Genomic DNA, 230,686 nt, shown 5'->3' with positions numbered 1-230,686 from the left:
CGCGACTTGGCCAAGGCCCTGCAACACTGCTATCGCTCGCGTTATGCCGAACAGTGAAGCGCAAGCGCTGGATCCGGCGGTGGTCGATCAGGCGATCCACTGGCTGGTACGCCTGCGCTTCAATCCTGCCGATGAGCAGACCCAGCGCAGTTTCGAGCACTGGCTGCAGCAGCGTCCGGAACATCGGTTAGCGTGGCAGCGTGTGGAAGCGCTTGGCGATGACTTCGCGGGCGTGCCACCTGATTTGGCCCGGCACACCCTCAAGGGCGCCCGCTCAGGCCTGCATCGGCGCCAAAGCCTCAAGCTACTGGGTGCGTTGGCCACCTTGGGTGGTGCGACCTGGCTGGGCCGCGACTACACACCGCTGCCGGCCATGCTGGCCCAGCAGCACAGCAAGACCGGCGAGCGAAAGCGCTTCCAACTCGATGATGGCAGCCTTATCCAGCTCAACAGCGACAGTGCGGTCGACAGCTATTTCAACCCACAGCGGCGACTGATCGTTCTGCGGCGCGGCGAAATCATCGTCAATACCGGCGCCGATGCGGGCTCGGCTCAACCGCGTCCGTTCTGGGTGCAAACGCGCGACGGATTGATCAGCACTTTGGATGCCCGGTTCCTCGCGTATGAGCGTGACGACGGGACCCTCATCTCGGTGCAGCGCGGCGCAGTCAGCGTATTTCCTGGATCCACTCAAACCCTTGCGGATACCAACACGGTCCAGGCCGGCAATCAGCGGCTGTTCACCTCAAATGGCGTTCGTGAGTTCAAGGATAACGGCCTGGATGTATGGAGCTGGAGCGATGGGGTGATCAGCGCACGCCATATGCGCCTCGGTGATTTCATTGGGGCCTTGTCGCGTTATCGCCCCGGCCTGTTGCGCTGCGCCGAGGAAGTCTCGGGCCTGCGGGTTTCCGGCACCTTTCAGCTCGCCGACACTGACCAGGTGCTGGCATTGGTTGCGCAGTCACTGCACCTGCGGATCGATTATCGGACCCAATATTGGGTGACGTTGAGCGCCGCCAGCTAAGTGTTTTCTTCGCCGCCTATCAACATCAAATAAAAATGAGGTGATTTCTCATTCTCGTTCGGCATGTAAGAAAAGGCCGACCTACAGGCCGATCTGCCGATCCCCTTTCCACGGAGCGAGTTAATGAGTGCGTCCCCGGTTCCCCAGCGTCATCTACTGAATCGTGCCATCCACGGTGCGGTCTTCGGCGTCATCGTCAGCAGCTATGCGCTACCCACCCTGGCGCAGCCCTCGACCATTGAGCAGACCCACCCGGTGCACCAGTGGAATATTCCCGCCGGTCCCCTGGCACCGGCGCTTGACCGCTTTGCCCGCGAGGCGGGTATCAGTCTTTCCTTCGACGCTTCAAGCGTAGCGAACCGCAATACCCGGGGCGTGAGCGGCACACTCGCTACGCCCGAAGCGCTGTCGTCGTTGTTGCAGGGGAGCGACATAGAGATACAGCAGCAAGGCCCGAACGCTTACTTGCTGACGCCGCAAACCAAGGCAGATGCCGAACTCGAGGACTATCGCCTCGCGCCCATCCTCGTCAACGCCAAGGCCAGGGTAGACGGAACCGAAGACCCCAACTCGGTGGTCGCCCAGGAACTCTGGGTCGGCGGCAAGGTGGCCACCAGCATCCTCAACACGCCCGCCTCGGTTTCCGTGGTCACCGACAAGGAAATGAAGCAACGCAGCGCGAGCACGACCGAAGAACTGTTGCAATACACGCCTGGGGTCATTACCGACTATTACGGCACTGACGACCGCAACGATTACTTTCAGATCCGCGGCTTCCAGGCCACGACCTATCGGGACGGCCTGACCCTGGGTTCGATGCGCGGTGTGCGCGAAGAACCTTTCGCCTATGAGCGCGTCGAGGTGATACGCGGGGCCAACTCCACATTGTTCGGCCCGGCCGACCCGGGCGGCTCGGTGAACTTTGTCAGCAAGAAGCCGCGCTTCGACAAGTTCGGCCAGGGCTACGTCACCTACGGTTCTTTCGACCATGTCGAAACCGGCATCGATGTCGGCGACTCGCTGAATGAAGAAAAAACCGTGGCCGGTCGCTTCACGGCAAAGATGCAAGACAGCGATCGCGAGTACGACCACTCGCGGGACGACAACAAGTTCTTGATGGGCGGCCTGACCTGGTCCCCCACGGACTTCACCTCGGCCTCGGTGATCGTGGACTACCTGAAAACCCAAAGCTCGCCCAACAGCGGCGGTTACCCGCTGGACAAGGAATACGACCGTGACAAGTTCTACGGCGAGCCCAGCTACAACTTCCACGATGTCGAGCGCACCAACATCAGCGGCACCTTCAGCCATGATTTCGACAATGGCTTCGTGCTGCGCAGCAACCTGCGCTACAGCGAACTGACCGATGATTTCGGCTATGTGTTCCTCAGCGACTCCCCTACCCGCACCGGCACTACCGTCCCGCGTTATATCTTTGGCACTGACAGCGACGCCGAGCAACTGAACGGCAACTTGATGCTGCAATACGATGCCCGTTTCGAAAACATCGACAGCAGTACGTTGGTAGGCGTGGAGTACGGCGACTCTTCAACCGAAGAACGCTCCGTATATGCCACCACAGGCTCCATCGACCTGGCCAACCCCGTGTTCACGGGTGTGCCCGGCGGAGTAGCGCCTTACAGCAATGATAAGCTCGACACGAAAACCAAGGCCGTGTTCCTGCAGCAGAACCTGTCCTTCTATGAGCGCTTTATCGTCACCGCCGGTGTGCGCAACGACTCGCTGGATCTGTCCAGTACCGACATCAACAACGTAAAAGAATCGGATAACTTCTCCGAAACCTCCTATCGCGGCGCACTGACCTATATCGTCAACGACGAAGTGTCCACCTACGTCAGCATGGTCGAGTCGGTCTCACCCCCCACGGTTGGCGTTGTCCCCAAGACAGGCAGGCAATATGAAGTGGGTGTGAAATATGCCCCCATCGGTATGGACGCGCTGTTCTCGGCGGCCGTCTACGACCTGACCCAGGAAAACGTCAGCATCGCCGTCGTACTGCCCAGCGGTGTCATTGAGCAGCAAACCGTTGGCGAATCACGGGTACGCGGGCTGGACCTGGAAGCCAAGGCTGAGCTGACCCCCAACCTGAGCCTTGTGGGTGGCTACTCCTACATGGAGTCCGAAGTGTTGCGCGGTACTTTGTACGACGGCAGTTCACTCAAAGGGAATGAGTTCGCCACGGCCCCCAAACACTCCGCGTCACTGTGGGGCTATTACAACATCCCCGACACCGATGTCAGCGTTGGCCTGGGCGCGCGTTATGTGGGCTCCTATTACTTCGACGCGGCCAACACCGGCACCAGCGATGGCACGACGCTCTTCGATGCGGCCTTCAACTACAAACTCTTCAAAGGCACTGACCTGGCGGTTAACGTCAGTAACCTGCTGGATGAGCAACATGTGGTCGGTTCGGGGACCGCGAACTATTACAACCCGGGCCGTGAAGTGACCGCGAAGTTGAGTTACAACTGGTAAAAGCTGGCCGTCATGATTGGGGCTCGGCCTGATGTGGGTCAGTCATCGAACGGCGAAAACCGTCGGAGGGGCTCAAACCCTCCGATTTCAAAAAAATTAATCATCTAAAATCATGCACTTAGAGAATATTCAACTGCCACTTTGTATCTGAATAGTTGGTTCTGAAGCGCAAGGGGCTGAGCCTGCTGACAGAAGGTCCCAACAACCAGTTGAGTATCCCAGCAAACAATGTAGACTCGCCTTAACGCATAACGTTAAGCATTAAGAGATGATCAGAAGCTTCAGATGCGCCGACACCCAAGCTCTTTTTGAAACCGGCAAAACCCGGCGCTGGGCAGCCATCCTTTCAGTGGCAGAACGAAAGCTGGGCATGCTCGATGCTGCGGTCGACCTCAACGACCTGCGCTCCCCACCCGGAAACAGGTTGGAGCAGCTATATGGCGACAGGGAAGGCCAGCACAGCATCCGAGTTAACGGTCAGTACCGGATCTGTTTTGTCTGGGGCGCCAACGGCCCCGAAAATGTAGAAATCGTAGATTATCACTGAGGTGAATCATGTTTAAGAATGGCATGAGGCCCGTACACCCTGGAGAAATTCTCAAAGAAGAGTATCTGGAACCGCTTGGCCTTACCGCAGCTGCGCTTGCAAGGGCGTTGCACGTTTCTGCCCCCACCGTAAATGACATTGTCTTGATGCGCCGTAGCATCAGCGCGGATGTTGCTTTGCGCCTGGCCGCCGCATTGGAAACGTCAGCGCAGTTTTGGCTGAATCTGCAGACTGCGTATGATTTACGTACAGCTGAGATTGCTAAAGGGGAACAGATTCACAGGGAAGTGGAGAAGGTTCCTCACTGCGCATAACCAGCACAAAACAGAAATTTGAGCCCAGCAAAATAGCTGGGCTTTTTGTTGGGCATACAAAGACACCACGCGTTTGCCGCAAGCGCTTTTTGCGCCAGGACGATGAGTGACTAGCGTCAGCCTATATACCTGGCCCCATCACGCGAGCTGGCAACCTGGCCAGCCGATCCCAACCCTCGGCACTGATCCCGGAACAGTTCAGCAACGCCAATGTGTGCAGCGGCAGTTGCTCCAACAGCGGCACTGCGGCTGACGTAATCCGCGACTCCCCGGGATCTGCCGAGATCGTCAGATCACTCAACGGCAGCCGAACAAGGTGGGCCACTCCGGCGTCGGTGAGCCAAGGGCTGTCATACAAACCCAGGCGCCGCAGCGGCAGATCGCGCAGGCAGGCCAGGTCAGCATCGCGCAGGTCCAGGCCGCTTATTTCAAGTTGCTCCAACGGCAAGCCCAGCTCGACGAGCTTGCGCAGAACCTTGCCATCGACACCACGACAGAAGCTGAGATTCAACCGTTTCAGTGGCAGGCCGACGAGTTGTTTCAGTTCCTTCCAAGTGATGTCGTTCAATGACAGGTCCAGGGATTCCAACTCCAAACCACGCAGATCACTCAACGTACTTGCATCGATGCCTTGCACATCGGAGAGCCCCAGGCGCTTGAGTGGAAACCCGTGCAGCACATCGAGCCGCTCAATTGTTTGACGTGAAGATTTGAGATTCAGATCGGCGAGTGGCATGCCTTCCAATATCTCAAGGTCGTCCTCGCAAACATACGAAGAGGGAAGCGAAAGCCGTTCGATGGGCAGACCCGCAAGGGCGTGTAGCGTGGCGTCTGTTGCGTAACATTGATCCAGGCTCAGAGAACGCAATGCGCTCAGGCCGGAGAGCCATGCAGGGTCCTTCAGGATTGCGCTGCTCCAACCGAGGGACAATTGCTCAAGGGGGTGACTGCCTAAGTGCGCCATCCCACGGGACGTCAGCTCGCCGACGCGTTCCAGCGTAAGTGACCGCAACCTGAGGTTTGACAGCCCGAGAAGGCCATCATCGGTGACGTCATCGCAACGGTTCAGCGACAGTTCTTGCAGCGGGCTATTGCCGAGGTGTTGAAGGATTTTGTCGTCGAAGTCTTCACCGTAGGTGCTTAACTTCAGCCGGCGCAGCCGTTCGAGGGAAGGCAGGCTGGTGGCGTTATCGGCGCGGGAGAATCCGCTGATTTCCAGGCTCTCGAGAGCGAGGTCTGGGAAGCGTTGCCATACACTTTGATCGCAGCTGAAACGTGGGCTGTTGAGCACCAGCGTGCGTAAAGGCAGCCCAGCCAGGGCGTCGCACCACGCCGGCTCGGCGTTATCCAACTCCAGATGATCGACCGGCAAGTTACGAAGCTGCGCCAGCAACGGCCCGGGGCGATTGGTATGTGCCGTGGTGTTCAACTGAGCAATCACGACGTTAGCGGCCGGATCGCACAGGCCTGCGGCGAGGCGTACGCCGTCCAATGAAACCTCGGCGGTGTCGAGCAGATCGCGGTAAAGCGCGGCACGTGTGGTGATGTCATCGGGGTGGGTGGTGAGTTGGGTGGTCAGCGCGTTGCGGGTGGGGTTGTGCACGGTTTGTGAGTCCGAAGTGGGCGAGCGCTGGGCAGGCTGCGAAAGAGAAAAGTGGCCATAAGGGAAGCACAAAAAAGAGCCTTGCTGAAGAGGATGTTGAGACGGAAAACGAGGTACCCCGGCCTTGTTCCGAATTACAGATTTCTAGCAGAAGATCAACGACGGCGCCCCTCAGGACAACTCACCCACCTAAAGGCTGTACAAATCCCCTGTGGCGGGGGAGCTTGCTCCCGCTGGGCTGCGCAGCAACCCCCCTCTATGAACGCTCCGCCCCCAAACGGAAGCAAACACCTCGCCGCCGCCGGCAGCCCAACCCCACGTAACGAATACCACCACAGACAGGCTAAACGTCCTACATCAAGCTCGGAAAGCGGCGTCTTGTAGCACCCGGACAAGCCAGCCTATATTCCATCGTCGCCCTAATGGCGATTCGGGTTTGGCGACTCGATTAACGAGGTAGCTCCTTTCAATTGAATGAGGTACTACCGATGAAACGATACATGCCCATCACCGGCATCGACTGCATCCCCGCCACCCTGCTCATCGACACCGAAGCCCCGCTCGACGTCCTCTTCGAAACCGCCGACTACCGCATCCGTACCGTGACTCAACTGCTGGAAAACATCGCATTCCGCTCGGAAATCAGCTCCGACACGCTGGTGCTCTCCGACTTTTGCAAAATGCTGACGATATCGCTGCGTGATGGGTGTGATGTGATGGATGTGATTGGGAGGCGGTTGCGGGCGCAGGCGGCTGAGTAAATGAAAACGGGCGACCTTTGGGGTCGCCCGTTTCACGATCCGTTAGAGACACTGCCACTGCTGTCATCGATGATGTGGTGAAGGACTGGAAGCGCTGGGGAGTCAATCTGCTAGGTTGGTCGGTAACCCAATGCCACCCATTTAAGCGGGGTAGCATTGGTTTTATTTGTGGCCATAACGTAGTCCATCTGCTGCGATGAGCTGTGGCGCAGTTCGTCAAGAACTGCGCCACAATTGCGCCAAAATCTCCTCAAACAGCGCCAACACAACCATGCCTTCGCCACGACCGGAATCGATCACGGTTCCCAAGACCTCGGCACCCCGATCAAAAAAAGGGGACACTCTGCATCTCATAAAATAAATCTGTCCCCTTTTCCTTACTGCAAGTCAATGGGGAATATTCGCTCCGTCGATCCCTACGACAAGCCCGTTTGACCATTCCACAGCGAAACAAATTGCGTATAGTCCCGCCCGCCGCCCTTACGGCAATCAGGTTTGGCAGCCCACAATCTCTGAAGGAGCATGAGTTTTGTACAAGAAATTTACAGCGATTGTTTTTCTGCTATTGAGCGGCTGTTCACTGCATCCGCATACCAAGGACGAACTGCTGAACACTGGAAAAACCAGCCCCGAATACTGCCTGACGCAAGAGCGGGCAGTGGTGGAGGAACGGGTACAAGGCTACCTGAACCACTGCTTTCACCCACAAGTGACCGAGCTCACGACGGGTGGGAGACTCGTCAATACCATCCAATTGAAAGTCGACAGCAATGCCGAAAGAAGCGACATGGTGCTATGGGCGCCGACAATCTACGGCAGCCAGTTCTATATGAACGTGATCGTCTCGGAAAAGAACCCCGCCTGCAAAACCACCATGACTGCCGTGGCTTCAGGCTGGGCCTTTGAGCGAAACTTTCCGAAGATCCTGGAAAGCGCGAAGGGGGAAGACCCGTGGTGCCCGCTGTAAACTCTTAGTACGCGAACCTGGGACACCCAAGGCGCGACAGGAAGAAAAGGCAGGGGACAGCAAAATAAATCTGCCCATGCTGAGCGATCAACAATCCGGTTTTTGTGGCAAGGGAGCTTGCTCCCTCGCCATGATAAAACTATTGGACCGCCTGCCCGGTTGATCCAGAAGGCATCGTTGTGGCGGCCGGCTCTATAACTTTCGCAGAATGCCCTGTCTCGACATCGCGAACTTCGTAGTACCACCACTTCATCGAAGAAACGCCATAAAGCCCATAGGTACGGCCACCAACCAAATCCACGGTCATTTCAATTGGACGTGTGTATTCGGTTCCAATGGCGCGCTTAACGGAAAGTTTATGCCTTCCTGCACCGAGTCGATACTCGGTTTGACGGGCTAGCCAATATAACGATGTATCGTCATCGATTTTGTCTATAGACAAACTCTTGTCGAACTGCCGAATTGTCGCGACCTCGTCCCAGGGCCTCCCTTCTGCGCTTTTATGCTCGTAATGAATGCATCCGGTCAGCGTGAAGCAAAACAACATCACTGCGATAAAACGTAAAACGATATCGTGACGCATCAATGCCCTCCAAGGCGCGCTTTTATTTCGATCCAGCAAAACAATGGGAAAAGTGTACAGATTTATTTTATAAACCGAGCAAAACCAACAAATCTGCCCCTCTGCGTTTCACAAAATAAATCTGAGAATCATCTGCCCCCTCCACCAAGCAGTTCTTTGGGAAAAAAGGGGACAGATTTATTTTAGATCACCGAGCAAGCCAATAAACCCACCCCCTCTGATCTCATAAAATAAATCTGCCCCCTTTTCGCTGCCCCCTTTTCGAAAACCATCCACTTCCAAGTAACACGCGAATAATAGCAAGAAATCAAAATCGTCAGGCAATGCGTACATATGCCACCTATATCAAACTTCAAATTCAGCGACGCACCGGCGGCACAGTGTCGGGGAGAGGAACATGGGCCCCTTTTTTTGCTAAATCATGAAGACAAAAGCTGACCCTGCAGTTTCTTCACTACCCAACTCATCGCCACTAGTGGAGAAACTTCCCCTTGGGAATATACGCTGCACAAAGCCATATCCTCTGGATAGTCAAAATCTGCATAAACCTCTTGAAGTCTAAACACCTTATTTTCCTCACTATCACCAGACCGACCAATACATAACAAAAATGCCAGCCGCCACTTATCCAGATCCGAGACAGTATCTTGGCCTTGTTGTTTTTTCTCGATCAACCCAAGAAGCTCTTCATCACTTAAGTACTCCCCACCAGCAATTAGGGCAACTTCCTGACCAGCATCCTCACTCATCAACTGACCGATAGCATAATCGAAAACATCTGATCTTTTCACCCAGCCTTTTCGAAACCCTAAAAAAATGGTCGACCAGCACACCAACCCTAATTCAGACAAAATTTTGAATGGAGACATTTTCCCTCCTTATCTTCTTGGAGTTTGGTTAGGTCGCCCGGTGACCTGACCACCGGGAATGAAACGCCGATGTGTTACCTTTCCTTCATCAACAATCCACTCAAATACACCGCCAACTCCGTTATTGCTGCCTTCAATTTGCCTCAATTCGGAAACCCTTACTACCTCACCGCCTGCACCTTTAGTTGGTATTTCAAACTTTGCAGCATCTCCTGCATAATTATCGATAATATCACTAAAACCATGCTGACCATCGGGAGACTTATTCGCACTACCAACTCTTGGTTTCCCTAGAACGGGGTTATCCCCCCCTTTAGGACCATCCCCAACAACCCCAACCTTAACCCCGGTTGTACCACCCTTCCCCCCAGCAGTCGAAGAGAACAAACCTCGGTCCGGACTCAATCCATCCGACGCAAGCTCCTCCAGAAAGGCAGCACCATCGCCTTTTTCGGTGCGCGTCTTCTCGATGATGCCGATGTTGATGGCACGCTCGTTACTTCGAGTAAGCTCCCAAAGTGCTGCCGAGCGATCGAGCCCGGCGCTTCTGCCGTCATGCAGCAACTTCTCATTGGCCGGAATCTCATCCACCAACTGCTTGGTCACTTGCAAACAAGCCGTCGGGTTCTGCTGGCAGTACTGGCCGAACTCTCTGTTCCGAGTCGCGTCGAGGTTGTTGTAGTGGTCCCTGACGGCTTGGCAATCCGCTGGGGAGGCACAGGTGTTGAGCTTCTGTTCTCTTTCGAGCAGCTCTGCATGGAACAGGTAGTTAAAGGTGGTCGCTTTCTCGGCGATCTTCGAGCCTGTCTCCAGATCGCCATCGACCGCCGCCGCTGCCAGCAGCCCCGTCAGTTGCGACAGCATCAGCTGCAGATGCTCGTTTCCATCCGCAACTTTGACCATGCCGGGAATCAGCGCTTCATTCAAACCGGCGGCTACTGCACCCGTCTTGAAATCACTCCCCGTCAGCTCAGCCAGCAGGCCACCCATGATCGCGTGGGCAACAATTTTCTGTGGGCCGCCATTCGAGAACTTGATGTTGTCGCCCACCCAGTTGAAGCCGGTCGCCATCGCCACGTTGCCGGCCTCACCCAGCAGGGCAGCATTGAAGTTGCTGCTAAAGCTACCGCCGCCGATCGCGGTGGAGATACTGCTGGAGATCACTGCTCGCCCAGTTGTGCGGATTGCCGTGTCAGTCGCGTTACTCCAACGGAAGATATCCTTGGAGGAATTACTGGCGCTCGTTGCCGAGCCTGCGGAACCTGAGGAACCTGCCGACGGCTCGACGCCTTGAGTGGTAGTGCTGGCGCTGTCGGAACTGGCAAACCAGTTTTTGTCCGCATAATCCAAAACACCGGCGGTGAAACCGGCAATGGCCGCACTCTTCAGGCTATCGGCGCTGACTGTTTCCTTCAGCGCAAGACCCAGATTGCCTTTGTTATCGATGGTGCTGGTGACCGCTGTGGTGCTGAGGCTAGTGGCGACCGCAAGGTTGGCGCCCGATAACCCGAAACCTGCCGGGCCCATGATGAACGACATCAGGATCGCGATGGCAATCTTGGCACCAGCGCCCAGGCCGGAGTTCTCATACTTGAAGCTGTCGTGGATTTCTTTTACCTGGCGCCAATCGATGTCGCCCCGGGCCTCAGCCTGTTTCATCCAGGCGAGATCCGGTTCAGCCTTCACCATCGCATCGATGGTCTGGCTGACGCTCTGCTGATCGACTTGCTTGACGTCGATGCGTAGTCCATCGACGGCCTTGATTACCAACTTGCCTTGGGCAACCAAAGCACTCTGTCGCAGAGTTTCGTCGGTCCGTCCCTCGCCTTTCATCTTGTACCAGGACAGGTCGCTTTTACTCTTGGTATGGCTCTCGTCGTGGAGGTCCTTGACCCCTTCGAAGGTGATGCGCCCACCGCTGTCGATGATCAAGGCGTTGCCGCTTTGCAGCTTCGCCACTTGATAAGTCTGATCACCACCGCTGACCAGTATCAGGTCGCCTCCGGTGGTGATTTCACTCCCGACATGGGTGAGTTGAGTCACCTCGTCTCGCCGTGCGGCTTTACTGCCCCAGCTCCCCTTCTTTTTCATGTCATACAACGAGTAATCACGATTCTGCTCAGCCAGCAGACTCAACTGTTTACCCGCCACCAAGTAGGCTTCGTTACCCGCCGCAATCTTGCTCGCAACCATCAACAGATCATTGCGTGCACCAACCCTTACATCACCTCCAGCCGTGAGCGTGGTCGCCTGCTGCGAGACATGGTCTTCTTCCTTGTTGATCTTCTTGCCGCTGCGCTTGTAGCGGTATTCGCTGGAGTCCTGGTTAGCCGCCGAGATCAGGGCGACATCGTTGCCGCTCAGGTTGATGTCGCCTTTGGCCCCGAGATGGCTGGCGACCACGGTCAGGTTGTTGCCAGCAGTGGCATTCAGGTCGCCGCCTGCCTGCACTTCACTGGCATGCTGTACGGTCTGGCTCTGCTCCCAGAAGTGACGTTTGTCCTTACGCATCGAGCCGCTTTCTTCGCGGGCCGCGGAGATGACGATGTCTTTTCCTGCGCGCAAATCAACGTCATTGCCCGCCGTAATGGCGCCGCCCACGTTCAATAGATCGCCGGCTGCCTGAACGCTGACGTTGTTGCCAGCCTCGATGCGCGCCGCATTGTCGACCACCGAGGTTTTCGAACTGAAACCGTTGCCACTGTTCTCGATCGTGGTAATGGTCCGGTCATTGCGGATGTCACCGGTCAACGTCGACAGCTCGACATCCTTGCCCTTGAGGATGCCGCCTTGCATGTTGACCAGGTCTTTGCCGGCGACCAGCTTGAGCCGCTCGCCCGCCTCGGCCAGGCGCGTGTTGAGCAGATTGTTTCCTGCCGCCGCCGAGAGGTTCTCGCTGGCACGCAGCGTCCCGGCGTTCTTCAGGTCGGTGCCCGCAATCAGAGTGAGGTTCTTGCCCTGGATCAGCGCACCATCGGCCGTCAACCGGTTGTTGGCCTGTGCCAGGTAGAGCACCGGCACCAAGACATGTTGACCATTGACGACCTGATCTTCCATCCAGACGATGTCGTGGGTCAGTGCGGCGACTTGCTGCGAAGTCAGGGTCACGCCAACGGCCAGGTCCAGAGCATCCTTGCTGGCGATGGCGTTGTTCATCAGGTACTTGAACATGCCTTCATCGCTGGTCTGTCCGGCAATGAAACGCTGCCCAGTGCGGGCCAGCACCGCTTGTTGAATCAGGCGTTGCTCGTACAAGCCATCGCCCAGGCGCCTCCAGCTGGTGTCGGGGTCATAACCCAGGTTGCCCAACAGGTAGTCCGAGCTCATGAACTGCTTGAGGTCGGTCAGCGCGGGGTTGGTTTCAATCAGATACTTGGGGCCGGTGATCACCCGGCTTGCATCCGAGCCCTGCACAGTGGCCCGGCTCTGGTCGTGGCTGTCTTGCGCTGCGGCCGCGCTGTCGACGACACGGAACAAGCCATTTTCGCCCGTCGGCAGGGTGAACCCGGGCATGGTGGTCGGGTTGACTTGTTGTTGGGCCAGATCAGGCGGCAGCTGCGGGTTGAGCACCACAACCGCTGGCTGTGCGGCGTTGGCAACATCGGTTGCCGCTGATTTTGCCGTGCCCGCCAGGGGCGCCTGGAACTGCACGACACTGCTGTTCGCCAGCTGCTGCGTAGCCTGGATGCTGATGTTGCCGCCCGACTGAACAACCGCCGGTGCCAGCGACGTCCCTGGCGTCACGATCGTGATATCACCGACCTGACGGAAGCTGTTGAGCGCGTCGACGGGAACTTGTTTCGGGTTGCCCTGGGCGTTGTAGGGGGCGATGAACCTGTTCCGGAAACGCTCGTCGGTTCCGTCGGTGACCCTGCCGGTGTTCCAGGTCCGCGTTCTGACGCTGGTGCCGGAAGCAGCGCCAATGTTGGCAAAATTGTCTGCCGTGATCTGCAGGTCGGCAGCCGAGGCCATCACGCTGTATTGGTTGGTCACCGCAGAGCCATCAACGGTCAGTTTCGCCCCACTCATCAGGGTGGCACTGGCCGAGTCTTCAAGCACTACGCTCTGGTAGGTTTCATTGGCTATGTAGTCGACGTTGTGATGATCGCCGCCGCAGTCATAGCATTTGACACTGATGGAGCCTGACACCAGCTCATCGGTGGTGGTAAAGACGTCCTTGCGATTGATCAGGGTGTCGCTGCGCAGCGACATATCCTTCGCCGACTCGAGGGTGCCGGAGATGTTCTCCAGCAGCACGCTGCGAGCGACGCCATCTCGTGCCGCAACATTAAGTGCCCCCAGGCTGTAGACGTCCGCGCGATAGTTGGTGAAGCGGTTGAAACGCAGGGCCATGTCCGCGCCGCTGAAGATCAGGCCGCGATCGTTGCGGGCCTCATTGGCAACCAGTTCGACGGTGTCGGCGCCACCCAACGTGCCTGTATTGACCAGGCTCGTGGCGGCCAGAGAGAACTTGCCGCCGCCGGTGATCCGTCCGGCATTGTTCAATGCACCGAGACTGGTGACGGTGGTAGCGCCACCGCCAGCCAGGCGCGAACCGCTGGATAGGTCGAGGCTGGCGGCGCTCAAATCGAATTTATTGACACCGCTGACACGGCTGTTTTCGGTACCGACATAAGCGCCGGTCAGTTGCAGATCCAAATCAGCGTCGCTGCTGATGGTACCCGCGTTGTTCCAGGTACCGCCCGTGGCCAGCAAGCTTTGCACCGCAATCAACTTGCCGGTGCTGGTCTGATTGAGCTGGCCCACCTTCAGGTTCAGGACATTGGCTTGGATAGCCGAGCTGTTGTCCCAACGCGCCGCGTCGACAGCCAGGGTGCCCGAGGTCATCAGGCTGCCGCCGATGTTGCTGAACCTGGCGAGGTCCACAGCTAAAGTGCCGGTGCCCACATGACGAACGTTGCCGCCAGCATTCTTGAAGCCTGCCATTTGCAAGGACAGGTCCTGGGTGGCCGCTTCAATGACGCCGCTCTGGTTGTCCAGCAGTTGGTCAACCGTGAGGGTCGCGGCCCCCAACTTGCCTACTGAGCGCAATTTGCCGCCCTGGTTGTCAATCGACGCGGCGCCGATCAGCAGGCCATTGGCGCCCTCCACCAGGCCGTCCTGGTTGGTCAGTGCGCCGGTCAGACCGAAATCAATAGTGTCCGCCGCAACCCGTCCGCCGCTGTTATCCAAGTCATGGGCACGTACCGTCAGAGCCTGTTTGGCAAGCACTGCGCCGCTGCGGTTTTCGAGTGTGGCAGTAGTGATTTCAGCGGTCCCGGACAAGGCCGACACCTGCCCGCCATTGTTGAACACCGCTTGCTCTGCACCGACTTTGACGGACTGCGCCTGGATCAATCCGGCATCGCCGCCTACGGTGAGCGACTTGCCGTTGTTCAGGACCTTGTCGAGGGTGGTTTTCAGCCAGCCATCGACACTTGCCAAGACGCCACCACGGTTATCGAGGCTGCTCGCCTCGACATCCACATTCCCGGCCTGGGTGATGACACTGCCATCCTGGTTGACGAGATCGCCAGTGATATCGACTATCAGGTCTCCTTGGCTGAGCAGACTGCCATTGGCGTTATCGACAGCACCACCACTGATCGTCAGGCCCTGCTTGGTGCTGATAATCGCCTTGCCGGTATTGAACAGCTGTTGGTGAGCCGTCAGGCTCATGGCCTTGACCGAGGCAATATAGCCATCGTCGCCGTTGCGGATGCTGTCTGCGGTCAGGGTCAATTTCCCCTGGCTAACCAACTTGCCGTCCTGTTGATTGAAGCTTTTCAGGGTCGCAACGAGATCACCCTGGCTGGTGATTTGACCTCCGCTATTTTCAGCATCGCCGCCTCCAAGGGTTAGTGCAGCGTCGGACGCTATTTTGCCGCCGCTGTTATCCAAGGTTTTCGCTTCGAGCTTCAGAAGGTTGTTACTGCTGATGACGCCTGCGCTGTTTTTTAGCGTCCCGGCGACCAGGGTTTGCTCGCCGTCGCTGGCGATGATCCCTTTATCACGGTTATCCAACGTTCCAGTGGCCAGCGCTTGAATTTTGCCTTGGCTAACCAGCGTGCCGGCGCGGTTGTCGATGGCCTTGCTGTCGAGCGTCAGGGTCTTGCCGGCGGAAAAAGTGCCGCCGCGATTGTCGAGGGTCTGCGTGGTCGTGGCTTTCAGGTCGCGACTGGCGATGACGCTCTGCCCGCGGTTGTCGATACTCGCCGCGGTCAGCACCACGTCGCCCATCTGGTTGCGGGTGTTATCGACGTTGACACCCGCTTCGATGATGCCAAGGTTGTTGAGCTGGCCGTCAGTGGTCAGCGTGACATTCTCGCGCGCGGCGATGGCTTGTTGGTTGCTGAGGGTGCCCTGGGTCGTCGCCTGGACACGGCTACCGGCATAGATCGTCCCTTGGGCGTCCAGGCTCTGAGCCTTGATCTCGACGGCGCCTGCCGCCGTGGTTTGCGCCAAACTCAAATGCCCATTGGCATCCAGCTGGATATCCCCCCCACTGGCGACCATCTTGCCGTCCAGCTTCACCCCGACTCCGGCCTCGGTACCCACCAGCTTGATCGCCCCGGCGTACATACCACCCAAGGCCGAGGAATCGATGGCCAATTCAGGTTTGGCACTGCCGTCGTCGGCGCGGGCGGTGGCATTCAGGGTGCCTGCATTAACGTCATTGCGCCCGGCCACGATGGTCAGGTTTTTCGCCTGAATCTCAGCGTTGATCTTGGCGCTGCGGGTGATGATTTCGAAGCGGTCGACGTTGTTCGCGTTCAGGCCTGCGCCTTCAATCGCAACGCTGCCCTGGTCCACCTGATAGCGACCCACCTGGCCGTTTTCGATGATCGGCTTGCCGGTGGTCAGGGTCGCCTTTGGGGTATTGATGAAACCGCAGCCGTTACAGCTGATGCCATAAGGGTTGGCGACGATGACGTGGGCCGACTGCCCCGCCACTTCGGTATAGCCGCGCAGTTGGCTGGGGTTGCCGCCGTTGACTTCGTTGAGGATGGTGGTGGCGGCCGTGCCCTGGAGGTTCGGGTTGCCGAGGATGATCCCACCCAGTTGCGTGGCCTGGGCCGGGTTGGTGGCGTTGTTGAGGATCACGCCATTGCTGCCGACGTTGTAGTCCTTGAACTGGTTGTGAGACAGCCCGCTGCCGTTGGGCTTGGCGATGTTGACCACCGGCACGCCGTTGCCGGCCTGGCCGAGGCTGGTGCCCGGGGCGCTGACCACGATGCCGCCCGCCTGGGCCCACATCGGTTGCCAGAACATGACGTTGGCCAACAGGAACGCCAGGCCACGCTTGGGCATGCCCCAGAAGGCGTCGCGGGTTTTCAGGGCAGCAGAAGGCTGGCGGGCCAGGAAGGCGTGTTGGCGGTCGTCCATGATCAGGTCTCGTTACAGCAGCGTTAAATAGATACATCCAAGCGGAAGTAGATCGGCGCTTCGCGCTCGGTCAGGGCATCCGGACGTTCCAGGGAATGGGCGAAGGTGACGCTGGCGTTCAGGTGCTCACCGCGGGCGAACAGCTCCAGCGAGTTGCTCGACATGCGCCCGTGCTGATCACCGTTGTAGCGATCGCCACGAATCACGCCCTGGTCATAACCGAGGCTGGTGCCATATTCGGCAAACACCGGGCGCAGCCACTCCATGGTCACCGGGCGGCTCCAGCGCAGGTCGTTGCGCCAGTAGCCGCCGCTGTCGCCGGACAGCGTCTGGTCCTTGTAGCCGCGAACCGACGACAGGCCGCCCAGGCTCATGCGCTGGGGGCTGAACAGCACGTCCTCGCTGCGCTGGCCGGTCATCAGGCTGCTGAAGCTGAAGGACTCGCCACCCAACATGAAGGGCTGCAAATAGCTGAGGGTGGCGGTGTACTTGCGATAACGCGCATCCGGCAGCCCAGGCCCCGGCTCATGATCGCCCTGGGCATCGAGGGCACCGATACCTTGTTGCAGGCCCAGGTCGAGGTTGACGAAGGCATTGCCGATCCGCCGGCCATGGTTGATGCCGAACTGCGCCTCGCTGATGCGATTGCTGCTTTCGGCAAGCTTGCTGTCTTCGATGAAATTGTTGGTGCGCAGGTACGAAAGGCCGGTGTTGAGGGAAGTCTTGCTCACGGCATCGCGATGGACCACCCGCTCCAGGCGCACCTGATGGTTCTGGCTGTCGCCGCTCTGCTTGAAATTGAAGCCGTTGGCCTGGCCCAGCGCGCGGTACTCGCTCTGGCTGTAGGTGTAGCTCAGGTTCCACCAGCCAAACGGCAGGTTGTAATAGAGCATGCCATTGCGTGAGGTTTTCTGATGGTCGCTGACGGCATCGTGGCCGCCGCGCAAGGCCAGCTGGTCAGCCAGGCCCAAGGGGCTGTCCCAATCCAGGGAAGCGCTCCATTGCTGCTCGCCGGTGCTTTTCTGCCCATCGTTATGCCGTGACAGGCCGGCGCGCCAGGGTTTCTGCGGGGTGTTGTCGACCCGCACTTCGCTGCCACCAATGTTCTGCCCGGGGGTCAGCGCCATTTGCGCACGGTTGGACGGCAAACGGTTCAGTTGATCGACCATCTGCTCCATCTCCCGCAGGTTGAGCAGATCGCCGGTTTTGCCGGGAAACGCCATCGCCAATTCACGGTCCGACAGCTGGCTGTTCTCGGCACCTTTCAGGCCTTCCAGGCGGCCCTCGACGACCAGCACTTGCAGGTGACCGCTGGACAGGTCCTGTTGCGGCAAATAGGCGCGACTGGTGACCAGGCCCTTTTCCAGGTAGTGATCGGTAATGACCTTGAGCAATTGGTTAAGCTGCGGTACGCCCAGGCACTGGTTGAGGAAAGGTTTGAGCAGGCGTTGGCGCTCGCCCTCGGACAACGCATCGGCGCCCTTGAGCTCGAAGGTCTTGATCGGGAAGCAACGGGTATCGACTGGTGCGGTCGGCTGGGCCGGCTTCGGGTCTTTGCCGGGCAGGTCCTTGAGCTCTTCCAGACGCCGACGCTGCTCTTCGAGCAGGCGATCCTGACGTTCACGGATCAGGTCCGTGTCGCCTGGGGTTGGCGCGGCGACGGCAATGTTCATCGCTAGAAAACACAGCGACGCAACCACTAGCCTCGTCCCTAAGGCAAATACGGACATGTTCGATCCCTCGATACAGAAATGACAGCAGGCACGCATGGCGATGCGCGCACACCAGACCCTGCATATCGCCTTCGGTTCAAGGGAGCGGAGATTTTCTACGTAAAAAAGAGACACGTCTCACAGACAGCGTCGACAATCACAATGAAAAAGCCCTTCTGCAAGGCCCGAGCGGGTCAGCGCCTTTGCGCCTTCCCGCTTGCGAATCAAGGCTTTTAACTCTGTTGCCAAGGCGGATGGGCGACTCCCCAGTGATCTCGCACAACAGCGCCGTCACGACGTTGCCTTCGACCCTGCCGCTCGCTTGCAGAAGGTCCGCCACCGCACACACGGCAGGCCAGTAACGATGCATCAGCCGGCTGCAACGAGCGATGGCCTGGGCTTGGGCGTCGAGCAGCTTGCGCGGTGGCAGCAGGCTGATCAGCTCGTGCCCCCGTTCCAGGTCACCCCGGCCGCTGCCCCTGATCAGCCGGTCGGACCTGCGGTGCCGGTAGACCGCCTCGGCCACTGGCCCGGCGAAGCAATGGAGCAGGTCACGCTCAATGGCATCGATCATTGAGGGCAGATATTCAGCGATCCCCGGCGCGTCGAAGGCCGGGCGCGAAACAAGGTAGTCGGCTTCGACCAACCCTTCTGCGTACTGCGGGTTGCCGCGCAGGTCGAACAGAGGCCCCGCGCAGGCTTCGACCTTGGTGCGCACGCTGATGCGCTTTATAGGTAGCCCATTCCACCAGAAGGCCAGGGCATGACCCGCTTCGTGGAAGGCCGTGCTGCGCGGGCATTTGTTCATGATGGGGTCCGTCACGGCAGGCGCCGTTCCTATCATCTGCCTCCCCCCCGGGCGCCGATAAAAGATTACTCCTATCGACCGTTAATACTGCGCCTATTAGCTATCTGGCAAAGGGGGACTAGCCTGAATTCAGGCTGGTGCAATCCGGCCCGTGAAACCTGACAAGAGATAGGAAGCGTTCAGAAACGTACTGGGCTTGCCGTGGGCCATCGTATTGGCATTTAGACGTTGCCGCGTGGCCGAACATGATCAGTTGAGTGAACTGTGAGCCCTGCGCCCTGTGTCATTTATTTCGCCTGTCGCTATTCGAAGCCCCCGCCGGGCTGGATAGCTGGATGAATACGACCAAAGGTAGCTTCTCATGGCAAACGAATCGAAATGCCCATTCAATCACGCCGCTGGCGGTGGCACGACGAACCGCGACTGGTGGCCGAATCAACTGAATCTGAAGATCCTGCACCAGCACTCCTCGCTGTCCGACCCGATGGGCGAGGATTTCAACTATGCCGAAGCCTTCAAGCGCCTGGACTTCCAGGCCTTGAAACAAGACCTGCATGCGCTGATGACCGACTCGCAAGACTGGTGGCCGGCGGACTTCGGCCACTATGGGCCGCTCTTTGTCCGTATGGCCTGGCACAGTGCAGGCACCTACCGCACCGGTGATGGGCGCGGTGGCGCGGGTTCCGGCCAGCAGCGGTTTGCACCGCTCAACAGCTGGCCCGACAACGTCAGCCTCGACAAGGCCCGTCGGCTGCTGTGGCCGATCAAGCAGAAGTACGGTCGCAACATCTCCTGGGCCGACCTGATCGTCCTCACCGGCAACGTCGCGCTGGAGTCCATGGGCTTCAAGACCTTCGGCTTTTCCGGTGGTCGTGCCGATGTCTGGGAGCCGGATGAAGACGTCTACTGGGGTTCCGAAAACAAATGGCTGGGGGGCGATGTTCGCTACGGCAAGCCCGACAAAGCCGCCATGCAGGAGCCCGGCGAAGGCCAATTGGTGGCCGAACCCGGCAACGAAGAAAGCCGCACTGACGAAGGGCGCCACCTGGAGAACCCGCTGGCCGCCGTGCAGATGGGGCTGATCTACGTCAACCCGGAAGGCCCCGAGGGCCAGCCGGACCCGGTCGCCGCCGGGCTGGATATTCGCGAAACCTTCGGCCGCATGGCGATGAACGACGAAGAAACCGTGGCACTGATTGCTGGCGGCCACGCCTTCGGCAAGACCCACGGCGCCGGGCCTGCGGACAATGTCGGCGCCGAGCCCGAAGCCGCTGGCCTGGAGCTGCAAGGCCTGGGCTGGAAGAGCACCTTCGGCACCGGCAAGGGGCCCGATACCATCACCAGTGGCCTGGAAGTCACCTGGACCACCACGCCCACCCGCTGGAGCAACAACTACCTGGAGAACCTGTTCGGCTTCGAATGGGAACTGACCAAGAGCCCGGCAGGCGCGCATCAATGGACGCCGAAAAACGGCGCAGGCGCGGGCATCATCCCCGATGCCCATGACCCGGCCAAACGGCGCAATCCAACGATGCTGACCACCGACCTGGCGCTGCGCTTCGACCCGATCTACGAGAAAATCTCCCGGCGCTTCCTGGAAAACCCGGAGCAGTTGTCCGACGCCTTTGCCCGCGCCTGGTTCAAGCTGATCCACCGTGACATGGGCCCGCTCTCACGCTACCTCGGCCCGGAACTGCCCAACGAAGAACTGTTGTGGCAAGACCCTATCCCGACGGTCGACCATCCGCTGGTCAACGACAGCGACATCGCCGCCCTCAAAGGCAAGCTGCTGGGCTCGGGCCTCACGGTTTCACAGCTGGTGTCCACGGCGTGGGCCGCGGCCTCCACCTTCCGTGGTTCCGACAAACGCGGCGGTGCCAACGGTGGCCGCCTGCGCCTGGCCCCGCAGAAGGATTGGCCAGCCAACCAGCCAGAACAACTGGCCCAAGTGCTGGCGACCCTGGAGAGGGTTCGGAGCGAGTTCAACGCCGCCCAAGTCGACGGCAAGAAAATCTCCCTGGCGGACCTGATCGTGCTGGCCGGCAGCGCCGGTATTGAACAGGCCGCGAAAAATGCCGGGCTCAGCGTGACGGTACCGTTCACGCCAGGACGCATGGACGCGAGCCAGGAGCAGACGGACGTCGAGTCGTTCGGTTTTCTCGAGCCCATCGCCGATGGTTTCCGCAACTACCTCAAGGGCCGGTATCGCGTGTCCGCCGAGGCGCTGCTGATCGACAAGGCACAACTGCTGACCCTCACCGCCCCGCAAATGACGGCATTGATTGGCGGCCTGCGGGTACTGGATACCAACGTCGGCCACACTGCGCACGGTGTCTTTACCCAACGGCCAGGGACGTTGAGCAACGACTTTTTCGTCAACCTGCTCGACATGGGTGTGGAATGGAAAGCCCTTTCCGACACCCAGGAAACCTTCGAAGCTCGCGACCGCAAGACCGGCCAGGTCAAATGGACCGGCACTCGCGTTGACCTGGTCTTCGGCTCCAACGCGCAGCTACGGGCCCTGGCCGAAGTCTATGCCAGCCCGGATGCCCAGGAGCAGTTCGTCAAGGACTTCATCGCGGCGTGGGTCAAGGTGATGAACCTGGATCGGTTCGATGTGCGGTGAGAAGGATCCAAGCCCATGAGGTCGTGACAAGGACGCGGCCTCATGAACTTTTCTTCACCCCACGCCTGCGTGGGATTGGGTAAAGTCCCCTCGCTCATTCAAGAAACTAAGGTTTTAGCCCGCGCTCCCAGCGGGCTTTTTTTTGCCTGGAATTCAGCGAAACCGCGATATCCGGAAAAAATCTTTCAGATCCAGCCCCCGCCGCCGATAAAGCCCTGCACACGTTTTTGCTGGCTCTTAACAACAACAATCTTCCAGCGTACTGACGATCAAGCAGCACAACGTTCCTGGAGGAATTTGATGAATAGCTGGTTTGGCAACATTAGCGTCAACATGAAATTGGGCCTGGGCTTCGGCCTGGTGCTGGTACTGACCTGCCTGCTGGCCCTGACCAGTTGGACCAGCCTGGGCGGCCTGATCCAGCGCAGCAACTGGATGAGCGACATCACTCAGCTCAACGCCGGCCTGACCAAACTTCGCGTCACCCGCCTGCAATACATGCTGACCAATGGCGACGAAACCGCCGCACAAAATGTGCAGACCACCCTCGATGGTTTCGTGGCGCAACAGAATGCCCTGCTCAGCAGCTTCAAGAGCCCGGCAAACGTCAAGCTGCTCAAGGAGCAGAGCGCGGTCATCAGTGCCTATCAGGTTTCCCTGAACAAAATGCGCAGCGCCTACCGCACCGGCAACAGCGCCCGCGACGCCATGGGCGCGAACGCCGAGGTCGCCTACAAGCTGATCGAGGCCATCGACGCCGACGTGCGGCACATGGCCCTCAGCGATGAACGTTTCGCCCAGTTCCAGGCCATCACCGAGGCCAAGCAGGCCTTCATGCTGGCCCGCTATGAAGTGCGCGGCTACACCGCCAACAGCAACGCCGACACCGAACGCAAGGCCATCGCTCAACTGGACGCCGCCATCGCTTCGCTCAAGCCGCTGAATGAACATTTCTCCAGCAGCCGCCAGGATGAACTGCGCCAGTTGGAAAACGCCCTGACCCAGTACCGCAGCGCCGTGCAGGCCTTCAAGCTGGCCACCGCCGATGTGGTCCAGGCCCGCAAGGAAATGACCGACCAGGGCACGACCATCGTGGCCTTGAGCGAGCAGCTGTACCAGATCCAACTCGACCGCCGCGACGCTGAAAGCGCCGAGGCCCGCACCCTGCAACTGATCAGCACCTTGCTGGCATTGCTGATGGGCGTCATTGCCGCGGTGATTATCACGCGCCAGATCACCGGCCCGCTGCGCGAAACCCTGGCCGTGGTCGAACGCATTGCCAGTGGCGACCTGTCGCAGAATGTCATCGTCACCCGCCGTGACGAACTGGGCGTGCTGCAACAAGGCATCGCACGCATGGGCGTGACCCTGCGTGACCTGATCAGCGGCATCCGCGATGGCGTGACCCAGATCGCCAGCGCCGCCGAAGAGTTGTCCGCCGTGACCGAGCAGACCAGCGCCGGGGTCAACAGCCAGAAAGTCGAGACCGACCAGGTCGCGACCGCCATGCACGAGATGACCGCCACGGTCCAGGAAGTGGCACGCAACGCCGAAGAAGCCTCCCAGGCAGCCGCCGCCGCGGATGGCGAAGCCCGTGCCGGTGACAAGGTGGTCAGCGAAGCCATCGCCCAGATCGAACGCCTGGCCAGCGAAGTGGTGCGTTCCACCGACGCCATGACCGTGCTGCAACAGGAAAGCGACAAGATCGGCAGCGTCATGGACGTGATCAAGGCCGTGGCCGAGCAGACCAACCTGTTGGCGCTCAACGCGGCCATCGAAGCGGCCCGCGCCGGTGAAGCCGGGCGTGGTTTCGCCGTGGTGGCCGACGAAGTCCGCGGCCTGGCCCAACGCACACAGAAATCCACCGAGGAAATCGAAGGTCTGGTGGCCGGCCTGCAGAACGGCACCCAGCAAGTGGCCGCCGTGATGAACAACAGCCGCAGCCTCACCGACAGCAGCGTGGCCCTGACGCGCAAGGCTGGGGAATCCCTGGGAAACATCACCCGCACGGTGTCGAACATCCAGTCGATGAACCAGCAGATCGCCGCCGCTGCCGAGCAGCAAAGCGCCGTGGCCGAGGAGATCAGCCGCAGCATCATCAACGTGCGCGACGTCTCCGAACAGACCGCCGCCGCCAGCGAAGAAACCGCCGCCTCCAGCGTGGAGCTGGCGCGACTGGGTAATCAGCTGCAGATGATGGTCAGCCACTTCAGGGTTTGATCATGGACAACGCCCGGTTCCGATGGGATACGGGCGTTTTGGATGAAACACTCTTCAAACGTTCCAGGGGTTGATGACTTCAACCCCTGAGAACTCGAAGTCTCTGGTGTTGCGAGTTGCAATCAGCGCCCCGTGAGTACGGCAGATAGCGGCAATCTGTGCATCAGCCATGCCTGCCGTCCTCCCTTTCGCCTCGCATGACGCGACGAGGGTCGCGTACTCAACCGCCGCATGGGCATCGAAAGGCAGGATCCTGCCAGCAAAATCCTCTTCGAACATTGCCATTGCATGGGCTTCAAGCCTTTGCTTGCGCTTGCCGGAAGGTAGCCGGGCGACACCATGAAGAATTTCCGCCACGGTAACAGCGCAAATGACCAGTTCCATTGCAGGCTGCAAATCAACCCAGGCCAGGACACTGGCGTTCGGCTCTGCACGCATGAACTCTGAAATCACGTTGGTATCGAGCACTATCATTCAGATAAATCCGCCGCATTGGCCTTTTCGTCACGCGCAGGCAGATCCAGCTCCACACCGCCCAGGGCACTGAATCTGTTTCGAATGCGACTCCCCAATCCACCTTCAGGACTCACTCTTGCCAAGGCACGCCCTAAAATCAGCCGGGCCTCTTCCTCCATGGAGTGGCCGTTATGGGCTGCCGCGATACGCAGTTGTTCCTTTATTTGATCGTCCAGGTTTCGAATAGTGAGGCTGGCCATAAAACACCTGCAATCAATGAAATCATTGATTGCAAGCTAGTTTAAAGCGCTCAACTTGTCTAGCGGCCACTCACCCGTCAGCCCCCAGGGACCATCGGGAATCAAAAACCGCCCCACGTATCGCCCTTTCGTACACATCTTCCCCTGACGTCCTACCGTTTTTTTCTGCGTGCTCCTGTACGGTTTTCTTGAAACGCACATTCCGTTCGAACAGGAGATAGACCCCACATGGACGTTAGCAACGACTCGCTGCTGCACCGGCTCGTCGCCTTCCCTGACGGCACGAACACTGCAAAGACCCATTTCAGAACAGCACTGCAGGGCATGGGTGTGGCGTCGGTATTCGACATCGTGCGCATGGACAAAGCGCAGTTTGCCCTCGAACTCGCCAAGCACAGCGACGCGGATGCAGGACGGGTTTACGACAGCGCTGTGAGTTATGCCGGACAAATCAGCCGCCTGTACCAGGAGCACCGCGTATCACCCAGAAAGGACACCCAGCCAAGCTTCCGGTACAGCCCGGATTCGGATTCAACGCCAGCGTCCTCCGGCTATCAGGCACTCTTCGAAGAAAACTGGGATCAGTTCTGTGACGAAGGCGACATCGCCGCCATCGACTCACCGGTGGCGTATCTGCGCGCCCTGTACCTGTTCGCCCGGCAATTGGAGCAGCTACCAACCCCTGTACAAGCCGCCAGGATCACCCTGGAGGAGCGGCGCCCGGACCTCGGCAAGCTGATGCTCGACCGACAGAGCGCCTTCGCCACACGCCCGATGCTCGACATCATCAACGACACCCTGCGCAGCAACATCGCGGCGCACCTGGCCAGTACCGGCAGGAACGAGACCGTCCAACAGGTGCTGGCCGGCGAGCACTATCCCTTCTCGCTGCCCTATGACCTGCATCACCACCAATGTCGGCTTGGCTTGGGCGCAGGCAAACCCGCGCTGGGCGAGCTGAACTATCGGATCAGCCTGCAATTGCCATTTTCACGAGGCCCCTCGACGTACGGGCGCGTCATGACGTCTCATGTCGATGCCCAAAAGCTGTTGTCCGGTCTCAGCCCGGAACAACAGAACCTGCTGCTCGCGCCAAGCGCTTCAAGCGCCAGGCCTGACGCTCTGAAGAAAAGCTATGGCACCCAGGACATCACACGCCTGGATCAGCTCGATTTTTTCCAGGAACGCACCGGGCTGACGACGGACCAGGTGGAACAATTCCTGGCGCAAGGCCGCTACAGCCCTCGCAGCTCGATCAACAGCCCAGACGCAACACAGAGCGCTTATGGCGCCGGCTACATCAACGGGTCGGAAAGTACTCCCCCCCTGCGCATCGAAACCCAAGGGGCGTCGCGCGTCTTCATGCACTATTCCGATGAACGTTTCGACCGTCTCCAGCGCATGATCCGCCTGCATCGCTGGACCGGTATCCCCGTGGCCGAACTGGATACGCTGATCGTCAATGCCCTGCGATCCGAGGGGAGCGACACGCTCAGTGCCAACACGTTGCGCACCCTTGGCGTCTACCGGTACCTGAACCGACGTCATGGCATCGAGCCTGAAGAGTTTGCTTCTTTGCTGCACGACATGCCGGTTGAAGCCTGCGGGGAACGAGTCCCGTTGTTCGATCAGGTGTTCAATCGCACCCGCTTGCTTGAAAACCCCGTGTGGCAATACCCCAAGAAACGACTGGCCGTCACCGACCTGCAAACCTTCAGCTACTTGAGTGCCGGCCTCGGATTGCCCATGACCCAGGACGCGTTGCTATTGCTTGCGCAACAGAGCGAACAATACCTGCCGGGGTTGGAACACGACCTTCCCACGGTTTCATCCCTCTACCGCCAGGCCCGCATCGCCCGGATGCTGGGCCTATCGCCACTGGAGTGCGCCAAGCTGGCCCGACTATTGGGAGGGGACGATTACGGCAAGGCGCTGGTGACCGGGCAACTGTCTCCCCCGGCATCCTCGACGCCCGACATTCTCGACGTACTGGTGGCCCTGGATTGGGCCGTCGACTGGCTCAGGCAAAACGGGCTCGATGTGCTGCAGTGGTGTCGTCTGTTCGCTGAACCAGAAGCGGGCTTGCCGCTGAGCCAGAACCTGAAACAACGCCTGGCGAAACTTCGAGCGGACACCGGGCACGACCCTCAGCACCTGATTGAAACCCTGCTGCATGACATTGCCGACCTTTCGAGCGAGTTCGTTCCCCACGTGATGCAGATGGCCGACACCGATGCCGAAACGCTCGTCGCGGCCATCAAGGCTGCCCCGGGCATCATGCCGCAGGCGCTGGCAAAAGTGCTTCGCACCGCCGAGGCTTGCCAGCATCTGCACCTGGGCAGCAGCACGCTGAAAGCCTTGATGGAAAACCCGACATGGCTGGCCTCGGACACTTCCAGAGCCCTCACGCCCCAGACGCTGTATCTGCTCGAGCGCTTCAGTCATTGCGCCCGTCACCAGGCGCAGTCGGAAGAAAACCTGCTGCACTACCTGCACGTCGCCAACCAGGACGGCCAGCAGACGGAAAAAGAAGTCAACAGCCTGCTGGCCAGCCTCCTGAACTGGAACAGCAGAGAAGTGCAACGCCTCACGGCGCAACTGGAACCGCGACGTGCGACGTCAATGGAAGCGGTGGACTGGGTCATGCGCTGCCAGGCGTGCTGCGTCAGCACAGGGTTGTCGGCAGAGCTGCTGCTCAAGGCAACCGCACTGAACACCCACAGCCCTGCATCGGATTGGAAAACCGTCGGCGAAGCGCTGATCGCGGCCAGCCATTGACCACCTCACTTCAACATTCAAGGATCGAATATGACCGTTGCCCTGAAAAAGCAGCTCGATGAAAGCCTGCGCGATGCCCTGCTGGCGCTCTATCTGAACAAGGTCGCGCCCGACCAGGCCACGACAAAAACCCGCCAGCTCAAGACAGCCCGTGACCTCTACGAATACTGGCTGCTCGATGTGCTGGTCAGCCAGGACGTGCCCACCACGCCAGTGGCCTGCGCCATTGCCAGCCTGCAGCAGTACATCAACCGCATCCTGATGAACCTGGAGCCCGGTTACGACCCGACCAGTATCGGCGCCGAGCGTCTGAAAACGTGGCGCGATGAGATGCATCAGTACCCCACCTGGGCCGCCCATCAAAAACTGCTGTACTTCCCCGCGACTTATCTCGACCCCGCCCTGAGGGCCAAAAAAAGCGAGAATTTCCGGCAACTGGAAAACGAGCTCAGCCAGAACCAGATTCAACCCGATGCCGTTCAAACGGCGGTCATGGCCTACCTGACTCGCTTCGAAGAAGTCGCCAACCTGAACATTCTCAATGGTTACATCGATGGCTGGGACCTTGCCAACAGCACCTATTACTTCATTGCCAAATCCCGCTCCGAAAACAGCTACTTCTGGCGTTCACTGAACATGGCGCAACGCCCACTGGATGGCACGCCCCCGTCACCGCCAGCCAAAGCCCCCAAGCAGGACCAGCCGGATCCACACGCCTGGTCGGACTGGGAAAAAGCCGATGTGCCGATTCCCGAGAGCGCCGCCGAACAGACGATCCGACCGGTCTGGTTCAACAATCGTCTGTTCGTTGTGTGGGCGGAGTGCATACATCAGGATCCCGCAGCCTCGAGCCGCGTCTCTCAGGACGCCAGCACAGCTGCGCCAGGGGCTAACCGTGCGTTACTACGCTTGAGCTATTGCTTCAAGAAACACGATGACAGTTGGAGTACGCCGCGGGTCGGCTTGCAAGGCTATTGCGAGGATGAAGTGCTGACCAGCAAGGACGTGAATGCGATCAAACCATTGTTGTGTACGGTTGCCGAATATCACGTCACTCAGCGCCACGCGCTGCTCTTCCTAGCGCTGGGTGCCAAGACCGATTCAAAGCCTGCATCCGCCGATAACTGCAAATTTCTTAAAACGGCTTGCATCGATAAACACCTCGCTGTCGTGCCTTATTTATCAGCCACTCCACCGATAAATCCGCAAATCGATATCAAGGATCTCGACGACGATTACCGCAAACGGCTCTTCGACGCTAATGAACGACGTATTCAAACCGGTCATGGGCTTGGTCTACCGGGTAGTCATACCAACCCGAAACTGGGAGCCTTCCTTCCCTTGCCGTTTCTGGTAGACATTCGCCGCATGGCTCCGACTATTATCGAAGAGACGGTAAACGGCCCGCGCCTTGCTCAAATCATCAGCTTTAGCGATTCCGCTATGCATTACAGCGACAACAAAAAACAATCACGCCAACCCATCCGATTGAACACCATATTCGCCGCCGAACTGATCCGGCGCACCGAAAACAGCCTCGATGAGCTGTTCGACTGGGCCACACAACACCTGCCGGAACCCGCCGTGCCCGCAGACCCAACCAACCGGATGGATTTCCATGGGCCTTATGGCCGTTACTTCACCGAGCTGTTCCTCTATGTGCCCTGGCTGGTCGCCCAGCGGCTGAACGACGAACATCAATACGAGGAAGCGGAACGCTGGCTGCGCTATGTCTTCGACCCGGGTCGCAAGGGCGATGACCGTTGGAGGAGCGTGCCTTTGCTCGATAGCGGCACGCCTGCCTACGCCAACCGGGAACCCCATGATCCGCATCAGATCGCCCGCAGTCATCCGGTGCACTTTCGCAAGGCCCTGTACTTCCTGTACCTCGACATCCTGATCCACCGAGGCGATGCCGCGTACCGCGAGATGACCCCTGACGGGCTCAGCGAGGCAAAGCTGTGGTACGTGCGCGTGCTGGACCTGCTGGGTCCACGCCCGGTCGTCCAACCGGCCGATCCCTGGACAGCCATCAGCTTGAAAGAACTGAGCGACACCGCCGATGACAGTTTGCGCACTTTCGAATACGCGCTGACCGGCTTGACCGACAGTCACACACTGGCCCTTCGCGAAGGCAGCTCCCGGCTGACCCTGCCGGCGATCGACAGCCCGTATTTGCATTTGCCATTCAATCCGCAACTGCTCAAGTGCTGGGATCTCGCTGAAAGTCGCCTGTACAACCTGCGGCATAACCTCGACATGGCCGGCAAGCCGCTGCACTTGCCGATCATCGCGGCGCCGCTGGACCCGCGAGCGCTCTCCAGCGCCAACGCCCTGAGTCTCTCGGACAGCCCGTCGACAGGCCTGCCGAGCGTCACCATGCCCCACTATCGTTTCACCGCCATGCACAGCCATGCCCAGAACGCCGTGGAAAGCCTCAGCCAATTCGGCACCCTGGTGCTGTCGCTGATCGAGCGCAAGGAACAGGCCCAGCTGCAGGAGCTGCAACAACAGCAGGCCTGGGACCTGGCAAAAATCTCCGTCGACCTGCAACGCCAGGCCTTGATCATCGACCAGCGCAATCGCCAGGCGCTACTGGCCAGCAAGGCGATTGTCCAGGGGCGGATCAATCACTACCAGCAATTGCTGGACAACGGTATCAGTAGCGCCGAGACCCTGGCCTGCCAGTTGTATTTGAACAGCGGTGCCTCCGAGCTCTCGGCATCGGACGCCCAGGTCACGGCTGGCGGCCTGATGATGGCTCCGAACATCTTTGGTTTCAGCAATGGCGGCATTCGCTGGGAAGGTGCCATGCACGCGGCTACCGCACTCGCCCAAGGCGCCGCCATCGATGATCGTACAGCGGCGGCTCATCTCGATCGCACGGCACAGTTCAATCGTCGCGGGGAGGAATGGACCCTGATTCGTGACCAGGCACAACTCGAACTGGCCCAGATCGACGCACAGCTGGCGCAATTCACCGAGCAGGAAACCGCCACTCGCCTGCAATTGCGCCTGGCCGAATCGACCCTGGGCCAAGCCAAGGCCAACTACGACTTCCTCAGCAAGCGCTTTACCAAGGCACAGCTGTACCAATGGCTGAACGGCCAATTTGCCGCGCTCTATCGTCAGGCCTACGACGCCACACTGTCGCTGTGCCTGGCGGCCGAAGCCTGTTGGCAGTATGAGATCGCCGACTTCGACACACGCTTCATTCAACCTGGCGCCTGGCATGCGACCTATCGCGGGCTTGGCGCTGGCGAGCGGCTGAAGATGAACCTGTTGAAGATGCACGCCGAGTACCTGCAACGTCACGAGCGGGAGCTGGAGATCCGCAAGACAATATCGTTGCGACAACTCAAGGGCAAAACCGCTGACAGCTCTCTCAACAAGGAGTGGGCGCAGTTGCACGCCGACTTGAAGCAGGGCGGATGCGAGTTCGAGCTGACCCATCAATTGTTCGAAGACGACTACAAGGGCCAGCGACATTACCTGCGGCGCATCAAAACCATCAGCGTGACCTTGCCCACCGTCGTTGGCCCTTATGAAAACATTCGAGCCACGCTGACCCAGACCGCCAGCACGGTGTTCCTGTCGCCGGGCGATCAAGGCCAGGTCATGGAAAGCTGGCGCGCCAACCAGCAGATCGCCCTTTCGACGGGTGTCGACGACAACGGTCTGTTCACCCTGAGCTTCGACGATGATCGCTACCTGCCGTTCGAATACACCGGTGCGATTTCCAAGTGGCAGCTGACCTTCCCGAACCCCGAGGCCCAAAAAGACCTGCTGGAGTCGCTGACCGACGTCATCGTGCACGTGAGCTATATCGCCAGGGTCGGTGGAGGTGTGCAATGAATGAACACGCCCCGCTGCCTGTCACCGCACCGTCCCTGCCCAAGGGGGGCGGCGCCATTCAAAGCATTGGCAAAGGATCGAGCCCCGTCGGCGCCCACGGTACGGCCTCCTATGAGATTGCCCTGCCCATTTCGCCTGGGCGTGGCTTTGCGCCGCCCTTGACCCTGAGCTATCTCAGCTCGCTCGGCAACGGTGTGTTCGGCATCGGCTGGGGATTGTCGTTACCCAGCGTGACGCGACGCACCAGCAAGGGTGTACCGGCGTATACCGAAGATGACGAGTTCGTCGGCCCCACCGGAGTGACATGGCTACCCGAGCGTGATCCACAAGACATCATCGCTGCCACCTACATCGACCGCTACAACGGTCTGGACCTGGGCACGCGCTATACCGTCACCCAATACTTTCCCAGGATCGAAAGCCACTTCGACCGAATTGAGCATTGGTCCTCGCAAGACGATAAAGCCGGTTTCTGGCTGGTACACAGTGCCGACGGCAGCCTCCACCTGTTTGGCAAACACCCGACAGCACGGCGCACCGATCCCCAGGACACGAGCCGTGTCGGCGAATGGCTGCTGGAAGAGAGCCTGAACGCCCACGGAGAGCACATCCTCTACCAGTACAAGACAGACACCACGGCCCAACGCTATCTGAGCCAAGTCAGCTATGGCAATTTCAAGGCCGATGCACACCTTTACGCGTGGACAGCGGATCGGCTCGCGAACGTGCAATGGCACTTCGAACTGGTGTTCGACTACGGCGAACGGACCACCGCCTACACAGAAGAACCGGCGTATGAGGGGCAACAGTGGCAAGCCCGGGACGATGCATTTTCCAGTTTCGCCTACGGTTTTGAGTTGCCCACCGAACGGCTGTGTCGCCAGGTCCTGATGTTTCACCGTTTCCCTGAGGAATTGGGCGCCGCCCCCGTCCTGGTGCGGCGTTTGCTGTTGGATTATCACCAGACATCTCTGGGTTACCCGCTCCTTAGCGCCGCCCATGACCAGGCGTTCGGCGAAGGTGAAGCGGCCGAAAGCCGACCGCCCGTCGAGTTCAGCTACAGCGCCTTCCAGCTTGCGACTGAGCCCCTTGCCTGGCGGCGTTTCCAGGACATGCCGGGGCTCAACGACGGCCATGCCTATCAACTGGTGGACCTGTACGGCGAAGGCCTGCCGGGGGTGCTCCATCGAACCGACAACGGTTGGCATTACCGCGAGCCCGTGCGGGCCAGTACCCAAGGTAACGACGTGGCCTACGGACCGTGGCGAATGCTGCCCCACATCCCGGCGACCGACACGGCCACACCGGTGCACCAGGCCCTGAGTGACTTCACGGGTGACGGTCGTTTGGACTGGCTCGTCGCCCAGCCGCAAGTGAGCGGCTTTTTCACCCTCGATGCCGAACGAAGCTGGTCGGGCTTCGCCACGTTCAATGCCCTTGCACCAGAGTTTTTCAGCCGCCATGGGCAATTGGCCGACCTGATGGGCGCCGGGCTCGGCGATCTGGCGGTGATCGGCCCGCGCAGCGTTCGCCTGTACGCCAACCAGCGGGAGCACGGCTTTTCCCCCCCTGTGGAAGTCCCTCGCGAGGAAAACGAAGACGCCCTGCCCTTATTCAGCGCCTCAGCCGGTGAACTGGTGGCTTTCAGCGATGTACTGGGCAGCGGCCAGCAGCATCTGGTGCGCATTCGTCACAACGAAGTGAAGTGCTGGCCCAACCTCGGCCGTGGGCGTTTCGGCAACGCCAGGGTGTTGGACTTTCCCGGGCTGGCCTACGACAACTTCGACGCCGCGCGTATCCGCCTGGCGGACCTGGATGGCTCCGGCGCTGTGGACCTGATCTATCTGCAAGCGGACCGGGCCCTGATTTTCATGAACCGCTGCGGCCATGGCTTCAGCCCCGCGGTTGCCCTGCCCTGGCCAGAAGGCCTGCGCTACGACCCTCTGTGCCAAGTCAGCATCGCCGACCTGCAAGGGCTCGGTTGTTCCAGCCTGATCCTGAGCGCGCCGCACATGACGCCCCGGCATCGGCGCTACGACTTCGTCAGCGCCAAACCGTACCTGCTCACCGGCATCCACAACAACATGGGCGCCGACCAGCGCATCCGCTACCGCAGCTCGGCCCAGGAGTGGCTGGATGAAAAACTGCAGCGGATGACGGACGGCAAGCCCCTCACCTGTCGCTTGCCCTTGGCCCTGCACCTGGTTTGCGCTCAGACCCAAATGGATGAAATAACCGGCAATCGACTGACCCAGTCATTCTCCTATCGCCAGGGTTACTACGACGGCATCGAACGTGAGTTTCGGGGCTTTGGCCTGCTGCTGCAAACCGACACTGAAACGAGCCCCGACGACACCGACGTCCAATCCTTCACCGCCACCTGCCTGAAAAAGACCTGGTTTCACACCGGACGAAGGGTGAACCTGCCACGCAATGGCTACAGCCGGGCAGACAAGCAAGCCGTGCCGCTGGGTAAAACCTTGCTGTGCCACTGTCCGCCAGAGTCGTTGCAGGATCGCATCATTGCCTCGCCAGACGCGGCGACCGAACTGGAAATGTCCCGCGCCCTGTGTGGCCGGGTACTGCGCAGCGAGGTCTTCGGCATCGACAGACAGTTGAAAACCACCCGTCTGTATTCGGTGGAGGAAAACCGTTATGGGCTGCGCCTGCTGCAAACGCCCGACAGCGTTCGCCAGCAGGCCCGCCTGTTGCCCCTGCTGCTGGAGTCCATCCGCTACCAGTACGAAGGCATTACCGATGACCCGCAATGCCGGCACACCCTGAACCTGCAACACGACCGGTACGGCGCGCTGACCCACAGCGTGGACATCCACTACGCCCGACGAAAAACCGCCAGCGATACACCACCGTTCAGCGACGCCGAACAGCAACAGTGGTGGCGCGACGCGCATGACCCGGCGCAGCAGCTCTACTACCTGAACGAAACCCGTGCCGAATTCATCCACCTGCAGGCGCCCCAGCAATGGCGACTCGGCCTGCCTTATCGCCAGCGCACCCAGGCGTTGCAACGACCCAAGCTCCCTGAGGATGAGGGGTTGAGCCCACAGAACCTGTCTTTCGAAACGCTCAGCGAACTCACGAAACAAACAACCTGGAAAACCCAAGGCGTGCTGACCGGCTTGTCCGTGCAGCGCTACAGACACGCGTCGAGCGCAGCGACTCTGCCGGACGGCGTCGCCGATTTCCAGGCCCTGGTCGATCATCTGGAAAGCGCCGAGCTGGATGAAACGGCCTTGGGCGCTTTCCAATTACTGCCACAGGACAGCCGGCCCAAAGGAAAACTATTGGAGCGAATGGGTTATCACCGAATGAGCGATTTTCTTCTCGACACCCCGCAGGAGAAAAAACTCTGGTCAGTCAAAAGTGCTTTCACGACCTACGCGCCATTGGCGGGCTTCTACAAAACCAGGACCGTACAACCGAGCAAAAGCCAAGGCGTGTACGAGATAGGCCATGACCCATACGCTTGTCTTGTCACCACCTTCAAACTGCCCGACGGCTGCACCACCCAAGCGTTCTACGATTACCGCTCGCTCCAGCCCCTGCGCATCATCGACCCCAACGGTAACGTACAAGAAGGCCTGTTCGACGCGTTCGGCCAAGTATTGGCCAGCTCTTTTCATGGGCACGAGCACCACACGCCCGTGGGTTTCAAGCCGCTCGCACAGTTCAAACGGCCATCGTTCAGCAGCCCGGCAGACGCTATCAACCAAAGCAGGGATGCTCTGCAAGATGCCGCCATGACCCTCTATTACGCGCCCTTCAGTTGGATGGGACGTGTTTCGACGGTTGCCCGGTCGGACAGCGACTGGCTGGCGCGTTGCGTGGACAACGGCGACCTGCTGCCCAGCGGCCATATCCGCGCATCGGCCCGAGCCCGCCTGGCGGAGCTTCAGACACCCTGCGACGACGACCTCAAGCTGAAACACGAAATCGAAGCCGCGGCCCGTGAACCGATACACATCGCCACGCTGGTCGCCGACCGCTTCCCGGATGACGACCGAAGACAAATCCGCATCGCCGTCAGTGGCTTCGATGGCTTCGGGCGAACCCTGCAAAGCAAGCAACTCGTCGAACCGGGCCGGGCTTATGTCGTCGACGCCAAGGGCGACCTGACGCTGACGGACCAAAAGATCGCAGCCAGGCGCTGGCGTGTCAGCGAACGGGTGGAATACAACAGCAAGGGCCTGGCGGTGCGTATCTACCGCCCTTACTTCGCCGACCGGCACAGCCACATCAACGATGCGTCCTTGCGCCAGTCCGGGCATTTTGACCAACACTTCTACGACCCACTCGGACGCCCCAGCCACGTGTTACTCGCCAGGCAAAATGGCCTCGCCTACATGCGTCGGCATACACGTCACCCCTGGTACACCGTGGACGAGGACGAGAATGACACGCTGCAGGAAGTCCTGTCCGAACACGCCACCACGGCCGGAGGTGGCGCATGAACCCACGCCTTCATCACAAGACGCCTACGGTCAATGCCCTCGACGGCCGTGGCCTGCCCGTGCGGCAAATCGCTTACTGCCGGCGCGACGCCCAGGCCCCCTCCCAGGCGCGCATTGCCCAGCAAGACTATGACGCGGCGGGACGAGCGGTGGCGCAGCGTGATCCTCGACTGTTTGCTATGGCGACCGGCGGGGCGAACCTGCGGACGGTCTTCAGTTTGTCCGGCAAGACGCTGTTGCTCGACAGTATCGATGCCGGGTGGCGCCTGTACCTGTCTGGCGATGCAGGGCAGCTATCGCACTGCTGGGATCAGCGAGGCACCTATTGGCGAACCACCTACGACACGCAACTGCGCATGACGGCCGTCCATGAGCAAGCGGCCGGCGACGTGCCGCGCAGGGTCGAATGCCGGCATTACGGCGACAGTTCGCCGGAGTCCGCAGTGCATAACCGCTGCGGTGCGCTGATCCGTCACGATGACAGCGCCGGCACCCTGCTGATCCATGACTATGGGCTTTGCGCCAAACCTCTCAGCCAGACCCGGCACCTGCTGGCCACCGCCGAACGCCTGGACTGGCCAGTACAGGAGATAGACCGCGATCGCTTGCTGGAACAGGGGAACGGCTACACCACGAGCTGGCGCTACGACGCCCTCGCCGAGCTCATCCAGCAGACCGATGCAGCCCAACACCTGCAGCGCTACTCGTTCGATATCGCCGGTCAGCTCAAGGCCGTGGGCCTGCAGATAAGCAACACGGCAACCGAAAAAGTCATCATGAGCGATCTGGTCTATAACGCGTCCGGCCAGCTCGAGTCCCAGACCGCCGGCAACGGGGTCGTCAGTCGCGCCGTGTTCGATCCGGCCAACGGTCGATTGATCGCCCTGCGTACGTCGCGGGCGGCCAGCACCTTGCAGGATTTGCGCTACACCTACGACCCGGTGGGCAACGTGACGCACCTCGAGGACAAGGCCCAACCGGTGCAGTTCGGCAGTAACCAGCGGGTCGAAGCCGCCAGCACATTCACCTACGACAGCCTTTATCAATTGATCAGCGCGACGGGCCGCGAGGCCGCCGGATTGACCAGCCCCCCGGACCTTCCAGCCCTCGGCAAAACCCCCATCGACCCGAATCAGCTGTTCAACTTCACCGAACACTACGAGTACGACGCCGGCGGCAACCTGATCGAGTTGCGCCATCGTCGCGACGGCAATCACTACACCCGGACTCTGAACGTGGCCGCCGCGAGCAATCGCCTGCGCGCCTGGAACAAAGGCCAATCGACGCCCGACGTGGCAGTGGACTTCGATGCCAATGGCAACCAGCAGGCGCTTGCCCCGGGCCAGGCGCTAACGTGGAACCTGCGCAACCAGCTCGACGGCGTGGTGTTGGTGCGGCGTGAAAACGCTGCCGATGACATCGAGCGCTATCGCTACGACAGCGGCGGCCAACGGGTACGCAAGCTCCAGACAACCCTGGGCGCAACACGGGTTCACACCCGGGAGGTCCGTTATCTGCCGGGCCTCGAAATTCGCACGCGCGACAATGAACGCCTGGAAGTCATCACCCTGCAAGCCGGTCGCTACAACGTGCGCTACCTGCACTGGACCGAAGGCCGACCGTCCGGTATCGCCGTCAACCCGATTCGCTATGGCCTTGGCGATCACCTGGGCTCCAGCTCACTGGAACTCGATGACCAAGGCGGCCTGCTCAGCCAGGAAAGCTACCTGCCCTACGGCGCAACCGCCTGGCAGGCCTCCCGCTCGGCCGTGGAAGCCGACTACCGGACCCTTCGCTACTCCGGCAAGGAACGCGATGCCAGTGGCCTGTATTACTACGGGCAGCGGTACTACGCGCCGTGGTTGCAACGCTGGATCAGTCCCGACCCGGCAGGGGCGGTCGATGGCTTGAACCTTTATGGCATGGTGGGAAACAACCCCCTCAGGTTTGTCGACCGCCAAGGGTGGATGAAGGAGGATTTCATCCAATGGATGAAAGAGGATGGCCACGCCCGTTCCTTGAAAATGATGCAGCCGCCACCGACGAAACAAGCTAAAAAACGTGCTGGCACTCATCAGGAAGGCCCTCCAGACCCCGACGCCAGCCCCAGTTTCAGCAAAACCAAACGCAAGGAGCTGGTCGTTCACTCCCATGGCTTAGTCGAGGGTTTGGGCGTGGGCCTCAACGAATTCTACAACCTCACCGGGCCTAAATCCGGCCCGGAGGGATACCGCGGCGTAGACAAGGCGTATGACGGCACCGCCCAAAGCGAAAGTTTCTACCTGAACTTCGGAAGCTACAGAATCGGCAATACCCACGATTACCTGGCCGACTTGGCCGAACGATACAGCACGACGAAAAACGATCCGATCCATAAAATCGAACTGGATCTTGACGCGTTAAAGAGCGAGCCGACGCTGAGCAGGACCGTCGAGGACATCCATGAACTGCAGCAATACACCCAGAACCTCATTGCCAGGCACATTGAACAATCCAATAACATCATCCCCATACGCACCGGGGGGCCAGGGGCTCATGGAGAAGTCCGCCTGATCAACTCGGTCGTTGCGCTCTACCCGGGTCAAGCTGAAATGAAGCTGTCGAACACGCAACTGTTCACCCACAAAATAACCGGCGTGGACGAACCGAAACCTTTCATTGCCTGTTTCAATTGCAGCGGCATTATCCCGGAAAGCGTCAGTATCCAGACGGGGCGCCACGCTATGGACTATGGGGAATACAACAAGCATGTCTTGGCTATCAATCGTGCTCCGCGCCCTGGTCCCAGACCCTGACTGCACCTGGCCAGCTCAAACCTGCTCGGTTTCAGTCTGGCCTGGGAGGGTTCGAGCGGCGGCGCCACTCAGACATTGATCGCATTGGTAAACACCAACCGGTTCCCAAACGGATCGACCACCGTCATGTCCTGGCTTCCCCAAGGCATGGCCTGGATCTGGGGGTGAGCGTAGCGATACGCCTTGTCCTGCAATTGCTGTTGGAACGCCTCCAGCTCATCGGTCTCGATCCGCAGGGCCGAGCCCGGCGTGCAATCGCCATGGTGCTCGCTCAGGTGCAACACGCAGTCGCCACGGGAGACCTGCAAGTACAACGGGAAGTTATCACCGAAGCGATGTTGCCAGTCGACGGTAAAGCCCAGGAAGTCGACATAGAACGCCAGCGCCTTGGTTTCATCGAAGATCCGCAGGATCGGGGTGGTTTTACCGAAGCTCATGGGTTGCTCCCTGGCTGAAAAAACCCAGTTTAGTGGGTCGACCCCAATGCTTCGGCCTTGGGCCCGGCTTCTTTAGTGTCGCAGTGCCATTATTGTGACGCCAATTTACACAATATCAGCCGCTTACACGCCATTGGCTGGACCAAACCCCTGGCGCAGGTCGCCCTCCCGCGCCAGGAACCGCCCTTTCCGGCGCCCGTAAGCCTGCCCTTCGCAGTAGCTCAAGACACCATTGACCCACACGCCATCAATCCCTTCGGCAGCTCGTTGCGGCTCGTTGAAATCGGCCACGTCGCGAATGGTGTGCGGATTGAACAGCACCAGGTCCGCCCAATGGCCTTCACGGATTTCCCCTCGTTGCTTGAGGCCGAAACGCGCCGCTGAAAGGCCGGTCATCTTGTGCACGGCGGTGTGCAGCGCAAACAGCCCGACATCACGACTGAAATGGCCTAGAACCCGTGGGAATGCGCCCCACAAGCGCGGATGGGGAAACGGGTCTTCGGGCAATCCGTCGGAGCCGACCATGGACAGCGGATGGGCGAGGATTCGACGGACGTCGCTCTCATCCATGCCGTAGTACACCGCGCCAGCCGGTTGCAGGCGCCGCGCCGCTTCCAAGAGCGACACCTCCCATTCGCCGGCGATGTCGGTCAGGTCGCGCCCGCCCATTGACGGGTGTGGTGTCGACCAGGTGATGGTGATGCGATGGGCATCGGTCACTTGCTTGAGATCCAGGGTCGAGGAGCTGGCCGCGTAGGGATAGCAGTCGCAACCGACCGGATGGGTTTTCGCCGCGTTCTCCAAGGCCGCGAGGACCTGCGGGCTTCGTCCCCAGTTACCGGCCCCGGCGCATTTGAGGTGGGAAATGATCACCGGGCTCTGTGCATGACGGCCGATCTGGAACGCCTCGTCCATGGCCTCGAGCACCGGCTCGAATTCGCTGCGCAGGTGGGTGGTGTAGACCGCGCCGAATGCACTCAACTCTTCGGTCAGTTGCATGACTTCGTCGGTGGACGCCGAAAATGCGTTGGCATAGGCCAGTCCGGTGGACAAGCCCAGTGCACCGGCCTCCAGGCTTTCACGCAATTGCCGACGCATGGCAGCGATTTCTTCCGCCGAGGCAGTGCGCAACAAATCATCCATGTGATTGCTGCGCAACGCTGTGTGCCCGACCAACGCGGCCACGTTGACCGCCGGCTTCGCCGCCTCTACCGCCCCACGATAATCCCCGAAGCGTGGGTAGGCGAATGCCTGGGCCGTGCCGAGCAGGTTCATCGGGTCCGGCGGATCGCCCCGCAGGCTCACCGGCGAAGCGCTGATGCCGCAGTTGCCGACGATTACCGTGGTCACGCCCTGACTGAGCTTGGGCAGCATCTGCGGTTGGCGAATCACCACCGTGTCGTCGTGGGTGTGCACATCGATGAAACCCGGCGCCAGCACACGACCGGCGGCGTCGATTTCTTCAAGCGCCTGGGCATCGCCCAGCTCGCCGATGCGCTCGATGCGCCCGGCGCGAATCCCTACGTCGGCATTGTAGCCGGGGGTATCGCGGCCATCGATGACCAACGCGTTGCGAATAAGCGTGTCGTACAGCATGTCAGTCTCCCAGCGGCAAGTCATCGTCGCCGCCGCGGTAATCGTCCAGGGCGAGTTTGACTCGCCGCAGGCGCTCTTGATTGTCTTCGGGATGGGCCAGCGCCAGCTCGGTGGCCAGCACATCGATGGCCAACAGCATGCCGTAGCGCGCCGCCGTGGGTTTGTAGATGAACGAGGTTTCGGCGCCTTGCAGGGGCAGCACGCAGTCGGCCAGTTGGGCCAGCGGCGAGTCGGCGCGGGTAACAGCCAGGATCGCCGCGCCGTAGCTGCGGGCCAATTCAACGGCACTCAACAGCTCCGGCGTGATACCGGTCAGTGAACAGGCGATGACCAGATGCTGGTCGCTCAGCGAAGTGGCGGTGATGCGCATCATCACCGGGTCGCGACAGGCGGCGATCGGGTAGCCGAAACGCACCAGCCGCACCTGCAACTCCTCGCCGCACAGCGCCGACCAGCCACCGAGGCCGAACGCATGGATCATTCGCGCCTTGCCGATCATCCGCACGGCATCGCCGAACCGCGACTCTTCGAATGCCGACAGATGCTGGCGCAGAGTCGCTTCGATATCGCCGACGATCTGTCCATAAAACGCTGATTGCTCCGGCGCACCGGCCGGGTCGAGGAAACGGCTGCCGACACCGCTGGCCTGGGCCAGTTGCAGGCGCAGGTCGCGAAGATCGCGGCAACCGACGGTACGGGCGAAGCGCGACAGGGTAGCGCTGCTGACTTCCGCCCGTTGGGCCAGTTCATCGAGGCTGGCGGAGGCGGCGAAGCCGACGTCTTCGAGCATCAGCCGGGCGATTCTTCCTTCGCCGGCACTGAAGGAATCCTGGCGGGAACGGATCTGGTAGAGGATGTCCATGGCGGCTCCTGTTGGGGTGCGTTGCGCTCAAAGCAAGCGCGAAAGCCCGAGGGTCAAGGCGAACGCGACCACGGAAATCAGCGTTTCGAGCACAGTCCAGGTCTTGAAGGTTTGCGTGACGGTCATATTGAAGTATTCCTTGATCAGCCAGAAGCCGCCGTCGTTGACGTGGGAAAAGATAACCGACCCGGCCCCGGTGGCCAGCACCAGCAGTTCGGGGTGGGGATAACCCAGGCCAATCGCCACGGGCGCGACGATGCCCGAGGCCGTGGTCATCGCCACCGTGGCCGATCCGGTGGCAACGCGCATCAGTGCGGCGAACAGCCAACCCATGACCAGCGGTGACAACTGGAACTCCTGGGCCAGGCCGACAATCTGTTGCGTGACCCCGGCGTCCACCAGGATTCGGTTCAAACCACCGCCGGCCCCCACCAGCAAGGTGATGCTGGCGGTCGGTGCCAGGCATTCGTTGGTGAACTTGAGGATCGATTCACGGTTGAAGCCCTGGGCCAGGCCGAGGGTCCAGAAGCTGAGAATGGTCGCCAGCAGCAAAGCGATCACCGAGTTGCCGATGAACAGCAGGAACTGATTGAAACCGCTGCCCGGCGTGGAGATCAGGTTGGCCCAGCCGCCGATCAACATCAGGATCACCGGCAGCAGAATGGTCCCCAGGGTCACGCCGAAACCCGGCAGCCTGGTGCGCGGCTCGCGGTCGAGGAATTGTCGCTCCAGCGGGTTCTCGGCCGGTAGCTGGATGCGCGGCACGATGAATTTGGCGTACAGCGGGCCGGCAATGATCGCGGTGGGAATGCCGATCAGGATCGCGTACAGCAAAGTCTGGCCCACCGAGGCCTGGAACGCCTGCACCGCCAGCATCGCGGCGGGGTGCGGCGGCACCAGGGCATGGACCACCGAAAGCCCGGCGACCATCGGCAGCCCCACCATCAGGATCGACACACCCACACGCCGGGCGATGGTGAAGGCGATGGGCACCAGCAGCACAAAGCCGACTTCGAAGAACAACGGCAAGCCCACCAGGAAGGCAATGCACACCATCGCCCAGTGGGCGTTGCGCTCGCCGAAGCGTTCGATCAGCGTCTGCGCCATCCGCTCCGCCCCGCCGGACTCGGCCATCATCTTGCCGAGCATCGTGCCCAAGGCCACCACCAGCGCAATGTGCCCCAGCGTCTTGCCGACACCCGCCTCGTACGCCCCCACCACACCCGACGGCGGCATCCCGGCCAGCAATGCCAGGCCAATGGAGACCAGGGTAATCACGATGAATGGATTGAGCCGGTAGCGGGCGATCAGGACGATCAGCGCAATGATGGCGATGGCCGCGTAGACCAGTAGCCAATAACCGAAAGCAGGTGCCATGCGTTACTCCTCGAATGGGGTCACGTCGATGTGTTCTGAAACTCATAAATCATTTCGACAAATAATCTTCAAACCCACTGAAAGTAATTTTCGCCCCCAGGCAAGAAATGTCGCTAATGGACATCGCGATGCGGCCGCTATGAAAATCCAGCGCCGGACTTTCATTGCCTTGTAGCGAGGGAGCTTGCTCCCGCTGGGCTGCGAAGCGGCCCCAGATTCATCAACACAATCGACCAACGGCTGGCCGCCCCGCACTCAATTCCGTACTATCCGCACCTGTTTTTTGCACCACTCCCCGGCAGCCGACGCTCCACCGGCGCCCAGTCAGGTAAATCATGAAATCAGCCCGTCTTCGCGCCGACATCCTCGCCGGCCTCACCACCTCTTTCGCCTTGCTCCCCGAGTGCATCGCCTTCGCCCTGGTGGCTCACCTCAATCCGCTGATGGGGCTGTACGGCGCGTTCATCCTCTGCACGCTGACCGCGTTGTTCGGCGGTCGACCCGGGATGGTGTCAGGCGCGGCGGGGTCCATGGCGGTGGTGATCGTCGCGCTGGTGGTCCAGCACGGCGTGCAGTACCTGTTGGCGACCGTGCTACTGGGCGGGCTGATCATGATGGCGTTCGGGCTGTTGCGCCTGGGCAAGCTGGTGCGCATGGTGCCGCACCCGGTGATGCTCGGCTTCGTCAACGGCCTGGCGATCGTCATTGCCCTGGCCCAACTGGAACACTTCAAGAATGGCGAGGCCTGGCTGAGCGGCCCGCCGCTGTACCTGATGGCCGGCCTGGTGGCGCTGACCATGGCCATCGTCTACCTGCTGCCGCGCCTGACCCGCAGCGTGCCGCCGGCGCTGGTGGCCATCCTCGGTGTTGGCCTGGCGGTGGACCTGCTCGGCCTGCCGACCCGAACGCTGGGCGACATGGCCCACATCGCTGGCGGCTTGCCGACCTTTGCCCTGCCGGACATTCCCTGGAACCTGCAGACCCTGCAAATCGTCGCGCCCTATGCGGTGATCATGGCGATGGTCGGCTTGCTGGAAACCCTGCTGACCTTGAACCTGACCGATGAAATCACCGAGAGTCGCGGTTATCCGGACCGTGAATGCGTGGCGTTGGGAGCCGCCAATATGGCCTCCGGGTTGCTGGGCGGCATGGGCGGTTGCGCCATGATCGGCCAGACGATGATCAACCTCAGCTCGGGCGGACGCGGACGGTTATCCGGTGTAGTGGCCGGGGTAATGGTGTTGCTGTTCGTGTTGTTCCTGTCGCCACTGATCGAGCGCATTCCGCTGGCGGCACTGGTGGGCGTGATGTTCGTGGTGTCCCAGCAGACATTCGCCTGGGCCTCGTTGCGGGTGGTCAACAAAGTGCCGGGCAACGATGTGCTGGTCATCATCGCGGTGACAGTGATCACGGTGTTCACCGACCTGGCCGTGGCCGTGCTCTGCGGGATTATCATCGCGGCGCTCAACTTCGCCTGGCAACAAGCCCGGGAGCTGTACGCCGACACCCACGAGGAAGCCGACGGCAGCAAGCTTTATCGCTTGCACGGCACGCTGTTCTTCGCCTCATCGACGCCGTTCCTCAACCAGTTCGACCCGGCCAACGACCCGGCCCTGGTGACCCTCGATTGCCGTCATTTGCGCTTCGTCGATTACTCGGCCGTCGCCGCACTCAAGACCCTGCGCGAGCGCTACAACAAAGCTGGCAAGCACCTGCGGGTGTTTCACCTGTCCGAGCGTTGCAAGCAAATGCTCAAGCGCGCCGGCGTGCAGCACGACTGAAGCAACACCCAACAAAAACCTGTGGGAGCGAGCTTGCTCGCGATAGCGGTGGGTCAGCCAACTTCAGTACTGACTGACCCGGCGCCATCGCGAGCAAGCTCGCTCCCACAAGGGTGCTTATTCTGCTGGCACTACCGATGTCACTCACACCATCTCATCAAGAATCCACTCCACCACCGACGTCCGCTTCGGCGTCCAGCCCAGCAGCTCACGGGCGTTCGTGCCTCGCACACGGCTGTTGGAACCCAGGCCATAGTTGGCCATTTCGTAGCCCCATTCGGCCTCGGCTTCGGCCAGCGGCCAATCTTGCGGCTCGCCCAGCTTCAGGGCTCGGGCCATGGCTGTGGTCATCTCGATGAACGAGGCCTCGCCGCTTTCAACGAAATAGAACGTGCCGGGTACGTTACGGGTCAGGGCCAATGTGTACAGCTCGACCACGTCTTCGATGTGCACGTTGGACCAGATGTTCTGCCCCGGTCCCACATGCCGCACCACCCCGCTTTTACGCGCCTGCTTGAGCAGGCGAGGCAACTGCACGCTGTCACGCTTGACCCCCAGGCTGTGGCCGTAGATCAAGGTGTTGCAGATCACCGCCGAATTCACGCCTTGCTGGGCGGCATCCAGGACAAGATTGTCGATGGCGACGCGGGCCGCTTTATCGACAGTGGGTGGCGGCAGATGGCTTTCCCGGTAGATGTCATCGCTGTGACGACCACCGGATGCATCGCCGACAATGCTCGAACCGCTGGTGTGCAGCAGCACTTTGTTCGAGCCTTCGAGCCCTTCGATCAGGGCTTCGACCGCACCACGATGATCGCTGCTGGCGGCATTGATCACGGCGTCGGCGGCACGGGCCTGTTCGATGAGCAGCGCGCTGTCCTCGAGGGTGCCAATGACCGGCTCGATGCCCAGCGCAGTGAGTTCGCTCGCCTGTTCGGCACTGCGCACCAGACCGCGAACCTGATGCCCGGCGCGTACCAGGCCGGTGGCGATGGAACCGCCGATAAAACCGGCAGCACCGGTGATGAATACGTTCATGGATAACTCCTTGGCAACCTGAGTGATGGGACGAGTATCGAGGGCTGGCCCTTGTCGAAACAGCCCACATTGCCCAAATCACTCTTGCCTTGAAGTCACGAATCAGCCCTTGAAGTCCCGCGCGGCGTAGTCGGCGAGCTTGCCCTGGATGAAGTCCAGGAAGCACTGGATCCGCAGGGCCAACTGCGAGTTGCGGTAGTAAACCGCATTGATCGGCTGGCGGTATCCGCTGTTGGCATCGGCCAGCAGCACCTTCAGCCGCCCGGCCTGGATGTCTTCGCGGGTCATGAAGTCTGACAGGCAGGCGATGCCCTGCCCTTGCAGCGCCAGGTGACGCACGGTCTCGCCGCTGGACGCGCTGATGGCAGCCTGGATCGGCCAGCGATCACCGTGCGAGTGGCGCAGCGGCCATTGATTGAGGCCCTCGTTCTGGGCAAACCCCAGCAACGCATGCTCCGCCAGCTCGGCGACGCTTGTGGGTGTGCCGTGCCGCTTCAAATAGGCCGGGCTGGCGAGGATGTGCAACGGGCTGCAGCCCAGGGCGCGAGCATGGAGCGTCGAGTCGGTGAGGGTGCCGATGCGGATGGCGATGTCAGTGCTTTGCTCCAGCAGGTCGATGATCAGGTCGTTGCTGTTGAGTTCGAGCTGGATGTCCGGGTAAAGCCTGCGGAACTCTTCAATGTGCGGGACGATGGCGTGCAGCATGAACGGCGAGGCCGCGTTGATCCGCAAGCGTCCCGCGGGATTTTTCTGGCGGGACGACAGGCGCTCTTCCAGTTCATCCATCTGGTCGAGGATGCCTTTGGCCTGTTCGAAGAAATACTTGCCCTCCTCGGTCAGGTCCATGCGCCGCGTGGTGCGGTTGATCAGCGTGGTGTCGAGCTTTGCCTCCAGCCGCGACAGCGTGCGGCTGACCGCCGATGGCGTCTGCCCGACCTGTTCGGCGGCGGCGGAGATCGATCCGCACTCGATCACGCAGACGAAAATCTGCAACTCGTCGGATCTGGCTTTCACAGGCGTCCTCTCATGACATGCAACTCAATGTGACAGGGCTTGCCACAGATGCATGATTGCCTTCAGGTAGGTCCCGATAGTAGCCGGATTACCGCGAAAGGCCGAACACCTCGACCAAATGCCGCTCATACCGCGCCACATCCTCTTCGATGTTCGGGCGCTTCATCACGTCCACGCACAGGAAGGTTGGCAGGCCGGTCATGCCGAGGAACTGATTGGCCTTGTGGAATGGGAAGTACACCGCGTCTACGCCCTTGGCTTCGAAGAAGTCGGTCGGATCGTCGAAGGCTTGCTGCGGGGCGTTCCAGGTCAGGGACAACATGTACTGCTTGCCTTGGATCAGGCCGCCACTGCCATATTTCTGCGAGGCATCGGAACGGGTCCGACCGTCGCTGGCATAAAGGCTGCCGTGGCCTTCGGTGAAGACTTCATCGATGTATTTCTTCACGGTCCACGGGGCGCCCATCCACCAGCCTGGCATCTGGTAAATGATCACGTCGGCCCAGAGGAACTTGGCGACTTCCTCCTGGACGTCGTAGCCGCCGTCGATGAAGGTGGTTTTCACATCGAAACCGCCACGGTCCAACACACTGAGTGCCGTGTCGTGAAGGGTCGCGTTGTAGCGACCGTCGGAGTGGGCGAATTGTTTGCCGCCGTTGAGCAACAGGACTTTTTTCATGGGGAGCCTCATCGGGTTCCACGGCATGGGCCGTTGGAGGGCCGCTGCATGGAAAGGTTGAAAATGATGACGGCAGAGTATCGATGAGCCTCGCGCGGAATAAGGCCCGGCACGACAAAAGTGATTTGATCAAAACGCACGAATCGACCATTGATTGTTGCAATAAAATTCAGCCGACTGTCATTTCAGGAGGCACCCCATGAGCGAACTGCACGGTTTTATCCTTCACGCCAAGACCCGCCCGGAAAAAGCCGAAGCCTTCGAAGCGCTGTTTCGCGCCTACGTCGAACCAAGCCGTGCCGAGCCCGGTTGCATCGAATATCACATGCTGCGGGACCAGCAGGATCCAACGCTGTTCATCTTCTATGAAATCTGGGCCTCCCAGGCGCACCTGGAGGTGCACTCGAACCTGCCGCACATGCGGCAATTCTTCGAGCGACGCATGGAGTATCTGGAGCGCGACTTCGACATCCGCCGCGTCGACATGCTCAGCCCGTCCTCGGCTAGCCGCTGATCAGCAGATGGCCGCCGAGCACGCCGAGGCCGATGAAAAATGTCCGTTTGAACAACACGGCGCTGATCCGCTGGCGTAACCACTGCCCCAGCCACATCCCCAGCAGCGCCGGTGCCAGCGCCAGTAACGAAGCGCTCAACTCGCCCCCGCCCAGTTCGCCGCGCCACAACAGGCCGGCGGCCAGGGCCAGCGTAGAAACGGTGAATGACAAGCCCAAGGCTTGCACCAGTTCATCCTTGCTCAAGCCCAGCGCTTGCAGATAGGGCACCGCCGGAATGACGAACACACCGGTGGCGGACGTGATGAGGCCGGTCAGCAGCCCACAAAGCGGAGCGATCCACGATTCGGCATCGGGACCGACCCGCAGCGTTGGCAGCAACAGCCCGCTCAACGCATACAGCAACAACGCCCCGCCCAAGGCCCGCACGACCCAAGCCCCACCCGTCATACCGAGCCACAACGTACCGAGCCCGGTGCCCATGAAAATCGCCAGCAGCAGCGGCCACAGGCGCCGGATCAGGGCTTGCAGATGACCGCCGAACGCCAATTGCCAGAGATTGGTCAGGGTTGCCGGGATAATCAGCAACGCCGCAGCCTGCGCCGGTGCCATAGCCAGTCCGAGCAAGCCCATGGAGATGGTCGGCAGCCCCAGGCCGATCACACCCTTGATGGTGCCGGCCAGCAGAAAGGTGACGATGACCAGCAGGGAAAGGGCCAGGCCGAGATTTTGATAGAAAGCGATGAGTGTGTTCATGGGGGTATCGTGCGCCCCGGGACTTGGCTTGAAAATCTGCCATATACTGAGGGTGCCTCTCTTGTAGCAATAGGCTGTTCATTCGCTGATGCTGCCGACCCCATCGCGAGCAAGCTCGCTCCCCCAGGGGATTGCATTTCAAACTGTGGGAGCGAGCTTGCTCGCGATGGCGATCTAGCAAACACCAGACAAACCCGGCACAGGGATCACCTGCCCATGCACTTCGACCTCACCGACCTGCGCCTCTACCTGCACATCCTCGACACCGGCAACATCACCGCCGGTGCGGCCCGCAGCCATTTATCCCTGGCCGCGGCCAGTGCGCGGGTCCGGGCCATGGAAGCTTCCCTGGGCATCGAGCTGCTTGAGCGCGGACGGCGTGGCGTAACCCCGACGCCGGCTGGCAGGGCCCTGGCCGAGCACGCCCGAGTCCTGTTGCAACAGGCCGAACGCCTGCAACAGGACCTGGCGGAATACGCCAAGGGCGTCAAAGGCCGGGTGCGGCTGTTGTGCAACACCAGCGCCATGACCGAGTACCTGCCCGAACTGCTGGCCGGTTTTCTCAAGGCCCATCCCAACCTCGACATCGACCTGCAGGAATTACCCAGTTCACGGATCACCCATGCGCTGCGCCAGGGCGCGGCGGACCTGGGGATCGTTTCCGACGCGGTGGACACCAACGGCCTTCAGGCCTGGCCGTTTCGCGACGATCCACTGGTCTTGATCCTGCCGACCGGGCACCCACTGGCTGACGGTCGAGCCGTGCGTTTCAGCGAGACCCTCAGCCACGACTATGTCGGCCTGAACGCCTCCAGTGCCCTGGCGATTCACCTGGAAGAACAGGCCCTGCACATCGGCTCGCGCATGCAAATCCGCATTCGCGCCGATGGTTTCGACGGCATGATTCGCATGGTGGCCCATGGTGCAGGCATTGCCATCGTGCCGAAGGCGGCCATCGACCGGCGCCCGCCCGAGCCTTCATATCACAGCGTCACGCTGCAAGAGGCCTGGACCCACCGGGCGCTGCTGCTGTGCGCCCGCAACTTCGACGGATTGCCGGCCTACGCTACGGCCCTGGCTCGACATCTGGCCGATTGAAGCGCGCTTCTGGATAGCCCGATGTCGACCACAGGCATCTACCCGCCCATGCCACGCGTTAGGGTGCCTGTTCTCTTCCGCCCCTTTCGGAGTTCACATGACCGCCCCCATCACCGTCCTGCGCGACACCCATCCGCTGCCCGTACTCGATGCCTGCAAATGGGAAAAACTCGAAGGCGACCCGCACACCGTCAACCTCAACGCCTACACCAGCGAAGACGGCAGCAAGATCATGGGCACCTGGATCTGCACACCCGGCAAATGGTATGTGGAATACGTGAAGTGGGAGTACTGCCATTTCCAGGAAGGCTACTGCATCATCACCCCAGAGGGCCTGGAGCCGATCCATCTGCGCGCCGGTGACATCTTCGTCATCGAGCCAGGCATGAAAGGCACGTGGGAAGTGGTCGAGACCGTGCGCAAGTATTTCGTCTTTGCCTGAAACAAAAAACCGAGAGACCACCCGACATGGTCTCTCGGAAAGCAACTTCTGGAATGCATCCCCTCGCCACAAAAGCTTCAAAGCACCGCAGGTTTATTGCGGCTTGCGATAGCTGTTAACAATCGCCGAAAAATCCTTGCCGCCCTCGCCTCGCTGGCTCATCGCCTGGTACAACTGCTGCGCCACCGCCCCCAGCACCACCGGCTGATGGGCCTGCCGCGCGGCTTCGGTCGCCAGGCCAAGGTCCTTGAGCATCAGGTCGGCGCCAAAGCCACCCGTATAGCCACGGGAGGCCGGTGCCGTTTCGATCACGCCCGGCCACGGGTTGTAGGTGTCCGAACTCCAGCAACGACCCGTCGAGCTGTTGATGATCCCGGCCAGCACTTGGGTGTCGATCCCCAAGGCATCGCCCAGCGCCATGGCCTCGCTGACGCCCACCATGGAAATGCCCAGCAGCAGGTTGTTGCAGATCTTGGCGATCTGCCCGGTGCCGACTTCGCCACAGTGCACGATGTTACGGCCCATTTGCGCCAACACTGGTTGCAAGGTGGCGAACAACTCAGCCGTGGCGCCGACCATGAAAGTCAACGTACCCGCCGCCGCACCGCCGGTGCCGCCCGAGACGGGCGCATCGGCCATCGCCACCCCTTGTTTGGCAGCGGCAGCCGCCACGTCGCGAGCGGTTTGTGGATCGATGGTGCTGCAATCCACCGCCGGCGTGCCAGCGGCGATACCGGCCAGCACTCCGTCCTCGCCCAGCCAGACGCTACGCACATGGGCGGCGGCCGGCAGCATGGTGATCACCAGCCCGGCGCCCTGGGCCGCGTCGCGAGGCGAGGCACTGATCGTGCCGCCCAATGCCGCCAGTTCAGCCAGCACCGTCTGGTTCAGGTCGAACAGGTTCAGCGAATGGCCGGCCTTGAGCAGGTTGCGCGCCATGGGGGCGCCCATGTTGCCCAGGCCGATAAATGCGATGTTCATGTCCGGCTCCTTAACGCAAATGGATGGTGGTGTTCACACCGTCATTGACGCTGTCATCATCGAACCAGCGCGCGGTCACGGTCTTGGTCTGAGTGTAGAACTGCACCACTTGTTTGCCGTACGGGCCGAGGTCGCCGAGTTTCGAACCACGGGAACCGGTAAAGCTGAAGAACGGCACCGGCACCGGGATCGGGATGTTGATGCCCACCTGGCCAATGTCGATTTCGCTCTGGAATTTGCGCGCCGCCGCACCACTTTGGGTAAACAGGCCGGTGCCGTTGCCGAATGGGTTGGCGTTGACCAGGGCAATCGCCTGATCCAGGGTGTCGACTTCCAGCACCACCAGCACTGGGCCGAAGATTTCCTCGGTGTAGATGCGCATCTCGGTGGTCACACCGGAAAACAGGGTCGGGCCGACAAAGTTGCCCTGCTCGAAGCCCGGCACGCTGATGCCACGGCCATCGAGTTCCAGCTTCGCCCCTTCCTTCACGCCGCTCTCGATCAACTCGAGAATCCGCGCCTTGGCCCGCTTGGAAATCACCGGGCCGATGTCGGTGCCCGGCTCACTGCCGGCGTTGACCTTGAGCTTCTGCGCCAGGGCCTTGAGCTCCGGCAACCATTGTTTGGCCGCGCCCACCAGCACCACCACGGAGGTGGCCATGCAGCGCTGGCCGGCCGCGCCAAAACCGGCACCGACCAAGGCGTTGAGGGCCTGCTCACGATTGGCATCGGGCAACACCACCGCATGGTTCTTGGCGCCCATCATCGACTGCACGCGCTTGCCATGGCGACCCGCCAGGTCATACACGTGGGTGCCGACCGCCGTCGAACCGACGAAGGAGACCGCCTTGATGTCCTTGTGGGTGCAGAGCGCATCCACCACGTCCTTGCCGCCGTGCACCACGTTGAGCACACCCGCCGGTACGCCGGCCTCGATGGCCAGCTCCACCAACAGCATGGTCGACAGCGGATCCTGTTCCGACGGCTTGAGCACAAAGGTGTTGCCGCAAGCGATGGCCATCGGGAACATCCACAGCGGAATCATCGCCGGGAAGTTGAACGGCGTAATGCCCGCGCACACCCCGATCGGCTGGCGCAGCGTGTAGGTGTCCACGCCTCCGGCGACGTTCTCGGCGAACTCCCCCATCTGCAGGGTGCCGATGGAACAGGCGTGCTCGACCACTTCCAGGCCGCGGAAAATATCGCCCTCGGCGTCAGCGATGGTCTTGCCCTGTTCGGCGCTGAGCACCGCGGCGATGCGCTTGGAGTGCTCGCGGATCAATGCCTGGAGCTTGAGCATGATGCGCATCCGCGCACCGATGGGCGTCAGCTTCCAGGTCTGGAACGCACGCTGGGCAGCGGCGATGGCGGCATCGACTTCCGACGCCGTGGCGAATGGAACCTTCGCCAGCACCTGTTGGGTCGCCGGGTTGACGATGTCGTGCCATTCGCTGGATTGGGATTCGACCCACTCGCCATCGATCAACAGTCTGACGGTTTGCAGGGTGGTATCGCTGGGCGTAAGGGAAACGTTCATGCTGGCCTCCGGGATTGTTCTTATAGAGAGCGCTGGTTCAGCAAAGACCAAGGTGCATGGGCACGCATGGTGATGAGACGGTTTTTGGAGTATAGATGTGCAAACTTCTAATAAGAATGCACATAAAAGCCGGTCCATCATGCAAAAAAACATCACCTCCCTGGGGTCGCTGAATTGGGACGACCTCAAGTTTTTCCTCGAAGTGGCCCGCACCCGCAAGGCCAGCACGGCCGCCAAGCGCCTGGCTGTCGACTACACCACGGTGTCGCGACGCATCAGCTCGCTGGAAGCCTCGCTGGGCACGCTGCTGTTCGAGAAATCCCGGACCAACGGTTTTGTCCTGACCGCCGAAGGCCAGCGCCTGCTGGGGTACGCCGAATCGATCGAAAGCACCCTGCACATGGCCTGCGAACAGGTCTCAGGCTCTGGCGTGGCGCTGTCCGGCCATGTACGCATGGGCTGCACCGAAGGCTTCGGCAGCTTCTTCATCACCCCGCAACTGAGCCATTTCGTCGACGCCTACCCGGCCATTTCGGTGGACATCCTGCCGCTGCCGCACTTCATCAGCCTTTCCAAGCGCGAAGCCGACATCGTCATCGCCCTCGAACGCCCCGAACATGGTCCGTATGTGTGCTGCAAATTGTGCGACTACCGGCTGCAGCTCTATGCCACCCAGCCCTACCTGGACAATCACCCACCGATCCAGCGCCCGGCTGACCTGAGCAAGCATTCGTTCATCAGCTACGTGGATGACCTGGCGTTCAGTTCCGAATTGCTCTACCTGGCCAACGTCCTGCCCGGCGCCAATGCCCACCTGCGCAGCACCAGCGTGATTGCGCAATTCGTGGCCGCGCAGCAAGGGCGCTCACTGGCGATCCTGCCCTGCTTCCTCGCCGCCCAGGACCCACGGCTCTTACCGGTGCTGCCGGAGGAAATCACCGTCACCCGGCAGTTCTGGATGTACTGCCGGGAAGATTTGAGGAAGCTCAAGCGGATTACGTTGTTGTGGGACTACATCCGCGAAGTGACTGAACAGAACCAGCCACTGCTGATGGGTGATAGCCGGGAGATGGTGTTCGCCGACTAGTCGGCGATGACCACGATGGCGACGCGGCGGTTTTCGGTGCGGCCGCTGGCGGTATCATTGGAGGCGACCGGTTTGCTGCTGCCCAGGCCACGCAGTTGGACGTTTTCTTCGCGCATGCCAACGCTTGTCAGCACCTTGCCCACGCTGGCGGCCCGACGCATCGACAGTTGTTCGTTGTAGGCCTGGGAGCCCGAGGCGTCGGTATGACCATCGATGCGTACCCGCTCGATGCCCGCCCCCAGCAACGCCTTGCCGATGCGCTCGACGATTTCGGTACTGGGCGGGTTGAGATTTTCCACATCGCTGCCGAACAACACCTTGCCCGACAAACCGAAGGCCCAGCCATCGTCGGTCAATTCGAAGCCTTGCTGCTTGAGTACGGCAATTTGCGCCGGGGTCAGACCTTTCGGCGGTGTCGTCTGGCAACCACTCAGGGCCAGGATGGCAAGCAAGAAAAGCGCCGCGAACCAGCGCAGGGAAAGTTGAGGGTATGAAGGCACGAGTCAGCTCCTGGTTTGAAGATCGACGACGGAGTGATCCGACCCCGCCGTATGTTGACCGCCTCGAGCGAGGCGTTTGGCTTGATACATTGCCGCGTCGGCGGCGTGGAGCAGGGTGCCCGGTGTGTCACCATGATCCGGGTAGACGGCAATGCCGATACTGAGGGAGGTCAACACGGAAGCATTGCCGGGCAATTGGATCGGCATCTCCATGCTGGCGATGATTTTTTCAGCGATTCGCTCGGCATCCTCGGCCTTGTGCAGGGGCGCCAGCAGCACGGCGAATTCATCGCCCCCCAGGCGCGCGACCAAGTCATCCTCGCGCAACTGGGCCCGGACCCGGGTCGCCACGGCTGTCAGCACCGCGTCGCCGGCAGCGTGACCGAAGTTGTCATTGATGCCTTTGAACCGGTCGCTGTCCAGGTACAGCACGGCCACTTGCTCGTTGAGCTTGCCGGCATTGCGCAAGGCGCGAATCAGTCGGCCTTCGAAAAACGCCCGGTTCGGCAATCCGGTCAAACTGTCGTGGCTGGCCTGGTGCGCCAGGGTTTCGTTTTCGCTTTGCAGGTGGGTCTGCCAGGATTCCAGTTCATCGAGCAATGCGTTGAAGTCATTGGCCAGGTTATCCAGTTCAGCGATGGCGGCCGGCGGCACGCGTCGGTCCAGGGCTCGTTCGCTGCGTGCCGCGTGGGCCACCTCGGCCAGGCTGCGCAGCGGCCCGGTGATCGCACGCAACTGGCGCCGCGCCAGATAAAGCGCCACCCAGGCACTGACCGCCGTGCACAGGATGATCCCCGTCAGACCGCTGAGCAAAAAGCGCAACAGGCTACCGCCATGCCCCGCCAACACGATACGGCCGATGTTCTGCCCTTGATGAATGATCGGCAGGCTGATGGGCTTTTCCAGGAATGCCTTGGCAATGTGTACTTCCAGTTCCGACAACAGGCCGGTTTGCGGTCGCTGCCAGCGCGCCAACAGACGGCCATGTTCATTCAACACCTGGGCATCGGCGACTTCCTCGGTGGAAGCGATCAAGGCCAGTGCTTCGGTAGCCGCGGCCGAATCATCGAAGACCACGGCGGCTTCCACGGTGTAGTTGATCGATCGGGCGATCAGGTGCAGGTTGTGATCGGCATAGACCCGCAATGCCAGCAGGCCAAGCAAGGTCAGGGAAACACTGGCCATGGTGATGGCCACCAACGCGACGATCAGATGGCCACGACCGATGACCGAGCCCAGGGTGGGACGGACCCTTGGTTTGCGCTGTGTCATGGCGTCGCCGACCTGCGACGGGAAAGCTGCAGCACACTTGGATGGATGCGCACACCACTGCGTGCCACAGAGTCGAGGTTGACTTCGAAAGACACTTGTTCATCGCCGACCCGCAGGCAGAACAGGCTCCCCACGGTGCACTGGTCGCCGCCTTCGCTGATGCTCAGCACTGGCTTGCCGATCAAGGACGCAAACAAACGGGTGTGCTCATCGTTGGTCAGCCTGCCGACGTAGACCGCGTTGCAGTCAGTGGCGATATCGGGGTGATCGGCCAGCAGCCGCTGCACCGTCACTGGCCGCCCCGTGGCCTGGGTGGTGCCCTTGACCAGATCGTCGGTGTACTGGGTCGGCCCGACGATGCACAGTTGCAGTTGGGTAGGCTCCACGGGCCAACGGGCATAGCTGAGAATGCCCAATACCACCTGGGTCACCGCTTCGGCCCGCTGCTCGGCCTGGGTCGTGGTGACTTGCTCCTGGGCCATCGCGACAGGCAACAGCAGACACAAAAGGCCGGCCAGCAGAAACTGCCCCCACCCCTTGCTGCGCACTGCCTCCCGTACAGGCACCTTCATGGAAAGTCTCTTGATCCAGATGATAAGTGCCGGAACGATAGCACAGTGCCAAAAAGCCAGCGAGACCACGTGCTACGTAGACTTCGGCGCGAAACAGGCAAAATTGCCGAGGGGCATGAACCATTAAAAACTGATGATTCAGTCAGCCTGTTCCAACTCCAGCATCAACCCGCTCAAGCGCTTGACCTTGCGCCGCACCGCCTCCTCGAAGATGCCCACTCGCGGTTCGATCAGGCTGAACCATTGCTTGCCCCGGGTAATGGCGGTGTACACCAGCTCCTTGGTCAAGACCGGGTTCAGAGCATCCGGAAGGATCAACGCGGTATGGGTGAATTCCGAACCCTGAGATTTGTGCACCGTCATGGCATACACGGTTTCCACGTCATTGAGTCGGCTGGGCAGGACGAAACGCACACCGCCCTGGCCGTCATTACGGGGGAAAGCGACCCGCAGGACCTGTTTGCCGGCATCGGGCCCGTCACGCTCGGGCAGCTTGAGGGCTATGCCGATATCGCCATTCATCAATCCCAGCCCATAGTCGTTACGGGTCATCAGCACCGGGCGTCCTTCGTACCACTGATGATCGCTATCGATAAGGCGGGCCTTGAGCAATGCTGCGGTGATCCGTTGGTTCAACCCTTCAACGCCCCACGGGCCTTTACGCACCGCGCAAAGCAATTGGAATTCGTCGAAGGCCGCCAGTACCTTCCGAGCCCAATCGGCCCAACAACCGTCTTCCAATGGGCGAGAAATGGCCGGGCGATGCTGCCGTAGCAGGCTCAGGTAATGCCGATACCCCTGGGGCCCTTCTGGCTTGCCGTCGAGCAACAGCTTTTCCAGCTTCGTGTCGTGCTCACTCGCCAACTTCAGGGAGGCCAGATCGGCATATTGCCCTTGCTCCAGCAACTGACGGGCTTTTTCCGGCTGTTGCTGATTGACCCAGCGAGCCAGTTGACCGATCCCACTGCCTTCGCCGAAGCGCCGGGAATGCCTGAGCATGACCACTTGCTGCGCCAGGGGATGGGTGCCGTCGAGGTCTTGCCGCAGGTCGCTGGCCGCCAGGTTTTCACCACTGACCGACTCAAGCCAGGCCCGGGTCCGGGGGCTGTACCAACCGTCCTCGGCGTCTCGACACAAATCCCCCAGCACCGCACCGGCCTCTACAGAAGCCAACTGGTCCTTGTCCCCCAACAACACCAACCGTGCGTGGGCCGGCAGCGCATCCAGCAGATTGGCCATCATCTCCAGGTCGATCATCGACGCTTCATCGACCACCAACACATCCAGTGGCAAGCGATTGCCTGCATGGTGGCGAAAATGCCGGGTGCCGGGGCGGCTGCCCAACAAACGATGGACCGTCGTGACGTCGCACGGAATGCGTTCGCGCACAGCCTCATCCACGTCCAGGGTCCGGACCTGCTGGCTGATGGACTCGGTCAGGCGCGCCGCCGCCTTGCCAGTGGGCGCAGCCAGGCGAATTCGCAGCGGCTTCCCAGCCTCGACGGCCGGAGCCTGCAACAACGCCAGCAGGCGCACAACGGTGGTGGTCTTACCGGTACCCGGGCCGCCGGTCACGATGCTGAAGGCCCCGCGAGTCGCCAGCGCGCAGGCCAGCTTCTGCCAATCGATCGGGGCGTTGGCATTGGCCGGCCCGAACAGCCCGTCCAAACGCTCGCGCAGGTCCCCAGGCGCCGCTTCATGGTCACTCAGCCGTTGGCGCAACGCCTCGTCGATCCGTCGTTCATAGCCCCAGTAACGGCGCAGATAAAGACGCTTGCCAGACAACACCAACGGACGTTGCTGCGCCTCTTCGCTTTCATCCGCAGCCAGGGCCACCAGCCGACTGACCGCCAGGGCCTTGCACCAATGGGCGCCGTCCAGTGTCTGCAATACTTGCGAGGGCAACAGCATCACGCCTGGCTGCAGGTCGCCCTCGGGGGGCAGCGACAGGGCGAAGTCCGGCTCCTTGAGGGTCTCGAACACATCCAGGCAAACATGCCCGTGGCCCAGTTGATGACTGGTCAACGCAGCGGCGAGCAGGACCAAGGGATCACCGTCCGGAGCCAGTTCATGGAGGAACGCCACGAATGCCTTGTCCAGGGCTCGCAACCAGCCGCGCTCGACCCAGCGCGTCAGTAACAACAGCAGGTCCTGGGCACGGCTCAAGGGAGCCAGGTCAACCGGGCTCTCGTCGTCGGACGCCTTGGGCAGCAGATCGGCAAAGGAACGACTCATAGCAGTTCTCCCTGTACCCACGCCGGCTCGGCCTTGGGTTCGGGCGCGCCCTGGAACAGCCGATCCAGTTGTTCGATCAAGGCCCGTGGCGGCTTGGTGAAATACACGCCCTGGCTGGTTGAGCGGGTGCCGCGAAGGAACAGGTAGAGCGCGCCGCCGACATGCCGGTCGTAGTCGTAACCAGGGAGCCGCGCCTTGAGCTGGCGATGCAGGGCCAACAGGTACAGCACGTATTGCAGGTCGTAGCGATGGTCCAGGATCGACTGCTCCATGGCCTGTACGGTGTAGGCCATGTCATCGACACCCAGCCAGTTGGATTTGTAATCGGCCACGTAATACCGACCGTCGTGCTCGAACGTCAAATCGATGAAGCCCTTGAACATGCCGTTGAGCAGCACCGGTTCCGCCGCGACGCGGGACACACCGCCATGGGTGAACCGGCAAACCAGCTGATCAAGCTTTTGCACATCGACCTTGTGGCTGGCGAACCAGAACTCCATCTCGACCTGGAACCGGGTCAGTTGTTCGAGCACCACCGGCGCCTGGTCGTTGCCGACAGGCATGGGCATTTTGATCAAGTGCTGCAGCCAGTCGTTCAATGTAGTGATCCAACCTTTCCAGCCTCGGCGATTGCAGCGTCGGGCAATGGCATCCTCGATATCCGCCGGCGCAGATGAAAAACCTTCTCCGGCGGCCCACTCCAAAAGACCATGAAGGAAAGTGCCGGGGCCGGGGCCACGGGGAAAACGGTGGATATCGCCACCGATGGCGATGGTCTCCCTGGGAGCGTCCGGGTCCAGTCGCTCATCGTCGAACAGCTTCTGGGCCTGCGGATTCTCTGGCGCGGTATCGCTGCCTTCGCTCAGGCTTTCACCGATGCGCAAGGCGCTGTAAGACGCGATCCACCAATTTTCGCTGGCTTTTCGCAAGGGCACCAAAGGTTCGAGCAGCACAGCGTCGTTGCGCGGCGGCCAGTAGCGCTCGTCGGTGGCTTCGGGCACTGGCTGGCAACTCACCGCGACATTGCCTTGTTGCAGGTCGTCCAGCCAATGCCTCAACTCCACCGACTCGGCCAACGGCACACCGCCGCCCAACAGATAACCCAGCGCGGACACATGCAGGATCGAGCTGTTGTTGTTGCCCCGCTTGAGGTCCGCCACCCCCAGCCAGCAGGCATGTTGTGCACGGGTCAGTGCCACGTAGAGCAGCCGCAGATCCTCGGCCAGACGCTCGTCATCGGCCTTGGCGATCAGTTCGGCGGTGGGCGTGAGGCTGATCTGCGCCTCGTTGGCCTCATCGTGGTAATGCAACGGCAATCGACTGCCATCCACCGGTTTCGTCGAACAGATGAAGGGCAAGAAAACCAACGGATACTCAAGGCCCTTGGACTTATGGATCGTGACCACCTTGACCAATTGCTCATCGCTTTCCAGGCGCAGGATCTGCTCTTCCCCCGCCTGTCCGGACAAGGCCAGGTGCTCGGACAAATGCCGGATCAAGGCTTGTTCGCCATCCAGTTCACCGGCGGCCTGCTGCAACAGTTCGCAAAGGTGCAGCAAGTTGGTCAGCACCCGCTCGCCATCGCTGCGCGCCATCAGGGACTGGGGCAGTTCGAAATCATGCAGCAGGCGTCGCAACATCGGCAGTACGCCCTGGCTGCGCCAGACCGTACGATAACCGCGAAACTGCATGACCCGGGCTTCCCAGGCCAGTTCATCCTGATTGAGACGCTCCAGCTCCGTCAGCGGCAGGTTCAACGTGATGCTGGCCAGCGCTGCCCGTAGCGGTCGCTCCACATCCGGCTCGGCGCAGGCCCTGAGCCAGGTCAGCAAATCCCGCGCCTCTTGCGAAGCGAAGACCGAATCCTTGTCGGACAGATAGACGCTGCGCACGCCCCGCGCGGACAGCTCGCCGCGCACGGCCTGCGCTTCTTTACCGTCGCGCACCAGGATGGCGATATCCGCCGGGCGCAACCCGCGCAGCGTTTCGCCATCGACCGTGAAACCGTCGCGTCCCGACTGGCCACCGTTGAGCAATGCCGTAATCTCACTGGCGCACGCGGCCGCCATGGATTGCCGGTACACCGCACCGGAAAGCGGCTGCTCCGACGGCAGGTGCCAGATGTTCAGCGCCGCAACGGCCTGTCCTGCCACCTGCAAGGACTCCTTGCGCCCCTGGGACTCAACGGACAGGAACGGCACCGGGTTCTCACCCGACGGTTCGCGGAACAGAAAGGCGCCGCGCCCCTTCGGACGGGCCTCGGCCTTCTGGAAAATATGGTTCACCGCACCCACCATGGCATGGCTGGAACGGAAATTCGTGCCCAGGGTATGCAACCTGCCGATCGTGGCCTGGCGAGCACGCAGGTAGGTGTAGATGTCGGCACCGCGAAAAGCGTAGATCGCCTGCTTCGGATCGCCGATCAGGAAAAGTCCGGTCTCAGGATCGTTGTCCTCGATGCGGTAGATGCTTTCGAAGATCCGGTATTGAACCGGGTCGGTGTCCTGGAACTCATCGATCAGCGCCACCGGAAACTGCTCGCGGATCAGGCTCGCCAGACGCTCGCCCCCCTCGGCCTGCAGCGCCGCGTCGAGACGCAGCAGCATGTCGTCGAAGCCCATTTCGGCGCGGCGACGTTTCTCGGCTTCGAACCGCGCCCCGACCCATTGCGCGGCATGCTGCAACACGGCGGCATCTGGCGTGGGCAACGCATCCAGGCTGGCCTTGAGACCGGCCATGGCGTCCAGCCCGGGATGGTTGGGCACTTCACCTTTCCAGGCTTCGGCCATGCCCTCTGGGGTCAGGCGCGTGAACCCGGTGCCGATGTCCAACAACTCAAGGCTTTCGTCATCGACCCAGGCGGTGATTTTCTGAAACCACGGTTCGAAGTAACGCGCCTGCATCTTGCGCCCATCGACAGACTTGCTGGCGACGCCCTGCTGGCAGATCTCCAGCAGCTCCTCGGCCCACTGTCGCCATGGCGCCTTGAGATCGAGCAAGGCAGCACTGCGCTCTTGCAGGGAGGCCGCGATGAGTTCGGCCGGCTCAAGCCCATCGCCGTCGCCACGCTCGCTGGAAAACAACCCTCTCACCCGTGGCAACAGCGCAGCCGGCCCTCCCCAATGGGTACGCACCCAATTCAGCGCCTCGCCTTGCATCGAATAGCAGAACAGCCGCCAGTAATCGCGCAAGACCTCGCCCAGCAATTCGCCGTGGTCGGTTTCCAGGGTCTGGGTAAACAGGCTGCCGCTGTCGAAGGCATGCTCACGCAACATGCGCTGGCACCAGCTATGGATGGTCGAGACGGCCGCTTCGTCCATCCACTGCGCGGCGATGTCCAGCCGGTTCGCGCAGCCAGGCCATTGCTCGGCACTGAATTCATCGCGCAATGCGGCGATCAGTGAATCCGGGGCTGGAATCTCGTCGCGAAAGAAACGTGCGGCTTCGGCCAGACGGGTGCGAATTCGTTCACGCAACTCCTTGGTGGCAGCGTCCGTAAAGGTCACCACCAGGATTTGCGGCGGAAGCAGTTCTCGGCCAAAACCGGACACCGAACCGCCATGCCCCAGCACCAGACGCAGGTATAGCGCCGAAATGGTGAAGGTCTTGCCGGTACCGGCACTGGCCTCGATCAGCTGGCTGCCTCGTAGCGGAAAAGCGAGGGCCAATGGTGTCTGCCGACTCATGAACGGGCCTCCTCGCCGGCCGATGAACGCCATGGGGCTTCGAGCAATGGCCGGTAGAGCGCATCGCACCAGTCGGGGAATGTTTCGTCAGCCATCAAGGCCGCGAAATCCGGAAACTGTCGAGCCAAGGCCGGGTTCTCCCGCCGTTCGCCTTCAAACGTCTGTCCATCGCCCTCATAGGCTTTGCGCGCCGCGGCTTCGGCCTTGAGTGGATCACTCTGGCCGAGCCAGGCGAAAGCCGTCTTCACTGCGATCGGCAGCGGCTGGCGCATACCGGTCTGCCAAGCCTGCAGCATGTCGCCCAGCAGCCTTCGTGCGACAGGCTCTTCGAAAGGTGCCAGCAGCAAGCTGTCATCACTGGCCACCAGCGCTGTCGTCAACGACAAGCCGTTAGCGCAGGCCACGAGATGGTTGACCCAGGGCCGTATCAGGCGATGCCACTTGCGGGTCTTGGTGGAGCCGATGCTATTGGGTATAGCCGTGATGGCGAGGACCGCACCGTCGGCGCGCTGGTGCAGGCCACTGAGCCACCCTTCGACACTCACGCCCTGCAAGTGCAGGCTGACGGGCACGGCACTGGTCAGCGGTGTGGGCCATAACGCCAGAAGCTGTTGGTAACGCTGGAGCAGATCCGGCAAGGGTTCGATCAATTCGCGCTGCATGCACTCTCCGAACCCGGCCATCGGCAACAGCCCGCTGTTCTGGAGTCTCTGGGCGTGGGCGGCCAGGGCCAGATCCGGCTGGTCCAGGCGTACCAGCGCAGCCTCGAGCAGGCTGTCACTCAGGGTGTAGCGTTGCAGCGCATCGAGCACGAAAGGTTCGTCATCGGCCAGAGGCGCTTCGATGGCTTCAAAGAATACTTTCAGCCGCTGGCTGAAAAAATGGCGGACGGGATTGCGCAGGAAGTCCTGCAACTGACCGAGGCCCAAGGGTTCCTCCTGGACGAAAGGTGCCAGCAGCTGGGTTTTTTCGGTGTGATCGCAGGTGTCGTGGAGCATTCGCCATTCGCTGGCGTAACTGAACAGCTCGTCACCTTGATGAAAATAACGCGCACTGAACGGTTGCAGCGGATGCTCCTGGGTCAGGGCATCGAGGAGACTCTTGCTGTCATCGGCCAACCGCCAGCCGCTGGCGAGATGATCGCGCAGTTGGCCGATCAACACCGATGCCGGTCGTTCACTGTTGTCGCGGATACTGCGACCCACCCAACTGATGTACAGCTTTTCCCGGGCCGAAAGCAGCGCTTCCAACAACAAGTAACGGTCATCCTCACGGCGGGAACGATCGCCCGGGCGATAATCGCCGCCCATCAGATCGAAGTCCAAGGGTGGCTGGGCTCGCGGGTAATCACCGTCATTCATCCCCAGCAGGCACACCAGCTTGAAGGGGATCGCGCGCATTGGCATCAAGGTACAGAAGTTGACGGCTCCCGCCAGGAAGCGTTGGGACAGCCGCCCTTGATCCAGCCCGGCCAACCACGCTTCACGCACCACCGTCAGCGGCAATTCATCTTGCAGCCCCACCGACTCACAGGTTTCCAACCAGGTTTCACGCAAGTCTTCGAGTTGGGCCAGCAAATAGTCGTCATGCTCGTTGCTCGCCTGGAAAAACAGCTGCATCAGGTCGTGCAGGCGCGAACCCCATTGCTGCGGCGATGCCGGCTGGGTGAGTTCCTGATGAGCGACCTCCAGGGCATCCAGCAACGCAACCAGCGGACCGATCAATGCCGCGTCCAGGCCACCAATCTCGTCGTAGGGCTCGATGCCGTCATAGGCCTGCGAACTGCCGACAGCGTACCCCAGCAACATGCGACGCAAGCCGAAACGCCAGCTGTTCTGTTCAAGCTCCGCGGGCAAGCCCAACCCAGCACGGTGTTCGGCGCTCATTCCCCAGCGAATCCCCGCCCCTTCGATCCAGCGGTGCAATGTCGGCAGGTCGGCCTCATCGATGCCAAACCGTTCGCGCAACGCCGGGACATCCAGCAGATCGAGGATTTCGCTGACCGGAAAACGACTGTCCGGCAACTTGAGCAAATGCTCGACGGCAATCAGCAGTGGATCACGTCCACGCTGGCCCTGGTCAGTCAGCGTGAATGGAATGAAACGAGGGTCGCCCCGGTCGAGCTGGCCGAACACCGCGCGAATGTGCGGCGCATAACTGTCGATGTCCGGGACCATGACGATGATATCCCGTGGGCGCAGAGACGGATCCGCACTGAAGTGGGCCAGCAACTGGTCATGGAGAATCTCGACTTCACGCTGGGCGCCGTGGGCCACATGAAAGCGGATCGAGCCGTCTCGCTGCGTATCGACGACAGGCCAGTGCTCCCGGGTTTCGTTCAGGGGACGCAGCTCCAGGATGTCATCCTGCAACTGACTGAGCAGGGTCGTGGGGGTCCCATCCGTAAACAAGTCGATTCGCCCATCGCGAAATACCGCGCGGTAACTGTTGGGGTCGTCGTAGCTGTCGAGCAGGTTGATATAGTCGCGCCCCTGCTTGCCCCAGGCAGCCAATAACGGATGGGCATGTTGATGCAGGGTTTGCGGATCGAGGACGGCGGGCATGCCGGTCTTGCGGGCCTGACGCTTGTATTGGTGGCGCAGCAGATCCTTGTCGGCGACGATGTCCGCCCAATGATGCCGACATGGGTTATGCACGCACAGCAGAACCTGGCTGAACCGGGAAAGACCGGCAAGCGCCTCGAGGACTTGGGCAGGCAACGAAGAAATACCGAACACGATGACCCGCGCCGGCAAGCCTTTCGGAGCGACTTCCAGGTTGTTGATTCGCTCGATGTAGCGCTGATGGACGCCGGCACGGCTTTGCGCCATGCCTTGTTCACCCACATCCAGCAACAAGGCACGCCACAGTTCCGCTTGCCAGCAATTCGCCGGTGCGAGCGGCTTGATTTCACCTCGAACATTTCGTGTCTGGTGTCGACCTTCTGCCCAATCCTCGAGCCAGTCGGCCCGGTATACCTGGTACTGGTCGAACAGATCGGCAAGGCGCTCGGACAGTTGATAGCGCTTGCGCAGGTCGGTGTCGTGGGTAAGAAATCGTCGCAAAGGTTCGAAATGAGGCTGCTCGATCAATTGCGGCAGCAGGCGCATCAGGCGCCAGGTTAGCGGAGCCTTGTCCAATAGGGACTTGGCCGGAATCTCGTCACGCCCCAGGACTGTTCGATACAGCTGCCACATGAAGCTGCCCGGCAGTTGCACATCAATAGCCGCTGCAATACCGCAACCGCCGGAGTCATCATCTTCCGGGTCTTCAGCCAGTGCGAGCTTGAGCCATTGGGCAATGCCGTTGCTTTGTACCAGGGCGATTTCATTTTCAAGGGGAGCCAGCGGATAGCGCCGCATCAAACTGATCACCAGGCTGCGCAACTCATCAAGGCGATTCCCGTGAACCACCATGAAAGCTGGGCTAAGGGACGTTGCGTCCGGCATGAAAGGCATCCTTGAAAATGCAAAAGCTAGGGCAGAACCTTAGCACTGTCGGGGGGCTGTGACAGCCGGGAGCTGTCCGCGCTTGTCGTAAGAACTTTCCTGCGGGCAAAACAAAACCCCTACCTGCATCAGCAGATAGGGGTTTCGGAATTTAATCTTGACGATGACCTACTCTCACATGGGGAAACCCCACACTACCATCGGCGATGCATCGTTTCACTTCTGAGTTCGGGATGGGATCAGGTGGTTCCAATGCTCTATGGTCGTCAAGAAATTCGGTAGCCGGCGCGTGCCTTGCGGTCACGTTCCAGCAAATGGGTATGCGATAGTTTGTGCGTTGCGGTTAAGCGTCTCGAACTTTCGGTTCGTTTCGTCTTCACACACCGCAATCTGGTCTCGTTCGCCTTGGGGCTTGGAGCATTCAAATTGCTTGGGTGTTATATGGTCAAGCCTCACGGGCAATTAGTACAGGTTAGCTCAACGCCTCACAGCGCTTACACACCCTGCCTATCAACGTCGTAGTCTTCGACGGCCCTTCAGGGGACTCAAGGTCCCAGTGAGATCTCATCTTGAGGCAAGTTTCCCGCTTAGATGCTTTCAGCGGTTATCTTTTCCGAACATAGCTACCCGGCAATGCCACTGGCGTGACAACCGGAACACCAGAGGTTCGTCCACTCCGGTCCTCTCGTACTAGGAGCAGCCCCTCTCAAATCTCAAACGTCCACGGCAGATAGGGACCGAACTGTCTCACGACGTTCTAAACCCAGCTCGCGTACCACTTTAAATGGCGAACAGCCATACCCTTGGGACCGGCTTCAGCCCCAGGATGTGATGAGCCGACATCGAGGTGCCAAACACCGCCGTCGATATGAACTCTTGGGCGGTATCAGCCTGTTATCCCCGGAGTACCTTTTATCCGTTGAGCGATGGCCCTTCCATACAGAACCACCGGATCACTAAGACCTACTTTCGTACCTGCTCGACGTGTCTGTCTCGCAGTCAAGCGCGCTTTTGCCTTTATACTCTACGACCGATTTCCGACCGGTCTGAGCGCACCTTCGTACTCCTCCGTTACTCTTTAGGAGGAGACCGCCCCAGTCAAACTACCCACCATACACTGTCCTCGATCCGGATAACGGACCTGAGTTAGAACCTCAAAGTTGCCAGGGTGGTATTTCAAGGATGGCTCCACGCGAACTGGCGTCCACGCTTCAAAGCCTCCCACCTATCCTACACAAGCAAATTCAAAGTCCAGTGCAAAGCTATAGTAAAGGTTCACGGGGTCTTTCCGTCTAGCCGCGGATACACTGCATCTTCACAGCGATTTCAATTTCACTGAGTCTCGGGTGGAGACAGCGCCGCCATCGTTACGCCATTCGTGCAGGTCGGAACTTACCCGACAAGGAATTTCGCTACCTTAGGACCGTTATAGTTACGGCCGCCGTTTACCGGGGCTTCGATCAAGAGCTTCGCGTTAGCTAACCCCATCAATTAACCTTCCGGCACCGGGCAGGCGTCACACCCTATACGTCCACTTTCGTGTTTGCAGAGTGCTGTGTTTTTAATAAACAGTCGCAGCGGCCTGGTATCTTCGACCGGCGTGGGCTTACGCAGCAAGTGCTTCACCCTCACCGGCGCACCTTCTCCCGAAGTTACGGTGCCATTTTGCCTAGTTCCTTCACCCGAGTTCTCTCAAGCGCCTTGGTATTCTCTACCCAACCACCTGTGTCGGTTTGGGGTACGGTTCCTGGTTACCTGAAGCTTAGAAGCTTTTCTTGGAAGCATGGCATCAACCACTTCGTCACCCAAAGGGTAACTCGTCATCAGCTCTCGGCCTTAGAATCCCGGATTTACCTAAGATTCCAGCCTACCACCTTAAACTTGGACAACCAACGCCAAGCTGGCCTAGCCTTCTCCGTCCCTCCATCGCAATAACCAGAAGTACAGGAATATTAACCTGTTTTCCATCGACTACGCTTTTCAGCCTCGCCTTAGGGACCGACTAACCCTGCGTCGATTAACGTTGCGCAGGAAACCTTGGTCTTTCGGCGTGGGTGTTTTTCACACCCATTGTCGTTACTCATGTCAGCATTCGCACTTCTGATACCTCCAGCAAGCTTCTCAACTCACCTTCACAGGCTTACAGAACGCTCCTCTACCGCATCACTTACGTGATACCCGTAGCTTCGGTGTATGGTTTGAGCCCCGTTACATCTTCCGCGCAGGCCGACTCGACTAGTGAGCTATTACGCTTTCTTTAAAGGGTGGCTGCTTCTAAGCCAACCTCCTAGCTGTCTAAGCCTTCCCACATCGTTTCCCACTTAACCATAACTTTGGGACCTTAGCTGACGGTCTGGGTTGTTTCCCTTTTCACGACGGACGTTAGCACCCGCCGTGTGTCTCCCATGCTCGGCACTTGTAGGTATTCGGAGTTTGCATCGGTTTGGTAAGTCGGGATGACCCCCTAGCCGAAACAGTGCTCTACCCCCTACAGTGATACATGAGGCGCTACCTAAATAGCTTTCGAGGAGAACCAGCTATCTCCGAGCTTGATTAGCCTTTCACTCCGATCCACAGGTCATCCGCTAACTTTTCAACGGTAGTCGGTTCGGTCCTCCAGTCAGTGTTACCTAACCTTCAACCTGCCCATGGATAGATCGCCCGGTTTCGGGTCTATTCCCAGCGACTAGACGCCCTATTAAGACTCGCTTTCGCTACGCCTCCCCTATTCGGTTAAGCTCGCCACTGAAAATAAGTCGCTGACCCATTATACAAAAGGTACGCAGTCACCCAACAAAGTGGGCTCCCACTGCTTGTACGCATACGGTTTCAGGATCTATTTCACTCCCCTCTCCGGGGTTCTTTTCGCCTTTCCCTCACGGTACTAGTTCACTATCGGTCAGTCAGTAGTATTTAGCCTTGGAGGATGGTCCCCCCATATTCAGACAAAGTTTCTCGTGCTCCGTCCTACTCGATTTCACTTCTAAGATCCTTTCGCGTACAGGGCTATCACCCACTATGGCCGCACTTTCCAGAGCGTTCCGCTAAAATCAAAGAAGCTTAAGGGCTAGTCCCCGTTCGCTCGCCACTACTAAGGGAATCTCGGTTGATTTCTTTTCCTCAGGGTACTTAGATGTTTCAGTTCCCCTGGTTCGCCTCTTGCACCTATGTATTCAGTACAAGATAACCATCTTATGATGGCTGGGTTCCCCCATTCAGACATCTCCGGATCACAGTCTGTTTGCCGACTCCCCGAAGCTTTTCGCAGGCTACCACGTCTTTCATCGCCTCTGACTGCCAAGGCATCCACCGTATGCGCTTCTTCACTTGACCATATAACCCCAAGCAATCTGGTTATACTGTGAAGACGACATTCGCCGAAAATTCGATCTTGCTCAAAGAGCAACTCACAAATTTTACCTTAGCCTGATCCGTTACCAGTGAAAGTAACGTTCAGTCTATCTTTCTATCACATACCCAAATTTTTAAAGAACGAACTAGTCAAAGACTAGAAATCAACATTCACCATCGAACCGATGGAATGCTCATTTCTAAGCTTTATACAATCGAAGCAGTAGTGGTGGAGCCAAGCGGGATCGAACCGCTGACCTCCTGCGTGCAAGGCAGGCGCTCTCCCAGCTGAGCTATGGCCCCGTATTTCTACAGGCGTTTCCCACACAAAATTGGTGGGTCTGGGCAGATTCGAACTGCCGACCTCACCCTTATCAGGGGTGCGCTCTAACCAACTGAGCTACAGACCCAATTTCGGGCTGCTTCTTTCGTCTTCTTCAATGAATCAAGCAATTCGTGTGGGAGCTCATGAAGCAGCTGCGGTCGTCGATTAAGGAGGTGATCCAGCCGCAGGTTCCCCTACGGCTACCTTGTTACGACTTCACCCCAGTCATGAATCACACCGTGGTAACCGTCCCCCCGAAGGTTAGACTAGCTACTTCTGGTGCAACCCACTCCCATGGTGTGACGGGCGGTGTGTACAAGGCCCGGGAACGTATTCACCGCGACATTCTGATTCGCGATTACTAGCGATTCCGACTTCACGCAGTCGAGTTGCAGACTGCGATCCGGACTACGATCGGTTTTGTGGGATTAGCTCCACCTCGCGGCTTGGCAACCCTCTGTACCGACCATTGTAGCACGTGTGTAGCCCAGGCCGTAAGGGCCATGATGACTTGACGTCATCCCCACCTTCCTCCGGTTTGTCACCGGCAGTCTCCTTAGAGTGCCCACCATAACGTGCTGGTAACTAAGGACAAGGGTTGCGCTCGTTACGGGACTTAACCCAACATCTCACGACACGAGCTGACGACAGCCATGCAGCACCTGTCTCAATGCTCCCGAAGGCACCAATCCATCTCTGGAAAGTTCATTGGATGTCAAGGCCTGGTAAGGTTCTTCGCGTTGCTTCGAATTAAACCACATGCTCCACCGCTTGTGCGGGCCCCCGTCAATTCATTTGAGTTTTAACCTTGCGGCCGTACTCCCCAGGCGGTCAACTTAATGCGTTAGCTGCGCCACTAAGAGCTCAAGGCTCCCAACGGCTAGTTGACATCGTTTACGGCGTGGACTACCAGGGTATCTAATCCTGTTTGCTCCCCACGCTTTCGCACCTCAGTGTCAGTATCAGTCCAGGTGGTCGCCTTCGCCACTGGTGTTCCTTCCTATATCTACGCATTTCACCGCTACACAGGAAATTCCACCACCCTCTACCATACTCTAGCTCGACAGTTTTGAATGCAGTTCCCAGGTTGAGCCCGGGGATTTCACATCCAACTTAACGAACCACCTACGCGCGCTTTACGCCCAGTAATTCCGATTAACGCTTGCACCCTCTGTATTACCGCGGCTGCTGGCACAGAGTTAGCCGGTGCTTATTCTGTCGGTAACGTCAAAACACTAACGTATTAGGTTAATGCCCTTCCTCCCAACTTAAAGTGCTTTACAATCCGAAGACCTTCTTCACACACGCGGCATGGCTGGATCAGGCTTTCGCCCATTGTCCAATATTCCCCACTGCTGCCTCCCGTAGGAGTCTGGACCGTGTCTCAGTTCCAGTGTGACTGATCATCCTCTCAGACCAGTTACGGATCGTCGCCTTGGTGAGCCATTACCTCACCAACTAGCTAATCCGACCTAGGCTCATCTGATAGCGCAAGGCCCGAAGGTCCCCTGCTTTCTCCCGTAGGACGTATGCGGTATTAGCGTCCGTTTCCGAGCGTTATCCCCCACTACCAGGCAGATTCCTAGGCATTACTCACCCGTCCGCCGCTCTCAAGAGAAGCAAGCTTCTCTCTACCGCTCGACTTGCATGTGTTAGGCCTGCCGCCAGCGTTCAATCTGAGCCATGATCAAACTCTTCAGTTCAAACATCTTTGGGTTTTGAGAAAACCCTAAACTTGGCTCAGCAATCGTTGGTTACATCTTTGATTTCTCGCGGAGTAACTTGTGATGCTGATAATCTGTTGACTAGCAGTCTGACTCCACAAGCACCCACACGAATTGCTTGATTCAGTTGTTAAAGAGCGGTTGGCTGAGTCTTTCGTCTCAACCGAGGCGCGCATTCTACAGCGCCCTGTGTATCTGTCAAGCGGTTATTTTCAGAAATCTTCAAAGTTTCGCTTCGGAAACCTCAACAACTTCAACCACTTGCGCTTCCGATCTCTCGTTAGCGGGAGGCGAATTCTACAGCGTTACTCGCTGCTGTCAACACCTCTTTTTCACCGCTTTCGACCGAGAAGATCGAACCGCCGATAGAGCCAAACAACACCGCTCTACCTGCTCCTTCCGGACTTCGATGAACTGAAGCCCTGCACCTTCGAAACCTACTTAACTCGTTGAATCTCAAGGAGTTTTCCGTTTCGACTGCGCCGGAAGTGGGGCGAATTATAGACTTCCAGAATTTGCCGTCAACCCTTATTTTCACAATTCTGTCACATCAGTTTAAAAGCCCCGTAAATACAGAAGCCGGCGCCAAGGGCGCCGGCCTCTTCACTGACTGACTACAAGCTGGGGAACGCGAACTGTGAAGCCTCATGGCTGGCACGCTGCGGCCAGCGTTGGGTAATCGCCTTGCGACGGGTATAGAAACGCACGCCGTCCGGGCCATAGGCGTGCAGGTCGCCGAACAGCGAACGCTTCCAACCGCCAAAGCTGTGATAGGCCACAGGCACCGGCAATGGAACATTGACGCCCACCATGCCGACCTCGATCTCGTCGCAGAACAACCGCGCCGCCTCGCCATCGCGGGTGAAGATGCAGGTGCCGTTGCCATACTCGTGATCATTGATCAGTTGCATCGCCTCTTCCAGGCTGTTGACCCGGACGATGCACAGCACCGGCCCAAAGATCTCTTCCTTATAGATGCGCATCTCGGGGGTCACACGATCGAACAGGCAGCCGCCGAGGAAGAAGCCCTCCTCATGACCAGTCACACTCAAGCCGCGACCATCGACAATCAGCGAAGCACCCGCCGCCACACCTTCTTCTATATAACCACTGACCTTGTCCCGGTGCTGACCGGTCACCAACGGCCCCATGTCCAGCCCGCAAGACGTGCCTGCGCCGATCTTCAGCGCCTTGATCTGCGGCACCAGCTTGGCCACCAGTGCATCCGCCACCTGGTCGCCGACACACACCGCCACCGAAATCGCCATGCAACGCTCGCCGCACGAACCGTACGCCGCGCCCATCAGCGCGCTGACGGCATTGTCCAGGTCGGCATCCGGCATCAGCACCGCATGGTTCTTCGCCCCACCCAGTGCCTGGACGCGTTTGCCACGTCGAGTGCCCTCGGCATAGATGTATTCGGCAATCGGCGTCGAACCGACAAAACTCAGCGCCTTCACTTCCGGTGCTTCGATCAGCGCATCCACCGCGGCCTTGTCGCCATGGACCACGCTCAAGACGCCCTTGGGCAAACCGGCTTCCAACAGCAACTGGGCGATCAACAACGTCGAACTCGGGTCGCGCTCGGACGGTTTGAGAATGAAGCAGTTACCGCAGACGATCGCCAGCGGATACATCCACAGCGGAACCATCGCCGGGAAGTTGAACGGTGTAATGCCCGCCACCACGCCCAAGGGTTGAAAGTCTGACCAGGCGTCGATGTTCGGTCCTACGTTACGGCTGTATTCGCCTTTCAGGATTTCTGGCGCTGCACAGGCAAACTCGACGTTTTCGATGCCGCGCTTGAGTTCACCGGCCGCGTCTTCCAAAGTCTTGCCGTGTTCTTCGCTGATCAACTGGGCGATACGCGCCTCGTTTTGCTCCAGCAATTGCTTGAAACGAAACATGACCTGCGCACGCTTGGCCGCCGGAGTATTGCGCCAGGCCGGGAAAGCCGCCTTGGCGGCGTCGATAGCCTGCTGGATGGTCGCGCGATCAGCCAACGGCACCTTATGGATGGCCTGGCCAGTGGACGGGTTGAACACATCGGCGGTGCGAGCGCTGTCGCTCAGCAGTTCGCCATTGATCAAATGCGGGATGAGGCTCATGGGGGACTCCGGAATTATCCACAGGCGCCCGTGACCGGACGCCCGTTATCGAAAGCTATAGAGAAGGACGCATCAGTCGAGCTTGTTCAGCACTTCACCGACGGCGTCGAACAGGCGATCCAGGTCCTGCGGCTTGCTGTTGAACGTCGGCCCGAATTGCAGGGTGTCGCCACCGAACCGCACATAGAACCCGGCTTTCCATAACGCCATGCCAGCCTCGAACGGACGCACGATGGCATCGCCATCGCGCCCGGCGATCTGGATCGCGCCGGCCAGGCCATAGTTGCGAATGTCGATGACGTTCTTCGCGCCCTTCAAACCGTGCAATGCATTCTCGAAATGCGGGGCGATCTCGGCCACGCTCTGCACCAGGTTTTCCTTTTGCAGCAGGTCCAGCGCCGCCAGACCAGCCGCGCAAGCCACCGGGTGCGCCGAGTAGGTGTAGCCGTGGGGGAATTCCACCGCGTACTCAGGCGTCGGCTGGTTCATGAATGTCTGGTAGATCTCGCTGCTGGCAATCACCGCGCCCATGGGGATCGCGCCATTGGTGACTTGCTTGGCGATGCACATCAGGTCCGGGGTCACGCCAAAGCTGTCGGCACCGAACATCGAACCGGTGCGACCGAAACCGGTGATCACTTCGTCGAACACCAAGAGAATGCTGTGCTGGTCGCAGATTTCCCGCAGGCGCTTGAGGTACCCCTCAGGCGGCACCAGCACGCCGGCCGAGCCAGCCATCGGCTCGACGAACACTGCGGCAATGTTGGAAGCGTCGTGCAGTTCGATCAGCTTCAGCAGCTCATCGGCCAAGGCGATGCCACCTTCTTTCGGCATGCCACGGGAATAGGCGTTGCTGGCCAGCAAGGTGTGGGGCAAGTGATCGACATCCATCATCGCCTGGCCGAACAACTTGCGGTTGCCGCTGACACCGCCGAGGCTGGTACCGGCGATGTTCACCCCGTGATAGCCACGGGCACGGCCGATCATCTTGGTCTTGGTCGCCTGGCCCTTGAGGCGCCAGTAGGCACGGACCATCTTCACCGCGGTATCGGCGCACTCGGAGCCGGAATCGGTGAAGAACACGTGATTGAGATTGCCCGGGGTCAGGCTGGTGATTTTTTCCGCCAACTGGAACGATAGCGGATGACCGTACTGGAACCCCGGCGAGTAATCGAGGGTACCCAGTTGCTTGGCGACCGCTTCCTGGATTTCCTTGCGGGTGTGTCCGGCGCCGCATGTCCACAGGCCCGACAGCGAGTCGTACACCTTGCGTCCCTTGTCATCCACCAGCCAACTGCCTTCGGCAGCGACGATCAGACGCGGATCGCGCTGGAAATTACGGTTAGCGGTGTAAGGCATCCAGTGGGCATCGAGCTTGAGCTGGCTGGCCAAGGAACCGGTAGCGTGTTCGGGCATGTTCATCGACAAAACCTCGCAGGTCATAAGCGACAGGGGATCGAAAGGCGTTCTTGCAGCTAAGTTGCCACGGCGATAAAGTCGATGAAATGCAACTTTTGTAACCTTCAGTCGGTGGATTACTAAACTATGAGCGCACGTCGTCCCGATCCACTGGCCCAGGTCAGCGACTTTGATATCCGTCTGCTGCGCATTTTCCGCAGCGTCGTGGAATGTGGTGGGTTTTCCGCCGCGGAAACCGTGCTGGGCATCGGCCGCTCGGCCATCAGCCAGCAGATGAGCGATCTTGAACAACGCCTCGGCTTGCGCCTGTGCCAACGCGGGCGTGCGGGGTTTTCCCTGACTGAGGAAGGCCGTGAGGTGTATCAATCGGCGTTGCAGTTATTGAGCGCACTGGAAAGTTTTCGCACTGAGGTCAACGGCCTGCACCAGCACTTGCGCGGTGAGTTGACCATCGGCCTGACCGACAACCTGGTCACCCTGCCCCACATGCGCATCACCCACGCCCTGGCGCAATTGAAAGAGCGCGGGCCTGACGTGCAGATCCAGATCCGCATGATCGCCCCCAACGAAGTCGAGCAAGGCGTGCTCGACGGGCGCTTGCATGTCGGCGTGGTCCCCCAGGCCAGTGCCCTGTCCGGGCTGGAATATCAACCGCTGTACAGTGAACGATCGCTGCTGTACTGCGCGGTCGGGCATCCGCTGTTTTATGTCGATGACCAACAGCTTGAAGATGCTCGCCTCAACAGCCAGGACGCCATCGCACCGACGTTCCGCCTGCCGGCCGAGATCCAGGCCCATTACCAGGCGCTCAACTGCACCGCGAGTGCATCGGACCGTGAAGGCATGGCGTTCCTGATTCTCACCGGACGCTACATCGGTTACCTGCCTGATCACTATGCCAACCTCTGGGTCCAGCAAGGTCGGTTGCGGGCCTTGAAGCCCGCGGCACGGTTCTATGATCTGAGCCTGGCGTCGGTTACGCGCAAGGGTCGCCGACCCCACCTGGTGCTGGAGAGTTTCCTTGAGAGCCTGGCGGCAACCCGCTGATCCCATTTGCCCCTTGCTCGCGATAGCGATAGGTCATCCACATCACCATTGACTGACTAACCGCTATCGCGAGCAAGCTCGCTCCCACATTGGTCGAGGTTGGCCTGGTCATCGGCGGAGGTCTTTTTAGTGTGATGGCACTTGTCGGATCGATGCCGGTGCGCTATCAACGCATTTGCTTGCCCACAGACCCAGCCCGGAAACGCCCATGACCTTTGAAGTCCCTGCCCACAGTGGCAAGCCCACTAGTCGCATTCGTCAAAAGAACGAAGAGACGATCCTCAAGGCTGCCGAAGATGAATTCGCTCGCCACGGGTTCAAAGGCACCAGCATGAATGCCATCGCCCTCAAGGCTGGGCTGCCCAAGGCGAACCTGCATTATTACTTCACCAATAAACTCGGCTTGTACGTGGCGGTGCTGAGCAACATCATCGAATTGTGGGACAGCACCTTCAATACCCTCACCGCCGAGGATGATCCGGCCGAAGCCTTGACCCGCTATATCCGCGCCAAAATGGAGTTCTCTCGTCGCCAGCCCCAGGCATCGCGGTTGTTTGCCATGGAAGTGATCAGCGGTGGCGAATGCCTGACCGAGTATTTCAACCAGGATTATCGTGCCTGGTTCAATGGCCGGGCGGCCGTGTTCCAGGCCTGGATCGACGCGGGCAAGATGGACCCGATCGATCCAGTGCACCTTATTTTCCTGTTGTGGGGCAGCACCCAGCATTACGCCGACTTCGCCACCCAGATCTGTCGCGTGACCGGTCGCAGCAAGTTGACCAAACAGGACATGATCGACGCGGGTGACAACCTGATCCGCATCATTCTCAAGGGCTGCGGCCTGACCCCCACTCTTTAAGATCGCCATGTCCTTTACCCTTGCCGGTTTTTGCGAGTACCGCGAAGAAATTCGCAAAAGCCGCTTCATCACCTTCGCCGCGCCCATCACAAACTCCGCCGATGCCCAAGCGTTCATCGAGCAGCACAGCGACCTGGATGCCACGCACAATTGCTGGGCCTGGAAACTCGGCGACCAATACCGCAGCAACGACGATGGCGAACCAGGTGGCACCGCCGGGCGGCCGATCCTGGCGGCGATCGAAGCCCAGGCCTGCGATCAAGTCGTGGTGCTGGTGATTCGCTGGTACGGCGGGATTCAACTGGGCACGGGCGGGCTCGCCCGGGCTTACGGCGGCGGGGCGAACAAATGCCTGCAAAACGCCGAAAAAATCGAACTGATCAGCCGTGTGCCGCTGCACTGTAGCTGCGGGTTCGCCGAACTGCCCCTGGTGAAATTGCGCGTCGCCGAGTGCGGCGGGCTGGTAAATGAGGAACGCTTCACCGCCAATGGCGTGGACCTGCAATTGGCCGTGGGTGAAGCTCACATCGAAACCTTGCAAGCACAACTGGCCGGCCTGAGCCGTGGACGGATCCTGTTGGAGCGTTGAGTTCGCAGGCTTGCAACCTTTCAGGGCGTCACGCAATCGTTCAACTTGCCCACATCCACTGTGCACCCGACTGTGGATAACCTGAGCACATTCCTCTGTAACCCTTCTGTCATGCGGGTTTCAGAGGGTTGCTCACTTTTCGTCCAAAGTCCTGCCCAACCGACAAATCCATCTGCAAAACAAATGCTTGCAGGGGTTTATCACCTTTAGAAGAAAGCGTCGCAGTGCTTATGCCTGAGTGTCCGGCTTGCGCACAATAACTGTGGAGCAACCTGTGGATAACCCGTTCATGGCTCCTCCCGCCCCAAGAAGATCACGGCTCGCGGCCGCTTGTTCAATTTTTAACCACCCATTTCAGGGCAAACCGATGCCTGCATAAAACGTGCGCGCTCCAACCCGGTGCAGAATTTTCCTGTTGCAGGTGTCCAGGCCATACACAGAGGGCCTTGGCGGTGGGGCCAAGGTATTTTCCTGACCTTATGGCCAGGAAATTGCTTTATCCACAGGCATTCCTGTCCATCGGCCCGAGCCTGTCATGTCCAACCCCGACTCCATCGCGCGCCTGCAACTGCGCAAGATCAGCAAACGCTACCCCGGTTGCCTGGCCAACGACGCCATCGACCTGAGCATCCAGCCCGGCGAAATCCACGCGCTGCTCGGCGAAAACGGTGCTGGCAAAAGTACTCTGATGAAGATTATCTACGGCGTCACCCCTGCCGATTCGGGTGAAGTGATCTGGCAAGGCCAGCGCGTCAACCTGCGTAACCCGGCCCAGGCTCGCAGCCTGGGCATCGGCATGGTGTTCCAGCATTTCTCGCTGTTCGAAACCCTTACCGTTGCGCAGAACATTGCCCTGGCAATGGGCGCGACAGCCGGTTCGCCAGCACAGCTGGAACCTCGGATTCGCGAAGTGTCGCGGCGCTACGGCATGGCACTGGAACCGCAGCGGCTGGTTCACAGCCTGTCGATTGGCGAGCGCCAGCGGGTAGAGATCATTCGCTGCCTGATGCAGGACATTCGGCTGTTGATTCTTGATGAGCCGACCTCGGTGCTCACGCCCGTGGAAGCCGAAGAGCTGTTCGTGACCCTGCGCCGCCTGGCGAGCGAGGGCTGCAGCATTTTGTTTATCAGCCACAAGCTCGGAGAGGTGCGGGCCTTGTGCCACAGCGCCACGGTACTGCGGGGCGGGCGGGTTTCGGGGCATTGCACCCCGGCGCATTGCTCGGACCGGGAGCTGGCACAACTGATGGTCGGCGAAGCGGCCGGACTGATCACAGACTATCCCAAGGTCAGCGCAGACAAAGCCTTCCTGCAAATCAACAAGCTGTCCTGGCACAACCCGGACCCGTTCGGCTGCTCGTTGCGGGACATTGACCTCGAGGTCTGCAGCGGCGAAATCGTCGGTATCGCCGGGGTGGCGGGCAACGGCCAGGACGAATGGCTGGCGTTGCTCAGCGGAGAAACGCAGCTTTCCCGACAGCAAGGCGAAACGATCCGATTCGACGGGCAACCCGTCGCGCACCTGCGCCCCGATGCCCGTCGTCGGCTCGGCCTGGCATTTGTCCCCGCCGAACGCCTGGGCCACGGCGCCGTGCCGCAATTGAGCCTGGCGGATAACGCCTTGCTCAGCGCTTTCCAACAAGGCCTGGTCAGCCATGGACTGATTCGACGCCGCCAGGTCGAGCACCTGGCCGAGGAGATCATCCGTCGCTTCGGCGTGAAGACACCTTCCACCCGAACCCCGGCACGCAGCCTTTCGGGGGGCAACTTGCAGAAATTCATTCTTGGCCGGGAAATCCTCCAACAGCCAAAACTACTGGTGGCCGCACACCCGACCTGGGGCGTGGACGTCGGGGCGGCGGCGACCATCCATCGCGCCCTGATCACCCTGCGCGATGCGGGCGCGGCCATTCTGGTGATCTCCGAAGACCTCGACGAACTGTTCCAGATCAGCGACCGCCTCGGCGCCTTGTGCGGCGGGCGCCTGTCGGCCTTGCGCCCCACGGGCGAGACCCGGCTCAGCGATGTCGGCGGCTGGATGGCCGGCCAGTTCGACGCCCCTCAATCCCCTGCCCCCGCGCCGGTATAACGGAGTTCCACATGCTGCTTTCTCTCGAACCCCGCGGCCAGCAATCGCGCCTGATGCTCTGGTGCTCGCCGCTACTGGCCGCCGTGTTGACCCTGGGTTGCGGCTCGCTGCTGTTCATCATCCTGGGGCATGACCCGTTGCAAACGCTGTACACCCTGTTGATTGCCCCGATCAGCGATCTTTATGGCGTGTCCGAATGGCTGGTCAAGACCTTGCCAATCCTGCTCTGCGCCCTCGGTCTGGCAGTGGCCTATCAGGCGCGGATCTGGAACATCGGTGCCGAAGGCCAACTGCTGCTGGGCGCCTTGGCCGGCAGTGCCTTGGCGGTGAACATCATCGGCGTGCAAAGCCGCTGGGCATTGGTGCTGATCCTGCTGACCGGCACCCTGGCAGGGGCGGCTTGGGCCGGACTCACGGCGTGGCTGCGCACGCGTTTCAATGCCAACGAAATCCTGACCAGCATCATGCTCAATTACATCGCCCTGAACCTGCTGCTGTTTTGCGTTCACGGGCCGTTGAAAGACCCGGCGGGTTTCAACTTCCCGGAGTCAGCGATGTTCGGCGAGGCCAGTCGCCTGCCATTGCTGCTGGAGGACGGCCGGATCCATGCCGGGCTGTACTTCGCCCTGCTGGCCTTGGTGGCGGTGTGGGTCTTGCTGCAGAAAAGCTTCGTCGGTTTTCAGATCAAGGTACTGGGCCTCGACGCCCGCGCCGCCGGTTTCGCCGGCTTTCGCCAAAAGCCGCTGGTATGGCTGGCGCTGTTGATCAGCGGTGCGCTGGCCGGGCTGGCCGGCGTCTGCGAAGTGACCGGGCCGATCGGCCAACTGGTGCCGCAGGTGTCGCCGGGCTACGGCTACGCGGCGATTACCGTGGCATTCCTGGGACGGCTCAATCCCATCGGCATTCTGTTTGCCAGCCTGTTGATGGCGCTGCTGTACATCGGCGGCGAGAGCGCGCAGATGTCGTTGAACCTGCCCCAGGCGATCACCCAGTTGTTCCAGGGGATGATGCTGTTTTTCCTGTTGGCCTGCGACGTGCTGATCCTCTACCGGCCACGCCTGAACCTGCGCTGGACCCGGCGCGCCCGAACCACTGCGGTACAGGCAGGAGCCCTGTGATGGATATCGACCTGTTGAGCAATATTTTCTACGCCATGGTGCGCTGTGGCACACCCCTGCTGCTGGTGGCCCTGGGGGAATTGGTCTGCGAAAAAAGCGGCGTCCTCAACCTGGGCCAGGAAGGCATGATGCTGTTCGGCGCGGTGATCGGTTTTATCGTCGCGTTCAACAGTGGCAACCTCTGGCTCGGCGTGCTGCTGGCGATGGCCGCCGGGATGCTGTTGTCGGCATTGTTCGCGCTGGTGGCACTGGTGTTCAACGCCAATCAGGTGGCCACCGGGCTGGCGCTGACGATTTTCGGGGTGGGCCTGTCGAGTTTTGTCGGCGCGGCCTGGGTCGGCAAACCGCTGGCGGGATTCGAGCCGCTGGCCATTCCCTACCTGAGCGACATCCCCTTGATCGGACGGATGCTGTTTGCCCAGGATCTCCTGGTTTACCTGTCCTTCGCACTGTTTGCACTGGTGGCGTGGGTGATCATGAAAAGCCGCACCGGATTGATCATCCAGGCCGTCGGCGAGAATCCGGATGCCGCCAGCGCCATGGGCCTGCCGGTATTGCGGGTGCGGACCCTGGCGGTGCTGTTTGGCGGCGCCATGGCCGGGTTGGCCGGCGCCTATCTGTCGTTGGCCTACACGCCGATGTGGGCCGAGAACATGAGCGCCGGCCGTGGCTGGATCGCCCTGGCCCTGGTGGTGTTCGCCAGTTGGCGAGTGTGGCGCCTGCTGCTGGGTGCCTACCTGTTCGGCCTCGCCAGCATCCTGCACCTGGTGGCCCAGGGCTTGGGGCTGGCGATTCCATCGAGTCTGCTGGCAATGCTGCCGTATGCCGCGACCATCGTGGTGCTGGTGCTGCTGTCCCGGGATGCCGTGCGCACCCGGTTGTATGCGCCGATGTCACTGGGGCAGCCTTGGCAGGCGGGGCATTGAGATAGACCGCGGCGCACCTATCGCGAGCCTCGCTCCCACACTAGACCAGGTGAACACTGAGTTCAGGTTTGACTCAGGCCCCCTGTGGGAGCGAGCTTGCTCGCGATGAGGCCCGAACAGGCAACAGCTGAACCAACCCCCATACCACTTCCAAAAACAAGAAAACCCACAACACCGCACTGGCCCCATGAAGCAGCGCATACAGCAGCCAGGCCGCAAACAGAAACCGCCCCACCGCGTCATATCGTCCGTACAGCGGTTGCGGATCACGAATCCGCAGCACCGCCCACACGCAGACGATCGAGCCCAGCAAATTCACCATCAGCAGATGCGCCGGTGCAAACGGCGGCAGCTCTCCAGGCAGGTCAAATAGCTGAGTCAGGCTCATCAACACACCATGCAACGCCGCAAAGCTCCACGGCGTGGCCAGCACGGCCGACACGATAAGGTCGTACCAGGCGCTGCCGCGCACCACCCGGCGATATTGCATCGAAGTCCACATACACGTTGCTCCAGCTAATTGGGGAGCAAAAAGGCTAAAGCCTGGGGTATGCTCCAAGGTCAAGCCCTCTGGAGTCATCCATGCGTATCGGTGAATTAGCCCAAGCCTGCGCCGTCAGTCGAGACACCCTGCGCTTCTACGAGGAGCGGGGCCTGATCGCGGCCGCGCGCAGTGCCAATGGCTATCGCGACTACCCCGCCGACGTGGTCCAACTGGTGCTCTATATCAAGACCGCCCAACGCCTGGGCTTTACCCTGGGCGAGATCGGCGCCAGCGTCGCCGCCCTGTGGAACGCCCCCGACCCCGACTGCGCGGTGACGCAATTGCTGCAAGACAAACTGAACCTGATCGAAACCCGCATGACCGAACTCGACGCGTTGCGTCAGGAGCTGAAACAACGGCTCGGGCAACGTTGTCCATTAAACCCGTGACCTTTTTCTTTCAAGGATGCCCCTCATGACTTCGGCAAGAAACGCATTGATCATCGGCGCCTCCCGGGGCCTGGGCCTCGGTCTGGTGAAGACGCTGCTCAGCGATGGCTGGAACGTGACCGCCACCGTGCGCAACCCGCAGAACGCAGAAGCTTTGAAGGCGCTGGGCCCGGTGCGTATTGAAAAGCTCGACATGGACGATCAGCAAGCCGTCATCGCCCTGAGCCAACAGCTCAAGGACGAGACCTTCGACCTGCTGTTCGTCAATGCCGGTGTCAAAGGCCCGGACAACCAGAACCCAGGCGGCGCGACGCTGGCGGAAGTCGGCCAGTTGTTCTTCACCAATGCCGTGGCACCGATCAACCTGGCCCAGCGCTTCGTGGGCCAGATCCGCGACGGCAGCGGCGTGCTGGCGTTCATGAGCTCGGTGCTGGGCAGCGTGACCATGCCCGACGCGCCGGAACTGGCGCTGTACAAGGCCAGCAAGGCGGCGCTCAATTCCATGACCAACAGCTTCGTCAGCCAACTGGGCGAGCAGACATTGACCGTGCTGTCGCTGCACCCGGGCTGGGTCAAGACGGACATGGGCGGTGAAGGCGCGGACATCGATGTCGAGACCAGCACCCGCGGGCTAATCGACCAGGTCAATGCCTTTGCCTGCAAGGGTGGGCATCACTTCGTCAACTACAAGGGCGAAACGATTCCCTGGTAACCACCTCTCCTCTGTGGGAGCGAGCTTGCTCGCGATGGCGGCCTTACATCCAACATTGATGTCGACTGATCTACCGCTATCGCGAGCAAGCTCGCTCCCACATTCGGATCTCGGCAGACCCTGGAAATCTGCAACACAACCTGAGTAAACTCCATCCCTCGCCCTATCCAACGGGCGCCCCTGGATCAGCAGACAGGGCATCACTGAGCTGGCTAACCTGAACCCACTTTCAGAGGAGCCGGCCACCATGCCTGCGACCCGTACCTGGTTAAAAAATCCCCTCGCCATTTTCACCGCCAACGACCTCGATGCCCGTGGCGGTCTCGTCCTGCAGGACGGTGTGATCGTCGAACTGCTGAGCGCCGACCAACAACCCGCCCAGCCCTGCGACCACATCTTCGACGCGCGCGAGCATGTGATCCTGCCGGGGTTGATCAACACCCATCACCACTTCTACCAGACCCTGACCCGCGCCTGGGCCCCGGTGGTGAACCAGCCATTGTTCCCGTGGCTGAAAACCCTCTACCCGGTGTGGGCGCGGCTGACCCCGGAGAAACTCGCCCTGGCGAGTAAAGTGGCCTTGGCCGAGTTGCTGCTGTCGGGCTGCACCACGGCGGCCGACCACCATTACCTGTTTCCCCAAGGCCTGGAACATGCCATCGACGTGCAAGTGCAAAGTGTCCGTGAACTGGGGATGCGGGCGATGCTGACCCGCGGTTCCATGAGTCTGGGCGAGGCCGACGGAGGCTTGCCGCCGCAGCAGACCGTGCAGCAGGGCGAGGTGATTCTCGCCGACAGCCAGCGCTTGATCGCCGAGTACCATGAGCGCGGCGACGGCGCGCAGATCCAGATTGCCCTGGCGCCCTGCTCGCCATTTTCGGTCACGCCCCAGATCATGAGCGCCAGTGCCAAGCTAGCGGAGCAACTCGACGTACGCTTGCACACGCACCTGGCCGAAACCCTCGATGAAGAAGCGTTCTGCCTGCAACGCTTCGGCCTGCGCACTGTGGATTACCTGGACAGCGTCGGCTGGCTCGGACCACGTACCTGGCTGGCCCACGGCATTCATTTCAACCCGGATGAAATCGCTCGTCTCGGCGCCGCTGGCACCGGCATCTGTCATTGCCCAAGCTCGAACATGCGTCTGGCCTCGGGCATCTGCCCGACCCTGGAGCTCACCGCCGCTGGCGCTCCCGTGGGCCTGGGCGTAGACGGCTCAGCGTCCAACGATGCCTCGAACATGATCCTCGAAACCCGTCAGGCGCTGTACATCCAGCGCCTGCGCTATGGCGCTCAAGCGATCACGCCGGAACGCGTACTGGGCTGGGCGACCCGAGGCTCGGCGCAACTGCTCGGGCGCAGCGATATCGGCGAACTGGCCGTGGGCAAGCAGGCCGATCTGGCGCTGCTCAAGCTCGATGAGCTGCGTTTCTCCGGCAGCCACGACCCGATCTCGGCCCTGCTGCTGTGCGGCGCGGACCGGGCGGATCGGGTGATGATCGGTGGGCAATGGCGAGTGATCGACGGGCAAGTCGAGGGATTGGACTTGAAGGGGCTGATTGCCGATCACAGCCAGGCGGCGCGGGAATTGATCGCCAGCGCCTGACCCACCCCAAATCTCCTGTGGGAGCGAGCTTGCTCGCGATAGCGCCAGATCAGACAACATTGATGTTGAATGGTTGGCCGCCATCGCGAGCAAGCTCGCTCCCACAATGGGGGCTGTATCGGGCCTAGAGTCCCAGCAAGGACAACATGATAAACGTCGCGAACAACACAAAGTGGGTCATGCCTTCGATGGCATTGGTTTCACCATCATTGAGGTTGATCGCGCTGACGATCAGGGTGATGAAGATCATCACCGTCTGCACCGGGGTCATCGCCATCTGAAAGGGCTGGCCGGTGTAGAGGGCCATGGCTTCCATCACCGGTACGGTGAGGATCACGGTGGACAGCGAAGCGCCCAACGCAATGTTCACCACCGACTGCATGCGGTTCGCCAGGGCGGCGCGCAGGGCGGTGAGGATTTCCGGTGCGGCGGAGATCGCGGCCACCAGGATCGCCGTGACCACCGGCGGCGCGCCCGAGCCTTCCAGGCCCAGGTCGATGGCCTTGGACATGACCTCGGCCAGGGCACCGATCACCACCACGCCAAACACCAGGGCACTGATTGAGAATGTCAGGCTGATGGGTTTCGGCTCGTTTTCCACCGGTTCTTTCTTGCGGCGTTTTTCCGGGTAGCTGTAGCTGAAGAAGTAACTGTGGGGTCCCACCTGCATGCGCAGGAACAGGGTGTACAGCACGATCATCGCGCCGATGGTAAATGCCGAATACATTTTCCAGTTCTGCTGGGGAATGAACTCCGGCACCACCATCGACACCCCCATGGCGGTGAGGATCATCACGCTATAAGTGCGCGCCGAATCATCGTTGTAGGCCTGCTCGCCATGCTTGATCCCGCCCATCAGCGCCGCCAGACCGAGGATGCCGTTGATGTCGAGCATCACTGCCGAGTAGATCGTGTCCCGCACCAGTGTCGACGACGCTTCGTTGCTCATCATGATCGCCAGGATCACCACCTCCACCAGCACCGCCGACAGAGTCAAGATCATCGTGCCATAGGGGTCACCGACCTTTTCCGCCAACAGCTCGGCGTGATGGGCCACACGCATGGAGGCCGCGACGATGAAGCCGATCAGCGCCAGGCCGCCGATCAACGCGATCAGTTGCCCGTTGCCCAGCAACCAGTGCTCCAGCGGATAGGCGATACAAGCGGCGACCAGCGCCAGCAACAGCAGTTTTTCTTGCTTGATCAAAGTGAGCATCGCGGGCCTGTCACTGTGAGCGGGGTCATGAGTTACTGACTGTAGGGGGCGGCGAACGTTTCGTTCGAGTGTGATGCACCAGGGAGTGGCGAGTGGCTGGCAGGTGCACCTTTATCGATCTGGAGGGCCTCATCGCGAGCAAGCTCGCTCCCACAGGTTGTGCATTGCCTTTGTGGGAGCGAGCTTGCTCGCGATGGCTGCCCCGAAAAGATCGCAGATTTTGTTGTCCTGTTGGTCAGCATTTTGCATTGATGCTGCACAGCCAACCTCACAACAAAATGGAGTTCGAGTTCATGCACAAACGTCCCTTGAAGCAGTTGCTTTGCGCCGTCGTCGCCGCCGTCGGCCTGGGCGCCGGCCTGAATGCCAGTGCCGCCGACCCGCTGAAGGTCGGCTTCGTCTACATCGGCCCGATCGGCGACCACGGCTGGACCTATCAGCATGAACAAGGGCGCAAGGAGCTGGCGGCGAAATTCGGTGAGCGGATCACCACCAACTACGTGGAAAACGTGCCAGAGGGAGCCGACGCCGAGCGGGTCATCCGCAACATGGCCAAGGACAAATACGACCTGATCTTCACCACCTCCTTCGGCTACATGAACCCGACGCTGAAAGTCGCCAAGCAGTTCCCCAAGGTGATCTTCGAACACGCCACCGGCTACAAGCAGGACAAGAACCTGGGCACGTACCTGGCTCGAACCTACGAAGGCCGCTACGTCGGCGGTTTCCTCGCGGCCAAGATGACCAAGACCAAGAAGATCGGCTATGTCGCCTCCTTCCCGATCCCGGAAGTGATCCGCGACATCAACGCCATCCAACTGGCCCTGAACAAATACAACCCCGGTACCGAGATCAAGGTGGTGTGGGTCAACTCCTGGTTCGACCCGGGTAAGGAAGCCGACGCCGCCAATGCGCTGATCGACCAGGGCGTGGACGTGGTGTTCCAGCACACCGACAGCCCGGCGCCGATCCAGGCCGCCGAACGACGCGGCGTCTATGCGGTGGGCTACGCTTCGGACATGGCCCACTTCGGTCCCAAGGCGGTGCTGACGTCCATCGTCAATGACTGGGGCCCGCATTACATCCAGGCGACCCAAAGCGTGCTCGACCACAACTGGAAATCCCAGGATTACTGGGGCGGCCTGAAGGAAGGCACGGTGAAGCTGCCGATCAGCGACCTGGTGCCGGCAGCAGTCAAGGGCGAAGCCGAGCAGATCATCGCCGACATCGAAAGCGGCGCCTTCCATCCGTTCACCGGCCCGATCAAGGACCAGGCCGGTGTCGAGAAAATCCCTGCGGGCGCGAGCGCCACCAACGCGGAACTGGCGTCGATGAATTATTACGTCGAAGGCATGAAGGCCGAGATTCCAAAATAGTCCCCAAACCCAATACCTATTGTGGGAGCGAGCTTGCTCGCGATGGCGGTGTATCAGTCGACATCGATGTTGAATGCCGGACCGCGATCGCGAGCAAGCTCGCTCCCACATGGGGCTCCTATTCCATTTCAGGACAGCCGCATGAACAGCCTGCCCATCATCGACATCAGCCCACTCTACGGCGATGAGCCCGACGCCTGGCAAGCCGTCGCCGGGCAAATCGACCACGCCTGCCGCCAATGGGGCTTTTTCTACATCAAGGGGCACCCCATCAGCGCCGCGCGTATCGCCGAAGTGCTGGACAACGCCCAGCGCTTCTTCGCCCTGCCCGTCGAAGAAAAGCTCAAGATCGACATCACCCAGACCCGTCACCATCGTGGCTACGGCGCCGTCGCCACGGAACAACTGGACCCGACCAAGCCCAGCGACCTGAAGGAAACCTTCGACATGGGCCTGCATTTGCCGGCCGATCACCCCGAAGTGCTGGCGGAAAAACCCTTGCGCGGTCCCAACCGGCACCCCGACCTGAGCGGTTGGGCAACCTTGATGGAGCAGCATTACCGCGACATGCAGGCACTTGCCCAAATCCTGCTACGCGCCATGACCCTGGCCCTTGGCATCGAACAAAACTTTTTCGACACGCGCTTCAACGAGCCGGTGAGCGTGCTGCGCCTGATCCACTACCCGCCACGCCAGACCGCCAGTAGCACCGAGCAGCAAGGGGCTGGCGCCCACACTGATTACGGTTGTATCACCCTGCTCTACCAGGACGCCGCCGGTGGCCTGCAAGTGCGCAACGTCAACGGCCAGTGGATCGACGCGCCGCCCATCGATGGCACCTTCGTGGTCAACCTCGGCGACATGATGGCGCGCTGGAGCAACGACCGTTACCTGTCTACGCCGCATCGGGTGATCAGCCCGTTGGGAGTGGACCGTTATTCGATGCCATTCTTTGCCGAGCCGCACCCCGACACGCTGATTCAATGCCTGCCCGGTTGCCAGGATGACGCCCACCCGCCAAAGTACCCGACCACCACCTGCGCCGAATTCCTGCTCTCGCGCTTCGCCGACACCTATGCTTACCGACGGGAGCCCCAGGCCGTGTAGTGGATCAGCCGGTCAGGTTTTACCCGACAGGGCGGCCAGCCCCTGTAGAATGCCCGCCATCGATTCGCTGATGAGAAAAGACCATGTACGACTGGCTGAACGCCCTGCCCAAGGCTGAACTACACCTGCACCTGGAAGGCTCCCTGGAACCCGAGCTGCTGTTCGCCCTGGCCGAACGCAACAAGATCGCTCTGCCATGGAACGACGTCGACACCCTGCGCAAGGCCTATGCCTTCAACAACCTGCAGGAATTCCTCGACCTGTATTACCAGGGCGCCGATGTGCTGCGCACCTCCCAGGATTTCTACGACCTGACCTGGGCCTACCTGTTGCGCTGCAAGGCGCAGAACGTGATCCACACCGAACCGTTCTTCGACCCGCAAACCCACACAGACCGTGGCATCCCGTTCGAAGTGGTGCTCAACGGCATCGCCGCCGCCCTCAAGGACGGTGAACAGCAATTGGGCATTACCAGCGGCCTGATCCTGAGTTTCCTGCGTCACCTGAGTGAAGAACAAGCCGAGAAAACCCTCGACCAGGCGCTGCCGTTCCGCGAGGCCTTCGTGGCCGTGGGCCTGGACAGTTCGGAAATGGGCCATCCACCGAGCAAGTTCCAGCGAGTCTTCGACCGCGCGCGCAACGAAGGCTTCCTGACCGTAGCCCACGCCGGCGAAGAAGGTCCGCCCGAGTACATCTGGGAAGCCCTGGACCTGCTGAAGATCCAGCGCATCGACCATGGCGTGCGGGCCATCGAAGATGAGCGACTGATGCAGCGGATCATCGACGAGCAGATTCCATTGACCGTGTGCCCACTGTCCAACACCAAGCTGTGCGTGTTCGACGACATGTCGCAGCACAACATCCTCGACATGCTCGAACGCGGTGTGAAGGTGACGGTGAACTCCGATGACCCGGCGTACTTCGGCGGCTACGTCACCGAAAACTTCCACTCCCTGCACACCCACCTGGGCATGACCCAGGACCAGGCCAAGCGCCTGGCCCAGAACAGCCTGGATGCGCGGCTAGTAAAACCTTAAGCCAGACAATCAACCCTGTGGGAGCGAGCTTGCTCGCGATGGCGGTGTATCAGTCGACATCGATGTTGCATGCCGGACCGCTATCGCGAGCAAGCTCGCTCCCACAGTTTTTTTGATAGCCTGCAAATCCACGGTTGGACACAGATCCAATTGTGGGAGCGAGCTTGCTCGCGATGGCGGTGTATCAGTCGATATCGATGTTGCATGCCAGACCGCTATCGCCAGCAAGCTCACTCCCACAAGGGGATAGTATTTAGTCGGCAGCGGTCGCTTCGCTCAACTCCTCCAGCGTCTTGCCCCGGGTTTCCATCCCGAACACCCAGACCACCCCCGCCGCCACGGCGAAGCACAACGCACCCAGGGCGAATACACCGCCCTGGCCGGTGATGGGAAACACCAGGCCGGTCACCAGGGGACCGAGCAGCGAACCGATACGACCCACCGCCGAAGCAAAGCCCGAACCCGTGGCCCGCGCCGAGGTGGGATATAGCTCCGGCGTGTAGGTATAGAGCACCGCCCACATGCCAAACAGGAAAAACTGCATCAGCAAACCGGTGCCAATCAACAGGCCGACGTTGCCGCCAAACACCGCGCTCTGCCCATACAGAAACGCCATCACACCGCCGCCCAGCAAGGTGATGATGCACACCGGCTTGCGTCCCCAACGCTCCACCAGCCAGGCCGCCATCAGGAAGCCGGGAATCCCGCCCAAGGAAATCACCACGGTGTAATACACCGACTGGGTCACGGCGAACCCCGACTGCTGCAACAATGCGCTGAGCCAGGACGTCAGGCCATAAAAACCGAGCAAGGCAAAGAACCAGACACTCCAGATCATCATCGTGCGCTGGCGATACAACGGCGACCAGATCTGCGCCAGGGCCGAAAAGAAATTGCCCGGTGTGCTCTCGACCCTCGGCAGGCGGATCGGCTCCGGCAGGTCGCGCCGTCCCAGCGAGGCCCGGACCTTGTCTTCGATTCGCTTGAGTACCGCATCCGCTTCATCCCCCCGACCGGCCTGCTCCAGCCAGCGCGGCGACTCGGGAATGAAGAAGCGAATCGCCAGGACAAACACCGCCGGCACCGCCAGCACCAGGAAAATGTCGCGCCAGCCGATCACCGGCAGCAGAAAATACGACAGCACCCCCGCCGCCACGAAACCCAGTGGCCAGAAACCGTCCATCAAGGCGATGTAGCGCCCTCGACGCTTGGCCGGGATCAACTCCGACAGCATCGACTGGGCAATCGGAAACTCCATGCCCATGCCGATGCCCAGCAAGACGCGAAACAGCGTCAAGGTCTCGACGTCCTGGGCGGTGGAGCACAGGTAACTGGCAATACCCCACAACACGATGCTCCACTGGAACACCGGCTTGCGCCCGAAACGATCGGCCAACATGCCCGACAGCGACGCCCCCAGCACCATGCCGAAGAAGCTGGAGCTGGCGAGCAGACCGGCCTGGGCGGTGCTCAGGCCGAACTCGGCCTTGATCGAGCCCAGCAGGAACGTCATCATCGCCAAGTCCATGGAGTCGAAGAAAAACGCCAGGGCGATGATGATGAAAATCACCCGGTGATACCCGCTGATGGGTAACCGCTCCAGGCGTTCCGCCGCGCTGTAACCGTGAATGTCCATGCTGCTGCCTCCCCAATCCGAAAAAATCCCCGGACCGAGTGTGCGCGAACCTTGCAGGCGGCTATTGCTGAATACGACCTGTCGACAGCCCTGAGCGACGCGCCAGGCGAGTTCCCTAGAGCGCCATTTCTACGGCATCCTGCCGGGCGAACCGGTGGATTTCCTGCTGGCCGAGCGTCGTCACCTGCAAGGCTCGCGAATCGTTAGGCAAAGTCAGCCAACCCGACTGCATGAACAGTTGCAGCAACGCCGCTCCCAGCGCGCCACCCAGGTGCGGACGACGTTCGCTCCAGTCCGGGCAAGGGCAGGCGACACGGGCGTTGCGATAGGCCAGGGCCTGGATGAACAGGCCACGCTCGGCCAGTTGATTGGCGCCCTTGTGCGTGACGATCACCCGTTGTTCGAACTGCTCGATCCACCCCGCGTCGAGCAAGCGCTGGTAGAGATCGGCCGCCAGGGTTCCCCCCAAGTGATCGTCGCACAGCCTGGCCCGCATCAACGAAGCGGGGGCCGACGGGGCGTTGGTCGGCATGACACGGCGCTTGAAGACATCCGGAATCTGCCGTGGCGTACTGACCAGGGTCGCGCTGGCCAATGCTTCGACGGCCGCGCCGATTTCAGGCGCGGCCAGGCGGAAAAACCGCTTGCGCCCCCGGGCTTCGACTTTCAACAGGCCTCCGGCGGACAAGCGTCCCAGGTGCGCATTGGCCGAGGACGGCGACAACCCGGCGAGCAACGCCAACTCTTCGGCCTGGCGGGCCGTGCCGTCCATCAAGGCCCACATCATCGCGCTGCGCTTGGGGTCAGCCAGCAGCGTGGCGATCTGGCTGATGCAAGGTGCATGTTCCATGTATTCACTCCCTGTTGAATCATTCGTCTACTGCTCTGGCGCAGGCGGTCGTTAGTATAAGCGCGACGATCGAGCTTTCCTGTCCTCTGGAAACCTTTGGAGGCGATTGTTCATGAGGGAAAAGTCTCTATTTGCGCGCGACTAATGGCCGCCCCCCGTCGGGAGTGGAAATCGAGCCGTCAACTCACCGCAGCGAGCCTGGAGCATGTCCCGCAAAAGATTGATGGGTTTGCTCAATTGCGCCCGGTGGGCACACAGCAGATTGAGGGGCGCACGTTCGCATTGCAGGTGCGGCAAGAGGATTTTCAAACGCCCGGCCAGCACGTCAGTGGACACATCCAACCACGATTTATAAGCGATCCCGGCTCCCGCCACCGCCCAGCGACGCACCACGTCGGCGTCGTCACTGAAACGGTCGCCGCTGACGGTGAGGCTCACCTCCCGCTTGCCGTCATGAAAAGCCCATCGGTCATGGACCCGGCTGCCCAGCATGTACAACAGGCAGTTGTGTTGGGCCAGTTGTTCCAGTTGATGAGGTTCGCCCCGGCGAGCCAGATAATCCGGCGATGCACACAGCACCCGACGATTGTCCGGGGCGATGGGCAAGGCCACCAGACTCGAGTCTTCCGGCTCGCCATAACGCAGGGCGATGTCCACCGGCTGCTTGAACAGGTCAGCCATGCGATCGCCCAGTAGCAATCGCACCGTCAGCCCGGGGTGCTCGCGCTGGAACGCATCCAGCCAGGGCAACAGCAGGTTGCGTCCCAGGTCCGACGGCGCGGACAACTGCAACACTCCGCTGACCTGGTCCTGGCCGCTGGTCAACAACCGTCGGCCTTCGTCAAGGCTGCTCAAGGCAGCCCGGGCATATTCGAGAAAACCCTCGCCTTCGGCCGTCAGGCGCAAGCTGCGGGTGGAGCGGGCCAGCAGCCGGGCACCGAGGTGCTGCTCGATCCGTTTCAATGCGGCACTGGCCACCGCCGCCGACAGGTCCATGACCCTGGCCGCAGCCGAAAGACTGCCCAGGTCCGCTGCCCGGACAAACAATTGCAAGTCATCGAAGCGAAGCATCACGCGCCTATTATCAAAAAAGTATTGAAAGAGCCTGTTGTTTTAGCCGGTTTTATCTCGGCTATAAATAGCTAAACATGGCCTTCATCGAAACTCACCTCACGGAGCCACTTCATGAAAGCCATTGCCTACTACCACTCGCTGCCCATCACCGACCCACAATCGCTCCAGGACATCGAGTTGCCGGAACCGGTCGCCGGTCCCCGGGACCTGCTGGTGGAGGTCAAGGCCATTTCGGTCAACCCGGTGGACACCAAGGTCCGCCAGAACGTCCAGCCCGAAGATGGCATCGCCAAGGTGGTGGGCTGGGACGTGGCCGGCGTGGTCAAGGCGGTGGGCAGCGAGGTCACGCTGTTCAAGGCCGGGGACAAGGTGTTCTACGCCGGTTCCATCGCCCGGGCCGGTGGCAACAGCGAATTGCACGTAGTGGATGAGCGCATTGTCGGCCACATGCCCAAGACCCTCGGTTTCGCCGACGCGGCGGCGCTGCCGTTGACGGCCATCACCGCCTGGGAACTGTTGTTCGAGCGCCTGAATATCCAGGAAGGCCAGGACAACCAGGGCCAGAGCCTGTTGATCGTCGGCGCCGCGGGAGGCGTGGGTTCGATCCTGACGCAACTGGCCAGCCAACTCACCGGGCTGAAGGTGATTGGCACTGCGTCCCGTGCGCAAACCCAGGAATGGGTTCGCGGGCTGGGTGCCGACCTGGTGATCGACCACAGCCGCCCCTTGAGCGAAGTACTGAAGGAAGCAGGCCAGTCCCAGGTGACCCACGTCGCCAGCCTGACCCAGACCGACCAGCACCTGGACCAACTGGTCGAAGCCCTCGCCCCCCAGGGCAAACTGGCGCTGATCGACGATCCCAAGGCGCTGGACGTGACCAAGCTCAAGCGCAAGAGCCTGTCGTTGCATTGGGAATTCATGTACACCCGCTCGCTGTTCGAAACGGCTGACATGCTTGAACAGCACAAACTGCTCAACCGCGTGGCCGCGCTGATCGACGCCGGTACGCTGAAGACCACAGTGGGCGAGCATTTCGGCACCATCAACGCCGAGAACCTGCGCCGGGCCCACGCGTTGCTGGAAAGCGGCCAGTCCAAGGGCAAGATTGTGCTTGAAGGCTTCTGACCGCAGCGAACGGCAGCTTGAAATGCTTCACCTGTGGCGAGGGAGCTTGCTCCCGCTGGGCTGCGTAGCGACCCCTGTTTTTTGCGGTTGCTGCGCAACCGAGCGGGAGCAAGCTCCCTCGCCACGGGTATTGCATTGATCTGGGACCGCACCGTCAGTCCGAGAATTGACCGTTGTCACAATTGCAATCGTATTCGGGTCTACACTCGAGGCCTTTGCAACGTAATCTTTTCGTGAGGAGGTCAGCAATGAAGATCCTGATAAAAGAAGTGGCAAAATCCCAATGGCAAGTGCGTCTTGACCAGCACGTCGTCACCTTCCGTACCGAGGCCGAAGCCCAGGCTTTCGCCACAACCTTGCAAGCGCGGATCCACGCGCCCCATCGTTTCCCCGAACAGCAGCAGCGCGCGGCCGGCTGAGTCAGCCCTCGCGACCGGCCTGGGCCAATGCCCGGGCATTTTGCAGGCGACGAGTCAGCATCGCTGCGCTCACCACCAACAGCCCGCAAAGGCTGATGACCAGCGCCATTGGCACTGCTGTGCCGTCATGCAACGCCGCCACCAACGCGGCCGCCCCGGCGGCTACTGAAAACTGCAGGCATCCCAGCATCGCCGACGCGCTGCCGGCGCGGGCACCCTGCCCGTTCATCGCACAGGCCGACGCATTGGGCAGGATGCAACCCAGGCTGGCAATGCAGATGAACAGCGGAAGCAGCAGCGGCCACAACCGTTCCGGCTGCAGTGCACAGACCGCCAACAGGCACAGCCCGGCGAGCAGATAGACCCAGACTGCGCGGCTCAGCAGGAATGCCGGGCCGCGCTTGGACAGCAGCCGGGCGTTGACCTGGGCAACCAGGATGAAGCCTGCTGCGTTGGTCCCGAAGAGCCAGCCGAAGTGTTCGGCCGGTACGCCGTAGAGCTTGATAAACACAAAAGGCGAGCCGGCGATGTAGGCGAACATCCCGGCGATGGCGATGCCCCCCGTCAGGGCATGCCCGAGGTAAACCGCGTCGGTCAACAACCGGCCGTACTGGCGCAAGGCGCCCGACAAGGGTTGCCGAGGGACATGATCCGGCAGGCTTTCCGGCAGCCACAGGGCCACGGCCGTCGACGCCAATGCGCTGAACACGGTCAGGGCAATGAAAATTGACTGCCAGCCATGCAGGTTCACCAACAGCCCACCGAGCATCGGCGCGAGAATCGGCGCCAGGCCCATCACCAGCATCAACTGCGAAAACACCTTGGCCGAACCCACCGCGTCGCATTTGTCGCTGACCACCGCCCGGGAAATGACCATTCCGGCGCATCCGCCCAGGGCCTGAACGAAGCGGGCACCGATCAGCCATTCGAGGCTCGGTGCGTAGGCGCAGGCCAGGGACGCCAAAGTGAACAAGCCGACGCCCGTCAACAACGGAATGCGCCGCCCGAAGCGATCCGCTACCGGCCCATAGGCCAATTGCCCGATGGACAAGCCAAGGAAATAGGCCGCCAGGGTCAACTGGATGTGTTTTTCGTCAGTGCCGAAGGCGGTGGCCATCGCCGGAAAAGCGGGCAGGTAGAAGTCGATCGCCAAGGGACCGAAAGCGCTCAAGGCGCCAAGAATCAGAATGGTGCGAAGGTTCATCGGGCGTCCAGCTCAGGCGTCGTTCGACAGCCCGGCAGTCTAGCCGTGCCGGGCGCTCTTGAACATTCCGATAGGTCGCTAACGATTAAAAAACTTCAGGCAGGGCTCACCTCATAGCCTTCTTCCTTGATGGCCGCGAGCACGGCATCGGTCGCCAACGAGCTCTGGACCCGGACGGTCTTGGCACCCAGGTCGACTTGCACCTCCGCCGCCGGATCCTTGGCCTGAACAGCCTGGGTGATGGCCTTGACACAGTGACCGCAGGACATGCCCTGGACAGTGAATGTTTGCATGGGATGACTCCTTGGGATTGAGGTTGCGGCCAGTCTCAAGCTTGCCCTCATGGCAAGGTCAAGTTCTGACAAAAACTGCCGGGCTGGCAATCGGCATCGCCCTCAGCCAAGCTGCACACATCAAGGATTTAACACCGGAGGTTCAGCCATGCGCTGGTCAGCGTTCAGCCTGTTTTGCATGCTCGGTTTTTCAGCGGTGGCGCCCCAGGCCTCGGCCGTCGGCGAAGACTATGGCGTGTTGATCATTTCCCGCGAGCGCCTGGAAGTGGCGACCAGTTGCGAAATCGGCATCTACATCCAGGATCAACTCTCGGCCAGGCTGTTCCAGGAGCAGAGCACCTCGTTCAACCTGCCGCCGGGCCAGTTTTCCTTGCGCCTGAAATTGCTGCCGGGACAGGCGCCGGGTTGCAACCCGGGCATGCTCGCGCCAGGGTCGCAGAACATCACCCTCAAGGCCGGGGACATCTTGAAGTTCCGCATCGCGATGAATGAACAAGGTATGTACCTCAAGCAGGCTGGGCTGGGTTACTGACACGCCACTCGAACTTGTGGCTGCGAGCCCCTGTGGGAGCGAGCTTGCTCGCGATGGCGATCTAACACCCACCATGGATGTCGACTGACCTACCGCTATCGCGAGCAAGCTCGCTCACACAGAGGATTGGCGCTTGACCTTGCCAGCATGGCAAGGTTGATCCTGTAGTCATTCACTACAGGGAGCGTGACCGATGTCCGAATCCAGCACATTCGATCTACCCATTGCCGGCATGACCTGCGCCAGCTGCGCCGGGCGGGTCGAGCGGGCCTTGAGCAAAGTCGCCGGTGCCAGCGCCGTCAGCGTCAACCTGGCGACGGAACTGGCGCGTGTTCAGGCCCCCGAAGGCAGCCTGCCGGCGTTGAAGCAGGCCGTTGAACAGGCAGGCTATAGCGTTCCGGTGCACACCCTGGAACTGAACATCGAAGGGATGACCTGTGCTTCCTGTGTCGGCCGCGTCGAACGCGCCTTAGGCAAGGTCGACGGCGTGAACAGCGTCAGCGTCAACCTGGCCAACGAACGGGCCCACCTCGAACTGCTCGGCCAGGTGGATGCCCAAGCCCTGATCGATGCGGTCAAGCGCGCCGGCTATGACGCCACAGTCTGGCAGACCGAGCAGGTCGCCGACACGCAGAGCAACCGTCTGAACCGTGAACGCCTGGCCCTGGTGCTGGTGATTCTGTTGTCAGTGCCGTTGGTGCTGCCCATGCTGCTGCAGCCGTTCGGCGTGCACTGGATGCTCCCGGCCTGGGTGCAGTTCGCCCTGGCGACGCCGGTGCAGTTCATCTTCGGCGCGCGTTTCTACGTCGCCGCCTTCAAGGCCGTGCGGGCCGGTGCCGGGAACATGGACCTGCTGGTGGCCCTGGGCACCAGCGCTGGCTACGGCTTGAGCCTCTATGAATGGGCGATCGCCCGTCCCGGCAGCATGCCGCACCTGTATTTCGAGGCCTCGGCCGTCGTGATCGCCCTGGTGTTGCTCGGTAAATACCTGGAAAGCCGCGCCAAGCGCCAGACCGCCAGTGCCATCCGCGCCCTCGAAGCCTTGCGCCCGGAACGGGCGATCCAAGTGATTGATGGCCAGGAGCGGGACGTTGCCATCAGCGCCCTGCGCTTGAATGACCTGGTGCTGGTCAAGCCCGGCGAACGCTTCCCGGTGGACGGCGAAGTGCTGGAAGGCCAGAGCCACGCCGACGAAGCGCTGATCAGCGGCGAAAGCCTGCCGGTGCCCAAGCAGCCCGGCGACAAGGTCACCGGCGGCGCCATCAATGGCGAAGGCCGGTTGCTGGTGCGCACGCAAGCCCTGGGCACCGAAACCGTCCTGGCGCGCATCATCCGCCTGGTGGAAGACGCCCAGGCCGCCAAGGCGCCGATCCAGAAACTGGTGGATAAAGTCAGCCAGGTCTTCGTACCGGTGGTGCTGGTGCTGGCCCTGGCGACGTTGATCGGCTGGTGGCTGTACGGTGCGCCACTGGAAACCGCGATGATCAACGCCGTCGCCGTGCTGGTGATCGCCTGCCCCTGCGCCCTGGGCCTGGCAACGCCCACGGCGATCATGGCTGGCACCGGCGTGGCGGCGCGCCACGGGATTCTGATCAAGGATGCCGAGGCCCTGGAACGCGCCCATGAAGTCACGACCGTGGTGTTCGACAAGACCGGCACCCTGACCTCCGGCACGCCGCGCATCGCCCACTTGACCGCCCTGGACGGCGATGAAGATGCGTTGCTGAAAATGGCCGGCGCGCTGCAACGCGGCAGCGAACACCCGCTCGCCAAAGCCGTGCTGGACGCCTGCGCCGAGCGCGGCCTGGATGTGCCGGATGTCAGCGACAGCCAGTCCCTGGCCGGGCGCGGCATTGCCGGCAACCTCGCGGGGCACCGCCTGGCCCTGGGCAATCGCCGTCTGCTGGACGAATTGGGCCTGAACCCCGGCTCGCTGGCCGAATCCGCACAGGCTTGGGAAACCGAAGGCCGTACGTTGTCCTGGCTGCTTGAACAAGGCGCGACGCCACGGGTACTGGGCCTGTTCGCCTTCGGGGACACCCTCAAGCCCGGCGCTCTCGCCGCCGTCCAGGCCTTGAATGAACAGCACATCGCCAGCCATCTGCTCACCGGCGACAACCAAGGCAGCGCCCGGGTGGTGGCCCAGGCACTGGAGATTTCCAATGTCCATGCCGAGGTACTGCCAGCGGATAAATCCGCCATCGTCCAGCAATTGAAGCGCCACTCGGTGGTGGCGATGGTGGGCGACGGCATCAACGACGCCCCCGCCCTGGCCGCCGCCGACATTGGCATTGCCATGGGCGGTGGCACCGATGTGGCGATGCATGCCGCGGGTATCACCCTCATGCGTGGCGATCCACGACTGGTGCCGGCGGCCTTGGACATCAGCCGCAAGACCTACGCCAAGATCCGCCAGAACCTGTTCTGGGCGTTCGTCTATAACTTGATCGGCATCCCCCTGGCGGCGTTCGGCTTGCTCAACCCGGTGCTGGCCGGCGCGGCCATGGCCCTGTCGAGCGTCAGCGTGGTGAGCAATGCGTTACTGTTGAAGTTCTGGACACCCAAGCAGTTGGAGGAAAAGCGATGAACATCGGTCAAGCGGCCCGTCAGAGCGGCCTGAGCGCGAAGATGATCCGCTACTACGAGTCCATCGGCCTGCTCAAGCCCGCCCATCGCACCGACAGCGGCTACCGGATCTACGGCGCCGATGACCTGCACACCCTGGCGTTCATCAAGCGCTCCCGCGACTTGGGGTTTTCCCTGGAAGAGGTCGGCAAATTGCTCACGCTCTGGCAAGACCGCCAACGGGCCAGCGCCGACGTCAAGGCCCTGGCCCGGCAACACATCGATGAACTGAACCAGAAAATCCGCGAACTGGCCGAACTGCGCGACACCTTGCAAGACCTGGTAGAGCACTGCCACGGCGACCACCGTCCGGATTGCCCGATCCTCAAGGAACTGGCGTCGGGGTGCTGCAAGAATTGATGCCCACAAAGACCCGCGGTGAACAGCCGAAGCAAACCGGTGGGAGCGAGCTTGCTCGCGATGACGGCGGCACATTCAACATCGATGCAAGCTGCCCTACCGCTATCGCGAGCAAGCTCGCTCCCACAGGGATCAACGGCGACTTAAATCTCGGGACCATCCAAAAACCAATGTGGGAGCGAGCTTGCTCGCGATGACGGCGGCACATTCAACATCGATGCAAGCTGCCCTACCGCTATCGCGAGCAAGCTCGCTCCCACAGGGATCAACGGCGACTTAAATCTCGGGACCATCCAAAAACCAATGTGGGAGCGAGCTTGCTCGCGATGACGGCGGCACATTCAACATCGATGCAAGCTGCCCTACCGCTATCGCGAGCAAGCTCGCTCCCACAGGAGGCCTGCGGTGGATAGGAGATTTTGCAGTGCCCACAAAAAACCCGGCCATTGGCCGGGTTTCTGTTCAACCGATCATTGCATCCACGGCGGCGGTGGTTCTTCGGTCTTGCCGGGTGGGGCATCGTCGGCGGCGCGGACGGCCTGACGGCGTTCCTCATCCAGGCGGGCGGCCTCGATTTCACGCATGATCCCGCCGACATCCGCCAGTTCTTCCGGCTCGTCGAACTCGCCAGTCAGCACGCTGGCGGGGTGCAGGGTGCCAGCTTCGTACAGCGCCCACATTTCCTTCGCGTACTTGGTGCGCTTGAGTTCCGGGGCAAACCGGCCGAAGTAGGAGGCCATGTTGCCCACGTCCCGCTCCAGCATGCTGAAGGCATGGTTGTTACCCGCGGCATCCACGGCTTGCGGCAGGTCGATGATCACTGGCCCCGTCGGCGTCAGCAGCACGTTGAACTCCGACAGGTCACCGTGCACCAGACCAGTACACAGCATCAACACGATCTGGGAAATCAGAAAGGCGTGATATTCACGGGCCTGGTCCGGCTCCAGCACCACATCGTTCAGGCGCGGCGCCGCATCGCCGTACTCGTCGGCCACCAGCTCCATCAGCAGCACGCCTTCAAGGAAGTCGTACGGCTTGGGCACGCGCACACCCGCGCCTGCCAGGCGGAACAGTGCCGCCACTTCGGCATTCTGCCAGGCGTCCTCGGTTTCCTTGCGCCCGAACTTCGAGCCCTTGGCCATGGCCCGGGCCTGACGGCTGTTGCGCACCTTACGGCCTTCCTGATACTCGGCCGCCTGACGAAAACTTCGCTTGTTCGCCTCCTTGTAGACCTTCGCGCAACGTAGCTCGTTGCCGCAGCGCACCACATAAACAGCTGCTTCTTTACCACTCATGAGTGGGCGCAGCACCTCGTCGACCAGACCGTCCTCGATCAGGGGTTCAATGCGTTTTGGAGTCTTCATCAGCTTTTATTGTGGGTCCTTTATTACCAAACACGCGAATGACAGTCGTTATACGGCAATCCTTCCTCCACGGGGAGGGGTTGCCGACCTATGAACCTGTGATGCACACAATGTGCCGGATCAATCGACGGCGCCGAATCATAGCCGAGACCAGACCTGGCGTTGGCAACTGAATACCCAGGTATTTGCGACAAGAGCTGACAGGCATGTCTACCGACAACTCAATGCTTGAACAACTCCCCCGGCGTATACCCGAACATCCCCTTGAACGCGGCAATGAATGCGGACGTTGAATCATACCCACACGACAACGCGGCGCTGGTGACGCTGTCCCCTTTCTCCAACGAGCCCAGGGACGACAACAAGCGCATGCGCTGGCGCCAGGCACGAAAGCTCAGGCCGGTCTCACGCTGGAACAGACGCATCAGGGTTTTTTCCGACGTGCCCAGACGTTCAGACCAGGCTTGCAAGGTGACGTTCTGTTCAGGCTGCTCGATCAATTCGTTACACAGCGCCAGCAAGCGGGCATGTCGCGGCAGCGGCAGGGAAAACCCCACTTCCGGCAACGTCGCCAACTGGTCCAGCAGCACCTGCACCAGCCGTTCTTCCTGGGTATCGCCTTGGGGATAATCGACCGGCAGCTGACAGAACACCTTGATCAACTCACGGGCCAGTGGCGTGACTTCCAGCACCCGACAGCGCTCATCGGCCCAGGGGCAGGCATGACGATGGACATACAGGCTGCGCATTTCCGCCCGGGTGGAGGTCACCACCTGATGTTCCAGGTCGGCCGGGATCCAGATGCCCCGTTGTGGCGGGGCGAAGAAACTGCCGGCGGCGGTGTGTACGCCGAGGACCCCGCTGATGGCGTAGGAAAACTGCACCCAGTCATGACGATGGGCTTGCGTCCAGGAACCGGCACTCAAGCTTTCGACACGGGCGTACAGCGGCCTCGGCAATTGCGCCAGGTCGGGGATACGTCGTTCCAGCTGCTGGTGTCCGTTAGGCGGCATTGATTGGCCTTATGTCGCAAGACGACTGAATAGGGGCGACGTTAGGCTAAGTCGACTTTTCTTACAACATGCGGTGCCCTATGCATATCTTCAGACACCTCAAACGCATGGTGACCGACTGGTTCCTGTGCGGCATGGTGCTCGCCACGCTGCTGGCGTACTTCTTTCCCACCTTTGGTGCCACGGGCGGTGCCATGCATGCCGAATGGGTGGTCAACATCGGTATCTTCGTGGTGTTCTTCCTGCACGGGGTCAACCTGTCCGGCGAGCAGATCCGCCATGGCCTGAAGAACATCCGGCTGCACGTGATGGTGCAGGCTTTCACCTTTGGCGTATTTCCTTTGCTCTGGCTGCTCAGCAACTGGCTGCTGGGCAGCCATGTGCCGGCGCTGCTGATGCTGGGGTTCTTCTACCTGTGCGCCCTGCCCTCGACGATTTCTTCCTCGGTGGCCCTGACTGGCAGTGCGAAAGGTAACGTGCCGGCGGCGATTCTCAACGCGAGCCTGTCCAGCGTGCTGGGCATTTTCCTGACACCGTTGCTGGTCAGTTTCGTGGTCGGCAGCGGCGCTGGTGGCATCGACCTGGGTTCAACCTTGCTCGACCTGTGCATGATGTTGCTGCTGCCGCTGGTGCTGGGGCAGTTCCTGCGGCGTTGGCTGGCCGGTTTTTTCGGTCGGTACAAACGCTACACCAGCGTCATCGACAAGCTGGTGATCCTGCTGCTGGTCTACGCGGCCTTCTGCAACTCGATGGTGTCCGGCATCTGGCGCCAGCAAGGCAACGGCGTGTTGCTCAGCGCAGTGGTGGGCAGTGCTGTGCTGCTGGCAATCATCCTGTGGGCGACCACCCGCACCGCCCGCGCCCTGAAATTCAACAGCGCCGATGAAGTCGCCGCGGTGTTCTGCGCCAGCAAGAAATCCCTCGCCGCCGGGGTACCGATGGCGGCGTTGATTTTCGGCAACCATCCCGGCCTGGGGCTGATTCTGTTGCCGATCATGATCTACCACCCGCTGCAGTTGATCGTCTGCTCGATCCTGGCCGAGCGCTACGCCAGCCAGCACAAGGCACTGGCCTCCCGCCAGGAGGGCCCCCTCGTCAACGTTCGATAATCGCCGTCACACCCTGGCCGGCGGCGGCGCAGATGGAAATCAAACCGCGACCTCGCCCGGCGGCATCCAGCAACTTGGCGAGGTTGGCGACAATGCGCCCGCCCGTGGCGGCAAACGGATGCCCGGCGGCCAGGGAACTGCCCTTCACGTTCAACCGACTGCGATCGATGGACCCCAGCGGTGCATCTAGGCCCAGACGGGCCTTGCAATAGTCCGGGTCTTCCCAGGCCTTCAGCGTGCACAACACTTGGGCGGCGAACGCTTCGTGGATCTCGAAATAATCGAAGTCCTGCAAGCTCAGGCCGTTGCGCGCCAGCAATCGCGGCACGGCGTAGACCGGGGCCATCAGCAGCCCTTCGGCGCCATTGACGAAATCCACCGCCGCCGTTTCACCGTCGCGCAGGTACGCCAGGATCGGCAGGCCCCGGGCCTTGGCCCACTCTTCGCTGCCCAGCAGTACCAACGAGGCGCCGTCGGTCAGTGGCGTGGAGTTGCCCGCCGTCAGCGTGCCCTTGGCACTTTTTTCGAACGCCGGCTTGAGGGAGGCGAGTTTCTCCAGGGTCAGGTCCGGGCGCAGGTTATTGTCCCGGGTCAGGCCGAGAAACGGTGTCATCAAGTCGTTCTGCCAACCTTCGGCGTAGGACGCGGCCATTTTCTGATGGCTTTCCAGGGCCAACTGGTCTTGGGCCTCCCGGGGGATCTGCCAGGTCTGGGCCATCAATTCGCAGTGCTCGCCCATGCTCAGGCCGGTACGCGGCTCGTTGATGCGTGGCAAGTCCGGCATCAGGTGCTGGGGGCGCAATTGCAGGAATATTTTGATTTTTTCAGCGGTGGTCTTGGCGCGATTGGCTTGCAGCAAGATCCTGCGCAACCCTTCATTGACCCCGATTGGCGCATCCGACGTGGTGTCGACGCCGCCGGCAATGGCGCTGTCGATCTGGCCCAGGGCGATCTTGTTGGCCACCAGCAGCACTGTTTCCAGCCCGGTGCCACAGGCCTGTTGGACGTCATAGGCCGGCGTGGTGGGCGACAGCCGCGAACCGAGCACGCATTCACGGGTCAGGTTCATATCCCGGGAAAACTTGAGCACGGCGCCAGCGGCCACTTCACCGATGTGCAGGCCATGCAAGTTGTAGCGCTCGATCAGCCCCTCGAGGGCAGCTGTCAACATCGCCTGGTTGCTGGCGGTGGCATAGGGCCCGTTGGAGCGAGCGAAGGGAATGCGGTTACCACCGATGATCGCGACGCGGCGTGGTTGTGTCATGAAGAACTCCCCTGTAGGTCTAATACACTAAGAAAAACTCAACCACCCCCTGTGGGAGCCGAGCTTGCTCGCGATGAACGATGATGCGATCGCCCTGAAAAACCGCAGTGCCTGCATCGCGAGCAAGCTCGCTCCCACAGGAATACGGTGCTCGGGACAAAGCGCTTCAGCTCAAGCTTAGGCTTTATCTCGCCGATCGAACGACTGATCGCCAATCATGGTCCACACTTGGAACCTCATCAGCCGGAGTGTGTTCCATGTCTGACCGTTATATCGACTTCGCCAATTCGCCCATTGGTCGACGCATGGTCGGGTCCCTCGGCCTGCCATCGCCGGTACGCCTGGAGCGCTGGCAGGCCGGGCGGCTGCGGCCGATCGAAGGCGCACTGCTGCTGGGCGGCGGGCCGTTGACCGAACAGATCGGCACGTTCGCCAAGCGCCTGACCGACACCATTTTCATCTACGGCGGCGAACCGACCGTGGCCACCGAGTGGATCCCCGGCCACGGCCCGAAAATCAAGGCAGTGGTGTACGACGCCAGCCATTTGGTGCAGACCGACCAGCTCAAGCAACTGCGGGAATTTTTCCAGCCGCTGATGAAGAACCTCGACCACAGCGCCCATGTCGTCATCCTGGGGCGCGCGCCGCAAAGCCTTGGCGATCCGTTCGCCGCCAGTGCCCAGCGGGCGTTGGAAGGTTTCAGCCGTTCCCTGGCCAAAGAGCTGCGCCACGGCGGGACGCTGCAACTGCTGTATGTCGGCGACGGTGCCGAAGCCCAGTTGGAAGGTGCGCTGCGGTTTTTCCTGTCGCCCAAGAGTGCCTTCATTTCCGGGCAGGTCATTCGCCTCGACGCCTGTGGCACCCAGGTCCAGGACTGGACCCGACCGCTCACGGGGCTCAAGGCGCTGGTCACTGGCGCGGCCCGCGGGATCGGCGCCTCCATCGCCGAAACCCTGGCCCGCGATGGCGCCGACGTGATCCTGCTGGACGTCCCCCAGGCCAAGACCGACCTCGACGCCCTGGCGGCACGCTTGAGCGGGCGCAGCGTCACGCTGGATATCTGCGCCGAAGATGCCGCCGCCCAGTTGATCGAGCACCTGCCCGACGGCGTCGATATCGTGGTGCACAACGCCGGCATCACCCGGGACAAGACCCTCGCCAACATGACCCCGGAATTCTGGGACGCCGTGTTGGCCGTCAACCTCAACGCCCCGCAAGTGCTGACCAAGGCCCTGCTCGACAGCGGCACCCTGCGCGACAATGGCCGGGTCGTTCTGCTGGCCTCCATCAGCGGCATTGCCGGCAACCGTGGGCAGACCAACTATGCGGCGAGCAAGGCCGGGCTGATTGGCCTGGCCCAGGCCTGGGCGCCGCTGCTGCAACCCCGGGGCATCAGCATCAACGCCGTGGCGCCGGGGTTCATTGAAACCCGCATGACCGCCGAAATCCCCTTCGCCTTGCGCGAGGCCGGGCGGCGCATGAGTTCCCTCGGCCAGGGCGGCCTGCCTCAAGACGTCGCCGAAGCCGTGGCCTGGCTCGCGCAGCCGGGCACGGGCGCCGTGACCGGGCAAGCCCTGCGGGTATGCGGGCAAAGCCTTTTGGGAGCATGACCATGACGATCCAATGGCATGAGGTCAGCAGCCCGCCATCCATGTCCGGGCTCTATACAAAAGCGGCAACGCGGCGCAAGGTCACCGGAACGACCTTGCCCGAGGAAGGCCTGCGCCAGGTGCTTCAGGTCGACCCGCAACGGCTGGCGGCCTATCGCAAAGTGTGCGGTTTCGTCGATAACGGACTGCTGCCGCCGACTTATCCCCACGTCCTGGCGTTTGCCCTGCAGATGCAATTGCTCACGGGGCGGGACTTTCCCTTTCCGCTGCTGGGGCTGATCCACTTGAGCAACCGCATTCGCGTATTGCGGCCTATGGGCGGGGTCGGCCAGGTGCGGGCCAGCGTCCATGTCGAGAACCTGCAAGCCCACCCCAAAGGCGCGGTATTCGACCTGGTGACCCGCCTCGATGATCAGTTGGGGCCATTGTGGGAGGCCCGCAGCCAGATGCTGTGCAAAGGCGTCCAGCTTGACGGCGCGCTCGTGGACGAACCCCCTCAGGCCAGCCTGCCATTGATTGAAGTCGCGCATTGGACCGCACCGGCTGACATCGGCCGGCAATACGCCAAGGTTTCCGGTGACTACAACCCGATTCACCTGAGCGGCATCAGCGCCAGGCTGTTCGGCTTCCCCACCGCCATCGCCCATGGCCTGTGGAACAAGGCCAGGACCCTGGCGGCGCTGGATGACCATTTGCCCGAGGCCAACATCGAGATCGAGGTGACCTTCAAGAAACCGGTGCGCCTGCCCAGCGAAGTGACCCTGCTGTCCAGCGCGGCAGGCTCCAGTGGGCAACTGCAACTGCTGGGGACCGGGGCGCTGGAGCACATGGTGGGAGAGTGGCGGCCGGTGACCTGAGCAGGTCGATGGCATTCACCGCCCCCCCGTAGGAGCGAGCTTGCTCGCGATGGCGGTGGCTCAGTCTCCACCCATCTTGAATTCGCCGTGGTCAGCGCGGCGGATAGTTGGACAGAATCCGCCCCACCGTCTCGCGCACGGCGGTGTTGCGGTCGGCCGGGTTGGGGGAGTTGCTGAGCAGTTGTTCATCACTGCCACGCCACACCAGCTTGCCGTCCTTGCCGTCCAGCAGGTCGATCTGCACGGTGGCGACTTTGTAGCTGATGTTGCGGGTTTCGTTGTACATCGGCCCACCCCAGTAGCCATTCCACGGGCCACCCCAACCGCCGCCGTAGTGAGTGGTGACCTGCTGCTGGCGATCCTCGACGATCAAATAGGCCTGGACCAGCACATCGCCGCGCCCGCCCGCCGCAGCCGGGCGCAAGCCGCGCTGCTCGAGTTGATCGGCCACCGCCTGGCGGATCCGCTGTTCGGTCAGGTCGCTCTTGATGCGTGGGTCATCGGGGCGATACTGCAGCGCCGGGTCTTTCCAGCTCCAACTGCGATACGCCGCAAAGTCACGGCTGGTGTCGAAGTCATGGTTGACTTGGTTAGAGGCACAAGCCCCCAGCAACAGGGTGAAGGCCAATAGAGCAAGACGGCGAAACATGGTTATTCTCCGTTGCGTAATCAACTTGGGGGATACGCCGACATGGCTTTTTCCACCGCCTCGCGAATGGCATCGCTGCGTTCGCTCTGGCTGCCCCGCTGGCCCGTCTCGGCGCTGGCGCTCCACACCGGCTGACCGGTGCGAGCATCGAACAGGTCCACCCGAACCACCACGACTTGCTCCTGATACGTGCGCACCATCGGCATCGGATGGTACACGCCATAACCCGGACCGTAGCGGTCATACCGGTTATAGCCGCCGTAATAGCCGGCATCATAATCATCCCGGACCTGGCGCACGCGGGTCTCCAGGCGCAGGTCGGCGCTGACGAACAGGTCGGCGGACCGGTTGTCATGCAGCGGCCGCAGGCCACGCTGGTCGAGGGCATTGCTAACCGCTTCGGCCACCTGGGCCGAATCCGCCCAGGCAGTGCCCGGCGGCGGGCGCCCGTCGCGCCAGGCCCAGCTGCGATAGCGCCCGTAATCACGAGGCGCTGCCGGGTAGGCGCTGCGGTCGAACACCGTGGCAGCCTCCGGTGGCGCTGGCGGCAACGGATTGGAGGTGGCGACATAGGGGTTGCTGCCCTGACAGGCCACCAGCCCCAGGCACAGCACCAACAACCCTGAACGACCTTTCATTTCGCGCTCCAATTGCACTTGCGGATCAGAGGGGACGGCAGATCCAGTGCAGATAACGTCCCAACCCGGCAAACGCCGGATGGCGACGGTGGGCCAGTTCCATTTCCAGTAACTGCGCAAGTTCCACGCGGCCCTGGAACTCCACCGGCATGTAGTCATGGAAAACCCGCACGCCACTCTGGCTTTCGACCTGCCACAGGCCTTCAAGTTGCGTCGCCAAATCTCGCGGATCAAGGGGTTGTTGCGGGGTCAGGCTCTGTTTTTCGCCGGCCATGTCATTTTTGCGCAACTTGCGGAAATGCCCCTTGAGCAGATTGCGATAGACCAGCGCGTCGCGGTTGTAGAACGCCAGGGACAGCCAACCGCCAGGCGCCGTCAGTTGATGCAGCACCGGCAGGATCGCGTGGGGCTCGGCCAGCCACTCCAGCACCGCGTGACACAGCACCAGATCGTAAGGCTCGGTCAGTTGGCCAAGCAGGTCCTGCCACGGTGCCTGGATAAACGTGGCCTGTTGGCCGGCCTCGGCAAAGCGCTGGCGGGCGCCTTCGAGCATGGGCTCGGCCGGCTCGGCCAGGGTCACTTGGTGACCGCGCTCGGCCAGCCACAACGACATGTGGCCCAGGCCTGCGCCGATGTCCAGCACACGCAACGGACGCTGCGGCAAGGTTTCCAGCAGATCGGCCTGAAGCACCGCCAAGCGGATCGCCCCCTTGGCCCCGCCGTAGATTTTTTCCGCGAAACGCGTGGCGAGCTGATCGAAATGACGGTCGCTCATTGGCCGAACCGCCGTTCGCTGTCGGCCAGTTTGTTGCGCACCACGGCGTCCATGTCCAGGCCCAGCTCGCTGCAAAGCAACAACAAGTACAACACGATGTCACCAACTTCCTGCCCGGCGTGGGCCAGTTTGTCCGCTGGCAACTGGCGCGACTGGTCCTCGGTCAGCCACTGGAAAATCTCCACCAGTTCGGCCATTTCCACACTGGCGGCCATGGCGAGGTTTTTCGGGCTGTGGAATTGCCGCCAATCGTTATGGTCACGAATGGCATGCAGGCGTGCGGTCAGTTCAACAAGGTTCATCGGGTTCTCCTGAATGCGCATAGCTTCAGGGGGATGACCGGGGAAGGCAAGAGTCTCGGTGCGAAGCGACGGTTTGCCCCATAATCGAACCAACTCGGCCGCAACAGCTCCTACAATCAGGAGCCAACGGCTCAGCTCGGATTCCCTCCCATCAGGATGCACATATGCAGGTAGAAAGCTTTTTCGAATGGCTCGGCCAAGCGCTCGGTTCGGTAATCCGTTTCATCGTCGACCTGCTCAGCGGCCTCTTCAACACCCTGGCCAACGCCGGCGGCAACTTCGTCGATGGGCTGTCACGTACCTTGGGCATGGACACTTCGATCATCAGCATCATCGCGCTGATCCTCGGGCTGATGCTGCTGTACTCGGCCATCCGCGCCTTCATGCGGGCCTCGATCGTCATGGGCATCATCTGGCTGGTGCTGGGGTTGTGGTTGTTGAGTTGGATCATTCACTAAAGCACCCAGCGATCCCAAGCCGAACACAACCTTGTGGCGAGGGGATTTATCCCCGCTGGGCTGCGCAGCAGCCCCTTGAAGGTTGGATTCAATGAATCTGACACACTGCAGTGTCTGGTTTTGGGGCTGCTTCGCAGCCCAGCGGGGATAAATCCCCTCGCCACAATGAGTCCGAATACCCTAGGGAACGATCCTCCCTAGAACCCGCTACAATCGCGCTCCATCAAGGAGCCCGCATGTCCAACCTGATCACCGACTGGCGCGACCGCCTGACCCATCGCCGGGTCTGGGCACTGGCTGCGCCGATGATTCTCTCGAACATCTCCGTGCCACTGGTGGCGTTGGTGGACAGCACCGTCATCGGCCATTTGCCCCATGCCCATCAGTTGGGCGCCGTAGCGGTCGGGGCGAGTTTGTACACGGTGTTGGCGTGGGCCATGGGTTTCTTGCGCATGGGCACCACCGGGTTCGCCGCCCAGGCTGCCGGGCGAGGTGACGGGGCGGCGTTGCGGCAAGTGTTGTGGCAAGGACTGCTGCTGGCGATGGGGCTGGCGCTGCTGCTCGGTGCCGTCGGCGTGCCGTTGAGCGACGTGGCGTTGCATTTCATGCAGCCGTCCGCCGAGCTCAACCAGTTGACCCGCGACTTCTTCCACACCCGGCTCTTCGGCTTGCCGGCGGCGCTGGCCAGCTATGCGCTGGTGGGCTGGTTCCTCGGCGCCCAGAATGCCCGGGCGCCGTTGGCGATCCTGTTGGCGACCAACCTGGTCAACATCGCCCTGAATCTTTGGTTCGTGATCGGCCTGGACTGGGGCGTGAGCGGTTCGGCCCGAGCGTCGGTGATTGCCGAGTGGACCGGAGCGCTGGTCGGCCTGGTCCTGGCTCGCAGGACACTGCGGGCCTGGCCCGGACAGATGGCCTGGGCGGCTCTGGGCGTGTGGCAGAACTGGCGTCCGCTGTTGGCGGTGAACCGGGACATCTTCATTCGCAGCCTGGCACTGCAAGCGGTGTTTTTCCTGATCACGGTGCAAGGCGCGCGCCTGGGGGACGCCACCGTGGCGGCCAATGCCTTGCTACTCAACGGCCTGCTGCTGACCGCCCATGCCCTGGACGGCCTGGCCCACGCTGTGGAAGCGCTGTGCGGCCATGCCATTGGCGCCCGCGACCGCCTGGCCCTGCGTCGCTCGCTGGTGGTGGCCGGCGGCTGGTCGCTGATTGCAAGCCTCGGCTTTGCCCTGCTGTTTCTGCTCGCCGGCCACTTATTCATCGACATGCAAACCGATATCCCCGACGTGCGCGCCACCGCTTACGACTACCTGCCCTACCTGGCGACCTTGCCGCTGATCGCGGTCTGGAGCTACTTGCTCGACGGCCTGTTCATCGGTGCCACCCGCGCCCGGGAAATGCGCAACGGCATGCTCTTGACCCTCCTGCTCGTGTCGCCCATCGCCTGGATGCTGCTGGGCTTGGGCAACCATGGGCTGTGGATCACCTTCCTGCTGTTCATGGCCCTGCGCAGCCTGACCCTCGGTGCGTTCGCCTGGCACTTGCAGCGGCGCGACCGCTGGCTCGGCGCGCCGCCCCCATGACCTTCAATCCTGGCGGCCCTGCCACCGCCGTCGCAGGTGATCGAGCCGCTCGCGCTGCGAACCACCCTCCGGCCCCGGGACGGGCCGGGCATCGGGGTATTGCAGGCGTAGCCACAGCCAGTCATCGAGCACCGTCCGCTCGGTGAATCCCAACGCCAGCCCCTGCTGCAAATCCTCCCACAGCCGACGGTAATCACGCCCGGTGGAGCGGCACCATTGCCACGCGTGGCGCTCCAACAGACATCGTTGCAACTGGCCCTGCTGTCGGTCGCTGAGGCCGTGCTCTTTCTCCAACGCCGCCACCGGCAGTCCCGGGTTGGACAGTTGTTGCCAGCCCTGGCTACCGATCGCCCGGTCGGCCCACGTGCCACCGAACCAGCGCGCCAGGCTGATCGGGCCGAGCCAGCAACTGAGCTCATGGGAGTCGCAACCGTCGAAGAAATAGCTTGCGGTGTGCGGGTTGTAGTAATTCAACAGGGCTTTGTGATGCAGGCCCAGTGTCACCGTCAGCATGCGCCGCAGATGCGTGAGCAATTGCACGACGGGCTTAGGGCTGGCCAACAACAACCCCGGCCAGGCGCGCGGGTCCAGGTGACAAAGGCTGACCAGCGCGGGTGATTGGCGCAGCTCCACCAACAGCGGGCCGTGCTCGCGCAGCCCATGCAACTCGGTGCCTTCGAACAGGGCAAAACGCCGGGCCTCGGCGAACTGCGCATGCACCAGCCGTACCGCCTCAGGCGCACTCGGTGCGTCCAGCAGCAACCACTGCGGCGTTGATCCAGGCACGGCCGCGCTCATCGAGCAACGCCCGCGCCGCGCCCCATGAGCATACGGCAGGTGCACAGCGGTTGAGCGCAGGGGCTGAAAGGCCCGCCTTCGGGCAACAGGCACAACAAGACCAGCGGCTCGGCCTCCCGCATCGCCGACAACAGCACCGGATCGACAACCGACCGCCCAAGTGTTTCGCCTGAGGATGACTCATCCACGACCGCTGCCGAGGCAGGCGTATTCAGAAAGGCACTGATCAGCGGCCGATCCGGATCACCTTCCATAAAGCTCACCAGCACCTCGGTACCGTCACACAGCGCGGCCACCCCGCCGGCTGCCAGTTCCGGCGCCAAGGGCAGCCAGCAATGACTGGGGCTGGAACCTTCGCCCTGGTAGACCCAGTCAAATTCCACCGCCACGCGCCCCGCTCCCAGCTCCGGCGGCTCATCCACCGCCACGACCCAGCCACGTTGCCGGCTCACCATGCGCGGTTTGGCCGGGACGCTGTCCGGCACGAACAGAACGCCTCGGGGAATGGCCTTGAAATGGTTGCCATACACACCCGCCTGGGCGCGATGCTCGATCTTCGTCAACAGCCAGCGCCGGTTCCAACCGGCAAACGGATGGTCCGTCAACGTCAGCACCTGGCCACTGCGCAGGTTCGTCAGTTCGCTGCGCCCTTGGGCGACCTGCTGCCCCGACACATCGGTGTGCACGCTGAAGGTCCGCACCGCGGCAGGCGGCCCGTCGTCCACGTAGACCGCCTTGCCGGCGGGGGGAAAACTGTGGGGATTGTCGGCGAACACCAGGCAATGCCCGTCCCGCGTGTGTTCGAAATGAAAGTGGATACCCGCCCGGGCGCACACGCGCTGGAGGAACTGCAGGTCCGATTCCCGATACTGGGTACAGAAATCCTGCGGTGGATAATCGCCGCTCAGGTCCAGGCACAGGCGGCGGCCGCTGATGCCATGGGCCTTGAGCACCTGGCGAATGATCTGCGGCACCGAGCGGGCACTGAACACCCGCTGGCTGAAGCGCTGCGCCAGATAAGCCAGCTTCGGCCCGATACGCACCCGGCAACCGGCGCCATGACGGTGTTGGACCAACTCATGGAGCTGCCCATGAATGCCCCGGCCCGGGGGCCCGAAACTCAACCAGACGCTGCGGTACAGCAGGCTCCCCAAGTCCAGCTTCGCATCGTGCAACAGGAGCTCCACTTCATAGACAAAGGGTTCGCTAATGGCTTCGCTACCCGTGAAGGCCACCACGTCAACAGGCTCGGGCAGACCGGCTATCTCCAGACGAAATGCTGGCTCGCAGGCTGGATCGGACATCGGCGTTTCTCTACAGGAGGGGCGGCCGGGGATTCTCGCCGACCGCCATGGCCGAGTAGAGGGGCCAAGTACAGGTTAGGAAAGGGACTACACGAAATAAGGACATCACCGATTAAATGCATCGGTGTGAAGAAATAGCCGTGGCGTAAACAAAAATGCCCTCCGGGACTATCCGAAAAAACCCGCGATGTGCGGTGTGTTTTCTGACAGTCCCGGTGGGCATTGAGGGGACGGCTATTGGCGCTATCTCTCCATCAGGACGACAGATACGACGAGCGCGTCAGCCCCAGGCGCAGAGCATCGAGGAACTGGGTGCGCTCGGCGGCGCTGATGCGGGCGCTGGCGCATTTGTCGCGGTAGTGAGTCATCAACTCCTCCGGCGACAAGTGCACGTAGCGCAGCATGTCTTCGATGGTGTCGTGGGTTTCGATACCGGCGTGGTACACGCTGCCATCGGCATTCTGGTAGATGTTCACCGAGTCGGTGTCGCCGAACAGGTTGTGCATGTCACCGAGGATTTCCTGGTAGGCGCCCACCAGGAAGATGCCCAGCAGGTAATCGTCACCCGGATTGAGAGCGTGAACCGGCAGGCTGGTCTCGATGCTCTGTTCGTCGACGTATTGCTTGATCTTGCCGTCGGAATCGCAGGTCAGGTCTTGCAGCACGGCGCGGCGCAGCGGCTCTTCGTCCAGGCGATGCAGCGGCAGGATCGGCAGCACCTGGCCGATGGCCCAGGTGTCCGGCAGGCTCTGGAACACCGAGAAGTTGCAGATGTATTTGTCGGCCAGCTTGTCATTGAGCTCATCCAGCACCTGGCGGTGCGAGCGCTGGCGGGCCTTCAACGAGTTGTGCAAGCGACGGCACACGGCAAAGTAGCACTGCTCGGCCAAGGCTTTTTCCGCCAGGGTCAGCTTGCCGTCGGCATATTGGGTCGCCACGTCGCTCATGTAGTGCGTGGCGCGCCAGTAGGTCTCGGTGACCATCTCGATATCGGTCGGGCCCAGCAGGTCAACCAGCCACTGCACGGTTTCCGGCAGTTCCTGCTTGTTGTCGATCACTGGCACGTCATCGTTATGTTTCTCAACGTCGGTCACCTGCACCACCAGCATTGCGTGGTGGGCGGTCAGCGAGCGGCCGCTTTCGGAGAAGATGTGCGGGTGCGGCAAGCTCTGGGCATCGCAGAACTCCTTGAGCATGCCGACCACGACACCGGCGTAATCGTCCATGTCGTAGTTGATCGAACTGGCGTTGCGCGAGTGCGTGCCGTCGTAGTCCACGCCGAGGCCACCGCCGACGTCGATGTGATCCACCGGCAGGCCGAGATTGCGCAGCTCACCGTAGTAACGGATCGCTTCCTTGAAGCCGTGCTGGTAGTCCGCCAGGTTGGCGATCTGCGAGCCCATGTGGAAGTGCAACAGGCGAATGCCCTGGTCCAGGCCCGCGGCGCGGAAGCGCTCGACCACCGACAGCAGTTGCGCGGCCGACAAGCCGAACTTGGACTTCTCGCCACCGGTATCGGCCCACTTGCTCGACGCCAGGGACGACAGGCGCACGCGCAGGCCAACCTGTGGCTTGACCTTGAGCACCGCTGCCTCTTCGATCACCAGGCCGACTTCGGACTCTTTCTCGATGACGATGAAGACGTTGTGACCCAGCTTCTGGCCCATCAGCGCCAAACGGATGAATTCGCGGTCCTTGTAGCCGTTGCAGACGATGGTGCCGCCCTTCGGCGCGAGGGCCAGCACCGCCAACAGCTCCGGCTTGGAACCCGCTTCCAGGCCGATGGAGACGTTCTGGGTGGCGATGATGTTCTCGATCACCGCTTCCTGCTGGTTGACCTTGATCGGGTAGAGCGCGGTGTACTTGCTCTGGTATTCCAGGCGCGCGATGTTGCTGTCGAACGCGCCGGTCAGCTGGCGCACGCGGTCTTGCAGGATGTCGGGAAAGCGCACCAGCAAAGGCAGCGAAAGACCGCTCTGACGCAATTGGTCGACTTGCTCGAACAGGTCGATGGGCGAACTGCCGGGACCGTTCGGACGGACTTCGACGCGACCGGCTTCATTGATCGCGAAATACCCGGCCCCCCAATGGCGAATCCCGTAAACGCTGCGGCTGTCCGCAACTGTCCATTGGCTGCCATCGTCTTTGCGTGTGCGTCGTACGGACATCGAAGTCCCCTATAAAGAAGTCAAAATGCACCATCCGGTCGGAGGCTGGGGCAGTCTAGAGAGTGAAAATGACGAATTGCCTGTTAGCAAGGTAGACCCTGCTCCCAGCGATGAGTTTAGAAACCCGTTCAGAACAGGCTCTGTGAAAACCATGCGGGCGACCTCGAACGTCGGGTCCGGGTCAAGCCGAGGGTGGTTTTCACAGAAGCTGCTAGCCGCCGGATTTCTTTGCCTTGAAGCCGTGCTTGACCAGTTCCGCCAGCAGCAGCTCGACGTGATCGCCCTGTATCTCGATGATGCCGTCTTTCAACGCACCACCGGTGCCACAACGCTTCTTCAATGTGGTGGCCAGTTCCTTGAGCGCGTCTTCGGCCAACGGCACGCCGGTGATCGTGGTCACCGTCTTGCCGCCGCGACCTTTGCTTTCACGGCGCACACGGGCAATGCCGTCACCGGCAGGGATGGCGGTCTGTTTGCAGATGCAGGCATCCACCGGTTGACGGCAATCAGGGCAATGACGACCGGCGTCGGTAGAAAATACCAGGCCGCCCAGGGCGGCGAAGGATGCGGCTTTTTTGGCCACCGGCAATCCTCTTGGGAGGACAAAGACTGGTCGAGGGGAGAATGTGCCTCGACCGCGAAACCCCACTCAGGCAGGGGCAGCGCTACTGGACCGCAGACGCGGTTCAGCTTGAAAAGTCGCGCAGTGTAACGGCAAAAAGCCGACTTGCTAAGGGCCAATCAGCGCCAATTTATAGCTTCTTTGCGACGTCGCCACCCTGGGCACGCAAATAGCGTTCAAGCGCCGCCAGGGAGTCCGGGCAGTAAGGCATGCGCTGGATTTCATCGAGCACCTGTTCAAGCGGCAGGAAACGCGCTTCGAGGACTTCTTCAGGCTGCAGCACCAGCGGGCCGTCCCACACCGCCGAGAACGCCGAGCACCACAGGCGACTGCCGGGGTCTTCGAAATAAAAATGGTCGTGGGCGGTCAGTTCCACGCCGCTCACGCCCAGTTCTTCCGCCAGCTCACGGGCAGCCGACTCGGCGTAGGTCTCGTCGGCCTGGACCATTCCGCCCGCCGCCACGTCCCAGAAACCCGGGTAGATGGCCTTGCTCAGGGTGCGCCGATGAACACACAGTTCACCGGCCGAATTGAATAGCATGATGTAGGTGCCACGCCCGATCAGGCCGCGCTCGCGCAGCTGCGAACGCACCAGGCTGCCAAGCAGGTTGTCGTGCTCGTCGACCCACGCGATCAGCTCGGCATCCGAGGCCGCTCGGTGAGCGACCTCCCGGGGGCTTTCGCTCATGGATCAGCCCTGGTTCAGCAGTTGCCGCAAGTCGATGACCGCTGCGTTGGCCCGGGAAATGTAGTTGGCCATGACCAGCGAGTGGTTCGCCAAGACACCAAAGCCGCTGCCATTGAGGATCATCGGGCTCCAGACCGGTTCCTGGGACGCTTCCAGTTCACGAATGATCTGCCGTACGCTGACCGTGGCGTTCTTTTTCGCCAGCACATCGGCGAAGTCCACTTCGATGGCGCGCAGCAGGTGCGACAGTGCCCAAGCCTGGCCGCGGGCTTCATAGAACACGTTGTCGATCTGCAGCCATGGGGTCTCGACCACCTCTTCGTCCACCTGCGGCACTTGGCCCGGGGCCGTGACTTCGGTTTTCAGCGAGGTGTTGAGCTTGACCCGGCCCACGCTGGCCGACAGGCGCTGGGACAACGAGCCCAGGCGCGTACCGACGTCCCCCAGCCAGTTGTTCAGGTTGTCGGCGCGGGCGTAGAACAGCGCGCTCTTCTGGTTCGGATCGGACAGCCGGGCCTGGTAGCGGCTCAGGGAGTTGATGCCTTCCTGGTATTCGGATTCGCTGGAAGGCAACACCCAACTGCGGTTGTCGAAGTTGAAGCGCGGCTCGGCCTTGGCCAGGTCGGCGTCCTCGGCGGACTGGGACTGGGAACGGGCGAAGTCCTTGCGCAGGGCGCGGCTCAGGTCGCGAACCTGCACCAGCACGCCGTATTCCCAGCTCGGCATGTTGTCCATCCACAGGCCTGGCGGGAAGCGGTCGTTGGAAATGTAGCCGCCTTGCTTGGTCAGCAGGGTCCCGGCCACGGTCTTGAGCGTCTCGACCGTGGTGTAGCCCACCACCATTTGCCGGCCATCCCTCTCGGCTGCGGCCTGGGCGTTCTGCTGCACGGGGAACAACGCGGGCTCCTGGCTCCAGTACCAGCCGAGGGCAATGGTCACCAGCAGGTAAAGACCGATCAGCGTGGCCAGTGCGCGGCTGAAAAAAAGCCCACCCAGGTAGCTGCGGGTGTCCGATTTCGGCTCGGCGGCACGTTCAGGCGCGCTGCCCGCGCGGTTTTTCCAGTCCAGCATGGCGATGTTCCTTCAATCACTTGAGTTCTCGGTTCGACCACAACCCTACGCCATCGTGCCTGATTTGAAACGCGATAATGCGGCGCCAATCATGCCGGGCGCGACAGGGCAATCGAACAGCACTATAAAGGAAGCGTTGCCATCGGCCTATGAGACTGTCCAGTCACAAACTGAATTGGGCGACAGGACAGAATATTGACGTATGACACTCATGCGAAGGAAAAGAGGTGCTAGCATAGAGCCACCAGTCGACCTCAGCATGCACCCTAACTAGTAGTCAGGATATGACCGAGCCAGAAGACCCCAGCCGTGAGCGCCTCAAGCACCACTTTGCCCAGCGGGTAATTCATCAGGCTCGCCAGATCCTGGAGATATGGCAGCGCCTGCAACGCAGTGAGTGGTCAAGCACCGACCTGTCGGAGCTCAGCGAAGCCAATCTGCGCTTGCTGCGCTTTGCCGAGCGCTTCGAACAGCCCGAGCATTCCCTTCTGGCCCAAGGCATCAGCCAGTCGCTGCAGGCGGTGGACGCCAATCGCGGACGCCTGAGCAGCCAACTGATCACCGAAATCAACCGTTTGATGCAGCGCTTGTCTCGCACCGGCCTGCGCCACGGCGACCAGCTCGAACAAACCTTCCTGCCGCCGCTGCGCAAACCCATCTACGTGATGCTGCAGGATCATGACCGCGCCGAACGTCTGGCCAAGCAATTGGAGTTCTTCGGCCTCAGCGCCCAGGCGCTGGACAGTGTCGCGGCATTTCGGGCCTCGATGGTCGAGCGCCTGCCGGCGGCGATTGTCATGGACGTGGACTTCAGCGGCCCGGGCACCGGCCTGAAACTGGCGGCCGAAGCCCAGGAAGGCCTGGAACAACCGTTGCCGCTGCTGTTCTTTAGCTTGCTGGAAACCGACACCCCGACACGCCTGGCCGCGGTACGCGCCGGCGGGCAGGAATTCCTCACCGGCACCCTCGAAGCCTCGAGCCTGCTGGAAAAGATCGAAGTGCTGACCTGCGTCGCCCAGTACGACCCCTACAAAGTGCTGATCATCGATGACTCCCGCGCCCAGGCCTTGCACACCGAGCGCCTGCTCAACAGCGCCGGCATCATCACCCGCACGCTGATCGAGCCGATCCAGGCCATGGCCGAACTGGCGGATTTCCAGCCCGACCTGATCATCCTCGACATGTACATGCCAGCCTGCACCGGCACGGAACTGGCCAAGGTAATCCGTCACAATGACCGCTATGTCAGCGTGCCGATCATCTACCTGTCCGCCGAAGACGACCTGGACAAGCAACTCGACGCCATGAGCGAAGGTGGCGACGACTTCCTGACCAAACCGATCAAGCCCCGGCACTTGATCACCACCGTGCGCAACCGTGCCGCCCGGGCGCGCAACCTCAAGGCGCGGATGGTGCGCGACAGCCTCACCGGTCTGTACAACCACACCCATATCCTGCAACTGCTCGAGGATTGCAGCTTCCGCGCTCGTCGCGAAGGCAAGCCCCTGAGCTTCGCCATGCTCGATATCGACCACTTCAAGCGGGTCAATGACAGCCACGGCCACCCCATGGGCGACCGGGTGATCAAGAGCCTGGCGCTGTTTCTCAAGCAGCGCCTGCGCAAGACCGACTTCATCGGCCGTTACGGCGGCGAAGAGTTCGCCATCGTCATGCCCGACACCGACATCGACGCCGCCTGCAAAGTGCTGGATGAGATTCGCCAGCGCTTTGCCGAAATTCACTATCCGGCCCAGCCCCACGATTTGTGGTGCACCTTCAGTGCTGGCGTGGTGGAAATGAGCGATGATTCCGACAGCCTGATGATGGCCAGCCAGGCGGACGAAGCGCTGTACCGCGCCAAGCACGCCGGACGCAACCGGGTACAGAGCGCCCGACAATCAAAGCAAAGTGCCACCTTTTCATCGGAATCGACTGATTCGGTCATAAACCTGTAACGCAAACGCAATAACTTCAGGCACTTACGATTCTGCCCTCGGTAGACCCTTGATGCGCCTGAAGCTGCTGACCAATCTCAATACCGTTCTTTTAGTTGCCGTATGCCTGGGCCTCGCGGCCACCTTGTGGTGGTCGCAGATCGCCCTGGAACGGCCCTACTTGCTGATGGAGCGCTACCTGGGCCTGTCGCGGCAGTTCCAGGGCGAAGTGGCGCGCAACATCGAGGACTACCTGGCCAGCGGCGATGCCTTGCGCCTGAGCGCGGCCACCCAGGCCCTGGAGACGCTGCAGAAAGACCTCGACCAGTTTCCCCCGGAGCTGGCCAAGACCCTACGCCCGAGCCTGTCGAACCTCGACGGCTTCAGCAAGACCGATCTGCTGGCCGCCGGCAAACTGGCTGGCGATCCGCAGGCCTTGTTGCTGCAGGCCGAGCGAGAACTGAGCGCCAGCCTCGATCAACTGGCCCAATACGCCAATGGCGCCCCGGCCTACCTGCCCCCGTTGTTTGCCGCTTCGCAGCACCTGGGTCGTTTGTCCCTCACACGGGACAAACTGGTCAGCAGCGGCCGCAGCGAGTTGGCCGCCGATGTCGAACGGGAACTGGCGAGCATCCGTGTCGAGGCCGAACGCCTCGACGGCCTGCCCCTGCTGGGCGTCACCGCCAGCAGCGAATCGGGCAGCGATGATTTCGCCGCGCTGATGGGCCTGGAGACCCAAGAAAAAACCGCCGCCGAAGATGCTGGCATCGCCCTCAAGCGCGAACTCAACAGCCTGCTCGGCCGTTACCCGGCGGAATTGACCCGCACCCGTGAACTGATCCAGAAACGCACCGAACTGAGCAATGCCACGCACCTGAAAATCGCCGACGTGCAAACAGCGATCGACACCCTGGAACCAGCGGTACGGGCCCAGCATGGGCAGATCCAGGGGGAGGTTCGCATGATCCAGGGGATGATGATCGGCCTGATCCTGCTGATCGCGCTGCTCATCGACACCTTGCAGAGGCGCCTGGCCCGCACCTTGACGCATCTGGCTCCAGCCCTGTCGACCTGGGCCGAGGGGGACTTCAGCCGGGACATCCACGTGGGCGCCAGCAACCGCGAAATGCAGGACATCGAGGCGTCGCTCAATCGCCTGCGCGCTTACCTGGTGGACCTGGTGGGCACCATTCGGGTGAACGCCGAACAGGTCGCCGGCAGCAGCCGGACCCTGGCCGAGCTGAGCGGCGAACTGCACGGTGGTGCGCTGGATCAGGCCAGCGATACGGCGCTGATCCGCGATTCCCTCAGCGAGCTGGAAGCGACGATCCAGCAAGTGGCCGGCGATGCCAGCCAGGCCGCAGACGCCAGCCGCAGCGCCGGGCAAGCGGTGGAGCAAGGGCAGAAAGTCATCGGCCTGAGCCTCACGGGCCTGCATGCGTTGGTGGGGGAAGTGCAAGACAACGCGCAGATGATCGAACAACTGGCGGAGGAGTCGGCCACCATCGGCGGCGTGCTGACGGTGATTCGCTCGATTGCCGACCAGACCAACCTGCTGGCACTCAACGCGGCCATCGAAGCGGCTCGCGCCGGGGAGATGGGCCGGGGCTTCGCGGTGGTGGCCGAGGAAGTCCGCTCCCTGGCCCAGCGCACGGCGGGTGCCACTGCCGAAATCCAGACACTGATCGCCCGCCTGCAACTGGCCGCGCGCCAATCGGTGGACGGCATGCGCGCCCAGGTCGAACATGCCGAAGCGACCGCCAACCAGGCGCAAGCGGCCGACGGCGCGCTGGATGAGATCGTCGGCGCCATCCAGACCATCTCCGACACGGCGGTACGCATCGCCGACGTCACCGCTCAACAAAGCGGCGCCGTCAGCGAAATCCGCGATCACAGCGAGCGGATTCACCAACTGGGCGCAGATAATCTGCTGCGCATCGGCCAGGGCCGGGAACAGGGCGACAATTTGCTGATATTAGGGGGACGGTTGCATACGGCGGTGCAAGCGTTTCGAGTTTAAGCACCCGAGACCCACTGCGGGAGCGAGCTTGCTCGCGATAGCAGTGGGTCAGCTTGCATCGAGGTTGGATGTACCGCCGTCATCGCGAGCAAGCTCGCTCCCACATCGATTGGCGAGGACCCGGGAATTGATGCTCACCGCAGATCCCCTGTGGGAGCGAGCTTGCTCGCGATAGCGGTGGGTCAGCTTGCATCAATGTCGGGTGTGCCGGCGTCATCGCGAGCAAGCTCGCTCCCACATCGATTGGCGAGGGGCCCGGGAATTGATGCTCACCGCAAATCCCCTGTGGGAGCGAGCTTGCTCGCGATAATAGCAGTGGGTCAGCTTGCATCGAGGTTGGATGTGCCGGCGTCATCGCGAGCAAGCTCGCTCCCACATCGATTGGCGAGGGCCCGGGAATTGATGCTCACCGCAAATCCCCTGTGGGAGCGAGCTTGCTCGCGATAGCGGTGGGTCAGCTTGCATCAATATCGGACGTGCCGGCGTCATCGCGAGCAAGCTCGCTCCCACATCGATTGGCGAGGGCCCGGGAATTGATGCTCACCGCAAATCCCCTGTGGGAGCGAGCTTGCTCGCGATAGCGGTGGGTCAGCTTGCATCAATATCGAATGTGCCGGCGTCATCGCGAGCAAGCTCGCTCCCACATCGATTGGCGAGGGCCCGGGAATTGATGCCGCACAGAAGTGCGGTCTCCAACCGCATGACTGGATCACAGACCTGGGTCACAAATTTCGCGCAAACATCGGTCATCGTGCTGGCTATTGCCGAGAACTGGACAGTCATTAAGGCTTTGCGGCATAGTCGCCGGGTTCTGATACCTGCTCACAGATAACAAGGAACAGCAGATGGCGACCCTATTGGTCCTGCACGGACCCAACCTGAACCTGCTGGGCACCCGTGAACCGGGCGTCTACGGTGCCGTGACACTGGCCCAGATCAACCAGGACCTGGAACAGCGGGCCCGCAACGCCGGCCATCATTTGCTCTACCTGCAAAGCAACGCCGAATATGAACTGATCGACCGCATCCATGCCGCGCGTGGCGAAGGTGTGGATTTCATTTTGATCAATCCAGCAGCTTTTACACATACAAGTGTCGCATTACGTGACGCGCTGCTGGCGGTGAGCATCCCATTCATCGAAGTGCACTTGTCCAACGTGCACAAACGCGAACCTTTCCGCCATCACTCCTACTTCTCCGATGTAGCAGTGGGAGTGATCTGCGGCCTTGGCGCCAGCGGTTACCGACTGGCCCTGGAGGCCGCCCTAGAGCAGCTTGAACAACAAGCTATACGCCCCTGACCGACCCTTGGGAGTTGATGATTCATGGATATCCGTAAAGTTAAGAAATTGATCGAATTGCTGGAAGAGTCCGGCATCGACGAGCTTGAGATCAAGGAAGGCGAAGAGTCCGTACGCATCAGCCGCCACAGCAAGACCCCGGCCCAGCAGTTCTATGCACCGGCCCCGATGCAGGCTCCGGCCGCCGCGCCTGCTCCAGCAGCAGCCCCGGTTGCCGCCGCAGCGCCAGCCGCACCGGCGGCACCGACGCTGAACGGCACTGTCGCTCGTTCGCCAATGGTGGGCACGTTCTATCGCAAGTCTTCGCCATCCTCGCCGTCCTTCGTTGAAGTCGGCCAGACCGTGAAGAAAGGCGACACCCTGTGCATCGTCGAAGCCATGAAGATGATGAACCACATCGAAGCTGAAACCAGCGGTGTGATCGAATCCATCCTCGTCGAAGACGGCCAGCCGGTTGAGTACGACCAACCGCTGTTCACCATCGTTTGAACCGCGGAGAGCCTTTGATGACTGCGAAGTTGGAAAAAGTTCTGATCGCTAACCGCGGTGAGATCGCCCTGCGGATTCTGCGTGCCTGCAAAGAGATGGGCATCAAGACCGTCGCCGTTTACTCCAAGGCCGACAAAGAACTGATGCACCTGGGCCTGGCGGACGAATCCGTCTGCATCGGTCCGGCGTCGGCTGCGCACTCCTACCTGCACATCCCGGCGATCATCGCCGCTGCCGAAGTGACCGGCGCCACCGCCATTCACCCGGGCTACGGTTTCCTGGCGGAAAACGCCGACTTCGCCGAACAGGTGGAAAACTCCGGTTTTGCCTTCATTGGTCCGAAAGCCGACACCATCCGCCTGATGGGCGACAAGGTTTCGGCCAAGCACGCCATGATCGCTGCTGGTGTACCGACCGTTCCGGGTTCCGACGGCCCGCTGCCTGAAGACGAAGAAACCGCTTTGCGCATCGGTCGCGAAGTCGGTTATCCGGTGATCATCAAGGCCGCTGGCGGCGGCGGTGGTCGCGGCATGCGCGTGGTACACAAGGAAGAAGACCTGATTTCCTCGGCGAAACTGACCCGCTCCGAAGCGGGCGCGGCGTTCGGCAACCCGATGGTCTACCTGGAAAAATTCCTGACCAACCCGCGTCACGTCGAAGTCCAGGTGCTGTCCGACGGCCAGGGCCAGGCCATCCATCTGGGCGACCGCGACTGCTCGCTGCAACGTCGTCACCAGAAGGTCCTCGAAGAAGCACCGGCACCGGGCATCGACGAGCAGGCTCGCCAGGAAGTCCTGGCGCGTTGCGTCAAGGCGTGTATCGACATCGGCTATCGCGGCGCCGGTACCTTCGAGTTCCTGTACGAGAACGGTCGTTTCTACTTCATCGAAATGAACACCCGTGTTCAGGTGGAGCACCCGGTTTCGGAAATGGTCACCGGTATCGACATCGTCAAGGAGATGCTCAGCATCGCCGCCGGCAACAAGCTGTCGTTCACCCAGGATGACGTAGTCATCCGCGGTCACGCGCTGGAATGCCGGATCAATGCCGAAGACCCGAAAACCTTCATGCCAAGCCCTGGCACGGTCAAGCATTTCCATGCCCCGGGCGGCAATGGCGTTCGCGTCGATTCGCACCTGTACAGCGGTTATGCCGTTCCGCCGAACTACGATTCGCTGATCGGCAAGCTGATCACCTACGGGGCGACCCGTGAAGAAGCCATGGCGCGCATGCGCAATGCCCTGGACGAAATCGTGGTAGACGGGATCAAGACCAACATCCCGCTGCACCGCGACCTGGTCCGTGACGAAGGCTTCTGCAAAGGCGGCGTCAACATCCATTACCTGGAGCACAAGCTGGGCAACCAGCACTGATGCTTCACGTGATGTAAAAAAGACCCCGGCCCATTGGCCGGGGTCTTTTTTTGTGCGTGCCTCAAAAGAGCAAGTGACGGATCACTTCAACTCAACCATGGAGTACGCGTGCGATTCGACCTTCGCAGCATTCGCCCGCCTCCCCTGCTGGGTGAGTACGACGCCATTGGCATTTTCCACCAGGATGTCGCTGCGTATGCGCGCCATGAATCCGCGAGCTCGCATGGACACCGGATCAGTGTTGTTCTTCGCTCGCGCCAGGACGGGTATGTAAAAGCGTTCGACCTGGCTGCCGGACGTCTTGAATACCGACGTGACACCCGTGCGCAGATCCAGTGACACGCCATAGTTATTGCCCAGGCAGGAAGAATACGACCAGTGATCCCAGGTTGGTCGCAGCCCGTGCCTCCTCATCACCTGCCTGACCGGCTCGCCGATGTCGGCCCCCGTCAACCAGTCCCCGCCGACCAGAGTGGCACGAACATCCTTGGCCGATCCCCCCAGGCGCCGGATCACATCCCGGACACTTCGCTCGATCAGTGCGCGGATGTTGTGATCGAAATGAATGACCGCCCCGACCCGGGTGGTCGGGTTGTAAAGCGAAGCGATCACGCACGTCTGTGCATTGAGCGAGAACAGGTAGTTGTCCGCCGCCTCGCTGAACCTCGCCACCACGGCCTCGCCCTGCAAAGCCCCCCTTGTCACGTCGGGGAAGACATGCCCGGGAAACACCTCGCGCAAATCGCCTATTCGCCCCAGGTTGCGCACTTCATCATTGCCGCCGCTCAAACCGACTTTGGTATGGGTCCACTTGCCATTCGCCATCCTGCGGATGGGCAACTTGTAAAACGCGTCGGGGCGCCGGGCATCCACCAGACACAAGCCGCCAAAGTACGGGTCTTTCTTCACTTGGTAGTACCTGCCTCCGCTCGCGATGTAGTAAGTGCTCCGCGGTTGCGAAGCGCTGGGCGGGCTGCGATAGGTGCCGAAAAAAATCCCCTCCTCCGTCACCAACTGCAGATCCCCTGGCGTTCTGCCCACCGCCTGCTGCGGCTTGAGGCGTATGGCCGGAACCAGCGGCCCGAACTCTTTGGCGACCACCGATCGCGTGCGTCTCAAGCGTTGCGCAGACAATGACAAGGGCTTCACGGCGAGCTGCAAATACCTGGCCGCGGGCCCCAGCGCCGTGGCCATGCTGGCGGCGCCGAGCGTGGCGAACAGCGTTCCCCAGGTCGCGGTCAGCCAGTGACCGAGCGCGCCTTCCGTGTCGCCTTGCACGTGTCTCTGGATGGCCTGCCTGGCACTGACGGCAATCAAGCCGATGTCCAGCAGCAAGGTAAAGGGCGGATAAACCATGCACACCGGAACGGCCGCGAAGATCAGGCCTTGGAATACCTGGTTGCGGATCATTTCGGCACGACTGGTGGTGATGTCCTCCACATCGGTGACGGCGCGCTCGATGCCTGCATCGAACTCGGCACGGATATCAATCAGCCGATTGAGTTCACGCAATGTGTCGACGCGAATGGTCCCGGCCGCCAGCGCCGACAGTGTCCGCCCCACGGCGGCACGGGCGGCGAGTGCGACCCGCTCCAGTATGTAATCGTGCAGTTGCGCGGCGATGCTCCCGGAAAACCCCAGGTACGGGCGAAACAGGATGCCGTCCGGCGCGTCGGGCGTGTACATCCAGTAAGAAGCCTTCGGATCGAAGTAGGTGAACACGTAGACGCCCAACACCACATGACCGGCGACGGTCAGCTTGATCACGCCTTCACGCGTCACGGCGACACCGGGGTACGTGGCGCTGTTTGCAGGTCGCCCATCGCTCAATAGCGTCACTTGCCGGGTGAGCCACTGGAACGCTTCGGCGCTCAACATCGACTTGCCGTAGGCCACACGCAGGTCGCGGTCCATCCTGGCCAACAGCATGTAGCAGTAAGCCTCGCGGCGCTTGGCATATTCGGGCGCCGTGGCGTCGAGAAATCCAGCACGGATGTGCCTGGCATATCGCTCGCCCAGGTAGGCCACGCGAATGTAGGACGCCAGATCGGCACTGCGAACCTGCGCCAAGTCCTGTCCGACAGAGGAACGCACGCCCTTGGCGGGGTCGTCGATGTCCGCGTTGCGCTCGTATCCGTAGATGGCCAGGTCCAGCAGGCTGGTGGTTTTTTTCTCGGCGGCCAGCCCCGGAATGTAGTCGATGAAGACCGTGGCCGGATCCACCGCCTCAAGCACCCCCTTGCTGCGCATGTAGGGCCCGATCATGTCGGCGAAGGTACGCTTGGCGAAGTCCATGAACACTTCATAGCCCACGAACTGCTCATCGAATACTTGCCGCTGAACCAAGAATTCCTGGCTCAGGCCGCTGATGTTGCGCCGGGACTCAAGCGGCAACGCCGAGTACCAGCGAGGCGACTCGTTCAGCTCCACGTGTGCCAGGTTATTGGCCAGGCCGGTCGAGACAGCGTTCTGCAGACAGGCCTTGAAACTTGCCCGTGCGCCCCTGAGGTCTTGTTCCAGATCCCAGGAGACCGGTTTTTCCATCACACGGGCAAAGTACGCTCGGGCCTGTCCACGATCAGTCGGCGAGAGTTGCTGCAACAGATACTCTCGACCGGCCTGGTGTTGGGTCCAGGCCCCGACTTCGCCGCTCAGGGCCCGCAGCGAAGGCAATTCGATCCATTCCTGGCCATCGGGTTTGCCGGGGGCAAACAGCAGCAGATCACTGACAGCACCGCCCACGTCTTCACGATAAAACACCAGGAGATCGGCACACTTCAGGCCATTGGGAAGCACCAGACTGGCGACACGCAACCCGCCGGCGATGGGCGTCGCGATGTCACCTTCCCAGAGGGCTGCGAGGTGGTCATGGCTGGTCACCGACAACTGGCCTGCACAACGGGCGACAAACGCACTGTGCTGCAACCGCGCCACAAACCAATCGAGCATGGCGTCCTTCAGGTCTCCCGCCTCATACCGCTCGACCAAGGCTGGCAAGTACCCGGCAGACGCGTCGACACTGGCCAACAACTGCGCAATGAAGGCCGCTGAAAGAGGCTGGTTACGGAGCATGCCGCCGTTCTCGACCAGCAGCACCGACACCGCGTCCGGCCGGACCGGGCCTGCCGCCACCAGTTCACTCAGGCTGTAGGTGCGTACGGGCTGACCAATGACCGTTCGCCACTGCAACTGCACACGAATGCTGTCCGGCTCGACCTCCATGTCCAACTCCTGCCTGACATGATCCCTGGCCAATTGCCGAGCGAAGGCCCGCAGCGAGCCCAGACCATCGACCCGCTCATCCACCCGCGCCTGCGCCAGCGCGGCCTGGCTCTCGAACGCCCGCAACAATTCAAGATCTGGCGGGCTCAGCCCCCGCAACCAATGCGGCAATTGCAACCGCGCCAGCGCGCCAAGGTCCCGGCGCTCGGCCGCGGTTGCCAATACGGTCAAGCGACTCGTCCGGCGCCAAGCGTCCTGGAGTGCTTCGATCTGCTCTCGCAACTCATCGACACCCAGACCAACCAGACGGTCAGGCCGAAACAGCTCGTCGACCGCGACCCTGTGCCCATCCAGTTTTTGCCTGATCACCTCTTCGAGGGAGGCATCGGGCGCAGCCATTCGCCAATGCCGCCGCAGATAGTCCTTGTAGTGCTCGACGAACCTTGAGGCCGCGCCCTCCACCGCCTGGACAACGAATGCCCGGCGCTCGGCCGCAAAACCCAAGTCTGGACCGTCGGGCCAACGGTAGGGCGCGTCCTGCTCCTCGTCATACACCAAAGGCGCCTGGTCGATCATGCGCTGCAGCACGGTATCGAGCAGGGTGCCCAGGAAGTGTGGATCGATGTTGCCTTGGTAATGGTAGGTGCGCAGCTCGACCAGCAAGTATTCTTCCAGCACCTCCAGCAGGCTCATCTGGGTGTGCAGTCGCGCGTCGATCGCCGCCTGCCAACGTGTCAGTTTTTCCAGGGTCGCCTGTGCGGTCGACACTGGCGGGGAATCGACCGGCCCCGTGCGCTCCATGTTGCCTTGCCGTCCGGCAATGATGTCCATGCACAATCCTCCCTGTTGTGTGGACCGGCACCTTATCCGCCCTGCGACAGGCCCATGGCATACATATATATATCGAAATACCACCCCGACGGCGCGAGACTCGCTTATCCACTTTGGCGGCGACCTGGCGTACACTGCGCGCCTTTGCAGCCCTGCGCTGCCCCCCTGTGGATTTTTTCAAAGGTGCCCGCCATGCCTTGGCTGCAAGTACGCCTGGCCATCAGCCCGGAACAAGCCGAAACCTACGAAGACGCGTTTCTTGAAGTAGGCGCTGTATCGGTAACCTTCATGGACGCCGAAGACCAGCCGATCTTCGAGCCGGAGCTCAATACCACCCCGCTGTGGTCCCACACCCACCTGCTGGCCCTGTTCGAAGGCGGCACCGAGGCGGCCAGCGTGCTGGCCCATCTCGAGCTGCTGACCGGCAGCCCGCTGCCCGAGCATCACAGCGAAGTGATCGAGGACCAGGATTGGGAACGCAGCTGGATGGACAACTTCCAGCCGATGCGTTTCGGCCAGCGCCTGTGGATCGTCCCGAGCTGGCATGCCGCGCCAGAGCCGGACGCGGTCAACCTGCTGCTGGACCCGGGCCTGGCGTTCGGCACCGGCACCCATCCGACCACCGCGCTGTGCCTGGAATGGCTCGACGGCCAGGACCTGAAGGGCTGCAACGTACTGGACTTTGGCTGCGGCTCGGGGATCCTGGCGATTGCCGCGCTCCTGCTGGGCGCCCGGGAAGCGGTCGGCACCGACATCGACATCCAGGCCCTGGAAGCCTCCCGCGACAATGCCGGACGCAACAACATCGCCGAAGCCCTGTTCCCGCTGTATTTGCCCCAGGACTTGCCACAGGTCCAGGCCGACGTGCTGGTGGCCAACATCCTGGCCGGCCCGCTGGTATCCCTGGCGCCGCAACTGTCGAGCCTGGTCAAGCAGGGCGGGCGCCTGGCGCTGTCGGGTATCCTCGCCGAGCAGGGCGAAGAAGTCGCCGCCGCTTATGCCGCGGACTTTGACCTGGACCCGATCGCCAATCGCGATGGCTGGGTGCGCATCACCGGACGTCGGCGCTAGAATGAGCGCCTGTATCCACCGGATTGCCGCATGACTGACAGCTTCGTCACCCAGTGCCCGCATTGCCACACCCGTTTTCGCGTCAGCCATGCTCAATTGAGCGTGGCCCGCGGGGTGGTTCGTTGCGGCTCGTGCCTGCAGGTGTTCAATGCCGCACAACAGTTGCTGGAGCAACGCACAGCCAAGCAAGCGGCGCCTGCCGTCGCGCCACCCGCCAAGCCGGCCGCCGAAGCCCCGCCCCGGGCGATCAGCCAGAAACAGTGGAGCGCCGCCGAGCTGGATCTGGATGACCTGGACAAGGAACTGGCGCGCCTGGAGCGACGCGACAATCGCGCCCCGGGCAATGCCGGCCGGCGCCGGGAAGACAATCTGAGCGCACAACGCGATTCGCTCTCCAGCGAACAGCAAACCTGGCCCGACAGCCTGTACAGCGAAACCTCGGGCGAGCGCGTCGAAACCGTCCTCGATACCCCCTTCGAACCGTTCGAACCCCACGAGCCGGCGCGACCACCGCGTACCGAGCCGTCCCTGTCCCTGGCCCTCGAACCGCTGGAACCGGACGACGAACCGGTCGCCCCGCTCCACCTCGCGCCGGACGACGAGCCCGACGAACACCTCGAGCGCCTGTCCGCCACCGATGACCACGACGACGAGCCCGAACGACCGCTGCCACTGCGCAAGTCACGGGAGCGCCAGGAGCCGGGGATACGCGCCGAAGCCCTCCACGACCTGGACGACGATCCGCTGCAACTGGACTGGCGCAAACGCCGCTCGCCCTGGGGCCGACGCCTGTTGTGGGCCCTGCTGATCCTGCTCGCCGCCGCGGCCCTGGGTGGCCAGTACATCGCCTACCATTTCGAAGAACTGGCCCGCCAGGACCAGTACCGACCGTGGTTCCTGCAAATCTGTCCGACCATCGGTTGCGACGTACCGTCCAAGGTCGACATTGCCAAGATCAAAAGCAGCAACCTGGTGGTGCGCAGCCATCCGGAGTTCAGCGGCGCCCTGGTGGTGGACGCGATCATCTACAACCGTGCGCCCTTCTCCCAACCTTTTCCGTTGCTGGAGCTGCGCTTTGCCGACCTCAACGGGCACCTGATCGCCAGCCGTCGCTTCAAGCCCGGTGAGTACCTGGGCGGCGATCTCGAGGGCCGCGGCGAAATGCCGCCGCAAACGCCCATCCACATCGCGCTGGATATCCTGGATCCGGGCCCCAAGGCGGTGAACTACAGCTTGAGCTTTCATTCCCCCGAATGAAACCGGCCAGGGTCGGCCCATTGACGGCAGCTTTCTGACTGACCCCGCCCAGACCAAACCGCTGGCGATAACAAAATAGCTGTTCAGATTTTATCCAATTCGATCTTTATCCAGTCATCGAGAGCGGGTATCATGCCAACCCTTTTTCGAAGTCTCATGATCCGGCCCCACTTCAGGGAAGTCCTATGTCGGCGGTACGCATCGGCCCATATACATTGCAGAACGGCCTGGTTCTCGCCCCTATGGCGGGCGTCACCGACCAGCCCTTTCGTCAGTTGTGCAAACGCTTGGGCGCAGGACTGGTGGTATCGGAAATGGTCACCAGCGACATGAGTTTGTGGAACACCCGCAAATCACGTCTGCGCATGATCCACGAAGGCGATCCCGAGCCCCGCTCGGTACAGATCGCCGGTGGCGACGCACAGATGCTGGCGGAGGCGGCCCGGGCGAATGTCGAGCTGGGGGCGCAGATCATCGACATCAACATGGGCTGCCCGGCGAAAAAGGTCTGCAACAAGGCCGCAGGCTCGGCACTGTTGAAAGATGAAGCGCTGGTCACCGAGATCCTGCAGGCCGTAGTGGCCGCGGTCGATGTGCCGGTGACCCTGAAGATCCGCACCGGCTGGGACCGGGAGAACAAGAATGGCCTGGTGGTGGCGAAGATCGCCGAACAGGCGGGCATCACGGCGTTGGCGGTCCATGGCCGCACCCGGGCCGATCTGTACACCGGCGAAGCCGAGTACGACACCATCGCCGCGATCAAGCAGGCGGTGTCGATTCCGGTCTTTGCCAACGGCGATATCGATTCACCCGAGAAGGCCCGGTACGTGCTGAACGCGACCGGTGCCGATGGCCTGTTGATCGGCCGGGCCGCCCAGGGGCGGCCATGGATTTTTCGTGAGATCGAACACTACCTGCGCACTGGCGAAAAGCTGGCGGCGCCGCAGTTGTCCGAGGTGGAACGTATTCTGCTAGAGCATCTGGCCGCGCTACATGCTTTCTACGGAGAGGTCATGGGCGTACGCATCGCTCGCAAGCATGTGGGCTGGTATCTCGCAACCCTGCCGGGCGCCAGGGAGTTTCGCGCCCGTTTCAATCGTTTGGATGGTACGCAAGCACAATGCGCCGACGTTCAGGCGTTCTTCGCTGAGCGTTACAAGAGCCTGACAGGGGACGAAGGGGTGGCCGCATGACGATGATGACCGAGACTTTAGTGAGTGGAACAGCACCCGTGAGCGACAACGTGAATTTGAAACAGCACCTCAATACGCCCAGCGAAGAAGGTCAGACCCTTCGCGGGAGTGTCGAGAAGGCGCTGCACAATTATTTCGCCCACCTTGAGGGCGCTGCCGTCACGGATGTGTACAACCTGGTGCTTTCCGAAGTCGAGGCACCGCTGCTCGAAAGCGTGATGAACTACGTCAAGGGCAACCAGACCAAGGCCAGTGAGCTGCTGGGCCTGAACCGCGGCACCCTGCGCAAGAAACTCAAGCAGTACGATCTGCTGTAAGCATTCAATCAAACCAGAAAGGCGCCCGCATAAAAAACGGTCGCCTTTTTTGCTGACTTCCCTTGCTTTTGATGGAAATTGAAATGACCGACCAGACCACCCGCCTGCCGATCCGCCGCGCCTTGATCAGCGTTTCCGACAAGACCGGGATCCTCGAATTCGCCCGCGAGCTGCAACAGCTGGGCGTCGAGATTCTCTCCACCGGCGGAACCTTCAAGCTGCTGCAGGACAACGGCGTCGCCGCAGTGGAAGTCGCGGACTACACCGGTTTTGCGGAAATGATGGACGGTCGGGTCAAGACCCTGCACCCGAAAATCCACGGTGGGATCCTGGGCCGTCGCGGCATCGACGACGCCATCATGAACGAACACGGCATCAAGCCGATCGACCTGGTGGCCGTCAACCTCTACCCGTTCGAAGCCACCATCAACAAGCCTGGCTGCGACCTGCCGACCGCCATCGAGAACATCGACATCGGCGGCCCGACCATGGTCCGCTCGGCAGCCAAGAACCATAAAGACGTGGCCATCGTGGTCAACGCCAGCGACTACGCCAGCGTGCTGGAGAACCTCAAGGCCGGTGGCCTGACCTACGCCCAGCGTTTCGACCTGATGCTCAAGGCCTTCGAACACACCGCCGCCTACGACGGCATGATCGCCAACTATATGGGCACCGTGAACCAGGCCGCCGAAACCCTGTCGACCGAAGGCCGCAGCGAATTCCCGCGCACCTTCAACACTCAGTTCGTCAAGGCCCAGGAAATGCGCTACGGCGAGAACCCGCACCAGAGCGCGGCGTTCTACGTGGAAGCCAAGCCCGCCGAAGTCGGCATTGCCACCGCCACCCAACTGCAAGGCAAGGAACTGTCGTTCAACAACGTGGCCGACACCGACGCCGCGCTGGAATGCGTGAAGAGCTTCGTCAAGCCAGCCTGCGTGATCGTCAAGCACGCCAACCCGTGCGGCGTGGCCGTGAGCCCGGACGCCGAGGGCGGCATCCGCCAGGCCTACGAACTGGCCTATGCCACCGACACCGAGTCGGCCTTCGGCGGCATCATCGCCTTCAACCGTGAACTGGACGCCGAGACCGCCAAGGCCATCGTCGAGCGCCAGTTCGTCGAAGTGATCATCGCCCCTTCCGTCAGTGAAGAAGCCCGCGCCATCGTTGCCGCCAAGGCCAACGTGCGCCTGCTGGCCTGCGGCCAATGGTCGGCCGATCGTGCGCCGGCCTGGGACTACAAGCGCGTCAATGGCGGCCTGCTGGTCCAGAGCCGTGACATCGGCATGATCGGCAGCGAAGACCTGAAAGTGGTGACCCAGCGCGCCCCGAGCGAACAGGAAATCAACGACCTGATCTTCGCCTGGAAAGTCGCCAAGTACGTCAAGTCCAACGCCATCGTCTACGCCAAGAACCGCCAGACCATCGGTGTCGGCGCCGGCCAGATGAGCCGCGTGAATTCGGCCCGCATCGCCGCCATCAAGGCTGAACACGCCGGCTTGCAGGTACAGGGCGCGGTCATGGCCTCCGATGCGTTCTTCCCGTTCCGCGACGGCATCGACAACGCGGCCAAGGTCGGCATCACCGCCGTGATCCAGCCGGGTGGCTCGATGCGTGACAACGAAGTGATCGCCGCCGCCGACGAAGCCGGCATCGCCATGGTGTTCACCGGCATGCGCCACTTCCGTCACTGATACACCGATCGACTGTGGGAGCGAGCTTGCTCGCGATAGCGTCGGATCAGTCAGCATTGAAGTCCGCTGACACACCGCCATCGCGAGCAAGCTCGCTCCCACAGAAAAGCAGCTTCAGTGCTGCATACAGAATCAGCGTCATCCGAGGTTTTTGAAATGAATGTTTTGATCATTGGCAGCGGTGGCCGCGAACACGCCCTGGCCTGGAAAGTGGCCCAGGATCCCCGCGTGCAGAAGGTTTTCGTGGCGCCGGGCAATGCCGGCACGGCCATCGAAGCCAAGTGCGAAAACGTCGCCATCGACGTGCTGGCGCTGGAGCAACTGGCCGACTTCGCCGAGAAGAACGTCTCGCTGACCATCGTCGGCCCGGAAGTGCCGCTGGTCGCTGGCGTGGTCAACCTGTTCCGCTCCCGGGGCCTGGACTGCTTCGGCCCGACCGCTGGCGCCGCGCAGCTGGAAGGCTCGAAAGCGTTCACCAAGGATTTCCTGGCGCGCCACAAGATCCCGACCGCCGACTACCAGAACTTCACTGAAATCGAACCGGCCCTGGCGTACCTGCGCGAGAAAGGCGCACCGATCGTGATCAAGGCCGACGGCCTGGCCGCCGGCAAGGGCGTGATCGTTGCCATGACCCTGGCCGAAGCCGAAGACGCCGTGCGCGACATGCTCGCTGGCAATGCCTTCGGTGACGCCGGTTCCCGCGTGGTGATCGAAGAGTTCCTCGACGGCGAGGAAGCCAGCTTCATCGTCATGGTCGATGGCAAGAACGTACTGCCGATGGCCACCAGCCAGGACCACAAGCGTGTCGGCGATGGCGACAGCGGCCCGAATACCGGCGGCATGGGCGCCTACTCCCCTGCCCCGGTGGTGACCGCCCAGGTGCACCAGCGCGTCATGGACCAGGTGATCTGGCCGACCGTGCGCGGCATGGCCGAGGAAGGCAACGTCTACACCGGTTTCCTCTACGCAGGCCTGATGATCGACAAGGCTGGTAACCCAAAAGTCATCGAATTCAACTGCCGTTTCGGCGATCCTGAGACCCAGCCGGTCATGCTGCGCTTGCAATCGAGCCTGGTCCTGCTGGTCGAGGCCGCGCTGGCCCAGGCCCTGGACAAGGTCGAAGCCCAATGGGATCCGCGCCCAAGCGTCGGTATCGTATTGGCGGCCGGCGGTTACCCGGGCGACTACGCCAAAGGTAGCGTTATCCAGGGCCTGGACGCCGCGGCCCGGCTGGACGGCAAAGTCTTTCATGCAGGCACCGCGTTGAAGGATGGGCAAGTGGTCACCGCCGGCGGTCGTGTGCTTTGCGCCACCGCCCTGGGCGCCAGTGTCGACGACGCTCAGCAGCAGGCCTACAAGCTTGCCGCCGAGATCGACTGGGAAGGTTGTTTCTACCGCAAGGACATTGGCTACCGTGCCATTGCCCGTGAGCGTGGCGAAAATCTGGAATAACCCGGCCATTCAGTCAGGCAAGGGCCTGCGGCCCTTGCCTGACTGTTCCGGCGCCGCGCATAGTTATAATCTGGCATCAACCTACGAAGGGATTTCGCCGTGCGCTGGCTCAGGATTGCCATAGGCTTTACCGTCACCCTGCTGACGCTGCTCTGCATGCTCCCGGCCCAGGCCGCGCCAGGCAGTGGCTGGGCGGTATTGCTCGACGAACAGGGCGACCTGACGCTGAGCGACATCCGCTCCGCTCGCTACACCAATCAATTCAGCCCCATCGACCTGGACCGCCTCAAGGCCGCCGAACCCGGCGGTGCGTTGTGGCTGCGCTTCCGCCTGGCCCCGGACAGGCACGAACAAATCCTGCGCATCTTCGCCCCCGACCTATCACGCCTGAACCTCTATGTGCTGGACGGCGACGCCCTGGTCGAGCAACAGGTCAGCGGCAACGCCACGCCGCATACGGAACCGGCGGTGCCCAGCAGCGACGTCATGCTGCCGCTGCCGCGCAGCGATAAAGCCCTGGACGTCTACCTGCGACTGGCCTCGCGTCACGAACTGCGCCCCTACGTCACGCTGCAATCGGCCGTCGCGGCGGCGGCCGATCAGAACCAGACGCTGATCTACGGGCTGCTATTCGGCTGCATCGCCATGCTGATCCTGCATAACCTCACCCGCTACGCCTACACTCGTTCTCGCAGTTGCCTGTGGCTGGCCGCCTGTGAAGGGCTGCTGATGCTCAGCCTGGTGCTGTTGCTGAACCTGGCCGGGCCCTGGCTACCCGACTGGCCGGCGGTGCAGACGCCCGGGGCTTACCTGGCGTTGCTGCTGACGGCGCCCTGCGGCCTGATGTTCGCCTACCGCTTCTTCGCGCCCCTGGGGCCGCACCCGTTGAACCGGTTGCTGCTGGGGGACATTGTGTTCGTCATGCTGTGCAGCCTGTTGCTGTTGTTCGTCAACACGCTGCCACTCAATATCATGACCTACGCCCTGGTGGCCCTGGCCGGCCTGAGCATGCTGTTCGTCAGCGCCTGGCACTGGCAAAAGGGCTACCGCCCGGCCCGACTGTTCGTCGCGGCCATGGTGGTCTTCAACCTGGGCACGCTGATCATTCTTCCGGCCCTGCAAGGGCTCACGGAAGTGCCCCCCCAGGGCTTGATCATCACCCTGCTGATCTTCATCTGCATCAGCGGCCTGTTGATGAGTGTCGCCCTGGGCGAGCGCCAGCGCTCGATCAACGAAAGCCGCTTCAGCATCAGCCGCGACCTGGCGGCGAGCAATGCCGAGATCAATGCCAAGGCCGAGTTCCTGGCCAAGATCAGCCACGAGATCCGCACCCCGATGAACGGCGTGCTGGGCATGACCGAACTGCTGCTGGGCACGCCACTGTCGGTCAAACAACGCGACTATGTGCAAACGATCCACAGCGCAGGCAATGAACTGCTGACCCTGATCAACGAGATCCTCGACATTTCCCGGCTCGAGTCCGGGCAGATCGAACTGGACGACGTACAGTTCGACCTCAATGCGCTGATCGAGGACTGCCTGAGCATCTTCCGCGCCAAGGCCGAACAGCAGAATGTCGAGCTGATCAGCTTCATCCAGCCCCAGGTGCCGCGGGTGATCAGCGGCGACCCGACGCGGCTGCGCCAGGCGTTGCTGAGCCTGCTGGAAAACGCCCTGAAGAAGACCGACGAGGGCGAAGTGCTGATCGTCGTCGCCCTCGACGAGCGCAGCCATCAGCCGCGCCTGCGCATCGCCGTGCAGGACAGCGGGACGCCGATGGACGCTGAAGAGCGCGACACGCTGATGCACGCCGAGCTGCACAGCAAGAACTTCCTGTCCGCCACGCGCCTGGGGGGCAACCTGGGGCTGGTCATCGCCCGCCAGCTGATCATCCTGATGCACGGGGAATTCGGCATCAAGAGCGGCAGCAACCAGGGCAGTACCCTGTGGCTGACCTTGCCCCTGGACCCGGATCGCCTCGAACACCCGACTTCCGACCTCGATGGGCCGCTGCAGGGGGCACGGGTGTTGATCGTCGACGACAACGACACCTGCCGCAAGGTGCTGGTGCAGCAGTGCAGCGCCTGGGGCCTGAACGTCAGCGCGGTACCTTCAGGCAAGGAAGCCCTGGCGCTGCTGCGCACCAAGGCGCACCTGCGTGATTACTTCGACGTGGTGCTGCTGGACCAGAACATGCCGGGCATGACCGGCATGCAATTGGCGGCCAAGATCAAGGAAGACCCGAGCCTGAACCACGACATCCTGTTGATCATGCTCACCGGTATCAGCAATGCGCCGAGCAAGATCGTGGCGCGCAACAGCGGGGTCAAGCGCATCCTCGCCAAACCGGTGGCCGGCTATACCCTCAAGACTACCCTGGCGGACGAGCTGAACCAGCGCAACCGGGGCCAGGCTACAAATGTACAGGTGAACGCCGGTCCTCCCGCTCCGGTGAAGGTGCCGAGCGATTTCCGCATTCTGGTGGCCGAGGACAACAGCATTTCCACCAAGGTCATCCGCGGCATGCTCGGCAAGCTCAACCTGCAACCCGACACCGCCAGCAACGGCGAGGAAGCCCTCAAGGCCATGAAGGAACAGCGCTACGACCTGGTCCTGATGGACTGCGAAATGCCGATCCTCGACGGGTTTTCCGCCACCCAGCAGCTGCGAGCCTGGGAAATGGGTAACCAGCGCACCCGCACGCCGGTGGTGGCGCTCACCGCGCACATCCTGGCCGAACACAAGGAGCGCGCACGCCAGGCCGGGATGGACGGGCACATGGCCAAGCCGGTGGAACTGTCGCAACTGCGCGAGTTGATCGAACACTGGGTGGCCCAGCGCGACCAGCAGAACAAGGCTGTGCATACGCCCTGAACCCGCGAAGAGCATTCAGCGACTACCCGTAGCGTCGTTCAGATTTCCAGCTCATGCAGGTGACGAGTCGTTTCGGCGATCACCGCGGCCGCGACTTTTTGCCTGAACGTTGCGTAATGCAGCGTGCTGAATGTCACGACGGCCATTTCCTCCACGCTGCTTTCCACCACTTCCTCCATTGGCCAGAACAGAAATCCCGAGACCGTCCTGCGGGTGCGGAACTGCTTGTGATACAACGCGATTTCCACTTTCCCGCGGGATTTGGCCGCGCAGGGGATCACCTGGAAGAATCCCGTATTGCGCTGTAGGCTCGTTCGTTCAAACAACTCGAGCGCAGCAGGGCTTCGTCCAAGCGTTGCAATCGCCTGGCTAGCCTGCCGCGAATAGCCTGCGCCAAAGGAACGGGCGATCTGCTGCGAAATGCTATCGGCCATCAATCCTTGCCCGGCCTGCCCCGCACTGACAGGACGCGCCGAGTCCCACCCCAGGTACCTGAGCTTGTTCTTGTAATAGTCGAACCAGTTACCGACCAGACCGTCCTTGTACGCCGAACGGGTTGCCAACTGCGCGTACAAGTTGCTCAGGTAGATATCCTCGCGATCTTGGAGGGACAAACCCTCATCGAAGGACACGATACTCCCGCCCACCACCGCTGCCCTCGATGCCTCATCCAGGCGCAACCGCTGCCCGTCGGCCGATCGAAACCCTTGATCCGTCATAACGCCCCCGCTTCCGGTTGCGCTTGCTCGACCGCATCGGAAATATCGATGATGTTCCTGGCGGCCCTATCCCCCAGCTTGTGGACAATCGCATCACGGAAGGGCGCATAGAGCGCCTGGGACAAATTCGCCTTGAAGCAGCGCAATTGAATATTGCCCACCACAGGATCGGTGGAGAAGAGTTGTCCAAGAGGGTTGGACGTCACGTGCTCGGGCTCAAACTCCAGACAGACGCTACTCAATACAGGCCCCTGTTGGGCCAGGATGACTTGCAGCCTGATTCTGTCGGGGGCTTTATGGGGCGCCTCGGAGGAATCCGGGCTTTTCGGCCGATGGGCATGTTCACGCAGCAATTCAATAGCGGGCAACGTGCTGGACAACTGGGCGACGCGCTTCAATACATCAGTTACCTGCGTAATCAAAGTTCGCTCAACGTATTCTTCCAGCCGCTCTTCGACACATCCCATCAGGTTGGTTTTCGATGAGGCAGCGAGTGTAAAGTTGTCCCAACTGACAGCCTTTTGCATCCAGCCATTATTCAGTACTTCCCGGTACGCTGAGTACCAGTCACTGGACCGGACAAGAGCGGGGTATTTTTTACTGGCTACCAGCTGGGCAAACAATACCGAATTCAATACATCGAGCCGGTCTTGCCCAATCAGGTCAGCAGGCAGCAGGACAACAGCGCCGGCATCAATAAAAACCGAACAATGATCTTTCATGACAACTACCTTATTCCATTAACGGATGGCGACTACCCCGGTAGTCGCCAGGAGATCAATCAGATCTCGTATTCTTCGATTTTTTGTTTCGCGCGATCACCCAGTTTGGTAATGATAGCTTCTCGAGTCGCACTGATAATTGTCGGCACCATGGTCATATGACATTCACCGCGATACAGGTCTACCGAACTGCTGTCCCAATCCACAAACAGGACCTTGGTCTGGTTCGTCCGCTTGATGAAGCGCACGGCACCCAATGCCATGAGGATTTCACCGTGCGGGGTTTCGTGACAGGACGCCACACCAAAGCCCCCGGTGCCGGACTCCTGGATATTCTGGTCAAAGAGCCGCAGCGACTTGTCATTGGTTTGCAATGCGGCGATCGCATCACCGGCCACTTTAAGCATCAGCAATGAGGTTGGGCCAGGAACGGCAGCCGCGGCCACCGCCGACCCGAGGACTTTCAACACCAGTTGATCCATCTTGAAACTCTTGCCGGACGCGGCAACCTTATCGTAGTAATGTTGCAGAATGGTCCAGCCACAACTCTGCATGACCTCAAGGAAGGTTTTATACCATTTATCGCCTTCGTCATCCCCTGGGTACTTCTTACTGGCAACCAGCGATGCAAATAGATAGGAATGCTGGATATCCGCTTGATTTTGCGCCGTCATACCTGAAACGAACGACATGATAGCGTCTCCGACAATCGAAGCGCGGTCCGGCTTTTCGATTTCGTTGTCAAACCCTGCCGCTTTATATCTGGCAATCCGAGGGGAAACAATTACATCGTCCGGCGATATATCGTAGGTATTCAGGCGTTCCAGTCGGTCCGCCAAGGTGATGACCGAATCAAATTTAGCATTCATTGAATATGTCCCTTATTTAATTAAAGCCCTCCATGGGCCCGAGCGCCATACTTACCTATCCACCTTAAGGGCAACAAGCACAGAACTGTAACCGCACTTAATCCCAGGACAACAACCAACAACTAACAGAAAAAACAAACCAAGGTTTCACTACATTAAAACCCTCAAGCCCACGGCCAGCCGACAGACACCCCTGCGCCTGATAGACTCCACGTCAATTGTCATTCGTCGCGAGTTCCGACCATGCTCCACGTGCTGTTCAGCGTTTATCTGAAGATGTTGGTCCTCTACAGCCCCTTCTTCGTGCTGTCATGTTTTATCGGCCTGACTCGCGGCTATTCGCGAAAGGAGCAACGCCGCCTGGCTTGGAAAGTCGCGACCGCGACCCTGGTCTCCAGCGTCTTGCTGTACCTGTTCGGACGGGTGATTTTCAGCGTGTTCGGCATCACCGTGGATGCGTTCCGGATCGGCGCCGGCAGCGTGCTGTTCATTTCGGCCCTGGGCATGGCCCAGGGCAAGTCGGCCGTGCAGACCGACAATGTGCAGCAGGACGTGACCATCGTCCCGCTGACCATTCCGTTGACCGTCGGCCCCGGCACCATCGGCGCCCTGCTGGTGATGGGCGTGAGCCAGCCGCACTGGGACGACAAACTCATGGCCATCATCAGCATCGCCCTGGCAAGCCTCACCGTCGGCGTCGTGCTCTACCTGTCCAGCCGCATCGAACGGATCCTCGGCGACCAGGGCCTGCAGATCGTCAGCCGCCTGATGGGGCTGTTTGTCTGCGCCTTGGCGGCGCAGATCATTTTTACCGGGGTAAGGGGCTACCTGGTGCCGTAAAAGGAGGACGGTTTATTCTGCGACCGGCGCTGTCGCCAGGCAGCGCCTTCAGGGTTGCACTGCCAAAGCCCCCCCCTTAACCGCGGTAAGAGCTGCCGAGCGAAGCGAGGCTGCGATCTTTCCCCAGACACTTGAGTCTCAAGCGAAAGACCAAAAGATCGCAGGCTTCGCCAGCTCCTACAGGGCTCCCTCGCCACAGTAGCCATCCATGAATGAACGGGGTCGCGGTTCAGGCAGGTTTGGCCCCATACCATCGAGGCGTGTACACCCAGTTTCCGCCGGAGGCGCGTGGGAACACGCAGGTGGTGGAAGAACCGATCAGGACCATGGTGCGCATATCCACCTGCTCGGCCGTGAGCTGTCCCAACGTGGTGACACGCAGGGTCTGGCCCGGACGACCGATGTCACGCCCCAACACCACCGGCGTCTCCGGCGTGCGGTGCCGGGCGACGATTTCCAGCGCACGGCCCAATTGCCACGGTCGCGCACGGGAAATCGGATTGTAGAAGGCCAACGCCAGATCGGCTTCGGCAGCCAGGTCCAGACGCTTTTCGATGATCGACCAGGGCTTGAGATTGTCCGACAACGACATCACGCAGAAGTCATGCCCCAACGGCGCACCAGCCTGGGCGGCGGTAGCGAGGGAGGCGGACACGCCGGGCAGTATCTCCAGGTCAACGTGATGCCAGGCCGGGTCGCTGGATTCGTGCAACGCTTCGAGCACCGCCGCCGCCATGGCGAAGACACCTGGGTCGCCGGACGACACCACGATCACCGAACGACCTAGGGCAGCCAGTTCAAAGGCATGACGAGCGCGCTGCATTTCTTCGCGGTTATCGGTGCAGTGCAGCACTTGATCGTCGCGAAACGGGCCGGCCATGCGCACATAGGTTTCGTAACCGAGCACATCGGTGGCCCGCGCCAGTTCGGCTTTCACCGCCGGCACCATCAACTCTGCAGCGCCCGGCCCCAGGCCGATCACCGCCAGACGGCCGCGCGGACGACCGATTCGTGCCACATCCAAGGGCTGAGCGGCGACGGCGATGGCCAGGTCGTCCGTTGCCGAAAGGAGCGTCGTCGCCGGCACCGAGCTGCGGGCCAAGGTGGCGGCATCGCCTGTCGCCGCCACAAAGCGCAGCGCCACCCCGAGTTCCAGTGCGGCTTCACGCAAGGCCGTGCTGACCATCAGCGTATCCGCCGCCACCAGGCAGGCCAGGCTCGCAATCGCCACGTTGGCTCGCTGCAACGCTGCACGAGCGGCGCTTGGCAAATCAGCCACCTCGGCGCTCACCACTACCGCGACACTGCGCGGATAAATCAGCAGCTCATGGGCGCTCGCCTCACGCTCGGCATGGCTAACGTGGATCGTACGCCGGGCTTGCGGATCTTGCGGCAACTGCGCCTGATCCAGCCACGGTGCTGCGCCTTCGATGCGCACCGGCTCACCGGCCAACAGGTCGGAGACGAAGCGCTTGCCTTGCTCCAGGTCGCCGAGGCTGTAACCGCTGGGTGGATTGAGCAGGCACGTGCCGAAACGCAATTCGCCGCTGGTGGTGATCGCCGGTGCGACTTGCAGCGTGGCCGCGATGTCCCGGGCCATGCCATTCACCCCGCCCAGGCCGCCCAGCAGCGGCACCACGGCGCTGCCATCCTCGGCCACGGCCAGCACTGGCGGCTCGGCGCCTTTTTCCAGCAACAGCGGCGCCAGGGTACGGATGACGATGCCCGCCGCGCACAGGGCAATGATCGGCGTATCCTGTTGGTAGAGTTCACGCAATGTCGCGCCGAACTCGAGGTATTGCCGATCACCCTCGACCCGTCCGGCCAGGCCGTGAATCGGGGCGTCGGGGTAACGCTGCTGGATCCGTCGGGCTGTTGCCAGGCTGCCGGGGCCGAGGATGACGATGGCCGGCGTCTTGGCGGCCATCAACCCTGCCACCGTTCGCCCGGCACGATGATCAGCGAGAAGTACGGCGAAGACATCGGCTGGACTTCATCCAACGGCACGATTTTCTGGTTGGCCATGGTCGCTCGCTCGACGTACAGCGCTCGCCCGTCCATGCCCAGTTCCTGAAGCACCTGGCGAACCTTGGGGAAATTGCGTCCCAGCTTCATGATCACCGCCGCATCGGCATCGGCCAGGCGACGTTTGAGATCGTCGTGGGGCAGGACACCGGAGAGCACCGACAGGCTCTGGTTGCGATAGACCAGCGGCGCGCCGAGCACCGAAGCGCCCCCCAGCATCGAGCACACACCGGGAATGACTTGGGCCTCATAGTGCTCGGCCAGGCGATCGTGCAGGTACATATAGGAACCGTAGAAGAACGGGTCGCCCTCACAGATCACCGCCACGTCGCGACCGGCATCCAGGTGCACGGCCAACTGCTCGGCGGCGGTGTCGTAGAAATCGGCGATCACCTGTTCATAGGACAGCGGCGCAGGCAGCACCTCGGTGGTGACCGGGTAGACCAATGGCAGCAACGTCTGCGCGTCCTGCAAATGGGCCTCGATGATGCCGAAGGCGTTGCCCTTCTTGCCCTTGGCGACGAAATACGCCACCACGGGCGATTCGCGCAACAGGCGCAGGGCCTTGACCGTAATCAGCTCCGGGTCACCGGGGCCCACGCCGAGGCCGATCAGACGTCCAGGCTGCTGCATCATTCAATCTCCGTGGCGAGGGCGTTGACGGCGGCGGCGGCCATGGCGCTGCCGCCCAGACGGCCTTGCATGATCACGAATGGCACGCCACGGCTGTTGGCCGCCAGCATCGCCTTGGACTCGGCTGCGCCGACGAAGCCCACCGGGAAACCGAGGATCAATGCCGGTTTCGGCGCGCCGGCATCGAGCATTTCCAGCAGGTAGAACAGCGCGGTCGGTGCGTTGCCGATGACCACGACACTGCCTTCCAGATGCGGGCGCCACAACTCCAGCGCTGCTGCCGAACGGGTGTTGCCCAGTTCCTGGGCCAATGCCGGTACGCGCTCGTCGCGCAAGGTGCAGATCACCGGATTGTCGGCTGGCAGGCGAGCCCGGGTCACGCCTTCGGAGACCATCCGCGCATCGCAAAGGATCGGCGCACCGGCGGCCAGTGCCTGGCGCCCGGCCATGCCCGCGCCCTCGGAAAACTGCAAGCCATCGATGGCCTCGACCATGCCGCAGGCGTGGATCACCCGCACGGCGAGTTTCTCCAGGTCGGCCGGAATGCGCGCCAGGTCGGCTTCGGCGCGGATGATCGCGAAAGAGTTGCGATAGATCTCCTGACCGTCGCGGATGTAATCAAGCATCAAAGGGGCTCCGGGGGCGAGCGTCGAGCCAGTGGCCGAGCGCTTCAATAGTCAAATTGTGTGCCTGCAACGCGCCGAAACCCGGCAACGTGGCATCGCGAAAATACAGGTCGTAACGACCGGGGGCGACCGCCAGCAAAGTGGCAGGCGCGACGTGGGCCGCCGCACAGGAACGCGGGCAGCCCGACAGATGAACCTTCAGGGTTTGGCCCTGGTGTTGCAGCAGCTCGGCCAGTTGGCGAGCGTCGGCCTTGGTGTCGGCCAAGGCTTTGCCGCAGCCACTGGAACCGGTGCAGGCGATGAGTCGCGCCAGGGGTTGATCGTTCGAACCTAACAGCCCCAACCCCTCAAGCCGCGCCAGCACTTCGTCGGCATCCGCGCGGCGCACGTTGGGCAGCAGCAGGCTTTGCCAAGGACTGAAACGCAGGCTCGCGTCGCCCTTCTCCCGCGCCAGTTGCGCGGCCCCCCGCAGCATGACTGCATCGAGCCGCCCCAGGGGCGCCGCCGCACCGACGTAGACGCGGTCGTCGTGCTGGGGATGAACACCGAGGTGCAGTCCATCGATGGACGCATCCCGCTGCCAATCCAGGCACGCGTGCAGGGGCACACGGCGGGCCAGTCGGGTCATGAACTCATCCACAGAGACTTCAGACAGCAAGTGACGCATGCGGGTCTGGTCCGGGCGGGCCAAGTCGAGGAACGACTCCAGCACCGCTACCACCAAGGCGTGCCCCTGGGCCAGGGGCACCCTGCCCGCCGGTTTATCCAGCGGGGTGCCGGCCAAGCCGAAGGCCAGCCAAGGCTCGCCTTTACAGACAAGGACCGAGAGCCACAAGTCGTGGTGATGTTCGAGCATCGCCAACGCTTCTCCACCGTCCAGTTGCACGGCGAACTTGGCCGACAGTTCATGGAAGCGTTCATGGGTTTGCAGGGTGACGAGGATCCGCTCGGCCAACGGGCGGGTGTCAAACAGCATCTGCCGATCGATCCCGGCCGCGGGACTGAGCATCAGGTTGCGCACGTCATCACCCGCCGGCTTGCGCGGGCCAAGCCCGGCGGCCAGCAACGACTCGATCAGCGCGTCATGGCCGGGGCCGATCCCGCGGACTTGCAGGTTGGCCCGGTTGGTCGCCTCGATCACACCGCCGGCGAACCGCTCGGCCACCGCCGCCACGGCTTCGGCCTGATCCGCCTGGATGGAACCGCCATCGAGCTTGATCCGGCAGATCCCACCGTCCAGCGCCTGGACGACACGCAGCAACCCCGGGCAACCGGAGGGGCGTACGACGGGGGAGGATGGGCGTTCGTTCAAAGGAAGACCGGCAAATAAGAAACGCCACATTGGCGAAGGAGCGCCATTATGCCTGCTTTGCCGGGGGTCATGAAAAGCTTGCTGGTCGGATTGAAGCGAGAATTGCTCAAGAACACGAGCGGCCTGATCCAATGAGGTTGTCTGTTCCTCCGCCTTCGCGAGCAAGCCCGCTCCCACAGTTTTGGTCAAGTTGTGCACAGATCCTGTGTTCACCCAAATTCCCTGTGGGAGCGAGCTTGCTCGCGATGGCGGTCTACCCGAAAAAGATGATGTTGAATGGACCGGCGCCTTCGCGGGCAAGCCCGCTCCCACAGTTTTGGTCAAGTTATGCACAGACCCTGTGTTCACCCCAAAATCCCCTGTGGGAGCGAGCTTGCTCGCGATGGCGGTCTACCCGGAAAAGATGATGTCGAATGGACCGGCGCCTTCGCGGGCAAGCCCGCTCCCACAGGGATTTCGGCGGGTACAAAATTTGTGTTCCCCCCATCAACACTGTGGGAGCGGGCTTGCTCGCGAAAGCGGTCTGGCAGCCACAATGATGTTGCGCCAGGCGCCTGATCCGCCGGGGCGCGGTATGATGGCGGCCCGGTTCGCGGCGGCAACACGCCTGTCGATCAACCCCATTCATTCGAGGAACAGAGATGACCCCCTGGCTGACCGTAGTGGGCATCGGTGAAGAAGGCTTCAAGGGCCTGGGCCGAACGGCTCGCCATGCCTTGCTGCGGGCATCGCACATTGTTGGCAGCGCTCGCCAGTTGGCGCTGTTGCCGATGTGCATCCGCGGCGAACGGGAATTATGGCCCAGCCCGTTCTCCCTGGAACCGCTGCTGGCGCGACGGGGCGAGTCGGTGTGTGTATTGGCCAGCGGCGACCCGATGTTCTACGGCGTGGGCGCCAGCCTGGCGAAACAGCTGCCGGGCGATCAGATGCAGGTCATCCCCGCGCCCTCTTCTTGTTCGCTGGCCGCGGCGCGCATGGGCTGGCCGTTGCAGGACGTGGTCACGCTGTCGCTGGTGGCGCGGCCCGTGGCGGCGCTCAATGGGCATTTATCCACAGGCGTCAGGCTGTTGCTGCTGAGCAATGACCGTCACAGCCCTGCCGCCGTGGCGACGTTGCTGCGCGAGCGGGGGTTCGGCCCAAGCGCCATGACCGTACTGGAGCATCTGGGAGGTGCGGCAGAACGACGTATCGACGGTAGCGCCGCGCAATGGTCCGATGACAGCGTCGCCGACCTGAACCTGATCGCCGTCGAATGCCGGGCCGAACCGTCGACACCGCGACTGTCACGTTTGGCCGGTTTGCCGGACAGCGCGTTCGAGCATGACGGCCAGTTGACCAAGCGCGACGTGCGCGCCATCACCCTCGCCCGCCTCGCCCCGACCCCCGGCGAGCTTCTCTGGGACGTCGGCGCCGGCAGCGGCTCCATCGGCATCGAATGGATGCGCACCCACCCCAGTTGCCGGGCCCTGGCCATCGAAGCCGATGAAGGCCGGCAAGGCTTGATCGAACGCAACCGCGACACCCTCGGCGTGCCCGGCCTGCAACTGATTCGCGGCAGCGCCCCGCAGGCGCTGGACAACCTGGAGCGTCCGGACGCAGTGTTCATCGGTGGAGGCGTCACCCGCGAAGGCGTGCTCGAGGCCTGCTGGGCCCAACTCAAGCCCGGCGGTCGGCTGGTCGCCAACGCCGTGACCCTGCAAAGCGAGGTGACCCTGATGCACTGGCGCGAACGTCACGGCGGTGAGCTGACCCGCATCCACATCGCCCAGGCCCAGCCGTTGGGCGAATTCGACACCTGGCGCCAGGCCTTGCCGATTACATTGCTGGACCTGACGAAACCTCTCGATGCGTGACGAAACCGCCGAACAACCCGCCCCCCTGCGCAGCGGCCTGACCACCGGCAGTTGCGCCACGGCCACCAGCCTGGCGGCGGCCCGTTTGCTGCTGCGCGGTACCGAAGCCGACGCCGTGGAAATCGTACTGCCCAAGGGCAAGCAGGTGCAGATGCGCCTGGAGTTCTGTCGCCTGACCGAACAAGGCGCCGAGGCCGGGACGATCAAGGACGCGGGCGATGACCCGGACGTGACCCACGGTGCCCTGCTGTTTTCCCAGGTGCGCCTGATCGCCGAACCCGGCGTGCGTTTCGTCGCCGGTCGCGGCGTAGGTACGGTGACACGGCCGGGGTTAGTGCTGGGTGTCGGTGAGCCGGCGATCAACCCGGTGCCACGCAAAATGATCAACGATCACCTGGGCCGCCTGGCCGAGGAAAGCGGTTATGCCGGTGGTTTCGAAGTCACGGTCAATGTCGAGGACGGCGAAGCCCTGGCGCTGAAAACCATGAACCCGCGACTGGGCATCCTCGGCGGCCTGTCGATCCTCGGCACCAGCGGCATCGTCCGGCCATTCTCCTGCGCGGCCTACATCGCTTCGATCCACCAGGGCATCGACGTGGCGAAGACCAACGGTTACCTGCACATCGCCGCGTGCACCGGCAATGCCAGCGAAGACACCATGCGCCGGGTCTACGACCTGCCGGAAATCGCCCTGATCGAAATGGGCGACTTCGTCGGCGCCGTACTCAAACATGTGCGCAAGGTACCGGTGGAAAAACTCAGCCTCTGCGGCGGCTTTGGCAAGATCAGCAAACTCGCCGCCGGTCACATGGACCTGCACAGCCGTCACTCGAGCATCGACCTGCCGCAACTGGCCGAATGGGCGGCCGCCATCGGTGCCGATGAGGTTTTGCAGCAGGGCATCCGAGACGCCAACACCAGCCAACAGGCCCTGGCGATGGCCAGCGCCGCCGGTATCGCCCTCGGCGATGCGGTGTGCGAGCACGCGCTGGCCTTCGCTCGCAGCGTGGTGCCGGCCCAGGTCCAGGTCGAAGTCTTCGCCATCGACCGCCAGGGTGGGATCGTCGGTCACGCCGGAGACGTCCAATGAAACGCATCCTGCTGCTCGGTGGCGTCACCGAAGCCCTGGCCATCGCCCGCACCCTGGGACCCAATCACATCTACAGCCTGGCTGGCATCGGTCGCGTCCCCACCGACCTCACCTGCCAGGTCCGCGTCGGCGGCTACGGTGGCGCCGAAGGCCTGGCGCAATTCATCCACGCCGAGGGCATCGACCTGCTGCTGGACGCCACCCACCCCTACGCCGCGCAAATCAGCCACAACGCCGCCCACGCCGCCCGCGCCTGCGGCATTCCTTGCTGGGCCCTGCGCCGTCCAGCCTGGCAGCCCCAGGCCGGGGATGACTGGCGCGAAGTGGCCGATTGGGCTGAACTGATCCAGGCCCTGCAACCCTTCCGCCGCCCACTGTTCACCCTCGGCCGCGAACCGCTGCAACACCTGCACGAAATTCCGCCAGAGCAATTCTGGACCCTGCGCGCCCTGGACGTTTACCCCGGCAATGAACGCTGCGAAGTCATCGGCGCCCGCGGGCCGTTCCACCTCGAAGGCGAGCGCGAGCTATTCGAACGTCGGCAGATCGATGTGCTGATCAGCAAGAACAGCGGGAGCACGGCCACTGAGCCGAAGCTGGAGGTGGCGCGGGAGCGGGGGGTTCCGGTGTTGGTTTTGCGGCGGCCAGTGTTGGCGGGGGTGGATCGGGAGTTTGGAGAGATCAATGAAATGCTGGACGCTTTATCCTTACAAAACGGGGTCTGAATTCAGCGCATTCGCGCGACATTTCTGACAAGTTTTCAAGACGAAGCCGGCTGTTTCGTCCAAGACGTTCAATTCTATAGTTCCGCTCCTTAATACCCACCACAGCACCTGGCAGTCATTAAGCATGAGCGACCCGTCTCGTGCCGAGGAAAGTGCTGCTTGCCAATATGTATCCCAAGGAATACGATCCAAATGATCGAATTTGAACAGTCTCGAGTATTCTCAACCTGGCTTAACGGGTTGAAGGACATTGCTGGGAGAGCTCGCATCATTGCCAGGCTCCGATCGGCAGAGCATGGGAATTTTGGTGATTGCGAACCGGTGGGTAACGCAGTGTATGAGATGCGTATTCACTCGGGTCCTGGCTACAGAGTGTACTTGTCCCGTCAAGGCTCCGTGCTTTATTTGCTGCTTGTGGGAGGTGACAAATCGACTCAGAAACGGGATATCGCACGCGCTGTTCAAATGGCGCAAACCATGGGTAATGAGGAGTGAATCATGACTGAAGAATTCACACGTTTCGATGCAGCCACCTACCTCAAGACGCCTGAGGAAATGGCCGCTTATCTGGATGCCTGTTTTGAAGAGGATGCGGGTGACGGCGTACTGGTTCGGGCAGCTCTTAACGATATTGCCAGGGCAAAGGGCATGACGCAGATTGCTCGTGATGCAGGCTTGGGACGAGAGAGTCTTTACAAAGCACTGGGAAGTACGGGCAATCCGGAGTTCACAACTATCATGAAAGTCATGAAAGCTTTGGGCTTGAGGTTACATGCGACGGCCATTTGACAGAGGTTCCCTTCCCTCCCGTATTGGAGTGATTGAATACCGATTGATCAAAAACACGCGACGAGGGAACTTGCTCCCTCGCCACAAAAGCACTCACTTGAAGATCTGTTGATACTGTTAACACCAGCCCTGCGACCCTATACCGCACACGCCTTTTTTACTTCTCAACCCCGATCAGGCTAAATACCGCCACCTGATCGCCCAACCGAGCGGATTGCCCCATGTCCCGACAACGGCTTGCATTTGCCTGGATCGCCTGCTTCGCAGTGCTGTTCAACATGCTTGCCATGCCGCTTTCCAACAGCGGTGGCGCGACTGCCAATTCGCCAGCCGAGCAACTGCTGTGGGGCAGTTTCTGCTCGTCCAGCGGCACGAAAATGGTCGCGATTTCCCTGGGCACGCTCGAACAGAGCACGCCACAGAAAGACACTCACTCGACGATGCAGCATTGCTGGTGCTGCTCAGGTCCAGCGCCGTTGGTGGCGCTCGCCGGGCATGTCCCGCAGTTGTATCTGGATGCGCAACTGGCCCATCGCGGTGCCGTCCACCCGAAGCTCGACAGCCCCACGCCCCGCCAGCAATGGCCAAGCCTCAATCCCCGCGCCTCGCCTCTGGTCTGATTCTTTCCGCACACACCCGCGCCCTGAATCGTTCCGGAGAATCGCCATGTTGAACAGACTTATCCTGCTGGCTGCCCTGCTGCTTCCCGTCGGCTTTGCCCAAGCTCACCAGTACAAGGCAGGCGATCTTGAAATCGCCCACCCGTGGTCCCAGGAATTGCCGCCCAATGCCCCGACCGTGGCCGCGTATTTCGTCATCCACAACGGCGGCACCAGCGCCGACAAGCTGCTCAGCGTCGACTCGCCCATCGCCGGCAAGGCCGAGCTCCATGAGCATGTGATGCAAAACGACCTGATGAAAATGCAACCGGTATCCGACGTCGATATCGCCCCGGGTGCGACTGTCACTTTCGCGCCAATGGCCTATCACGTGATGCTGCTGGATTTAAATGACCGCAGCCTGCTCAGCGACGGGAAGCGCTTCCCCATGACTCTGCATTTCGAAAAAGCCGGGGATGTCACGGTCGACGTCGCGGTGCAGAAAAAAGCGCCCGACGGCACCAAGACACACATGCACGCCCAGTAGACGTAGCCGCCCGTGCACGCCCTTCGCGCCAGGCCATCCATGCCCCGCCGTCAGCCCATGAGCCTGACACGCGGCAGCTGGATCAGCCTGTTCGCCATGCTGATGATCTTTATCGGTCCGCTGATTTCCCAGTCGATGCCGATGGATCAGCGCATGTCTTCGTCCATGAGCATGAACATGGAGATGGGCATGGACATGACGGCGCACGAAGCGCCGGCGGCCGAACATTGCCCGCCCCAGAGCGAGCACCACGCGTTGTGGGAAAAGTGCGGTTATTGCAGCCTGCTGTTCAATTGCCCCGCGCTGCCTGGCGGTCACACCTTCGCCGTCTTCGACACCCCCCATACCGACACCTACACCAGTCCGTCCCCACGCCTGGGCCATGCCCGACCCGCGTTCATCCCGGGTGCCCGCACCCGCGCACCGCCCCTCGACGCGTAAGCCGACACTCCACTCACCCGGTCGTACAAGACAGTCCCAGGCTGCCCGACCGTGTCGTCTACGTTTGTTCGATGGAATCATCATGTCCAGGTTTTCTGCTGGCATCGCGTTGGGCTCTGCCCAGGTTCGCTGCCCCCTGAACGAGCCACCGGTTCGTTTGCGCCAAACCATCGCCGCCCTGTGCGGCCTGCTGCTCACTCCTCTCGCGCTGGCCGACGAGCACGAGCATCACGACCATCAGGTCGACGAACTGAGCCCGACGGTCATTACCGCCATCGCCCCCAGTTCGCCCCTGACCGTCGTCACCAACCCCAAGGACCCGCGCCAACCGGTGCCGGCCAGTGATGGCGGCGACTACCTCAAGACCATTCCGGGCTTTGCCCTGGTGCGCAACGGCGGCACCAATGGCGACCCGGTGCTGCGTGGCATGTTCGGCTCGCGACTGAACATCCTCACCAACGGCAGCATGCTGTTGGGTGCTTGCCCAGGCCGGATGGACGCGCCCACCTCCTATATCTCGCCGGAAACCTACGACAAGCTCACCGTCATCAAAGGCCCGCAAACCGTGCTCTGGGGCCCCGGCGCCTCGGCCGGGACCGTGCTGTTCGAGCGCGAGCCGGAACAGTTCGGCGAGCTGGGCACCAGGGTCAACGCCAGTGTGCTGGCCGGCTCCAACGGCCGTTTCGACAAAGTGGTGGATGCCGCCGCCGGTGGCCCGCTGGGCTATGTACGGGTGATCGGCAACACCGCCCATTCGGACGACTACCGCGACGGCAACAACGACACCGTGCCGTCGCGCTATGACAAGTGGAATGGCGACGTCACCCTTGGCTGGACGCCGGACGCCGACACTTTGCTGGAGTTGACGGCCGGCAAGGGCGACGGTGAAGCGCGCTACGCCGGACGCGGCATGGACGGCTCACAGTTCAAGCGCGAAAGCCTCGGGCTGCGTTTCGAGCGCTCGAACATCGGCGAGGTGCTGGACAAGGTCGAGGCCCAGGTCTACTACAACTATGCCGACCACGTGATGGACAACTACACCCTGCGCACGCCGTCCGGCACCGGGATGATGGCCGGCCCCATGGCTTCCAACGTCGATCGCCGCACCCTGGGCGCGCGCATCAAGGCCACCTGGCGCTGGGCCGATGTGCAATTGATCAGCGGCCTGGACGCCCAGACCAACGAACATCGCCAACGCAGCAGCATGGGCGTGGACACCTACAAGGACCTGCCGTACACCAAGGACGCCGACTTTCACAACTACGGGGTGTTCGGCGAACTGACCTGGTACGCCGCCGACCGCGACCGAGTGATCACCGGCGCCCGGCTCGACCGCGCCTCGGCCAAGGATTACCGCCAGAGCACCGGTTCCGGCATGTCGGCCCGCCCCAATCCCACCGCCGACGACACTCGCGCCGACACGCTGCCCAGCGGTTTCGTTCGCTACGAGCACGACCTGGACGACAGCCCCACCACCCTCTACGCAGGCGTCGGTCACGCGCAACGTTTCCCGGATTACTGGGAGCTGTTCTCGCCGAACGCCGGCCCCAGCGGCTCGTTGAATGCCTTCGACTCGATCAAGCCGGAGAAAACCACCCAGTTCGACTTCGGCCTGCAGTACAAGACCGAAAGCCTCGAAGCCTGGGCATCGGGTTATGTCGGCCAGGTCCGCGACTACATCCTCTTCGACTACACCCCCGGCATGATGGGCAGCACCTCCCGGGCCGAGAACATCGATGCGCGGATCATGGGCGGTGAATTGGGTGCGGCCTACAAGCTGAGCGAGCGCTGGAAAGCCGACGCCACCCTGGCCTACGCCTGGGGCAAGAACAGCAGCGACGGCAGCGCCCTGGCGCAAATGCCGCCGCTGGACGCACGCCTGGGGCTGACCTACAGCGAAGACCGCTGGAGCGCCGGCGCCCTGTGGCGAGTGGTGGCGGCGCAGCACCGTGTCGATGAAAACAAGGGCAACGTGGTGGGCAAGGACTACGGCAAAAGCTCGGGCTTCGGCGTGTTCTCGCTCAACGGTGCCTATCGCATCAATCAGCACTGGAAGGTCAGCAGCGGTGTCGACAACCTGTTCGGCAAAGCCTACGCCGAACACTTGAACCTGGCCGGCAACGCCGGGTTCGGCTACCCGGCGAGCGACCCGCAGGCCATCAACGAACCGGGGCGCACGCTCTGGACCAAGGTGGACATGAGTTTCTAACCGGCACCGGAGATCTGTCAGCAAGAACACAAACTGTGGGAGCGAGCTTGCTCGCGATGGCGAAGGTCCATTCAACATCGATGCAAGCTGAATCATTGCTATCGCGAGCAAGCTCGCTCCCACAGGGTTCGTTTCCACCTGGACTGACGGCACAACATAACAACCCATTTGCCCTGCGGAGCGCTTTGCAATGAGCCAACCGAAACCGAATTTCTACAACCTGGCCTGGCGCTGGCATTTTTATGCCGGGCTGTTCGTGGCGCCGTTCATGGTGATGCTGGCCCTGACCGGCATCATCTATCTGTTCAAGCCACAACTCGATCCACTGATGTACGGCAGCCTGCTGAATGTGCCGGCCGGGCATCACACCCTGGCGGCGGACGACTTGCTCAATAAGGTCCGCCAGGCCTACCCCGAAGGCCAGGTCAAACAGTACCTGCCACCGGTCAACGCCGAGCGCAGTGCGCAGTTCGTGGTGATCGACCAGGGCCGGGAACTGAATGTGTTCATCGACCCATACCACGGCGACGTCCTCGGCGAACAGGATGCCAAGAACAACCTGCAAGCCATGGCCCGGGCGATCCACGGCGAATTGCTGATCGGCACCGTCGGTGACCGGTTGGTGGAAATGGCCGCCGGTTGGGGCGTGGTACTGGTGGTCTCCGGCCTGTACCTGTGGTGGCCGCGCGGACAATCATCGGCCGGTGTGCTGTGGCCGCGCTGGAGCGCCCGCGGGCGGTTGTTCTGGCGTGACCTGCACGTCGTCGTCGGTTTCTGGGGCGCGGCATTCCTGCTGGTGATGCTGCTCAGCGGCATGACCTGGACCGGCTTCTGGGGCAAGCAATACGCAGACCTCTGGAACCGCTTTCCGGCGGCGATGTGGAATGACGTGCCCAAGTCCGACGTCGAGGCCGGCAGTCTCAACAACGCCCACCGCCAGACCGTGGCCTGGGCCGTGGAAAATACGCCGATGCCGATGTCCGGCGACCATGCCGAGCACATGGGCCACGGTGGCATGCACGAAGGCCCCGCCGCCCCAACCGTCAGCCTGCAAGCGGTGCAGGATATCGCCACCGCGCGCCAGGTCACGCCCGGCTACAGCATCACGTTGCCCACCACGGCCAGCGGCGTGTTCACCGTCGCCGTGTTCGCCGATGACCCACGCCACGACGCCACCCTGCACGTGGACCAGTACACCGGCAAGGTCCTGGCCGATGTGCGCTGGGAGCACTACAGCATCGTGGCCCGCGCCACCGAAACCGGGGTAATGCTGCACGAAGGCAAGATGTTCGGCCCGGTGAACCAGATCCTCGTGCTGCTGGTTTGCCTGATGATCCTGCTCAGCGCCGTGAGTGGCCTGGTGATCTGGTGGAAGCGCCGGCCCCAGGGCAAGTTCGGCGTGCCGCCGTTGCGTCACGACTTGCCGACCTGGAAGACCGGGGTCTTCATCATGCTGGCCCTGGCGCTGGTGTTTCCGTTGGTGGGGGCGTCGCTGGTGGTGGTGTGGCTGTTGGACCGGCTGGTTACCCGGTTCAATCGCCAGCCTGAGGCGGCTTCATCTTCAAGCTGAGACAGTGCACTAACGGAAGGCGGCGCGAACGCTCTACTGTCGCGCCTGCCATCTAAACGCAGACCCCAGCCCCCTGTGGGAGCGAGCTTGCTCGCGATGGCGTCAGCCCATCCAGCATTGATGTGGCAGACAAACAGCTATCGCGAGCAAGCTCGCTCCCACAGTTGATCGTTGGCGACCGTGACATCGGCGCCCCAATGCAGCGCACCCCATCGCACCAGCCCCCGAATCGCGTTCACTCATGGTGCACCGCCCTTCCTCCCCTCCTCGCCACTTCCCTGTTTCCGGGCTTTTTTCCGACCGGGCACACCCCTTGCAAAAGCACCTTCAGCGTTTGCATCTGCCCTCGAAAAAAACTCATAAGTCCATGGAGATCGCACAATGAAGCGTCGTAGCTTGATCAAGGCTTTTACACTCTCGGCAAGCATTGCCGCGATGGGCATGGCCTGGACCGTCCAGGCCGCCGAGACCATCAAGGTCGGCATCCTGCATTCGTTGTCCGGCACCATGGCGATCTCCGAGACGTCCCTCAAGGACATGGCGCTGATGACCATCGACGAGATCAACGCCAAGGGAGGTGTGAACGGCAAGAAGCTTGAAGCGGTGGTGGTGGACCCGGCGTCGAACTGGCCGCTGTTCGCCGAGAAGGGCCGGCAGTTGCTGACCCAGGACAAGGTCGCCGTGGTGTTCGGCTGCTGGACATCGGTGTCGCGTAAATCCGTGTTGCCGGTGTTCGAAGAACTCAACGGCCTGCTGTTCTACCCGGTGCAATACGAAGGCGAAGAGATGTCGCCGAACGTGTTCTACACCGGTGCCGCGCCGAACCAACAGGCGATTCCGGCGGTGGAATACCTGATGAGCGAAGAAGGCGGCAGCGCCAAGCGCTACTTCCTGCTGGGCACCGACTACGTCTACCCGCGCACCACCAACAAGATCCTGCGCTCGTTCCTGCACTCCAAAGGGGTGGCGGACAAGGACATCGAAGAGGTCTACACCCCGTTCGGCCACAGCGATTACCAGACCATCGTCGCCAACATCAAGAAATTCTCGGCCGGTGGCAAGACCGCGGTTATCTCCACGGTCAATGGCGACTCCAACGTGCCGTTCTATAAAGAACTGGCCAACCAGGGCCTGAAGGCCACCGACGTTCCGGTCGTGGCGTTCTCGGTGGGCGAAGAGGAACTGCGCGGCATCGACACCAAGCCGCTGGTGGGCAACTTGGCGGCATGGAACTACTTCGAATCCGTGGATAACCCGGCGAACAAGAAATTCGTCGATTCCTGGAAAGCCTATGCCAAGGCCAAGAACCTGCCAGGTGCCGACAAAGCAGTGACCAACGACCCGATGGAAGCCACCTACGTCGGCATCCACATGTGGGCGCAAGCGGTCGAGAAAGCCAAGTCAACCGACGTCGACAAAGTCCGCGAAGCCCTGGCCGGCCAGACCTTCGCCGCACCGTCGGGCTACACCCTGACCATGGACAAGACCAACCACCACCTGCACAAGCCGGTGATGATCGGCGAGATCCAGGCCGACGGTCAGTTCAACGTGGTCTGGCAGACCGAAGGCCCGATCCGCGCGCAACCGTGGAGCCCGTTCATCGCCGGCAACGACAAGAAGCCTGACTATGCGGTGAAGAGCAACTGAGCCCATGGGTGTCGGCCCCAATCCCTGGGCCGACACACAACCCCTGTGGGAGCGAGCTTGCTCGCGATAGCGATGGATCAGCCAGAAGAACAGTGACTGACACACCGCTATCGCGAGCAAGCTCGCTCCCACAAAAAGCACTGCGCAAGGCCTAGCATATGCCCACCGCCCTTTACCGCCTCATTCTCGCCCTGGTGCTGCTGTTGCCACTGGAGGCCCACGCTGGCGATGCCGAAGACTTCGTCGCCGCCAACCCGACCCAGCAGGCCAAACTCCTGGAAACCTGGGCCGCGCAGCCGGAGCCGGCACGTGTCGAACTGATCAACGCCCTGCAACAAGGTCAGTTGATCGTCGACGGCCAGCCAAAAACCCTGCGCCTGAACAACCGCTTGCGGGGGCTGATCGAAACCGCCCTGGCCAGCCATCAACTGCTCGCCGTCGATGCCCGCGTACGCCTGGCCGCCGCGCAGCAACTGCAAAAAAGTGCCCGCCCGGCGCAACTGGCGTTTCTCGATCGGCAACTGGCCGGTGAGCAGGACGAAGACGTACACGCCGCCCTGAGCCTGGCCCTGGCGAATCTGCAACTGGTGGACACCAACCCGAACGTGCGCCTGGCCGCCGTCCGCCTGCTAGGGGAAACCGGCGATCCACTGGCCCGCACTCGCCTGGAAGGCCTGCTCGAACCCGGCGTCGAAACCGATGCCGCTGTGCGCACCGCCGCTGAAACCAGCCTGGGCCAGGTCAAGCGCAAACTCCTGGTGGGCGAGTTGCTGGGCCAGGCCTTCAGCGGCATGTCCCTGGGCTCGATCCTGCTGCTCGCCGCCCTCGGCCTGGCGATTACCTTTGGCCTGCTGGGGGTGATCAACATGGCCCACGGCGAGATGCTCATGCTGGGGGCCTATTCCACTTATGTGGTGCAACTGCTGTTCCAGCGCTTCGCCCCGAACGCCATCGAGTTCTATCCACTGATCGCCCTGCCAGTGGCGTTTTTCATCACCGCGGCCATCGGCATGGCCTTGGAGCGCACGGTGATTCGCCACCTCTACGGGCGGCCGCTGGAAACCCTGCTCGCCACTTGGGGCATCAGCCTGATGCTGATCCAACTGGTGCGCCTGGTGTTCGGTGCGCAGAACGTCGAAGTCGCCAACCCGGCCTGGCTCTCAGGCGGGATCCAGGTGTTGCCGAACCTGGTGCTGCCGTACAACCGCATCGTGATCATCGCCTTCGCCTTGTTCGTGGTGGTGCTGACCTGGCTGCTGCTGAACAAGACGCGCCTGGGCCTGAACGTGCGTGCGGTGACCCAGAACCGCAACATGGCCGCCTGCTGCGGCGTGCCCACCGGCCGCGTGGACATGCTCGCCTTCGGCCTCGGCTCGGGCATCGCCGGGCTCGGTGGCGTGGCCCTGAGCCAGATCGGCAACGTCGGCCCGGACCTGGGCCAGAGCTACATCATCGACTCGTTCCTGGTGGTGGTGCTCGGTGGTGTCGGTCAGTTGGCCGGCAGTGTGTTCGCCGCGTTCGGCCTGGGCATCGCCAACAAGATCCTCGAGCCGCAGATCGGCGCCGTGCTCGGCAAGATCCTGATCCTCGCGCTGATCATTCTGTTCATCCAGAAGCGTCCGCAAGGCCTCTTCGCGCTCAAAGGACGGGTAATCGACTGATGAACCAGCCCCTGATGCTCACGGCCACGCAAAAGGCCGGTCCCAAAGTCACCCTCGCCGTCGGCGCGCTGATCCTGGCCGTGCTGCTGAGCCTGCCATTGCTGTCGCTGCTGGCGGCGGACAATCCGCTGCACGTCTCGGCCTACACCCTGACCCTGGTGGGCAAGATCCTCTGCTACGCCATCGTCGCCCTGGCACTGGACCTGGTCTGGGGCTACGCCGGCCTGCTCTCCCTGGGCCACGGCCTGTTCTTCGCCCTGGGCGGCTACGCCATGGGCATGTACTTGATGCGCCAGGCCGCCGGGGACGGCTTGCCGGCGTTCATGACCTTTCTGTCGTGGACCGAGTTGCCTTGGTACTGGGCCGGTACCGACAGTTTCCTCTGGGCGATGTGCCTGGTGGTGCTGGCGCCGGGGTTGCTGGCCCTGGTGTTCGGCTTCTTCGCCTTCCGCTCGCGGATCAAGGGCGTGTATTTCTCGATCATGACCCAGGCCCTGACCTTCGCCGGGATGCTCCTGTTTTTCCGCAATGAAACCGGGTTTGGTGGCAACAACGGCTTCACCAATTTCCGCTCGATCCTGGGCTTCGGCATCACCGAGCCAGGCACCCGGGCGGTGCTGTTTTTCGCCACGGTGTTGCTGCTGGTGGCGAGCCTGTTCATCGGCTGGCGCCTGGCCCGCAGCAAGTTCGGCCGGGTACTGACCGCCCTGCGCGATGCGGAAAACCGCCTGATGTTCTGCGGTTACGATCCCCGTGGTTTCAAGCTGTTCGTCTGGGTGTTGAGCGCGGTGTTGTGCGGCCTGGCCGGGGCGTTGTACGTGCCGCAGGTGGGCATTATCAACCCCAGCGAAATGTCGCCGACCAACTCCATCGAGGCCGCCGTGTGGGTCGCCCTTGGCGGACGCGGCACGTTGATCGGGCCGTTGCTGGGCGCCGGGGTCGTGAACGGCATGAAGAGCTGGTTCACCGTGGCGTTTCCTGAATATTGGCTGTTCTTCCTCGGCGCCCTGTTCATCGTCGTGACCCTGTATCTGCCCAAGGGTGTGATCGGGCTGCTGAAGAAAAGGAGCGAATGATGCGAATCACACCTACGGCGGACTTCATGCTCGAACCCATCCTGGAGCCCAACAAGGACCAAGGCAGCAGCCGCGACGCCATCGGCCTCGGCCAGGCAGCCGGCGTGGGCCTGAACACCCGCCACGGCACCATCCTGACCCTGGAAGACATCAGCGTCAGTTTCGATGGCTTCAAGGCCCTGAACGATTTGAACCTGTACATCGGCGTCGGCGAATTGCGCTGCATCATCGGCCCCAACGGCGCCGGCAAGACCACCCTGATGGACGTGATCACCGGCAAGACCCGGCCCAGCCACGGCAAGGCCTGGTTCGGCGAGACCCTGGACCTGACGAGCATGAGCGAGGTGCAGATCGCCCAGGCCGGCATCGGGCGCAAGTTCCAGAAGCCTACGGTATTCGAAGCCCTGAGCGTGTTCGAGAACCTGGAGCTGGCACTCAAGACCGACAAATCGGTGTGGGCCAGCCTGCGGGCAAGACTCACTGGCGAGCAGCACGACCGTATCGACGAAGTGCTCGAGACCATCCGCCTGACCACGTCGGTCAACCGCGCCGCCGGTTTGCTGTCCCACGGGCAGAAGCAGTTCCTGGAGATCGGCATGCTGCTGGTGCAAGACCCACAATTGCTGTTGCTCGACGAACCGGTGGCGGGCATGACCGACGCCGAGACCGAGTTCACCGCCGAGCTGTTCAAGTCCCTGGCGGGCAAGCATTCGCTGATGGTGGTGGAACACGACATGGGCTTCGTCGGCGCGATCGCCGACCACGTCACCGTGCTGCACCAGGGCAGCGTGCTGGCCGAAGGGTCGCTGGAACAGGTGCAGGACAATGAGCGGGTGATCGAGGTGTATCTCGGTCGCTAGCGCGGCAAATGCTGTTCCCTGTGGGAGCGAGCTTGCTCGCGATGGCGGCGACACATTCAGCACCTAAGCAAGCTGACCCACCGCTATCGCGAGCAAGCTCGCTCCCACAGGGAACTTGAGGAGAATCTGGAACATGCTGCAAGTCGACAAGCTGCACCAGTACTACGGCGGTAGCCACATCCTGCGGGGCCTGTCGTTCGACGTGAAGGTCGGCGAGGTGACGTGCCTGCTGGGGCGCAACGGCGTGGGCAAGACCACCCTGCTCAAATGCCTGATGGGCCTGTTGCCGGCCAAGGAGGGCGCGGTGAGTTGGGAAGGCAAGGCCATCACCGCGTTCAAGCCGCACCAACGGGTGCATGCCGGCATTGCCTACGTGCCCCAGGGCCGGGAAATTTTCGGACGGCTGACGGTGGAAGAAAACCTGCTGATGGGCCTGTCGCGCTTTCCCGGCGCCGAAGCCAAGGAAGTGCCGGCCTTCATCTACGAATTGTTCCCGGTGCTGCTGCAGATGAAACAACGCCGTGGCGGTGACCTGTCCGGCGGCCAGCAACAGCAGCTGGCCATTGGCCGGGCCCTGGCCAGTCGGCCGCGCCTGCTGATTCTCGACGAGCCCACCGAAGGCATCCAGCCTTCGGTGATCAAGGAGATCGGCGTGGTGATCAAGAAGCTGGCGGCCCGGGGCGACATGGCGATTTTGCTGGTGGAGCAGTTCTACGACTTCGCCGCCGAGCTGGCCGATCAGTACCTGGTGATGTCCCGGGGCGAGATCGTGCAGCAGGGGCGCGGAGAAAATATGGAAGCCGAGGGTGTGCGCGGACTGGTTACGATCTAGTCTGTAGCGTCCTGACGATAATCAGAAATCATGAATCTACCTGTCTGTTCATTGGCGCCTTCGGCCTTGTTCACCCCCAGCTGGCACGCCGAGCTGGAATTGGCCTACGCCCGTTTCGGCGAGTGCACACGCCCGGTACAGCGCCGCCACAAAGGCCCGCTGCGGGTGCAGAAGCACTTGTACGCCGAAGGCCCCGAGGTGTGCCAGCACATCATCGTCCACCCGCCAGGCGGGATTGCCGGCGGTGACCGGCTGGACATCTCGGCCCATGTCGGCCCTGGCGCCTGGGCGCAACTGACCAGCCCCGGCGCGGCCAAGTGGTACCGCGCTGCCGGCTCGGCGTACCAACAATTGACCCTGAGCGTGGCCCCCGGCGCGACCCTGGAATGGCAGCCCCAGGAAACCATCGTCTTCAGCGCGGCCCAGGCCGAACTCGGCACGAGTATCGACCTGCAGGGCGACGCACGCCTGTTCTACTGGGACATGGTCGCCCTCGGCCGACCGGCCAGCGGCGAGCGGTTCGACCTGGGGCACTTTCAATCGCGACTGGACATTCGCCGCGACGGCCAGTTGCTGTGGCATGAGCGCCAGCGCATTGTGGGCGGTGATGGGCTGCTGGACTCGCCCATCGGGCTGGGCGGCGATCCGGTGTTTGCCACGTTGCTGGTGACCGGCGAGATCGACAGCGAGTTGCTGGAGCAATGCCGCTCCCTGGGCCATGCCGTGCGCGGCGACCTGACCCAATTGCCCGGCCTGGTTGTGGCGCGGTGCCTGGCGAGCGAGGCGTTGCTGGCGCGGGGGTGGTTGATTGAATTGTGGCGCTTGCTCAGGCCTGCATTGCTTGGAAGAGAGGCCGTACCACCGAGAATCTGGAGCACCTGAATTGGCTTTCCTGTGGGAGCGAGCTTGCTCGCGATGGCGGTGTACCAGCCAACGGTGATGTTGAATGTTCGATAGCTATCGCGAGCAAGCTCGCTCCCACAGTGGAATGGGTTTACAGCGAATTTTTTTATCTGCCCTTATGGATTGCACATGGACCTGACCCCACGCGAAAAAGACAAGCTGCTGATCTTCACCGCCGGCCTCGTCGCCGAACGACGGTTGGCCCGGGGCCTGAAGCTCAACTACCCGGAGGCCATGGCCTACATTTCCGCCGCGCTGCTGGAAGGCGCCCGTGACGGCCAGACCGTCGCCGAGCTGATGCACTACGGCACCACGCTGTTGAGCCGCGAGCAGGTGATGGAAGGCATCCCGGAGATGATCCCGGAGATCCAGGTCGAGGCGACGTTTCCCGACGGCACCAAACTGGTCACCGTCCACCAACCCATCGCCTGAGGCCACGTCATGACTGCCCACGTTCGTGACGCCCATGCCACAGACCTGCCGGCGATCCGCGAGATCTACAACGACGCCGTCCTCAACACCACGGCGATCTGGAACGAACAAGCCGTGGACCTGGGCAATCGCCAGGCCTGGTTCAGTGCCCGGCAGACCCAGGGCTACCCGGTGCTGGTGGCCGTCGACGCCGAAGACAACGTGCTCGGCTACGCTTCGTTCGGCGACTGGCGGCCGTTCGACGGCTTTCGCCACACCGTGGAGCATTCGGTGTACGTGCGCAGCGATCAACGCGGCAATGGCCTTGGCCCGCTGCTGATGGGCGCGCTGATCGAACGTGCCAGGGCCTGCGATAAACACGTCATGGTCGCGGCCATCGAAAGCGGCAACGCGGCCTCGATTCGCCTGCACGAGCGGGCCGGTTTCGTGATCACCGGGCAGATGCCCGAGGTGGGGACCAAGTTCGGCCGCTGGCTGGACCTGACCTTCATGCAGTTGAACCTCAACCCCGGGGCGCTACCGCCTGCCATCAACAAGGAGTGAAAAGCCAATGAACGCCGCCCAGTTGCGTCGGGTCCACGCCGAGAGCTTTGCGCATTATCGCCAGGGCCTGATCGATCTGTTGCTCGACGCCGTCGGCTACGGGGCCAGCGTGGGGTTCATGGCCGATCTCGATGCCGTCCAGGCCCGCGCCTATTTCGACGAGGTCCAGGCCAGCCTCAACCAGGGCCACCTGCTGCTGTGGGTGGTGGTCAAGGATGAACAGGTACAGGCCAGCGTCCAGCTTGCCCTGTGCCAGAAGCCCAACGGCCTCAACCGGGCCGAAGTGCAGAAACTGCTGGTCCGCGGTGAGGCTCGCCGCCGCGGGCTGGGCCAGCAATTGATGAGCGCCCTGGAACTTGGCGCCCGCCAGCACAAGCGTGGCCTGTTGTACCTCGATACCGAGGCCGGTTCCGAGGCCGAGGCGTTCTACCGCGCCATGGGCTACACCCGCGTCGGTGAACTGCCCGACTACTGCCAGAGCCCGGACGGGACCTACACCCCGACCGCCATTTACTACAAGATTTTGGGGCAACCGCAATGATTCCAGGGCAATACCAGGTCCAGCCCGGCGACATCGAACTCAACGTCGGTCGCCGCACGCTCACGCTGAACGTCGCCAACAGCGGCGACCGACCGATCCAGGTCGGCTCCCACTACCACTTTTTCGAGACCAACGACGCCTTGACCTTCGACCGCGCCGCCAGCCGTGGCATGCGCCTGAACATCCCGGCCGGCACCGCGGTGCGTTTCGAACCGGGCCAGAGCCGCGAGGTGGAGCTGGTGGACCTGGCCGGGCATCGGCGGGTGTTCGGGTTTGCCGGGCGGGTCATGGGCGACCTGTAAGTCATAGGGTGCCTGCACTGGCCTCATCGCGAGCAAGCTCGCTCCCACAGGGAAACGCGATCAAATGTGGGAGCGAGCTTGCTCGCGATCAGTGAGCGCAGCGAACGGTTTCAACATTCAATTGAATTCCAAGGCAAGCACATGAAGATTTCGAGACAAGCCTACGCCGACATGTTCGGCCCCACCGTCGGCGACAAGGTCCGCCTGGCCGACACCGAGTTGTGGATCGAAGTGGAAAAAGACTTCACCACCTACGGCGAAGAAGTGAAATTCGGCGGCGGCAAGGTGATTCGCGACGGCATGGGCCAGAGCCAACTGTTGGCCGCCGAGGTCGTCGACACCTTGATCACCAACGCGCTGATCATCGACCACTGGGGCATCGTCAAGGCCGACGTCGGCCTCAAGGACGGGCGCATCGCCGCCATCGGCAAGGCCGGCAACCCGGACATCCAGCCCGACGTGACCATCGCCATCGGCGCCAGCACCGAAGTGATCGCCGGCGAAGGCATGATCCTCACCGCCGGCGGTATCGACACCCACATCCACTTCATCTGCCCCCAGCAGATCGAAGAAGCGCTGATGAGCGGCGTCACCACCATGATCGGTGGCGGCACGGGTCCAGCCACCGGGACCAACGCCACCACGTGCACCTCCGGGCCGTGGCACCTGGCGCGCATGCTCCAGGCCGCCGATGCCTTCCCGATGAACATCGGCTTCACCGGCAAGGGCAACGCCAGCCTGCCGGAGCCGTTGATCGAGCAGGTCAAGGCCGGGGCCATCGGCCTGAAGCTGCACGAAGACTGGGGCACCACGCCCGCGGCCATCGACAACTGCCTGAGCGTGGCCGACCAGTACGATGTGCAGGTGGCGATCCACACCGACACCCTCAACGAGTCGGGCTTCGTGGAAACCACCCTCGCCGCGTTCAAGGGGCGCACCATCCACACCTACCACACCGAAGGTGCCGGTGGCGGGCATGCGCCGGACATCATCAAGGCCTGCGGCTTTCCCAACGTATTGCCCAGCTCCACCAACCCGACCCGGCCGTTCACCCGCAACACCATCGATGAGCACCTGGACATGTTGATGGTCTGCCATCACCTGGACCCGAGCATTGCCGAAGACGTGGCCTTCGCCGAAAGCCGCATCCGCCGCGAGACCATCGCCGCCGAAGACATTCTCCACGACCTCGGCGCCTTCTCGATGATCAGCTCCGACAGCCAGGCCATGGGCCGCGTCGGCGAAGTCATCACGCGCACCTGGCAGACCGCCGACAAGATGAAAAAGCAACGCGGCGCCCTGCCCGGCGACGGCGAAGGCAACGACAATTTCCGCATCAAGCGCTACATCGCCAAGTACACCATCAACCCGGCGATCACTCACGGCATCAGCCATGAAGTGGGCTCCATCGAAGTGGGCAAGTGGGCCGACCTGGTGCTGTGGCGCCCGGCGTTCTTTGGCGTCAAGCCGACGCTGATCCTCAAGGGCGGAGCGATTGCCGCCAGCCTGATGGGCGACGCCAACGCCTCGATCCCGACGCCACAACCGGTGCACTACCGACCGATGTTCGCCAGTTACGGCGGCTCACGGCATGCCACCAGCCTGACCTTCATCAGTCAGGCCGCCGCCGAGGCCGGATTGCCGGAACAATTGGGGCTGAAGAAAAGAATCGCCGTGGTCAAAGGCTGCCGCGACGTGCAGAAGACCGACCTGATCCACAACGACTACCTGCCGAGCATCGACGTCGATCCGCAGACTTACCAGGTCAAGGCCGACGGCGTGTTGCTGTGGTGCGAACCGGCCGAAGTGCTGCCGATGGCGCAGCGTTACTTCCTGTTTTGAACCGGCGCGGTTCCTGTGGCGAGGAGGCAAGCTTCTTCGCCACGGGTGTTCATTGCCTGAATGCCCCAGCCGGGTCAGCTTACAGGTCGGTACTTCGCGGCAACTGCTCCAGCTCGGTTCGCGTCAACGATTGGACCAGCTCCGCTTCCTTGATGTTGTGTTGCAGGCCCAACGCCTCGGACTGGCTGATGTAATCGGCTTCCTCCAGGGTCCCGGCTGCCTTCGCTTCATCCAGCTCGATCTGGTTGGCGATAAGGGTGTCATTCAGCGCCTGGAAGGAGGCCCCATGCGTCTGCTTCAGATAATCGATCCAGAAATCCCGGCCCACCAGCGACTGAAACTGCCGGGGGGAATCGTCAAGCCCCAGAACCTCATTGGCAGCGGCATCGAGCATTGCAGGGGTGACATCTGCCAGCGTGAGAAAAACCCCGCCCACGGGTTGCCCCGGTAGCCCCAGTCGATCCTTGAGCCCCACACGGTAAGCCAGACGGACCTCGACTTCTTCTATCAGCGCCAGGTTTTCGCGCTTTTCATCGTTGGTCAGGTCGGTGCGGGCATTGATCGCATCACGGCGCCGCTGGATATCCTGCAGGGCAATACGCTCTACCTCATCGAGGCGAAACAGCCCCTTGGCCAGATGGACCAGCGTTGCCGCCTCATCCTTTCCGACCGCCAAGGCCCTGGCGTTGTGGATCATCAAGCGGATTTCCAGATAGCTGAAGGACAAGGCTGCGCGATCTTCACAGGCCGGTCGGCCGGCCAGGTCGAACAGTTCATGACGCAAGTCGGTGGCGTTGCCCATCGCCTCGAGCATCTGCCAGACGCGGGCCTGGAGGTCCGGATAATCTTCCAGTCCCTGATAGGAGTCGGCCAACCGATGCAACAACTCAAAAAACTCTCCCGAGTACTGCTCATCCGCCAGGCTTTGCCATAAGGCTCTTTTTTCCGCCAGTTGGTCCGCAGGCAGGTCGCGCAGCCATTGCTGCATATTCGCCGGCCCGACCGGCGCTGAAAACCCAAACGCCTCGGGCAAACGCAGGACGACCCACTCAGGACGCGTCCGCAAGACCGTCGCCCAGTAATCACGCATGCGCTGCTGGGCCCCCTCGCTCAACGGGTTGCCCTGCAACAACGTCACGCGATTCAGACGTGCGGTGGCATGGGCACGCTCGGCGGGCGGGTCGAGCAGGTGGTCCGGGACCTGGGTCAAGCCGTTGTCGCGCAAGTCGATCAGTTCCAGCGGCTGGTCGCGCAGGCCAGAGGGCCAGGCAGTGATCCCGGTGTTCTTCAGTTGCAGTCGTTCCAGCTCAGGTAGCCTGCTGAAGTCCGGCAGGCGCAGCAGCAAGTTATTATCCAGGTCAAGGATTTTCAGCCGGCCAAGACTTTGCAGGATTTCAACGCTACGACGTGTCAGGCCGATCTGGTTATTCGCCAGTCGAAGCGTCTCCAGATTTCGCATCCCCTCCAGGGTTCCGGGAGTACCCATCAGCCTGTTCCTGGCCATTTCCAACCGCTTGAGGGAAGAGAACCCGCTGAGGAAGCTGTCGCAGTAGTCCAACGTCAAGCCCATGTTGGACATGATGAGCACACCCACATGGCTGAAGTCGGCCGTCAGTTGCGGTAATGCCCCGATGTTCAATCCGCTCAAATCAAGCTCATGCCCGATCCTGCGGCCATCGGCCCCTACAACGACCCGGGTCTGACGCCGCCAGCATCGCTCGATGTGTTCGGCCGCCATCTCTCTGATCCCCGTCGGTACTTGCCGACGTTGATTGCCCTCGTAACGCCATCCAAAGCTAGCAACCCAGCGGTCCAGATCCTGACGTAGCGTTTTCAACTCGACTTTACGTCGCTTGAGTTCCCTCACCGCGCCATTGCCCAGCGATCGCAACAGCGCCTCGGTCTGCTCCGCCGTGTAGCTCGGGTATAACTCCTGCACCCGACTCTCCGGCGAGCGGCCCAGGCGCAACCAATCCCGCAGTCCACCCAGGGGATAACCGACTTTGCCCGAAGCCAGGCGCATCGGCGATTGGAAGGCGGGCTTGAGCGCAGGCATCTTCAAGCGGCTCGCCAGCGTATCCCGATCCACTGGCGAAGCGCCGATGGCCTCTCTCAACAGCTCGCCGTGATGGCTCGAGGGCCGAGCCATGGCCTGGCGCTCGGCATCCGGCAGGGCATGCTGCAAGGCATCGAAGACACTGCCCCAATGGCTCAACTCATTGCCGCTGTCGTCAAAGGCCTGGTAGACATCATCGTCCTTGACCACGACCTTGGTCTGCGTCGCATTTTGCGGCCCGATGCTGTCGATCAAGGCGCCGGACACATCGGCCTCGCGCAATTCGATGCGCACCGTGTCGCTCCAGCCAGGCAAGGTTTCCAGGGTCGCCAACACCAATCGAGGCGTATCCGCCGTGGCCAAAGCGTCCTGATACAGGCCTTCGTAGGCTCGGTTCAAACGCACCCTGCGCTGATAGTGGCGCAGCTCTTCGGCGATGCGCAGCGGGATGGGTTTGGTCTGGCCGGCCTCGTCGAAATCCCAGGCGGCCATTTGCTGCAGCTCTTCGGTACCCGCCAGGGTGATGATCTGCTCGATCGCCTTTGCCGGAACCGAGGGAAAACGGGACTTGATCAGCGTGACATGGGGGTCACTTCTCGTCTCGCCCATGGCGTAGTAATCGTTGAGCAACTGCACCTTTTCGTTTACCGCCGCTTCGGCGAGTGCCTGGCGCAAGTGCCGGACGCGAGCATCCATGTTGGTTTTCACAATCGGCGGGCTCGCCGTGGCCAACAGATCGACGCCTGCGGCATCCACCGCTTCGATCAGGTTTTTCAACAACAAAGGCGTGCGGACCTTGGCCTCGGTAAGGCTGGCTTCATGAAACGGGGTCTCGCCTTCCGAAGGCCGGACGTATTCCCAGCGCGTCCGACCGGCGCCGTCGACGACCGTCAACTTCAGCCCTCTTGGCCACGGGCCGTATTGGGTCAGCAGGTGCAACATCGGCTCGGCCAAGTCATGGCGCAGCGGCTCCTCGCTTTGCAGTTGCCCGATGAAGGTGTCGATTTGTCGGCAGAGGTCGAAGCGATCGAGGGTGTCGGCCAGCAACGCCGGCACCGGCTCGCCCTCGACATGCAGCCGGCGCAGCACGTCCTGCGAGGTCGCGCTGGCGAGGCGAATCTGCTCCAGTTCGGCATCGCTGAAGTCCTTGACGCCATGGCCCAGGCGTCTCATCAGTGTCGAGCCTTCCCAGGTACGCGGTTGCTCCAGTTCATGGTGCCAGGCACCGTTGCCGTTGTCCGTCAGCTCGGGCTGGTAGGCCTGCGGACGGGAAGGATGACGAATGCGATAGCGAAGGGTCTGCGGGTCCTGCTGCACTTCATAATGTTGGTCACCCAGCGGCAGAACCTGCCGGTCGTCGACCCGATACAGGCCCCGGGTATCCGGACTCGACGCCGGAGGAAGCGCCAGCTCACTTTGATAAACGCTCAGGTCGGGACGCCACAGGCGCGATTCGCCGTTGGCCAATTGCACCGGCTCAAGCTGATCCACCGCGCCCGACCATCGAATGTGCGGCAGCACCGCCGCACCGGTGGCGACGAAGGCCGTGTTGAGGGCCACGCTGGAAAAATGCGCCCACATTTCCCGGGTCTCCCCACGCTCGAACGCTTCGATGCCTTCGAAGGCCTCGTTGAACATCTGCACGGCCCCGACCGTCAACATCAGCGGCCCCAATCCTGGCACGACGAATGCCGCCAGGTTGAACACGTCGACCACCGCGTCCAGGTAACTGTCCAGGCGCGCCAGGCGGGCTTTCTGGTCTTCATCACCGGTAGGCACCGCCACCGCGCGTGCGTCAGCCTGGATCTTCTCGATCTGCCGCAGGCGTAGCGAGCCCCACAGGTCGCCGGGAATCGGCGCCGTGCCCATGGGCAGGTTGCGCAACGACGATTTGAGTGGGTAATCGGCCTGGTCATCGGCCGTCGGGGAGATTTGGTAAAAGTGCTTGAACTGGCGGAAAAACACCCCTTGCTGACGCAGCGGCACGAAACGGCTGAAGAAGCGGCGGTAGACACTACTGTGCAAGCGTCGCCGCAGTTCGACCATGAAGTCGGCGCTGGAGGCATAGGCTTTCAGGGGATGCTCGGGATCACCCGGAAGGTAGGCCACCACCGGCACCACCCGGCGACTTTTCTCAAGGTCGGGGCTGATCAACAGCGGGCCGACCAGTTCGATGTCGAACACTTTCAGGAAGGTGAAGGTCACGGCCTGGCCATCGAGGGTGACGTCGCTGGCACCGTCGATCATCTGCTGCAACATCACGTAGACCGCCGGACTGATATCGGCCTTGGCCCGGGCGATCTCGATGTTCAGCGCCAGGCCCTGCCGGTGATGCTCCTCCAGTGAATGATCCAGCGGGTTGTATATCTTGCTGTCGTCGGGCCGCAGGACAGCGTTGATGTGTTCCTGATACTGGCGCCCCAGGTCCAGGGTACGGCACAACGTGGCGAAGGCTTGCGGGGCAATCGGCAATGCCCCTGCGCGAACGGCGTCGATGGAAGGCACCACTGCACCGCCCTGGGACGGACGCACCGTGGTAATGAGGTCGCAATCGGCACAAGCGGGCTTGCGCGCTTCCTCTGGCGCGAAATTGGCCAGCGCCGCCTCCAGCAATGACGTGCCACGATATTGGTAGCGATCGAAGTGGCCGCCCTCGCTGTCCAGGACCAGCGCCCCAAAAAAATCGTCGCGGGTCTTGCGCCCGTACTTGCGGACGAAATACACCTCGTTGACGTTCAGCGCGAGGTTGAACTCATCCAGGAGCGCCTGCTTGAGCAAGGGTTCGGCAAAGACGCGGATGTCCTGGATATTGCCCAGCCGGTTGTCGACCTGGTTCAGGCGCTCGCGGTAGCGGGAATGATTGTCCTTGAGGCTGTTCCAGAGGTCGGGGGAGGCGTTCGCATACCAGTCCGGAAGCGTCAGTTCATGGTCGCTCAGTTCCTGCTGGCGTTGCACGATGGCCCCGCTGTACCAGCCGGGAATACGGGCTTTGAGCAGGTCGAAATGCTCGCCTTGGGACGTAGCGAGACGGGGGGTGAAGCCTGGCATATCGGGTCATCCTTGACGATGGAAAACCCGAGCCTAACCAGAGTGCCGCCGAGGCGTGCGGTAACTATTTATTGCTTTTTCGACAAGACATGATGGATACGAACCGCCACGGTCAGTCCACCCAACGGCCCAATTGCTGGCGCAGCCGACGATTCTCGGCCCGCAGTTGCTGGACTTCCTCCAGCAGGTCCAGCGCCAGGGCGACGCCTTCCCATTCCAGCTCCAGCTCGCGGCGCAACTTGGCCGCACGGCGGGCCAGGACCAGTTCATAGTCGGTAAAACGCCAATCCGCAGGAGCCGCGCCGTGGGGTTCGAGGATGCCGTGGGCGACGATTTCGATCACATGGACATCCGCCAACGCGGCAGCCTCGCAGAATTCCGTCAGGGTCAGTTCAATGATCGGGTTGTTCATGGTCTGCTTCTCCCAATGCCTTAACTGTCGAGTCTCGCCACAGGTTTTGTGTTCAGTGGGTCATCAACCACAGGTCAGAAATTCTCCCGCGGATCGAACGCCGCTTTCTTCGCCAATTCGGCCCACAGCGCCTTGACCGCTTCGTCGCTGGCCTTGGGCATCACGGCCTTGAGCTGCACGAACAGGTAGCCCCGCTCGCCAGCCTTGTTGCGCAGGCCGTGGCCTTTGGCGCGCATGCGCTGGCCGTTCTGGCTGCCGGCCGGGACCTTGAGATTGATCTTGCCAGTGAGGGTCGGCACCGCCACTTCGGTGCCCAGCGCCAATTCCCACGGGGCCAGGGGCAAGGTAATGATCAGGTCCTGGCCTTCGACGTCGAACTTGGGGTGCGGGGCGAAACGAATGGTCAGGTACAAGTCGCCGTTGGCACCGCCACCGACACCCGGGGCGCCCTGGCCCTTGAGGCGGATGCGTTCGCCGTCGGTCACGCCCAGCGGGATCTTCACGTTCAGGCTCTTGCTGGTGTTGCTCACGTGTTGGCCGGCCGCGTTGTATTGCGGCACTTGGAACGTGACCTTCTTCGACTCGTTCGACAGGGTTTCTTCCAGGAAAATCGGTAATTCCATTTCCACGTCTTGCCCTCGACGGCCGGCACTTCGACCTGACTGTCCGCCACCGAAACCCGATCCGCGATTACCGAAGATCGAACTGAAGAAATCCGAGAAGTCGCCAGTGTCCTGGCCACCGCCGAAACCACCACGGCTCTGCCAACCCGGCGGGCCCTGGAACGGCTGGCCGTGCTGGCCGTAGCGGCGCAGGTCGTCGTATTCGGCGCGTTTGTCGGCACTTTTCAGCGCTTCATAGGCTTCGGAGACGTCCTTGAACTTGGTCTCGGCGTCTTTTTCCTTGCTCACATCCGGGTGGTACTTGCGCGCCAGCTTGCGGTAGGCAGCCTTGATCGTGCTGTCGTCCGCCGTGGGCTCGACACCCAGGATCTTGTAATAGTCTTTGAAGTCCATCTAAGCATCACCATCCGTTATCGATGTCGCACCGCCACGCACAGCATGCCCGGATGACCGGACAGCGGGTTGACCGACCTCAAGATTGGGACCGGGCGGCACGTCAGAAGTTTATCGGCAGCTGGCGGCGGTTCTTGTACCCGCCTTGCGCTACCAGGCTCATGCCAGCAAGTTTGGGGGTATAAGAGAGTCTTTCAAGGCCTGCGGTCGAGAATTAGCAGATAACCGGCCTTCGAATCCGCGCCGCACTGACATACACTGCGCGGCCGTTTTTTCAACTGGAACCCGAAAGACATGAAAAACGCATCCCCGGCCCGTGCCTGCGGCATCGACTTTGGCACGTCCAACTCCACTGTCGGCTGGCTGCGCCCCGGCATGGAAACGTTGATCGCGCTGGAGGACGACAAGATCACCTTGCCTTCGGTGGTCTTTTTCAATCTCGAGGAACGCCGCCCGGTGTATGGCCGCCTGGCCCTGCACGAATACCTGGAAGGCTACGAAGGCCGGCTGATGCGCTCGCTCAAGAGCCTGCTGGGCTCCAAGCTGATCAAGCACGACACCAGCGTGTTGGGCACGGCGATGCCCTTCAAGGATCTGCTGGGGTTGTTCATCGGCCAGTTGAAGAAACGCGCCGAAGCCACCGCCGGTCGGGAATTCGAAGAAGTGGTACTGGGGCGGCCGGTGTTTTTCGTCGACGACGATGAAATGGCTGACCAGGAAGCGGAAAACACCCTGGTGGACGTCGCGCGTGCCATCGGTTTCAAGGAGGTTTCGTTCCAGTACGAGCCCATCGCGGCGGCTTTCGATTATGAATCGACCATCGAGAAAGAAGAGCTGGTGCTGATCGTCGACATCGGCGGCGGTACTTCGGACTTCTCCCTGGTGCGCCTCTCCCCCGAGCGCCGTACCCACGACAACCGCCACGCCGACATCCTCGCCACCGGTGGCGTGCACATCGGCGGGACCGATTTCGACAAGCAGCTCTCCCTGGCCGGCCTGATGCCGCTGTTCGGTTACGGCAGCCGCATGAAAAGCGGTGCCTACATGCCCACCAGCCACCACATGAACCTGGCGACCTGGCACACCATCAACGCGGTGTACTCGCAAAAGTCCACCCTGGCCCTGGGCAGCATGCGCTACGACATCGAAGACACTGGCGGCATCGACCGGCTGTTCAAGCTGATCGAACAGCGCGCCGGGCATTGGCTGGCGATGGAAGTGGAAGAAACCAAGATCGAGCTGACCCACACCGACCAGCGGCATTTGCTCCTGGACCGGATCGAGCCGGGCCTGAGCGTGGAACTGAGTCGGGCGCTGTTCGAGTCGGCCATCGACGGCTTGCTGGAACGGGTGCGCGGCAGCGTCACGCAGTTGCTGGGCGATGCCAACGTGCGGGTCGATCAGGTCGACACAGTGTTCTTCACCGGCGGTTCCAGCGGCATCCCGGCGCTGCGCAACAGCGTCTCGGCGATGCTGCCCCAGGCGCGGCATGTGGAAGGCAACATCTTCGGCAGTATTGGCAGTGGGTTGGCGATCGAGGCGATGAAGCGCTACGGCACCCAGGTCTGATCCAGGACCGAAGCGCCTGAATCGCGAGCAAGCTCGCTCCCACAGGGATCGCATATATCTTCTGTGGGAGCGAGCTTGCTCGCGATGGCGCCAGATCAGGCACCATCGCTACCCGATCAGACCATCCCCACCTGCTTCAACTCACTCTTGAGATACGCATAATAAATCGGCCCCGCCACCACCCCCGGCAGGCCGAACGCGGCTTCGAACACCAGCATCGCCATGAGCAACTCCCACGACTTGGCGCTGATCTGCCCGCCGACGATGCGGGCGTTGAGGAAGTATTCGAGCTTGTGGATCACGATCAGGTAACCCAGCGCCGCCACGGCGACCCAGATCGACAGCGACAGACCGACAATGGTGATCAGCGTGTTGGACATCAGGTTGCCGATGACCGGCAGCAGCCCCAGCAGGAAGGTCATCACGATCAGGGTCTTGGTCAGCGGCAGCTTTATCCCGAACAGCGGCAGCACCACCGCCAGGAAAATCCCGGTGAAAAAGGTGTTGAGCAAGGAAATCTTGATCTGGGCGAAGACGATGTTGCGAAACGCCTTGACCAGCAGGTTCAGGCGATCGAACAGCGCCGCGGCCAAGGGCTTGCGCTTGGTCAGGTCGGGAATGCGCTGCAGGGCAACGATAGCCCCCAGCACCATGCCGATCAGCAACGTCACGAACATGTGGGCCGCGTCCTTGCCCACCAGTTGCAAGTCGCTCAGGTGCTTGCTCACCCAGTCACCGATCGCGACCCGGAACTCGGCGGCGCTGGCCGGCAGGTAGGCGTCGATGAACGGCGGCAATTGCCCTCGGGCGCGATCGACCACCGTCATGAACTTGTCCAGGGAGGCCCCGGGGTTTTCCGCCTCATGGAGCAGGAAACTGAAGGCTCCGGCGAAGATCAGCGTCAGCACACTGACCACCAGCGTGCCCAGCAACGCCACCGCCAGCCAGCGGGCACGGCGACCTTCGATCAGGCGCTGCAACTGCGGGGTGAGCATGTTGACCAGCTCGAACACCAACAACCCGGCCAGCAGGCTCGGCAACAGGCGCAGTGGCAGCACCAGCAACAACCCACCAAAAATGATCACCCAACTGATCACCAACAATACATGACGCTGAGAAAACGTTGGCATACAGCCTCAGGACAAAACGACGTGAAAGGATCGGCAGTCTGCCAGCGATCCACCAACAGCACTAGACATTGTATCGGCCGATCCTGGACAGGGTTCAGGTGTGTTTTTGCCGTGCTGTGCCGCCCCCATGGCGAGCAAGCTCGCTCCCACCGTGGATTTGTAGTGCCCGGTCCATGGTGGGAGCGAGCTTGCTCGCGATAGGGCCCTCACGGGCTGGAGAAAAACCCAGCCCTTATTTTTTCTTCAGGCACTCGCTCATGAACGCCTTGCGGGCATCGCCCTTCAGGGCCTGGGTGGTGGCCGTGGCGTTGCAGGTCTTCATGCGCTCCTGCGGGGTGCTCGGTGCAGCCTTGAGGCAGCTGCTCATGAACGCCTTGCGCTCGTCACCCTTGAGCGCCTTGGCGGTGGCATCGGCGTTGCAGGTGGTCATCTTGGTCTGCTGCGCCGTCTCGGCGAAGCCCTGGGAACACAGCAGCAAACCGATCGTCAACAAAGGCACACGAAGCATCTTCATGGTGTTTCTCCTGGCTGCCGCACGAGGGGACGGCGATGAGGTGCAGTGTAGACAAAGCCTGTTACACCTTCATCCGTTGGTTCTCCTGTGCCTGGTCTATCGCCATCGCGAGCAAGCTCGCTCCCACAATGGGCCGAGCGCAGCAAATCCCTGTGGGAGCGAGCTTGCTCGCGATGAACGATAACGCGGTCCAACTGGCTACACCCCGGCCGCCTTCAACCGCTGCGCATGCTCGACAAACAACCGGACCGGCTCGGCTCCCTTGCCCACCAGCCCCAGCGACTGGTTGACGATATCGAAGTGATCCAGCGGATAGTCATCGCCGATAACCGCGCCCAGGTGTGAACTGTAACGCCCGACCATGCCGTCGCATTGCCCCGCCTCTCTGACAAAGGTGCGGGCAAATAAGCGGCAAGTGCGGTTGGTGCCGTCGAACAGATTGCCTCCTCTATCGGTCTTGCCTGGCTGCAAGGTGCCGGACCATGAGTAATAGCGCACGCCATTGACCTCTTCCGGCCCGTGCCCGCCCCAGGTAACCGGCAGGCCCTGTGGATAACCTTGATTGAACAGCGCCACCCCGGCGGTGGTCAGGGAGGTGTGGGAAGCATGGATGTCCACTGGCAGCTTCGGCCCGCGATAGCCAGTGTCCAGCAGGCTCATAAGGGCGTTGATCAGGCGCAGCACGGCACTGAGCACACGCCCCTTGGCACTGTCGGCCGGGTAGTGGGCCTGCAGGTAATCGGCCAGTTCGGAGCCATGGTTGGGGCCGGCCACCGACGTGACCGACGCCACCAGGTCCGGGCGTTTGGCGGCGGCATAGCGGGCGGTGAGGCTGCCCTGGCTGTGGCCGATCAGGTTGACCTTCTGCGCACCGGTTTGCCGCAGGATGTCGTCGATCAATGCCAGCAACTGCTCGCCGCGCACCTCGGACGAATGCAACGGCGAAACCTTCACCGCCACCACCACGGCCCCACCGCGACGCAACGCCGAGACGATCCCATACCAGTACGGATACAGCACCAGGCGTATGAACCCGAGCATGCCCGGGACCAGTACCAGCGGGTAACGAGTGGCGCAACGTTGCGACATGGCGACATCCTTGTGATCAAGAGGGATCAGCATCAGTACCGATGATGACCAGTCTATGACACCCAGATGAATCCGTGGCGAGGGAGCTTGCTCCCGCTGGGCTGCGCCGCAGCCCCCTCTCAGAAAGATCGCGCCAAGGCCAGCAAGCGCTCCTCGGCCTCGGCACAGGACAACGCAAAGCTGCGCTCGGCCGACTCTTCGCCTTCGGCCGCCACCACCGTCACATCGGTGATGCCGATAAACCCCAGCACGGTGCGCAATAGCGTGTCGGCGTGGTTCATGCTCTCCAGCTGGCCACCGGGGCCAAAACCGAAATCGCCGCGGCTGGTCACGATCAGCGCTTTCTTGCCCAGCACCAGCGGCTCGTAGTGCGACACGCCGTTGTCCAGACTGTGGTTGAACGTCAGCCCGATGCGCACGATCTGGTCGATCCAGGCCTTCACGCCGCTGGGCACGCTGAAGTTGTGCATGGGCGCGGAGATCACCAGCCGGTCATGGGCTTGCAGCTCCGCGACCAACGCATCGCTCAGGGCCAGGTCCGCTTGCATGATCAACGGTCGAGCCTGGGGCTCGGGGTAGAACGCCGCGGCGATAAAGGCTTCGTTGACCGGCGCAATCACCGTGCGTCCGACTTCACGACGGGTCACTTGGGGGTGCGGATGGGCGGTCTGCCACGCCGAGACAAAGGTCTCGGCCAGGCGCCGGGAATGAGAACGCTCGCCCCGAGGGCTGCCATGCACTACAAGAATCTTGCTCATCTGAATCTCCTCTCACGGGCTACAATCAACATTGCTTGTGCCTTGAAGCTTGGAGCTCAGAGCGGGCTTCAGACAAATGAGCGTTAGTTAATCTGGATGAGCTGACTTCATCCATCTCATGTCGGGAGAATTCAAATGTTCGCCAACCTGCCGCTCAACGCGTTGCGCGCCTTCGAATCCGCCGCGCGGCTGCTCAGTTTCAAGGCGGCCGCGGCGGAGTTGTCGGTGACGCCGACGGCAGTCTCCCACCAGATTCGAGCGCTGGAGAGCTGGCTGGGGCTGATGCTGTTCGACCGCCTGCCACGCCAGGTGCGCCTCACCGAAGGCGGGCAACGCTTGTTCCACAGCCTGCACGGGGCCTTGCTGGAGGTGGCGCAAAGCGTCGACACCCTGCGCCCGCAACGCAGCAACGCCCACCTGACCCTGTCCACCACTGCCGCGTTTGCCGCCTTGTGGCTGGTGCCTCGCCTGGGGCGATTCTATGCGCGCCATCCGAACATCAATGTGCGCCTGGACACCCATTGCGAGGTGATCGACCTGCACCAGGACGCCAGCGTCGATCTGGTGGTGCGTTACAGCCTGGATGCCTACCCGAACCTGTATGGCATGTGCCTGTTCGATGAAAGCTTCGGGGTCTACGGCTCACCTGAGCAGGTGGCCCTGGCGGCCCGGCAGCCGCCGACGTTGATCAGCGTGCGCTGGCACAACTCCAAGCTGTACGCCCACGGTTGGGATGCCTGGTGCGCCCAGGCCGGGGAAACCTGGCTCACCCGGCAGCCGTGCATGCGCGAGTACGACGAGGAGCATTACGCCTTGCAAGCGGCGATTGCCGGGCAGGGCTTGGTGTTGGCGAGCAATATCCTGGCGTCGGAAAGCATCGCCAGCGGTTTGCTGGTGGGCTATCGCCCGGACGTCCAGGTCAGCGGCGCCGGCTACAGCGCCCTGTGCGTCCCGGGCCGCGAACGCCATCCGCCGGTGCGGGCATTTTTCCAGTGGCTGGGGGAGGAAGCGCGGCTGTCCGGTTATGCGCTGAAAAATTCAGTAAAACTTTTCCAGGACCGTGTCACTCAGATTTAAAGTGATCGCGCCAGCAGAGCGTGACGCCTCAACCGGATCAGCCTCCAGGAGAACGAGATGAGCGACATGCACTTATCCGATGTAACCACCCTGCGCGAACGTGCACGGCAGAACGTGCAGAACGGCGCGGTGACCGAGGGCTACGGCGCCGATCGGCAGGAAGTCATCCGCCTGCTCAACGAAGCGCTGGCCACCGAACTGGTCTGCGTGCTGCGCTACAAGCGCCACTACTTCATGGCCACCGGCCTCAAGGCCAGCATGGCGGCCAGTGAGTTCCTCGAACACGCGAACCAGGAAGCCGAACACGCCGACAAACTCGCCGAGCGCATCGTGCAGTTGGGCGGCGAGCCGGAGTTCAACCCCGACCTGTTGACCCGCAATTCCCACGCACAGTACGTCGCGGGCAACACCCTCAAGGAAATGGTGTACGAGGACCTGGTGGCCGAACGGATCGCCATCGACAGCTACCGGGAAATCATCCAGTACATCGGCGAAAAAGACCCGACCACCCGGCGCATCTTCGAGGACATCCTGGCCCAGGAAGAAGAACACGCCGATGACATGGCCGACATCCTGGCCGATCTGTAATAGCCTTCAGGGCCCCAATCGCGAGCAAGCTCGCTCCCACATTTTGACCGCATTCCTTCAGACAGAATGCAGTCCCCTGTGGGAGCGAGCTTGCTCGCGATGAGGCCAGCCGCCTCACCCCAATCTGGCTACCGGGTAGGCTTGACCGTCACCGGCGCCTTGCCCGCCTTCATCTGCTCCAGCAGCGGCGCGCACTGGTTCGGCTCACCGCCGCTGGGCGCCACCAACGCCAGCAACCCGGCCGCCGGCGCGGCGATCACACCCAACGCCACCATCCCGGCACCGCGCAGCATCAGGGGCACCGCCTTGACCCCGGCGGCAGGCTTGGCGAAGGGGCCGCGCACGTACAACGGCGAGCGCAGGGAAATCAGGCGCCAACCCTTGGACTCCGGGGTGATGGTCAGGTCCAACTGTTCGCTCGCCATGTTCGCCGTGCCGTCGATGTAGATGATCGCGTTCTCGGTGTCGAACACGAACAGGCGCGTGGTCGCCAGGCCCGTCTTGATGTCGAAATCCGCCGCCGCGCAGTTGATCTTCACTTCCTTGTCGCCAAATATTTTTCCCACCACGTAGTTGCCGACGTTCAGTCCTGCCAGCTCCATCAATTCCCGACTGATGGCGCCATCGTTGATGAGCATTTTCAGCGTGCCGTTAGAAGTGCCCAGCAACGCCGCCACCGAATTGCCGCGCCCGGTGATGTCGGCATCGCCGTTGAGCTCGCCGAAGCTGGTTTTCATCGGTTCGAAACCCGGGAACAGTTGCTTGAGCTTAAACCCTCGTGCCGTCAGCTTCGCCTGGCCTTCGAGGGGACGAGTGTGCCCGTTGAGGCGGATCTGCGCATCGAGCCGGCCACCGGCCACGCCGAAGCGCAGGGGCTCAAGGCTCAACTGCCCATCGATGAGCACCAAGTGGGTATACAGATCGGTAAAAGGCAGTTGTTCGCTGTGGACGATGCGTTTGCCGGTGAACTCCACATCGGCGTCCATCACGCTCCAGCGCTCGGTACGAAACTCCTCCACAGGCAAGACCTTGTCGGTCGGTTGTTTGCTGGCGCCGCCCCGGGCCTTTTGCTCGGCATTGGAGTCCGCACCGATCAGCGGCGCCAAGTCGCTGAACAGCAGTTGATTGGAGACCAGCGCACCACTGAGTTTCGGCCGCGGCTGGCTGGCGACATAGGCCAGGTCGCCATGGATATCGCTGTCGCCGATCTTGCCGTTGAACGCCTCGTAGCGGAACAGCGCCCCACCCGGCTCGTGCAGCTTGGCAATCAAGCGGCCATCGGTGGCGTAAGGCGGCGAATCCGGCAAGGTCACGCCGGTCAGCGGGTAGAGATGAGCGAGGCTTTTGCCGGCCAGTTTCAGGCGCAAGTCCAGGGCCCCGAGGTTCAGCGGGTCGGTGAGAGTGCCAGCCAGTTCGACGCGAGTGTCGCCGATCTTTGCCTGGGCCTGGAGCGGAAAGGGTTGTGACGCATCCTGCAAGGCCAGCAAGCCACCGACCTTGCCGGAGCCAGTCAGGTTTTGCCCGTGATACTGCCCGTTGACCTTGAAGGCGAACGCGTAGTCCTGCGGCGTCGCGCCTTGGTCCTGGGCTTTTTTGGCGGCCTTGTCGCCCACAATCTCACTGAACGGAATGGGTTTGCCCAACGGATCGATCAACAGGTCCAGGCGGGTCTTGAGTGTCTGATCGTCGAGGGTGACATGGCCCTTGTCGAAGCCGATGGCGCCAATATCCACCACCCAGCTGGACGGCTCGGCGTCCGGGTCCTTAGGGTCGAACTGGAAGGTCCAGTTGGCACGACCGTCCGCCAGGCGTTGCAGGTTGGCGTTAGGCTCCGTCAGGTCGATGCGCGGAATCGCCACTCGCCGGGCCAGCAAGGCCAAGGGCGAAACGCGTAGCTCGACACGCTTGAGCGTGACCATTTGCGGGGTTTTCGACCAGTCCGGGTTACCCAGGCTCAAGTCTTCGGCCACCACATGGGGCCACGGCAACCAGGCGCGCCAGCCACCTTCCTCCGGTTCGCGCTGCCAGACCACCGCCAAGTTGCCGTTGATGGCGAAAGGACGATGCAACTCCTCGGAAACCTTGGCATTGAGTGGGGGCTTGATGCGGTTCCAGTCGAAGAAAGCGAGGACCAAGACCAGCACCGCCAGCAGGACAACAAGGCTGGCAAAGCTCCAGGCGAGGATTTTCGAGGTGCGCGTCATGCACAAAGCTCCTGATGACAAGTCAGCGTCCGCTACCGCGACGCCTTGGGAAACACGAACCTGTAAGCGGTTCGCCATGAAACGTTGGACTGGTAGAACCACCAACAGGTGCCGATGAACGGCACAAAAAACCCCAGGATCCTGACCGAACAGCCAAAAAACTGTTACCGCGGCCGCCCATTTGCGAGGCAGTGATGGGTACAAAATACCCACTGCGGTGCAAAACAACACCTCGGAAATGCCCGTTCTAGAGCCTTCGCCCCGAACAATCAATTCTGTTGATTATTACCATTGCGTTTATGAACTTTTATATCGACTTATCGAGAGTAGCATTGCCCTCGTACCCACTTTATCGCCCTCCCAAGGAGCAACGATCATGAAACGCCAATTACTGATGAGCCTGTCCCTTTCACTGCTGGCCTCCACTGCCTTCGCACTGCCAGCCTCCGAACAAGCTACCCCACAGGTCAAGGACAGCCATTCTGTCTACAGCCAGACTGTTGCCGAAGGTGGCCGTGATCGTCTGGAAGAAAAAGGTCTGGCCGAGGACGGTTATGACCGCACCAAGCAAAGCGATACCGTTGCAGCTGATGGTTCCGACCGCACCCCAGGCCAAACCTTGGCAGCCGACGGCTCCGACCGCACCCCAGGCCAAACCTTGGCAGCCGACGGCTCCGACCGCACCCCAGGGCAAACCTTGGCAGCCGACGGCTCCGACCGCACCCCAGGGCAAACCTTGGCAGCCGACGGCTCCGACCGCACCCCAGGGCAAACCTTGGCAGCCGACGGTTCCGACCGCACCCCAGGCCAGACCCTCGCCGAAGACGGTTCTTCTCGCACTAAAATGGGCGATACCGTGGCCGAAGGCGGTGGTGATCGTGTGATCGAACGCAACAGCGCAGTGAGCTGAGCCCATGGTGGCCCAGAAAAAAGCCCGATTCCTGCAATCGGGCTTTTGACTTTTCAACCCCCCTCGCTTTCCCGCCCGCCCCCTCTCTATCGTTCGACGTTGGCAAAGCCGATTTGCTAAAGTGCGTCGCTCCCGTGAATCAGAAGTCAGCCTTGCGATGCTGCCCCGCGCCGAACAGAAACAACAGACCCGAATTGCCCTGATGGACGCAGCCCGTCATTTGATGGAGTGCGGCCGGGGCTTCGGTAGCCTGAGCCTGCGGGAAGTCGCCCGGACGGCAGGCATCGTGCCCACCGGGTTCTACCGGCACTTCGAGGACATGGACCAACTGGGCCTGGCATTGGTCAGCGAAGTCGGCCAGACCTTCCGCGAGACCATCCGCCTGGTACGTCACAACGAGTTCGTCATGGGCGGCATTATCGATGCGTCGGTGCGGATCTTTCTCGATGTGGTGCAAGCCAACCGATCCCAATTCCTGTTCCTGGCCCGCGAGCAATACGGCGGCTCCCTGCCGGTGCGCCAGGCCATCGCCCAATTGCGCGAAGGCATCAGCTCGGACCTGGCCGCCGACCTGGCCTTGATGCCCAAGCTGCAGCACCTGGACCTGGCCGCCCTGGGCGTGATGGCCGACCTCATCGTCAAGAGCGTGTTCGCCACCCTGCCGGACATCATCGACCCACCGGCCCAAGCCCTCCCCGAGCACCTCACGCCCCAGGCGAAGATTACCCAGCAACTGCGGTTCATCTTCATTGGGCTCAAGCATTGGCAAGGGTTGGGCAGTACCGAATAAACCCCCGGATTGTACCCACTGTGGGAGCGAGCTCGCTCGCGATAGCGGTCTGTCAGCGGCATCAATGCTGGCCGACTCACCGCAATCGCGAGCAAGCTCGCTCCCACAGGCTCTTTTTACGCATGTCGCAAAATGGTGCGCTACACCACGGCTCGCACCAATATGACACGCAATTCGCCCCATCCTGAAACGCCATCCCAGCTATTTCCTACACCTTCTTCGATTGGCAAGCCCCTTGCTCTAAACACCGCACCGTTCATTGCTGGAAGCACTCCGATGCTGGTGATCCACCGCAGAATCGACACTCAACCGCACTGGGACGCCGCGCTGCACCTGACCTTCGACGCCCGCAGCAAAAGCCGCCTGCGCTGTTTCAGTGCCGAAGGTGAAGACGTGGGCTTGTTCCTGGAACGAGGCCAGCCGCCGCTGTACGACGGCGAATGCCTGCAGGCCGAAGACGGGCGCATCGTGCGCGTCTGCGCCCGCGCCGAACAATTGCTGCACGTCACCTGCGCCAACGCCTTCGAACTGACCCGCGCCGCCTATCATCTGGGCAATCGCCACGTGGCCCTGCAAGTGGGCGATGGCTGGCTGCGCCTGCTGGACGACTACGTGCTCAAGGCGATGCTCGAGCAACTGGGCGCCAGCGTCGAATCCATCGAAGCCCCGTTCCAGCCAGAACACGGTGCCTATGGCGGCGGCCATCATCATTCCCGGCACGGCGACGAAGACTTCAACTACGCGCCGCGCCTGCATCAGTTTGGCGTGCGCACATGAACCCGGCCTGGGCGCTGCTGCGTCTGGCCAGCCCGCAACTGCCGATTGGTGGCTACAGCTATTCCCAGGGGCTGGAGATGGCGGTGGACAATGGCCAGGTGAAAAAACCCGACGACGCGCGGCGCTGGATCAGCGATCAATTGCTGCTGAACCTGGCACGCTTCGAAGCGCCCTTGCTGCTGGCGCACTGCACCGCAGCCGCCGCTGACGATTGGGACGCGCTGCTGCGACGTTGCGAAGAACACCGCGCCAGCCGGGAAACCCGCGAGCTGTATCAGGAGAGCCGGCAGATGGGCTACTCGTTGCAGCAATTGCTCGCGGGCCTGCCGGAACTCGACCGCGCCGCGCGAGGCTTTCTCGAACAGCGCAGCGAGCCGCATCTGGCGCTGGGCTGGGCCCTGGCCGCCCGCGCCTGGCAGATCGCCCCCCAGGACGCCCTCGCCGCCTGGCTGTGGAGTTGGCTGGAAAACCAACTGGCGGTGCTGATGAAAACCCTGCCCCTGGGCCAACAAGCGGCCCAGCGCCTGACCAGCGAGCTGCTGCCGCTGTTGCAACAGGCCCAGCACGACGCCTCGAACATCGACCCCGATCATTACGGCAGCGCCGCGTTTGGCCTGTCCCTGGCGTGCATGGCCCATGAGCGCCAGTACAGCCGTCTGTTCCGTTCCTAGGAGACACACATGAATACACAACCTCTGCGCGTCGGTATCGGCGGCCCGGTGGGCTCCGGCAAGACCGCCCTGACCCTGGCCCTGTGCCTGGCTCTACGTGAACGCTACAACTTGGCGGTGGTCACCAATGACATCTACACCCGCGAAGACGCCGACTTCCTGGTGCGCAACGAGGCCCTGGCGCCGGAGCGGATCATCGGCGTGGAAACCGGTGGTTGCCCGCACACGGCGATTCGCGAAGATGCGTCGATCAACCTTGAAGCGGTGGACCAGTTGAACCGGCGCTTTCCGGGCCTGGACCTGATCCTGGTGGAATCGGGTGGCGACAACCTGTCGGCAACCTTCAGCCCGGAACTGTCGGACCTGACGATCTATGTGATCGACGTCTCGGCCGGCGACAAGCTGCCGCGCAAGGGCGGGCCGGGCATTTGCAAATCCGACCTGCTGGTCATCAACAAAATCGACCTGGCACCCCTGGTGGGCGCGTCCCTGGAGATGATGGACAGCGACACCCGGCGGATGCGCAACGGCAAGCCTTTCGTGTTCAGCAACCAGAAGACCGGCCAAGGCCTGGACGACATCATCGCCTTCATCGAGCGCCAGGGTCTGCTGAGCGCTGCCTGATTTTTCGACTGACAACAAGGAAGCTTATCCATGACGTACAAACGCATTCTCGGCGCACTCGCCCTGCTGCTGACCCCGGCCCTGGCCTTCGCCCACCCCGGCCACGGCGACAATGGCCTGATCGCCGGCCTCGGCCATCCCATCGGCGGGCTCGACCATTTGCTGGCGATGCTGGCGGTCGGTTTGTGGGCCGCGCAACAACAAGGCGCCGCGCGCTGGGCGCTGCCATGCACCTTCGTCGGTACGATGCTGCTCGGCGGCCTGCTGGGCTTTGAAGGTCTGGAGCTGCCGGCGCTGGAAAGCGGCATCGCCGCCTCGGTGCTCGCCCTGGGCCTGGCAGTGGCACTGGCGGCACGTCCGCCGTTGAGCCTGGCGGTCGGTGCAACCGCCCTGTTTGCGCTGTTCCATGGCGTGGCCCATGGCTTGGAATTGCCGGACATGTCGAGCCCGTGGGCCTATGCAGCAGGCTTCGTCGCGGCCACGGCGGCGCTGCATGGCGCAGGTTTTGCGCTGGTGCGGGTGTTGCCGCAAGCGGCGGCGCCATTGGTCAGGTTGGCCGGGGCGGCTTCAGCGGGGGCCGGGGTGTGGTTGTTGGCGAGCTGATTCTTTAGCGCCTGCCTGGCCGCTATCGCGAGCAAGCTCGCTCCCACAGTTGACCGAGTTTCGTCAGGAAGAATGAGGTCGAATGTGGGAGCAAGCTTGCTCGCGATGACGGACATACAAGCGCCACCTCTCTGGAGTCGGTCACTCTGCTACCATGTCGCGCAATCGCCCCCAGCCGTGACGACCTCCGCCGATGCCTGATGCTTCCCGCCCCGCCCCCCAGCCTGAATTGATCGCCCTGTTCGCAACAGTGCGTCAGCATTTTCACGATGTGATCGTGCCAATGTGGCAAGGCCCGGGTTGGAACGCCGAATTGGCGCTGCCCTATGAATCCCTGGATGCCGGACATGCGCCGCTGGCGCCCCAGCGCTACCGCGCCATGGCCTGTGCGCGGCAGTTGTATGTGTTCGCCAGCCTGATTGGCGAATTCCCCCAGGCCGAGGAGCGGGCCAGTGCCCTGTTCCGCTCGCTGCAACGGCATTTCCACGATGCCGAACACGGCGGCTGGTTCTACAGCATCGACCCCCAAGGCGCGCCGCTGGACACCGGCAAAGACCTCTACACCCACGCCTTTATCCTGTTCGCCTGCGCCCATTACTGGGACAAGGTCCGCGAACCACTGGTGGAGTCGGTGCTCAACGCCAGCCTGGAGGTCATCGCCCAGCGCTTTGCCAGCGCGGAGGGCCTCTACGAAGCCAGCCTCAAGCGCGACTGGTCAACGACCGGCTCCGGCCCGTTGCAAAATCCCTTGATGCACTTGGCCGAAGCTTTCCTCGCCACGCTCTCGGTCCGCGAGGACGCCAACGTCCGCCAAGCATTGCTGAGCTTGTGCGACGGGATGTCCAAGCATTTCATCGAGCCGCAGCAACGAGTCATGATGGAAAAACCGCTCAAGGCTGTGGATAACTGGTTCGAGCCGGGTCACCAGTTCGAATGGTATTACTTGCTGGCCTCATCGCCGCTGTTGCGCAATGGCAAGCTGCACGCTGCCCTGGAGCGCAGCTTCGACCATACCGAACAACGCGGCGTCGATCCGGAATCCGGCGCCGTGTGCGCGATGCTGGACCAGGAACCACAAGCAAGCCCGCGCGATGCCACCCAACGCATCTGGGCTCAGGCCGAGTACCTGCGGGCACTGACATTACGCCCTGGCAACCAGGGGGTATTACTGCGTCAATTGCAGGCGCTGCAGCAGCATTTCCTGCATGCCAGGGGCTGGAACGAATGCCTGGACGCCGAAGGCATGGTCAGCCGTCAGGACATGCCGTCCACCACGCCGTATCACCTGCTGACCTGCTATCGCGGGCTGGCCGACTATCTGGCATAACGCTCCTGTGGCTCCTGTGGCGAGGGAGTTTGCTCCCGTTCGGCTGCGAAGCAGTCGTCAGCTTTTGGGGCCGCTACGCAGCCCAGCGGGAGCAAGCTCCCTCGCCACAGATGTCCATCCCATCAAACCTTGTTGCGCTCGATGGCAAACCCGGCCCAGGTCTGGCTCACCGGCATCAGCTCCAGGCTGTTGATGTTGATGTGCGCCGGTGTGTTGAGCACCCAGAAAATCGTATCGGCGATGTCCTGTGGCTGGATCGGCTCGGCGCCGGCATAAGTCACGTTGTAGCGCTCCTGATCGCCACCGAAGCGCACCAGGGAGAACTCGCTCTCGCACAGGCCCGGCTCGATGTTGCTCACCCGCACGCCCGTGCCTTGCAGGTCGCAACGCAGGTTCAGGGAGAACTGTTTGACGAACGCCTTGCTCGCGCCATACACGTGGCTGCCCGGATACGGGTAGTTGCCGGCGATAGAACCCAGGTTGACGATCCCGGCTCCACGGCCGTGGGCGATCAGGCGCGGCAACAGCAAGCGCGTGCTGTAGATCAGCCCTTTGACATTGGTGTCGACCATGGTGTCCCAATCATCGAGGTCGCACTTGGGGGCCGGGTCGACGCCCAGGGCCAGGCCGGCATTGTTGATCAGCCCGCGCAACTTGGCGAAGGATGGCGGCAGGTTGGCGATGGCCTCTTCCATGGCCTTGCGATCACGCACATCCAAGACCAGGCCATGGACTTCGGTCTGCTTCGACAACTCGGCACAAAGGGCATTGAGGCGTTCTTCACGACGACCGGTCAGCACCAGTTTCCAACCGGCCTCGGCAAACCGACGGGCACAGGCTTCACCAAAACCGGACGTCGCGCCGGTGATAAACAGGGTGTCAGACATCGTGTTCTCCTTGTTTGAACTGCAAAAGCCATTGAATGGAAATCGGCCCACAGCATGCCCGGCCTGACACGCCAGGGGCAAGGCTTGCCCATGAGCTTTGGCCACGGCTGCTCATAAAACAACCAATCCACGCCAGGCCTTTCCCAACAAGGCCCGCAGCCGGTTGCGCGCACCTTATCCACAGGCACGTCCACAGTAATCGGGGGCAAGTGAAAATCCCGCAAGCCGCTGTGCATAAGGCTTTTCGGGGTATTTGGAAAATTTTTTCGCTTGACCCTGCAAGAGAGGTTGTGCACCGCAAGTTATCTGCTATAAGCCACAGGGAAATGGGCGATGGCTCCAAGCCAGTAACGACGGCCCTCAGCGCGGTCTTTCCAGAGTTTAGTCACAGACTTATCCACAGGCTTGCCCACAATCTTTCGAGCTCATTCCCGCGTTCATAAAAGTGTTGACAACAGCCGCTCGCGCTTGCCAAAAAACACCTGATCAAAAAATACTCAAAGCCCTGCAAGCCACGTGTTAAAAGGCTTGCAGCCAGCTACTCCCACGTTACCCACAGCCAGTTCCACAGCAAACGGGGACAAGTCAAAACCGTGACAAAACAACTGTTTGCGGCGACTTTATGTCGCGGTTTCACAGGGGCTCAGGATTGTTGTCCACAATTTTGAAAAACATACAAAGCCCCCTGGGGGAGCGAGCTTGCTCGCGATAGCTTTGGTTCAATCAACATCGATGTCGGCTGACCTGCCGCCATCGCGAGCAAGCTCGCTCCCACAAAGGTGGGTGGTGGTTTGGAGGGATAAAAAAACCGGCGATCTCTCGCCGGTTTTTTCATTACAGCAGCCGCCTCAATGCCCGCCCAGGTACGCGTTGCGCACGTCCTCGTTGGCGAGCAATTCCTTGCCGGTGCCAGTCAGGCGGATTTCACCGTTGACCATCACATAGGCCCGGTCCGACAACCTGAGGGCGTGGTTGGCGTTCTGTTCCACCAGGAAAATGGTCATCCCGGTAGACGCCAGTTCACGCAAGGTGGCGAAGATCTGTTTCACCACAATCGGCGCCAGCCCCAGGCTCGGCTCATCGAGCAGCAACAACTTGGGCCGGCTCATCAATGCCCGGGCGATAGCGAGCATTTGCTGCTCGCCACCGGACATGGTCATGGCCCGCTGGTTGCGGCGCTCCTTGAGCCGTGGAAACAGCTCGAACATGCGCTGCATGTCTTCGCTGGCGTACTTGTCACCGATGGGAATGGTGCCCATCAGCAGGTTTTCCTCGACGGTCATGTCCGGGAATACCCGTCGCCCTTCCGGCGACTGTGCGATGCCGTTGGAGGCAATGTAGTGCGACGACTTGTGGGTGATGTCCACGCCCTGGTAGATGATCTGCCCGCCCGCCGCACGGGGCTGGCCGAAGATGGACATCAGCAGCGTGGACTTGCCGGCACCGTTGGAGCCGATCAGGCTCACGGTTTCACCTTCGCCAATGTGCATCGAGACTTTTTTCAGGGCCTGGATCGGCCCGTAGAACACGTCCAATTCCTTGAGTTCGAGGATAGGTCCACTCATACCAGTTCCTCTTCGTCGGCACCCAGGTAGGCCGCGATCACCTTCGGATCGTTGCGAATCGCCTCGGGACCGCCCTCGGCGATCACGTTGCCGTGGTCCAGCACCACGATGTGATCGGAAATGCTCATTACCATGCCCATGTCGTGTTCGATCAGCACCACGGTCAGATCATGCTCGTCGCGCAGCAGCCGGATCATCGCGCTCAGCGCTTCGGTTTCCTGAGGGTTGAGGCCGGCGGCCGGTTCGTCGAGGCAGATGATCTGCGGGCGGGTGCACATGGCCCGGGCGATTTCCAGGCGCCGTTGCTGGCCGTAGGAAAGCTCGCCCGCCAGACGGTTGGCGCAATCCACCAGGTCCACTACTTCCAGCCAATAGAACGCATGGTCCAGGGCGTCGCTTTCGGCCTTGCGGTAGCCCTTGGTGTTGAGGATGCCCGCCACCATGCTGCGGTTGACCCACATGTGCTGGGCCACCAGCAGGTTTTCCAGCACCGACATTTCCTTGAACAGGCGAATGTTCTGGAAGGTGCGCGCCAAACCAGCGCGGTTCACCAGGTGGGTGCCACCGAACATCTTGTAGTACAACCGGCTGGCGAAGGACTTTGGCGAGACGAAGTCCGTCGGGCGAAACGCTTCGCCCAACAGCTTGATGACGTTGGTTTGCTCGCCACGCACGTTGAGCTCGATCTTGCCGCCCGAGGCCTTGTAGAAACCGGTCAGGCAGTTGAACACCGTGGTCTTGCCCGCGCCATTGGGACCGATCAGGGCAAAGATCGAGTTGCGTTTGACTTGCAGGCTGACATCGCTGAGGGCCTTGATGCCACCGAACTGCATCATCAGGTTTTCGACTTTGAGTACGACTTCGCTCATGGCGCTACCCCCTTGCGTGGCGTCACGCCGGTACGGCTGATACGGATCAGGCCGCGAGGACGCCAGATCATCATCAACACCATCAGTACGCCGAACAACAACACCCGGTATTCAGAGAAGCTGCGCAGCAGCTCCGGCGCCACGGTGAGCACGAATGCGGCGATCACCACGCCCACCGTCGAGCCCATGCCGCCGAGTACGACGATCGCCAGGATCAGCGCCGATTCGAAGAAGGTGAACGACGACGGGTTGACGAAGCCTTGGTAACTGGCGAAGAACACCCCGGCCAGGCCAGCCGTGGACGCACCGATGGTGAACGCCGAAAGCTTGACCAGTACATGGTTCAGGCCCATGGAGCGGCAGGCGATTTCATCTTCGCGCAGGGCTTCCCAGGCACGGCCGACCGGCATGCGGGTCAGGCGATGCTTGACATAGAGCACCAGCAGTACCGTGATGAACAACACGATGTAGATGAACAGGAATTTGATGTTGGGGTTGTAGTCGATGCCGAAGAACTCATGGAACGGCACCCCGCCGTCCTTCGCCCGCCTGCCGAATTCCAGGCCCAGGAAGGTCGGTGAAGGCACCGGCATGCCATTCGGCCCACCAGTGAACGACAGCCAGTTGTTGAGCACCAGGCGAATGATCTCGCCAAAGCCCAGGGTCACGATGGCCAGGTAGTCACCGTGCATTCGCAACACCGGGAATCCCAATATGCACCCCGCCATCGCCGCCGCGATGGCTGCCAGCGGCAACACCGTCCAGAAGCCCAGCCCCAGGTACTGGTAGCCCAGCGCCAGGCCATAGGCGCCGATGGCATAGAACGCCACATAGCCGAGGTCGAGCAGCCCCGCCAGGCCGACCACGATGTTCAGGCCCAGCCCCAGCAGCACGTAGATCAGTCCGAGGATGACCACCGTGAGCACATACTTGTTGGCGAAAAACGGAAACACGATGGCGATCACGATCAGCGCCGGAATGATCCAGCGCAGCCGCGATTTGTAGTCCGGCGGCAGCACGTGCACGCCGGAGCCGGTGCTTTCGAAACCCTGGAGAATCTTCAGTCCCTTGGGGGTTTGCAGGAACAGGCTCAAGACAAAGCGCCCGATCATCACGATCGCCACCAACCAGCCGACGCGGGCCGGTTGCAGGTTGAAGCTGTAGCCGTCGAGCACCACGCCGACAATGGGCCCGAACACGATCAGCGAGATCAGGCCAGCCAGGATCGCGTCGATGACGCTCTGTTTGATATCAAGCGGTTTATTGGCAGCAGACATACTTATACCTTCGCCACGAGTGGGCGACCCAACAGGCCTTGGGGACGGAAAATCAGAATCAGCACCAGCAGCGAGAAACTGAACACGTCTTTGTAGTCGGAGTTGATCAGACCGGAGAACAGCGACTCGGAAATCCCGAGGATGATCCCGCCGAGCATGGCCCCAGGCAGGGAGCCGATGCCGCCGAGTACCGCCGCGGTGAACGCCTTGATGCCGATGATGAAGCCGGCATAGAAGTCGAATGTGCCGTAGTTCATGGTGATCAGCACGCCGGCCAGGGCCGCCATGGCCGCACCGATGATGAATACGTAGGAAATCACCCGGTCGGTGTTGATCCCCAGGATCGAGGCCATCTTGCGGTCTTGCTGGGTGGCACGGCACATGCGTCCGAGCTTGGTGTACTTGATGATGTAGGTCAGCAACGCCATCCCGGCGAATGCGGCGATCAGGATGAAGATCTTGGTGTAGGTGAGCTGGACGAAACCGCTGCCGATGTCGAGGCGCATGGCACCTTCGAGCAGCGTCGGGACACCCTGTTGACGGGCACCCTGGCTGATCTGTGCGTAGTTCTGCAGGATCAGCGAAATACCGATGGCACTGATCAGCGGTGCCAGCCGGGTCGAGTTGCGCAGGGGTTTATAGGCGACGCGTTCGATGACCCAGCCGTAGACCCCGGTGACCACCACCGTGAACACGAGCGTGCCAAGGATCATGAGTGGAAAGGATTCGATACCGAAGTAAGCCAGCAGAGCCAGACTGATTGCCGCGAGGTAAGCGGAAATCATGTAAACCTCGCCGTGGGCGAAGTTGATCATGCCGATGATGCCGTAGACCATTGTGTAGCCGATGGCGATCAGACCATAGACCGACCCGAGGGTCAGACCATTGATCAGTTGCTGCAGGAAAATACCATCCATAACGCAATCTCACGCAGTGAGAACCTGCACACCTTTGGGTGCGCGGTTCTTCTAAGGAAAATACAGATTAACGTCGGAGCAATGTCAGGCACGACCAGCGCGCGCCCTTTGGAAACCGGGGTTTGCCCGGTTCCCAAAGGCGGCGTTGACGGTCGCGTCAGCCCTTACTTCTGTTTTTCCAGCTGGTGGTATTTGCCGTCCTTGTCCCACTGGTAGACCACGTAGTCGGAGACTTTCAAGTCGCCCTTGGTGTCCCATTCCTTCTTGCCCATCACAGTCTGGACGGGGTTGGCCTTGAGCCACTTGGCCGCGTCTTCGCCTTTATTGGACTTGGCGCCATTGAAACCGGCGGCCAGGGCCTGGACCGAAGCGTAGGCGTACAGTGTGTAGCCTTCAGGCTCGGTACCATTTTTGCGGAACTCTTCAACCACGGCCTTGCTGTCTGGGAGCAGGCGCGGGTCGGCGCCGAAGGTCATGTACACACCATCGACGTATTGCGCGCCGCCGGCAGTGGTGACCAGTTCGTCGGTCACGATGCCATCGTCGGACATGAACTTCACATCCTTGAGACCTTGCTCACGCAGTTGGCGAACCAGCGGGCCGGCTTCCGGGTGCAGGCCACCGAAATAGACCACGTCGGCACCGGCCGAACGGATCTTGGTGACCACGGCGCTGAAGTCTTTCTCGCCGCGGGTCAGGCCTTCGTACAACACTTCCTTCACGCCACGCTTGGCCAGCTGTGCCTTGGTGGCATCCGCCAGGCCTTGGCCGTAGGTGTCCTTGTCGTGCAGCACAGCCACTTTCTTGCCCTTGAGCACGTCGACGATGTAGTCGCCTGCCACGATGCCCTGCTGGTCGTCACGACCGCACATGCGGAACATTGCGCTCAGGCCGCGCTCGGTGACCTGTGGGTTGGTGGAGCCCGGGGTGATGGCGATGATGCCGGCTTCGTCGTAGACCTCGGAGGCCGGGATGGTATTGGACGAGCAGAAGTGCCCGACCACGCCGATCACCTTGTCCTGGTCGACCAGGCGGTTGGCCACCGCCACGGCCTGCTTGGGTTCGCAGGCGTCGTCACCCGCGACCAGTACGATTTTCTCGCCGTTGACGCCGCCAGCCTTGTTGATGGCATCGGCTGCCGCCTGGGCACCCTTCATGTACTGCTCGCCGAATGCGGCGTTGGCGCCGGTCATCGGCCCCGCCACACCAAATTTCACATCAGCTTGGGCAAACGCAGAAACACCCAGCGCAGCTGCCACTGCGAGGGCCAGGAAACCTTTCTTGTAAAACGTCTGGGACATGAGGTGGTGCTCCAAGGTTTTTTTTAGTTGGCACTGCGACTTCATTTCACTGAAAAGCTCAGAGCAAGGGCCGTGCCATCGGTTTTTTATTCTGAAAAAAGTCGCTGCTTTATTGTTATTTCGACTGTTTCGGGCCCTTTTTCATGGGGCGTGCAACCGTCTAAACCGCACAAGGTGCAACCTTTTATTCAAACGGGTAAAACCCTCCATGAGCCATCATTGCAACCATCGCGCGAAACGGCGTGCAACCACTGTGTAACAACCCACGTCACCGAACTGCACACTGTCGGTGCGCGACTGCTACAACCCGCACCATAACAGGCTAGACGCTACGCCGGAAAACGCGGCTTCCGGCAACAATTTTCAACACTCAAATGACGATCCGCAGGCACTGGCCCGCGTGATACAGCGAAAAGCCCGCTTCATACAGGCAACTGCGCAATCCCACCCCGGCCAGCGGCTGCATGGGGGCGAACGGAATCGGCAGGGCCTGGGCATTGCCGTGACACAGGTAATCGGCGAACGCCTTGCCGACCACCGTACCGGTGGTCACGCCCCGGCCGTTGTAGCCAGTCACGGCCACCAGCCCGGGAGCGGGTTCGAACAGGCGCATCAAGTGATCGGGGGTGAAGGCGATGCAACCGGTCCAGGTGCACTCCCACTCCACCGGCTTGAGATAAGGAAAGTAGTGTTGCTGCACCCGGTCAGCCCAGGCCTTGAGGAACCAGGTCGGCTTGCGGTTGCCGTTGCCCAGGCTGCCCAGCAGCAAACGACCGTCCTTGTCCCGGCGGATGCTGCTCAGCACCTGGCGGGTATCCCACGAGCCCTGCCCGCCCGGCAGAATGCGTTGGGCGGCCTCGTCGGCCAGCGGGACGGAAGCGACCTGATAGTAATAACCTGGGAAAAAATTGCGCCGCAGCTCGGTCCAGTCACCCTCGGTATAGGCATTGGAGGCAATCACCACCTGCTCGGCCAGTACCGAACCCTGGGCGGTCTGCACCGACCAGCGCTGGCCTTGACGTTCCAGGCGCGTCACTGGCGAATGGTCGAACAACTGGCCACCAAGGTCCGTGGCGGCCTTGGCCAGCCCACTGGTGTAGGCCATCGGATTGAGCGTGCCGGCGCGGCGGTCGAGCAATGCCGCGGCGATTTTCGAGGTGCCTGTCGCCTCGGCACAGGCCTGGCCGGTGAGCAATTCCACCGGGGCGCCACGGCGCTTCCATTGCGCTTCGCGACTGCGCAGGTCGGCCTCACCTCGGGCGTTATGAGCCATGTGCAAGGTGCCTTCGCGGCGCAACTGGCAATCGATGTTGTATTTATCGATGAGGCTGAACACAAGGGCCGGCGCGGCTCCCAACATGCGGTTGAGCTGGCTGCCCACCGCCTCGCCGAATCCGGCCTCGATGTCATCCGGCGGGATCCACAGCCCGGCGTTCACCAGACCGACGTTACGCCCCGATCCGCCATGCCCGGCCCGATGGGCTTCCAGCACGGCCACGCGCTTGCCTTGTTCGAGCAAGTGCACCGCCGCCGACAGCCCGGTGAACCCTGCGCCGATTACACAGACATCGACCGAGATTTCGCCGGTGAGGGCATTGTTTTCAGGCCTTTGCGGCGTCAGTTTTTCCCACAGACATTCTTCGCGTAACGGCATTGCCAGACTCCGAAAAAGAAACCCAACCATCACACTATTCAGTGTAGGAGCGAGCTTGCTCGCGATAGCGGCGACACATTCAATGACTATGTGACTGACAGACCGCTATCGCGAGCAAGCTCGCTCCCACAAAGGACCTCCACGAATTGAAGATCCGGCCTCAGTCGAAGGTAATCCCCTGGGCCAACGGCAACTCCAGCGAGTAATTCACGGTGTTGGTCTGGCGGCGCATGTAGCCGCGCCACGCATCGGAGCCGGATTCGCGACCGCCGCCGGTTTCTTTTTCGCCACCGAATGCGCCGCCGATTTCCGCGCCGCTCGGGCCAATGTTGACGTTGGCGATGCCGCAGTCGCTGCCCACGGCCGACATGAACTGCTCGGCTTCACGCACGTCGGTGGTGAAGATGCAGGACGACAGGCCCTGGGGCACGGCATTGTTTAGGTGCAGGGCTTCGGCGAAGTCCTTGTAGCCGACCACGTATAGGATCGGTGCGAAGGTTTCGTGGCGCACCACATCACTCTGCTCGGGCATCTCGACAATGGCCGGCGAGACGTAATAGGCATTCGGGAACTGGTCTTCGAGCTGGCGCTTGCCACCAAACACGCGCCCGCCCTCGCTCAGGGCCTGCTCCAGCGCGTCCTGCATGCCGTCGAAGCTGTGCTTATCGATCAGTGGCCCGACCAGGTTGCCTTCCAGCGGATGACCGATGCGTACTTTCGAGTAGGCGGCCTTGAGGCGGGTGACGATCTCTTCCTTCACCGACTCGTGGGCGATCAGCCGGCGCAGGGTGGTGCAACGCTGGCCGGCGGTGCCGACGGCGCTGAACAGGATGGCGCGCACCGCCATGTCCAGGTCGGCGCTCGGCGCCAGGATCATGGCGTTGTTACCGCCCAGTTCGAGAATGCTGCGGGCAAAACGCGCGGCGACTTTCGGCGCCACTTCACGGCCCATGCGGGTGCTGCCGGTGGCGCTGATCAAGGCCACGCGCGGATCATCCACCAGGGCTTCACCGGCATCGCGACCGCCGATGATCACCTGGCTCAGGTACGGTGGTGCGTCGCTGAAGTTCTTCAGCACGCGTTCGAACAGCGCCTGGCACGCCAGGGCGGTGAGTGGGGTCTTTTCCGAGGGTTTCCAGATCACCGAGTTGCCGCAGACCAGGGCCAGTGTGGTGTTCCAGGCCCAGACCGCGACGGGGAAGTTGAAGGCACTGATCACCCCGACCACGCCCAGCGGATGCCAGGATTCACGCATGTGGTGGCCCGGACGCTCGGAGGCGATGGTCAGGCCGTACAGTTGGCGGGACAGGCCGACGGCGAAGTCGCAGATATCGATCATCTCCTGCACTTCACCCAGGCCTTCCTGGGTGATCTTGCCGGCTTCCCACGACACCAGCTCGCCGAGGTCGGTCTTGTATTCACGCAACAGGTCGCCGAATTGACGCACCAGTTCGCCGCGACGCGGGGCCGGCACCTGGCGCCACAGGTCGAAGGCGTGTTCGGCACGGCTGACCTGCTGCTCGACTTCAGCGGCGCCTTCCCAGTTCACGGCGCCGATGCGGCTGCCATCGATAGGCGAATGCACCGGCTGTGTGCCGCCCTGGTACAAGGCCGGATTGACGCCCAGACGATCAAGCAATGCAGCAACCATGGGGTAACTCCTCTAAACGAGCGATAAGAGATTGGCGGACGGACAATCACCGTCCGCTCAGGCCTCTAGTTTTAGCCGGCCCGAGTCTTGCCAACAAACGACCATTAAGCGAGATATCATTCCGTTTATTCATGCTGCCCCTGACTCGATTTATAGAGCAACAAGAAAAAAGGCCCCCGTCATGCTCAATAAGCGTTATCTACCGTCGATCACCGCACTCCAGTGCTTCGAAGCCGTGACTCGCCACCTGAGCTTTACCCGTGCCGCCGAAGAACTCCATCTGACCCAGAGCGCCGTCAGCAAACAGGTCGCCCAACTCGAGGAACTGTTGCAGCACCTGCTGTTTCGGCGTGTGCGCCGCCGCTTGCAACTGACACCGGCCGGGGAGCTGTACTTGGGGGAAGTGCGAAAAATCCTTACCCAGGTGGAGATGTCCACCCACTACCTGCGCTCCTACGGCGGCGATACCGAAGTGCTGCGTGTTTCCACGCCGCCGACCTTCGGTGCCCGCTGGCTGGTCCCGCGCCTGAAGGGTTGGCGGTTGCGTCATCCGAAAATTCATCTGGACCTGTGCAGCGAGCAGGAAGCCGACGACTTGCAGCAGGGGCGCAGCGACCTGGCGTTCTACTTCGGTCAGGGTTCACGCCCTGGCACCGAGTCCCTGAGACTGTTCGACGAAGAGTTGGTGCCGGTCTGCGCGCCCGGCAGCCTGCCTGATCAGGCCTTCACCGACCCGACCCAACTGGCCGAGTTGGTGCTGCTGCAAAACGCCTCGCGCCCCCAGGCCTGGCACGACTGGTTCGCCAGCCAGGGCTACCACACCGAACACAGCTACCACGGGCCGCGTTTCGAAACCTTCTACATGTGCATCCGCGCCGCCCAGGTCGGCTGCGGCGTTGCCCTGCTGCCACGGTTCCTGGTGGAAGAAGAACTGGCCGACGGCAAACTGGTCATTCCCTGGCAGCATGCGATGCCGAGCACCGATGCTTACTACCTGGCCTACCCCGAACACTCGGCGGAAGTGCCCAAGGTGCGGCTTTTTGTGGAGTGGATGCTGGAGCAGCTCGATAGCCCCGATATGTCGCAATAGCTGCAGCCAGCACCAAGCCCTGTGGCGAGGGAGCTTGCTCCCGCTGGGGCGCGAAGCGGCCCCTTTCCATGCGGGCGCTGCGCACCCGAGCGGGAGCAAGCTCCCTCGCCACAAAGGCCAACGGATACTAAAAATCACTGGCAATACCCACCCAGGTTATGCGCCACTAACCCCTCATCCCAACCCGCCGCAGCGGCCTGTCTGGAGAACCCTATGAGCGAGAGCGTATTTGCCGATCGTATCGTGCAGAACCTGCTCGACACCGACTTCTACAAACTGACGATGATGCAGGCGGTGCTGCACAACTACCCCAACGTCGAAGTCGAGTGGGAGTTTCGTTGCCGCAACAGCGAAGACCTGCGTCCGTACCTGGCGGAGATCCGCTTCCAGATCGAGCGCCTGGCGGAACTGAGCCTGAGCGCCGACCAGTTGGGTTTCCTGGAGCGTATCAGCTTTCTCAAGCCGGATTTCCTGCGGTTCCTGGGACTGTTTCGCTTCAACCTGCGCTACGTCCACACCGGCATCGACAACGGCGAGCTGTTCATCCGCCTGCGCGGGCCCTGGTTGCACGTGATTCTCTTCGAAGTGCCGCTGCTGGCCATTGTCAGCGAAGTGCGCAATCGCTATCGCTACCGTGAAATCGTCCTGGAGCAGGCCCGCGAGCAGTTGTATCGCAAGTTCGACTGGCTGAGCGCCAACGCCAGCGCCGACGAGCTGTCCGAACTGCAAGTCGCGGATTTCGGCACCCGTCGGCGGTTTTCCTTCCGCGTCCAGGAAGAAGTGGTCAACGTGCTCAAGCATGATTTCCCCGGGCGTTTCGTCGGCACCAGTAACGTGCACCTGTCCCGGGAGCTGGACATGAAACCCCTGGGCACCATGGCCCATGAGTGGATCATGGCCCACCAGCAACTGGGCCCGCGACTGATCGACAGCCAGATCGCCGCCCTCGATTGCTGGGTGCGCGAGTACCGCGGCCTGCTGGGGATCGCCCTCACCGACTGCATCACCATGGACGCCTTCCTGAAGGATTTCGATCTGTTCTTCGCCAAGCTGTTCGACGGTTTGCGCCATGACTCCGGCGACCCGGTGATCTGGGCCGAAAAAGCCATTGCCCACTATCACAAGCTCGGCATCGACCCCATGAGCAAGACCCTGGTGTTCTCCGATAGCCTGACATTGCCCAAATGCCTGGAGATTTTTCGGGCATTGCGTGGTCGCATTAATGTCAGCTTCGGTATTGGCACCAATCTGACCTGCGACATTCCGGGTGTCGAGCCCATGAGCATCGTGCTTAAAATGATCAGCTGTGACGGGCAACCCGTGGCCAAGATTTCAGACGAGCCCGGCAAGACCCACTGCAAGGACCCGAATTTCGTCGCCTACATGCGACACGTTTTCCAAGTACCTGCCGCCCTTTGATACGCAAGGAGTGAATTCATGCAAGCCGTACAGCGTGAGATTGCTGAACAGCTCAAGGTCCAGCCACCGTTCGCCCATGACGCCGACCTCAAGGCCGAAATCGCCCGGCGAGTGAGCTTTATCCAGGATTGCCTGGTCAATTCCGGGCTCAAGTCCCTCGTGCTGGGCATCAGCGGTGGCGTCGACTCGCTGACCGCCGGGCTGCTGGCCCAACGTGCCATGCGCGAACTGCGGGAGAAAACCGGCAACGCGGCCTATAAGTTCATCGCCGTGCGCCTGCCGTACGACACCCAGTTCGACGAGCATGAAGCACAGGCCTGCGTCGACTTCATCGATCCCGACGAGCGCCATACCGTCAATATCGGCCCGGCGGTCAAGGCCTTGGCCGAGCAAGTCGCGGCGTTCGAAGGCAAGGCGGCGGTCTCGCGGGACTTCGTGCTGGGCAACACCAAGGCGCGGATGCGCATGGTGGCGCAATACACCATCGCCGGCGCCGAGCAGGGTCTGGTGATCGGCACTGACCACGCGGCCGAAGCGGTCATGGGGTTCTTCACCAAGTTTGGTGACGGCGCCTGCGACCTGGCGCCGTTGAGCGGCCTGGTAAAAAACCAGGTCAGGGCTATCGCCCGGGACTTTGGCGCACCGGAATCGCTGGTGGAAAAAGTCCCCACCGCCGATCTTGAAGACCTGTCGCCAGGCAAGCCGGATGAAGCCTCCCACGGGGTGACCTATGCCGAGATCGATGCGTTCCTGCACGGCCAACCGATTCGCGAAGAGGCGGCCAGGATCATTTGCGACACCTATCGCAAGACCGAACACAAGCGGGTGATGCCCTACGCCCCGTGATTGCCCCTTGTGGGAGCGGGCTTGCTCGCGAAGACGGCGGCACAGTCAACATTGATGTCGATTGACATATCGCCATCGCGAGCAAGCTCGCTCCCACAAGGAGCGGTTGCCTGGCACAAAAAAAGCGCCCTGCATGGGGCGCTTTTTTTTGTGCCAGGAAAATTGATTACTTCAGCGTAACAGTGCCTTTCATCATCGAGATATGGCCCGGGAACGAGCAGAAGAAGCCGTATTTTTCAGCGGCATCAAGTTTCGACACGTCGAAGGTCACCGAGTCGGTTTCCTTGGCCCCGATGAGTTTGGTGTGGGCGATGATGCGGGCATCACCTTCCTTGAGGTAGTTCTTGTCGATACCGGCAGCGAGGCCATCGGTGGCGATCGGCTGCATGTCGGCCTCTTTGCTCAGCACCCAGTTATGGCCCATGACGTTTTTCGGCAAACTGCCCGAGTGCGTCAGCTCAACGGTGAACGTCTTGCAGCTCTTGTCGATCTCGATGGCCTTGGTGTTGAAGGACATCTGGTCGGTCGAGTCGATGGTGGTCTTGCACTCCGCTGCCATCAGTTGGCTGCTGGCCAGCGTCAACAGGGATACTGCAACAAGTTTGGCAAACATCGTGAATCTCCAAGGCATGGTTAACAAAAATCCGTCAAAGGAAAAGACTGCCTGATTTTCCGGCAAGTTCCTATGACCTGAGTCAAAGATTGTATACAACTTAAGGCTATCAGCCTGATGGACATAATCAACCAGCCAGAAGTATGACGCGCCCCTATGATCAGCCCATCAACCTCTGGAGCGATCGCCATGAACTTCAATAGCCTGTTATGCAGCTTGCTCGCCGCCTACGCCTGTGGCGCCAGTGGTACCTATGAAAAACCCCGGCGCGAGGTTTAAGTCCTTTGCGCAGCATAGGCCAGGCTTTACTCTGGTGCGGTGACTGACCACGGAGTAAAGCATGTCCATCGCGTCTGTTTGTGTATTTTGCGGCGCCAGCACTGGCACCGACCCAGCGTATCGTGAAGCGGCGCAGGCCCTCGGGCGGGCGTTGGCGGAACGAAAATTGACCCTGGTCTACGGTGGCGGGGCCGTCGGCCTGATGGGGGTCGTCGCCGACGCGGCCCTGGCGGCGGGCGGCGAAGTCATCGGTATCATCCCGCAAAGTCTGAAGGACAAGGAAATCGGCCACAGCGGCCTGACCCGCCTGGAAGTGGTGGACGGCATGCACGCCCGCAAGGCGCGCATGGCTCAACTCAGCGATGCCTTCATCGCCCTGCCCGGCGGCCTCGGCACGCTGGAGGAGTTGTTCGAAGTCTGGACCTGGGGCCAGCTCGGCTACCACGGCAAACCGCTGGGACTGTTGGAAGTGAACGGTTTCTACAGCAAGCTCACCGCTTTTCTCGATCATATCGTCGGCGAAGGCTTCGTCCGGGCGCCCCATCGTGACATGCTGCAAGTGAGGGACTCCCCGCAGAACCTGCTCGATGCCCTGGACGAATGGCAACCGTCCGTACAGCCAAAATGGGCCGAACAAAAACCCAGCTAACGGCTCGGCCCCGATACAGGGCAGAATATGCGCCGCTCAACCTCACCTTCGACCCCAGAGGATCGCCCATGGCCAAACCCAATTATTCCTTCGCCAAACGTCAGAGAGACTTGGCCAAGGAGCAGAAGAAAGAGGAAAAGCTGCAGCGCAAGAAAGCCACAGCTGAAGAAGAAGCCGCACTGAGCCCCGATACCGAAGGCGAAGTAGCAGCAGAAGATGATGTTGATGCACCGAAAGATCAGGCTCCCGACGCCTGATTCCCCCAGGGCCCGATGATCCGATCCGGCCCCCCGGTTCTGTGTCCAGGGCCGGCAGCCCCGCTGCCGACCCTTACAATCCCAGCGCCTTGATAATCGACTGGCGATAACCCCCAGGCAGGTTCACCGGCAATTGGTCCGGCGCGAACAGCCCGATCTCCTTGTGCTCATGACTGATGGTCGGCACAAAACCGCCCAGCAACTGGCAGCGGTACGTGGAGATGAAGACGTGCTTGCCGGGAATGACCTCGAACAGGTACGAATCCAGCGGTGCCCCCACGCTCACCTCGACCGCCAGCTCCTCGGCGATTTCCCGCGCCAGGCATTGCGGCGCCGTCTCGCCCTGCTCAATCCGTCCGCCAGGCAGCTCCCATTCATCGCGCTCGTTGAGCATCAGCACAACCAGGCCTTCGGGGGATTGCAGCACACCTTTGATGGACACCGGGAACATGGGCAAACCTCATCATCCGTAGGACACACAACCTGTGGGAGCGAGCTTGCTCGCGATAGCGAATCAACAGTCAACCTCCTCATTGACTGACACGGCGCTATCGCGAGCAAGCTCGCTCCCACAGTATTCATACAGCGTTCATTCCAACGGCATCACCGTCACCTGCACTTCAGGATCATGGGCTCCGCCCCCCAGGATCACCCCCCGCAACGGTGACACATCGGAAAAATCCCGGCCCCAGGCCAGGGTGATGTGTTCCAGGGCCGGCTGGACGTTGTTGGTCGGGTCGAAATCCACCCACCCCAACACCGGGCAATACACCGAGACCCAGGCGTGGGACGCATCGGCGCCAATCAGCCGGGGCTGGCCGGGCGGCGGCTGGGTCAGCAGGTAGCCGCTGACGTAACGCGCCGCCAAACCGCGAGAGCGCACGCAAGCCAGCATCAGGTGGGCGAAGTCCTGGCATACGCCCCGCCGTCGTTCCAGCACCTCCACCAGCGGCGTCGCCACTTGAGTCGCCTCGGCATCGAAGGTGAATTCCTCGAAAATCTTCTCCATCAGCGCTCGAACACCGATCATCAACGGTCGCCCCGACGGGAAGCAGCTTTCGGAGAACTCGACGAAGCTGCGCTTGAGGTGCACATACGGTGACTCGAAACGATAACGGCACGCCTCCAGCAACGGCGCCGCCAGTGGCCGGCCACTGTAGGTCAGCGCGTTGCGGGTCGACTCCCAGCCCGGAGACAGGTTGAAATCCAGCTCGGGACGGGCCAGCACCTCCACGCTCAGGCGGGCATTGACCAGCAACTCGTCATGGGGCCGCTCAAAGGCCAGTCGGGTCAGCGGGTTGCCGAACACATCCTGTTCATCGCGCCGGGTCGTCGGTTCCGGGCTGATCAACAGTTGCTGTTCGGTGCAACGCTGCCAGTCACAGGCCCGTGGCCACAGATGAGCGAGCTGCTGGGCCAGGGACACCGGGCTGTCGTAGTGGTAATGGGTGTCGTGGAGGATCTGGTAACGAGCGTTCATCAGACGGACACCGTGCGTTGGCTGACGTCATCGACGTGGGCGAAATGACGCAAGGCCAGGCGATCGGACACCTGGCCGCTGGCATCGGCCATTTCCTGCAACAGGTCGGCCAGCCCATCGAGTGCGGCGCGCAGGCTGGCTTCACCGAACAATGGGTTTTCCAGGCAACGCAGGTCAAAGCGTGACAGGCGTGCGACCAGGTCCGGCAAAGCGGTTTCCCTGGGGGCGGCAAAATCATCGTTCAAGCGCTTGAGCGTGCGGGTCACCAGCTTCAACTGGAAGAGCACCGCGTGAGGGTTCTGTTCGTCCAGCAGCAGCAAGTCCAGCACCGGGATCAACTGGGCCACTGCCAAATAACGCGAGCGGTAGGTGATGCTGCTGTTGCCCAATTCCAGCAACCACTCCAGCCCGGCCTGATCGAATACCGCATCGCTGCGCAGGAACGCCGCCAGGCTGCTGCTGAGAAACTGCAGGCGCTCCAGGCGCCGACCGATCATCAGGAAGCGCCAGCCTTCGTCGCGGGTCATGTCGTCCAGGGCGAATCCGGACAACGCCGCGAGGGACATCACCAGCCGATTGAGGAAATCCAGCAACTCGCCGAAGTCCGCTTCCTCGGTTTCCAGTTCCATGGCTTCGCGCTGCAGTTCCACCAGCGCCTGCCAGTTCTCCCGGGACAGCTTGCCGCGCACCTGCGAGGCGGCCCATTGCAAGCGCTGCAGGTTGGAGCGCAGGCTGAACGACCAGTCGTCCCCCAGCAGTGCCGCCAGCAAACGCTCGGGCAGTTCGCCCTCTTCGGGCAGCAGCATCAGGCTCTCGCCCAGCGCCACCGCCGATTGCAGGGCCTGCGGGTCGTCGCCATCGACATAACGCGCCAGCATGATCCGCAACAACCGCGCGCTGCCATCGCAACGCTCGCAATAGCGGCCGAACCAGAACAGGTTTTCCACCACCCGCGAAGGCAGGTACGGATCACGTCGAACCAGGTCATGGACCCCCACGGTGCGCTGGGCCTTCCATTGTTCACCGCCGGGCGCCTGCTCCCCCAGCACCCAGGTGTCCTTGCTGGCGCCACCGCGCTGCATCGACACCACTTCGGCATCGGCCTCGGCGGCCACCCGGGTCAGGCCACCCGGCAGCACCCGATAATCATCCTTGCCGGACACGGCATACATGCGCATGCCGATCGCCCGGGGCTGGATTTGTCCATCTTCGGCCTGCCAGACCGGTGCCTGGGACAGTTGCGCCAGTTCCTGGGCGACATAGGCATAAGGCCGTGCCTGCATGCGCGCCGCCAGTTGGCCGCGCTGCGCCTCGCTCAGGTCGCGACCGAACACCGGGCTGAAACTCTGGGAAGGAAACGCCGGCTTGATCAACAGTTGCGGCAATTTTTCCAGGGCCTGGGCCAACACCGGCGGCTCACCGCACCACCAGGTGGCGATGGACGGCAGCAGCAGTTCTTCACCGAACAGGTACTGGTTGATCTTCGGCAGAAAGCCCAGGAGGCCCGGCGACTCCAGCACGCCACTGCCCAAGGCATTGGCCACCAGCACCCGGCCCTGGCGCACGGCTTCCAGCAACCCCGGCACACCGAGGGCCGAGTCGGTGCGCAGCTCCAAGGGGTCGCAGAAATCGTCGTCGAGCCGGCGCATGATGGCGTGGACCCGGCGCAGGCCGCTGAGGGTCTTGAGGTAGACCGTAGCATCGCGAACAGTCAGGTCGCCGCCCTCCACCAGCGGATAGCCCAGCTGGCGCGCCAGGTAAAGGTGTTCGAAATAGCTTTCGTTGAACCGCCCCGGCGTCAGCAACACCACCAGCGGCGACTCGCCGTCGCTGGGTGCCTGTCGCGCCAGGGTTTCCTGCAAGGTGCGGAAAAACCCGGACAAGTGCCGCACCTTCAGGTCGCGATACAAGTCGGGGAAGGCGCGGGAAACGATCATGCGGTTTTCCAGCGCGTAACCAGCCCCCGACGGCGCCTGAGTCCGATCCGCCGTGACCCACCAGCGACCATCGGGCGTGCGCGCCAGATCCACCGCGTACAAATGCAGGAAACTGCCGTCCGGCGGCGCGATGCCCTGGCAGGGCCAGAGGAAATTGTTGTGCCCGAACACCAGCTCCGCCGGCAACAGCCCCTCGCTGATCAGCCGCTGCGGCCCATACAGGTCGGCCAGCACCGCGTTGAGCAGGCGCGCACGCTGGGCGATCCCGGCTGACAGATGCTGCCATTCCTGCGGATCGATCACATGGGGCAGCAGGTCCAGTTCCCACGGCCGGTCGGCGCCTTTCGGATCGGCGTAGACGTTGTAGGTCACGCCGTTTTCCTGGATCTGCCGGGCCAGCAGGGCCTGGCGCTGGAGCAACTGGGCCGGCGTGCTGCGCTGCAACTGGTCGAACAGCCGCTGCCAGTGCGTACGTACCGCACCGCTGTCGTCCATTAATTCGTGATAGGTGCCCGTCGTCAGCGGGTAACGGTCAAGCAGGTCAGGCATGGAAAGCTCGGCAGACGGCAATGAAAGGTGAGACTAGCGCAAGCGCATGACGCCCGGATAGGTGTGTTTTATGTTGGATCCGGCCTGGCTTTCGGACTGCAATCATCGTGGCGAGGGAGCTTGCTCCCGCTGGGCTGCGCAGCAGCCCCGGAATTTTACGGTCGCTGCGCAACCGAGCGGGAGCAAGCTCCCTCGCCACGGGGTTCACTTAGACCTTGGGTGCCCCTTGAAAACGTCGCAGGTCGAGCGTGAGTGGAAACTCGTCATCCACTGCCAGGCTGGGTATCGGCAGTTTCCCCGGCGTGTGTCCGAGACGGAAGAAGCGCGCCATGCGCCTGCTCTCGGCCTCGTTGGCATTCACCGGCAGGCTGTCGTAGTTGCGCCCGCCCGGATGGGCCACGTGATACTGGCAACCGCCCACGGAACGTTGCATCCAGGTGTCGAGCAAGTCGAAAACCAGCGGCGCATGCACCGGGATGGTCGGCTGCAGGCAGTTGGCCGGTTGCCACGCTCGGAAACGCACCCCAGCGACAAATTCGCCGACCCGACCAGTCGGTTGCAACGGCACCGGCACGCCATTGCAGGTCAGCAGGTAGCGTTGCGGCGCCAGGCCACTGAGCTTGACCTGCAAACGCTCCAGGGAGGAATCCACATAACGCACGGTGCCGCCCACCGCGCCCTCCTCCCCCAGCACATGCCAAGGCTCGAGGGCTTGGCGCAATTGCAGCTCGATACCGCTGACCGCGTAATCGCCCACCTTGGGGAAGCGGAACTCCAGATGCGCGGCGAACCACTCGGCCCGCAGCGGGTAGCCGGCGGCGTTCAGCTCATGGATGACGTCGGCAAAATCCTGCTCGATAAAGTGCGGCAGCAGGAAACGGTCATGCAACTCGGTGCCCCAGCGCGCCAGTTTCGCCGGCGCATAAGGCTCGCGCCAGAACCGCGCCACCAGCGCCCGCAATAGTAATTGCTGGGCCAGGCTCATGCGGGCGTGGGGCGGCATCTCGAACGCACGCAACTCCAACAGGCCGAGACGCCCAGTGGCGCCGTCCGGTGAATAGAGCTTGTCGATGCAGAATTCGGCGCGGTGCGTATTGCCGGTCACGTCGATCAGCAGGTTGCGCAGCAAGCGATCGACCAACCACGGCGGACACTCTTCGCCGGGCTGTGGCATTTGCGCGAAAGCGATTTCCAGCTCGTACAAGGCATCGTTGCGCGCCTCGTCCACGCGGGGCGCCTGGGAGGTCGGGCCGATGAACAACCCGGAAAACAGGTAGGACAACGACGGATGGTTATGCCAATAACTGATCAGGCTGCGCAGCAGGTCAGGACGCCGCAGGAACGGTGAGTCGGCCGGTGTCGCGCCACCGAGTACGAAATGGTTGCCGCCGCCCGTGCCGGTGTGCCGGCCATCGATCATGAATTTCTCGGTGGTCAGTCGGGTCTGTCGCGCTTCTTCGTATAAAAATTCAGTGCGCTCGACCAACTCATCCCAGGTCGCCGAAGGTTGTACGTTGACCTCGATCACACCGGGGTCGGGGGTGATGCGGAAATTGCTCAGGCGCGGGTCGCTCGGCGGCTCGTAACCTTCCAACAGCACCGGACACCGCAACTCCTCAGCCGTCGCTTCGATGGCACTGACCAGTTCCAGGTAATCCTCGACCCGTTCCAGCGGCGGCATGAACAGATAGAGCCGGCCCTCGCGGGCCTCGGCACAGAAGGCGGTACGGGTCAGCCAGTCAGCGGACTTGTCGATCTCGGGGACACGCTCCTGCTCGGCGGCCGGCTCGCCGTGACGCGCCAGTTGCTCGGTGCCGGGCAGTTCGGGCAAGTCCTGGTTCGGGTCGGTGGGGTGGATGAACGGGTACTCGGCCGCCGTCACCCAAGGCTGCGACGCCAGCGGCAAACGATACCCCAGGGGAGAATCCCCCGGCACCAGGCGGCAGTGGTTGTCCCGCAGGTACCAGCGCCCGCTTTGCCATTGATCCCCCTTGGCGGTGCGAGCCAGCGGCAGGACCTGGCCGATGACCTTGTCCAGGCCCTGGCTGAAGACCTTGCGCAACCGTGCACGCTCCAAAGCGTCCTCCAGGCGCGGGTCCTCGGCCGTGACGTTCGACGGTAGTGCGCCTTCGCGCCAGAGGTAATAGAAGTTGTCTTCGTAGGCAGGAAACACGAACCGCGCAGGAATCTTCAAACGCTCGGCGACGCTCGCCAGGAAGCGTCCGGCCAGTTCGCCATCGGCGCCGTAATCCTCCTGCTCGTCGGCGATCAACGCGCTGTTGTGCCAGATCGGCACCCCGTCGCGCCGCCAATAGCAGTTGAGCGACCAGCGCGGCAGTTGCTCGCCGGGATACCACTTGCCCTGGCCGAAATGCACCAGCCCCTTGGGCGCATAGTGATTGCGCATGCGCTGGAACAGCTCGGCGGAGAGCCGGCGCTTGTCCGGCCCGAGTGCCGCGGTGTTCCACTCGGCGCCGTCCGGGTCATCGATGGAAACAAAGGTCGGTTCGCCGCCCATGGTCAGGCGCACGTCGCCCTCCAGCAGATCGGCATCGATCTGCCGCCCCAGGGCCTGGATCGCCAGCCATTGCGCGTCGGTGTAAGGCTTGGTCACCCGCGGCGCTTCCCAGACCCGCTCGACGGACATTTCGTGGCTGAACTCACACTCGCAGGGCTCCACCAGGCCACTGATCGGTGCCGCCGAGGACGGATCGGGACTGCAGGCCAGCGGAATGTGGCCTTCACCGGCGAACAGCCCGGACGTCGCATCCAGGCCGATCCAGCCGGCACCGGGCAGGTAGACCTCGCACCAGGCATGCAAGTCGGTGAAGTCGACGTCGGTGCCGGACGGGCCATCGAGGCTCTTCACGTCGGCGGTCAACTGGATCAGGTAACCGGACACAAACCGCGCGGCCAACCCAAGGTTGCGCAACAGCTGCACCAACAACCAGGCCGAGTCGCGGCATGAGCCGGACGCGTGCTCAAGGGTATGTTCCGGGGTCTGGACGCCGGGTTCCATGCGGATCAGGTAGTTGATGTCTTCGCTCAGGCGCTGGTTGAGCGCCACCAGGAAATCCACCGCCGGCAACGGCGTGCGGTCGATGCCGTCCAGGTAGGCCTGGAACCTTGGCGTCAGCGGCAGGGTTTCCAGGTAAGGCGCCAGCTCCTTGCGTTCGTCAGCCGCGTAGGCAAACGGAATTTTCTCGGCGTAGGGCTCGAGAAAGAAGTCGAACGGATTGAACACCGCCATTTCCGCCAGCAGATCGACTTCGATCCGCAGCTCCCGGGTTTTCTCGGGAAATACCAGCCGCGCCAGGTAATTGCCCTGGGGGTCTTGCTGCCAGTTGATGAAATGCTGCTCGGGCGAAACCTTCAGCGCATAGGACAGAATCCGCGTACGGCTGTGGGCTGCCGGGCGCAGGCGAACGATCTGCGGGCCGAGTTCGACGGCGCGGTCGTAGCGGTAATGCGTGACGTGATGCAATGCGACATGGATCGACACGACGTGCCTCCTGCGAGCCTGGGCGGTATCGAAAGCGGCGCAAGACTTATGCCATGCAGGCAGGCCGGACACTTTCTTTGTCTACTCAAGGCAGTAGAGCACTAAAAACGCGCGATGCCCGTATTCATCTGTAAAGGAATGCACATAAATGCGGCGCGAATCGACTCAACGACGCGCACGCGAGGCCTTGGCGGCCCGGATGATCATCGCGCGTTGGTGGCGGATGTCGACGAGTTTGCTGCGCATTTCCCGATGACGCTTGCTGTTGAGCAGTAACAGCCCCAGCAGCGGCAACAACACAGCGAACAGGTACACGCCCTGATGCGGTCCATAAGCGAACGTCGGCAGCACCGCCGCCAGACAGGCCAGGAAATACCCCGCCACCCACCAGACCGCCCAGGCGCGCCCGCGAGCGATCAAGAGATTGCCCAGGACCAGGACGAGCACCAGGGCCAAGGTGCCGAGCCCGACATAGTCGGTCCTGGCTGACGGCTCCAGGGCTCGCCAATAAGTGGCCCCGGCTAACACAAGCAGCGTGGACCCGGAAAAGCAGCCCAGCAGGATCGTCCCCATGAACACCGGAAAATAACGGGCGAGGAATGGCTTCAGCGATCCGCCCCCGATCATTCCGTGAACTCCTCGTACAGGCCGACGGCAACCGTCTTCACGGCGCCATCGCCGGTATAACTGCCAATGACCCCCAGCGCGCCTCCGAGGGAGTCCTTTATCTGCGTCAGAGTCGCGTGCCTGATCTCGGCAGACGAATAACGTTTGGGCAGGGCGCCCGCGCGCTGCTGCAGCTTGAGCAGTTTCGCGGTCAGGCTCGGGTCCCTCAGCGTCAACAGCTCCTTGGTCAGTTTGCTGCGCTCTTGCCGATTCAGCCCCTTGAGCAACTGATACCAACTCTTTCCGGTGGCGGCCGCCTTGTTGGCCTTGAGCAGCCGGACAGTCGTCAAGGCCGAGCCACCGACCCCCACCAGGGAAACCCCGTCAAGGATCGGCGACACGATGTTGTACCAGTCGGCGTCGTTCATCTCATCGTTGCCGGTCGGATTGCTCAGCTCATTGGCCACCCGCATCCCGCCAATGACGCATTGCGCGGTACTGGCCGTCGCGGCAGCGGCACCCAGGGCAACGACAAAGGCACTTGCCCCCGCCGTAAAGGGCACCGCGACGCTGCCACTGAACACCACCACCCAACCGATCACCGCGGCGACACAGGACAAGCCGGCATTGGTTGCTTCAAGCCCGAGCTTGGACTCGCGGGGGCTGCTTTTGACCTGATCGATGAACTGCTGCGGCGCGATGTATTTTTTCGCCTCGCGCAAAATGATGCGCTTGGGCGCGATGCTGCAAATCGGCTTGAACTCGCGCAAGGTCACGACGTTGTATTCGGAATCGACATACACCACACCCGCCCCGGCAATGCCAGGATCGGCGTCAATGGCAGCAAACAGGCGCGGCAGGTTGATCTGGCTTTCGATGCGTTTGCGGGCCATGAACTGGGAGAAGCTCAGGTCCATGCCGATGCCTGTTGTAGCGCTGCTCATATGAATCGTCCTTGAGAATCGGAAGTGAGTCTTTATCCACACTGAACCCCTATGGTGGGGAGATTTATCCCTGCTGGCTCTGTAGGAGCTGCCGAAGGCTGCGATCTTTTGATCTTTCGCTTGGGATTCAAGTGTCCGGGGAAAGATCGCAGCCTCGCTTCGCTCGACAGCTCCTACGCCGCCGAGCGGGAGCAAGCTCCCTCGCCACAAGAGCTGCGCTCGGCGTTATTGCATTGGCAAGGCTGGCACCGGCGGCGGCCAAGATAGCAAATGGGCAGCACTGTCGCTAGAAAGCAAAACGCCAGCACTGAGGCTGGCGTTTTACATCGTAGATTGACCCGTTAGCGTGGCACCACAGGCTTGCGTGCCGGCTTCGGCCCCTTGCCCTTAGCGGCGTCCTTGCGCTCCTTGGCGGCCTGCTGGTTGCGGGCGAAAGCCGCGGCTTTGGCCTGCTCGCGCTTGTCCCACGGGTTGCCACCATCGCTGGCCCGCGGCGGCAGGCCGGTGTGCTGGGTCAGGATCTTGGTGGTTTCCTTGCCCACCTTGTGGCTGCCGGCTGGCGTCGAATTCTTGCGACGGGCGCTCTGGTAGCTGTCGGTGGCCGGCTGGTGCAGCGGGATCAATTGGTTCTTGCCCGGCCCGATCAGATCGGCGCGGCCCATGCGGGTCAACGCTTCACGCAGCATCGGCCAGCCCTTGGGGTCGTGATACCGCAGGAAGGCCTTGTGCAGGCGGCGCTGCTCCTCGCTCTTGACGATGGTCACCGCATCGCTCTTGTAGGTGACCTTGCGCAGCGGGTTCTTGCCCGAGTGGTACATGGCGGTGGCCGTGGCCATTGGCGACGGATAGAACGCCTGCACCTGGTCGGCGCGGAAACCGTTGCCCTTGAGCCACAGCGCCAGGTTCATCATGTCTTCGTCGGTGGTGCCCGGGTGAGCGGCGATGAAGTAGGGAATCAGGTACTGCTCTTTCCCGGCTTCCTTGGTGTACTTCTCGAACATCCGCTTGAATTTGTCATAGCTGCCGATGCCAGGCTTCATCATCTGGTTGAGCGGGCCTTCCTCGGTGTGCTCCGGAGCGATCTTCAGGTAACCGCCAACGTGGTGGGTCACCAGCTCCTTGACGTACTCCGGCGACTCGACCGCCAGGTCGTAACGCAGGCCGGAGGCAATCAAAATCTTCTTCACCCCAGGCAAGGCCCGGGCGCTGCGGTACAGCTGGATCAGCGAAGAATGGTCGGTGTTCAGGTTCGGGCAGATGCCCGGGAACACGCAGGACGGCTTGCGGCACGCGGATTCGATTTCCGGGCTCTTGCAGGCAATGCGGTACATGTTCGCGGTCGGGCCGCCGAGGTCGGAAATGACCCCGGTGAAGCCCGGGACCTTGTCACGGATCTCTTCGATCTCGCGGATGATCGACTCTTCGGAGCGGTTCTGGATGATCCGGCCTTCATGCTCGGTGATCGAGCAGAAGGTGCAGCCACCAAAGCAGCCACGCATGATGTTCACCGAGAAACGGATCATCTCGTAGGCCGGGATCTTCTCCTTGCCGTACGCCGGATGGGGAACACGCGCGTAAGGCATGCCAAACACGTAGTCCATTTCCTCAGTGGTCATCGGAATCGGCGGCGGGTTGAACCAGACGTCGACTTCGCCGTGCTTCTGCACCAGGGCGCGGGCGTTGCCTGGGTTGGTTTCCAAGTGCAGTACGCGGTTGGCGTGGGCATAAAGCACCGCGTCGCCACGGACCTTTTCCACCGACGGCAGGCGAATCACGGTCTTGTCGCGGGTCATTTTCGGGCTCGCCAGGATCTGCACGACCTTGGCTTCGCTCGGGTCTTCCGCACTTGAAAAAGTCGCCCCCTTCTCTTGTTCGATGGCGCAGGCTTGAGTGTCCTGGGTGTTCACATACGGGTTGATGATCTTGTCGATCTTGCCCGGACGGTCGATGCGCGTGGAGTCGACTTCGTACCAACCTTGCGGCGTGTCACGGCGAATGAACGCCGTGCCGCGCACATCGGTGATGTCTTCGATCTTGTGGCCATAGGACAGGCGCTGGGCGACTTCGACAATCGCCCGTTCGGCGTTGCCGTAGAGCAGGATGTCGGCGCAGGCGTCGATCAGGATCGAGTTGCGCACCCGGTCCTGCCAGTAATCGTAATGGGCGATGCGGCGCAGCGACGCTTCGATACCACCGAGCACGATCGGCACGTGCTTGTAGGCTTCCTTGCAGCGCTGGCTGTAGACCAGGCTCGCACGATCCGGCCGCTTGCCCGCCAGGCCACCCGGGGTGTAGGCGTCATCGGAGCGGATTTTCTTGTCGGCGGTGTAGCGGTTGATCATCGAGTCCATGTTGCCGGCCGCGACACCGAAAAACAGGTTGGGCTCGCCAAGCTTCATGAAGTCGTCTTTGGACTGCCAGTTCGGCTGGGCAATGATCCCGACACGAAAGCCCTGGGCTTCCAGCAAACGGCCAATGATCGCCATGCCGAACGACGGGTGATCGACATAGGCATCACCGGTCACGATGATGATGTCGCACGAATCCCAGCCAAGCTGATCCATCTCCTCCCTGCTCATGGGCAGGAACGGCGCCGGGCCGAAACATTCGGCCCAGTACTTGGGATAGTCAAATAACGGCTTGGCTGCTTGCATGTCGATGACCGGTATAAAGGATGAAAAATCGCGGGCGCGGAATATAGCACAAATTTTGACCAATTCCGACGGCTATGGTCGGAAATCGGCGGCACCTCTGTGGGAGCGGGCTTGCTCGCGAAGGCGGTGTATCAGTCGACACTGAGGTTTCTGGCACACCGCCTTCGCGAGCAAGCCCGCTCCCACAGGTTATTCGTCGTCATCGAAATTGTAGCTACCCGGCGCCAGGTTTTCGAAGCGCGTGTATTTGCCGATGAACGCGAGGCGGATGAAGCCGATCGGGCCGTTCCGCTGCTTGCCGATAATGATTTCGGCGATGCCCTTGTGCTCCGTCTCGGGGTGATACACCTCGTCGCGGTACACGAACATGATGACGTCGGCGTCCTGCTCGATCGCTCCGGATTCCCGCAAGTCGGAGTTCACCGGGCGCTTGTTGGGGCGCTGTTCCAGGGAACGGTTCAGCTGGGAGAGCGCCACCACCGGGCAGTTGAACTCCTTGGCCAGGGCCTTGAGGGAACGGGAGATTTCGGAAATCTCGTTGGTCCGGTTGTCGCCGCTGGAACCGGGAATCTGCATCAGTTGCAGGTAGTCGATCATGATCAGCGCGATATCGCCGTGCTCACGCACCAGGCGCCGGGTCCGGGCGCGCATTTCCGACGGGCTGATACCGGCCGTATCGTCGATGAACAGCTTGCGGTCGTTGAGCAGGTTGACCGCCGAGGTGAGGCGCGGCCAGTCGTCGTCTTCCAGTTGGCCGGAACGGACTTTGGTCTGGTCGATGCGTCCCAGGGACGAGAGCATACGCATGATCAGCGATTCGCCTGGCATCTCGAGGGAATACACCAGCACCGCCTTGTCGCTGCGCAGCACGGCGTTTTCCACCAGGTTCATCGCAAAGGTGGTCTTACCCATGGACGGACGGCCGGCGACGATGATCAGGTCGGACGGTTGCAGGCCGCTGGTCTTCTCGTCGAGGTCGGTGTAACCGGTGGACAGGCCGGTGATGGCGTTGTCGGTGTTGAACAAGGTGTCGATGCGGTCGATGGCCTTGGTCAACAGGTCGTTGACGCTCACCGGACCGCCGGTTTTCGGCCGAGCCTCGGCGATCTGGAAGATCTGCCGTTCGGCTTCGTCGAGGATCTCGGCGGCGGTGCGACCTTCCGGGTTGAAAGCGCTGTCGGCGATCTCGGTGCTGATGCCGATCAACTGACGCAAGGTCGCCCGCTCGCGGACGATCTGCGCATAGGCCTTGATGTTGGCGACCGACGGCGTGTTTTTCGCCAGTTCACCCAGGTAACCGAGGCCACCAACCTGGGACGTCTGCCCTTCCTTGTCCAATTGCTCGGCCAGGGTGACGACGTCGATCGGCATGTTCTGATCGGCCAGACGGGCGATCGCACGGAAAATCAGGCGGTGGTCATGCCGGTAGAAATCGCCGTCGGAGACTTGATCGAGCACGCGTTCCCAGGCGTTGTTGTCCAGCATCAGGCCACCGAGCACGGCCTGTTCGGCCTCGATGGAATGCGGAGGCACCTTCAGGGCAGCGGTTTGCAGATCATATTGCTCGGGAGCGGTGATTTCGTTCATGGCCACGTCTGGTTATGAAATTCAGCAATTGCAGAAAGACAAAGGGCACGACCTGTAAACAGGATCGTGCCCGATGTTACCGGCAAGCACCCGAGGGTGCCAGCCGACAGGTGTTGCTTAGGCTGCTACCACGACAACGCGTACGGTGGCTTCAACTTCGGCGTGCAGGTGCACGGCTACGTCGAATTCGCCTACGTTGCGGATGGTGCCGTTCGGCAGACGAACTTCGCTTTTCGCCACTTCAACGCCGGAGGCGGTCAGTGCGTCAGCGATGTCGTGAGTACCGATAGAACCGAACAGCTTGCCTTCGTCGCCAGCGGTGGCAGTGATGGTCACTTCCAGCTCGGCCAGTTGGGCAGCACGGCTTTCAGCCGATGCTTTACGGTCTGCGGCGGCTTTTTCCAGCTCGGCACGACGCTCTTCGAACGCAGCCAGGTTGGCAGCGGTCGCAGCGGTGGCTTTGCCGAAAGGCAGCAGGTAGTTACGACCGTAGCCGGCCTTAACGTTTACTTTGTCGCCCAGGTTGCCCAGGTTGGCGATTTTTTCCAGAAGGATCAGTTGCATGTGAAAATCCTCTAACTTTTAACCTTCACCGTTCGCGTTGTCGGCGTCTTTCGGCGCCATACGACCGCGAAAATCAATCAGGCTGTCAACGATGGCCAAGACCACGAGCAACGGACCGAGCAAGTGCATGAAAGGCAACAACGTCACGTACATCCCCACCAGCCAGAACGTGGCCAGTCGTTTCTGCGCCACCAGCCCGTGAATCAGGGCCAGGCCGGCGAAGACCAGCGCAACACTGCACAACGGCAACAGGATCAGTGCATGCAGCCCGAAGAACGGAGCAACACACATGACGGCCAGCAGTGACAGCGCCACGCTCTTGGGGAATCGGATGGCGCGAAACTCGCGACCGAAACCACCGGGGTTATACAACGACGCCTGCCAATAGCGCCCAAGAATCAGGCACAGCACGCTAAAGATCTGCAGCGAAGACGCTATCGAAATGATCATCAGCGGAGCGCTCAGGGCGGTGAGAAACGCCTTCTGGTCTGCCGAGAATGTCTCGTAGACCTCACCCATCGCCAGCGGCAGGACGTGTTCGAACGTCTGCGCCAGTGACTCGATGAAGGAACTGAATACAGTTCCCAGGCTCACCGCACACAACAACCCCACGGCCACGCTGCACAGCAGCACGCGGTTCCAGGTATGGCCGGCGCGCAAAACCAACGCCAGGCCACCAGCCCCGAGCAACACCAAAAGTGTTGTCGGGTCCTTCAGGAAGTACCAGCTCACCAACGCTGACAGCAACCCGATACCCAGGACGCTCAAGGCGTCCGAACCGCGCCGCAGGAGCACAAGGCACCCAGCGGCGGCACTCAACCAGAACAACAGCGGCAATGCCGCGGATCCGGCCACAACCAACGTGGCCTGCACACGTCCCCGCATGATGAAGTCAGCTAAGGCGCGCATGCATTCAATCCCTTACTACTCGTCGACTGCCCGGTCTCAGCGGCCGTGGCTGTCGGTGTAGGCCAGCAGGGCCAGGAAGCGGGCGCGCTTGATAGCGGTGGCCAGCTGACGCTGATAACGAGCTTTGGTACCGGTGATACGGCTTGGAACGATTTTGCCGGTCTCGGATACGTAGGCTTTCAGAGTGTTGAGATCTTTGTAATCGATCTCTTTCACGTCTTCAGCGGTGAAGCGGCAGAATTTACGACGACGGAAGAAACGTGCCATGTGATTGGCTCCTCAAAAGGTCCGTGGATTACTCGTCAGCGTTATCGCTGTTGTCGCTGTCGCTATCGCTGTCATCGCCATCGGCGCTGTCAGAGTGCTCAGGACGGTCGCGACGCTCACGGCGCTCACTGCGGTTTTCTTCAGCCTTGAGCATCTCGGATTGGCCGGTGACGGCTTCTTCGCGACGGATGACCAGGTTACGGATCACTGCATCGTTGTAGCGGAAGTTGTCTTCCAGCTCGGCCAGGGCCTTGCCAGTGCACTCAACGTTCAGCATCACGTAGTGAGCCTTGTGAACATTGTTGATTGCGTAGGCCAGTTGACGACGGCCCCAATCTTCCAGACGGTGGATTTTGCCGCCGTCTTCTTCGATCAGCTTGGTGTAACGCTCAACCATGCCGCCGACTTGCTCGCTTTGATCCGGGTGGACCAAAAAGATGATTTCGTAATGACGCATGAATGCTCCTTACGGGTTGTAGCCTGCCGCTCAAAAACGGTCAGACAAGGAGTGAATGACACTTATGGACTTGTGGACGCTAGACACATAAGTGCCTGCCATCACAGCAAGGGGCGCAATTGTAGAGAAGGGCCGAGGGCGGCGCAAGGCAATTGGCGATTATTTGAACAACCGCCAATCCTCACCTTGTACAAAACACTGTGGGAGCGAGCTTGCTCGCGATAACGGCGTGCCAGTCGACTTTTGCGTCACTGCAACACCGTCATCGCGAGCAAGCTCGCTCCCACATTTGATAAGCGTCTGGATCAGGGCTTTTTGGCGACAGCCTTGACACTACGCTGGCGCAGCGCCTCGAACAGGCACACGCCGGTGGCCACCGAGACATTGAGACTGCTGACGCTGCCCGCCATCGGCAGCTTGACCAGGTAGTCGCAATGCTCGCGGGTCAGGCGACGCATGCCCTTGCCTTCGGCACCCATGATCAGGATCGTCGGGCCCGTCAGGTCCTGGTCATAAATACTGACCTCGGCCTCACCCGCCGTGCCGACCACCCACAGGCCGCGCTGCTGGAGTTTTTCCAGGGTGCGCGCCAGGTTGGTCACCGCTACCAACGGGATCACTTCCGCCGCGCCGCAGGCCACCTTGCGCACCACGGGCGTCAGGGTGGCCGACTTGTCCTTGGGCACGATCACCGCCAACGCACCGGCGGCATCCGCCGAACGCAGACAGGCGCCGAGGTTATGCGGATCGGTCACACCGTCCAGCACCAACAGCAGAGGGGCGCCTTCGGTGCGATCGAGCAGTTCGTCGAGCATCGCCTCGCCCCAGACCTGGCTTGGGCTTACGTCCGCCACTACACCCTGGTGAACGCCTTCGACCCACACGTCCATTTCACGCCGCTCGGCCTGGCCGATGGCAACCTTGTTCTGGGTGGCCAGTTCGACCAGCCCTTGCACACGCGGCTCGCTGCGCCCTTCCGCCAACCACACTTGCTTGACACGTTTGGGGTGGTGACGCAGCAGTGCTTCTACGGCGTGCACGCCGTAGATTTTTTCCAGACTCATGACTTGGCCTTAGGTTTGCGCGACCCGCCGCTTTTCGCGGGGGCCGACCCCGCTTTTGGCGGGCCTTTACGGTGTTTACTCGGCTTGCTCGACGGCTTTTCCGCCCCGTGGGACTTTCCCCCAGACGCCGCTTTACCACCGCTTTTGGCTTCGTTGAGCAACTGCTGCTTCAACTCGCGGCTCTTGCGCAGTTCGGCGTTTTTCGCCGCCGCGTCGCTGGGGCGGTAGGCTTCGGGAGCCTTGTCCTTGACAGACGAACGGCGACCGGCCTTGGCTGGCTCAGGCTCTGCGGTTTTTGCAGGAGCCCCCTTACCTTTACCCTTGGTCGCAGGCGCTGCGGTCTCGCTGCCACGTTTTTTACGGCCAGTCGGTGCTTCGGCGGGCTTGTCAGACATTCCGAAGTCGATCTTGCGCTCATCAAGGTCGACGCGCATGACCTGCACTTCCACGGTGTCGCCCAGACGGAAGCTGCGACCGGTACGCTCGCCCGCCAGGCGGTGATGCACAGGATCGAAATGATAGTAATCACCCGGCAAGGCGGTGACGTGCACCAAGCCCTCGACGTAGATGTCGGTCAGTTCGACAAACAAACCAAAGCCGGTCACTGCAGTGATCACGCCTGGGAACGACTCGCCCACGCGGTCTTTCATGAACTCGCACTTGAGCCAGTTCACCACGTCGCGAGTGGCTTCGTCGGCGCGGCGCTCGCTCATGGAGCACTGCTCGCCCAACTGTTCCAGGGCCGCCTCGTCGTACGGATAGATCCGTGCCTTCGGAATGGTCATGGCACCGGCGCGCTTGACGTGCGGGGTGTTCTGCTTGGAATGGATCACGCTGCGAATCGCGCGGTGCGTGAGCAGGTCGGGGTAACGGCGGATCGGCGACGTGAAGTGGGTGTACGCCTCGTAATTCAGACCAAAGTGGCCCTGGTTGTCAGCGCTGTACACCGCCTGGCTCAGGGAGCGCAGCATCACCGTCTGGATCACATGGTAATCCGGACGGTCCTTGATGCTGGCCAGCAGTGCCTGGTAGTCCTTCGGCGTCGGGCCGTCCTTGCCTTTGTGCAGGGACAGGCCGAGCTCGCCGAGGAAGGCGCGCAGTTTTTCCAGACGCTCCGGCGGCGGGCCGTCGTGCACGCGGTACAACGCAGGAATCTCGTGCTTCTTGAGGAATTCGGCGGTGGCCACGTTGGCCGCCAGCATGCACTCTTCGATCAGCTTGTGCGCATCGTTACGGGTCGTCGGGGTGATCGCGGCGATCTTGCGCTCGGAACCGAAGACAATCCGGGTTTCCTGAGTCTCGAAATCGATCGCGCCACGCACGTGACGGGCACCCAGCAACACCTTGTACAGCGAGTACAACTGCTTGAGGTGCGGCACCACGCCAGCGTATTCGGTACGCAGTGCCTTGGCTTCACTGGTCTTCGGCGTTTCCAGGATGGTGCTGACCTTGTTGTAGGTCAGGCGCGCCTGGGAATGGATCACCGCTTCGTAGAACTGGTAGTCGGTCATTTCGCCGGTTTTGGAGATGGTCATCTCGCACACCATGGCCAAACGGTCGACTTTCGGGTTCAGCGAGCAAAGGCCGTTGGACAGCTGCTCAGGCAGCATCGGAATCACGCGCTCAGGGAAATACACGGAGTTGCCGCGCACCTGGGCTTCGTTATCCAGGGCCGAGCCGATCTTCACGTAGCTGGACACGTCGGCAATCGCGACGAACAACTTCCAGCCGCCGGAGAACAGGCGCAGCTTGCCGGGCTTGGCTTCGCAGTAGACCGCATCGTCGAAGTCGCGGGCATCTTCGCCGTCGATGGTAACGAACGGCAGATGGCGCAGGTCGATGCGTTTTTCTTTATCTTTTTCTTCGACTTCCGGCTTGAGCTTGGCGGCTTCCTTGAGCACAGCCTCGGGCCAGACGTGAGGAATGTCGTAGGTGCGCAGCGCAACGTCGATTTCCATGCCCGGCGCCATGTAGTTGCCGACCACTTCAACGATATCGCCCTGTGGCTGGAAGCGCGCGGTTGGCCAATGGGTGATCTTCACCTCGACGAACTGCCCCACCTTCGCGGCGCCATTACGGCCCGGGGTAATCAGCACTTCCTGCTGAACCTTCGGGTTATCCGGCACGACAAAACCGATACCGCCTTCTTCGAAGTAACGGCCAACGATGCTTTCATGGGCACGGGACACCACTTCGACGATCACGCCTTCACGGCGGCCACGACGATCCAGGCCGGACACGCGGGCCAGGGCCCGGTCACCATCGAACACCAGGCGCATTTGCGCCGGGCTCATGAACAGGTCGTCGCTGCCGTCGTCCGGGATCAGGAAACCGAAGCCGTCACGGTGACCGGCGATGCGGCCCAGGATCAAGTCGAGCTTGTCCACCGGTGCATAGGTGCCGCGCCGGGTGTAGATCAGTTGAGCGTCGCGCTCCATGGCGCGCAGACGGCGGCGCAGGGCTTCGAGTTGGTCCTCGGTGGTCAGACCGAACTCTTCGACCAACTGCTCGCGGCTAGCAGGCGAACCCCGATCGGCGAGATGCGCCAGGATCAGTTCACGGCTAGGAATAGGGTTTTCATATTTTTCCGCTTCACGAGCGGCCTCGGGATCGAGGGACTGCCAATCGGCCATTAGAGAGTTTTCACCTTGTCTATATGCGGGTTAGTTTGGCATAGGCTTAATGAAACGGGAAATTTCAAGCATCCGATAGCGTTTCCAGGATCATTTGACCTGCCTTCGAAGCCCCCGGAAAGCACCGCTCGTGAAATTTAGCGGTTTTTTTCTCCGCAGGGGTTTACAGTTAAAAACACGCTCCGTATAGTGCGCGCCATCGACGACGCACACACGTTGCCGATACTGCCCAGATGGTGAAATTGGTAGACACGCCAGCTTCAGGTGCTGGTGACCGCAAGGTCGTGGAAGTTCGAGTCTTCTTCTGGGCACCAATTTCGAGCAGCAGGTCAATGACCTGACAGCTTAACAAAAACCCGCGAAAGCGGGTTTTTGCATTTTCGCCCCCTGGAATTGCACTGGGCAATTACTAAAACAAAAACAGGGGTTTACAGATCAAAACGCGCTCCGTATAGTGCGCCACATCAACAGCGGCAACGCTGAAGATGCTGCCCAGATGGTGAAATTGGTAGACACGCCAGCTTCAGGTGCTGGTGACCGCAAGGTCGTGGAAGTTCGAGTCTTCTTCTGGGCACCAATTCAAGCTTCAAGGTCATGGCCTTGAACCTCACAGAAACCCGCGAAAGCGGGTTTTTGCGTTTCTGGGTTCTGGAAATATATCTGAGTCACTGAAATCGCTATCGCGAGCAAGCTCGCTCCCACAGTGGATCTCAAGCGCACACAGATTTTGTGTTCACTGCAATCCCATGTGGGAACGAGCTTGCTCGCGATGGGTCCAGCCCAACCATCCAATCAGGCCCTGAACTGCCCCAAACTTGCCTTCAGTTGCGCCGCCAGGCTGTCCAGCACCTTGCCGCTGGCGGTGGTCTCGACCACGGCCTGGGCCGCTTTCTCAGCCTGGGCATGGATGGTTTCCACTCGCCCACGCACCGCTTGCGCGCCCTGGGCCTGATGGGCCGCCGCCTGGGTCGCCAGGCCGATGGCCGCATGCACCTGCTCGACGGACGCCTGCACCGACTGCTGCAACCGCGCGCTGTCACGCAGCACCAACAAGCCTTCGCTGGCCTGGCGCCCGGCCTGGCCGATGGCGGCCACCGCCTCGCGAGCCCCCTGCTGCAAGGCCACGATGTGCGCCTGGATATCGCCCGTGGAGCTCTGGGTCTTGCTCGCCAACGCCCGCACCTCATCCGCTACCACCGCAAAGCCGCGCCCGGTCTCCCCGGCCCGCGCCGCCTCGATGGCCGCGTTCAAAGCCAGCAAGTTGGTCTGCTCGGCGATGCCATGAATCACGGTCAGCACCACTTCAATCTGTTCACTCTGCTGCGCCAGCCGTTCGATGACTTTCGCCCCGGTATCGACCTGGCCGGCCAGGGCCTCGATCAAGCTGCTGACCTTGGCCGACGTGCGCGTGTTTTCATCGGTGGCCTGGCGTATCTCCACCACCTGTTGCAGGGCCGCCTGCATCGCCTGGCTTTCCGATTGAGCCTCGTCCGCCATTTGCGACAGCGCACGCAAGCTCTCAGCCACTTCATCACGCTGCATCCCGGCCGCCGCATCGGCGCCGGAGTTGCGCAAGGTCATCGCACCGATTTCCACACCGGTGCGCTGCGCCACATCGCCCGCCTCACGCACGATGGGCTGCAACTTATCCACAAAACGATTGACCGCCGAGGCCATGTCGCCGATTTCGTCCTTGCTGTTGATTTGCACGCGCTTGGTCAGGTCACCCTCGCCCGCCGCCAAGTCGTTCATGGCCGCGATCAGCAGTTTCAAGCGATTGACCACCCGACGCCCCAGCACCACGGCCAGCAACACCAGCACGCCGAAGCCCACCAGCGCCAGGCCCAGGCCGATGCGCCAGCGCAAGGTGCCCGCAGCGTCCTGCACGGTGCTGGCGGTGTTGGTCTGCATCTGCGTGGCGGTGGTTTGGGCCGACTCCAGGCGACCGCGCATGGCGGTGGCACTGTCAGCCGCCGCGCCCTTGAGGCTGTCGCCGACCAACTGATCGCTGCTGGCGATCAAGGCCGAGAAGCGTTGGTCCAGCGCCTTCAGGTCGGTTTCAACGGCCGCCGTGGAAACCCCCATCAAGACCTTGCCGATCTCGACGCCATTGGGGTTGATCGAGGCCTCGAGGTAATACACCGACGGATCGTTCTTCGCCGCGTCCAGCACCTTGTCCAACGCCCGCTCGCCCTTGCCTTTCTCCAGCAGCGCTTTGTTGATCGGGTTTTCCCGGTTCAGGTAGCGCGTCAGGTGCTCACCCGCGGCGTCGTCATAGATGACAAACAGCACGTTGGGATTGCGCTGGGCCCGACGGGCGAATTCAGAGAGAGTGGGCACGTCGTTATCCCACATGGCACGCGGAGCAACGGAAGCCAGGAGTTGCGCCATATCATTGGCGGAATCCCTCAAGTCCTTCTCCAAGGTCCCACGCAACTGCGCCTGCTCGTCCTTCAGGCGAGCAGACAAGCCGGCATTGAGCCGCTGGCGAGTATTGGCGGACAGGCTGTCCAGGCTCGACGTGACCTCTCGCCCGGCCTGCTCCAGCTCGGCGGAGAGCTTCTGACTATCCGCCCCCAACCGCGCACCCAGGTCAGCTTCCAGCGCCGTGACGGTGCTCCGGGTCAGCGCAACGGCCACCAGCACTTGCACCAAAAGGGCGATACCCAGGGTAACGAACACAGGCCGCAATAAACGACTTTGTAACAGTGAGAGAACGGCCGACACGTGAAATCCCTCTACCAAACGCCATTAATTTGATGGCACTCGGGAAAGCGGTGCCTTAATGGAGTTGCATAGCAAGTGTCGTGCCGCCCGGCCGGCAGAAATGACAAATGGCCCCAACGAGGGCCCTTTGTGTTTTACATCAAAGACTTATCAGGCAAACGGATGACGCAGAACGATGGTTTCGTTGCGGTCCGGCCCCGTCGAAATAATGTCAATCGGCGCACCGACCAACTCTTCAACGCGCTTGATGTAGTTGCGCGCTGCCACAGGCAGCTCTTCCAGGGTCTTGGCGCCGACGGTCGATTCGGTCCAGCCTGGCATCTGCTCGTACACGGGCTCCAGGCCGATGTAGCTGTCGGCATCGGTCGGTGCGTCGATGACAGCGCCGTCCTCGTTCTTGTAGCCCACGCAGATGTTGATGGTTTCCAGGCCGTCCAGCACGTCCAGCTTGGTCAGGCACAAGCCCGAGATGCTGTTGACGTCGATGGCGCGACGCAGGATGACGGCATCGAACCAGCCGCAACGACGGGCACGACCAGTGGTGGCACCGAATTCGTGGCCACGCTTGGCCAGGAAGGCACCGACGTCGTCGAACAGCTCAGTCGGGAATGGACCCGAACCGACGCGAGTGGTGTAGGCCTTGGTGATGCCCAGGATGTAGTCCAGGTACATCGGGCCGAAACCCGAACCCGTGGCGATGCCGCCGGCAGTGGTGTTGGAGCTGGTGACGTACGGGTAGGTACCGTGGTCGATGTCCAGCAACGAACCCTGGGCACCTTCGAACATGATGTCCTTGCCGGCGCGACGCAGCTCGTGCAGCTCGGCAGTGACATCGAGCATCATCGGCTTGAGCAGCTCGGCGTACTCCATGCACTCGTCCAGGGTCTTCTGGAAGTCGATGGCCGGTTCTTTGTAGTAATTGACCAGGACGAAGTTGTGGTAGTCCAGCAACTCGCCCAGCTTGGCGGCGAAACGCTCGCGGTGGAACAGGTCACCGATGCGCAGACCACGACGGGCCACCTTGTCTTCGTAGGCCGGGCCGATGCCACGACCGGTGGTGCCGATCTTCAGCTCGCCACGGGCCTTTTCACGGGCCTGGTCCAACGCCACGTGATAGGACAGGATCAGCGGGCAGGACGGGCTGATACGCAGGCGCTCGCGCACCGGTACGCCTTTTTCTTCCAGCTTGATGATTTCCCGCAGCAAGGCATCGGGCGCAACCACCACACCGTTGCCGATCAGGCACTGGACGCCTTCGCGCAGCACGCCCGACGGAATCAGGTGCAGGACGGTTTTTTCACCGTCGATCACCAAGGTGTGGCCTGCGTTGTGGCCACCCTGGTAGCGCACTACGGCGGCAGCATGTTCGGTCAGCAGATCAACGATCTTGCCTTTGCCCTCATCACCCCACTGGGTGCCCAGGACTACGACATTCTTACCCATAACACTTGTCCTCATTCGCGCAAACTTGGTGCCGGCCGCGGCCGGCGGGAAAACTCAAGAAGCCAGCGGCAATACTTGCCAAAGCCCGTTCTGCTGAATCAATTGCCGGTCGCAGTCCGCTTCACGGGCGGCGGCCAAAGGCTGCCCAGGCAAGGCCTGGACGACACGCTGACCCTCACTGCGCAACTGACAGACTGCCTGCCAGAGGGCCGCATCCGTACTGTCAGGCATCCAGATACCGCCAGACGGTAGCTCGACTTCAGCACGCCCCAGGGTCACCAGGGTTTTCAAATCGGTGGAGAAGCCAGTCGCCGGACGGGCGCGACCGAAGTCGGCACCGATGTCGTCATAACGGCCGCCCTGGGCGATGGACTGGCCCACGCCCGGCACAAACACGGCGAACACGACGCCGGTGTGATAGTGATAACCGCGCAACTCGCCCAGGTCGAAATACAGCGGCAACTCGGGGAAGCGCACCGACAGACGCTCGGCAATCGCCAGCAAATCGTCCAGCGCGGCCAACACCGGCGCCGGCGCATGGGCCAGGCGTTCACGGGCAGCGGCCAATACTTCACGCCCGCCGCACAGGTCCACCAGTGCCCGCAGCATGCCCGACAGATCGGCCGGCAGGCCCTCGGTCAGACTGATGACTTCGTCGATGGCCTTGCGCTGCAGGGCATCGAACAGTTGTTGTTCCACTTCGCCGGACAAACCGGCCGCACGGGCCAGGCCGCGATAGATACCGACATGCCCCAGGTCCATGTGGACATCAGGCACGTCAGCCAGTTGCAGCATGGCCAACATCAGGCTGATGACTTCCACGTCGCTGCTCGGGCTGGCATCGCCATACAACTCGGCGCCCAGCTGGATCGGGCTGCGCGAAGATGACAAGGCACGCGGCTGGGCATGCAGCACACTGCCGGCGTAGCACAGGCGGCTCGGGCCTTCACGGCGCAGGGTGTGGGCGTCGATGCGCGCCACTTGCGGCGTGATGTCGGCACGAAAGCCCATCTGCCGGCCCGACTGCGGGTCGATAACCTTGAAGGTGCGCAGATCCAGGTCCTGGCCCGCGCCGGTGAGCAGGGATTCCAGGTACTCGATATGCGGGGTGACGACGAACTCGTAACCCCAACTCTGGAACAGATCCAACACCTGCCGACGCGCTACTTCGATACGCGCAGCTTCCGGTGGCAGTACTTCTTCGATGCCATCTGGCAGCAGCCAGCGGTCTACCGTTGCCATTACGCCATTCCCCTATGGTCCGGGCGGCCAGCCCTCGGGCAAGCCTTGAGTGAAGCAGAAAATACTTGGCCCACGCGCAAAACACGCGCATGAGCGACGTGACGAATGGCCAGCAATCGGCCTCGCCCAGCACTTTCCTCGAAAAACCTGTCGAGTCGTTCAACCCGACGCCTGCAACCAAAACCACAATCAAACGTGCAGACGCAAAAAAGCCGGGAATTTCCCGGCTGCCGCATCATACACACGTTTTCCCAAAGGATCACCCCGCCCGACGCTTTAGCCGCCGGGCGGAGTGCCCCAGGTCAACGTCGCATCAAGGCTTGGCCTTTTCCAGGTAGCGGAAGAAGTCGCTGCTTGGGTCCAGGACCATGACGTCGGATTTGTTCGCGAAGCTTTCACGATAGGCACGCAGGCTACGGTAGAACCCGTAGAACTCCTGATCCTGACCATAGGCCTTGGAGTAGATCGCAGCGGCCTGGGCATCGCCATCACCCCGGACCTCTTCCGATTCACGATAGGCTTCGGCCAGCAGCACCCGGCGCTGGCGATCGGCGTCGGCACGGATGCCTTCGGCCAGCTCGTTACCCTTGGCGCGATGCTCGCGGGCTTCACGCTCACGCTCGGTGCTCATCCGCTCGAACACGCTGCGATTCACTTCCTTCGGCAGGTCGATGGCCTTGACCCGGACATCGACCACTTCGATACCCAGCTCTTTTTCCGCCATCGAGTTCAGCGAACGGGTGATGTCGGCCATGAGCGCATCACGCTCACCGGACACCACCTCATGCAACGTGCGCTTACCGAACTGGTCACGCAGGCCCGATTCCAGACGACGGGACAGACGCTCGTCGGCGATCTGCTTCAGGCCCGAGGTCGCGGTGTAGAAGCGCTCGGCATCCTTCACCCGCCACTTGGCGTAGGCGTCCACCATCACGGCTTTCTTTTCCAGCGTCAGGAAGCGTTGCGTCGGCGCATCCAGCGTCATCAGGCGGGCGTCGAACTTGCGCACCTTGTTGACGTACGGCACCTTCACATGCAGCCCCGGCTGGACATCAGCCTGGACCACGCGACCGAATTGCAGCAACACCGCACGCTCGGTCTGAGCAACGATGTAGAAGCAGTTCCAGGCAGCGATCGCCACGACGACACCGACAATAAGGGCGATCAGCGATTTATTGCTCATCAGCGACTCTCCCTGGTACGTGCTTGCTGTTGTTGCAGGTCCGCCGCCGCGCGGGTGCCGGCCTCATTGCTGGCCGCCGCCGAACTGGCCGGTGGCGTGCTTGTGTTGCGACCGCTCTCGACCATCTTGTCCAGCGGCAGGTACAGCAGATTGCTCTGGCCGTTCTTGTTGCCGGTCACGAGGACCTTGCTGGTATTGCTGAAGACTTCCTGCATGGTGTCCAGGTACAGACGCTCACGGGTGACTTCAGGGGCCTTGCGATACTCGGCCACCAGCTTGGTGAAGCGATCGGCCTCACCCTTGGCACGGGAGACCACTTCATCGCGATAACCGTTGGCATCCTCGATGATGCGCTGGGCCTGGCCACGAGCTTCCGGCACGACGCCGTTGGCATAGGTTTCAGCCTGGTTGCGCGAACGCTGCTCGTCTTCACGGGCACGGATCACGTCGTCGAAGGCTTCCTGGACCTCACGCGGTGCCGCTGCGCTCTGGACGTTGACCTGGGTGACGGTGATACCGGTGCGATAGGTATCGAGGAACCGTTGCAGGCGCTCCTTGATTTCGCTGGCCATCAGCTCGCGACCTTCGGTCAGCACCTGGTCCATGGCGGTGGAACCCACCACATGGCGCAAGGCACTTTCGGTCGCATGCTGCAGACTGATTTCCGGCTGGTCGACGTTCAGCACGAAGTCCTGCAGGTTGGTGATCTTGTATTGCACGGTCAGCGGCACTTCGACGATGTTCTCGTCTTCGGTCAGCATCTGGCCCTGCTTGGTGTACGCCCGCTCACGCGTGACGTTCTCCATGAACTTCTGGTCGATCGGCGGGAAATAGATATTCAGGCCCGGGCCAACCGTCTCGTAGTACTTGCCGAAGCGCAGCACCACGGCTTGCTCCTGCTCGTCCACGACATAGACCGCGCTGTACAGCCAGACAGCCGCCAGCACGACGAGACCGATGCCGAGCAGGCCAAAACCGCCGCCCTTGCCCGAACGACCGCCCCCCTCGTCACCGCGTTTTTTACCACCACCGAACAAACCGTTCAGGCTTTCCTGCAGCTTTCGGAAGGCCTCGTCGAGATCCGGCGGCCCCTTGCGGTCGCCGTTGTTACGACGCTTGCCACCCCAAGGATCCTGATTATTCGAGTTGCCACCCGGCTCATTCCAAGCCATAGCGCTCTCCATCTGATAAAGCAAAGACGCACCCACGGCGCGCCGACCAATGCTACAGAATGCCTGACACCGCTTTCTCAGGCTTTTATTGCAAAGTGTGTTGCTCGATGAATTCCATCGGTTGCAGCCCTTCACGACTGACCAGTCGGTTGAGCTCCGCCCGAGGCAGGCGAACAGCCAGCAGGCAGACGCCTTCTTCGTCGTGTTCTTCTTTTTGCACGGCCCCCAGCTCGAAAAACTGCGCACGCAGCCGGGCGAAACGTTGCGGCAACTTCAGGGTGCCGACAAACAGATCGCTGCCCAACAGCTCGGCCACGGCCTGCTTGAGCAGGTCCAGGCCGGTGCCATCACGGGCTGACAGCCAGACCCGTTGCGGCTTGCCGTCGGCATCGCGCTGGATCTGCGGCTCCACGCCTTCGAGCAAATCGAGTTTGTTGTATACCTCGAGGATCGGCAAGTCCTGGGCTCCGATCTCGCCCAGCACCACCATCACCTGCTCGATCTGCAGCATCCGGTCCGGTTCGGCGGCATCGATCACGTGCAGCAGCAGGTCGGAGTTGCTCGACTCTTCGAGCGTAGCCCGGAAAGCCTCGACCAGCTTGTGCGGCAGGTGACGGATAAAGCCCACGGTGTCGGCCAGCACGATCGGCCCGAGGTCATCCAGATCGAGCCGGCGCAGGGTCGGGTCGAGCGTGGCGAACAACTGGTCGGCGG

The 230,686-nt window shown here is 61.6% G+C and carries 180 protein-coding genes, 4 tRNA genes, 3 rRNA genes and 2 pseudogenes (2 of these 189 cut by a window edge); 92 read left to right on the top strand and 97 right to left on the bottom strand.

Annotated features, from left to right (window positions below; all coding sequences use genetic code 11):
• From AB7M32_RS08310 to AB7M32_RS08290, 5 genes are all read left to right on the top strand, one after another.
• Window positions 1-57 carry the end of a sigma-70 family RNA polymerase sigma factor gene (locus tag AB7M32_RS08310; RefSeq protein WP_072411106.1) on the top strand. Its footprint begins 459 nt before the window's first position, so the window shows 57 of its 516 coding nt (coding positions 460-516); the start codon falls outside the window, past its left edge; it ends in the stop codon at window positions 55-57.
• A complete protein-coding gene (locus tag AB7M32_RS08305; RefSeq protein WP_454249633.1) occupies window positions 44-1,027 on the top strand; it encodes a DUF4880 domain-containing protein in 984 nt (327 codons plus the stop codon). Before AB7M32_RS08310 ends, AB7M32_RS08305 begins: the two co-directional genes overlap by 14 nt.
• A gap of 123 nt (window positions 1,028-1,150) precedes the next feature.
• Window positions 1,151-3,523: a TonB-dependent siderophore receptor gene (locus tag AB7M32_RS08300; RefSeq protein ID WP_454249632.1), complete on the top strand. Its 2,373-nt coding sequence runs from the start codon at window positions 1,151-1,153 to the stop codon at window positions 3,521-3,523.
• 268 nt (window positions 3,524-3,791) lie between these two features.
• Entirely contained in the window at window positions 3,792-4,070 is a 279-nt protein-coding gene (locus AB7M32_RS08295) for a type II toxin-antitoxin system RelE/ParE family toxin (protein WP_072340959.1), read from the top strand.
• An 8-nt stretch (window positions 4,071-4,078) separates the two neighbouring features.
• On the top strand, window positions 4,079-4,384 hold the full coding sequence (locus AB7M32_RS08290; RefSeq protein WP_025211727.1) for a HigA family addiction module antitoxin: 306 nt from the start codon (window positions 4,079-4,081) through the stop codon (window positions 4,382-4,384).
• A gap of 121 nt (window positions 4,385-4,505) precedes the next feature.
• Here AB7M32_RS08290 and AB7M32_RS08285 read toward each other — a convergent pair whose 3' ends face one another.
• On the bottom strand, window positions 4,506-5,987 hold the full coding sequence (locus AB7M32_RS08285; protein WP_454249631.1) for a leucine-rich repeat domain-containing protein: 1,482 nt from the start codon (window positions 5,985-5,987) through the stop codon (window positions 4,506-4,508).
• Window positions 5,988-6,475: 488 nt separating this feature from the next.
• On the opposite strand from AB7M32_RS08285, the gene AB7M32_RS08280 reads away from it, so the two are divergent.
• Window positions 6,476-6,748, top strand: a complete 273-nt coding sequence (locus tag AB7M32_RS08280; protein WP_192262949.1) for a hypothetical protein — start codon at window positions 6,476-6,478, stop codon at window positions 6,746-6,748.
• A 529-nt stretch (window positions 6,749-7,277) separates the two neighbouring features.
• The gene (locus AB7M32_RS08275) at window positions 7,278-7,715 is read left to right on the top strand and encodes a hypothetical protein (RefSeq protein ID WP_454249630.1); all 438 of its coding nucleotides are present in this window, start codon (window positions 7,278-7,280) and stop codon (window positions 7,713-7,715) included.
• Between the two features lie 139 nt (window positions 7,716-7,854).
• On the opposite strand, the gene AB7M32_RS08270 is transcribed toward AB7M32_RS08275, so the two are convergent.
• The 5 genes from AB7M32_RS08270 to AB7M32_RS08250 form a co-directional block, all read right to left on the bottom strand.
• Window positions 7,855-8,298: a hypothetical protein gene (locus AB7M32_RS08270; protein WP_454249629.1), complete on the bottom strand. Its 444-nt coding sequence runs from the start codon at window positions 8,296-8,298 to the stop codon at window positions 7,855-7,857.
• 419 nt (window positions 8,299-8,717) lie between these two features.
• Window positions 8,718-9,167: a DUF2247 family protein gene (locus AB7M32_RS08265; RefSeq protein WP_454249628.1), complete on the bottom strand. Its 450-nt coding sequence runs from the start codon at window positions 9,165-9,167 to the stop codon at window positions 8,718-8,720.
• A 9-nt stretch (window positions 9,168-9,176) separates the two neighbouring features.
• On the bottom strand, window positions 9,177-16,553 hold the full coding sequence (locus AB7M32_RS08260) for a two-partner secretion domain-containing protein (RefSeq protein ID WP_454249627.1): 7,377 nt from the start codon (window positions 16,551-16,553) through the stop codon (window positions 9,177-9,179).
• A 23-nt stretch (window positions 16,554-16,576) separates the two neighbouring features.
• Window positions 16,577-18,283: a ShlB/FhaC/HecB family hemolysin secretion/activation protein gene (locus tag AB7M32_RS08255; protein ID WP_454249626.1), complete on the bottom strand. Its 1,707-nt coding sequence runs from the start codon at window positions 18,281-18,283 to the stop codon at window positions 16,577-16,579.
• A 139-nt stretch (window positions 18,284-18,422) separates the two neighbouring features.
• Window positions 18,423-19,073, bottom strand: a complete 651-nt coding sequence (locus tag AB7M32_RS08250) for a hypothetical protein (RefSeq protein ID WP_454249625.1) — start codon at window positions 19,071-19,073, stop codon at window positions 18,423-18,425.
• A gap of 361 nt (window positions 19,074-19,434) precedes the next feature.
• Here AB7M32_RS08250 and katG point away from each other — a divergent pair, with 361 nt between their 5' ends.
• The 3 genes and pseudogenes from katG (at window position 19,435) to AB7M32_RS08235 (ending at window position 23,919) form a co-directional block, all read left to right on the top strand.
• A complete protein-coding gene (gene katG / locus AB7M32_RS08245) occupies window positions 19,435-21,699 on the top strand; it encodes a catalase/peroxidase HPI (RefSeq protein ID WP_454249624.1) in 2,265 nt (754 codons plus the stop codon).
• Window positions 21,700-21,741: 42 nt separating this feature from the next.
• Window positions 21,742-23,013 (top strand): annotated as a pseudogene (locus tag AB7M32_RS08240) (methyl-accepting chemotaxis protein); the annotation flags it as partial.
• A gap of 42 nt (window positions 23,014-23,055) precedes the next feature.
• Entirely contained in the window at window positions 23,056-23,919 is an 864-nt protein-coding gene (locus AB7M32_RS08235; RefSeq protein WP_371857826.1) for a methyl-accepting chemotaxis protein, read from the top strand.
• A gap of 54 nt (window positions 23,920-23,973) precedes the next feature.
• Here the strand turns inward: AB7M32_RS08235 and AB7M32_RS08230 are convergent, their stop codons facing one another.
• Both AB7M32_RS08230 and AB7M32_RS08225 read right to left on the bottom strand, forming a co-directional pair.
• Complete coding sequence (locus AB7M32_RS08230; RefSeq protein ID WP_454249623.1) at window positions 23,974-24,393, bottom strand: PIN domain-containing protein; 420 nt, start codon at window positions 24,391-24,393, stop codon at window positions 23,974-23,976.
• Complete coding sequence (locus AB7M32_RS08225; protein WP_060739269.1) at window positions 24,390-24,635, bottom strand: FitA-like ribbon-helix-helix domain-containing protein; 246 nt, start codon at window positions 24,633-24,635, stop codon at window positions 24,390-24,392. Before AB7M32_RS08225 ends, AB7M32_RS08230 begins: the two co-directional genes overlap by 4 nt.
• A gap of 228 nt (window positions 24,636-24,863) precedes the next feature.
• Between AB7M32_RS08225 and AB7M32_RS08220 the strand changes: the two genes are divergently transcribed.
• From AB7M32_RS08220 to AB7M32_RS08205, 4 genes are read left to right on the top strand one after another with little or no spacing between them, the layout of a single operon-like run.
• Window positions 24,864-27,413 (top strand): Tc toxin subunit A, encoded by a 2,550-nt coding sequence (locus AB7M32_RS08220; RefSeq protein ID WP_454249622.1) that lies wholly within the window; start codon window positions 24,864-24,866, stop codon window positions 27,411-27,413.
• Window positions 27,414-27,443: 30 nt separating this feature from the next.
• Complete coding sequence (locus AB7M32_RS08215; protein WP_454249621.1) at window positions 27,444-31,268, top strand: Tc toxin subunit A-related protein; 3,825 nt, start codon at window positions 27,444-27,446, stop codon at window positions 31,266-31,268.
• Window positions 31,265-35,740, top strand: coding sequence for a SpvB/TcaC N-terminal domain-containing protein (locus AB7M32_RS08210; protein WP_454249620.1), 4,476 nt, complete (start codon window positions 31,265-31,267; stop codon window positions 35,738-35,740). The genes AB7M32_RS08215 and AB7M32_RS08210 overlap by 4 nt, the downstream gene beginning before the upstream one ends.
• Window positions 35,737-38,535, top strand: a complete 2,799-nt coding sequence (locus AB7M32_RS08205; RefSeq protein ID WP_454249619.1) for an RHS repeat-associated core domain-containing protein — start codon at window positions 35,737-35,739, stop codon at window positions 38,533-38,535. Before AB7M32_RS08210 ends, AB7M32_RS08205 begins: the two co-directional genes overlap by 4 nt.
• Before the next feature lie 68 nt (window positions 38,536-38,603).
• Here AB7M32_RS08205 and AB7M32_RS08200 read toward each other — a convergent pair whose 3' ends face one another.
• The 4 genes from AB7M32_RS08200 to AB7M32_RS08185 form a co-directional block, all read right to left on the bottom strand.
• Complete coding sequence (locus AB7M32_RS08200) at window positions 38,604-38,972, bottom strand: glyoxalase superfamily protein (RefSeq protein ID WP_192262908.1); 369 nt, start codon at window positions 38,970-38,972, stop codon at window positions 38,604-38,606.
• Window positions 38,973-39,095: 123 nt separating this feature from the next.
• On the bottom strand, window positions 39,096-40,568 hold the full coding sequence (locus AB7M32_RS08195) for an N-acyl-D-amino-acid deacylase family protein (protein WP_454249618.1): 1,473 nt from the start codon (window positions 40,566-40,568) through the stop codon (window positions 39,096-39,098).
• A 1-nt stretch (window position 40,569) separates the two neighbouring features.
• A complete protein-coding gene (locus AB7M32_RS08190) occupies window positions 40,570-41,430 on the bottom strand; it encodes a MurR/RpiR family transcriptional regulator (protein ID WP_454249617.1) in 861 nt (286 codons plus the stop codon).
• Between the two features lie 27 nt (window positions 41,431-41,457).
• Window positions 41,458-42,807 (bottom strand): GntT/GntP/DsdX family permease, encoded by a 1,350-nt coding sequence (locus AB7M32_RS08185; protein WP_454249616.1) that lies wholly within the window; start codon window positions 42,805-42,807, stop codon window positions 41,458-41,460.
• Window positions 42,808-43,142: 335 nt separating this feature from the next.
• Here AB7M32_RS08185 and AB7M32_RS08180 point away from each other — a divergent pair, with 335 nt between their 5' ends.
• Window positions 43,143-44,588 carry a SulP family inorganic anion transporter gene (locus tag AB7M32_RS08180; protein ID WP_454249615.1) on the top strand — a complete coding sequence of 482 codons (1,446 nt, stop codon included), beginning with the start codon at window positions 43,143-43,145 and terminating at the stop codon, window positions 44,586-44,588.
• Window positions 44,589-44,732: 144 nt separating this feature from the next.
• On the opposite strand, the gene AB7M32_RS08175 is transcribed toward AB7M32_RS08180, so the two are convergent.
• The 3 genes from AB7M32_RS08175 to AB7M32_RS08165 all read right to left on the bottom strand — a co-directional run bounded on the left by AB7M32_RS08175 (window position 44,733) and on the right by AB7M32_RS08165 (window position 47,319).
• Window positions 44,733-45,626 (bottom strand): NAD-dependent epimerase/dehydratase family protein, encoded by an 894-nt coding sequence (locus tag AB7M32_RS08175; protein WP_454249614.1) that lies wholly within the window; start codon window positions 45,624-45,626, stop codon window positions 44,733-44,735.
• A gap of 102 nt (window positions 45,627-45,728) precedes the next feature.
• On the bottom strand, window positions 45,729-46,640 hold the full coding sequence (locus AB7M32_RS08170; protein WP_454249613.1) for a LysR substrate-binding domain-containing protein: 912 nt from the start codon (window positions 46,638-46,640) through the stop codon (window positions 45,729-45,731).
• Window positions 46,641-46,728: 88 nt separating this feature from the next.
• Window positions 46,729-47,319, bottom strand: coding sequence for an NAD(P)H-dependent oxidoreductase (locus tag AB7M32_RS08165; protein ID WP_454249612.1), 591 nt, complete (start codon window positions 47,317-47,319; stop codon window positions 46,729-46,731).
• 199 nt (window positions 47,320-47,518) lie between these two features.
• Between AB7M32_RS08165 and AB7M32_RS08160 the strand changes: the two genes are divergently transcribed.
• Window positions 47,519-47,833, top strand: a complete 315-nt coding sequence (locus AB7M32_RS08160; protein ID WP_092201994.1) for a putative quinol monooxygenase — start codon at window positions 47,519-47,521, stop codon at window positions 47,831-47,833.
• On the opposite strand, the gene AB7M32_RS08155 is transcribed toward AB7M32_RS08160, so the two are convergent.
• Window positions 47,823-48,587, bottom strand: coding sequence for a sulfite exporter TauE/SafE family protein (locus AB7M32_RS08155; RefSeq protein WP_454249611.1), 765 nt, complete (start codon window positions 48,585-48,587; stop codon window positions 47,823-47,825). The genes AB7M32_RS08160 and AB7M32_RS08155 overlap by 11 nt on opposite strands.
• A gap of 216 nt (window positions 48,588-48,803) precedes the next feature.
• Here AB7M32_RS08155 and AB7M32_RS08150 point away from each other — a divergent pair, with 216 nt between their 5' ends.
• Window positions 48,804-49,685 carry a LysR substrate-binding domain-containing protein gene (locus AB7M32_RS08150; protein WP_454249610.1) on the top strand — a complete coding sequence of 294 codons (882 nt, stop codon included), beginning with the start codon at window positions 48,804-48,806 and terminating at the stop codon, window positions 49,683-49,685.
• A gap of 97 nt (window positions 49,686-49,782) precedes the next feature.
• Complete coding sequence (locus tag AB7M32_RS08145; RefSeq protein ID WP_060739285.1) at window positions 49,783-50,127, top strand: cupin domain-containing protein; 345 nt, start codon at window positions 49,783-49,785, stop codon at window positions 50,125-50,127.
• A gap of 93 nt (window positions 50,128-50,220) precedes the next feature.
• Here AB7M32_RS08145 and mmsB read toward each other — a convergent pair whose 3' ends face one another.
• Window positions 50,221-51,108 carry a 3-hydroxyisobutyrate dehydrogenase gene (gene mmsB / locus AB7M32_RS08140; protein ID WP_092173833.1) on the bottom strand — a complete coding sequence of 296 codons (888 nt, stop codon included), beginning with the start codon at window positions 51,106-51,108 and terminating at the stop codon, window positions 50,221-50,223.
• Between the two features lie 10 nt (window positions 51,109-51,118).
• Window positions 51,119-52,645: a CoA-acylating methylmalonate-semialdehyde dehydrogenase gene (locus AB7M32_RS08135; RefSeq protein ID WP_454249609.1), complete on the bottom strand. Its 1,527-nt coding sequence runs from the start codon at window positions 52,643-52,645 to the stop codon at window positions 51,119-51,121.
• 139 nt (window positions 52,646-52,784) lie between these two features.
• On the opposite strand from AB7M32_RS08135, the gene AB7M32_RS08130 reads away from it, so the two are divergent.
• Window positions 52,785-53,732 carry a LysR family transcriptional regulator gene (locus AB7M32_RS08130; RefSeq protein WP_053181727.1) on the top strand — a complete coding sequence of 316 codons (948 nt, stop codon included), beginning with the start codon at window positions 52,785-52,787 and terminating at the stop codon, window positions 53,730-53,732.
• Here the strand turns inward: AB7M32_RS08130 and AB7M32_RS08125 are convergent.
• The 13 genes from AB7M32_RS08125 to AB7M32_RS08065 form a co-directional block, all read right to left on the bottom strand.
• Entirely contained in the window at window positions 53,729-54,232 is a 504-nt protein-coding gene (locus AB7M32_RS08125; protein ID WP_454249608.1) for an OmpA family protein, read from the bottom strand. The two genes, AB7M32_RS08130 and AB7M32_RS08125, sit on opposite strands and share 4 nt — an antisense overlap.
• Before the next feature lie 3 nt (window positions 54,233-54,235).
• Window positions 54,236-55,504, bottom strand: coding sequence for a diguanylate cyclase domain-containing protein (locus AB7M32_RS08120; RefSeq protein ID WP_454249607.1), 1,269 nt, complete (start codon window positions 55,502-55,504; stop codon window positions 54,236-54,238).
• A complete protein-coding gene (locus AB7M32_RS08115) occupies window positions 55,501-56,076 on the bottom strand; it encodes a YfiR family protein (protein WP_072410957.1) in 576 nt (191 codons plus the stop codon). The genes AB7M32_RS08120 and AB7M32_RS08115 overlap by 4 nt, the downstream gene beginning before the upstream one ends.
• Before the next feature lie 138 nt (window positions 56,077-56,214).
• A complete protein-coding gene (gene recD / locus AB7M32_RS08110; RefSeq protein ID WP_454249606.1) occupies window positions 56,215-58,311 on the bottom strand; it encodes an exodeoxyribonuclease V subunit alpha in 2,097 nt (698 codons plus the stop codon).
• Window positions 58,308-61,997, bottom strand: coding sequence for an exodeoxyribonuclease V subunit beta (gene recB / locus AB7M32_RS08105; RefSeq protein ID WP_454249605.1), 3,690 nt, complete (start codon window positions 61,995-61,997; stop codon window positions 58,308-58,310). The genes recD and recB overlap by 4 nt, the downstream gene beginning before the upstream one ends.
• Window positions 61,994-65,446, bottom strand: a complete 3,453-nt coding sequence (gene recC, locus AB7M32_RS08100) for an exodeoxyribonuclease V subunit gamma (protein WP_454249604.1) — start codon at window positions 65,444-65,446, stop codon at window positions 61,994-61,996. The genes recB and recC overlap by 4 nt, the downstream gene beginning before the upstream one ends.
• Window positions 65,447-65,601: 155 nt before the next feature.
• Window positions 65,602-65,717: ribosomal RNA gene (gene rrf, locus AB7M32_RS08095) — 5S ribosomal RNA — on the bottom strand.
• A gap of 170 nt (window positions 65,718-65,887) precedes the next feature.
• Window positions 65,888-68,779, bottom strand: a 23S ribosomal RNA gene (locus AB7M32_RS08090).
• A 245-nt stretch (window positions 68,780-69,024) separates the two neighbouring features.
• Window positions 69,025-69,100: transfer RNA gene (locus tag AB7M32_RS08085), tRNA-Ala, on the bottom strand.
• A gap of 30 nt (window positions 69,101-69,130) precedes the next feature.
• A tRNA-Ile gene (locus tag AB7M32_RS08080) sits at window positions 69,131-69,207 on the bottom strand.
• Window positions 69,208-69,288: 81 nt separating this feature from the next.
• Window positions 69,289-70,825: ribosomal RNA gene (locus AB7M32_RS08075) — 16S ribosomal RNA — on the bottom strand.
• Together the 16S, 23S and 5S rRNA genes with 2 tRNA genes alongside form the textbook arrangement of a ribosomal RNA operon.
• A 635-nt stretch (window positions 70,826-71,460) precedes the next feature.
• The gene (locus AB7M32_RS08070) at window positions 71,461-72,954 is read right to left on the bottom strand and encodes a CoA-acylating methylmalonate-semialdehyde dehydrogenase (RefSeq protein WP_454249603.1); all 1,494 of its coding nucleotides are present in this window, start codon (window positions 72,952-72,954) and stop codon (window positions 71,461-71,463) included.
• A 72-nt stretch (window positions 72,955-73,026) separates the two neighbouring features.
• Window positions 73,027-74,376 carry an aminotransferase class III-fold pyridoxal phosphate-dependent enzyme gene (locus AB7M32_RS08065; protein ID WP_454249602.1) on the bottom strand — a complete coding sequence of 450 codons (1,350 nt, stop codon included), beginning with the start codon at window positions 74,374-74,376 and terminating at the stop codon, window positions 73,027-73,029.
• 123 nt (window positions 74,377-74,499) lie between these two features.
• On the opposite strand from AB7M32_RS08065, the gene AB7M32_RS08060 reads away from it, so the two are divergent.
• The 6 genes from AB7M32_RS08060 to AB7M32_RS08035 all read left to right on the top strand — a co-directional run bounded on the left by AB7M32_RS08060 (window position 74,500) and on the right by AB7M32_RS08035 (window position 81,001).
• The gene (locus AB7M32_RS08060; RefSeq protein ID WP_072410356.1) at window positions 74,500-75,420 is read left to right on the top strand and encodes a LysR family transcriptional regulator; all 921 of its coding nucleotides are present in this window, start codon (window positions 74,500-74,502) and stop codon (window positions 75,418-75,420) included.
• Between the two features lie 208 nt (window positions 75,421-75,628).
• Entirely contained in the window at window positions 75,629-76,279 is a 651-nt protein-coding gene (locus AB7M32_RS08055; RefSeq protein WP_060739307.1) for a TetR/AcrR family transcriptional regulator, read from the top strand.
• Window positions 76,280-76,286: 7 nt separating this feature from the next.
• Window positions 76,287-76,868, top strand: coding sequence for an IMPACT family protein (locus AB7M32_RS08050; RefSeq protein WP_454249601.1), 582 nt, complete (start codon window positions 76,287-76,289; stop codon window positions 76,866-76,868).
• Between the two features lie 535 nt (window positions 76,869-77,403).
• Window positions 77,404-78,957, top strand: coding sequence for an ABC transporter ATP-binding protein (locus AB7M32_RS08045; RefSeq protein WP_454249600.1), 1,554 nt, complete (start codon window positions 77,404-77,406; stop codon window positions 78,955-78,957).
• A gap of 11 nt (window positions 78,958-78,968) precedes the next feature.
• A complete protein-coding gene (locus AB7M32_RS08040) occupies window positions 78,969-80,075 on the top strand; it encodes an ABC transporter permease (RefSeq protein ID WP_454249599.1) in 1,107 nt (368 codons plus the stop codon).
• The gene (locus AB7M32_RS08035; protein ID WP_454249598.1) at window positions 80,075-81,001 is read left to right on the top strand and encodes an ABC transporter permease; all 927 of its coding nucleotides are present in this window, start codon (window positions 80,075-80,077) and stop codon (window positions 80,999-81,001) included. Before AB7M32_RS08040 ends, AB7M32_RS08035 begins: the two co-directional genes overlap by 1 nt.
• Window positions 81,002-81,074: 73 nt before the next feature.
• Here the strand turns inward: AB7M32_RS08035 and AB7M32_RS08030 are convergent, their stop codons facing one another.
• Complete coding sequence (locus AB7M32_RS08030) at window positions 81,075-81,503, bottom strand: hypothetical protein (RefSeq protein WP_454249597.1); 429 nt, start codon at window positions 81,501-81,503, stop codon at window positions 81,075-81,077.
• Between the two features lie 80 nt (window positions 81,504-81,583).
• Between AB7M32_RS08030 and AB7M32_RS08025 the strand changes: the two genes are divergently transcribed.
• The 3 genes from AB7M32_RS08025 (at window position 81,584) to AB7M32_RS08015 (ending at window position 84,252) form a co-directional block, all read left to right on the top strand.
• Entirely contained in the window at window positions 81,584-81,934 is a 351-nt protein-coding gene (locus tag AB7M32_RS08025) for a MerR family transcriptional regulator (protein ID WP_072410344.1), read from the top strand.
• 25 nt (window positions 81,935-81,959) lie between these two features.
• Window positions 81,960-82,646, top strand: coding sequence for an SDR family oxidoreductase (locus tag AB7M32_RS08020; RefSeq protein ID WP_454249596.1), 687 nt, complete (start codon window positions 81,960-81,962; stop codon window positions 82,644-82,646).
• 247 nt (window positions 82,647-82,893) lie between these two features.
• Window positions 82,894-84,252, top strand: coding sequence for an 8-oxoguanine deaminase (locus AB7M32_RS08015; RefSeq protein WP_454249595.1), 1,359 nt, complete (start codon window positions 82,894-82,896; stop codon window positions 84,250-84,252).
• A 124-nt stretch (window positions 84,253-84,376) separates the two neighbouring features.
• Here the strand turns inward: AB7M32_RS08015 and AB7M32_RS08010 are convergent, their stop codons facing one another.
• The gene (locus AB7M32_RS08010; RefSeq protein ID WP_072410340.1) at window positions 84,377-85,468 is read right to left on the bottom strand and encodes a calcium:proton antiporter; all 1,092 of its coding nucleotides are present in this window, start codon (window positions 85,466-85,468) and stop codon (window positions 84,377-84,379) included.
• Window positions 85,469-85,761: 293 nt separating this feature from the next.
• On the opposite strand from AB7M32_RS08010, the gene AB7M32_RS08005 reads away from it, so the two are divergent.
• The 3 genes from AB7M32_RS08005 (at window position 85,762) to AB7M32_RS07995 (ending at window position 88,988) form a co-directional block, all read left to right on the top strand.
• Window positions 85,762-86,844, top strand: a complete 1,083-nt coding sequence (locus tag AB7M32_RS08005; protein ID WP_454249594.1) for a BMP family ABC transporter substrate-binding protein — start codon at window positions 85,762-85,764, stop codon at window positions 86,842-86,844.
• 141 nt (window positions 86,845-86,985) lie between these two features.
• The gene (locus tag AB7M32_RS08000) at window positions 86,986-87,951 is read left to right on the top strand and encodes a 2-oxoglutarate and iron-dependent oxygenase domain-containing protein (protein ID WP_454249593.1); all 966 of its coding nucleotides are present in this window, start codon (window positions 86,986-86,988) and stop codon (window positions 87,949-87,951) included.
• An 83-nt stretch (window positions 87,952-88,034) separates the two neighbouring features.
• Window positions 88,035-88,988, top strand: a complete 954-nt coding sequence (locus AB7M32_RS07995) for an adenosine deaminase (protein ID WP_454249592.1) — start codon at window positions 88,035-88,037, stop codon at window positions 88,986-88,988.
• Window positions 88,989-89,241: 253 nt separating this feature from the next.
• Here the strand turns inward: AB7M32_RS07995 and AB7M32_RS07990 are convergent, their stop codons facing one another.
• From AB7M32_RS07990 to AB7M32_RS07980, 3 genes are all read right to left on the bottom strand, one after another.
• On the bottom strand, window positions 89,242-90,624 hold the full coding sequence (locus tag AB7M32_RS07990) for an MFS transporter (protein ID WP_072410336.1): 1,383 nt from the start codon (window positions 90,622-90,624) through the stop codon (window positions 89,242-89,244).
• 115 nt (window positions 90,625-90,739) lie between these two features.
• Window positions 90,740-91,474 (bottom strand): ArsR/SmtB family transcription factor, encoded by a 735-nt coding sequence (locus tag AB7M32_RS07985; RefSeq protein ID WP_072410334.1) that lies wholly within the window; start codon window positions 91,472-91,474, stop codon window positions 90,740-90,742.
• 141 nt (window positions 91,475-91,615) lie between these two features.
• Window positions 91,616-92,545, bottom strand: coding sequence for a LysR family transcriptional regulator (locus AB7M32_RS07980; RefSeq protein ID WP_454249591.1), 930 nt, complete (start codon window positions 92,543-92,545; stop codon window positions 91,616-91,618).
• 114 nt (window positions 92,546-92,659) lie between these two features.
• Between AB7M32_RS07980 and AB7M32_RS07975 the strand changes: the two genes are divergently transcribed.
• Both AB7M32_RS07975 and AB7M32_RS07970 read left to right on the top strand, forming a co-directional pair.
• Window positions 92,660-93,673 (top strand): zinc-binding alcohol dehydrogenase family protein, encoded by a 1,014-nt coding sequence (locus tag AB7M32_RS07975; RefSeq protein WP_454249590.1) that lies wholly within the window; start codon window positions 92,660-92,662, stop codon window positions 93,671-93,673.
• A gap of 248 nt (window positions 93,674-93,921) precedes the next feature.
• A complete protein-coding gene (locus tag AB7M32_RS07970; RefSeq protein WP_170866862.1) occupies window positions 93,922-94,092 on the top strand; it encodes a hypothetical protein in 171 nt (56 codons plus the stop codon).
• A 1-nt stretch (window position 94,093) separates the two neighbouring features.
• Here AB7M32_RS07970 and AB7M32_RS07965 read toward each other — a convergent pair whose 3' ends face one another.
• Window positions 94,094-95,296, bottom strand: a complete 1,203-nt coding sequence (locus AB7M32_RS07965) for a multidrug effflux MFS transporter (protein ID WP_454249589.1) — start codon at window positions 95,294-95,296, stop codon at window positions 94,094-94,096.
• Window positions 95,297-95,391: 95 nt separating this feature from the next.
• Window positions 95,392-95,589, bottom strand: a complete 198-nt coding sequence (locus tag AB7M32_RS07960; RefSeq protein ID WP_454249588.1) for a heavy-metal-associated domain-containing protein — start codon at window positions 95,587-95,589, stop codon at window positions 95,392-95,394.
• 148 nt (window positions 95,590-95,737) lie between these two features.
• Between AB7M32_RS07960 and AB7M32_RS07955 the strand changes: the two genes are divergently transcribed.
• The 3 genes from AB7M32_RS07955 to cueR all read left to right on the top strand — a co-directional run bounded on the left by AB7M32_RS07955 (window position 95,738) and on the right by cueR (window position 99,106).
• Complete coding sequence (locus AB7M32_RS07955; protein WP_092171257.1) at window positions 95,738-96,121, top strand: hypothetical protein; 384 nt, start codon at window positions 95,738-95,740, stop codon at window positions 96,119-96,121.
• 193 nt (window positions 96,122-96,314) lie between these two features.
• Window positions 96,315-98,708, top strand: a complete 2,394-nt coding sequence (locus AB7M32_RS07950; RefSeq protein WP_454249587.1) for a heavy metal translocating P-type ATPase — start codon at window positions 96,315-96,317, stop codon at window positions 98,706-98,708.
• Window positions 98,705-99,106 carry a Cu(I)-responsive transcriptional regulator gene (gene cueR / locus AB7M32_RS07945; protein ID WP_454249586.1) on the top strand — a complete coding sequence of 134 codons (402 nt, stop codon included), beginning with the start codon at window positions 98,705-98,707 and terminating at the stop codon, window positions 99,104-99,106. The genes AB7M32_RS07950 and cueR overlap by 4 nt, the downstream gene beginning before the upstream one ends.
• A gap of 470 nt (window positions 99,107-99,576) precedes the next feature.
• Here cueR and AB7M32_RS07940 read toward each other — a convergent pair whose 3' ends face one another.
• Together AB7M32_RS07940 and AB7M32_RS07935 are read right to left on the bottom strand one after the other, a co-directional pair.
• On the bottom strand, window positions 99,577-100,470 hold the full coding sequence (locus AB7M32_RS07940) for a PA4780 family RIO1-like protein kinase (RefSeq protein WP_454249585.1): 894 nt from the start codon (window positions 100,468-100,470) through the stop codon (window positions 99,577-99,579).
• Window positions 100,471-100,691: 221 nt separating this feature from the next.
• Window positions 100,692-101,483 carry an AraC family transcriptional regulator gene (locus AB7M32_RS07935; RefSeq protein ID WP_092205106.1) on the bottom strand — a complete coding sequence of 264 codons (792 nt, stop codon included), beginning with the start codon at window positions 101,481-101,483 and terminating at the stop codon, window positions 100,692-100,694.
• Between the two features lie 80 nt (window positions 101,484-101,563).
• Between AB7M32_RS07935 and AB7M32_RS07930 the strand changes: the two genes are divergently transcribed.
• Window positions 101,564-102,592 (top strand): bile acid:sodium symporter family protein, encoded by a 1,029-nt coding sequence (locus AB7M32_RS07930; protein ID WP_454249584.1) that lies wholly within the window; start codon window positions 101,564-101,566, stop codon window positions 102,590-102,592.
• Here AB7M32_RS07930 and AB7M32_RS07925 read toward each other — a convergent pair.
• On the bottom strand, window positions 102,579-103,856 hold the full coding sequence (locus AB7M32_RS07925; RefSeq protein WP_454249583.1) for an acetyl-CoA C-acetyltransferase: 1,278 nt from the start codon (window positions 103,854-103,856) through the stop codon (window positions 102,579-102,581). The genes AB7M32_RS07930 and AB7M32_RS07925 overlap by 14 nt on opposite strands.
• A gap of 257 nt (window positions 103,857-104,113) precedes the next feature.
• On the opposite strand from AB7M32_RS07925, the gene AB7M32_RS07920 reads away from it, so the two are divergent.
• Entirely contained in the window at window positions 104,114-105,466 is a 1,353-nt protein-coding gene (locus AB7M32_RS07920; protein WP_454249582.1) for a 3-oxoacyl-ACP reductase, read from the top strand.
• A gap of 2 nt (window positions 105,467-105,468) precedes the next feature.
• Window positions 105,469-106,323 (top strand): MaoC family dehydratase, encoded by an 855-nt coding sequence (locus tag AB7M32_RS07915; protein WP_454249581.1) that lies wholly within the window; start codon window positions 105,469-105,471, stop codon window positions 106,321-106,323.
• A gap of 91 nt (window positions 106,324-106,414) precedes the next feature.
• Here the strand turns inward: AB7M32_RS07915 and AB7M32_RS07910 are convergent, their stop codons facing one another.
• From AB7M32_RS07910 to AB7M32_RS07895, 4 genes are read right to left on the bottom strand one after another with little or no spacing between them, the layout of a single operon-like run.
• Window positions 106,415-106,972 (bottom strand): DUF4136 domain-containing protein, encoded by a 558-nt coding sequence (locus AB7M32_RS07910; protein WP_454249580.1) that lies wholly within the window; start codon window positions 106,970-106,972, stop codon window positions 106,415-106,417.
• A 20-nt stretch (window positions 106,973-106,992) separates the two neighbouring features.
• Window positions 106,993-107,610, bottom strand: a complete 618-nt coding sequence (locus AB7M32_RS07905; protein ID WP_454249579.1) for a DUF4136 domain-containing protein — start codon at window positions 107,608-107,610, stop codon at window positions 106,993-106,995.
• A 25-nt stretch (window positions 107,611-107,635) separates the two neighbouring features.
• Entirely contained in the window at window positions 107,636-108,385 is a 750-nt protein-coding gene (locus tag AB7M32_RS07900) for a methyltransferase (protein WP_454249578.1), read from the bottom strand.
• Entirely contained in the window at window positions 108,382-108,687 is a 306-nt protein-coding gene (locus AB7M32_RS07895; RefSeq protein WP_454249577.1) for a MazG-like family protein, read from the bottom strand. Before AB7M32_RS07895 ends, AB7M32_RS07900 begins: the two co-directional genes overlap by 4 nt.
• Window positions 108,688-108,851: 164 nt before the next feature.
• Here AB7M32_RS07895 and AB7M32_RS07890 point away from each other — a divergent pair, with 164 nt between their 5' ends.
• Together AB7M32_RS07890 and AB7M32_RS07885 are read left to right on the top strand one after the other, a co-directional pair.
• Complete coding sequence (locus AB7M32_RS07890) at window positions 108,852-109,145, top strand: hypothetical protein (RefSeq protein WP_003197447.1); 294 nt, start codon at window positions 108,852-108,854, stop codon at window positions 109,143-109,145.
• 236 nt (window positions 109,146-109,381) lie between these two features.
• Window positions 109,382-110,731 carry an MATE family efflux transporter gene (locus tag AB7M32_RS07885; protein WP_454249576.1) on the top strand — a complete coding sequence of 450 codons (1,350 nt, stop codon included), beginning with the start codon at window positions 109,382-109,384 and terminating at the stop codon, window positions 110,729-110,731.
• Between the two features lie 3 nt (window positions 110,732-110,734).
• On the opposite strand, the gene AB7M32_RS07880 is transcribed toward AB7M32_RS07885, so the two are convergent.
• From AB7M32_RS07880 to AB7M32_RS07855, 6 genes are all read right to left on the bottom strand, one after another.
• Window positions 110,735-111,529, bottom strand: coding sequence for a DUF4123 domain-containing protein (locus AB7M32_RS07880; protein WP_454249575.1), 795 nt, complete (start codon window positions 111,527-111,529; stop codon window positions 110,735-110,737).
• Window positions 111,526-112,833 carry a type VI secretion system Vgr family protein gene (locus AB7M32_RS07875; RefSeq protein ID WP_454249574.1) on the bottom strand — a complete coding sequence of 436 codons (1,308 nt, stop codon included), beginning with the start codon at window positions 112,831-112,833 and terminating at the stop codon, window positions 111,526-111,528. The genes AB7M32_RS07880 and AB7M32_RS07875 overlap by 4 nt, the downstream gene beginning before the upstream one ends.
• A gap of 254 nt (window positions 112,834-113,087) precedes the next feature.
• Entirely contained in the window at window positions 113,088-115,001 is a 1,914-nt protein-coding gene (gene speA / locus AB7M32_RS07870; protein WP_454249573.1) for an arginine decarboxylase, read from the bottom strand.
• Between the two features lie 211 nt (window positions 115,002-115,212).
• On the bottom strand, window positions 115,213-115,584 hold the full coding sequence (locus AB7M32_RS07865; protein WP_003197435.1) for a translation initiation factor Sui1: 372 nt from the start codon (window positions 115,582-115,584) through the stop codon (window positions 115,213-115,215).
• 169 nt (window positions 115,585-115,753) lie between these two features.
• Window positions 115,754-116,311: an NUDIX hydrolase gene (locus tag AB7M32_RS07860; protein ID WP_060739343.1), complete on the bottom strand. Its 558-nt coding sequence runs from the start codon at window positions 116,309-116,311 to the stop codon at window positions 115,754-115,756.
• 3 nt (window positions 116,312-116,314) lie between these two features.
• Window positions 116,315-117,382, bottom strand: a complete 1,068-nt coding sequence (locus AB7M32_RS07855; RefSeq protein WP_092205094.1) for a DUF2333 family protein — start codon at window positions 117,380-117,382, stop codon at window positions 116,315-116,317.
• A gap of 284 nt (window positions 117,383-117,666) precedes the next feature.
• On the opposite strand from AB7M32_RS07855, the gene AB7M32_RS07850 reads away from it, so the two are divergent.
• The 5 genes from AB7M32_RS07850 (at window position 117,667) to accC (ending at window position 124,499) form a co-directional block, all read left to right on the top strand.
• The gene (locus AB7M32_RS07850; protein WP_072410273.1) at window positions 117,667-119,337 is read left to right on the top strand and encodes a GGDEF domain-containing response regulator; all 1,671 of its coding nucleotides are present in this window, start codon (window positions 117,667-117,669) and stop codon (window positions 119,335-119,337) included.
• A 1,450-nt stretch (window positions 119,338-120,787) separates the two neighbouring features.
• A complete protein-coding gene (locus AB7M32_RS07845) occupies window positions 120,788-121,336 on the top strand; it encodes a methyl-accepting chemotaxis protein (RefSeq protein WP_454252111.1) in 549 nt (182 codons plus the stop codon).
• Between the two features lie 845 nt (window positions 121,337-122,181).
• Entirely contained in the window at window positions 122,182-122,637 is a 456-nt protein-coding gene (gene aroQ, locus AB7M32_RS07840) for a type II 3-dehydroquinate dehydratase (RefSeq protein ID WP_072410269.1), read from the top strand.
• 24 nt (window positions 122,638-122,661) lie between these two features.
• The gene (gene accB / locus AB7M32_RS07835) at window positions 122,662-123,126 is read left to right on the top strand and encodes an acetyl-CoA carboxylase biotin carboxyl carrier protein (RefSeq protein ID WP_053118072.1); all 465 of its coding nucleotides are present in this window, start codon (window positions 122,662-122,664) and stop codon (window positions 123,124-123,126) included.
• Window positions 123,127-123,143: 17 nt separating this feature from the next.
• Window positions 123,144-124,499 carry an acetyl-CoA carboxylase biotin carboxylase subunit gene (accC, locus tag AB7M32_RS07830; RefSeq protein WP_060739349.1) on the top strand — a complete coding sequence of 452 codons (1,356 nt, stop codon included), beginning with the start codon at window positions 123,144-123,146 and terminating at the stop codon, window positions 124,497-124,499.
• Between the two features lie 81 nt (window positions 124,500-124,580).
• On the opposite strand, the gene AB7M32_RS07825 is transcribed toward accC, so the two are convergent.
• Complete coding sequence (locus AB7M32_RS07825; protein WP_454249572.1) at window positions 124,581-128,552, bottom strand: dermonecrotic toxin domain-containing protein; 3,972 nt, start codon at window positions 128,550-128,552, stop codon at window positions 124,581-124,583.
• Window positions 128,553-128,744: 192 nt separating this feature from the next.
• Between AB7M32_RS07825 and prmA the strand changes: the two genes are divergently transcribed.
• The 7 genes from prmA (at window position 128,745) to AB7M32_RS07790 (ending at window position 138,407) form a co-directional block, all read left to right on the top strand.
• The gene (gene prmA / locus AB7M32_RS07820; protein WP_454249571.1) at window positions 128,745-129,623 is read left to right on the top strand and encodes a 50S ribosomal protein L11 methyltransferase; all 879 of its coding nucleotides are present in this window, start codon (window positions 128,745-128,747) and stop codon (window positions 129,621-129,623) included.
• 30 nt (window positions 129,624-129,653) lie between these two features.
• Window positions 129,654-130,880 carry a DUF3426 domain-containing protein gene (locus AB7M32_RS07815; protein WP_454249570.1) on the top strand — a complete coding sequence of 409 codons (1,227 nt, stop codon included), beginning with the start codon at window positions 129,654-129,656 and terminating at the stop codon, window positions 130,878-130,880.
• A 185-nt stretch (window positions 130,881-131,065) separates the two neighbouring features.
• Complete coding sequence (gene dusB, locus AB7M32_RS07810; protein ID WP_454249569.1) at window positions 131,066-132,073, top strand: tRNA dihydrouridine synthase DusB; 1,008 nt, start codon at window positions 131,066-131,068, stop codon at window positions 132,071-132,073.
• The gene (gene fis / locus AB7M32_RS07805; RefSeq protein ID WP_007921650.1) at window positions 132,070-132,390 is read left to right on the top strand and encodes a DNA-binding transcriptional regulator Fis; all 321 of its coding nucleotides are present in this window, start codon (window positions 132,070-132,072) and stop codon (window positions 132,388-132,390) included. Before dusB ends, fis begins: the two co-directional genes overlap by 4 nt.
• Before the next feature lie 83 nt (window positions 132,391-132,473).
• Window positions 132,474-134,081 (top strand): bifunctional phosphoribosylaminoimidazolecarboxamide formyltransferase/IMP cyclohydrolase, encoded by a 1,608-nt coding sequence (purH, locus tag AB7M32_RS07800; RefSeq protein WP_092395887.1) that lies wholly within the window; start codon window positions 132,474-132,476, stop codon window positions 134,079-134,081.
• Window positions 134,082-134,237: 156 nt separating this feature from the next.
• On the top strand, window positions 134,238-135,533 hold the full coding sequence (gene purD, locus AB7M32_RS07795; RefSeq protein WP_454249568.1) for a phosphoribosylamine--glycine ligase: 1,296 nt from the start codon (window positions 134,238-134,240) through the stop codon (window positions 135,531-135,533).
• 99 nt (window positions 135,534-135,632) lie between these two features.
• The gene (locus AB7M32_RS07790) at window positions 135,633-138,407 is read left to right on the top strand and encodes a response regulator (RefSeq protein ID WP_454249567.1); all 2,775 of its coding nucleotides are present in this window, start codon (window positions 135,633-135,635) and stop codon (window positions 138,405-138,407) included.
• A 38-nt stretch (window positions 138,408-138,445) separates the two neighbouring features.
• Here the strand turns inward: AB7M32_RS07790 and AB7M32_RS07785 are convergent, their stop codons facing one another.
• From AB7M32_RS07785 to AB7M32_RS07775, 3 genes are read right to left on the bottom strand one after another with little or no spacing between them, the layout of a single operon-like run.
• On the bottom strand, window positions 138,446-139,126 hold the full coding sequence (locus tag AB7M32_RS07785; RefSeq protein ID WP_454249566.1) for a hypothetical protein: 681 nt from the start codon (window positions 139,124-139,126) through the stop codon (window positions 138,446-138,448).
• Window positions 139,123-139,848 (bottom strand): hypothetical protein, encoded by a 726-nt coding sequence (locus tag AB7M32_RS07780; protein ID WP_454249565.1) that lies wholly within the window; start codon window positions 139,846-139,848, stop codon window positions 139,123-139,125. Before AB7M32_RS07780 ends, AB7M32_RS07785 begins: the two co-directional genes overlap by 4 nt.
• 59 nt (window positions 139,849-139,907) lie before the next feature.
• A complete protein-coding gene (locus AB7M32_RS07775; RefSeq protein ID WP_454249564.1) occupies window positions 139,908-140,717 on the bottom strand; it encodes a hypothetical protein in 810 nt (269 codons plus the stop codon).
• A gap of 243 nt (window positions 140,718-140,960) precedes the next feature.
• On the opposite strand from AB7M32_RS07775, the gene AB7M32_RS07770 reads away from it, so the two are divergent.
• Window positions 140,961-141,557, top strand: coding sequence for a MarC family protein (locus AB7M32_RS07770; RefSeq protein WP_245143149.1), 597 nt, complete (start codon window positions 140,961-140,963; stop codon window positions 141,555-141,557).
• A gap of 229 nt (window positions 141,558-141,786) precedes the next feature.
• On the opposite strand, the gene cobJ is transcribed toward AB7M32_RS07770, so the two are convergent.
• The 4 genes from cobJ to cobG are packed head-to-tail and all read right to left on the bottom strand — an operon-like array spanning window position 141,787 to window position 146,153.
• On the bottom strand, window positions 141,787-143,484 hold the full coding sequence (cobJ, locus tag AB7M32_RS07765; protein ID WP_454249563.1) for a precorrin-3B C(17)-methyltransferase: 1,698 nt from the start codon (window positions 143,482-143,484) through the stop codon (window positions 141,787-141,789).
• Window positions 143,484-144,215 (bottom strand): precorrin-2 C(20)-methyltransferase, encoded by a 732-nt coding sequence (locus AB7M32_RS07760; RefSeq protein ID WP_454252110.1) that lies wholly within the window; start codon window positions 144,213-144,215, stop codon window positions 143,484-143,486. The genes cobJ and AB7M32_RS07760 overlap by 1 nt, the downstream gene beginning before the upstream one ends.
• Entirely contained in the window at window positions 144,215-144,841 is a 627-nt protein-coding gene (locus AB7M32_RS07755; RefSeq protein WP_454249562.1) for a precorrin-8X methylmutase, read from the bottom strand. The genes AB7M32_RS07760 and AB7M32_RS07755 overlap by 1 nt, the downstream gene beginning before the upstream one ends.
• Window positions 144,834-146,153: a precorrin-3B synthase gene (gene cobG, locus AB7M32_RS07750; protein WP_454252109.1), complete on the bottom strand. Its 1,320-nt coding sequence runs from the start codon at window positions 146,151-146,153 to the stop codon at window positions 144,834-144,836. The genes AB7M32_RS07755 and cobG overlap by 8 nt, the downstream gene beginning before the upstream one ends.
• A gap of 641 nt (window positions 146,154-146,794) precedes the next feature.
• On the opposite strand from cobG, the gene cbiE reads away from it, so the two are divergent.
• The 21 genes from cbiE to ureC all read left to right on the top strand — a co-directional run bounded on the left by cbiE (window position 146,795) and on the right by ureC (window position 166,615).
• Complete coding sequence (cbiE, locus tag AB7M32_RS07745) at window positions 146,795-148,006, top strand: precorrin-6y C5,15-methyltransferase (decarboxylating) subunit CbiE (RefSeq protein ID WP_454249561.1); 1,212 nt, start codon at window positions 146,795-146,797, stop codon at window positions 148,004-148,006.
• Window positions 147,999-149,096, top strand: coding sequence for a cobalt-precorrin-5B (C(1))-methyltransferase (locus AB7M32_RS07740; protein WP_454249560.1), 1,098 nt, complete (start codon window positions 147,999-148,001; stop codon window positions 149,094-149,096). Before cbiE ends, AB7M32_RS07740 begins: the two co-directional genes overlap by 8 nt.
• Complete coding sequence (locus AB7M32_RS07735) at window positions 149,093-149,821, top strand: cobalt-precorrin-6A reductase (RefSeq protein WP_454249559.1); 729 nt, start codon at window positions 149,093-149,095, stop codon at window positions 149,819-149,821. Before AB7M32_RS07740 ends, AB7M32_RS07735 begins: the two co-directional genes overlap by 4 nt.
• Before the next feature lie 192 nt (window positions 149,822-150,013).
• A complete protein-coding gene (locus AB7M32_RS07730) occupies window positions 150,014-150,316 on the top strand; it encodes a type II toxin-antitoxin system RelE/ParE family toxin (RefSeq protein ID WP_454249558.1) in 303 nt (100 codons plus the stop codon).
• Between the two features lie 3 nt (window positions 150,317-150,319).
• Window positions 150,320-150,610: an addiction module antidote protein gene (locus AB7M32_RS07725; RefSeq protein ID WP_024617344.1), complete on the top strand. Its 291-nt coding sequence runs from the start codon at window positions 150,320-150,322 to the stop codon at window positions 150,608-150,610.
• 221 nt (window positions 150,611-150,831) lie between these two features.
• A complete protein-coding gene (locus AB7M32_RS07720) occupies window positions 150,832-151,230 on the top strand; it encodes a DUF2946 domain-containing protein (protein WP_454249557.1) in 399 nt (132 codons plus the stop codon).
• Window positions 151,231-151,276: 46 nt separating this feature from the next.
• Window positions 151,277-151,756 carry a copper chaperone PCu(A)C gene (locus tag AB7M32_RS07715; RefSeq protein WP_072410229.1) on the top strand — a complete coding sequence of 160 codons (480 nt, stop codon included), beginning with the start codon at window positions 151,277-151,279 and terminating at the stop codon, window positions 151,754-151,756.
• A 57-nt stretch (window positions 151,757-151,813) separates the two neighbouring features.
• Complete coding sequence (locus tag AB7M32_RS07710) at window positions 151,814-152,197, top strand: DUF2946 domain-containing protein (protein ID WP_454252108.1); 384 nt, start codon at window positions 151,814-151,816, stop codon at window positions 152,195-152,197.
• Between the two features lie 82 nt (window positions 152,198-152,279).
• Window positions 152,280-154,406, top strand: a complete 2,127-nt coding sequence (locus tag AB7M32_RS07705; RefSeq protein ID WP_454249556.1) for a TonB-dependent copper receptor — start codon at window positions 152,280-152,282, stop codon at window positions 154,404-154,406.
• A gap of 190 nt (window positions 154,407-154,596) precedes the next feature.
• Window positions 154,597-155,976, top strand: a complete 1,380-nt coding sequence (locus AB7M32_RS07700; protein ID WP_454249555.1) for a PepSY-associated TM helix domain-containing protein — start codon at window positions 154,597-154,599, stop codon at window positions 155,974-155,976.
• Between the two features lie 381 nt (window positions 155,977-156,357).
• Window positions 156,358-157,623, top strand: coding sequence for an urea ABC transporter substrate-binding protein (gene urtA / locus AB7M32_RS07695; RefSeq protein ID WP_025211599.1), 1,266 nt, complete (start codon window positions 156,358-156,360; stop codon window positions 157,621-157,623).
• Window positions 157,624-157,781: 158 nt separating this feature from the next.
• Entirely contained in the window at window positions 157,782-159,284 is a 1,503-nt protein-coding gene (gene urtB / locus AB7M32_RS07690; RefSeq protein ID WP_454249554.1) for an urea ABC transporter permease subunit UrtB, read from the top strand.
• Entirely contained in the window at window positions 159,284-160,360 is a 1,077-nt protein-coding gene (gene urtC / locus AB7M32_RS07685; RefSeq protein ID WP_092204810.1) for an urea ABC transporter permease subunit UrtC, read from the top strand. Before urtB ends, urtC begins: the two co-directional genes overlap by 1 nt.
• The gene (urtD, locus tag AB7M32_RS07680) at window positions 160,360-161,220 is read left to right on the top strand and encodes an urea ABC transporter ATP-binding protein UrtD (RefSeq protein ID WP_060739376.1); all 861 of its coding nucleotides are present in this window, start codon (window positions 160,360-160,362) and stop codon (window positions 161,218-161,220) included. The genes urtC and urtD overlap by 1 nt, the downstream gene beginning before the upstream one ends.
• Window positions 161,221-161,353: 133 nt before the next feature.
• Window positions 161,354-162,052, top strand: coding sequence for an urea ABC transporter ATP-binding subunit UrtE (urtE, locus tag AB7M32_RS07675; protein ID WP_060739377.1), 699 nt, complete (start codon window positions 161,354-161,356; stop codon window positions 162,050-162,052).
• A 30-nt stretch (window positions 162,053-162,082) separates the two neighbouring features.
• Complete coding sequence (locus AB7M32_RS07670) at window positions 162,083-162,934, top strand: urease accessory protein UreD (RefSeq protein ID WP_454249553.1); 852 nt, start codon at window positions 162,083-162,085, stop codon at window positions 162,932-162,934.
• 150 nt (window positions 162,935-163,084) lie between these two features.
• On the top strand, window positions 163,085-163,387 hold the full coding sequence (gene ureA, locus AB7M32_RS07665) for an urease subunit gamma (protein WP_003197350.1): 303 nt from the start codon (window positions 163,085-163,087) through the stop codon (window positions 163,385-163,387).
• Between the two features lie 9 nt (window positions 163,388-163,396).
• Window positions 163,397-163,930, top strand: a complete 534-nt coding sequence (locus AB7M32_RS07660; RefSeq protein WP_103309836.1) for a GNAT family N-acetyltransferase — start codon at window positions 163,397-163,399, stop codon at window positions 163,928-163,930.
• 7 nt (window positions 163,931-163,937) lie between these two features.
• Window positions 163,938-164,471, top strand: coding sequence for a GNAT family N-acetyltransferase (locus AB7M32_RS07655; RefSeq protein ID WP_060739380.1), 534 nt, complete (start codon window positions 163,938-163,940; stop codon window positions 164,469-164,471).
• Entirely contained in the window at window positions 164,468-164,773 is a 306-nt protein-coding gene (locus AB7M32_RS07650; RefSeq protein WP_014336352.1) for an urease subunit beta, read from the top strand. The genes AB7M32_RS07655 and AB7M32_RS07650 overlap by 4 nt, the downstream gene beginning before the upstream one ends.
• A 141-nt stretch (window positions 164,774-164,914) precedes the next feature.
• Window positions 164,915-166,615, top strand: a complete 1,701-nt coding sequence (gene ureC / locus AB7M32_RS07645; RefSeq protein ID WP_060743085.1) for an urease subunit alpha — start codon at window positions 164,915-164,917, stop codon at window positions 166,613-166,615.
• Window positions 166,616-166,694: 79 nt separating this feature from the next.
• On the opposite strand, the gene AB7M32_RS07640 is transcribed toward ureC, so the two are convergent.
• The 3 genes from AB7M32_RS07640 to AB7M32_RS07630 form a co-directional block, all read right to left on the bottom strand.
• Window positions 166,695-171,719, bottom strand: coding sequence for an NEL-type E3 ubiquitin ligase domain-containing protein (locus tag AB7M32_RS07640; protein ID WP_454249552.1), 5,025 nt, complete (start codon window positions 171,717-171,719; stop codon window positions 166,695-166,697).
• A gap of 112 nt (window positions 171,720-171,831) precedes the next feature.
• Window positions 171,832-172,131: a chaperone modulator CbpM gene (locus AB7M32_RS07635; protein ID WP_454249551.1), complete on the bottom strand. Its 300-nt coding sequence runs from the start codon at window positions 172,129-172,131 to the stop codon at window positions 171,832-171,834.
• 74 nt (window positions 172,132-172,205) lie between these two features.
• Window positions 172,206-173,147 carry a DnaJ C-terminal domain-containing protein gene (locus AB7M32_RS07630; protein WP_454249550.1) on the bottom strand — a complete coding sequence of 314 codons (942 nt, stop codon included), beginning with the start codon at window positions 173,145-173,147 and terminating at the stop codon, window positions 172,206-172,208.
• Between the two features lie 294 nt (window positions 173,148-173,441).
• On the opposite strand from AB7M32_RS07630, the gene AB7M32_RS07625 reads away from it, so the two are divergent.
• Window positions 173,442-174,716: an Hsp70 family protein gene (locus tag AB7M32_RS07625; RefSeq protein ID WP_072410194.1), complete on the top strand. Its 1,275-nt coding sequence runs from the start codon at window positions 173,442-173,444 to the stop codon at window positions 174,714-174,716.
• Window positions 174,717-174,832: 116 nt separating this feature from the next.
• Here the strand turns inward: AB7M32_RS07625 and AB7M32_RS07620 are convergent, their stop codons facing one another.
• From AB7M32_RS07620 to AB7M32_RS07605, 4 genes are all read right to left on the bottom strand, one after another.
• On the bottom strand, window positions 174,833-175,846 hold the full coding sequence (locus tag AB7M32_RS07620) for an AI-2E family transporter (protein WP_003197331.1): 1,014 nt from the start codon (window positions 175,844-175,846) through the stop codon (window positions 174,833-174,835).
• A gap of 232 nt (window positions 175,847-176,078) precedes the next feature.
• Window positions 176,079-176,360 carry a PsiF family protein gene (locus AB7M32_RS07615; protein ID WP_158457015.1) on the bottom strand — a complete coding sequence of 94 codons (282 nt, stop codon included), beginning with the start codon at window positions 176,358-176,360 and terminating at the stop codon, window positions 176,079-176,081.
• 198 nt (window positions 176,361-176,558) lie between these two features.
• On the bottom strand, window positions 176,559-177,449 hold the full coding sequence (locus tag AB7M32_RS07610; RefSeq protein ID WP_454249549.1) for an alpha/beta fold hydrolase: 891 nt from the start codon (window positions 177,447-177,449) through the stop codon (window positions 176,559-176,561).
• Between the two features lie 119 nt (window positions 177,450-177,568).
• A complete protein-coding gene (locus tag AB7M32_RS07605) occupies window positions 177,569-178,207 on the bottom strand; it encodes an FMN-dependent NADH-azoreductase (RefSeq protein ID WP_454249548.1) in 639 nt (212 codons plus the stop codon).
• A 135-nt stretch (window positions 178,208-178,342) separates the two neighbouring features.
• Here AB7M32_RS07605 and AB7M32_RS07600 point away from each other — a divergent pair, with 135 nt between their 5' ends.
• Together AB7M32_RS07600 and AB7M32_RS07595 are read left to right on the top strand one after the other, a co-directional pair.
• Window positions 178,343-179,284, top strand: coding sequence for a LysR substrate-binding domain-containing protein (locus AB7M32_RS07600; protein WP_454249547.1), 942 nt, complete (start codon window positions 178,343-178,345; stop codon window positions 179,282-179,284).
• A 57-nt stretch (window positions 179,285-179,341) separates the two neighbouring features.
• Window positions 179,342-179,872 carry a ferritin-like domain-containing protein gene (locus AB7M32_RS07595; protein ID WP_454249546.1) on the top strand — a complete coding sequence of 177 codons (531 nt, stop codon included), beginning with the start codon at window positions 179,342-179,344 and terminating at the stop codon, window positions 179,870-179,872.
• 128 nt (window positions 179,873-180,000) lie between these two features.
• On the opposite strand, the gene AB7M32_RS07590 is transcribed toward AB7M32_RS07595, so the two are convergent.
• Window positions 180,001-182,076, bottom strand: a complete 2,076-nt coding sequence (locus AB7M32_RS07590; RefSeq protein ID WP_454249545.1) for an AsmA family protein — start codon at window positions 182,074-182,076, stop codon at window positions 180,001-180,003.
• Between the two features lie 376 nt (window positions 182,077-182,452).
• Between AB7M32_RS07590 and AB7M32_RS07585 the strand changes: the two genes are divergently transcribed.
• The 7 genes from AB7M32_RS07585 to AB7M32_RS07555 all read left to right on the top strand — a co-directional run bounded on the left by AB7M32_RS07585 (window position 182,453) and on the right by AB7M32_RS07555 (window position 187,778).
• Window positions 182,453-182,986, top strand: a complete 534-nt coding sequence (locus AB7M32_RS07585) for a hypothetical protein (protein ID WP_431481821.1) — start codon at window positions 182,453-182,455, stop codon at window positions 182,984-182,986.
• 157 nt (window positions 182,987-183,143) lie between these two features.
• On the top strand, window positions 183,144-183,776 hold the full coding sequence (locus tag AB7M32_RS07580) for a TetR family transcriptional regulator (protein ID WP_060739390.1): 633 nt from the start codon (window positions 183,144-183,146) through the stop codon (window positions 183,774-183,776).
• A 276-nt stretch (window positions 183,777-184,052) separates the two neighbouring features.
• A complete protein-coding gene (gene ureE / locus AB7M32_RS07575) occupies window positions 184,053-184,553 on the top strand; it encodes an urease accessory protein UreE (protein ID WP_454249544.1) in 501 nt (166 codons plus the stop codon).
• Window positions 184,550-185,224, top strand: coding sequence for an urease accessory protein UreF (locus AB7M32_RS07570; protein WP_454249543.1), 675 nt, complete (start codon window positions 184,550-184,552; stop codon window positions 185,222-185,224). Before ureE ends, AB7M32_RS07570 begins: the two co-directional genes overlap by 4 nt.
• 9 nt (window positions 185,225-185,233) lie before the next feature.
• A complete protein-coding gene (ureG, locus tag AB7M32_RS07565) occupies window positions 185,234-185,848 on the top strand; it encodes an urease accessory protein UreG (protein ID WP_060739393.1) in 615 nt (204 codons plus the stop codon).
• 30 nt (window positions 185,849-185,878) lie between these two features.
• Entirely contained in the window at window positions 185,879-186,451 is a 573-nt protein-coding gene (locus AB7M32_RS07560; RefSeq protein WP_454249542.1) for a HupE/UreJ family protein, read from the top strand.
• A gap of 193 nt (window positions 186,452-186,644) precedes the next feature.
• Window positions 186,645-187,778, top strand: a complete 1,134-nt coding sequence (locus AB7M32_RS07555) for an AGE family epimerase/isomerase (protein WP_454249541.1) — start codon at window positions 186,645-186,647, stop codon at window positions 187,776-187,778.
• 122 nt (window positions 187,779-187,900) lie between these two features.
• Here AB7M32_RS07555 and AB7M32_RS07550 read toward each other — a convergent pair whose 3' ends face one another.
• The 8 genes from AB7M32_RS07550 to amaB all read right to left on the bottom strand — a co-directional run bounded on the left by AB7M32_RS07550 (window position 187,901) and on the right by amaB (window position 197,899).
• Complete coding sequence (locus AB7M32_RS07550; RefSeq protein WP_454249540.1) at window positions 187,901-188,665, bottom strand: SDR family oxidoreductase; 765 nt, start codon at window positions 188,663-188,665, stop codon at window positions 187,901-187,903.
• A gap of 848 nt (window positions 188,666-189,513) precedes the next feature.
• A complete protein-coding gene (locus tag AB7M32_RS07545; protein ID WP_454249539.1) occupies window positions 189,514-190,230 on the bottom strand; it encodes an ABC transporter ATP-binding protein in 717 nt (238 codons plus the stop codon).
• Window positions 190,227-191,099, bottom strand: a complete 873-nt coding sequence (locus AB7M32_RS07540; RefSeq protein WP_063323162.1) for an ABC transporter ATP-binding protein — start codon at window positions 191,097-191,099, stop codon at window positions 190,227-190,229. The genes AB7M32_RS07545 and AB7M32_RS07540 overlap by 4 nt, the downstream gene beginning before the upstream one ends.
• Window positions 191,096-192,376: a high-affinity branched-chain amino acid ABC transporter permease LivM gene (gene livM, locus AB7M32_RS07535; protein WP_407806480.1), complete on the bottom strand. Its 1,281-nt coding sequence runs from the start codon at window positions 192,374-192,376 to the stop codon at window positions 191,096-191,098. Before livM ends, AB7M32_RS07540 begins: the two co-directional genes overlap by 4 nt.
• A gap of 2 nt (window positions 192,377-192,378) precedes the next feature.
• Window positions 192,379-193,293, bottom strand: coding sequence for an ABC transporter permease subunit (locus AB7M32_RS07530; RefSeq protein ID WP_072412007.1), 915 nt, complete (start codon window positions 193,291-193,293; stop codon window positions 192,379-192,381).
• Between the two features lie 164 nt (window positions 193,294-193,457).
• Window positions 193,458-194,594 (bottom strand): branched-chain amino acid ABC transporter substrate-binding protein, encoded by a 1,137-nt coding sequence (locus AB7M32_RS07525; RefSeq protein WP_053177902.1) that lies wholly within the window; start codon window positions 194,592-194,594, stop codon window positions 193,458-193,460.
• A 370-nt stretch (window positions 194,595-194,964) separates the two neighbouring features.
• Window positions 194,965-196,248 (bottom strand): L-pipecolate oxidase, encoded by a 1,284-nt coding sequence (gene amaA, locus AB7M32_RS07520; protein ID WP_072412014.1) that lies wholly within the window; start codon window positions 196,246-196,248, stop codon window positions 194,965-194,967.
• A 160-nt stretch (window positions 196,249-196,408) separates the two neighbouring features.
• The gene (gene amaB, locus AB7M32_RS07515) at window positions 196,409-197,899 is read right to left on the bottom strand and encodes an L-piperidine-6-carboxylate dehydrogenase (RefSeq protein ID WP_454249538.1); all 1,491 of its coding nucleotides are present in this window, start codon (window positions 197,897-197,899) and stop codon (window positions 196,409-196,411) included.
• A 181-nt stretch (window positions 197,900-198,080) separates the two neighbouring features.
• Between amaB and AB7M32_RS07510 the strand changes: the two genes are divergently transcribed.
• The 3 genes from AB7M32_RS07510 (at window position 198,081) to nadE (ending at window position 201,254) form a co-directional block, all read left to right on the top strand.
• Window positions 198,081-198,989: a LysR family transcriptional regulator gene (locus tag AB7M32_RS07510; RefSeq protein ID WP_072412018.1), complete on the top strand. Its 909-nt coding sequence runs from the start codon at window positions 198,081-198,083 to the stop codon at window positions 198,987-198,989.
• A 213-nt stretch (window positions 198,990-199,202) separates the two neighbouring features.
• Window positions 199,203-200,408: a nicotinate phosphoribosyltransferase gene (pncB, locus tag AB7M32_RS07505; protein ID WP_454249537.1), complete on the top strand. Its 1,206-nt coding sequence runs from the start codon at window positions 199,203-199,205 to the stop codon at window positions 200,406-200,408.
• A gap of 18 nt (window positions 200,409-200,426) precedes the next feature.
• Complete coding sequence (gene nadE, locus AB7M32_RS07500; protein ID WP_092255588.1) at window positions 200,427-201,254, top strand: ammonia-dependent NAD(+) synthetase; 828 nt, start codon at window positions 200,427-200,429, stop codon at window positions 201,252-201,254.
• 166 nt (window positions 201,255-201,420) lie between these two features.
• On the opposite strand, the gene azu is transcribed toward nadE, so the two are convergent.
• Complete coding sequence (azu, locus tag AB7M32_RS07495; RefSeq protein WP_060739405.1) at window positions 201,421-201,867, bottom strand: azurin; 447 nt, start codon at window positions 201,865-201,867, stop codon at window positions 201,421-201,423.
• A gap of 340 nt (window positions 201,868-202,207) precedes the next feature.
• Between azu and AB7M32_RS07490 the strand changes: the two genes are divergently transcribed.
• Both AB7M32_RS07490 and AB7M32_RS07485 read left to right on the top strand, forming a co-directional pair.
• Window positions 202,208-202,795, top strand: coding sequence for an LOG family protein (locus AB7M32_RS07490; protein WP_454249536.1), 588 nt, complete (start codon window positions 202,208-202,210; stop codon window positions 202,793-202,795).
• Between the two features lie 68 nt (window positions 202,796-202,863).
• Entirely contained in the window at window positions 202,864-203,052 is a 189-nt protein-coding gene (locus tag AB7M32_RS07485) for a hypothetical protein (RefSeq protein WP_060739407.1), read from the top strand.
• A gap of 73 nt (window positions 203,053-203,125) precedes the next feature.
• Here AB7M32_RS07485 and AB7M32_RS07480 read toward each other — a convergent pair whose 3' ends face one another.
• The 14 genes from AB7M32_RS07480 to rnr all read right to left on the bottom strand — a co-directional run bounded on the left by AB7M32_RS07480 (window position 203,126) and on the right by rnr (window position 222,205).
• Window positions 203,126-203,503, bottom strand: a complete 378-nt coding sequence (locus AB7M32_RS07480; RefSeq protein ID WP_454249535.1) for an NUDIX hydrolase — start codon at window positions 203,501-203,503, stop codon at window positions 203,126-203,128.
• A 138-nt stretch (window positions 203,504-203,641) separates the two neighbouring features.
• Window positions 203,642-204,532: a transglutaminase family protein gene (locus AB7M32_RS07475; protein ID WP_454249534.1), complete on the bottom strand. Its 891-nt coding sequence runs from the start codon at window positions 204,530-204,532 to the stop codon at window positions 203,642-203,644.
• The gene (locus tag AB7M32_RS07470; protein ID WP_454249533.1) at window positions 204,532-207,018 is read right to left on the bottom strand and encodes a circularly permuted type 2 ATP-grasp protein; all 2,487 of its coding nucleotides are present in this window, start codon (window positions 207,016-207,018) and stop codon (window positions 204,532-204,534) included. The genes AB7M32_RS07475 and AB7M32_RS07470 overlap by 1 nt, the downstream gene beginning before the upstream one ends.
• Window positions 207,019-207,226: 208 nt before the next feature.
• Complete coding sequence (locus tag AB7M32_RS07465; protein WP_454249532.1) at window positions 207,227-210,520, bottom strand: transglutaminase family protein; 3,294 nt, start codon at window positions 210,518-210,520, stop codon at window positions 207,227-207,229.
• A gap of 165 nt (window positions 210,521-210,685) precedes the next feature.
• Window positions 210,686-211,147, bottom strand: coding sequence for a hypothetical protein (locus AB7M32_RS07460; protein WP_454249531.1), 462 nt, complete (start codon window positions 211,145-211,147; stop codon window positions 210,686-210,688).
• A complete protein-coding gene (locus tag AB7M32_RS07455; protein WP_060739413.1) occupies window positions 211,144-212,070 on the bottom strand; it encodes a hypothetical protein in 927 nt (308 codons plus the stop codon). The genes AB7M32_RS07460 and AB7M32_RS07455 overlap by 4 nt, the downstream gene beginning before the upstream one ends.
• A 341-nt stretch (window positions 212,071-212,411) precedes the next feature.
• Window positions 212,412-214,724, bottom strand: coding sequence for a YgiQ family radical SAM protein (locus AB7M32_RS07450; RefSeq protein WP_454249530.1), 2,313 nt, complete (start codon window positions 214,722-214,724; stop codon window positions 212,412-212,414).
• A gap of 189 nt (window positions 214,725-214,913) precedes the next feature.
• Complete coding sequence (gene dnaB, locus AB7M32_RS07445; RefSeq protein WP_027911801.1) at window positions 214,914-216,311, bottom strand: replicative DNA helicase; 1,398 nt, start codon at window positions 216,309-216,311, stop codon at window positions 214,914-214,916.
• Window positions 216,312-216,428: 117 nt separating this feature from the next.
• Window positions 216,429-216,875 carry a 50S ribosomal protein L9 gene (gene rplI, locus AB7M32_RS07440; RefSeq protein WP_003186385.1) on the bottom strand — a complete coding sequence of 149 codons (447 nt, stop codon included), beginning with the start codon at window positions 216,873-216,875 and terminating at the stop codon, window positions 216,429-216,431.
• Between the two features lie 18 nt (window positions 216,876-216,893).
• Window positions 216,894-217,784 carry a hypothetical protein gene (locus AB7M32_RS07435; RefSeq protein WP_454249529.1) on the bottom strand — a complete coding sequence of 297 codons (891 nt, stop codon included), beginning with the start codon at window positions 217,782-217,784 and terminating at the stop codon, window positions 216,894-216,896.
• Between the two features lie 36 nt (window positions 217,785-217,820).
• Complete coding sequence (gene rpsR / locus AB7M32_RS07430) at window positions 217,821-218,051, bottom strand: 30S ribosomal protein S18 (protein ID WP_002551829.1); 231 nt, start codon at window positions 218,049-218,051, stop codon at window positions 217,821-217,823.
• 28 nt (window positions 218,052-218,079) lie between these two features.
• Window positions 218,080-218,508, bottom strand: coding sequence for a 30S ribosomal protein S6 (gene rpsF, locus AB7M32_RS07425; protein WP_003186395.1), 429 nt, complete (start codon window positions 218,506-218,508; stop codon window positions 218,080-218,082).
• A gap of 305 nt (window positions 218,509-218,813) precedes the next feature.
• A complete protein-coding gene (gene rlmB, locus AB7M32_RS07420) occupies window positions 218,814-219,572 on the bottom strand; it encodes a 23S rRNA (guanosine(2251)-2'-O)-methyltransferase RlmB (RefSeq protein ID WP_072412054.1) in 759 nt (252 codons plus the stop codon).
• Complete coding sequence (gene rnr, locus AB7M32_RS07415; protein WP_454249528.1) at window positions 219,569-222,205, bottom strand: ribonuclease R; 2,637 nt, start codon at window positions 222,203-222,205, stop codon at window positions 219,569-219,571. Before rnr ends, rlmB begins: the two co-directional genes overlap by 4 nt.
• A 227-nt stretch (window positions 222,206-222,432) precedes the next feature.
• Here rnr and AB7M32_RS07410 point away from each other — a divergent pair.
• Together AB7M32_RS07410 and AB7M32_RS07405 are read left to right on the top strand one after the other, a co-directional pair.
• A tRNA-Leu gene (locus AB7M32_RS07410) sits at window positions 222,433-222,519 on the top strand.
• Window positions 222,520-222,695: 176 nt separating this feature from the next.
• Window positions 222,696-222,782 (top strand) — tRNA-Leu (locus tag AB7M32_RS07405).
• A 215-nt stretch (window positions 222,783-222,997) separates the two neighbouring features.
• On the opposite strand, the gene AB7M32_RS07400 is transcribed toward AB7M32_RS07405, so the two are convergent.
• The 7 genes and pseudogenes from AB7M32_RS07400 to hflX form a co-directional block, all read right to left on the bottom strand.
• Window positions 222,998-223,702 carry a methyl-accepting chemotaxis protein gene (locus AB7M32_RS07400; protein WP_454252107.1) on the bottom strand — a complete coding sequence of 235 codons (705 nt, stop codon included), beginning with the start codon at window positions 223,700-223,702 and terminating at the stop codon, window positions 222,998-223,000.
• Between the two features lie 201 nt (window positions 223,703-223,903).
• Window positions 223,904-223,957, bottom strand: a pseudogene (locus AB7M32_RS07395) (hypothetical protein); the annotation flags it as partial.
• A 1,125-nt stretch (window positions 223,958-225,082) separates the two neighbouring features.
• Window positions 225,083-226,375 carry an adenylosuccinate synthase gene (locus AB7M32_RS07390; RefSeq protein WP_072407084.1) on the bottom strand — a complete coding sequence of 431 codons (1,293 nt, stop codon included), beginning with the start codon at window positions 226,373-226,375 and terminating at the stop codon, window positions 225,083-225,085.
• Window positions 226,376-226,429: 54 nt separating this feature from the next.
• Window positions 226,430-227,617: an ATP phosphoribosyltransferase regulatory subunit gene (locus tag AB7M32_RS07385; protein WP_046065549.1), complete on the bottom strand. Its 1,188-nt coding sequence runs from the start codon at window positions 227,615-227,617 to the stop codon at window positions 226,430-226,432.
• Between the two features lie 313 nt (window positions 227,618-227,930).
• The gene (gene hflC / locus AB7M32_RS07380) at window positions 227,931-228,800 is read right to left on the bottom strand and encodes a protease modulator HflC (protein WP_072407086.1); all 870 of its coding nucleotides are present in this window, start codon (window positions 228,798-228,800) and stop codon (window positions 227,931-227,933) included.
• Entirely contained in the window at window positions 228,800-229,972 is a 1,173-nt protein-coding gene (gene hflK / locus AB7M32_RS07375) for an FtsH protease activity modulator HflK (protein ID WP_072407088.1), read from the bottom strand. Before hflK ends, hflC begins: the two co-directional genes overlap by 1 nt.
• A gap of 85 nt (window positions 229,973-230,057) precedes the next feature.
• Window positions 230,058-230,686, bottom strand: the end of a protein-coding gene (gene hflX / locus AB7M32_RS07370; RefSeq protein WP_072407090.1) for a ribosome rescue GTPase HflX. It continues 673 nt past the right edge of the window; only the last 629 of its 1,302 coding nucleotides appear in the window; its start codon lies beyond the right edge, outside the window — the gene reads right to left on this strand; it ends in the stop codon at window positions 230,058-230,060.

The organism is Pseudomonas sp. R151218B TE3479 (assembly GCF_053629195.1).
The sequence above is the reverse complement of the archived record's forward strand: the minus strand, read 5'-3'. Positions and strand labels throughout refer to the sequence as shown.

What these genes read in the sequence shown, in the direction of transcription:
- AB7M32_RS08305 (WP_454249633.1), top strand. Translation starts at nt 44, where the DNA reads ATGCCGAACAGTGAAGCGCAAGCGCTGGATCCGGCGGTGGTCGATCAG.
- AB7M32_RS08300 (WP_454249632.1), top strand. Translation starts at nt 1,151, where the DNA reads ATGAGTGCGTCCCCGGTTCCCCAGCGTCATCTACTGAATCGTGCCATC.
- AB7M32_RS08295 (WP_072340959.1), top strand. Translation starts at nt 3,792, where the DNA reads ATGATCAGAAGCTTCAGATGCGCCGACACCCAAGCTCTTTTTGAAACC.
- AB7M32_RS08290 (WP_025211727.1), top strand. Translation starts at nt 4,079, where the DNA reads ATGTTTAAGAATGGCATGAGGCCCGTACACCCTGGAGAAATTCTCAAA.
- AB7M32_RS08280 (WP_192262949.1), top strand. Translation starts at nt 6,476, where the DNA reads ATGAAACGATACATGCCCATCACCGGCATCGACTGCATCCCCGCCACC.
- AB7M32_RS08270 (WP_454249629.1), bottom strand. Translation starts at nt 8,298, where the DNA reads ATGCGTCACGATATCGTTTTACGTTTTATCGCAGTGATGTTGTTTTGC.
- AB7M32_RS08265 (WP_454249628.1), bottom strand. Translation starts at nt 9,167, where the DNA reads ATGTCTCCATTCAAAATTTTGTCTGAATTAGGGTTGGTGTGCTGGTCG.
- AB7M32_RS08260 (WP_454249627.1), bottom strand. Translation starts at nt 16,553, where the DNA reads ATGGACGACCGCCAACACGCCTTCCTGGCCCGCCAGCCTTCTGCTGCC.
- AB7M32_RS08255 (WP_454249626.1), bottom strand. Translation starts at nt 18,283, where the DNA reads ATGTCCGTATTTGCCTTAGGGACGAGGCTAGTGGTTGCGTCGCTGTGT.
- AB7M32_RS08250 (WP_454249625.1), bottom strand. Translation starts at nt 19,073, where the DNA reads ATGAACAAATGCCCGCGCAGCACGGCCTTCCACGAAGCGGGTCATGCC.
- katG (WP_454249624.1), top strand. Translation starts at nt 19,435, where the DNA reads ATGGCAAACGAATCGAAATGCCCATTCAATCACGCCGCTGGCGGTGGC.
- AB7M32_RS08235 (WP_371857826.1), top strand. Translation starts at nt 23,056, where the DNA reads ATGGGCGTGACCCTGCGTGACCTGATCAGCGGCATCCGCGATGGCGTG.
- AB7M32_RS08230 (WP_454249623.1), bottom strand. Translation starts at nt 24,393, where the DNA reads ATGATAGTGCTCGATACCAACGTGATTTCAGAGTTCATGCGTGCAGAG.
- AB7M32_RS08225 (WP_060739269.1), bottom strand. Translation starts at nt 24,635, where the DNA reads ATGGCCAGCCTCACTATTCGAAACCTGGACGATCAAATAAAGGAACAA.
- AB7M32_RS08220 (WP_454249622.1), top strand. Translation starts at nt 24,864, where the DNA reads ATGGACGTTAGCAACGACTCGCTGCTGCACCGGCTCGTCGCCTTCCCT.
- AB7M32_RS08215 (WP_454249621.1), top strand. Translation starts at nt 27,444, where the DNA reads ATGACCGTTGCCCTGAAAAAGCAGCTCGATGAAAGCCTGCGCGATGCC.
- AB7M32_RS08210 (WP_454249620.1), top strand. Translation starts at nt 31,265, where the DNA reads ATGAATGAACACGCCCCGCTGCCTGTCACCGCACCGTCCCTGCCCAAG.
- AB7M32_RS08205 (WP_454249619.1), top strand. Translation starts at nt 35,737, where the DNA reads ATGAACCCACGCCTTCATCACAAGACGCCTACGGTCAATGCCCTCGAC.
- AB7M32_RS08200 (WP_192262908.1), bottom strand. Translation starts at nt 38,972, where the DNA reads ATGAGCTTCGGTAAAACCACCCCGATCCTGCGGATCTTCGATGAAACC.
- AB7M32_RS08195 (WP_454249618.1), bottom strand. Translation starts at nt 40,568, where the DNA reads ATGCTGTACGACACGCTTATTCGCAACGCGTTGGTCATCGATGGCCGC.
- AB7M32_RS08190 (WP_454249617.1), bottom strand. Translation starts at nt 41,430, where the DNA reads ATGGACATCCTCTACCAGATCCGTTCCCGCCAGGATTCCTTCAGTGCC.
- AB7M32_RS08185 (WP_454249616.1), bottom strand. Translation starts at nt 42,807, where the DNA reads ATGGCACCTGCTTTCGGTTATTGGCTACTGGTCTACGCGGCCATCGCC.
- AB7M32_RS08180 (WP_454249615.1), top strand. Translation starts at nt 43,143, where the DNA reads ATGAAATCAGCCCGTCTTCGCGCCGACATCCTCGCCGGCCTCACCACC.
- AB7M32_RS08175 (WP_454249614.1), bottom strand. Translation starts at nt 45,626, where the DNA reads ATGAACGTATTCATCACCGGTGCTGCCGGTTTTATCGGCGGTTCCATC.
- AB7M32_RS08165 (WP_454249612.1), bottom strand. Translation starts at nt 47,319, where the DNA reads ATGAAAAAAGTCCTGTTGCTCAACGGCGGCAAACAATTCGCCCACTCC.
- AB7M32_RS08160 (WP_092201994.1), top strand. Translation starts at nt 47,519, where the DNA reads ATGAGCGAACTGCACGGTTTTATCCTTCACGCCAAGACCCGCCCGGAA.
- AB7M32_RS08155 (WP_454249611.1), bottom strand. Translation starts at nt 48,587, where the DNA reads ATGAACACACTCATCGCTTTCTATCAAAATCTCGGCCTGGCCCTTTCC.
- AB7M32_RS08150 (WP_454249610.1), top strand. Translation starts at nt 48,804, where the DNA reads ATGCACTTCGACCTCACCGACCTGCGCCTCTACCTGCACATCCTCGAC.
- AB7M32_RS08145 (WP_060739285.1), top strand. Translation starts at nt 49,783, where the DNA reads ATGACCGCCCCCATCACCGTCCTGCGCGACACCCATCCGCTGCCCGTA.
- mmsB (WP_092173833.1), bottom strand. Translation starts at nt 51,108, where the DNA reads ATGAACATCGCATTTATCGGCCTGGGCAACATGGGCGCCCCCATGGCG.
- AB7M32_RS08135 (WP_454249609.1), bottom strand. Translation starts at nt 52,645, where the DNA reads ATGAACGTTTCCCTTACGCCCAGCGATACCACCCTGCAAACCGTCAGA.
- AB7M32_RS08130 (WP_053181727.1), top strand. Translation starts at nt 52,785, where the DNA reads ATGCAAAAAAACATCACCTCCCTGGGGTCGCTGAATTGGGACGACCTC.
- AB7M32_RS08120 (WP_454249607.1), bottom strand. Translation starts at nt 55,504, where the DNA reads ATGACACAGCGCAAACCAAGGGTCCGTCCCACCCTGGGCTCGGTCATC.
- AB7M32_RS08115 (WP_072410957.1), bottom strand. Translation starts at nt 56,076, where the DNA reads ATGAAGGTGCCTGTACGGGAGGCAGTGCGCAGCAAGGGGTGGGGGCAG.
- recD (WP_454249606.1), bottom strand. Translation starts at nt 58,311, where the DNA reads ATGAGTCGTTCCTTTGCCGATCTGCTGCCCAAGGCGTCCGACGACGAG.
- recB (WP_454249605.1), bottom strand. Translation starts at nt 61,997, where the DNA reads ATGAGTCGGCAGACACCATTGGCCCTCGCTTTTCCGCTACGAGGCAGC.
- recC (WP_454249604.1), bottom strand. Translation starts at nt 65,446, where the DNA reads ATGCCGGACGCAACGTCCCTTAGCCCAGCTTTCATGGTGGTTCACGGG.
- AB7M32_RS08070 (WP_454249603.1), bottom strand. Translation starts at nt 72,954, where the DNA reads ATGAGCCTCATCCCGCATTTGATCAATGGCGAACTGCTGAGCGACAGC.
- AB7M32_RS08065 (WP_454249602.1), bottom strand. Translation starts at nt 74,376, where the DNA reads ATGAACATGCCCGAACACGCTACCGGTTCCTTGGCCAGCCAGCTCAAG.
- AB7M32_RS08060 (WP_072410356.1), top strand. Translation starts at nt 74,500, where the DNA reads ATGAGCGCACGTCGTCCCGATCCACTGGCCCAGGTCAGCGACTTTGAT.
- AB7M32_RS08055 (WP_060739307.1), top strand. Translation starts at nt 75,629, where the DNA reads ATGACCTTTGAAGTCCCTGCCCACAGTGGCAAGCCCACTAGTCGCATT.
- AB7M32_RS08050 (WP_454249601.1), top strand. Translation starts at nt 76,287, where the DNA reads ATGTCCTTTACCCTTGCCGGTTTTTGCGAGTACCGCGAAGAAATTCGC.
- AB7M32_RS08045 (WP_454249600.1), top strand. Translation starts at nt 77,404, where the DNA reads ATGTCCAACCCCGACTCCATCGCGCGCCTGCAACTGCGCAAGATCAGC.
- AB7M32_RS08040 (WP_454249599.1), top strand. Translation starts at nt 78,969, where the DNA reads ATGCTGCTTTCTCTCGAACCCCGCGGCCAGCAATCGCGCCTGATGCTC.
- AB7M32_RS08035 (WP_454249598.1), top strand. Translation starts at nt 80,075, where the DNA reads ATGGATATCGACCTGTTGAGCAATATTTTCTACGCCATGGTGCGCTGT.
- AB7M32_RS08030 (WP_454249597.1), bottom strand. Translation starts at nt 81,503, where the DNA reads ATGTGGACTTCGATGCAATATCGCCGGGTGGTGCGCGGCAGCGCCTGG.
- AB7M32_RS08025 (WP_072410344.1), top strand. Translation starts at nt 81,584, where the DNA reads ATGCGTATCGGTGAATTAGCCCAAGCCTGCGCCGTCAGTCGAGACACC.
- AB7M32_RS08020 (WP_454249596.1), top strand. Translation starts at nt 81,960, where the DNA reads ATGACTTCGGCAAGAAACGCATTGATCATCGGCGCCTCCCGGGGCCTG.
- AB7M32_RS08015 (WP_454249595.1), top strand. Translation starts at nt 82,894, where the DNA reads ATGCCTGCGACCCGTACCTGGTTAAAAAATCCCCTCGCCATTTTCACC.
- AB7M32_RS08010 (WP_072410340.1), bottom strand. Translation starts at nt 85,468, where the DNA reads ATGCTCACTTTGATCAAGCAAGAAAAACTGCTGTTGCTGGCGCTGGTC.
- AB7M32_RS08005 (WP_454249594.1), top strand. Translation starts at nt 85,762, where the DNA reads ATGCACAAACGTCCCTTGAAGCAGTTGCTTTGCGCCGTCGTCGCCGCC.
- AB7M32_RS08000 (WP_454249593.1), top strand. Translation starts at nt 86,986, where the DNA reads ATGAACAGCCTGCCCATCATCGACATCAGCCCACTCTACGGCGATGAG.
- AB7M32_RS07995 (WP_454249592.1), top strand. Translation starts at nt 88,035, where the DNA reads ATGTACGACTGGCTGAACGCCCTGCCCAAGGCTGAACTACACCTGCAC.
- AB7M32_RS07990 (WP_072410336.1), bottom strand. Translation starts at nt 90,624, where the DNA reads ATGGACATTCACGGTTACAGCGCGGCGGAACGCCTGGAGCGGTTACCC.
- AB7M32_RS07985 (WP_072410334.1), bottom strand. Translation starts at nt 91,474, where the DNA reads ATGGAACATGCACCTTGCATCAGCCAGATCGCCACGCTGCTGGCTGAC.
- AB7M32_RS07980 (WP_454249591.1), bottom strand. Translation starts at nt 92,545, where the DNA reads ATGCTTCGCTTCGATGACTTGCAATTGTTTGTCCGGGCAGCGGACCTG.
- AB7M32_RS07975 (WP_454249590.1), top strand. Translation starts at nt 92,660, where the DNA reads ATGAAAGCCATTGCCTACTACCACTCGCTGCCCATCACCGACCCACAA.
- AB7M32_RS07970 (WP_170866862.1), top strand. Translation starts at nt 93,922, where the DNA reads ATGAAGATCCTGATAAAAGAAGTGGCAAAATCCCAATGGCAAGTGCGT.
- AB7M32_RS07965 (WP_454249589.1), bottom strand. Translation starts at nt 95,296, where the DNA reads ATGAACCTTCGCACCATTCTGATTCTTGGCGCCTTGAGCGCTTTCGGT.
- AB7M32_RS07960 (WP_454249588.1), bottom strand. Translation starts at nt 95,589, where the DNA reads ATGCAAACATTCACTGTCCAGGGCATGTCCTGCGGTCACTGTGTCAAG.
- AB7M32_RS07955 (WP_092171257.1), top strand. Translation starts at nt 95,738, where the DNA reads ATGCGCTGGTCAGCGTTCAGCCTGTTTTGCATGCTCGGTTTTTCAGCG.
- AB7M32_RS07950 (WP_454249587.1), top strand. Translation starts at nt 96,315, where the DNA reads ATGTCCGAATCCAGCACATTCGATCTACCCATTGCCGGCATGACCTGC.
- cueR (WP_454249586.1), top strand. Translation starts at nt 98,705, where the DNA reads ATGAACATCGGTCAAGCGGCCCGTCAGAGCGGCCTGAGCGCGAAGATG.
- AB7M32_RS07940 (WP_454249585.1), bottom strand. Translation starts at nt 100,470, where the DNA reads ATGAAGACTCCAAAACGCATTGAACCCCTGATCGAGGACGGTCTGGTC.
- AB7M32_RS07935 (WP_092205106.1), bottom strand. Translation starts at nt 101,483, where the DNA reads ATGCCGCCTAACGGACACCAGCAGCTGGAACGACGTATCCCCGACCTG.
- AB7M32_RS07930 (WP_454249584.1), top strand. Translation starts at nt 101,564, where the DNA reads ATGCATATCTTCAGACACCTCAAACGCATGGTGACCGACTGGTTCCTG.
- AB7M32_RS07925 (WP_454249583.1), bottom strand. Translation starts at nt 103,856, where the DNA reads ATGACACAACCACGCCGCGTCGCGATCATCGGTGGTAACCGCATTCCC.
- AB7M32_RS07920 (WP_454249582.1), top strand. Translation starts at nt 104,114, where the DNA reads ATGTCTGACCGTTATATCGACTTCGCCAATTCGCCCATTGGTCGACGC.
- AB7M32_RS07915 (WP_454249581.1), top strand. Translation starts at nt 105,469, where the DNA reads ATGACGATCCAATGGCATGAGGTCAGCAGCCCGCCATCCATGTCCGGG.
- AB7M32_RS07910 (WP_454249580.1), bottom strand. Translation starts at nt 106,972, where the DNA reads ATGTTTCGCCGTCTTGCTCTATTGGCCTTCACCCTGTTGCTGGGGGCT.
- AB7M32_RS07905 (WP_454249579.1), bottom strand. Translation starts at nt 107,610, where the DNA reads ATGAAAGGTCGTTCAGGGTTGTTGGTGCTGTGCCTGGGGCTGGTGGCC.
- AB7M32_RS07900 (WP_454249578.1), bottom strand. Translation starts at nt 108,385, where the DNA reads ATGAGCGACCGTCATTTCGATCAGCTCGCCACGCGTTTCGCGGAAAAA.
- AB7M32_RS07895 (WP_454249577.1), bottom strand. Translation starts at nt 108,687, where the DNA reads ATGAACCTTGTTGAACTGACCGCACGCCTGCATGCCATTCGTGACCAT.
- AB7M32_RS07890 (WP_003197447.1), top strand. Translation starts at nt 108,852, where the DNA reads ATGCAGGTAGAAAGCTTTTTCGAATGGCTCGGCCAAGCGCTCGGTTCG.
- AB7M32_RS07885 (WP_454249576.1), top strand. Translation starts at nt 109,382, where the DNA reads ATGTCCAACCTGATCACCGACTGGCGCGACCGCCTGACCCATCGCCGG.
- AB7M32_RS07880 (WP_454249575.1), bottom strand. Translation starts at nt 111,529, where the DNA reads ATGAGCGCGGCCGTGCCTGGATCAACGCCGCAGTGGTTGCTGCTGGAC.
- AB7M32_RS07875 (WP_454249574.1), bottom strand. Translation starts at nt 112,833, where the DNA reads ATGTCCGATCCAGCCTGCGAGCCAGCATTTCGTCTGGAGATAGCCGGT.
- speA (WP_454249573.1), bottom strand. Translation starts at nt 115,001, where the DNA reads ATGTCCGTACGACGCACACGCAAAGACGATGGCAGCCAATGGACAGTT.
- AB7M32_RS07860 (WP_060739343.1), bottom strand. Translation starts at nt 116,311, where the DNA reads ATGAGCGAAAGCCCCCGGGAGGTCGCTCACCGAGCGGCCTCGGATGCC.
- AB7M32_RS07855 (WP_092205094.1), bottom strand. Translation starts at nt 117,382, where the DNA reads ATGCTGGACTGGAAAAACCGCGCGGGCAGCGCGCCTGAACGTGCCGCC.
- AB7M32_RS07850 (WP_072410273.1), top strand. Translation starts at nt 117,667, where the DNA reads ATGACCGAGCCAGAAGACCCCAGCCGTGAGCGCCTCAAGCACCACTTT.
- AB7M32_RS07845 (WP_454252111.1), top strand. Translation starts at nt 120,788, where the DNA reads ATGATCGAACAACTGGCGGAGGAGTCGGCCACCATCGGCGGCGTGCTG.
- aroQ (WP_072410269.1), top strand. Translation starts at nt 122,182, where the DNA reads ATGGCGACCCTATTGGTCCTGCACGGACCCAACCTGAACCTGCTGGGC.
- accB (WP_053118072.1), top strand. Translation starts at nt 122,662, where the DNA reads ATGGATATCCGTAAAGTTAAGAAATTGATCGAATTGCTGGAAGAGTCC.
- accC (WP_060739349.1), top strand. Translation starts at nt 123,144, where the DNA reads ATGACTGCGAAGTTGGAAAAAGTTCTGATCGCTAACCGCGGTGAGATC.
- AB7M32_RS07825 (WP_454249572.1), bottom strand. Translation starts at nt 128,552, where the DNA reads ATGGACATCATTGCCGGACGGCAAGGCAACATGGAGCGCACGGGGCCG.
- prmA (WP_454249571.1), top strand. Translation starts at nt 128,745, where the DNA reads ATGCCTTGGCTGCAAGTACGCCTGGCCATCAGCCCGGAACAAGCCGAA.
- AB7M32_RS07815 (WP_454249570.1), top strand. Translation starts at nt 129,654, where the DNA reads ATGACTGACAGCTTCGTCACCCAGTGCCCGCATTGCCACACCCGTTTT.
- dusB (WP_454249569.1), top strand. Translation starts at nt 131,066, where the DNA reads ATGTCGGCGGTACGCATCGGCCCATATACATTGCAGAACGGCCTGGTT.
- fis (WP_007921650.1), top strand. Translation starts at nt 132,070, where the DNA reads ATGACGATGATGACCGAGACTTTAGTGAGTGGAACAGCACCCGTGAGC.
- purH (WP_092395887.1), top strand. Translation starts at nt 132,474, where the DNA reads ATGACCGACCAGACCACCCGCCTGCCGATCCGCCGCGCCTTGATCAGC.
- purD (WP_454249568.1), top strand. Translation starts at nt 134,238, where the DNA reads ATGAATGTTTTGATCATTGGCAGCGGTGGCCGCGAACACGCCCTGGCC.
- AB7M32_RS07785 (WP_454249566.1), bottom strand. Translation starts at nt 139,126, where the DNA reads ATGACGGATCAAGGGTTTCGATCGGCCGACGGGCAGCGGTTGCGCCTG.
- AB7M32_RS07780 (WP_454249565.1), bottom strand. Translation starts at nt 139,848, where the DNA reads ATGAAAGATCATTGTTCGGTTTTTATTGATGCCGGCGCTGTTGTCCTG.
- AB7M32_RS07775 (WP_454249564.1), bottom strand. Translation starts at nt 140,717, where the DNA reads ATGAATGCTAAATTTGATTCGGTCATCACCTTGGCGGACCGACTGGAA.
- AB7M32_RS07770 (WP_245143149.1), top strand. Translation starts at nt 140,961, where the DNA reads ATGCTCCACGTGCTGTTCAGCGTTTATCTGAAGATGTTGGTCCTCTAC.
- cobJ (WP_454249563.1), bottom strand. Translation starts at nt 143,484, where the DNA reads ATGGCCGCCAAGACGCCGGCCATCGTCATCCTCGGCCCCGGCAGCCTG.
- AB7M32_RS07760 (WP_454252110.1), bottom strand. Translation starts at nt 144,215, where the DNA reads ATGCAGCAGCCTGGACGTCTGATCGGCCTCGGCGTGGGCCCCGGTGAC.
- AB7M32_RS07755 (WP_454249562.1), bottom strand. Translation starts at nt 144,841, where the DNA reads ATGCTTGATTACATCCGCGACGGTCAGGAGATCTATCGCAACTCTTTC.
- cbiE (WP_454249561.1), top strand. Translation starts at nt 146,795, where the DNA reads ATGACCCCCTGGCTGACCGTAGTGGGCATCGGTGAAGAAGGCTTCAAG.
- AB7M32_RS07740 (WP_454249560.1), top strand. Translation starts at nt 147,999, where the DNA reads ATGCGTGACGAAACCGCCGAACAACCCGCCCCCCTGCGCAGCGGCCTG.
- AB7M32_RS07735 (WP_454249559.1), top strand. Translation starts at nt 149,093, where the DNA reads ATGAAACGCATCCTGCTGCTCGGTGGCGTCACCGAAGCCCTGGCCATC.
- AB7M32_RS07730 (WP_454249558.1), top strand. Translation starts at nt 150,014, where the DNA reads ATGATCGAATTTGAACAGTCTCGAGTATTCTCAACCTGGCTTAACGGG.
- AB7M32_RS07725 (WP_024617344.1), top strand. Translation starts at nt 150,320, where the DNA reads ATGACTGAAGAATTCACACGTTTCGATGCAGCCACCTACCTCAAGACG.
- AB7M32_RS07720 (WP_454249557.1), top strand. Translation starts at nt 150,832, where the DNA reads ATGTCCCGACAACGGCTTGCATTTGCCTGGATCGCCTGCTTCGCAGTG.
- AB7M32_RS07715 (WP_072410229.1), top strand. Translation starts at nt 151,277, where the DNA reads ATGTTGAACAGACTTATCCTGCTGGCTGCCCTGCTGCTTCCCGTCGGC.
- AB7M32_RS07710 (WP_454252108.1), top strand. Translation starts at nt 151,814, where the DNA reads ATGAGCCTGACACGCGGCAGCTGGATCAGCCTGTTCGCCATGCTGATG.
- AB7M32_RS07705 (WP_454249556.1), top strand. Translation starts at nt 152,280, where the DNA reads ATGTCCAGGTTTTCTGCTGGCATCGCGTTGGGCTCTGCCCAGGTTCGC.
- AB7M32_RS07700 (WP_454249555.1), top strand. Translation starts at nt 154,597, where the DNA reads ATGAGCCAACCGAAACCGAATTTCTACAACCTGGCCTGGCGCTGGCAT.
- urtA (WP_025211599.1), top strand. Translation starts at nt 156,358, where the DNA reads ATGAAGCGTCGTAGCTTGATCAAGGCTTTTACACTCTCGGCAAGCATT.
- urtB (WP_454249554.1), top strand. Translation starts at nt 157,782, where the DNA reads ATGCCCACCGCCCTTTACCGCCTCATTCTCGCCCTGGTGCTGCTGTTG.
- urtC (WP_092204810.1), top strand. Translation starts at nt 159,284, where the DNA reads ATGAACCAGCCCCTGATGCTCACGGCCACGCAAAAGGCCGGTCCCAAA.
- urtD (WP_060739376.1), top strand. Translation starts at nt 160,360, where the DNA reads ATGCGAATCACACCTACGGCGGACTTCATGCTCGAACCCATCCTGGAG.
- urtE (WP_060739377.1), top strand. Translation starts at nt 161,354, where the DNA reads ATGCTGCAAGTCGACAAGCTGCACCAGTACTACGGCGGTAGCCACATC.
- AB7M32_RS07670 (WP_454249553.1), top strand. Translation starts at nt 162,083, where the DNA reads ATGAATCTACCTGTCTGTTCATTGGCGCCTTCGGCCTTGTTCACCCCC.
- ureA (WP_003197350.1), top strand. Translation starts at nt 163,085, where the DNA reads ATGGACCTGACCCCACGCGAAAAAGACAAGCTGCTGATCTTCACCGCC.
- AB7M32_RS07660 (WP_103309836.1), top strand. Translation starts at nt 163,397, where the DNA reads ATGACTGCCCACGTTCGTGACGCCCATGCCACAGACCTGCCGGCGATC.
- AB7M32_RS07655 (WP_060739380.1), top strand. Translation starts at nt 163,938, where the DNA reads ATGAACGCCGCCCAGTTGCGTCGGGTCCACGCCGAGAGCTTTGCGCAT.
- AB7M32_RS07650 (WP_014336352.1), top strand. Translation starts at nt 164,468, where the DNA reads ATGATTCCAGGGCAATACCAGGTCCAGCCCGGCGACATCGAACTCAAC.
- ureC (WP_060743085.1), top strand. Translation starts at nt 164,915, where the DNA reads ATGAAGATTTCGAGACAAGCCTACGCCGACATGTTCGGCCCCACCGTC.
- AB7M32_RS07640 (WP_454249552.1), bottom strand. Translation starts at nt 171,719, where the DNA reads ATGCCAGGCTTCACCCCCCGTCTCGCTACGTCCCAAGGCGAGCATTTC.
- AB7M32_RS07635 (WP_454249551.1), bottom strand. Translation starts at nt 172,131, where the DNA reads ATGAACAACCCGATCATTGAACTGACCCTGACGGAATTCTGCGAGGCT.
- AB7M32_RS07630 (WP_454249550.1), bottom strand. Translation starts at nt 173,147, where the DNA reads ATGGACTTCAAAGACTATTACAAGATCCTGGGTGTCGAGCCCACGGCG.
- AB7M32_RS07625 (WP_072410194.1), top strand. Translation starts at nt 173,442, where the DNA reads ATGAAAAACGCATCCCCGGCCCGTGCCTGCGGCATCGACTTTGGCACG.
- AB7M32_RS07620 (WP_003197331.1), bottom strand. Translation starts at nt 175,846, where the DNA reads ATGCCAACGTTTTCTCAGCGTCATGTATTGTTGGTGATCAGTTGGGTG.
- AB7M32_RS07615 (WP_158457015.1), bottom strand. Translation starts at nt 176,360, where the DNA reads ATGAAGATGCTTCGTGTGCCTTTGTTGACGATCGGTTTGCTGCTGTGT.
- AB7M32_RS07610 (WP_454249549.1), bottom strand. Translation starts at nt 177,449, where the DNA reads ATGTCGCAACGTTGCGCCACTCGTTACCCGCTGGTACTGGTCCCGGGC.
- AB7M32_RS07605 (WP_454249548.1), bottom strand. Translation starts at nt 178,207, where the DNA reads ATGAGCAAGATTCTTGTAGTGCATGGCAGCCCTCGGGGCGAGCGTTCT.
- AB7M32_RS07600 (WP_454249547.1), top strand. Translation starts at nt 178,343, where the DNA reads ATGTTCGCCAACCTGCCGCTCAACGCGTTGCGCGCCTTCGAATCCGCC.
- AB7M32_RS07595 (WP_454249546.1), top strand. Translation starts at nt 179,342, where the DNA reads ATGAGCGACATGCACTTATCCGATGTAACCACCCTGCGCGAACGTGCA.
- AB7M32_RS07590 (WP_454249545.1), bottom strand. Translation starts at nt 182,076, where the DNA reads ATGACGCGCACCTCGAAAATCCTCGCCTGGAGCTTTGCCAGCCTTGTT.
- AB7M32_RS07585 (WP_431481821.1), top strand. Translation starts at nt 182,453, where the DNA reads ATGAAACGCCAATTACTGATGAGCCTGTCCCTTTCACTGCTGGCCTCC.
- AB7M32_RS07580 (WP_060739390.1), top strand. Translation starts at nt 183,144, where the DNA reads ATGCTGCCCCGCGCCGAACAGAAACAACAGACCCGAATTGCCCTGATG.
- ureE (WP_454249544.1), top strand. Translation starts at nt 184,053, where the DNA reads ATGCTGGTGATCCACCGCAGAATCGACACTCAACCGCACTGGGACGCC.
- AB7M32_RS07570 (WP_454249543.1), top strand. Translation starts at nt 184,550, where the DNA reads ATGAACCCGGCCTGGGCGCTGCTGCGTCTGGCCAGCCCGCAACTGCCG.
- ureG (WP_060739393.1), top strand. Translation starts at nt 185,234, where the DNA reads ATGAATACACAACCTCTGCGCGTCGGTATCGGCGGCCCGGTGGGCTCC.
- AB7M32_RS07560 (WP_454249542.1), top strand. Translation starts at nt 185,879, where the DNA reads ATGACGTACAAACGCATTCTCGGCGCACTCGCCCTGCTGCTGACCCCG.
- AB7M32_RS07555 (WP_454249541.1), top strand. Translation starts at nt 186,645, where the DNA reads ATGCCTGATGCTTCCCGCCCCGCCCCCCAGCCTGAATTGATCGCCCTG.
- AB7M32_RS07550 (WP_454249540.1), bottom strand. Translation starts at nt 188,665, where the DNA reads ATGTCTGACACCCTGTTTATCACCGGCGCGACGTCCGGTTTTGGTGAA.
- AB7M32_RS07545 (WP_454249539.1), bottom strand. Translation starts at nt 190,230, where the DNA reads ATGAGTGGACCTATCCTCGAACTCAAGGAATTGGACGTGTTCTACGGG.
- AB7M32_RS07540 (WP_063323162.1), bottom strand. Translation starts at nt 191,099, where the DNA reads ATGAGCGAAGTCGTACTCAAAGTCGAAAACCTGATGATGCAGTTCGGT.
- livM (WP_407806480.1), bottom strand. Translation starts at nt 192,376, where the DNA reads ATGTCTGCTGCCAATAAACCGCTTGATATCAAACAGAGCGTCATCGAC.
- AB7M32_RS07530 (WP_072412007.1), bottom strand. Translation starts at nt 193,293, where the DNA reads ATGGATGGTATTTTCCTGCAGCAACTGATCAATGGTCTGACCCTCGGG.
- AB7M32_RS07525 (WP_053177902.1), bottom strand. Translation starts at nt 194,594, where the DNA reads ATGTCCCAGACGTTTTACAAGAAAGGTTTCCTGGCCCTCGCAGTGGCA.
- amaA (WP_072412014.1), bottom strand. Translation starts at nt 196,248, where the DNA reads ATGCCGTTACGCGAAGAATGTCTGTGGGAAAAACTGACGCCGCAAAGG.
- amaB (WP_454249538.1), bottom strand. Translation starts at nt 197,899, where the DNA reads ATGGTTGCTGCATTGCTTGATCGTCTGGGCGTCAATCCGGCCTTGTAC.
- AB7M32_RS07510 (WP_072412018.1), top strand. Translation starts at nt 198,081, where the DNA reads ATGCTCAATAAGCGTTATCTACCGTCGATCACCGCACTCCAGTGCTTC.
- pncB (WP_454249537.1), top strand. Translation starts at nt 199,203, where the DNA reads ATGAGCGAGAGCGTATTTGCCGATCGTATCGTGCAGAACCTGCTCGAC.
- nadE (WP_092255588.1), top strand. Translation starts at nt 200,427, where the DNA reads ATGCAAGCCGTACAGCGTGAGATTGCTGAACAGCTCAAGGTCCAGCCA.
- azu (WP_060739405.1), bottom strand. Translation starts at nt 201,867, where the DNA reads ATGTTTGCCAAACTTGTTGCAGTATCCCTGTTGACGCTGGCCAGCAGC.
- AB7M32_RS07490 (WP_454249536.1), top strand. Translation starts at nt 202,208, where the DNA reads ATGTCCATCGCGTCTGTTTGTGTATTTTGCGGCGCCAGCACTGGCACC.
- AB7M32_RS07485 (WP_060739407.1), top strand. Translation starts at nt 202,864, where the DNA reads ATGGCCAAACCCAATTATTCCTTCGCCAAACGTCAGAGAGACTTGGCC.
- AB7M32_RS07480 (WP_454249535.1), bottom strand. Translation starts at nt 203,503, where the DNA reads ATGTTCCCGGTGTCCATCAAAGGTGTGCTGCAATCCCCCGAAGGCCTG.
- AB7M32_RS07475 (WP_454249534.1), bottom strand. Translation starts at nt 204,532, where the DNA reads ATGAACGCTCGTTACCAGATCCTCCACGACACCCATTACCACTACGAC.
- AB7M32_RS07470 (WP_454249533.1), bottom strand. Translation starts at nt 207,018, where the DNA reads ATGCCTGACCTGCTTGACCGTTACCCGCTGACGACGGGCACCTATCAC.
- AB7M32_RS07460 (WP_454249531.1), bottom strand. Translation starts at nt 211,147, where the DNA reads ATGATCGGGGGCGGATCGCTGAAGCCATTCCTCGCCCGTTATTTTCCG.
- AB7M32_RS07455 (WP_060739413.1), bottom strand. Translation starts at nt 212,070, where the DNA reads ATGAGCAGCGCTACAACAGGCATCGGCATGGACCTGAGCTTCTCCCAG.
- AB7M32_RS07450 (WP_454249530.1), bottom strand. Translation starts at nt 214,724, where the DNA reads ATGCAAGCAGCCAAGCCGTTATTTGACTATCCCAAGTACTGGGCCGAA.
- dnaB (WP_027911801.1), bottom strand. Translation starts at nt 216,311, where the DNA reads ATGAACGAAATCACCGCTCCCGAGCAATATGATCTGCAAACCGCTGCC.
- rplI (WP_003186385.1), bottom strand. Translation starts at nt 216,875, where the DNA reads ATGCAACTGATCCTTCTGGAAAAAATCGCCAACCTGGGCAACCTGGGC.
- AB7M32_RS07435 (WP_454249529.1), bottom strand. Translation starts at nt 217,784, where the DNA reads ATGCGCGCCTTAGCTGACTTCATCATGCGGGGACGTGTGCAGGCCACG.
- rpsR (WP_002551829.1), bottom strand. Translation starts at nt 218,051, where the DNA reads ATGGCACGTTTCTTCCGTCGTCGTAAATTCTGCCGCTTCACCGCTGAA.
- rpsF (WP_003186395.1), bottom strand. Translation starts at nt 218,508, where the DNA reads ATGCGTCATTACGAAATCATCTTTTTGGTCCACCCGGATCAAAGCGAG.
- rlmB (WP_072412054.1), bottom strand. Translation starts at nt 219,572, where the DNA reads ATGAGTCTGGAAAAAATCTACGGCGTGCACGCCGTAGAAGCACTGCTG.
- rnr (WP_454249528.1), bottom strand. Translation starts at nt 222,205, where the DNA reads ATGGCCGATTGGCAGTCCCTCGATCCCGAGGCCGCTCGTGAAGCGGAA.
- AB7M32_RS07400 (WP_454252107.1), bottom strand. Translation starts at nt 223,702, where the DNA reads ATGGCGGACGAGGCTCAATCGGAAAGCCAGGCGATGCAGGCGGCCCTG.
- AB7M32_RS07390 (WP_072407084.1), bottom strand. Translation starts at nt 226,375, where the DNA reads ATGGGTAAGAATGTCGTAGTCCTGGGCACCCAGTGGGGTGATGAGGGC.
- AB7M32_RS07385 (WP_046065549.1), bottom strand. Translation starts at nt 227,617, where the DNA reads ATGGCAACGGTAGACCGCTGGCTGCTGCCAGATGGCATCGAAGAAGTA.
- hflC (WP_072407086.1), bottom strand. Translation starts at nt 228,800, where the DNA reads ATGAGCAATAAATCGCTGATCGCCCTTATTGTCGGTGTCGTCGTGGCG.
- hflK (WP_072407088.1), bottom strand. Translation starts at nt 229,972, where the DNA reads ATGGCTTGGAATGAGCCGGGTGGCAACTCGAATAATCAGGATCCTTGG.